Consider the following 182,129-nt stretch of genomic DNA (forward strand, 5'->3'; position numbering starts at 1 on the left):
CAGGATCAAACTCTCCGATAAAGGTGAGCTTGAAACGCTCAAATGAATTAACAAGGTCGAATCAATTGCTCTTCAGTTTTCAAGGAACGCTTTGTTGTTCCCGCCGTTTTGGCGGTGCCGCTCTCTTACGGCGACAAGATCTATCTTATCAAATCTATCGGATCCTGTCAACAACTTTTTTTCGTTTCTTTTTGCGGGGAAGCTTCCCCCAAACCGATCCGTAAAGGCTTCGGTCCCGCCGTTCTCGCGCCTTTTGCCTGTGGCGCCGTCGCAGCGACAAGTAATAATTTATCACGGACTGGGACAACCGTCAACCCCTTTTTTTTATTTTCATTCCGAAAGAGGACCCTGAAGCTTTTTTTGCTTCGGGCCCTCCATCACCTGCGGGTTCATTGATAGGTTTGACCGTTAATTTCAAAGCTGGTTACCACTTCAGCATTGAGGGATTGGGAGACGGAACAGTACTTGTCACGAGAAAGCTCGACGGCCCGACGTACTTTGTCTTCGGGGAGATCTCCCGTCAAACGATAATGGATATGTACCCGTGTGAAGCGTCGGGGGTGTTCCTCCGCTCGCTCACCGGAAACTTCCATATCGAAGGATTCCACCGTCAGACGCATCTTTCGTAGAATATCCACGATATCGATGCCAGAACATGCCCCTGCAGCTGCCAATAAAACCTCCGTGGGCCGCGGGCCGCGATCTTCCCCGCCCACATCGTGAGCTGCATCCAGAAGCAGACTATGACCGGAAGGAGCAGTAGCTTCGAACTGCATCTTCCCGTTCCATTTTAGGTTGGTTTTCACCTTGTATCACCTCTCAAACTTGTTAGGAAAGAAAAACGATCAAACTGGATTCAATGACGGCGGCAATTATCAGCATGACAGAAACACCTAACACAACGACAGGAATTCGTTGAAAGAGTTGTTGCCACTCCTGCATGTTCTGCACGCGCAGGGCCGGCGAAAATAAGCTGACAAGCCCACGGGCAGCGAGAATCCCCAGTCGAATCCCAAAGGCTGCAGCGATAAGGATCGCAGGCAATTCCAGAATGCCATGGGGTAAGATTTTCGTCACCAACACAAAGAAAGGATTGGCTCCAGATTGCCCCGCGATAGCCAATACCAGTCCCAGCAATACACCATTGGAAACGAGGGCGATCATTGGGAAGACCCCGAAAAAAAGGCCCAATCCCAACATGGTGGCTGCTGCCCGCAGATTGTTCAAAAAGATGATTTGGAAGGCATGAAAGAAATCCGGCTGCCTCTTGATCGCTTTCACTGTTTCCTGAATCTGTTCCCACATCGGGGAATTTTTCATTACGCTGAGAATGCTCTCCGAGGCCGCATAACCAAGAATGGCGCTGCCAACCAGCAGCAGGGTGGCTAACCAGATCAAACGACGTTCGGACCGCAATGCTTCCAAAAAGCGCCCCATTGTCTCTCCCCCTGTTCATTTTTGCGATCATAACCCTCGTCCTTCAGAATACATTTTAGTATGGGACAGGTGTCAGGTCGTCCATACCGAAGCAGTCGGAGGTGGCGTAATGAAATTCATATGGGTACTTTCGGGTAAACGAATCAAGCGTGGTCTGATGGTGTTCGTCGCTTTCTTTTTCGCCTTTGGCATCTATTATGCCGAGAAGGAAAATATCCAGGTCTTTATGCCTCTAGATTCCGGCCCTGAGGCCATCTACAGCGTGGATACGGAAAAAAAACAGATTGCTCTAACCTTTGACATCAGTTGGGGGGAAGAACGCACCGGGCCCATCCTAGACGTCTTGGAGCAAAAGGGAGTAAAGAAGTCCACCTTTTTCCTTTCTTCCCCTTGGGCGGAAGCTCACCCGGATATCGTGAAGCGGATCACAGACATGGGATACGAGATCGGTAGCCACGGCCATCGCCACGATAACTATAGCACCCTGAATGAGGAACAGATCAAAACTCAGATCAGCAAAGCCCATCAAATCTTATCCAAACTGACAAAGCAAGAACCCAATTTGATTCGCTTTCCCAACGGAGACTTTGACAAGCGGGTACTAAAAATCGCCGATGAGTTGGGTTATACCGCGATCCAGTGGGATACGGATTCACTCGACTGGATGAACCCCGGTAAAGAAAAAATCATCCATCGCGTGACGAGCAAGGTTCATCCCGGCGACATTATCCTGATGCATGCCAGTGATTCCAGCAAACAACTGGGAGAAGCTTTACCCGCTATCATCGACAACTTGAGGAAAAAGGGCTATCAGTTCGTCACGGTATCCGAGCTGATCGCAGGTGCTGAAGTCGAATTAAATCCGGTAGATTAAAAACCAGCTGTTAGCGGCTGGTTTCTTTATGTTTCATGGGGGCTGTATCCACTAAGCGGTGCAACTGCATGATTTGCCAAGTATTGCAGACCAGCAGCGTAATAACCATCAGCAATATCAACACCAAAGGCTGACTGAGGGAAGGGATCGCTTCTAATGTGGTCGCTGCTGTCATGAAAAAAAGAGCGGGAATGAACCCATGGGGGTTGGTTGCTTTCATTTTAAACCATGCCACAGCCAAGCTGAAAAGCAGGACTGTCAGGGCAAGGATGGGCTGTAAGGTAAAAAGATTGGCAAGGATGATCCCAGTTACCAGCAGTTGCAACCCCTGATAAAGATTCCGGCTGCGAATGAAACCGGTAAAAACCATATTAAACACCATATAAGCAAAAAAACCCATCTGCGCTACTGCACCAAACATGACCCCGGCCCATAGCTGGCGCACCAGATTCAATCCGATGTCGCCAAAGACCTCCTGCAGGATGAATCCGGCGACAGGTGCTGTAACCGTTCCGATCGCGCAGGTCGTCCAAAAGAGAAAAAAGAGTTTTCGTATCGTCATCAGCTGTCGCTCCTTCGAAACCCTTGGAGGTGCTGGGCTCTCTGGTCGGCCCTCATATTCCTCCCCCCATTATACCGATCCTCGTGGTGAAATTGAACGTCCCATCCCTTTCCAACTGTGACACCTTCCGCAACCATCAGGTTCGGGCATAAACCTTCCCTAACCCGATCATATTAATGGTGAGACTCTTGGAAAGGCGGCCAACTAATGCTTATACAGCCCCGTATGCTTGGACTGATCCTCACATTGATCCTATTTCTGACGGCTGCGTGCAGTCCGAACCCCAAACCGGAATCCCAGCCGCCGGATTACAATGAAATGAAGCAGATGGTAACTGACGTTCTTCACACAAAGGAAGGGAAAAAGGCGATTCAGGAACTGATGAAAGATCCGGAGTTCCGCAAGGAAGTCATCATAAACGACAAACAAATGGAACAGACGATCAGTGATACCCTCACCAACCCCAAAATGCAGCCACAGTTGGAAAAAATGCTAGAAAAGCCTAAAGTAGCCTCTAGCTTCGCCAAGGCAACCGAAAAGCAGCATAAAAAAATGATCAAGCAACTGATGAAAGACCCGGAGTATCAAAAATTAATGATGGATATCATGAAGGACCCCGAATACACCAAACAACTGACCCAAGTGATGAAAAGCCGGGAAGCTCGTAAGCAGACCATGAAGGTCATGGAGGATGCCCTTGAAGATCCGATGTTCAAAGAAAAGTTTATGAAACTGATGCAAGAAGCCGCCAAAAAAGGGCAAAAGAAAGGTGGCGGCGGAGGTCAACAAGGTGGAGCCGCTGCTGGCGGTGGCGGTGGAGGAGCCGGTGGAGGTGGCGGTGGGGGCTAATCATTTCTCCTCATCCATCCAAAACAAAGCCTCGGCATTTAGCCGAGGCTTTTGAATGTGCGATGACCTAATTCCGTTTTATCACTTCTCGAGCCAGTTCCAAGTACCGTTGTCCGGTAGCTGTATCCGCCTTATAAATCGAAGGAGAATATTCTGGATCCTCGGGAGTACCGTTTTGGGGAGCTCCTAGAGGAATTTGGACCAGAAGATCGGTGTTCAGTTCCTCCGCCAGTTTCTCTCCACCACCGTGACCGAAGACAGCCTCTTTGTGGCCACATTCGGAGCACTCATACCAAGCCATGTTTTCCACAACACCGAGGATCTCATGCTCGGTATGGATAGCCATCGCCCCGGCACGGGCAGCCACAAAGGCAGCAGTGGCGTGGGGAGTGGTGACGAGAAGCTCTTTAGACTGAGGAAGCATCTGATGGACATCCAGGGCCACGTCCCCGGTCCCCGGCGGCAAGTCGAGAATCATATAGTCAAGCTCCCCCCACTCGACTTCCTGGAAGAAATTTTTCAGCATTTTTCCTAACATCGGGCCACGCCAGATAACTGGAGCATTCTCCTCGACAAAAAAGCCCATCGAGATCACTTTCACCCCGAACCGTTCCACCGGGTAGATGGTCTTGTCCACCACGGTAGGGCGTTCGTGGATTCCCATCATATCTGGAACGCTAAACCCGTATATATCCGCATCGATAACTCCGACACGGGCACCTTCCCGGGCTAGAGCAACAGCCAAATTCACGGTGACCGTTGACTTGCCAACGCCTCCCTTGCCGCTGGCTACAGAGATAAACTGGGTTTTGGACTCTTTAGATAAAAGTGGAGGAGCATCCGATTCCGACGCGAGGGCCTGGCGACCCCCTGATCGTTTACTACGCACTTTGGCTTGGTGTTCCTGTCGGATGCGCTCGGCTAGGGCCTCCTTTTCCTTTTCGCCTAGAACATCCGTCTCCACTTCAACCTCAGAGGCTCCGATTCCTTTCAGAGTATCCTTGACCGCCTGAACCAATTCCTCCCGGTGAGCAACTTGCTCAGAAAGGAACATCAGGGTCAGGACGATTCTATCGTCAAAGATTCGAATATTGCGAGCAAGGTTGAGTTTGACCAGGTTGTGTTTTAACTCCGGTTCTTCGACTTGCCGGAGGGCTTCCAAGATCTTTTCGATGGTGAGCAAGGTCAACACCCCAATGTGTCGGTTCGTTTTTCGACCCAATTATATCATACGTCACCCAGAATCTTCAGGGGTACTAACATCTCGCGAGTAGTAAAGCATGATCCCATGGTAGATGGCTGCCGCCAACTTTTTCTGATAGGAAGTATTACGAAGCATTTCCGCCTCTTCCGGATTGGAGAGGAAACCTACTTCAACCAAGGCCGAAGGGATCGGGGACGTTCGCATGATATAGACCTCACCACTGTGACGGGCCAAGCGCTTGGTGTTCTCCAGGTTGCGTTTCAGCTCGGACTGAATCGCTACCGCCAGTTTTTTATTAGCCTCTAGCGTAGGATAGTAGAAGGTTTGGGCCCCTTTCCATCGCGGGGAAGGAATCGCGTTCAAATGAATGCTTATAAAAGCATCAGCGCGGCTTTTTTTCACCAACTCTGCCCGACGGATCAGATCTTGAGACTTGCGGCTCTTCACATGCTCGTCTGCCAGGTCCCTGTCTGTCTCCCGAGTCATAATCACCATGGCCCCTGCTTCCTGTAGATAATCACGCAACGAGAGCGCAATCGCCAGAGACACATTTTTTTCTAATAATCCTGTTGCACTAACTGCCCCACCGTCCCGTCCTCCATGGCCTGGGTCGATGACGATTAAACGCCCTGTCAGCGGCATACTCCAAGTGCTCTTGCTTCCGTCCCAGGGTAATCCGTTCAGACAGAGGACAGTGGCGGTAAGTAATAACAATCCGATGAGGCGCCAAAATCCTCTTTTTTCCCTGACCCATTCCCGCCACAGCTCTTCCATGCTTCCGGCCTCCCCCTGTCCTATTGACTGATGTTTCATGTATATGGGACAGGTTGGTCCGTTATGTTAGAGAAGACGCCGTTTGCGAAGCCGAATCCCATAATCAACCCCGTGCAGGAACCAACGAACGGTGACTTCTTCGAAAAAGACAAGGACCGACTGACAAGTCCAATCGTCCAGGCAATGAAAAAGCTCCATATCCTGGGCGATCCGGCTAATCAGTTCGTCTCCTTCTCTCCCAAATATGCGTTGATACCAACTTCGCCGCTCTGGTTCCGGGCGTTCCGGCGGGCATTCCGCTTCCCCACGCCGGTTCATTTCAATGCCGGAAACATAGGCCTCAAAAGCGAGTCGGTAAACCGCCTCGTCAACCGTGAACCGCTTCGGGGGAGAAAGATGGTCGAGGCTTGGCTCCAGCATCTCTTCCAGAAACCGGGATAGCTTGCTCCAGGGGAACCCCTGCAGGGCTTCTTGGCGGAGTTTTTCAATTCGGTTGCAGCGCCATGCTTCAAGCCAGACGATTTTGCCCACCGGATTCCCCCCTTATCACTCAAGGCTTATTGTTACCGAGCACGGTACGATGATACTCCGACAAAAAACAAAAAACCCCTCTCGGGAGAGGGGTTTTTCTGGCAAAGATCAGCGCTTGGAGAATTGAGGTGCACGCCGCGCTTTTTTGAGACCGTATTTCTTCCGTTCCTTCATCCGCGGATCCCGGGTGAGGAATCCAGCTTTTTTCAGGGACGGACGCAGTTCCGGATCCACTTTCAAGAGGGCGCGGGCTACGCCGTGACGGATGGCACCGGCTTGGCCGGTGGTACCTCCGCCTTCAACGGTGACCAACACGTCATAGCGGTTCAGGGTTTCCGTCAATACCAGCGGTTGCTTAACGATCGCTTTCAGGGTTTCGAGACCGAAGTACTGGTCCATGTCTCGGCCATTGATAACGATGCGGCCATCACCCGGCACCAAGCGGACGCGGGCCGTAGATTCTTTACGGCGACCGGTGCCGTAGAATTGGACTTGAGCCAAGATTGGTTCCCTCCTTAGACATCTGTTGGCGGCTTTGCCGCATACAGGTTCTTATGATTAACCGCGTACTTCCCAAACCTCAGGCTTCTGGGCCTGATGGGGATGGTCCGTGCCGGCATAAACTTTCAATTTCTTCAGTTGCTGACGACCGAGTTTGTTCTTAGGCAGCATGCCCTTGACGGCCAGTTCCAACATGAGTTCTGGCTTCTTCTCGCGCAACTCACCGGCGGAGATGGATTTCAGTCCACCCGGCCAGCCAGAGTGACGGTAGTAGGTTTTATCTGCCGGTTTACGACCAGTCAGATGTACCTTGGACGCGTTGATGATGACGACGAAGTCCCCCGTGTCCACGTGGGGGGTGTATTGAGGTTTATGCTTTCCGCGAAGCAGGGTCGCGACTTCCGTTGCCAGACGACCCAGCGGTTTATCCGCAGCGTCGACCACATACCATTTCCGATCCACTTCGTTCGGTTTGGCCATAAAAGTGGTTCGCATTGTGTTCCCTCCTCATGAAAGACCCTATGGAAATTGAGGTATATTCCAAAAGTGGTCAGGATTTTACATATGTGTTGCGCCGAACGTTCCACCGGGGCAAGTGGAAAAATACCAACGCTCATAATACACCATCTGGGATTCCGTGTCAATAGCGTGACCGGGGAGCGAAGCGACTCTTGGCACGGCTTGTACTGCCGCCGGGCGCATAGTGTGACTGGAAAGCGAGAGGATGATAGCTGAGCCTACGAGTATATCAGACTAAAATCGGGCAACAGATGCGCTTATTCGGGCCATGGTTCATAGTGAACCTCTACCATCGTCAACCCTTGAGCGGGCAAGGTCTTGCCCGCCCGGCTGCGGTCGCGGCCCTGCAGGATATCCGAGACCGCAGCCGGGTCAAGTTTGCCCATGCCCGCTTCAACCAGGGTGCCGGAAATGATTCGGACCATATGGTATAAAAACCCGTTCCCCGCCGTCACGATTGCAATCACACCGTCTGCCAACACCTCTACCTCACACTGATAAAGGGTGCGGACCTTGTCTTTCACTGTGGTCCGGGCGGAAGAGAAGGCGGAGAAATCATGGGTACCCACGAGATAGCCCGCTGCCTGCCTCATCCTCTCCACATCCAATCCCAAGGTCAGATGCGTACGATAGCGTCGGGTAAAAACGTCAGGAACCGGACGAGTATCCAGTGTATACCGGTACCGTTTCCAGCAGGCATCATAGCGTGCATGGAAGGTTTTTGGTACCGCTTCTACGGAAAGAACAGCCAGATCTTGGGGAAGAACATGGTTTAATACCCTCGTCCACCGTTCCAGAGGGACCCCTGCCTCCGTCTCAAAATGAACCACCTGGCCCCGAGCATGAACGCCAGCATCGGTCCGACCGGCTCCGGTAACGGATACCGGGCTCGCCGTGATACGGCCCAACGCCTCCTCGAGGGTGCTTTGTACGGTTCGCCGACCGGGCTGCCGCTGATAACCGGCAAAGTCCGTCCCATCATAAGCGATGGTCATTTTCACCTTCTGCATACCCGTCTCCCTCTTCTTTCCTTAGTTCCGAAGCAGGAGCAATCCGGTAATTAACAAAATCAGCACAGCAAAAGCGGCTGCATCCCTCCGGGTATAAGCGAGCTTCCGGAGTCGGGTCCTCCCCTTTCCTCCTCGGTATCCCCGCGCCTCCATGGCCATGGCAAGCTCCTCGGCCCTTCGGAAGGCAGAGACAAAAAGGGGGATCAGAACCGGGATGTAACTTTTCGCCCGTCTAAAGAGACTCCCACTTTCAAAATCAGCTCCGCGTGCCTCTTGTGCCTTGATGATCTTTTCCGTCTCTTCCCACAGAGTGGGGACAAAGCGGAGGGCAATCGACATCATGAGTGCCAGTTCGTGGGCGGGAACGCCGATCCGTTTGAAGGGCATGAGCAAACGCTCCAGGCCGTCTGTCAAATCGATCGGGGAAGTAGTTAAAGTAAGAAGCGTCCCCATTACTACCAGCAGGAGAAACCGGAGAGAAATCCACCCCGCTTGCGCAACACCGGCCTCCTCAATCGTAACGAGGCCGAAGGAAAACCAGGTCTTCCCGCCCTTGGTTAATAGGAGGTGGAGAAGGCCGGTCATGGCGATTAGATACAGAATGGGCTTCAGCCCTCGAAAAAGCATTCGAAGCGGAACATCGGATATCAAGAGAGCCGTTCCCGTAACCGCCCCCAGCAGGCCGTAAGACCAGCCGTTGTTGGCGAGGAAGACAATCAGCATATAGACAAAGACAAAAATTAACTTCGCCCGGGGGTCCATCCGGTGCAGGAGGGAACGTCCGGGAACATATTGTCCCAGAACAGGAGCAGCTATTGTGCTCACAGGATCTTCCTCCCCGTCCATCGTTTCCACAGATACTCCTCAAGGGCTTCCACTGTCAGCAAATCACTCGGCACTCCAGGCTCCAAATGCTTACTGAGAACGGCGGCCAGCTGGGTAGCAGCCGGGGCTTCCAGCCCCCACTCCGAAAGGGCTTCTCGGCGAGAAAAGACCTCAGAGGGAGGGCCTGACAGCACCAATCTCCCTTGGTCCATGATAAACAGGGTATCGGCGTAACGAACAGCCTCTTCCATCCGGTGGGAGACTAGAATGACAGTCATTCCCTGTTCCCGGTGCACGTCATCAATCCGGTTCAGCAATTCCTGCTGTCCGGCGGGGTCGAGGCCCGCCGTCGGTTCGTCCAGTACCAATACCTTGGGCTTCATCGCCAGCACTCCGGCAATAGCCGTTCGACGCATCTGCCCCCCGGATAAATGGAAGGGAGAACGCTCCCGCAGTTCAGCAGGTAGTCCCACCCACTCCATCGCCTGCCGGACGCGCTCTTCAATCTCCCCTTCTTCCAACCCTTGATTGCGAGGACCGTAGGCAATATCCTTCGCCACCGTCTCCTCAAACAGTTGATATTCCGGATATTGAAACACGACGCCAACCTGACGGCGCAAGGAACCTAATTTTTTTGTCTCCGGCCCTGATTCTGCTTCAAATACCCTTACCGTCCCTTCTGTCGGATGTAAGAGACCGGCAATATGCTGGATCAGGGTAGACTTTCCAGAACCGGTCGCTCCCAGGACAGCAGCGAATGCACCCTCCTCGACCTCCATGTTTACACGGGACAGGGCGATTTTTTCAAATGGTGTGCCCGCCATATAAACATGACTCAACCCTTGGATAGCAATCCCCATAGTTCTTCCACCAGTTCCTCGGTGTTTGCGGTCTTTTCAGAGAGAGGCATCCCTCGGCGGATCAGGCCCTCCCGCAGTTTCACATGAAAAGGGACATCCAAAGACCATCTGGAGAGGGCCTCTGCACGGGAAAAAACCTCTGCGGGAGTCCCTTCCAACTGAAGGCGCCCCCCTGCCATAATCATGATCCGTTCTGCCTCCAGCGCCTCATCGGCAGAGTGGGTGATGTGAACGATGGTCGTCCCCCCCTCGTGAAGCCGACGGATTGCTTCTAACACTTCCCCTCGACCAGTGGGGTCCAGCATCGATGTCGCCTCATCAAAAACGACGACACGGGGGCGCATCGCGATGACACCGGCGATGGCAAGGCGTTGTTTCTGCCCCCCGGACAAGTGATGGGGAGGGGTTTCCTCCAATCCGTCCAGCCCCACTTCGGCGATCACTTCTTCGATGCGGGGGATCATCTCTTCCCGGGGCATTCCCCGATTCTCAAGTCCGAAGGCGATGTCATCACGAACCGTCGTTGCGACAATCTGGTTATCGGGATTTTGAAAAACCATACCGACCCGCTGCCGAATCTCCCATAAAGCCTCATCGTTCCGAGTATCGAGACCGTCTATGAGAACCTGCCCCCCCGTTGGGACCAGTAATCCGTTCAGCATACGTGCCATCGTCGATTTTCCGGACCCGTTGGGACCCATTACTGCCACATACTCTCCGGAAGGGATGGACAGGTTTAAGCCGGAAAGTACCCATTCTTTCGAGGACACACCTTCTATTGCATAGTGAAAACGGACTTCCCTGAGCTGGATCACGAGACCACCGCACTTTCCATCAAAGACCGTTGGCGGCTCCACTGCTTTGGTCTATCTGTATCCTGCATAGTTTCCCTATATAAAGAAAAAAGGGCAGATTTCAGGACCGGATCGATCCTGCCCTCTCCCTTTGATCCACAAAGCGTTGTTATACCAGTTCCAGATAGACCATTTCCGTGGCGTCGCCGCGACGGGGGCCAATCTTGATAATCCGGGTGTAGCCGCCGTTCCGCTCTTCGTAGCGGGGACCCACTTCGTCGAAGAGCTTCTTGACCGCATTGACCTGCTCGTGGGTGACTTCCTCCCCATCCTTTTCCGTGCGGGAACGCTCCTGCCGGACGTAGGCGGCGGCCTGACGGCGGGCGTGCAAGTCGCCTCGTTTGGCCAGGGTGATCATTTTCTCAGCGATGGAACGGACTTCCTTCGCCTTGGAAACGGTCGTTTCAATCCGCTCGTGGATGATCAGGTCGGTGACCAAATCCCGAAGCAGGGCTTTACGAGCTCCGGTATTGCGACCCAGTTTCGAATATGCCATGGATTTCCCCTCCCTCGTATTCAGATTGGACTGTTAGTCATCGCTGCGCAGGGAGAGCCCCAGTTCGGACAGTTTCTCCTGCACTTCTTCCAACGATTTACGTCCCAGGTTGCGAACTTTCATCATGTCCTCTTCCGACTTCTGGGTCAGTTCCTGGACAGTATTGATTCCGGCCCGTTTCAGACAGTTGTAAGAGCGCACCGACAGATCCAGCTCTTCGATGGTCATTTCCATAACTTTTTCTTTCTTGTCTTCTTCTTTCTCGACCATGATCTCCGCATCCTGGGCTTCTTCCGTCAATCCGACGAACAGCATGAGATGCTCTGTCAGGATTTTGGCACCTAGGCTGACGGATTCGTCGGGCCTTAAGGATCCATCGGTCCACACTTCCAGGGTCAACTTATCATAGTTGGTAACCTGACCAACCCGGGTGTTTTCCACCTGATAGTTGACGCGTTCGATGGGTGTATAAATCGAGTCGATCGGGATCACCCCGATAGACTGCTCTTCCGTCTTGTTCTTGTCTGCGGGCACATAACCCCGCCCGCGGTTGGCCGTCAACCGTACATGGAGACGTCCGTCTGCGGCTAGAGTGGCGATATGCAGATCCGGATTCAGGATTTCCACATCAGAATCGGCGCGGATATCGCCGGCTTTCACTTCGCCGCCGCCCTCCACGTCGATCTCCAGCACCTTCTCTTCGTCAGAATGAACCTTGAGCGACAGGTGCTTCAGGTTGAGGATGATTTCAGTCGTATCCTCAACCACACCAGGAATCGTGGAAAACTCGTGGAGCACCCCGTCGATCTGGATCGACGTTACCGCCGCACCCGGAAGGGACGACAACAGGATGCGGCGTAACGAGTTGCCTAAGGTGGTACCATAGCCGCGTTCCAAGGGTTCCACGACGAATTTTCCGTATCGACTGTCGTCGCTGATCTCTACGGTTTCGATCTTCGGCTTTTCGATTTCAATCATACGGTCGAACCCCTCCTTCAGAACGTCGCATTCCGGGTGATCGGTTTTCTGTGCATCTCTCTGGTGTAAACCGGTGACTCGCCCGGCAATCGAACGATGGGCATACTACAAGCCATGATTTGTCCACTACCAGTATACACAAGCCATTGGAAATGTAAACCAATCTCACCCCCGGAATTCAACCGATATCAGACGCGGCGACGCTTCGGCGGGCGGCACCCGTTGTGAGGAATCGGGGTGACGTCTTTGATCAGGTTCACTTCCAGACCGGCGGCCTGGAGGGAGCGGATCGCCGCTTCACGGCCGGCTCCCGGCCCTTTCACCGTTACTTCGACGGTCTTCATTCCGTGTTCCATTGCCTGCTTGGCAGCGGCCTCGGCAGCCATCTGGGCGGCAAAGGGCGTGCTTTTACGGGAACCTTTAAAGCCCAACGTACCGGAGCTCGCCCAGGAAATGGTGTTGCCCCGTTTGTCGGTGATGGTCACAAGCGTGTTATTGAAAGTCGACCGGATATGAACCGTACCCGATTCAACGTTTTTGCGGGCTTTCCGCTTGACGCGTTGGTTAGTGGCACGTTTTTTGACAGCCATGGTTATCCCTCCTTATCGATTATTTCTTCTTGTTGGCGACGGTCCGACGCGGGCCTTTCCGCGTACGGGCGTTGGTCTTGCTGCGCTGACCACGGACCGGCAGACCACGGCGATGGCGCAAGCCGCGATAGGATCCGATTTCGATCAGGCGTTTGATGTTCAACGCCGTTTCCCGACGCAGATCCCCTTCAACAACCAGGTTCTTGTCGATGTAGCCACGCAACTTTGCGACTTCTTCTTCAGTCAGATCACGGACGCGGGTATCGGGATTGATGCCGGTCTCTTTCAGGATCTGGGTCGCTTGGGGACGACCGATGCCGAAGATGTAAGTCAGTGCGATTTCCACGCGCTTTTCGCGGGGAAGGTCAACACCTGTAATACGAGCCAAGGCGAAACACCTCCTGTCTTATCCTTGTTTTTGCTTATGCTTGGGGTTTTCGCAAATAACCATGACGGTTCCTTTGCGGCGAATGACCTTGCACTTTTCGCAGATCGGTTTCACACTCGGTCTTACTTTCATTCTGCTTCCCTCCTGTCTTCCCCGCAGATGGCAGGGCGTTCGTTAGAAGGCCCTAAATCCACGGGGCCTCGGTGTCTAAAGAAGCGGCCGAAGCCCTTACGCGACATCCGAGTGACCTCAAGGAGCTCCCTTACTTATAACGGTAAGTGATGCGGCCCCGGGTCAGGTCGTAGGGGGAGAGCTGGACCGTCACTCTGTCCCCCGGCAGGATCCGGATAAAGTGCATACGGATTTTGCCGGAAACGTGGGCGAGGACTTTGTGACCGTTCTCCAGTTCCACCCGGAACATCGCGTTGGGCAGAGGCTCGATAACCCTGCCTTCCACCTCGATCACATCTTCTTTGGCCATTGACTCACTCTCCTTTTTCTTCTCCGATGCGGAGGAGATATTGGTTTAAGGCGTAGCGCAGCTTCGCGTTGGTAACTCGGCCTTCTTTGGCCAGGGAGTCCGCTACTTCCCGGGCGATGTGGTTCGTGGGTTGGATATGCTTGACATTCTTTTTCTTCGATTGGCCATATTTGCGTTTGTCGCCGTCCACCAACCAAACGAAATGCGGTTCTTCGAACCGGATTACTATGGCATACCTCCCTGCCTCACGGCCCCGGAGCACCTGGACGATCTGCCCCGGTCGGAGCCGCTTCCCGGCATCCATCATCCCATCACCCTTCACCTTTACGCTGTGGTCAATACTTCATGGCCGTCATCCGTGATCGCGATGGTATGCTCGAAATGGGCACACAGGGAACCGTCCTGCGTGACGACGGTCCAATTGTCAGCCAGCGTTCGCACGTATCGGCTTCCCACATTCACCATCGGTTCGACGGCCAGCGTCATCCCCGGCTTCAAACGGGGGCCTTTGCCCGGCAGTCCATAGTTGGGAATGCTGGGCTCTTCATGCAGGTCCTGACCTACTCCGTGTCCCACGTATTCCCGGACGATCGAAAACCCGGCTTTCTCGACGAAAGCCTGGACGGCATGGGAGATGTCTCCGATCCGGTTGCCGGGCTTCGCCTCGTTCAATCCCTTATACAGGGATTCTTCCGTCACCTCCAGCAATCGGATGGCGGTGTCGGAGACCGTGCCGACCGGGTAAGTCCAGGCCGAATCGCCGTGGTAACCCTTCAAGCACGCGCCGATATCGACGCTGATGATGTCTCCATCCTGCAGTTCACGATTGCCAGGGATTCCGTGGACCAGCTCTTCGTTTACCGAAGTACAGACGCTTCCTTTAAACCCGTTGTAACCTTTGAAGGAGGGAGTCGCACCGCTCTTTGTAATAAAATCCTCGGCAATCCGATCCAATTCCCGCGTGGTAATCCCCGGTCGGATCGCATCTTTGACCCGTTGATGGGCTTCAAAGACGATCCGCCCTGCAGCACGCATGTGCTCCAGTTCCTTGCTCGATTTAAGGATAATCATCGGGCTGCTCCCTTGAGATGACCCAAAATCGTTTCGGTTACGTGCTCGATCGGCTGCTGGCCGTCGATCGGGCGCAGGTTGCCTTGTTTCTTGTAATAATCGACGAGCATCTGGGTTTTTTCCATGTTGACCGCCAGCCGCTTGGCCACGGTCTCCTCCGTGTCGTCTTCCCTCTGGTAGAGCTCACCTGAACACCGATCGCAGACCCCTGGGGTCTTCGGCGGGTTAAACACCACATGATAGGTGGCTCCGCAGTCACGGCAGATACGACGACCGGTTAGTCTCTTTAAGAGCTCTTCCTCGGCCACCTCGATATAGATGACGTGGTCGAGGCTTCTCCCCATCTCCTTCAGGATCTCGTCCAGAGCTTCCGCCTGGGGAACAGTACGGGGAAACCCGTCCAGCATGAAGCCTTCGGCACAATCATCTTTGCCCAACCGTTCCCGGACGATACCGATCGTGACGCGGTCAGGGACCAACTGGCCTTCGTCCATGTAGGACTTGGCTTCCAAACCGAGAGGGGTCCCTTCCTTCACTGCCAGACGAAACATGTCACCGGTGGAGATATGGGGGATGTGGACAGCCTCGGTGATCCGGTCGGCCTGGGTGCCTTTCCCGGCGCCGGGCAGTCCCATCAGCACGATATTCAAGCCTCATCCCTCCTGCTGTTCAACAGAACAGGGCGGTCCGCCTGAAGGACGCCCCTCGACAGGGCATCCCGAACGCCGGGAAGGGCTCCCGGCGACGGTGGCTTCGTCCTGCTTTCCATGCTTGTTACCGGAAAAACTCCGGTTCTATGCATGATCCCCGGATAAGGTCCGGGGCTTGTGTCTCACTTGTTGATAAAACCTTTATAGTGCCGCTTGATGAGTTGGCTCTCGATGTTTTTCATCGTCTCCAGGGCAACACCAACCACGATCAGGAGAGACGTCCCGCCGATCTGCACCGGCTGCGGAAGACCGGCCACACTTGTAAAGAAGACCGGCAAAATGGAGACCGCTGCCAGGAAGAGCGCCCCGGCGAGAGTGATCCGGTTCATGATCTTGGTCAGATAAATGGAGGTGTTCTTGCCAGGGCGAATCCCCGGGATATAACCGCCGTTTTTCTTCATCTGATCCGCCAGCTGCACCGGGTTGATCTGCACAAAGGTGTAGAAATAGGTGAACCCGATGATCAGGAGAACGTAGACCGTCATCCCGAGGGGCGCATCAAATGCGAAATTAGTCATAAACCACTTGGCAATCGCGTTTTTCGGCCAGAACTGAGCGATCGTCGACGGGAAGATCAAAAGGGACATGGCGAAGATCACTGGGATCACCCCCGCCGCATTCACTTTCATCGGAATGTGGGTGGACTGACCCCCGAACATCTTACGCCCGACAACCCGCTTCGCGTACTGAACCGGGATCTTGCGAATCCCCTGTTGAATAAAGATAACACCCGCGATAATCGCAACCACCACAGCGAGAATCAGCACCACTTTCACGATGCTGAGGAAGACCTGATCCCCCGCTTCGGTGAACATCGTTTTATAGATCTTCTCCCCTGCCGGTGGAATGCCTGCAATGATCCCGGCGAAGATCAGGATGGAGATGCCGTTGCCGATCCCCTTCTCCGTGATCTGTTCACCCAGCCACATCAGGAAGGCAGTCCCTGCGGTCAGGGTCAGAGCGATCAGAGCGTAGGTCGTAAAGCCCGTGTCCTTGATGAACTGGAAGCCAACCCCTGCACTTGCCTGGTTAAATCCGAAGGTTAAACCGACGGATTGGATCAGCGCCAATCCGATCGTACCGTAACGGGTTACCTGGGCCAACTTTTTCCGACCGACTTCCCCTTCTTTCGCCCACTGGGCAAACCGCGGGATCACATCCATGGTCAGCAGCTGCACGATGATGGAAGCCGTGATATAGGGCATGATACCCATGGCAAAGATCGAGAAGTTGAGCAGCGCGCCCCCGGAAAAGGTGTTGATCAACCCAAAGGCTCCGCCCCCAGCCTCTTCCGCAAAGGCTTGAAGCGCCTTATTGTCTGTATTGGGGACCGGGATGAACGTACCTACCCGAAAGACAACCAGCATCGCCAGGGTAAAGAGGATCCGGCGACGGAGGTCCCCCACCTTCCAAATGTTGCTAACGGTTTGAAACATCAGAGCACCTCCGTCGTGCCTCCTGCATTGGCGATTTTTTCAGCCGCAGCTTGAGAGAACTTGTGAGCTTTGACCGTCAGTTTCACTTTGAGTTCCCCGTCAGCCAGTACTTTCAAACCGTCTTTCATGTTCTTGATCACGCCGGTTTCCTTAAGCAGTTCCGGAGTGACTTCGGCACCCTCTTCGAACCGGTTCAAGGTATCCAGGTTGATCACGGCATACTCTTTGCGGTTGATGTTCTGGAAGCCACGCTTCGGCAAACGGCGGTAAAGCGGGTTCTGGCCGCCTTCGAAACCAGGGCGGACACCACCGCCGGAGCGGGCTTTCTGCCCTTTGTGACCGCGACCGGAAGTTTTGCCCTGCCCGGCGGAGATGCCGCGACCGAGACGCTTCCGATTTTTACGAGCTCCGGTAGCCGGTTTCAGTTCATGGAGATTCATATCTTCGCACCTCCTCTTTGGATCTCGCCTTCCAAGAGATTACTCCTGTACCTCTTTCACGTCAACCAGATGGGACACTTTGTTAATCATTCCGCGGATCGCCGGGGTGTCCTCTTGAATGACGGTCTGTTCCCGTTTCGTCAGACCCAGGGTCCGTACCGTCACCCGTTGGGGTTCCGGACGGCCGATGAGACTCCGTTTGAGGGTGATAGCCAGTTTGTTTGCCACGATCATCCCCCCTTATCCTAACAACTCTTCGACAGATTTCCCACGCAGTTTGGCCACTTCTTCGGGCCGCTTCATGCTCTCGATCCCTTGGAGAGTAGCGCGAACCATGTTGATCGGGTTATTGGAACCGGTAGATTTGGTGAGGATATCACCGACTCCTGCTACCGTGAGAACGTCGCGGACAGCACCGCCGGCGATCACACCAGTACCCTTGGAAGCGGGTTTCATCAGAACCCGACCGGCACCGTATTGCCCGATCACATCGTGAGGAATCGTCGTCCCCTGAAGGGGAATGCTGATCATGTTTTTCTTCGCGTCTTCTACACCTTTGCGGATCGCTTCCGGCACTTCAGCTGCCTTGCCGTAACCGGCGCCCACTTTGCCTTTACCGTCGCCGACGACGACCAAGGCGCTAAAGCTGAACCGACGACCGCCCTTTACCACTTTAGACACGCGGTTGATGGTGACCACTTTTTCGATCATGTCGTCTTTGGCCTGATCGTTACGCATGGTTCTACCTCCTTTGCTCAAAAGTCGAGACCTCCTTCACGGGCACCCTCAGCCAACGCTTTGATCCGGCCGTGGTAGATATACCCACCGCGGTCGAAGACAACGTTTTTGATGCCCTTTTCGCTAGCACGCTTGGCGACGAGTTCGCCTACTTTGCGGGCTGCTTCCACATTGCCGCCATAGACTCCGCCCTCTTTCACTTCGGTGTCCAGGGTGGAAGCGGAAGCCAGGGTCACACCTTGCGTGTCATCGATAACCTGAACGTAGATGTTCTTAGCGGAACGGAATACGTTCAGACGGGGGCGTTGAGGCGTGCCCATGATTTTTTTCCGTACCCGAAGGTGACGGCGTTTCCGGCTTTTGTTCCGGTCAAGCTTCCGAATCATGCCGCGTTCACTCCTTTCCTGTCAGGCTTACTTACCGGTTTTCCCTTCCTTGCGGCGAATGCGTTCATCGGTGTACTTAATCCCTTTACCCTTGTAAGGTTCCGGTTCACGGATCGAGCGGATGTTGGCGGCCTGTGCCCCCACCTTCTCCTTGTCGATCCCTTTGACCACAACCTGGGTTTGGCTGGGGACATCCAGTTCGATCCCTTCGATGGGATCCACTTCCACCGGGTGGGAGTAACCGACGTTCAGGACAATCTTGTTGCCCTGCTTCTGAGCCCGGTAACCGACGCCGACGAGCTCCAGCGTTTTCTGGTAGCCGTTGGTTACGCCTTCGATCATGTTGGCGACAAGACTGCGAATCGTGCCGTGCAGGGCACGGTGTTTCCGGTTGTCGCTCGGGCGTTCCACGATCACTTCGTTGTCTTCCACTTTCACCGAAATCTCCGGATGCAACGCGCGGGAGAGAGAGCCCTTCGGCCCTTTCACACTGACAGTTGCTCCGTCCAGCTTCACTTCCACCCCGTTTGGAATGGAAATCGGTTTTCTACCGACGCGGGACATGTACGTTCACCTCCATCCTTTCCGACGAGTTTACCAGATATAAGCCAGTACTTCTCCGCCCACTTTCGCGTTGCGGGCTTCTTTATCCGTCATGACCCCTTTGGAGGTCGAGACGACGGCGATCCCAAGACCGCGCAGAACGCGGGGAATCTCATCGGACTTGGCGTAGACGCGCAGTCCGGGTTTGCTGATCCGTTTCAGCCCGGTGATCACCCGCTCGTTGTTGGTTCCGTATTTCAGGAAGATGCGGATGATCCCTTGTTTGCCGTCTTCGACGTATTCCGCGTCGCGGATGAAGCCTTCACGCTTCAGGATTTCGGCCAGGTCCCGCTTCAGCTTGGAAGCCGGTACCTCCAGGCTCTCGTGGCGAACCAGGTTCGCGTTACGGATCCGGGTCAGCATGTCAGCAATCGGGTCAGTCATCACCATGCGGGGTTCCCTCCTTCCACTTCTTAATTACCAGCTCGCTTTTTTCACACCGGGAATCTGCCCTTTATAGGCCAACTCCCGGAAACAAATCCGACAGAGACGAAACTTCCGAATCACGGAATGCGGACGGCCGCAGCGCTCGCAGCGCGTATAGGAACGCACTCCGTACTTCGGCTTCCGGTTCGCCTTGGCGACCATCGATTTCTTGGCCAACGGATTCCCTCCTTTAGATAGAGTTGCAGCTTCGCTGCTTACGGCATCTTATACTGGGCGGAGGCCCAGTGTATCCAATGCTAAAGACTCCGCTGCTTACTGATTTCTTAACCTGGGCGGAAACCCAGTGTATCCGTTCATTATTGCTTACGGAAAGGCATACCAAGCTGAGTCAACAGTTCACGGGCCTCTTCATCGGTCTCAGCGGTGGTGACGATGATGATATCCATCCCGCGCACTTTGTCTACCTTGTCATACTCGATTTCCGGGAAGACCAGCTGTTCCTTCAGGCCCAGGGTGTAGTTGCCCCGACCGTCGAAGGCCTTGGGAGAGATCCCGCGGAAGTCCCGCACCCGGGGAAGGGCGACATTGACCAGCTTGTCGAGGAAGTCGTACATGTGCGTGCCCCGGAGGGTCACTTTGACGCCAATCGGCATCCCTTCCCGCAGCTTGAAGCCGGCGATGGACTTCTTCGCCCGCGTGATGACCGGCTTTTGACCGGCAATGGTGGTCAGATCTTCCACAGCGGAGTCCAGAACCTTCGGGTTTTGGACGGCTTCACCCAAGCCCATGTTGATGACCACTTTCTCGATCTTGGGCACCTGCATGGAAGATTTATACTCGAACTTCTTCATCAGTGCAGGCGAAATTTCCTCGTTGTAGCGCTCTTTGAGACGTGCTGCCAAGGTCTCCATCCTCCTTTCCTGTCACTTCGATTACTTATCCAGCGCTTCGCCGGATTTTTTGGCATAACGGACTTTTTTCTGTTGTCCGCCTTTGCCGTCGACAAATTTATAACCAATCCGGCTCGGTTCCTTCGTCTTGGGGTCTTCTACCATCAGGTTGGAGACGTGAATCGGAGCCTCCTGCTCGACGATGCCCCCTTGCGGGTTGTCTTGGGAAGGGCGGGTATGCTTCTTCACCATGTTGACACCTTCGACCAGGGCGCGGTTTTCCTTCGGATACACTTTGAGGACGCGGCCTTTGGTATAAACCATCTTGCCGTCTTTGTCCCGGGTCGGGGCTTCCTTCCCACGCATCACGATGACCGTGTCACCCTGTTTGATATGCAACTTGTTCGGACGCTTGGTTTCCATTCTCGGCACCTCCTTGCTCACAGGAGTGTTAATCGTTCAAAAGCGGTCCGGTTTACAGTACTTCCGGAGCCAGCGAAATAATCTTCATGAAGTCACGCTCGCGCAGTTCCCGGGCAACGGGCCCGAAGATCCGGGTGCCCCGCGGGCTTTTGTCGTCCCGGATCACCACGGCGGCGTTCTCATCAAAACGGATATAGGAGCCGTCCTGACGACGAGTGGAACGTTTCGCACGTACTATCACGCACTTGACGACTTCGCCCTTCTTGACAACGCCCCCGGGTGTAGCTTGTTTTACCGTAGCGACGATGACGTCGCCGATCCCAGCAGATTTGCGCTTGGATCCGCCCAACACTTTGATACACATCAGTTCCTTCGCGCCGGAGTTGTCAGCGGCACGCAGTCGGGTTTGAGCCTGAATCATCGGTTTCCCTCCTTCCGCCAGTCAGGTGACTTAAACGATCACGGCTTCTTCTACGATTTCAACCAGACGCCAGCGTTTGTCTTTGGACAGAGGCCGGGTCTCCATGATGCGGACGAGGTCGCCGATTTTGGCTTTGTTCTCTTCATCATGGGCCTTAAACTTCTTGCTGTATTTCACGCGCTTGCCGTAGAGCCGGTCTTTCTTGTAGGTCTCCACCGCCACGACGATCGTCTTATCCATCTTGTCGCTGACGACTTTTCCCACGCGCACCTTGCGGTTATTGCGTTCGGTCATGCCTGTTTCCTCCTTTCGATCCCAAGCTCGCGCTCCCGCATAACGGTCTTGGCACGGGCGATATCCTTGCGGACCTGACGGATCCGGGCCGGATTGTCCAACTGGCCGGTTGCGGCTTGGAACCGGAGGTTGAACAGCTCTTCCTTCAGGGAGGTGAGTTTCTGTTCGATCTCTGCGGTGGTCATTTCAATCAGCTCTTTAGCCTTCATCGCTACCACCACCCGCTTCATCACGTATTACGAATTTGGTCTTCACCGGCAGCTTGTTGGCAGCCAGGCGCATCGCTTCACGAGCGATATCCTCCGGCACACCCGCCAGTTCAAACATGATCTTGCCCGGTTTCACGACGGCCACCCATTTTTCGGGGGAACCTTTACCGGAACCCATCCGCACCTCGAGAGGCTTTTGCGTAACCGGTTTGTCCGGGAAGATTTTGATCCATACTTTACCGCCCCGTTTAATGTAACGGGTCATCGCGATCCGAGCTGCTTCGATTTGCCGGTTGGTAATCCATGCCGGCTCCAAGGACTGCAGGCCGTATTCGCCGAAGGCCACTTCCGTGCCGCCTTTGGCTTTACCTTTCATGCGACCGCGATGCTCTTTCCGATACTTGGTGCGTTTCGGCATTAACATGGTTACTTGCCTCCTTCCGCGTCTCCCTTTTTCTTGGTCGGGAGTACTTCACCGCGGTAGATCCACACCTTCACTCCAATCCGTCCGTAGGTGGTGTGGGCTTCCGCGGTACCGTAGTCGATGTCCGCCCGCAGGGTATGCAACGGGACGGTTCCTTCATTGTAACCTTCGGTCCGGGCGATATCGGCACCGCCGAGGCGGCCGCTCACCTGGGTCCGCACCCCTTTAGCTCCAGAACGAAGCGTACGCTGGATCGTCTGTTTCATGGCGCGACGGAATGAGATCCGGCGCTCCAGCTGCTGGGCGATATTTTCCGCCACCAGACGGGCGTCCAGCTCGGGGTTTTTAATTTCATTGATGTTGATGTGGATTTTCTTACCGCTCAGTTTGCTCAGTTGCTGGCGCAGGGCTTCCACTTCAGAACCGCCCTTCCCGATTACCATGCCGGGCTTAGCCGTATGGATGGTCAGGTTGACACGGTTGGCGGCCCGTTCGATCTCCACGGTGGAGACGGCCGCGTCTTTCAGCCGCTTAGCCAGGTATTCACGGATTTTAATGTCTTCGTGCAGCATGTTGGCGTAATCTTTGTCGCCATACCACTTGGATTCCCAGTCGCGGATGACGCCGACACGCAAACCTACCGGGTTTACCTTCTGACCCATGCGCTATCCCTCCTTATTTTTCAGATACAACCACCGTGATGTGGCTGGTCCGTTTATTGATCCGGCTAGCCCGTCCCATGGCACGGGGGCGGAACCGTTTCATCGTCGGTCCCTCGTCCACAAGGGCCGTCTCAACCACCAGATTTTCCGGGTTCATCTCATAGTTGTGTTCCGCGTTGGCAATCGCCGATTTGAGTACTTTCTCGATGATCGGCGAAGCGGCGCGGGGCGTAAACTTCAGAATGGCCAGGGCCTCACCCACGGATTTACCGCGGATCAGGTCGATGACCAGACGAGCCTTGCGGGGGGCGATCCGCACGTGGCGTGCCACCGCCTTGGCTTGAGTCGCTTCCATCATCTGACCTCCTCTCTGTCACCCGTGGTCAATTACCGTTTCCGCGTCTTCCTGTCGTCACCGGCGTGGCCTTTAAACGTCCGGGTGGTGACAAACTCGCCCAGCTTGTGGCCGACCATGTCCTCAGTGACATAAACCGGCACGTGCTTGCGGCCGTCATGAACAGCGATCGTATGGCCGATGAAATCAGGGAAGATCGTCGAACGGCGAGACCAAGTCTTGATGACCTTCTTATCATTCTTCTCGTTGAGCTCCCGCACTTTCTTCAGCAAGTGATCATCTGCAAAAGGCCCTTTTTTCAGGCTGCGACCCATGCATTCAACCTCCTTTCCAACTTTCCATCCGTCAGGCGGCGCTGATTACTTCTTGCGACGACGCACGATATACTTGTCGGACGGCTTGTTCTTCTTGCGGGTCTTGTAACCGATCGTCGGCTTGCCCCAGGGAGAAACAGGGGATTTGCGGCCAATCGGGGCACGGCCTTCACCACCACCGTGGGGGTGATCCGCCGGGTTCATCACAGAACCGCGAACCGTCGGGCGAACGCCTTTCCAGCGAGAACGTCCAGCTTTCCCGACATTGATCAGCTCGTGATCCAGGTTACCTACCTGGCCAAGGGTTGCGCGGCATTGACGGTTTACCATGCGCGTTTCACCAGAGGCGAGACGAAGGATCGCATATTTGCCGTCTTTTCCGAGCAGCTGGGCCGAAGCTCCTGCAGCACGAGCCATTTGCCCGCCGGCACCCGGCTTCAGCTCAATGTTGTGGATGGTAGAACCCACTGGAATGTTTTCCAAGGGCAGCGCGTTCCCCACTTTGATGTCCGCTTCCGGACCGGAGACGATCGTGTCGCCCACTTTTAGCCCGTGTACGTGAAGGATGTAACGCTTTTCACCATCCGCGTAGTGGATCAATGCGATGTTGGCGGAACGGTTCGGGTCGTATTCGACCGTGGCAACCTTACCAGGAATGCCGTCTTTGTTCCGTTTGAAGTCGATGATCCGGTATTTCCGTTTGTGACCGCCGCCCTGGTGACGCATGGTCAGCCGGCCTTGGTTGTTGCGGCCCGCTTTTTTGATCAGGTTGGTGGTCAGGGATTTTTCCGGCTTGTCGGTAGTGATTTCATCAAACGTGGAAACCGTCATCTGCCGACGACCGGGAGAGGTCGGTTTAAAATGCTTGATACCCATGGGTGATTCCCTCCTTTACCGTGGGATCAGGATTCGAAGATCTCGATACCCTTGCTGTCTTCAGTCAGTTTCACAATCGCTTTTTTCCGGTCGGAAGTACGTCCGGTATAGCGACCAAAACGCTTCGGCTTGCCTTTCACACGCATGGTGTTAACCTGGTCCACCTTGACACCGAAGATCTTTTCAACAGCCTTTTTGATCTCGGTTTTGTTGGCTTTCAGGTCCACTTCAAATACATACTTGTTCTGTTCCATGAGGTCGGTGGACTTCTCCGTCACCAGCGGGCGGCGGATGATGTCGCGAGGATCTCTCACTGCCCAAGCACCTCCTCTACGCGAGACACCGCATCCCGGGTAATGATCAGCTTATCAAAGTTCAGCACGTCCAGGACGTTCAGCCCTTGGGCGTCGATCACTTTTACTCCGGGGATGTTCCGCGCGGACAAAGCGACGTTCTCATCGAAGTCGCGTCCCACCACCAGGGCTTTACGGTCGGCTTTCAGATTGGAAAGGACCTTCACCATATCCTTGGTCTTGGGAGCGTCCAGCGAAAGCTGGTCAAGTACAATCACGTTTTCGTCCTTTACTTTGGAAGAAAGCGCGGAACGAATCGCCAGGCGGCGCACTTTTTTCGGCAGTTTGTAGGCGTAACTGCGCGGAGTCGGCCCGAAGGCAACCCCACCGCCAACCCAGATCGGGGAACGGATGCTGCCGTGACGAGCACGACCGGTCCCTTTCTGCTTCCAGGGCTTCCGGCCGCCACCGCGGACCGCCGAACGGTTCTTGACGGCATGGGTGCCGCGTCGCTGGGAAGCCTGCTGCATCACGACGGCTTCGTGCAGGACGGATTCGTTGGGCTCAATCCCGAAGACGGAATCGGATAATTCCAACTCGCCCACCTGGCCGCCGTTCATATCCAGTACGTTTACTTTAGGCATGACGTCTCCTCCCTTCCCGGTGAAGTTACTTCGCTTTCACCGCAGATTTAATCACTACATAGCTGTTTTTCGGCCCCGGCACAGAACCCTTCACGAGGATCAGATTCTTATCGGCGTCCACTTTGACTACTTCAAGGTTCTGGATGGTCACTTTATCAGTACCCATCCGGCCCGGAAGAGTCATACCCTTGAATACGCGCATCGGATCGATGGCGCCCAGGGAACCGGGACGGCGATGATAGCGGGAACCGTGGGACATCGGGCCGCGGGCCTGATTGTGCCGCTTGATGGCACCGGCAAACCCTTTCCCTTTCGACGTGGCGGTAATATCCACCTTTTCCCCTTCAGCGAAGAGGTCCGCTTTGACTTCCGCGCCCAGTTCGAATTCAGCGGGGTTCATCCCGCGAATCTCGCGGACGAATTTCTTGGCAGCCACTCCCGCTTTTTTCGCATGGCCCGTCTCCGGACGGTTAGCCCGGTGATCTTTCTTATCGGCAAAGCCGAGTTGGACGGATTCATAGCCGTCACCAGCCGCCTCTTTCTTTTGAAGAATGGCGCACGGGCCGGCATTGATGACCGTAACGGGGATCGAGGTTCCGTCTTCGGCGAACACCTGCGTCATCCCCAGCTTTTTACCGAGAATCCCTTTCACGTCGTACACCTCCTGTCGGCAGTTTCATAAATGCTTAAAGTTTGATTTCAATATCGACGCCGGACGGCAAGTCGAGACGCATCAGCGCGTCCACGGTTTGCGGCGTCGGGTTGACGATGTCGATCAGCCGCTTGTGGGTGCGCATCTCGAACTGCTCCCGCGCGTCCTTGTATTTGTGAACCGCACGCAGCACCGTGTAGACAGCCCGCTCCGTCGGAAGCGGGATCGGTCCGGATACATCCGCCCCCGTCCGATTGGCCGTGTCGACGATCTTCTCCGCCGATTGATCCAACGCGCGGTGGTCATACGCTTTGAGGCGAATGCGAATCTTTTGCTTTGCCATGTATGCCCCTCCTTTTCGCTCATTTTTAGAAATGAACTTGCTCCGTAGAAATATCCCGATCACCACCCATGGCAAAGGGGCCGGGTGTGTCGGCAACCTTCCACATCATCGCCGTCCATGACCAACATTCCTCATTATACTGGAATGTCTAGTCCGTTGCAAGGAAAAACACGCCTCTCCCAACAGCTTTCCAGCGTCGGGTACAGACGGTTCTCTCATCTCATAGTTGGCAACCTTATGTATCCTATCATGTGACAAGGGGGTAATGCAAATATATGGGGAATCACGGATGCCCCGTACCCTCACCGGCTGCAAGAAGATGAGTATGAAGGTGAAACCTATTAGATAGAAATCTCTCGAAATCTGGCATTTCGAGGGATGAGCCCTTCCTTCTACAAACAACCCCTATTCATGGTAGTTTCTTCCCTGTCGAATGGGTATAACCGAATCACCAAGACAAGTGATGGCCGGGGGTCGGTTGCTACTCCCTGAGGAAAGGGGGTGTGGCCTATGCCAGAATAGATTCTGCTGATCCTCTCCGCTATTAAGGTGTCGCTTGAGATCTGGCGTTTCGTTGAAGAACGGATCACCAGTAGAAAAGGCAACCGCCCCCGGTCTAAGCGTAACGGTTAACGGCCCTTTCGCTTAGTTGGGGGCGTTGCTGCTCCATTTTGCGACCGGTCTAAGCCAGTCTCGGTGCATCGACCATTGGAGATGCCTTCCCGGCGGCCTTTGTTATTCTACGTTTATCCATACCCAATTTATTGCCAGACAGTAAACGATTCACTGAACGAGTAACCATGGGAATTACTTAGGCGGGTTGCTACGTAATGACAAGGTTCGAAGCACCCTGCTAGATCCGTTAATCCCTCAACTTGTAACCTACCTTACAAGGAATATTTCACTCTCATATGATTTTTCCCACCTTGGAGGAAAAGAAAGCTAACACGAAGCCACTATCCCTAGAAAAAGGGGGTTGCCGACATCATAGAGAAATAACTTTCTAGGTATCCAGAATCCCAAAACCAAACAATCGAATTGGAGGAGTTCAAGTGAGTCATGAGGTTTTGACCCTATACGAGTATCATGTCTGGGCCAACAAGCGGATCTTTGAGCATTTGAAAGGGTTGCCGCAAGACCTTTTCCATCGTCCTATCCCAAACGTTTTCCCTACAATCGCTGAGACATTTGCCCATATCTATATCGTGGATCGTCTGTGGTTGGGTGTCATGGCCACCGGTGATCCAACCGACGAAATCCTAGCGATCGTGAAAAAGGTAGAAGAGGAAACCAAAGGGCTGGAGCGAGAGGAAATGAAGATACGGTATAACCAGTTATCTCAGGAGTACCGAACCTTTTTTAACGGTGTAGAAGGCTTCGATCAACCTGTTTCTATCAAGCATCCCCGACTCGGGCGCTTTGAGACTCGTCTCTCTGAACTAGTCAAACATGTCGTCAATCATGGGACGTACCACCGAGGTAATATCACATCGATGTTAAGGCAGACAGGCCATCCCGGCGTCTCCACCGATTATGTATTTTACCTCTACCAGCTTCAAAAGCAGAGTCACTAGGTTGGTTAGACAGCGGTGTACACGAAAAGGCGATCTCCCGATACCGGAGATCGCTTTTTAATGGTTCTAATATACCTTTCCCTCGCCATCCATGTAAACGCTTTCAACAATCGTGCGCGTAAAAGGCATCCCCTTTGCGTCCACCCCTTTGACATCCAGCGTCATGTTATAGACGCCAGGGCCTTTATCAGGAATCTGGATGTCGTTGGAAGTCGTCTGCTTGGAGCTCTGCACTTTTAACACGCGTTGCTTCCCTTTGTTCCCCTTTTCCGGAATGAAATTTACCTGGAGACGGGTCTTCACCTTTGATATCGTCGGCCGGTTGGCTCCGCTTTTTTGCCGCTTGGAATCCGACGATCCGTTCACCAGCTTCCAACGCGGCTGATTACCCTTTTGCTTGAGGTGTAATTGCTGAAGCTTATTTGTATCATATTTGACTAGCAACGCGTAGGCGGTTTTTTGTGAGGTAGATGTATTCACCTTCCACTGTCCCGGTTGGGGGGTATCCACTTGGACCAAATGATGCCATGCCCCTTTAAACACCGTTTTATCTTGGACAGCTTTCACCTTGACGGTCCGTGTCCGCCCACTGGGCTCCGTTACTTCAACACTGTCCAGTTTTCTCTCGCTCATCCAGTCGACGGTGATCGATTTTACCCCGTTTTCAACGGAAAAAGCCTCCGACTTCGCTCCTGATTGCTCCCCTCCCCGAATAAAGGAGTCACTATTCATAGGGCTGGCAGCGGGCTCTTTCGCTACAAACTTTTCCGGACCTTTAACCATCGGTTTCGAGGACTCGATGTTCCGGGATGTCGTTAGGTAATCTTTAAACACGTCAAAGGTGCTCCCGCCTTTGAAAATATTGAGGTGATGCCATTTCCTTACAGCTAATCTCTTTCCGTAGGGAAGACTGGCGCTGGAAACCGGAACGATGCCGTCACTGGCTACACCCATATAGAGACCACCATACCAGGTTGGACTCAAGAACCACCCCCAACTGTTCCCCGTGAGCGTCAAATAGGTATTTTGACGGATTTCATCTTTGCTGTCGGTCTGGGAGCGAAAATGATTCATATAACCGGTCTGCAGACTGTACACCGCTTCGTTACGTGTGCCCAGCAGGGAGGAGAGCCACCTGATCCAGTTGCTATATGCAAGGTCTGCCAATGGGCTTCCCTGGTGCGGAGATCCCAACGTGATCACGTTGGATACGAGTGGATACTTTCCATAGTGGACAAGAGCCGTCTGTGTATCGATCCCCCCTTTGCTGTAGCCGACGACCACCAACTTCTTCCCCTCGAAATGGTCCGAGATCTTTTGCAATTGATCCGCTAACATTTTGCCGTTATCCCAATTGCTTTTTGGCGTTCCTCCCGCATCGTTTAATTCGACGAAAGCGGTTTCATATCCGGCGTTGCGTGTTCGGATAGGCATATCATTATAGATCCTCCAGATACTGGCTGAATTATACAGCCCTTGAACGAAGACAACGACAGGCTTCTCAGGATCGGGATTCTCGGGTGGCTCGCCAAAATAGATCGTCCCCGGTTTACCTGGCTTGCCAATAACAATGGGAAAAATAGATCCCGCTTCCGTCTTTGTCGGCGGAATTGTCAAAGAAAACAACAAGGCAAAGGTCAGACACAGTACAAGCCACTTTTTCATTCATATCCCCCTCCTCGATAACCGATTATAACATTAATCCAAATATTTGGAATAGAGTACGAAAAAAAATTATTTAACCTCTTCCCTCGATTTCCTCCATCCATGGTTCGGGATCCATCTCCGAACCCTCGAATACCATGACCGTCATTCCTGTGTCACTACCGGATTCGTGTCTCTCACCCCGGGTCCAGAAAACAGCCTGCCCTGCACGGACCGGAAACCGGGCCGTTGTCTCCGCTCGGACCCACCCATCCCCCGCCACGACCATAAATAATTGTGGGCATATCGCAGAATGAAGTCCCAGCACACTACCGGGGGCAAAATGAAAACACCCCACCTGAAGCCACCCCTCCTGCCGTAGGATCGGAGTACACCCGATCCCTTTGCTTTCGAACTGTTGAATTTCTTTCGCCTTCTCCGCATCAAACCGAAAAAATCGCATTCTTTCGCCCCCCGACGCCTCATAGTGGATTGAGCATTTATCATACCATGGGAAACAAAGCTAGAAAAAAAGACCCCCAAAAAGGGAGTCTTTTCGTTCTACGACCTATATTACTCGGAGATGACGGTCACGGCGCCGGCTCCGACGGTGCGGCCGCCTTCGCGGATCGCGAAGCGGGTGCCATCTTCGACAGCGATCGGAGCGATCAGTTCCACGTCCATCTCGATGTTGTCACCGGGCATCACCATTTCGGTACCTTCCGGCAGGCTGATCACACCGGTCACATCCGTGGTACGGAAGTAGAACTGCGGACGGTAACCGTTGAAGAACGGGGTGTGACGGCCACCTTCGTCTTTGGACAGGATATAGACCTGAGCCTTAAATTTGGTATGAGCCTTCACAGAACCCGGCTTGGCCAGAATCTGACCGCGCTGGATGTCTTCACGGTTCACACCGCGCAGCAGGGCGCCGATGTTGTCCCCGGCTTCCGCTTCGTCCATTAGCTTGCGGAACATTTCCACGCCGGTAACAACGGTTTTGCGGGTTTCTTCTTGCATCCCGATGATCTCGACTTCGTCGGAGACCTTGATGATACCCCGCTCCACACGACCCGTGGCAACCGTACCGCGGCCGGTGATGGTGAAGACGTCTTCGATGGGCATCAGGAAGGGTTTATCTTTATCACGCTCAGGGTTCGGGACGTAGGCATCCACTTCCCGCATCAGCTCGAGGATCTTTTCAGCCCATTCGCTGCTCGGATCTTCGAGGGCTTTCAGAGCGGAACCGGAAACGATCGGAATGTCATCACCCGGGAAGTCGTACTCGGACAGCAGTTCGCGAACTTCCATTTCCACGAGTTCCAGGAGTTCTGCATCGTCTACCATATCCACTTTGTTCAGGAAGACAACGATATGTTCCACGCCAACCTGGCTGGACAGCAGGATGTGTTCACGGGTTTGCGGCATCGGGCCGTCAGCGGCGGACACAACCAGGATCGCACCGTCCATTTGGGCAGCACCGGTGATCATGTTCTTGACGTAGTCAGCGTGACCCGGGCAGTCTACGTGAGCATAGTGACGGTTTTCGGTTTCATACTCCACGTGAGCGGTGGAGATGGTAATCCCGCGCTCGCGCTCTTCCGGGGCTTTGTCGATTGCATCGTAAGCCATAGCGGTTGCGCCGCCGGTTTGAGACAGAATCGTGGTGATCGCGGCGGTCAGGGTGGTTTTCCCGTGGTCGACGTGACCAATCGTGCCGATGTTAACGTGGGGTTTGTTACGTTCGAACTTGGCTTTTGCCATGTCGCTAAATCCTCCTTTGGTATCCTTGCCTGAGGGTTTTTGGATGTATAGGGGAGAAAGCCAGGGAGACGGCTCCCGCCTCTCCGCTTTCTTCACCGTGATGTCAGCCGAAAATTACTGTCCGGAAGCTTTCGAGATGATCTCTTCCGCGATATTCTTCGGCACTTCTTCATAGTGGTCAAATTGCATCGAGTAGACGCCACGTCCCTGGGTACGGGAGCGCAGGGTGGTCGCATAACCGAACATTTCGGCCAGCGGAACCATCGCCCGGATCACTTGGGCACCGCCACGGGAGTCCATCCCTTCCACGCGGCCACGCCGTGAGTTGACGTCACCCATGACATCGCCCATGTATTCTTCGGGGACGATGACTTCCACTTTCATGATGGGCTCTAGCAACACGGGGGAGCACTTGGATTTGGCCGCTTTAAGCGCCATGGAACCGGCGATTTTGAAGGCCATTTCCGAAGAGTCCACATCGTGGTAGGAGCCGTCGACGATGGTTGCCCTGACGTCCACCAACGGATAGCCGGCGAGAACCCCGTTCTGCATGGATTCTTCGATCCCTGCTTGTACGGCCGGGATATATTCTCGCGGCACCACACCACCGACGATCTTGTTGACGAATTCGAACCCGCCACCTTGATCCATCGGTTCAAACTCAATCCAGACATGACCGTATTGACCACGGCCACCAGACTGGCGGATGAACTTCCCTTCCACCTTCGCTCCGTTGCGGAAGGTTTCGCGGTAGGCCACTTGGGGCGCGCCCACGTTGGCGTCCACTTTGAATTCCCGCTTCAGACGATCGACGATGATGTCCAGGTGCAGTTCACCCATTCCATGGATGACCGTCTGCCCGGTTTCTTCATCGGTCTCGGTGCGGAAAGTGGGATCTTCCTCTGCCAGTTTAGCAAGAGCAAGACCCATTTTGTCCTGGTCGCTCTTGGTCTTCGGTTCGATGGCCAGCTGGATCACCGGCTCGGGGAAGATCATGGATTCCAGGATAATCGGGTGTTTCTCATTACACAGGGTGTCGCCGGTACCGGTATCCTTCAGGCCCACGGCGGCGGCGATATCCCCGGCATAGACAGTCTTGATTTCTTCCCGGGAATTCGCGTGCATCTGGAGGATCCGTCCAACGCGTTCCCGTTTCCCTTTGGTGGAGTTGAGAACGTAGGAGCCGGAGTCCAGTGTTCCGGAATAAACCCGGAAGAAGGTCAGCTTCCCGACAAAGGGATCTGTCATGATCTTAAAGGCCAACGCCGCAAAGGGTTGGTTGTCGTCGGACTGTCGCTTTTCCTCGGTTCCGTCCGGCAGCTCACCCTGGATAGCGGGTACGTCCAGCGGAGAGGGCATATAGTCAACGACAGCGTCCAGGACCAGCTGGACCCCTTTGTTTTTATAGGAAGAACCACAAAGTACAGGGATGATCTGTACGTCACAGACCCCTTTCCGAAGGGCGATCTTCAGTTCCTCTTCGGTGATTTCTTCCCCTTCGAGGTATTTCATCATCAGCTCTTCATCGAGCTCAGCGATGGCCTCGATCATTTTGGTACGGTATTCTTCTGCTTTTTCTTTGTACTCGTCCGGGATCTCCCGGGCTTCCGAACGGGTGCCCAGGTCGTCCAGGTAGAAGTAGGCCACGTTCTTGATCAGGTCGATGATCCCTTCGAAGGTATCTTCGTACCCGATCGGCAGCTGGATCGGAACCGCGTTGGCATTAAGCCGATCGCGCATCTGTTCGACCGCGCCAAAAAAGTCCGCACCGATAATGTCCATTTTGTTGACGTAGGCGATGCGAGGAACGTGGTACTTGTCAGCCTGGCGCCAGACGGTTTCCGATTGGGGTTCCACGCCACCCTTGGCGCAGAAAACACCCACCGCTCCGTCGAGCACACGCAGGGACCGCTCCACCTCGACGGTGAAGTCCACGTGACCTGGGGTGTCGATAATGTTGACACGATGGTCTTTCCACTGAGCAGTCGTAGCGGCGGAGGTAATCGTGATCCCCCGCTCTTGTTCCTGTTCCATCCAGTCCATGGTGGCGGCGCCTTCGTGCACTTCGCCGATCTTGTGCACCCGGCCGGAATAAAACAGGATCCGTTCCGTGGTCGTGGTCTTGCCGGCGTCGATGTGAGCCATGATCCCGATGTTGCGCGTGTCTTTCAAGGAGAACTCACGTGCCATCGGAAATGTCTCCTTTCATCTTGGCGAAAAATATGAGACAACCTATTACCAGCGATAGTGAGCAAACGCGCGGTTCGCTTCAGCCATCCGGTGGATGTCTTCTTTCTTTTTAACAGCTGCGCCCGTATTGTTGGCAGCGTCCATCAACTCGTTGGCCAGGCGCTCCTGCATGGTCTTTTCACCGCGCAGACGAGCGTAGCTGACCAGCCAACGGAGCCCTAAGCTGGTGCGCCGCTCCGGTTTCACTTCCACCGGTACCTGGTAGTTGGCACCACCGACACGGCGGGCCTTCACTTCCAGAACGGGCATCACGTTTTTCAGGGATTGTTCGAAAACTTCCATGGGGTCCTTCCCAGACTTGTCGCGTACGAGTTCAAAGGCATCATACAGGATTTTCTGGGCTTTACCCTTACGTCCGTCATACATGAGCCGGTTGATCAGACGGGTGACCAACTTGCTGTTGTACATCGGATCGGGCAGGACTTCCCGACGTTCCACGGGTCCTTTTCGAGGCATCGGTTTCCCTCCTTTACTGCAATGATGGGTTTAGCTCTTATTTCTTCGGACGCTTGGTCCCGTATTTGGAACGGCCTTGCATCCGGTTTTGCACACCGGCGGTATCGAGAGCGCCCCGGACGATGTGGTAACGGACACCGGGAAGGTCTTTCACCCGGCCGCCGCGAACCAGCACGACGGAGTGCTCTTGCAGGTTGTGACCGATCCCCGGGATGTAGGCCGTCACTTCGATGTTGTTGGACAGACGCACACGAGCGTACTTCCGCAACGCGGAGTTCGGCTTCTTCGGTGTCATCGTGCCCACACGGGTGCAGACCCCACGTTTTTGCGGAGAGCTTTGGTTGGTTGTTTCTTTGCTGTAGCTGTTGTAACCGTGTTGAAGGGCGGGAGCGGTGGATTTCTCCACTTTGCGCTTCCGGCCTTTGCGGATGAGCTGGTTAATCGTCGGCATAGTCGTCACCTCCTTCGTTTTTTAAGTCCACAGAGCCAGGCGGTTCATATTGAGGCATAAAATTGGAACCCACTCCAAACCGAACCGCGTCCGTCTCCGCGGCACGCGGTTCGGTTTGGATTATCGCGGGCTTCCAATGGTTTGCTCTCATCTCAGGATGGCAGCCGTTGCCGCTCCCACGTCGATCCCGCAGGCTTTCCCCAACTCTTTCATCGAGTCGACGTAGTGGAGCGCGACGCCATGGTTCCGGCACAGGCTGGTTAGGGATTGCTTGATCCGCTCATCGGCATCCCTCGCAATCAGCACCTCCTGCGTCTTCCCCTGTTCGATCGCTTTTTTCGTCTGCTTGGCTCCAATTAACAGCGAACGCGCCTCTTTCACTTTTTCATAAGACAAGGAAGTAGCCCTCCAAAGTGAATTGAACCCTAAGCACACGACGATATCTTACCACCTGGGTCCGGCGTTGTCAACAAGTGGTGGATCGGATCTGCCCCGGAAAAATCCGGGCCGATCTCTCCCACTCCTCTACTCTACCAAGACCGTTTCGGCGGTTTCTTCTGCATCGGTGTCCCCGGCGGTTTCTTCCAGGGAATCAACAGCCATGTGACGGTAACGGGACATCCCGGTCCCCGCGGGGACCAATTTCCCGATGATCACATTTTCCTTCAGACCGAGCAGGCGGTCCACTTTCCCTTTGATAGCAGCATCGGTAAGCACCCGGGTCGTCTCTTGGAAAGAGGCAGCGGAAAGGAAGGATTCCGTTTCCAAGCTGGCCTTGGTGATCCCGAGCAAGATCGGACGGGCCACCGCCGGCTCACCGGCAACAAGGAGGGATTTCTGGTTCGCCTCTTCGTACTCGTGAATGTCGACGAAGGAACCGGGCAATAGATCCGTATCGCCGGAGTCGGTGATCCGCACCTTGCGCATCATCTGACGGATCATCACCTCGACGTGCTTGTCGTTGATCTCAACCCCCTGCAGACGGTAGACCTTCTGCACTTCCTGCAGGATGTATTCCTGAACGCCATGCACACCTTTGACACGAAGGAGTTCCTTGGGATCGATGGAGCCTTCCGTCAGCTCATCCCCGGCCTCCACTGTATCCTCCAAGTTCACTTTCAGGCGGGAACCGTATGGGATCGTGTAGGTTTTCGTCTCCACATCGCCTTCGATTTCCACTTCCCGGCGGTCCTTCACCTCGCGGATATCGGACACTTTACCGGCGATTTCCGTGATGGTAGCCTGCCCTTTCGGGTTCCGAGCCTCAAACAGCTCCTGGATCCGGGGCAAACCTTGGGTGATGTCGTCACCAGCCACACCGCCGGTATGGAAGGTCCGCATCGTCAGCTGGGTACCGGGTTCGCCGATGGACTGAGCAGCGATAATCCCAACGGCCTCTCCGATTTCCACTGGAGTGCCCAAAGCCAGGTTGCGACCGTAGCACTTGCGGCAGACCCCATGGTGGGTGCGGCAGGCAAGAACGGAACGGATCTCTACTTCTTTGACACCGGCTTCGATGACGGTAGAGGCCAGTTCCTCGTCGATCAGCTTATTGCGCTCGACGATGACGTCTCCCGTCTCCGGATGGCGAACGGTCTTGAAAGCAACCCGACCGACAATCCGGTCATATAGTTCCTCGATGACTTCTCCGCCGTCGGCAATCACACTGACCGCCAAGCCTTTGTCGGTGCCACAGTCATCTTCCCGGACGATCACATCCTGAGCGACGTCAACGAGACGACGGGTCAGATAACCGGAGTCAGCGGTACGAAGCGCCGTATCCGCCAGACCTTTCCGGGCACCGTGCGTGGAGATGAAGTACTCCAACACCGTCAACCCTTCCCGGAAGTTGGACTTAATCGGCAACTCGATGATCCGTCCGGAGGGGTTGGCCATCAATCCGCGCATCCCGGCAAGCTGGGTGATCTGAGAAACGTTACCCCGTGCCCCGGAGTTGGCCATCATATAGATCGGGTTGAACTTACCCATCTGCCTCATCAAGACTTCGGTGATATCGTCCTTGGCCTGGCTCCAGATCGAAATAACCCGCTCGTACCGTTCCTCTTCCGTGATAAGACCGCGCCGGTACTGCTTCAGCACCGTCTCCACTTTTTTCTGAGCTTCATCCAGAATCTCCTGTTTCTGCTCAGGTACGATAACGTCGGAGACGGACATCGTAATGCCAGCTTTGGTGGAGTAGGAGTAGCCGAGAGATTTGATATTGTCCAGCAACATCGAAGTCTCTTTGGTACCGAAACGGCGGAAACACTCGGAAATAATTGCCCCGAGAAACCCTTTCTTCAAGGCGCCGGCATCCGGCATCGACTTAATCTTTTCAGGGATGTCGACTCCCTTGTCGTAGATGAAGTACTTCTCCGGCGTTCCCTTGGTCAAGTTTTCCTTGGACGGTTCGTTGATATAAGGGAATTCATCGGGGAAGATCTCGTTGAAGATCAGCTTGCCGACGGTGGTGAGCAACAACCCTTCCTGTTGCTTCTCGTTGAAAGAGGCCTTATTCAAACTCTTCACCGGGATCGCGATGCGGGTATGGAGCGTAGCAATTCCCTGGGTATAGGCGTTAATCGCCTCACCGACAGTGGAGAGAACCAGCCCTTCTCCCGGTGCGCCCTCTTTTTCCAAGGTGAGGTAATAAGAACCCAACACCATGTCCTGAGAAGGAGTAACAACCGGCTTACCGTCCTTCGGGTTCAAGATATTCTGGGCCGCCAGCATCAGCAGGCGCGCCTCGGCTTGGGCTTCAGCGGAGAGGGGAACGTGAACGGCCATTTGGTCTCCATCGAAGTCCGCGTTGTAGGCGGTACAAACGAGAGGATGGAGACGGATAGCCCTCCCTTCCACCAGGATCGGTTCAAAAGCTTGAATTCCGAGACGGTGAAGGGTGGGAGCACGGTTGAGAAGCACCGGATGTTCCTTGATGACCGCTTCCAGCACGTCCCATACCTCGGGGTGAACCCGTTCCACTTTCCGCTTGGCACTTTTGATGTTATGGGCGAGCCCTTTGGCCACCAGTTCCTTCATGACGAAGGGTTTGAAGAGTTCCAGGGCCATTTCCTTCGGCAGACCGCATTGGTACATTTTCAGATACGGCCCGACAACGATCACAGACCGGCCGGAGTAGTCAACCCGCTTACCCAACAGGTTTTGGCGGAACCGACCCTGCTTCCCTTTCAACATGTGGGAAAGAGATTTGAGCGGGCGGTTGCCTGGACCCGTCACAGGACGACCGCGGCGACCATTATCGATCAGGGCATCGACAGCCTCCTGTAGCATCCGCTTTTCATTCTGAACGATGATGTCCGGGGCCCCCAAGTCAAGGAGACGCTTGAGGCGGTTGTTCCGGTTAATGACCCGGCGGTACAGATCGTTCAAGTCCGAGGTAGCGAATCGGCCCCCATCCAGTTGCACCATCGGGCGCAATTCCGGCGGGATCACCGGCAGGACATCCAATACCATCCAGTCCGGGTCATTGCCAGAAGCACGGAACGCTTCCAGCACTTCCAGACGCTTGATAGCTCGGTTACGACGCTGTCCCTGGGCGGTTTGCATCTCTTCCTTCAAACCCTGCACTTCTTTGTCCAGGTCGATGTCGGCAAGGATCCGCTTGATCGCTTCGGCACCCATCATCGCCGTAAAAGCATTGCCGTACTTTTCCCGGTAACTCCGGTACTCCTTCTCGGAAAGGAGTTGCTTTTTCTCCAGAGGCGTTGCACCGGGATCGACGACCACATAGGATGCGAAGTAAATCACTTCTTCCAGAGAGCGGGGGGACATATCCAGTACCAACCCCATGCGACTCGGAATCCCTTTGAAGTACCAGATATGAGAAACGGGTGCGGCCAATTCGATATGGCCCATGCGCTCCCGACGCACCTTAGAACGGGTTACCTCCACGCCGCAACGGTCACATACGACGCCTTTGTAGCGAACACGCTTGTATTTCCCGCAGTGACACTCCCAGTCCTTGGTCGGTCCAAAGATCTTCTCGCAGAAAAGACCTTCTTTTTCCGGCTTCAGGGTCCGGTAGTTAATCGTTTCTGGCTTCTTCACCTCACCCCGCGACCAGGAACGAATTTTATTCGGCGAGGCAAGGCCGATTTTCATAAACTCAAAGTTATTGACGTCCAGCACTGGGCTTTCCCTCCTCAGGATCATCCCGTATCAAACGCGAGCTTCACAATGATCCCTTGATGGCAAAACGCCTCATGGATCGAGGCCCAACGGGTAGGTTACGAAGACCGGTCGACTTCCGTTTCCATCTCCAGTCCGATTTTATCGGAAGCCGGTTCGTCATCCTCGTCAATCTCCCGGATCTCGATCTCCTGTTCGTCTTCCGCAAGGATCTTGACGTCCATGCCCAGGCTCTGCAGTTCTTTAATCAGAACTTTAAAGGACTCGGGCACACCGGGTTCGGGGACATTCTCCCCTTTGACGATGGATTCATAGGTTTTCACGCGGCCAACCACGTCGTCGGACTTGACGGTGAGAATCTCCTGAAGGGTATAGGCGGCGCCATAGGCTTCCAGCGCCCACACCTCCATCTCCCCGAACCGCTGCCCGCCGAACTGGGCTTTCCCGCCCAGCGGCTGCTGCGTGACGAGGGAGTACGGACCAGTGGAACGGGCATGGATTTTATCGTCTACCATGTGGGCCAGTTTGATCATGTACATGACCCCGACCGTCACCCGGTTTTCAAAGGGTTCACCCGTCCGACCGTCAAACAGGCGAGTTTTCCCGTCGGCATCAAGACCCGCTTCCACGAGAGCGTCGAAGACATCCTGTTCCGTCGCTCCGTCAAACACCGGGGTTGCCATGTGCAGACCCATCTGCCGGGCCGCCATACCCAGGTGAATTTCCAACACCTGTCCGATGTTCATCCGCGAGGGGACACCCAAGGGGTTGAGGACAACCTGAACCGGAGTCCCGTCGGGAAGGAAAGGCATATCCTCTTCGGGCAGCACCCGTGCGATAACACCCTTGTTCCCGTGACGACCAGCCATTTTATCCCCTTCGGAAATCTTCCGCTTCTGGGCGATATAAACCCGCACCAGCTGGTTGACCCCTGGAGGTAACTCGTCGCCGTTCTCCCGCTCGAAGACCTTCACATCCACCACAATCCCGTCGGTACCGTGGGGAACGCGCAGGGAGGTATCGCGAACTTCTCGGGCCTTTTCGCCAAAGATCGCGTGCAGAAGGCGTTCTTCTGCAGTCAACTCTGTCACCCCTTTGGGGGTCACTTTGCCGACCAGGATGTCGCCGGATTTGATCTCCGCACCAATTCGGATGATCCCGCGTTCATCCAAGTGCTTCAGCGCTTCCTCACCGACATTGGGGATGTCCCGAGTAATTTCTTCCGGCCCCAGTTTGGTGTCCCGCGCTTCTGATTCGTATTCCTCGATGTGGACCGAGGTGTAGACATCCTCTTTCACCAGTTTCTCAGAAAGAAGGATGGCGTCTTCGTAGTTGTACCCTTCCCAGGTCATGAAGGCGACGACAACGTTGCGACCGAGGGCCATCTCACCCTGATCGGTAGAAGGACCATCTGCAAGGGTGTCGCCCACCTCGACCTTTTCACCGGCTCGAACGATCGGGCGCTGGTTAATACTGGTTCCCTGATTGGATCGGATATACTTGTGCATCTTATACTTATCGAGATCTCCTTTGACAAGGCGTCCGTCCACTTCTTCCTCGTGTCGGACCCACACCTCGTCAGCGGTTACCCGCTCAACGGTACCGGGCCGCTTGGCCAGCACCATCACCCCGGAATCCTTAGCTGACTTGTACTCCATCCCGGTGCCGATAAAGGGGGCTTCCGGTTTCAACAAGGGCACAGCTTGCCGTTGCATGTTGGAACCCATCAGGGCCCGGTTGGAGTCGTCATTTTCCAGGAAGGGGATACAGGCCGTCGCTACGGACACTACCTGTTTCGGAGACACATCCATGAAGTCAACGCGTTCCCGGGGAACGGGCATCGTCTCCTCCTTGTAGCGAACAATCACCTGTTCATTGACGAATTGGCGGCTCTCATCCAATTGCGCGTTGGCCTGAGCGACATAGTAGTTGTCCTCTTCGTCCGCCGTCAGATAGACGATCTCGTCCGTCACCTTGTTGGTTTCCGGATCCACTTTCCTGTACGGGGTTTCAATGAACCCATAGTCGTTGATGCGGGCGTAGGAGGAAAGGGAGTTGATTAGCCCGATGTTGGGACCTTCCGGGGTCTCAATCGGACACATCCGTCCATAGTGGGAGTGGTGAACGTCCCGAACCTCGAACCCGGCTCGTTCCCGGGTCAGCCCTCCAGGACCGAGAGCGGAGAGACGCCGTTTGTGAGTCAGTTCCGCCAACGGGTTGGTTTGATCCATGAACTGGGATAGCTGAGAACTACCAAAGAACTCCTTGATGGACGCGATCACCGGTCGGATGTTAATCAAGGCCTGGGGTGTAATCGCATTGGCGTCCTGAATGGACATCCGTTCCCGGACCACCCGTTCCATGCGGGAGAGACCAATGCGGAATTGGTTCTGCAACAGTTCACCCACGGAACGGAGACGACGGTTACCCAGATGGTCGATGTCATCGGTGTTCCCTACCCCGTGAAGCAGGTTGATAAAGTAGTTGATGGAGGCAATGATGTCCTCCGGAGTGATGTTTTTAACGGATTGGTCCACCAAGCCGTTGGACATCACTTGGATCACCTTGCCGTCTTCGATAGGGGAGAAGATCTTGATCGACTGCAACTTGATCAAGCCGTCTTCCGGAACACCGCCTCGCACGGAATGTTCTATCCAGCCGAAGCCATCCTCTTGTTCCAGGATCGGCATTAACCGGTTGGCGACACGCCGATCCACCACCTGACCCGCTTCGGCGATGATTTCGCCGGTTTCTGGGTCTACTACCGTCTCAGCCAGCCGCTGGTTGAGTAGACGGTTTTTAATATGGAGTTTCTTATTCATCTTGTACCGGCCCACATTGGCCAGATCATAACGCTTAGGATCGAAAAAGCGGGAGAACAGGAGACTGCGCGCGTTGTCAGCCGTTGGCGGTTCGCCGGGGCGCAATCGTTCGTAAATCTCGATCAGCGCTTTTTCGGTATTGCCCGTATTGTCCTTGTCAAGGGAGTTGCGGATGTACTCGTCTTCCCCTAGCAAGTCCAGGATTTCGGCGTCACTCGAATATCCGAGAGCACGCAAAAGTACCGTCACCGGGATTTTCCTTGTACGGTCGATCCGTACATAGATGATATCTTTGGCGTCGGTTTCGAACTCCAGCCACGCCCCGCGGTTCGGGATCACCGTGGCAGTGTATGTCGGTTTACCGTTCTTATCTACTTTGCTGTTATAATAGACGCTGGGCGAACGAACCAGCTGGCTGACGATAACCCGCTCAGCACCGTTAATGATAAAGGTACCGGTATCTGTCATCAGCGGGAAATCGCCCATAAACACTTCCTGCTCTTTTACTTCGCCCGTTTCTTTGTTGATCAGCCGCACTTTCACACGAAGTGGTGCAGCGTAGGTAACATCCCGCTCCTTGGATTCATCGACGGAATACTTGGGCTCTTCCAACGTATAGTCGATAAACTCCAGAACCAGGTTCCCTGTAAAATCCTCGATAGGCGAAATATCCTGGAACATCTCACGCAGCCCCTGATCCAGGAACCACTGATACGACCTCTGCTGGATTTCGATCAGGTTGGGCAGATCGAGAACTTCATTAATTCTCGCGTAACTCCGCCGCTTTCGCCGACCGTATTGGACCAGTTTACCTGCCAAACGTGCTCCCCCCTCGAACCCAGTCGGTTGCGTCCAGTCCCGGGAAAGGACCGTCCGCTTCGATTCCCTGCGTATTGCACGCAGACATCGTCACATTCTTACCCAATAGATTTCAGATGTGAAACCATCCCCGCTCCGCAAAGGGCTCGGTGGCCACATCCTCTATCCAATATATAATTGAACCCTATAGTACCTCATTTTTCCAACCATGAGGGTCTATTTACACAGGGTAACCAAAAAGCCCGTTACTCATACACAACAAAAAACACCCGAACGCTGTTGGATTCCAGTTTCAACAAGCAATGGGTTTAGCATTCTAAAACGATATCACAGAGCAAACCCCATGTCAATAAAAATTATGGTTTCTTTTTTGCCTGCAAAACCCAGAATCCCTTCTTCTTATCTGCTAGCTTCACTGAATCGAAGAGCTCTTCCAGCTTCGAGCGTGCTGAGGGTCCTCCGTGCTGCTTCCGTATGACCACCCACAGTTCTCCGCCCGGGGCCAGGTGGGCGAAAGATTCCTCAAACAGGCGATAAACCGTTTGTTTGCCGGCCCGGATCGGCGGGTTGGTTAAGACGGTATCATAGTTCCGTCCGGATAGGGCAAAAAACCCGTCACTTTCCAGAACCTCAACTCGGTCCTCTACCTTGTTGAAGTGTGCGTTCCGTTTTGCAAGGTCCAGGGCACGATGGTTGATATCCACCATCGTCACCCGGCAGCCCGGTACCGTGCGAGCGATACTGATACCCACCGGCCCGTATCCGCAGCCAAGATCCAATACATCACTCTGCTTCGGCACCTGCACTGTATCGATTAACAGGCGTGTCCCGTAATCGACGCCTTTTTTGGCAAAAACGCCGGCATCCGCGATGAAACGCAGGTGAACACCCCGCAGTGTGGTCTCAAACTCCCGCTCCCTGCTTTCCGTACCCGGGCGGGAACTGTAATAATGGTCAGTCATTGCAGCATCCCTCTTCTTAACTTATAGGAATTCTTTTCCTATACGGAGGTATCCATCCCGATATAGAAAAAGACCCGTCGGCTCTTACGCCGGCGGGTCCGGCAGACCGGTGGGAGTTACTTCAGTTCCACCGTGGCACCGGCTTCTTCCAACTGGGACTTGATTTCTTCGGCATCTTCTTTGGAGATGCCTTCTTTCACCGGGCTCGGAGCACCGTCAACCAGGGCTTTCGCTTCTTTCAGGCCCAGCCCGGTGATGCCGCGCACAGCTTTAATGACATTAATTTTGGAAGAACCAGGGTTGGCCAGGATCACGTCGAATTCGGTTTGCTCTTCAGCGGCTTCAGCAGCAGCGCCACCGCCAGCAACAGCCACCGGAGCAGCAGCGGTTACACCGAATTCTTCTTCGATCGCTTTGACCAGGTCGTTCAGTTCGAGCACGCTCATGCCTTTGATGGCTTCGATGATTTGCTCTTTACTCATGATACTACCTCCCAAATATGTTGGTTATACGTGTGAAATTCCCTACAAAATGCAAACGAGATCAACCCGCTTCCGGCTCGCCGCCTTCTTTGTCGGCCACCGCTTTGACGGCGAGGGCGACATTTCGCATCGGGGCTTGCAAGACGGAAAGCAACATGGACAAGAGCCCTTCGTGAGAAGGCAAGTCGGCTAGTGCCTGGATTTCAGCCGTGTCCACCACGCGTCCTTCGACGACTCCACCCTTGATTTCCAGGGCTTTGTGGTCTTTGGAAAACTTATGGAGAACTTTGGCCGGAGCCACCACGTCTTCATTGGAGAAAGCGATGGCGGTCGGTCCCACCAGGTGTTCGTCCAGAGCCGTCAGGTCGGTTTCTGCCGTGGCCCGACGGGTCATGGTGTTTTTCAGTACATGGTATTCGACACCTGCTTCCCGCAGTTGTTGCCGCAGCTCGGTCATTTCAGCAACGGTCAAACCACGGTAGTCTGTCAGGATGGTCGATTTGCTGTCCTTTAGCTTCTCGGCGATATCGGCTACCACTTGTTTCTTTCTTTCAATTGCCGTAGACATGAACACACCTCCTTGGGAGAAATCAATCCCGCACAACGAAAAAGCCTTCGCTGCAGACAGACGAAGGCCGGGAACAACCGCAACCGTCCCCCTTACGGGAAACACACGGATCCGTTCCATTACCTCGGCTGGTTTTTTAAGCGCAAAGCGCCCCTGCTGTCTGCGGTAAGAACTGTATTCGATTGTCGCGGTCTGGTTTATTTTATCAACCGCCTAAAATCAGCGGCCGGTAAAACGCGTAGTGCTCACAGTGACACCAGGTCCCATGGTGGAAGTGACGGTGGCATTTTTCATGTAGGTGCCTTTGGCGGCAGCTGGCTTTGCTTTTAGCAAGGTATCCGCCAGTACGGAGAAGTTCTCTATCAATTTCTCGGTGTCGAAGGAGACTTTTCCGATCGGCGCGTGGATGTTGCCGGACTTGTCAGCACGGTATTCGATCTTACCGGCCTTGACTTCTTCGACGGCCTTGGCCACATCGAAGGTGACGGTTCCGGTCTTCGGGTTCGGCATCAAGCCGCGAGGACCCAGGATCCGACCCAGCTTACCCACTTGGCCCATCATGTCCGGCGTGGCGATCACGACATCAAAGTCCAGCCATCCCTGGCTCACTTTGTTCACCAAGTCTTCTTCACCCACATAGTCGGCACCGGCCTGCTCGGCCTCTTTTGCCTTTTCACCCTTGGCGAAAACGAGGACACGTTTGGTCTTCCCTGTGCCATGGGGTAGGACGACAGCACCACGGACCTGTTGATCCGCCCGTTTGGTGTCAATCCCGAGCCGGAAAGCCGCTTCGACAGTTTCATCAAACTTGGCCGGAGCCACCTCTTTTACCAGCCGGAGCGCCTCTTCCACTTCGTAGACTTGTTCCCGGTCGATCTTCTTCAGCGATTCTTGGTATTTCTTGCCATGTTTAGCCACGGATATTCCTCCCTTCGTGGTCATAACGGATGATCCTCCCACTCGCAGGGACAGCCCGTGGCGGCTGGCCCCGCGTGTTTAAACGCCTTAGTCTTCGATGACGATACCCATGCTGCGGGCAGTTCCTTCCACCATTCGCATGGCGGCTTCCACGTCAGCGGCGTTCAAATCGGGCTTCTTCAGCTCAGCGATCTCGCGGACTTTCTCCCGCTTAATCGTGGCCACTTTGTTCTTATTGGGCTCCCCGGACCCCTTATCGAGACCAGCAGCTTTTTTCAGCAGAACCGCAGCCGGCGGCGTCTTGGTGATAAAGGTGAAGGAACGGTCTTCGAAAACCGTGATTTCCACCGGGATAATCATACCCGCCTGGTCAGAGGTACGGGCGTTAAATTCTTTACAAAAGCCCATGATGTTCACGCCGGCTTGACCGAGCGCCGGACCGACGGGCGGTGCCGGGTTGGCTTTGCCAGCGGGAATTTGCAGCTTGACCATTTTGATAACTTTTTTGGCCACACCATACAACTCCCTTCAGTAATGTGGTTCCCTCGGGTTAAACCCTCCCACGGTCGGACGACCGATCCATACGAGAAATCAGCACGGAGCGGCTCCGAATGAACCCAAACATTCATACTGTAGCACATTTTCCTCCATATGGGAAGGAAAGTGACGGTTAAAGTTTTTCCACCTGGTAGAAATCCAGCTCCACCGGGGTTTCCCGACCAAACATGTTCACTAGAACCTTCAGCTTCTGGCGATTGATGTCCACCTCTTCGATCGTACCCACGAAGTTGGCAAATGGACCTTCTTTCACCTTTACGCTCTCGGAGATTTGATAGTCCACTTTAGGCCGGGCTTCTTCCATCCCCATCTGGTTGAGGATGGTATGAACTTCGTTCGGCATAAGGGGAGTTGGTTTGGAGCCGGAGCCGGTGGAACCCACGAAGCCCGTCACGCCCGGGGTGTTACGCACCACGTACCACGAGTCGTCGGTCATCACCATTTCAACCAACACGTAGCCCGGAAAAACCTTACGCTGGACGGCCTTACGCTTTCCATCCTTGTGCTCGATCTCTTCCTCCGTCGGCACGAGGACGCGGAAGATCTTATCCTCCATCTCCATGGAGTGGACCCGTTTCTCCAGGTTGGTTTTCACCTTGTTTTCATATCCGGAGTACGTGTGGACGACATACCAGTTCTTCTCCATGAAATCAGGGCTATAACGCCCTGTCCCCCCTTATGACAAATTTGACCCCGTCATCCGTCACGGACGAATCATTTTGACCAATTCGTACATGCCGAGGTCAACGACAAAGATGAACAGCGTAACAAAAAATACCGTCACCAATACCACCAGAGTGTAGTTCACCAGCTCCTGACGGCTGGGCCAGCGAACCTTTTTCAGTTCAGCGACACCGGACTGGATGAAGCTGGCGGTCCCGGTTACACTTCTCTTGATACCGGTTCCGAGTCGGCCGAGAAAACCCATGCGCTGATCCCCCCTGCGAAATAATCAGTCCCTTTACTTCGTTTCGCGGTGCTGTTTGTGTCCATTACAACGGGGGCAGAATTTGCGGAATTCCATCCGGTCCGGATGTTTCCGTTTATTCTTAGTGGTAGAATAATTTCGCTCTTTGCATTCCGTGCAAGCCAGCGTTACCAATACCCGCATGTTGAAACACCTCCTTGACTCCGCGGTACGCGGACCCTATTCACGGGCGTAATACAAAATACCCAAACAACTTTATCATACCGTGTTTGGCATGTCAATGAATGACAGTCCTACACTGGGAGCCGTCGTCAGCCCCTCCCAAAGGCAGTATCCTCTTAATTTTTGTGGGCTCCCAGACCTTCTTTTCTTCCCTATCAAAAAAACGCCCGGAAACCATCACAGCCGTCTCTCCAGTATACCCTCTCCTTGCAATTCTTCAAACCCTACCGGAATTTCTGATTTTCTTTTGGAGTCGGAAGGATTTTGACGATTCGTGTCGAAATGTTAGTCAAAGAGAAAGAAAACGAACAGGGGAACCATACCCTGTTCGGCTTCTACCAATGTATGCGGTTCCGTTTTATGGAGCAACTTCCCTGACTTCCAGGTAACGCTCCAGCTTCCGCTTCACCCGTTGCAAGGCATTATCAATGGATTTGACATGTCGGTTCAAGTCGACAGCGATCTCTTGGTACGATCGACCGTCTAAGTAAAGCATCAATACCTGTCTCTCTAACTCGCTTAAAATTTGCGACATTTTATCTTCGATGTCGTCAAACTCCTCCTGGTTGATGTACAGTTCTTCCGGATCGGATACACGACCACCCGTGAGGATGTCCATCAACGTCCGGTCCGAATCTTCATCGTAAATAGGCTTGTCCAGAGAGACATAGGAATTGAGGGGGATGTGCTTCTGGCGCGTCGCCGTCTTAATGGCAGTGATGATCTGACGAGTAATGCACAACTCGGCAAAAGCCTTAAATGAGGCCAGCTTGTCCCCGCGGAAATCACGAATCGCCTTATAAAGGCCGATCATCCCTTCCTGCACGATATCCTCGTGGTCCGCGCCGATCAGAAAATAAGAGCGTGCTTTGGCCCGGACGAAGTTTTTGTATTTGTTGATCAATTGCTCCAATGCGGTGCCGTCAGCCATCCGTACGGCTTCCACCAGCTCTTCGTCGGTCATCGTCTCATAGCCTGTCAACGCGCTCCATTGAAGATTGACGCTCACCTTCATCCCTCCGACCCGTTGGCTGGAAAACCATGATAGGTACATTATATCTGAGTTGCAACAAAAACGTCAAATTTTCACCTATTTTTTCCGTCTCCATTTTTCCAGCGCTTCCAACAACTCTCCTTTTAACCCCTGCCCTAACGTATACCGCTCCCTTTCCGCTTCCCTGATCCGCTGGGCAATGTTTCCCTTCATGGTCGACAAATCCCGGATAAGTTCCCGAGCGGAGAGCCGGTAGGCCCCCTGCCCGAACACCATCCGTTGTTCCAGATAATCCGAGGTGGCCACGTAAATGTGCCGTCCCGGTTTTTTATGTTGCCTGACCAACCGCTCAATCAGCTGATCCGCGGTCTCATGTTCCCGGGTGAACCAGACGGTGATCCCACTCGCCATTTCTCTGTTCTCCGCCCCTGGGGAACGGTGGGCATCAAAGACGAGCATCACCTTTCTCCCTGTAACGGCTTTGTATTCCGAGAGTAATGAGGCCAATTGGCGCCGAGCTTCCTCTAATGGAAGAGCAGACCAGTCGGTATGTGCCCCTATCACGTTGTAACCGTCGACGATCAGCCACTCTTCCATATTCGTTCACCCGTTACCCTTCACGCTTCCGCAGGACTTCATACATGAACAAAGCAGCTGCGACGGAAGCATTCAGGGAGGAGACCTTTCCTTTCATCGGGAGCTTCACCAGAAAATCACACCGTTCGCGTAAACGGCGGCTGATCCCTTTCCCTTCATTGCCGATAATCAGGGCGAGAGGCACCGCATAGTCGACAGCATCATACCGGTCCGGGGAAGAAGCATCGCTTCCAACCAACCATATCCCCTGTCCCTTCAATTCCTCCGCCGTCCGGTTCAAGTTGGTCACCCGGGCGACGGGGACATGTTCGATGGCACCAGCAGATGTTTTGGCTACAATGGACGTCAGTCCAACCGCCCGCCGTTTCGGAATAATCACGCCATGAACGCCGGAAGCATCCGCTGTCCGCAGGATCGACCCCAGGTTATGAGGATCTTCGATCCCGTCCAATAGTAGGAAGAAAGGAGGCTCTCCTTTTGCTTCCGCCCGCCGGAACAGATCATTCACGCTGGCGTAATCGTGAGCAGCCACCAACGCAGCTACTCCCTGATGATTCTCCCCCTCCGCCACTTGATCCAGTTTTTTGCGGGGAACTTCCTGCACAGGGATACCGGCTTTTTTCGCCGTCGAGAGCAGATCACCCAGAGGGCCCTTACCGCTTCCTTCTGCTAGAAGCAACTTTTCCGTTTTTCGTTCCGCCTTCAGCGCTTCCCGCACCGCTTGTCGACCAATTACCCATTCATTCGCCACGGCTCTCTCCCTCTTCCAGTGCATGAATCATCTTTGTCATCATCTCGGTAAGCCGGTCCGTACGCCCTGTCAGATACCAGTGACCGACAAGCGCTTCTAGCCCTGTTGCATAGCGGTATTCCGAGGGCTTTGCGTTTTTGGGAATACTGCCCGATTTAGCGTTTCGTCCCCGCCGGAGGATATCCCATTCTTCCTCGGTCAACAAGCTTTCTACCTCCCGCAATACTCGGGCCTGAGCCGGAGCGGATACAAACTTAACCGCCTCTTGATGGACTTCATTGGGCCGGATGTTCCCCCCAGTCACCAACTTACAGCGGACATAAAGTTCATAGACTGCGTCTCCGAGGTATGCAAGCAGGAGAGGATTCACTTCACGGGTCTCATCAAAAATAGCCGGTTCTGTCATTCCAATTTGCATGCCGCTCCTCACTTTCGTCGCCAGCGCACGCCTTGAGGCGTGTCTTCCAACAGGATGCCTTTTTCCGCGAGCTCGTCGCGAATGGCGTCTGCCCGGGCAAAGTCTCGGGCTCGCCGCGCCTGCTGTCGCTCTTCGATTTTAGCTTCAATTTCGTGATCCAGGTCCTTTTGCCTCCCGGTAACAACAAGACCGAGGATTTCCTCCCCAAAGCGTTCAAACCAATGGAACATAGCCTTCAACGAGCCACGGGAGACCACATCCTCCGCCACCAACTCGTTGGAAAAACGTACAGCCTCAAAGAGGACGCTGATCGCGTTCGCGGTGTTCAAGTCATCATCCATCTCCCGCTCGAAATCCGCGGTAAGCGCATCGAGTCGCTCTGTCACCCAAGATACGGCCTCCCCGTCCATCGCCGCTTCCATGCGGTGCTGCAGGTTGGCAATCGCATTGTCGAAGCGTTCCAGCCCGGCTTCGATCTGGGGCATTGATTCAGCGGTGAAGGAAATCGGATTGCGGTAGTGAGCAGAAAGAAGGAAGTACCGAATGACCCGCGGATCATATTCTTCCCGTAAATCTCTCACGGTCACCACGTTGCCGAGGGATTTGGACATCTTCTCCGAGCCCATGTTGATATAGCCGTTGTGTAACCAGTAGTTAGCGAAGGGTTTTCCATTCCAAGCTTCACTCTGGGCGATTTCGTTCTCATGATGGGGAAAACAAAGATCCATCCCGCCAGCATGGATATCCAGCGTTTCCCCGAGGTATTGTTTCGACATGGCGGAGCACTCGATGTGCCAGCCCGGCCGTCCTTCCCCCCAAGGGCTCTCCCACGAGATTTCGCCGGGCTTCGCCTTCTTCCACAAAGCAAAATCCAGCGGGTTTTCCTTTTTTTCGTTCACTTCGACCCGGGCTCCGGATTTTAATTCCTCTGTCGACTGGTGGCTCAGTTTCCCGTAGTCATCTTTTTTCAGGGAACGGTAATAGACATCCCCGTCGGCCTCATAGGCGTACCCTTTGTCAATCAGGACTTGGATCCCTTCGATCATCTTTCCGATGTGATCCGTGGCTCGCGGATGGATGTCTGCCCGCCGAACTCCGAGGGCGTCCATATCCTCAAAATAGGCCTCGATATACATTTCAGCCAGTTCCGGAACCGTCGTACCTTCTTCCTCCGCACGCCGTATCAATCGATCATCCACGTCCGTGAAATTCTGTACATAGGTGACGTCAAAATTCCTGTATTCCAGGTAACGTCGAAGGACGTCGAAGAAGACGAATACCCGGGCGTTTCCGATGTGAATATAGTTGTAAACCGTCGGGCCACATACGTAGACACCTACATTGTTTCCCTCTATAGGACGGAAAGTTTCCCGTTTTCTAGTCAGAGTGTTGTACAGGCGCATAGCCATCTCGCTTTTTCTCCCTTCGTTCTGACTCCCACTCGTCCTTCAGCCTACCCAACTCCATCCGTAACGAATCAATCTCCCGCTGCAGATCACGGCAAGTTTCCGCCACAGGGTCCGGAAGGTTCACCTGGTCCAGGTCGCTCTTATCTACACGGACGCCATCCCGGATCACCACACGACCCGGCACACCCACGACCGTAGAATTAGGCGGGATTTCACGCAGCACGACAGAACCTGCGCCGATCTTGGAGCAACGCCCGATCCGCATGGAACCTAGCACCTTAGCTCCGGAAGCGATCAGAACACCATCCTCGACAGTGGGGTGTCGTTTCCCCTTTTCCTTGCCGGTTCCACCCAGGGTCACCCCCTGGTATAGGGTGACATAATCACCGATTTCACAGGTCTCCCCGATCACGACACCCATACCGTGGTCAATGAAAAACCCTTTGCCGATCCGTGCACCGGGATGGATTTCGATCCCAGTAAAAAAACGGCTCATCTGAGAGATGACACGGGCGATCAGAAACCGATTGCGCTTATAAAACCAATGGGCCAGGCGATGCGCCCAGATGGCGTGAATACCCGAATAGGTGATCATCACCTCAAAAACACTTCTTGCCGCTGGGTCCCGATCAAAAACGGCATCGATATCCGATTTCAACAACGCGCGGATTTCGCGGATTCGCTTCATCAGAGCCATTTCGCCTGCACCACCTTTCAGTCGGAGCGAGAAACCCGCCCCGGATTCCTGGTATAAAAAAATCCCTGCAACCCGAAGGCTGCAGAGACGGTTGATTCCGCGGTTCCACTCTGCTTGACCGATGCGCCACAGCATTGGTCCGGCTTGATCCCTGTAACGGCGGGGTTACCGGCCCACCCTACTTCCCAAAGGGGTTCGGGCGGGCAGCTCCCGGGGGCATTTCCGGCGGATGGGGAACAGGGCCTTCTCAGCCTCGCGGCCCCTCTCTGGGGTTCCATCCCCGCCGTACTTTCCCGGTCATCGCCCGGTTTCGTCCTTTTGGTTCGGTTGTTAGTCCTCATTGTACTAAAAAAACGCAAGGCGTGCGACAGGAATGAACCGGAACATCCACATATTTTTGCCGGATAGTCACTTCTCTGCCAACAAAGCCTGTAGGCGAGCGATCACACGTTCTTTCCCAAGAAGAGAAATCGCTTCACGGAGGTCTGGGCCGTGGACTTCACCGGTAACGGCAGCCCTGACAGGCATAAAAAGCTGCTTCCCTTTATACCCTGTCTCTTTTTGGACGGCCTTCAACATCCCTTTTACTCCATCCGGGGTGATCTCTCCCTCGGATTCCGTCAGTTTCTTCATGAAAGAGGCGGCGACTTCCGGCACCTGCTCTTGGGCGAGGACTTCCTTTGCCTCGGCGGAAGGGACTGCTTCCTTCCGGAAGAACATCTCGGTCAGTTCGACGATTTGAGCCACATAATCCAGCTGTTCTTGATAGAGCCCCACTAACCGTGTGACCCAGGTCCGTTCCTCTCCAGCAGGATTTTCAGAGATCCGGCCAGCCTTGGCTAAGTGGGGAATAGCCAGTTCCGTAATCCGTTCCAGGGAAGACTCCTTGATGTAATGGTTGTTCATCCATTTTAGCTTCCCGTTATCGAAAACAGCCGGCGCCTTGGAAACCCGCTCCAGGGAGAAGAGACCCTTTAGTTCTTCGGCGGTGAAAATCTCCTCTTCCGCTTTTTCTCCTTCCGGCGCCCAGCCAAGAAGGACGAGGAAGTTGATGATCGCTTCCGGCAGGAATCCGAGATCCCGGTATTGGTCGATAAACTGGATGATCGACTCATCCCGCTTACTCATCTTCTTCCCATCGGGGTTTAGGATAAGCGGGACATGGGCGAATCGGGGGGGCTCCAATTCGAAAGCTTCATAGAGAAGGATCTGACGCGGGGTATTAGAGAGATGCTCCTCTCCCCGAACGACGTGGCTGATTTCCATTAAGGCGTCATCCACGGTGACAGCGAAGTTATAAGTCGGACGTCCATCAGGCCGGGCCAGGATAAAATCGCCGATTCCTTCAGTCTCAAAGCGGACTTCACCCCGGACTAGATCCTCGACCATGATCGTGCGCCCTTCAGGCACACGAAAACGGATGGAAGCTTGGCGACCCTCCGCTTCAAAGGCGGCCCGCTCGGCCTCCGAGAGATTTCTACAGCGTCCGCTGTATTTGGGGGCTTCCCCCTCCGCTAGCTGCCGCTCCCGTTCCCGTTCCAGCTCTTCCTGGGTGCAATAGCAGGGATAGGCCTGTCCTGCCTCCAAGAGACGGCTCAGATATTCCCGGTAGAGATCCAGACGTTCCATCGACCGATATGGGGCAAAGGGCCCGCCGACGTCGACACTTTCATCCCATTCAACCCCGAGCCACTTCAAGGCAGCCATCTGTTTTTCCTCGGCGTCAGCCAAGTTCCGTTCCACATCGGTATCCTCGATTCGCACGACGAAAGCCCCGCCGTGTTTGCGAGCCCATAAATAGCTGAATAGCGCCGTCCTCGCCCCACCGATATGCAGGTGCCCGGTCGGGCTCGGGGCGTAGCGCGTACGTACTCGATCCGCCATTCTTCTCGTCACCTCATCTATGAACTTGTTGCCCAACGGCAGCGGTCGCTTCCCCGAAAGTGATCATCCTTCCCGAAACAGGCAGACGACAGCCATCGCGGCAATCCCTTCTTCCCTTCCGGTGAAGCCCAGCTTTTCGGTAGTGGTCGCTTTTATATTAATATCCGATAATTCCGCTTGAAGAAGCTCTGCCACTCGCTCCCGGATCTCCGGGATAAAAGGAGCCATTTTCGGTTTTTGGGCAATCACCGTCGCGTCCAAGTTGCCTAGTTTATATCCGGCCTCAGCGGCCATCTCCCACACCGTACGCATCAATTCAGCACTGTCGGCCCCTTTGAAACGGGGATCGGTATCGGGAAAGTGTTTGCCGATGTCTCCTTTCCCGAGTGCCCCCAGCACAGCATCCGAGATGGTATGCAGGAGGACATCAGCATCGGAGTGACCCGCCAGCCCCCTAGGATAAGGAATCGTAACCCCTCCCAGGATCAGCGGCCGGCCCTCGGCAAATGCATGTACATCAAACCCTTGTCCCACTTTGATCATCGGCAGATCTCCTCATCTTCCAAATTGCTTCCGCCAACACCAGATCTTCCGGCGTAGTCAGTTTCAGATTCGCATAGTCCCCCCGAACTACTTTGACAGAAACCCCGAGAGCCTCCGCAAGCATGGCATCGTCAGTCGCTGGAAGATCTGCTTGCGCCCCCTTCGCATGGGCTTCAAGAAGCAAAGCACGGGAAAAAGCCTGGGGAGTCTGTACCGCCCACAGACGGCTGCGTTCCAACGTCTTCTCCACATAACCCGCTGGGGACACTTGCTTCACCGTATCCTTAACAGGGACCGCCAGGATAGCTGCCCCCGTTTCCTGAACCGCTTTCAGCAGTTCATCGATGTTTTTCTGGGTTACAAAGGGGCGAACCGCATCATGGACGAGAACCCACTCGGCATTCACCCTTTTTAACCCCTGAAATACACTTTCCTGTCTTTCCTCGCCGCCCTTCGTCAGGAGCACCCGGCCCGGGTCGAACCCATGGCGAGCTAGGAGGCTTTCCACGGCTTCCTGCTCTTCTTCCCTCACCGCCAGCACAATATGGCCCACAGCGGGATGAGAGTCAAAGATGCGAAGGGTGCGAATAAGGACAGGCTCTCCCGCCAGATCAAGGAACTGTTTGCTTACGGTTGACCCCATCCGCTTACCAATCCCTGCTGCAGGGATCACGACTCCAACTCGCAACGATTCGTATCCCCCTTTAAAAACACAAGATCGCCCGGCGACGGCGTTTCCACCCGTCGCCGGGCGATAAGGTTGACCGGCCCTTTCCTGCTTTCGGTTACAACGCCCGTTCGAGCAGTTTGGGTTTGGCAAAAATCATTCTCCCTGCAGATGTTTGTAACACACTGGTGACCAATACGTCAATCCGTTCACCGATGTATTCGCGTCCGCCTTCAATGACAATCATGGTTCCGTCATCGAGATAGGCCACACCCTGTCCGTGTTCCTTCCCGTCTTTGATCACCTGCACGTTGATCTCTTCGCCTGGTAGGACAACGGGTTTGACAGCGTTGGCTAGATCATTTATGTTGAGGACTTTGACGCCCTGCAGCTCACACACCTTATTTAAGTTAAAGTCATTGGTCACCACTTTGCCGGAAAGCACCTTCGCTAGTTTCACCAACTTGCTATCCACTTCGGAAACTTCTTCAAAGTCCCCTTCATAGATCAGGACCCGCATATTGAGTTCTTTCTGGATTTTATTGAGAATATCCAACCCACGCCGACCTCGGTTTCGTTTTAGTACATCGGAAGAATCAGCGATATGCTGAAGTTCTTCCAAAACGAAACTAGGAATGACCAGGGTTCCCTCCAGAAAGCCCGTCCGACAGATGTCGGCGATCCGTCCATCGATGATAACGCTGGTGTCCAGGATCTTGTGCTCTACCTCACGAGCTTCTTTGTCCTTTTTCACTTTTTCCTTTGTCTGCCGACCCATCGTGAATATCGAGATTAATTCGTCCCGCTTCTTGTATCCGACACGGAAACCGAGATAGCCTAAGAGTGCTGATACCAGAATCGGAAGAATGGAAGAGATACCGGGAATCGGCAGCTCCGCCAGGGGCGGTTCGACCAAATAGGCTACAATAAGACCCAAGATCATCCCCAACGCACCGAATAGGGTATCTGCAGCAGGAACTTTGACCAGCCGCTCCTCACTCCATTGAATCCACCGGACGACATAATCGGAGAACCACAGGGTGGCCACATACAGGAGGACCGCCCCCAAAACGGCTCCGATATATTGGGGACCCGGTACATCACCCAAGTCTAAGGGGGGATTTTGAAGCAGCTTCGGACCGACATAGAATCCGATTGTCGCTCCGATCAATGCGAACGCAATTTGTACAAACCTCTTTAACACGGGGCTTCACCTCCTCATTAGCATTATAGACAATCCTCTTAGATGGAAACCCTGTATTTTGCAAAGTTGTGAGGAAAAATCCCCGCCTTTAATTCTTTACCCTTTTCACCCTGAAGCTTTTTCACCTGATTGGATAATTTGATCGAGGAGCCCGAAAGCTTGATGTTCATCCATCTCCTTAGCCAACACCATCTCGCTGATCAGGATCTGGCGGGCATTATCCAACATCTTGCGCTCCCCGGTGGAAAGCCCTTTTTCTCGTTCTCGGAGTACCAAACAACGGACCACATCAGCCATATCGTGGATGTCCCCGCTTTTCATCTTATCCAAGTTAGCCCGGTAGCGGCGGTTCCAGTTGTTCGATACATCGTGGTCACCTGTGCTCAGGCGTTCAATCACTTCGGTAATGGTCGCTTCGTCAACGACTTCCCTCAGGCCGATGCTATCTACATTATTCATCGGGATCATCACTTTCATATCCCCGATTGGCAGCCTCATGATGTAATATTGCTGCGACTCCCCGAGGATTTCTTTCTCTTCGATGGATTCGATGATGCCTGCACCGTGCATGGGGTAGACCACTTTGTCACCGATATTGAACAAAAAACCCACCTCCAAGGGCAATATCCATTTTCCAAGATATCACAACCCAGGAGAGATGTCAATAAATTTAAACCAAATATATTAGCACAGGTTATCGAAGACCGTCAACACTTTTTTCAAAAATTCCGGGCATATTCCGGTTTAGGCAGAGACGAAGCTGGATTGACACTTTTTGCAAAACATGGCTATAATGGTCTCGTATCGAATCTTCAGTCGCTTCCGACATTTTCCCTACGCCCCTTTACGGGGCCCCGGGTTCCAACAGGGTGAGGTGAACAAGATGGATCCAAGGATCCTGGAGGCTTTCCAACAACAAGTGTCCGAGCTTCTGCTCCGTCACCGTAGTTTTTTGGACGTCTCCTCAAAATTCCAAGAGTCAAACAGTCGGATCAACCGTGCGGTAACCAAGTCGGTCACCGAATGCGGCTGCATGGAAATTCAAGCAAGCTGCCAGCCTTTTCAGGGAGATCTCCCTCTGACGGAGATGAAAGATCAAGTCCATACCCATCTGTCCGGCCGACTTTGCGATCACTGCTTGGATGTGGTAAAGGAGGAAATGGGCAAAAACCTGTTTTATATGACCGCTCTATGCAACCTTCTGGATATCTCCCTGGAGGAAGTCGTGGAGAAAGAGGCAAACAAGCTTTCGACTCTTGGCGTCTTCAACCTACGATAAACGGGGTGAGCTAGCGGGTGGCGGGAAAAGGTTAAGGCCGAGGGCCTACTATTCCTTTCTCCAGATCCGACCTAAAACCTTCTTTATTTTTCTATAATTGGAAAAGTCAGCTCTTCGCCAAAAGAGCGGAGACGGTTTTTCTTTCTTCCCTTTTTCGCAACACCAAAAACACCCCTTCAACGTGAAGAGGTGTTTTTCTTTACGGTTTAAATTCCTCAATCGGTTCATCCCCATTCCCGCGGCGCCTCCGTGTGACGGTCCGTTTAACTCCATAGAAGGCGTAAAGAGCTAGAGGGATGAAGACAATTTTGGGGAACTCCTCGGGAAATCGCGCCGCCATCCAGCCAAGGAGGATAATGATCAACGGAGCTACCCAATAAGCACTCCGTGGGATGCCCACCTTTTTGAAGTTGGGATATTTAATCTGACTGACCATTAGGAAGGAGAGGAAAAGCATCCCCACGACGAGGATTACTGGATTGTCAACCACACCGCTGTATAACGCCATAGTGGCTAGAACCCCTCCAGCCGCCGTGATCGGAAGGCCGATAAAGTAGCCGGGAATCCCCGGGTGGACGTTGAACCGGGCGAGGCGGAGAGCACCGCAAATCGGGAAAACAGCGGTAATAATCCACCCCAGAACACCCAGTTCATGTAGGATAGTAGTATACATGATAAGTGCAGGGGCCACTCCGAAAGAGATCACGTCCGAAAGGGAGTCCAGCTCTTTGCCGAATTCGCTCTGGGTATTCAACATACGGGCAACTCGGCCGTCTAATCCATCCAGAAACATACCGATAATCACCATGATTGCCCCGTACTTCCACTCACCCTGAACGGCTAGAATCATGGCCACGATGCCTAAGAATAAGTTCCCGACCGTAAAAACGCTTGGTAATGCTCGTGCAAACATGACTGGGAACCTCCTAAATCGATTGATATCGTTATCCGCCTATCCAGCGACAGACCCCTCCCCGTTTTAGAACTTCTTGTACTGCGCGGAGGCTCAGTGCCTCCATAGTGCCTTCGCGCATCGGGCCATAGGTGCTTTCATTCTAGGGAATTTAGATATGTCTGTCAATAAAGACTTGTTCCTGAATACGCTTGAGCCCTTCTTTAATCGCACGGGCCCGCACATCCCCGATTCCCTCCACATCATCCAACTCTTCGATGGTGGCCATCATTACCCGGGGGAGAAATTCAAAGCGCTCAATGAGCTTCTGGATAATGGAACCCGGAAGACGCGGGATTTTGTTAAGAATACGATAACCCCGGGGGGCGACAGCCTCATCCTGTAAGTTAGTGCCGGCGGGATAGCCGAGGCTCCGTACAATATTTCCATGCTCCAACAATTCGTCCGCCGATAGTTTGTTCAGTCTCTCTAAGACCTGGGATGGGGACTGACAATCCTCGTCCTTACAGTAGTCTTTGATGACCAGATAAGCTTCTTTCTCTACATTGACCACCAGCTCTTCCAACTGCATACTGATGAGTCGCCCTTCTGTCCCTAACTCATTGATATAGCGCTCAATCTCACTCTTGATGCGGAGAACCATCTCAATTCGCTGCATCACCATCGCTACTTCATTCAGTGTAACCAGTTCTTCAAACTCGAGAGCAGATAGGTTGGTCATCGACTGGTCTAGGACCGATTTGTATTTTTCCAGGGTCTGAATCGCTTGGTTGGCTTTTGTTAGGATGACGCCGATATCTTTCAGGGCATAACGGTTGTTTCCCTGGTAAAGGGTGATGACATTGCGACGCTGGGAAATGGAGACGACCAGCTTCCCCGTCTGCCGTGCCGTCCGTTGTGCAGTGCGATGCCGAATCCCCGTCTCTGTCGATGGGATCGAGGAACTGGGAACCAGTTGGGCATTTGCATAAAGGATCCGCCGCCCGTCATTAGATAGAATGATCGCTCCGTCCATTTTAGCAAGCTCATAAAGGTAAGCGGGAGCGAAGGGGCAATCGATATGAAAGCCTCCGTCCACCAGTTCCCGTACGGAATCATCATACCCCACGACAATCAGGGCGCCGGTCTTCGCTCCCAATACGTTGTCCAGTCCTTCCCGGAAGGATGTCCCCGGGGCCACCATCCGGAGCGTGACCGGCTCAAACAGATTTTTTCTCGTCTCTTCTTTCACCGATTCTACCCTCCCAGCGCCGCTTCCAACGCTTCTTCCACGGTTTCCACCCAGAGAATGTCCAGATTTTTCGGCGGATTCCATCCCCGTTGATTCTTAAGAGGCAAAACAGCTCGTTTGAAGCCCATGTTGGCCGCTTCCGCTACACGCTGTTCGAGGCGGGTCACCCCCCGGACCTCCCCGGTCAGCCCCACTTCTCCGATAAAAACATCCTTCGGTTGGGTGGGCGAATCCCGGAAGCTAGAGGCCAGGCTGATGGCAACAGCCAGATCCACAGCCGGTTCATCCAACCGTACTCCGCCGACCACATTCACATAGGCATCCTGGTTTTGCAGGAACAACCCGAGTCGTTTTTCCAGCACCGCCATAATCATGGTGACCCGATGGTGATCCAACCCTGAAGCCATCCGCTTCGGTGTGGCGAAGCTGGTGGGGGCCACCAGGGCTTGTAACTCGATAAGCACCGGGCGCGTCCCTTCCATACTGGCCGTCACCGCCGAGCCCGCCACCCCTGACGGTCGTTCGGAGAGAAACATCTCCGAGGGGTTTTCCACTTCAGTGAGACCGACATCCCGCATTTCGAACAACCCGATCTCATTGGTGGAGCCAAAACGGTTCTTTACCGCCCGTAACACCCGGTAGGTATGGTGACGCTCCCCTTCAAAGTAGAGGACACAATCCACCATGTGCTCTAACATACGAGGGCCAGCGATCGCACCTTCCTTGGTTACGTGTCCGACAATGATTACGGCAATGCCCATGCCTTTGGCAATCCGCATCAAGCGACCGGTACATTCCCTCACCTGGGCTACGCTTCCCGGAGCCGATGTTACTTCAGGATGGTAAATCGTCTGGATCGAGTCGATCACCAACAACTTGGGTTTCTCATTTTGGACCAATGCTTCGACCGAATCCAAATCCGTCTCCGCTGCCACCAAGAGCCGCTCATCCAGAGCATTGAGTCGACCGGCCCGCAATCGCGTCTGTTCAACTGATTCTTCTCCGGATACATAAAGGACCGGGAGTCCCTTTTTCGCGAGTCGGTGAGAAGCCTGCAGCAACAGGGTGGATTTTCCAATCCCCGGGTCACCCCCCACCAAAATCAAGGATCCCGGTACCAGCCCCCCGCCCAACACCCGATTCAACTCCCGGATCCCAGTGTCGGAACGAGGCTCGTCGACCTGAACCACCTGAGTGATCGGCTGGGCCGGTTTTTGTTTCATGCTGACCCTGCTCTTCGCCTGTACCGGTCCCGATGCGGCAGCCTGCCGCTCCTCCACCAGGGTATTCCATTGTCCGCATCCGGGGCATCTTCCCATCCATTTCGGAGTTTCGTAACCACATTGTTGACAAGCAAACTTCGTTTTATGTTTCGCCACTCCGGATCTCCTATTCATCCTTATAATATGTCAGGGGTTGACCCCCCTATGATCGTGACGAGGTTCAACACGGATACCCATCAAACCATCGGACAGGATAGACAGTCGTAAACAAGCCTTCAGCCCAGAACGGCATGAATAATTCTTTACGATTTCAAAACCCATTATATCAAAATTCTCCATAAAAAAGCACCTCCCCCACTTTGGGAAGGTGCTTGATCCGGTTTATTGCGTGGAGGGGGACAACTCCGAACGACGGACGGTCAGCTTGCCGTCTTCTTCATCGATTTCCACGGTATCGCCATGTTTGATGTTCCCCTTGAGGAGTTCCTCGGAAAGCCGGTCTTCGATATGTTTCTGGATGGCTCGGCGCAGGGGTCGTGCTCCATAAGTGGGGTCGAAACCGGCTTTGGCCAGGTTTTTGGCCGCTGCTTCGGTAAGGACGAAGTCGATTTCCTGTTCCTGTAGCCGTTTGCGAAGCTGGTCGGACATCAGGGTGACGATTTCCTGAAGGTGCTCTTGTTTCAAGGAATGGAAGACGATCACGTCATCAATCCGGTTGAGGAATTCAGGACGGAAGCTCTTTTTCAACTCATCCATCACATTGTCTTTCATCGCTTCGTATTCATCGGCGGAGGTGTCTCCAACGGTAAAGCCAAGGCGTTGGTTCTGTTTGATCAAATTAGCCCCTACGTTGGAGGTCATAATGATCACGGTGTTGCGGAAATCCACCGTTCGTCCCTTGCCGTCGGTGAGTCGACCGTCTTCTAGAACCTGCAACATAATGTTGAAAACCTCGGGGTGGGCTTTCTCTACCTCGTCGAACAGGACGACGGAATAGGGCTTGCGGCGCACTTTTTCCGTCAGCTGCCCCCCTTCGTCATACCCTACATAGCCTGGAGGGGCCCCGACAAGGCGGGCGGTGGAATGCTTCTCCATGTATTCGGACATATCGATGCGGATAATGGCATCCTCCGCTCCGAACATCGCCTCAGCTAGCGCCCGAGCCAATTCGGTTTTCCCAACCCCCGTCGGCCCGAGGAAAATGAAAGAGCCGATCGGCCGCTTGGGGTCCTTCAATCCGGCCCGGGCCCGTCGGATTGCCCGGGAGACGGATCGAACCGCTTCGTCCTGCCCAATCACCCGTTTGTGAAGGATGGATTCCATGTTCAAGAGACGGTCTGATTCCTCTTCAGCCAGTTTCCGTACAGGAATACCCGTCCAACTGGCCACCACTTCTGCGATGTCCTCGGCATTCACTTCGGAATCGGTTTTTCCTTGATCCGCCTTCCAATTGTTCCGAGTGGTCTCCAATTCTTCGCGCAGTTTTTGTTCCCGGTCCCGCAGGTTGGCCGCTTTTTCGAATTCTTGGCTTTGGACAGCGGCATCCTTCTCTTTACGCACCTCATCCAGCTTTTGCTCCATTTCCTTCAGTTCCGGTGGAACCGTATAAGAGGAAAGGCGAACTTTGGAGGCGGCTTCGTCGATCAGATCGATGGCCTTGTCGGGCAGAAACCGGTCGGTGATGTAACGGTCGGAAAGTTTCACCGAGGCTTCAATCGCCTCGTCGGTAATTTTCACACGATGGTGGGCCTCATACCGGTCGCGAAGCCCCTGCAGGATCTGAACCGCTTCTTCCGCCGAAGGCTGATCCACTGTGATTGGTTGAAAGCGACGCTCCAGGGCCGCATCCTTCTCGATATATTTACGGTATTCATCCAAAGTAGTCGCCCCGATGCACTGCAAGTCACCTCGAGCCAGGGCCGGTTTCAGAATATTAGAGGCATCGATCGCCCCTTCTGCACCCCCGGCTCCGATCAGCGTGTGCAACTCATCGATAAAGAGGACCACATTGCCTGCCTGACGGATTTCATCCATAATTTTCTTCAGACGATCTTCAAATTCGCCCCGATATTTCGTTCCGGCGACGACGGTCCCCATATCAAGGGTCATCACACGCTTGCCACGCAAGGTTTCCGGGGTCTCCCCGTCAACGATCTTTTGGGCGAGCCCTTCGGCAATGGCTGTTTTCCCGACTCCGGGCTCTCCGATTAGCACGGGGTTATTCTTCGTACGGCGGGAGAGGACTTGGATGACCCGCTCGATTTCCTTACTACGACCGATCACCGGATCCAAGTTATCCTCTTTGGCCGCGGCTGTCAGGTCACGGGCCAGGCTATCCAAGGTGGGGGTATTGGCGTTTGACCCCGCTCCCTGGTTGGAAGAGACGGCTTCAGAACTACCTAGGAGCTGCAATACTTGTTGTCTGGCCTTATTGAGGGAGACACCGAGGTTGTTCAATACCCGAGCCGCTACTCCTTCTCCTTCACGAATAAGACCCAGAAGGATATGTTCGGTACCGACATAGGTATGGCCCAGTTTACGGGCTTCGTCCATGGAAAGCTCGATCACCTTTTTCGCCCGGGGTGTGTAAGCAATGTTGGTCGGCTGCCCCTGGCCGCGTCCGATCAGGGTTTCCACTTCCTTCTGGATTTTCTCCAAGCCGAGCCCCAAACCCATCAGGGCCTTGGCGGCAATCCCTTCTCCCTCTCGCACTAGGCCCAAGAGAATATGTTCGGTACCAATATTGCTGTGGCCAAGACGGACAGCTTCTTCCTGTGCCAGGGCGAGAACTTTTTGAGCCCGTTCCGTAAATCGTCCAAACATCATAGCTGATCCACCTCGCTTTGAATGTTATTAATCAACCGGAAGCAACGGTTACCCATTCCCGTCAGGATCATGAAGGCGTTCCCGGATCATCACCGCACGACGGATGTCCCGTTCGTCAGAATCCAGCCGGGCTTGTGCATACTGTTGTAAAAAGCCGGGTTGGGTCATCACCATCAGTTCATTCATCACATTGGCCTCCACACCGGTGAGAAGGCCCATATCGATGCCGAGCCGAAGGTCGGAGAGGCGTTCCATCGCCTCTTTGGAGCTGATCACCCTGGCGTGGGAGAGGACCCCATAAGAACGGTGAACTCGGTCCTCCAACTGCGTCGGGGAGATCTCTCGAAGGCGTTCCCGGGCGTCCCGCTCGTGCTGGATCATCTGTTTCACCACGCCTTGAAGCTTATCGATGATCTCGTCCTCCCGCTGTCCCAAGGTTACCTGGTTGGAAACTTGGTACAGGTTCCCAAGAGCTTCCGAGCCTTCTCCGTAGATACCGCGGATAGCCAGCCCCACTTGTGTAATCGCCGGGAAAAGACGGCCCAATTGCTGGGTGATCGCCAAGGCAGGCAGGTGAACCATGACCGATGCCCGGATACCGGTTCCCACATTTGTGGGACAACTGGTTAGATACCCCGTTTTCTCACTAAAGGCATAAGAGAGATGTTTCTCAAACCAATCATCCAGCTCATCAGCCGCTTTCCAAGCCTCTTGAGGCTGAAATCCGGGATATAGGCACTGGATCCGGAGGTGGTCCTCCTCGTTAATCATAATGCTGACCGCTTCATTCTCCGACAATACCACCGCCCCGTGGCGGGACTCCTCCGCCAAGTGGGGGCTAATCAGGTGCTTTTCCACCAGTACCCGTTTCTCCAGTTCGGAAAGATCGTCCATCCGGACAAGTTCCGCTCCCTGGAGAATAGGATGCTCCTTCGCCTGGCCAAGTGCATCTTCCACTCGGCGGACCACTTCGGAGGATTGAGAAGAGGTAGCCAGCATCGGGAAGGGGAGCCCGGACAGATTTCGAGCCACCCGCACCCGGCTTGAAATGACAATGTCCGACTGGGGCCCCTTTCCTCGCATCCATTCACTCAATGCGTGTTCCGTAAAGCGCTTCAGCGACATTTCCGGCTCTCCTCCCCCTAGCTCTCCAATTTTTCCTGCAAGGACCGGATCTGATCCCTGATGCGAGCGGCTTCCTCAAATTCTTCATTCTGGATCCGTCTGGATAAATCCTGTTTCAGTTGTTCCACTTCCCGGCGAATCTTTAGTTTGCCACCGGTCCGGCGGGGAACTTTCCCCCTATGGGCCGTATGGCCGTGAACTCTCCGAAAAAGCGGTTCCAACCGCTCTCCAAACGACCGGTAACAGTCACTGCATCCAAAGCGCCCGATCTTGGAAAATTGCGTGTATGTGAGACCACAGGTCGGACACCGAAGCCCCTGTCCCTGACGACCGTCCCGAACAGGCTGCTGATTGTCAGAAACGGGGGCGTCCAGATTGAGAAGCCCTGACAGCAGATTGTGGATGGAGAAGCCCCCTTCAAAACCGGGTATCTGTTCCCCCTTCTCCCGGGCACACACTTCACACAGGTGAAACTCCGTCTTCTCTCCATTGATGATCTTAGTATAGTGAAGAGTCGCCTGCCGTTTGCCGCATTGCTGGCACTGCATCCCGGGTCACTCTCCTTTGCTTGCAAATAGCATCGTTACCACGGTGCGCATCATCCGGGCACGCACCGAATCCCGCAGGGCGATCGGCAGATCAAGCACCTCACGGGAAATCATTTTTTTCACCATACGTGCTTCCCTCGGCGTCATTAGACCCTCATCGGCAAGCCGGGCGACGAGGTCCTCGGCGGAGGTCTGGCTAATCTTTGAGCCAATCAGGCGCAAAAGGACGTCATAGTAAGCTTTAGGTGACGGGAACCGCACCTTGCGGATACGGATATAGCCGCCGCCTCCTCTTTTGCTTTCGACTATATATCCTTTTTCCACCGTGAATCGGGTGCTAATCACATAGTTGATCTGCGACGGTACGCACTGGAAAAGATCCGCCAGCTCGCTCCGTTTTACCTGGACCACTTCCGAAGGGGCTTCATTCAGAATTTTGATCAGGTAGCGTTCAATGATGTCCGAGATACTCGACATCGGACGACCTCCCGCTGACTTTGACTAACTTTGACTTTGTAATTTCATTTTAACGGATGCTTTTCTTTTTGCCAAGGGGACTGCTTGTTCCATGTTTTATCTACCCTTCTGTCCTTTCACATTCTTTCCGTCCCGCCCCCTATTTCATACGAATCGACAGGGATTCCGCTCCCTGTACCGGGATACCCGTTCACCATCCGATCCTAGACCGGCACCTGGGCCCCTCATCCAAAAAAAGACCCTCCACGGGCCTTTTCGATTATACGGCTGTCAATGCGGATTCCCGTCAAGAGGATTTAGTCCACATGAACTTCCTTTACCCCCTCGACCTGTCTCACCTTTTCCAAGAGCCGGGTAACTTCCAGCTCTGGGGGTAACCGGAGGGTAAAGTGTATCTCGATCTGTTTATCCACAGGATCTGCGTCATCAATCTGCATTTTGCGAACGCGGGCACCCAACTTACCGATAGCAGTCGTCAATTCACCCAAGATGCCCGAGCGATCATCCACCACCAGGCGGATCATCTTGAAACGTTTTCGCTTGAAAATCCAGCCCTCCACCCGGTTTAACAATTCCAGGCTGACAAGAGCTAGGATCGTGGTTAGGAGAGCGGCAAAATGGAACCCCGCCCCCGTCGCCAGCCCGATCGCCGCCACCACCCACAAGGAGGCGGCGGTGGTCAGCCCACTGACGGTAAACCCTTGGCGGAGGATCGTTCCCGCGCCGAGGAAGCCGATACCGCTCACCACCTGGGCTGCAATCCGCCCCGGATCGAAACGGACTTTATCCTCATCCATAAAATCGGCAAAACCGTAGATCGACAGTAGCATAATAAGGGCCGAGCCGACGGAAACCAAAATGTGCGTTCGAAGGCCCGCGGGATGATTGTTGTGTTCCCTCTCCCATCCAATCAACCCGCCAAACGCTGTTGCAAGCAATAGCCGCCAGGCCGTTTCTCCGTGAGAGATCACCCAAATGCTGTCCGCTTCCATGATGCCCACCTCCCTTTTATCATCTCAAATCCGGTATGGCCTTATCGTATTTTCGGGGTGATCCTACGATTTCCAACAACTGAGGGAAGGCATCGATTACCCCATCCGCCCCCGTTAATTCATCCCCCTCCCCGAACTGAGGAAAACCTGCATACCGACAGCCGATCACCGTCAACCCGTTGGCTTTGCCCGCACGGACGTCGGAACTACGATCTCCCACCATATATCCGCTGTCGATTCCCTGTTCTTTCATCAACTTTCCGACCAACCGATCTTTCTCCCCGATTGCATGCTCTCCCGCTGAATAACCCTCCTCGATCAAGTCCTCCAAGGAAAATGTACGGATCACTCCTCTTATATAGGGGCCCAATCCGTTGCTCGCCACAAAAAGACGCCACCCTCTTCCGTCAAGTTCACGGAGCGTCTCTTCCACCCCCGGATAAAGGGCCCCCATTTCCTCTTTCAGGCAGTCGAGTTCATCCTCCAGCCACCATCGATCCGCCTGTTCTTTCACGCTGTCGGAAGACCCGGGAAGCAGGTTCTCCCAGATATCGGCTTGAGTCATTCCGAAGACGGATTGTACCTGGGAGTCGTCGGGCCGCTCTCCCGTGTAGAGCCCCTCTTCGTTCAATCGTTGAAAGGTGCGATGAAAAGCAGGAACCGCCACCTTTTCCGTCTGAAACAACGTACCGTCCATATCAAAAATAATCCCGAATCGTCCTTTATCCGTTGTCATGAGTCAAGCGCCTCCCCGTCATCTATTGGCCCTCTTCTTCCCTATTGTATTGATTACCGGGTGAACTTAACATACCCGAATCCTTACTAAATCGTTCACCGGGAAAAAGCGCCTCTTTTTTAAACATTCAGCTGTAATCCAATTGACATCCCTTAAGAAATATGTGTACAATCAAAGGGCTTTTATTTGTGACGAAATTTTGAAAGGAGGTCGTTGATGATGATGTTATTTACGGGATTCCGTCACCAAGGGGATCGTATGCCTTCCTACGGGGGCTCGTCTGTCCGCTCCCAGTCCATTCGTTCCCGCTCTTCCCTCAATCATACCGCTCATACCGGTGGCTTCATCCATCCTGTATCCAAAACTGCACATCAGAACCGACGACCTCCGTTCAGGAACTGTTTCTGTTCCTGAACGTCAAAGCGAAACAGCGCCGCGGGTCGTTGAGGCCCGCGGCTTTTTTATATCGATGAACCGCTTTTTTTAGCGGTTGTCGATTCAGCGCCGCGGGCCCGTGCCCGTGGCGCTTTTTATAAAAAAGGAGGAACCCCCATGCTGATGCACAACACCTATGATCTCGAGTTATACATCCACCAGAAACAAGAGGAATTAAGCTCCTGCTTAATCCCAAAGAAAATCAGACCCTCCCTCTTTCATCGAATATGCAAGGGGCTGGGGTTCGCCAAAGAACCGCCGGCCCCTGCTTCCCAACCCGCCTTACCTGCGAAGATCCAGGGTACCGCCACGGCATCCAATCTGGTCTTCCTAAATCTGCACCGAAAACGGAACCCATACAGAAAAAGCCGCCTCCGGTACCAGCACCCGCTCTCCCGGTTCAGTGACTACCTTCACCCCAACGATCCTGATCGCTATTGACAGAAGAAAAAAAGCTGAGGAAAAAGCCGAAACGGCTCCTTCCTCAGCTTTTTCATAGCTCCAAGCGCTGATCAACTTACTACTTGTGGACCGGTGAGGGAAACTGATCCAAGCAAGTACAGCATGTAGAGGAGAAACACCGCCAAACCCAGATAAGCTACACCATAGGCAAAGCGTACTTTCGGCGATACCTGATAATATTCCTCATCCCGGCGAAGCGATGTTTCCTCCGCTCCAGGGTAGTAATAGGCTTGGAGTTTCATACGAACCTTGTCTTGCTTCTCTCTTTCCGTTCCCAGGAGCCAAACTTGGCCGAAGCGACCAGTAAAGCCATTCATGCGATGGATGGCCCCCACTCCGGGGTAATGGATGTCACACCAATGCTCGTGATCGGAAAGGGTGCAATACTGAAAAGTAGGCAGCTCCCGCTGGTGTTTCTCCGAAGGGGGCATAACTCCATTGTTTTCAAAAAGAGCCCTCTCCACCTCCGCTCGCACATTCAGGCTTCGAGGCTTTTCTTTTCGGCGTGAGAGGAACGTTTCCCATAGTTGAAAGGCAAACAACACCCAGATAAGAATCAGGATGGGGTTCATGGAGTACACGATCAAGGCCAGACCTCCTACAAGGCCCAATACCCAGAACCAACGGGAAATAGCGGTAACAATCCTCCCCCCATCGAGAGGGTGGATAGGAAGCAGGTTAAAGAGATTAATGAGAAAACCGATTAAGGCGATAGCATACAGTACCTTATAGTCTGTCCAATGGGCTAACCCGTAACAAGCGAAAGCCCCCAGACTGCCGATCAACGGACCGCCGTAGGCGACATAAGCCTCTGTTTCCGCATCTTGGGGCTGCTTCTTCAAAGTGATCAGGGCACCGAGAAAAGGAATGAAAGCCGGTGCCGATACCGGAAGCCCCTTTTGCCGGGCCGCTAGGATATGACCCATTTCGTGGATAAAAATCATCACAACGATCCCGATGGAAAAGGACCAAGGGAAGATGAGTGCGTAAGCCCACACGGCAACCAACATGCTGATCAGGGTCCCGCCCGCTTTTCCCAGCTTCAGGAGAGATGGGATATACTTCGCCACACTGATGAGGACAGCTCCCAACCCGCTAAGCCAACCCAAAAGGCCTCGCCCGTTTCGCTTTTTTTCATGGATTCCCAAGGCGTGCCCTCCTTCATGTTCATGCCACTCCCTCCCTACCATATAATACCCTTACCCTTTCACGCTACACTTTTCAAAACAAAAAAGCCGCGGTATCCCGCGGCTTTCCGTCCCTCATCATCCCCCGTTCATCCCCTGCATCTGTTGCGTAAATTCGGTCATGGCACCAGTGGCTCCTGCAATCAGAAGACCGGCGACAAAGATGATCAGGGCGGCTGTCCAGGCTTTCCCTCTGGAGATACGAGCGATAACGGACAATCCCATCGCCGTTAGCACCAGTTGCCAGAGGGCAAAAACCTCGATCCCGCTCAGAATCCCCCCGATAAATCCCTTCGCGTCGATGACGGCTGCCAGGCTCGTAGGAGCAACTGGTTGTAGAGGATCTACATCAGTCAGAGACGCCACCGTATAAGTGACGATCATCGACAGCAGGACCAGAATATAAAGGTGGGTATTCAAGGAGAAAATTTGCTTATAGGACGCCTCTCCCCGGAAAAGAAGGGTGAGCAGCCAATGAAACAGACTGGTCAGTAAGAGGGCGACCCCCACGCCCAGCGCCATTACGATAGCGGCCATGCCAACCGTCAACCACACAGGCACCTCACTCCCGGTGGTGGGGCTATCCGCAGAAAGGAATCCCGTCCACGTTCCCACCAAACCAAAAGCGACGAGCAGCAGAATCAACGGCAGGGCTACCCGGGGGTTTTCCCGGATCCGCTCAAACTGCTTGGTCGGTTCCAGAATGATTCCCAGCATGGACGGTTTGCCAACAGGACGCGGTTGTTGATCGATTGGTGTTTCCATAGACAACCTCCCATTTTTTGTCTTCATTTCCACCCCTCCATCCTAACACACTGGCTAAAAAATAGGACCCCTTCTATAATAAAAAAACCCGCCAAAGGCGGGCTTATCCAGAACATTTTATAGGGTTACTTGGCTACCGGCAAAATTCCTCGCTACTTCCTCCGCTCGTTTCATCGCTTTGGCTTTGATTTCTTCTGCTTGATCCGGCATTTGATTCATGCCTTCCACAATAATGGACTCCACATCAGAAACCCCGACAAAGTTCAAAATCGTTCGGATATAGCGATCTCCAAATTCCAGCTCCTTAGCAGGCCCTTCTGAATAAACCCCGCCGCGGGCTTGAATATGGACGGCTCTTTTACCGGTCAATAAGCCGACAGGCCCTTCGGGTGTGTATCGAAAGGTTTTTCCCGCAATACAGATGGTATCGATATAGGCCTTCATCTTGGGCGGGACACTAAAATTCCACATGGGGGTAACCAGAACATATTTATCCGCAGCAACAAATTGGTCGGTCAATTGATCAATCGCCTTAACTTTGAATTGTTCATCTGCCGATAGTTCATGAAAGGCTGTCCCTTGTTGTAGTTTGCCCCATCCACTAAAAACATCCGGGTCGATATAGGGAATATCCGCTTGATAAAGATCCAATTCGATGATTTCATCCTGGGGGTTTTCCTGCCGATAGGTTTCCAAAAAAGCCTTTGTAACCGATAGGCTGTAGGATTGTTCGGCTGTTTTCGGGTTGGCGGTAATAACCAATACTTTGGCCACTTGTCATCGTTCCTTCCTATATAAAGGATAAGGGGTTTGAGAGGGTACTTCGATCATGATCAAACGCACTTCGTGGTCCGGCTCCGCTTGAAAAACTCCGGCTACCTCAGACTCTGTACGTAGGAGAACAAAATCTTTTGGTTGAAACCGATAGCTGTTGGCTTGATGGTCCTCTTGCGATTTCCAGGCACCACCCCCTCTGATCACTAGGGTTGCTAAGGAACGACCTGCAGGAAGAAGGTGTGGATATACGGCTCCCGGTTTCACGGTGACATCCCAAAACTTGACGTCCGTCTCTACTTGAACCGGGAAGCCTTCGCCGATGACCATCTTAACTTGATACCCCGCGTCGGAGGTAACGGGAAATTCATCCTCTTCATATTGCTTATAAGTTGGGTTTCTCCTAAGGGCTTTATTCAGATGGGGTTCAAACCAAATTTGGAACCCTTCCATATCAGGGCCGATCAAAGCCTCCTCATGATACAGGCCTGACCCCGCCTGCATGACCTGAGCCCCGCCTGTTCCTACCACACTTTCCGTGCCTAAAGAGTCGCGATGCTTCGCTTTCCCTTGAACAAGGTAAGTCATGATTTCAAACGCCTGATGGGGATGCTTTGGAATCGTGCCTCCATTTTTCGCATGCATCCAAGCCCAATAGAACAAGGGGCCGACTCGTTTCACAACGGATCCTTCACCCGAAAATCCAATCGGTTTCTGCTCGACAATGTTTCCCCCGTCGAATTGGCCAACTCCCTGTTGCTCCAGTGAATAAATGTCTATGTGCATTGGATTACGGCGTTCCCGACTGATTGTTTTCATGGGTTCCTTCGCCTGGCGATGTCGGTTCAGATTGTTGCGGTTTCGTCATCGCGCCTAAAACCACCCCGTACAGGATATGGCCAAGGAAATTGAAAACGCCTGCTTTCACACCAAATCCAAGTCCAAAAAATCCGGGATCGGGGATGACTCCTGCTTGTACCAACGGATGGGTCAACCCGGTAATCGGCATCATGATCAATCCGGCCACTACCCCCATCGCAAAGATGACGGCATAAGCCATTCCCGTCCAGATGTTTTTCCTCGGTATAAACCGCTCATACAAGTAGGCGAATGCTACCCCACCAAATAGAAAAATCCCATATCCGGCAAGGAGGGTCGTGAAAGACTCGGGATCTAGCCCGAGAGAAGTTCCATTCAGCCAGGCAAAGTTCACCCCATGATGAAACAAGAGATCGGTGATGCGTAGAAAGACTTCCATGACCACCGTTGCAATCAATCCGACTTTCAGTGCAGAGGTTATTCGAGACAAGACCATCCCTCCAATATTCGTTATTTACTTACCTTTATAAATTACATTAAATCAGTGACTTACTTTTGTAAAGTTTATTTCGATGCCTTCCTAACAAAAAAACCCGCCAGGAGTAAGCCTGGCAGGTCCATGCTGTCGATATATTATATGAAAAATAATCGGGCTCCACGAAAAAAACCCTTGTCGGCCAAGGGTTTTTTTCGTGGAGCTGAGCGGGCTCGAACCGCCGACCTCCTCGTTGCGAACGAGGCGCTCTCCCAGCTGAGCTACAGCCCCGTATACGTTGTGTATCTGAATCACCAACGTATATAGTACCGAGGGGTCGTTGTTTTGTCAACAAGGCCGGGACCCAACGGAAGCTTCCGTCGATTACAGAGGACCAAATCGCTCCTCGTACAGCTGAAGCCGTGCAGCCAAGGCCTGGTTTTCCTCCAGGGTAAGAGCGTAATCATGGATGATCCGGTCAAGGAATCGGTTGACCTCTTCCATATCATACCCCGTGGAAACACGGCTAAACTCCTGTTGATGGATCTCATCAGGGGTGATCCGGGGAATCATCTCAGTGGGAGGCGCTACAGCCTCCATTTCATACAAGGCCGGTTCCGTTCCCTGCAAAAGCAGCGCTTCATAATCCTGAATCACCTGATTGAGGAAATCATTCACCTCATCGATGTCGTAACCACGTATGATCTTGGAAAACTTTTTGTTCTGAATCTCCTGCGGGCTCAGTTTCAACATGCCTTCCCCGCCGAGCAAGATATCGAAGTCCTTGATCACGAGATCTAGAAAGTCGTTGACCTCATCGGTATGGTAACCGCGAAAGGAGATGGAAAACTCCTTCTGGTGAATATCCAAAGGGGTAAGCATTCCAACGCCTCCCACTGTCAACGGGGGTCTTACCCCGCCACGCCTGTTTTTTCGAAGTTGCGTGCTACAATTCTCTCAGGTGGGGCTGGATGGAGAGATATTCTTCTCCCCGATCTTCAGCAGTCGCCTCCTGACGTTCCCGGCTGATCGCGCCATAAAGCTCCACCAGCCGTTTTTGCTCCTGCTCCCAGGTCATTCGCTTTCGTGCCTTCAAGGTACCGATAAAGTAGGGGAAGGGTTCACTCAGGATCTCTTCAATCGCTTGAGCGATCTCCGGCACACTGAGAGGATCCACTAACCTGCCTGTTTTGTACGTGCCGACAATGATCGATTTCCCCGGCTGCTCACTGGCGATGACTGGGAGTCCCGCTTGGATGTATTCAAAAATTCGATTCGGGGTGGACAGGCTGTGGTTGAGGCAATTGCTCTGGTGAAGGGCGGTACCGAGATCGGCGTGGGCGCTGATCTTCAACATATCGCGAGGCAACAGCGGCGGATGGAAAAAGATCCGACCTTCCAGTTTCTTTTCCCTAATCAGGGACTCCAGGACTTCCTTCCGCTCTCCGTCCCCGAGCAACACCAGTTTCATCCTCGCGGGCAATCGGGTAAAAGCTTGAATCAGCTCTTCCAGCCCGCTATTTTTGACGAAAGTACCCTGGAACAAGACGACCTTGGACTCCGGCTCTAATCCAAAGTATCGATGGAAATAGGTTTTCTCTTCCTCATCCGGAAGCCCTTCCAGCGGGTCAGGGATGCTGCGGACCACTGTGGTTTCCACTCCGGAATAACGGTTTTTAAACTCTTGTTCCATCAGTTCGTTGACCGTGACCAATTGGTCCACGTGATCGATCCAAAGGGATTCTGCCCGGTACCCCATCGCCCGCTGCCAGCGCCCTTTGCCGTTCCTTTCGTTGAACAGCTCATGGGAGTCATAGACCAGTGTACAGCCTTTTTTTCGCTTGAGGTAAACGCCGATGCTGAGGGTGCTCAGATCGTGGCAATGGACCACATCGTAGTCCGCCCCTTCGCAAAGGCCCCAAATCCGCAAAGCAAACTGGCGCTGGGCCACCACATCTTTTGCCAGTTTGACAAAAGGGTTGCGGACGACCCGGTAAACCCCCCGTTTCACCCGTTGATCCGCCTTCCGTTCTACATACCGTTTGAGCCGTTTGGTGTGGATCGGAAACCGGAGCAACCGGATTCGTTCATGGAGTTCCGGCGGAGGTTGGATGGTGGTATATACACAGGCGATATCCACCTCCCAACCGGCTTTGGCGAGAGCGACCGCTTCCTGTTGCACACGGGCATCGTAATGGATGTCTCGGAAAAGAATCATCAATACGCGCATTACAAGCCACCCTTACTTCATTTTAATGGAAGGTCTTTTCTCCACCCCGGTGTCCAACGGTCTCTATCTAGCCGGGACTTTTCTTGCCAACGGCTTCCCTTCCCATCCCTTCTTACCGGATCTGCTCCAGCGCTTTCTGATAGCGGGTGTTGTTGGGCTCTAGTTCCACGGCCATTCCGTAGGCTTTTTTCGCCTCTTTCTTCCGGTTCAAACGTTGCAGGGCGACACCATGTTGATAATGGCGGGAGGCGTTTTTCGAGTCGAGGTGGACGGCTTTATCAGCACTCTTTTCGGCAGATTGATATGAACCGTAAAAGTACTGGGAAATGGAAAGATAATAGTATGCAGAAGAATTTCGGGGATCCAAGCTGGCTGCCTGACTAAAAGCGCGAATCGCAGCCTCGGTCCGCTTCGCCATACGGGAACGGGTTTTTTTGGAGGAACCTTCCCCTGCTTTGTACACACGCTCCCGGTCTGCCAGGTAGGCTTGTCCCGCCTTTAACCAATGATCTGGATTGTCCGGCTCCAGTTTGGTCGCTTTTTTCGCATGGCGCTTTGCACCATCGATCTCTCCGGTACGGAGGAAATAGGCGGCTAGGCTGTTGTGGTAGGCGGCATTGTCGGGATCTAGTTGAACGGCTTTTCCCATCGCTTGAGCCGCAGCATCATAGTTTTCCCGCGCCCCGTATATTTTCCCCCGATGGTAATGGAAGAGCGGGTTTTTCGGTTCCATCTTGAGAGCTTTTTCCACGGCGTCCCTTGCCTGATCCGGCTCCCCGGCAAGGAGGAGATAAACAGCCAGGCTATCATAGACCTCGCCTTTAGGTACTTCCTTGACTCCCGCTTTCAGGGTTTGCACTGCTCGGTTATACTGCTTCTTCTTCCCGTACAGATTGGCCAAGTGAAGAAGGTATTCCTCGTCGGTAGGGTCCGCCTCCACTGCTTGCTTCGCCTGGGAAATGGCCTCGTCGATCCGATTTTCCTTCACCGAACGAACGGATTCCCCATAGTAGCCGGCGGCCTCCTCAGCATCTCCTGCTAGGCTGCTGCCGATCAACAGGTAGAGCCCCGTCCCCGCCCCGATAAGAAAGAGAGTTGCTGCGACAGCCAGGACCGAACGTCGTTTCCAGAAAGCTCGGTCCGTCCCCAAGGGATTCCCCGGCTCTGGTCTGTTCGCTTCTGTGACATCGGGCCCTTTTTCCGGCTCCTTCGGCTTGCTCCAAACCCGCTCTCCGCCAGGCTTTCGCTCAGGCCTGGAAACGGTTCGCTCCTCGGTGATGGGAAACCCATCCATATTGCCCGCCTGCCATCCTTCCCATTCCCCGGGATCCAGCGGAGTTTCAGCGGGGGCATCGCCGTCTGCGACTTCCGGAAGGGTAAACAGGTATGCACCCACAGTCTCCCGGTTGGACTTTAGATCGGCGCCAGTGTCAGCTTTTTTTTTTTGAAATTCCCTGTCAACGGGCATCTGGCTAAGCCACCGCCATAGGTCTGCCACACGGGGCCGACTACGGGGATCGCCGGTCAGGCTTTGCATCACGAAATGCTCCAGTTCCCGGGGCACGTCCCGACGGTAAGAGCTAATCGGCCTCATGTTCCCTCCGGGAGAAGGGCTCGCCCCAGTCAGCATAATATAGGCTAATGCCCCGAGAGAGTAAGCATCGAGAGGTTCCTCTCTACTTCTGTCCCCGGCAGGAACAGGCACTTGACCGGCACCACCGCCTCTTTTGGGAAGCATATCTGTCGGGCCCCCATAAAGGAAACGGACGGAATCCTCCGTGAGAATCATGTTCTGGGGATGGATGATCGTAAATTCACCTTGCTCATACATCCGCACCAAGTGACCCGATGCGCCCTTTAAGATGCCAACTGCTTCCCTCAGGGAGAGGGGCACTTCCCGGTAGAGGTGGTGAGCCATCAGCGTCCCTTCCAGTTTTCCGAGCACCTGGTACAGGATACCCTCCTCCACAAATAGCCCCTGAAGAGGGAAGAAGGCGGAACGATCCCGTTTGAGCAGTGCATCCGGAGGAGCGCCCCGGCTCACCGAGTAGAGGTTGAGGGCATGGATGAAACGCGTCGGACGGCTCCCCTCCCCCTCGGTACCTTTGGCGGGGCTGATCTCCACATAATAGAGGGCCCCCTGTACAAAGGGGAATGCCTGCAAAACCTGGTATGTACCCCGGATCCATTCACCCTTCTTCTTCATGTTCATGCACCATCTGGCTCCTTCACGCAAGTTCGGTTATGAGTGGAAACTCTATGAAGTCACGCAATTTTAGAACAATAGCTGAGGTTAATTTTTCTGCAAGAAGTGATTTTTTTCAACAGGATTCTACAGCCCTTACGCTGGTATTTATTCTACCATGAAGCCACGGGCCAAGACACCCTTTTTCCCTGAAAATCCTGTCATCTCCCCACCTGATAAGGAAGTTTTCCTGGTAAGCAACAAACATGTTGCCAGCCGGTTGCTGACCGAATCTTATCCTGATTGGAAATGGAAGCCTGAAATTTATAGAATCCCTTAACAGCTACTTGTTCTGCCCGCCTTCGGGCTGTGATATACTCCGGATAGATGAGAATATTTGAAATAGAGGGAACTAGGTTCCATTTGATGAGGAGAGGATGATCGCGATGAACCAAAAAGCGGTTCGCGCATGGGTCATGTATGATTGGGCCAACTCCGCCTTTGCCACTACGGTGATGGCCGCCATTATGCCCATTTTTTATGCCGACGTAGCGGCGGATAGCTTGGCCCCCACCACCAAAACAGCCTATTGGGGCTATACTCAATCCCTGGCCCTCGCTCTTGTTTTTTTCCTGTCCCCCATGTTGGGCGCCATCGCTGACGCCACCAAGTCCAAGCGCGCCTTCCTTCGTTTTTTTACCTATATGGGGGTGGTCTCCTCCCTTCTTCTTACCTTTATCGGTCATGGAGACTGGGCCCTCGCCTCCTTCCTTGTCATTTTGGGAACCCTCGCTTTCTCCGGGGGCAATGTCTTCTACGATGCCTTCCTGAGCGATCTCGTCCCTGAGGGGAAACGGGACCGTATCTCCTCTCGGGGCTATGCTTTCGGTTATATCGGAGGAGGTATCCTCCTCGCTGTCAACCTGGCTGCGATCACCTTCCCAGAGGCCTTTCTCCTGCCGGATTCCCTGACCGCCACTAAACTCTCCTTTCTCTCTGTGGGTATTTGGTGGTTTGTCTTTTCCATTCCTTTTTTCCGTCATGTCAAGGAAGCCCGCCCGCAGGCCATACAAAAACAAAAACCGCTCTCTCTAGCCGTGGCCGGTTTTCGATCCACCCTTACCACCCTCCGCCATCTGGGCCGTTATCCCGAACTCCTTAAATTCCTGATCGCTTTCTTGTTCTTCTCCGACGGGATCAATACGATCATCAAGATGGCCACCATCTACGGTCGTGAGATCGGGATTGGCCAGACCGACCTGATCGCCGCCCTCCTGATCACCCAATTTGTCGGCATTCCCTGCACCCTCCTGTTCGGTAAGGTGGCGGAACGGTTGGGATCCATGCCCACCTTGATCATCACCCTTTTCATCTATCTCCTCATCGTCTCCATCGGCTATTTCATGCAGACCGCCCTTCATTTCTACCTCTTGGCCGTCATGGTAGGACTCGTCCAGGGGGGCAGTCAGGCCCTCAGCCGCTCGATATTCAGTCGTCTCATCCCCATCCATCGCAACGCGGAATTTTTCGGTTTCTACGGTCTCTCCGGGAAATTCGCCTCCATCTTCGGTCCTGCCGTCTTCGGTTTCATCGGCCAGATCACCGGCTCCAGCCGATTCGGAATCATCTCTCTCTCCCTTTTTTTCCTCATCGGGATTGGGATGCTTTTTATGGTCAAATTGGATAAAGGCCGTTTGGAAGCCGTAGCAGCGTATCAAAAGGAAGCAGGGGATCTCGCTTCCCCAACCGGTTAAAAAAATCGACCGCCTTATCTTCCTCAAATGGCCCAATCCCGCGGATCAAAAGCGTTTTTCATACCAAATTAGACCAAAAGTCGGATACAAATGACCAGAAAATACTGGCATAATCGAACAGGAAGTTGTTGTAAAGGAGGAATATAATTTGGCAAACCAAAAAAAGCGGCTGGCCGCGCTGACGACCATGACCGTGGTCGGCCTGATGGCCGCCAATCCCGTCTACGCCAACCCCGCCGATGAAACGGCGGACGAAACGTCCCTCTCTGTTGAAGTCGGTAACCAGGGGATCTCACTGCAAACACCGGTGGCTGATATCCAGTCGCCTAACCCGCCGGTTGACAACCCTGACACACCGGATCCCGGTGAAGGGGATCCCCCTCCCATCGACCTCCCGGATCCCACTGATCCCGGTGACGGTGATGGGGATGGTGGCACGGAACCTGAGCCGGAACCCGAGCCGGAAGATCCAGATACGCCGGACACCCCGGATACGCCAGATACTCCGGACACGCCCGACACCCCGGATACCCCCGACACGCCGGACAATCCTGACACCCCCGATAACCCGGGAGATGACGAGGAAGATACGCCTGACACCGAAACACCCAGTGACGAGGACAACGGAGACGGCGGTGGTTCCATCACGGTTCCCCAGCCGAACGATCCCGCCCCTGGGGACAAGCCGGAATCCGTCAGCACGCTGAAAAACGCCAAGGACCAGCAAAAGCTGGCTTCCGACAGCGAAGACAAAGCGGCTAAAGACGAAAAAGGCAAAGAAATGCCGGATACCGCCACTGCTTATCCGCTTCAAATGGCCGGTGGCCTGATGTCTGTCCTTCTCGGCGGCGTACTGCTTTTCGCCCGCCGCCTGCTGGGCAATAAGGCCTGATCGAAGGACTGATTCCTTTTGTTCCTACGCATCCTCTCGATGGTGCTCATCCTGGGCGGCCTTCTGACCGTAGGTTACAACGGCTACCACTGGTGGAAAGAAGCCCATCTCGTTCAGGAGTACGACGATAAGTCTTACACCGTCTCCTCCAAAGATGAGAAAAAGCCCTTGAAACCCCTGAAGGAAGGCATTCAGTACAAGAAAAAGCCCCAATTGGATGAGTCCGTCGGCAATCTGATCATCCCGCGCCTCAAAGCGCGCGTCCCCCTCGTTGAAGGGATCGGTCGACCACAACTGGCCAAAGGCGTCGGCCACTACCCCGGGAAAGACCTCGTCTTCCCCGGCGAAACCGGCAACGCCGTCCTTGCCGGACACCGCGAGACCACCTTTAAAAACATGGGGAAAATCAAGAAGGGTGACCACCTCATCGTCACCAACGAGGAAGGCACCTTCACCTACGCCGTTCACAAAATGTGGGTAGCCAAGGCGAATGACCGTACCGTCATCGTCCCCCGCAAAAAACCGATCCTCACCCTGATCACCTGCTACCCCTTCGACCAGATCGGTACCGCCCCTGAGCGCTACATCGTCGAAGCCCAGCTGGTGAAAATCGAGGAACCGAAGGGTTGAGTAGAACCACTGGAAGCTTCCAAGTATCATAAGCAGCTGCTGAAAACCCCCACTCCCAGGGCCCGGGAGTGGGGGTTTTACAATGGATGGAGGTGTTGCGGGCCGCTTCCATTGTTTGATTGATAACATTGTCAGTTGCTCCCTTTTCCTTTTTCCCACATGTCAGTTTTTTGTGACGCTTGTTTGCGTTATAATTGTTATAACAAATTATCATGTTTAAACGATGTACAACATATCTATACTGGAAGGAGCGAGTAGAAAAGTGGAGGTATCTATGGATAAGCGCCGAACGTTTCGCAAGGTGGGGCGTATGGGGAACAGCCCCGGCATCAGCCTACCATCCGAGTACCTGGAAAAGATCAACTTACAAAGGGGCGATGAATGTGAAGTCGTTATCGATGAACAGCGTAAGGAAATTCGTATTCGCCCCGTGCAACCCATCCCGGAAGGACTCAGCCCCGAATTTATGAAAGCACTGGACGAGACGCACGAACAATTTGAAGAAGCGTTGCGCAATCTGCGCGACAGATAAGCCGATGACGGTATACTTAACGCTAGAAGAAGTCGTCGCCACGCACTACCTCACGATGAAGCGCTTCAATGACGAAGCCGAGGCGGGAATAAAGTTTCCTGATCGTCTCGAAGCAGTTGTCTATCGCCCGATGGCGGAATCCTTCGGACACGAAGTACACCCAACACTGTGGAGGAAGGCCGCAGCGATGACGCAGTCGCTGGTACAGGATCATCCCTTCCATAATGGAAACAAGCGTACAGCCCTAGCGGCACTCGGTACCTTCCTGCGGCTTAACGGCTATATCCTCGGACTAACGAATCGGGATGCGGAAGAACTTATGGTAGCTGTCGCGGCAGACAAGCGCTACAAGGGCGAAGACGGACTTACCTTGTTGGCACAAGAACTCGAAAAGGCGTCGATCTCTCGAGAGCCATATGAAAAGGACGGCAAAGGGCTTTAGCCCCTGCCGTCCTTTTGCGATGACCCATTAACCTATGTTCTCTTCAAGACCCCGAGGCGATACCAATCAACATCAGAATCCAAAATCCCACCTTCAATACGAAAGTGCCGGTACCCAGTACAATACCGGCAATCGCCTGCCCTTTTTTGATTTTCTTTCTCGCTCCAATGGCACCAAAGATAATCGCCAAGATCCAGAGGGGAAAGACCAGCCAGCCGACAAATGGGATGATCCCGATGACAAGGCCGATAATACCCAGCACCAAAGCAGCTGTTGCCAGCCCATTTCCCTCAGGTGTCTGAATAACAATCTTGGCCTCTTGGCTTTTTACTTCCTCCATTTCAACAACCTCCCTACTATTTCCTTTTATTTACTTCGGCAGTTTACCACATGCGACAGTTAAAGATAATAATTTATCGATATTTTTCACCAAAAGCTGTACGCCTTTTCGAAAGCCCCCTTGAATCATCCTTCATTGCCCGGCTCCCAATTTGGATCTTCGATTTTGGCCCATAAAGAATTAATAACAAGTAGTAGAATAGCGGATACGATCCCAATCATGATCGGGGCCAAGTTGGGAAAAGCCTTTCCAAACACCAATCCAGCCAAAGCTCCTCCTCCCCACCGGTACCTACCAGTCGGAGAACAAAGCTAATCTTTCTTTTTGGTGCGAATACCTCGCTTAATACAAGCCTTCTATTTTTCAGGGCCCACCAAGTTAAAGAAACGAAAATCATAATGGATAGGATCCCTACCCAAAGCTCCTCTCCAGTTCCTCTATAAAAAATAACAAAACCAAACAAGCTAAACAGATCAAATTGAACGATAGTGTATATTCCTTTCCAATAACGACTCTGATCAAGCCTTCTTATAAGGCCGACAAGGGTCCACACACCACTTATAAGAACAATGACCAACCAAAAAGTTATCCATGACTGTTTTGGCTCAGGGTACAATATAGAAATAAGGCCAAAAAATGACGAAATAAAAAATCCAAAATATATGACTCTCGAGTCGTGTTTCTGTTCCAAAAAATCTACCCCTTCTAACTGAACTAGGAGGGAATTTTATACCCTTTCGTCCTTAACCCTCAAGTGCTTTGATAAACTTATTAAAATTACTCCACCTCTGGTTCCCAGTCGGGATCTTCAGTTTTTACCCACAAAGAATTCCATACCAGCAAGAGAATTGCGGACACGAGGCCAATCATCACCGGAGCTAAACTTGGAAATGCCTTTCCAAGCACCAACCCTGCTAGCACACCTCCCCCGCCACCCATAGCTACCAACCTGAGGATAAGGCTTATTTTTCTTTTGGGTGAAAGGATTTCACTTAACACAAGCCTTCGATTCTTGAATGCCCACCCAGCTATAGTAACAAATACTAGGATGGAAAGAATACCGATCCAAAGCTTCTCTCCGGTCCCTCTGTAAAAGAAAACAAAGCCAAACACGCTGAATAAATTGGATTGAATAAGACCATAAATTCCTCTCCAATGTCGATTTTGATCCAGCTTTTGTATGAACCCGATTAGAGTCCATATGCCCCCTACAATAATGATCGCCAACCAGCAGGTGATCCATGGTCGACTTGGTTCGGGAGTCAGTATAGCAAGCAATCCGAAGAACGATGAGACAAAATACATGTAGTATACCGCTCTTGAGTTAGGTTTCTCCTCCAATAGTACTCACCCTTTCTGGCATAGAAGAATTCCTTTAACCTTGCTGACCATCAAAGAGGAAAACACATACTGCAATCACGTCGCAATTTAATCATCTGCAATTAAAAATCTGGCCATCTCTGGCGGCCAGATTCCCCTGTTATTGCTTCATAATTAATTAACCTTCAACTTCGACAATGGACAACACCATAGCCGCCTTTACAGGCTGAAGTCCTTGGAAATTTATTCTCCAAACCCGATTATCTTATTTCAATAATATCTTCAACTTCTTCGGGAGATCCGATATCTGATGTATACAAGATTTCTATATAGGCGGATAGATGCTTCTCGTACCGAGGTTGCTTCTGAAAATCAATGGTATTTACCCCATCCTTTTTAACAGACGGATCGTAATAATAAATCTCAACAGAAGTATTTTTCTGGTATTCATTCAAAAAAGCAATGTGGGAGCCACTTTTTCCCCTTTTGAATTTGGATACCCGTATAGATGACATTCACCCATGTTACAGCATACAGCAACATAAGCGGAAGGAGTGACATTCCATTTTTGATGACAATGAATATAAAGACTAAAAGGAAAAATACGCCGCCTTTCATGCGTTGTCCGTTTGCATATTGACCCGCACCAGGGAGGGCTAATGTAAGGAGAATTGTTAAAACCAACCTCACTATCCCACCAACTTCCACAAAAATAGGTTACTATCACCCTACAATGTTTTTAGTAGGTTGTTAAAAAACCCCCACTCCAGAAGTCTTCTACGAGTGAGGGTTTTACAAATCGAGGAGGGATGAAAGTAACAGAATGTGATAAACGGTTATTTTACCAGTTCCAAATACTCTTCCAAATCCTGTACAGATGAAATCTGGGAGATATCATCGACTTCCAAGAAGGCCGTTAAGTAGTCGTCATACCGAAGCTGCTCTGTAAAATCAACCTTATCTATGCCTTTCTCTTCTTTAAGTGATGGATCAAAATAGTTTATTTCCAAGCTGGCGTTAATTTTGTTTTGATTAAGCTGATCAACCAATTGATAAGCCTTCTCCATCTCTTCCCTTTTGTTACTTTCTGATAAAGATTTCGAGATATTAATTTGGACTTGTTGTTGGTATCGATCCGTCTTTTGGCGTATCTCAGAATAGGAGAGGTCTTGCCCAGCAAATTGCTCTTCCACCTGTTCCGCCACCGTCACTGTTGAATCCCAATTCATCAATGATGTAAATGAACCTTCTACTTGTGGTTTAATTTCTTCTCTCCCTTCTTTGGAGAGTTTGTGCAAATAATAGGTATCCGAAAAATTTCTTTTTTCCTTTTCAACTAAGAAATCTGAGTCCTTTTCTCCTCTGAGATGTCCTCTCATAGAATAGGTACTAATTTGCCAAGTATACTTTATCTGGTCAACATAAAATTCTTTCCCATACTTGTTATTCAGGTATGTTTCCGCCTCTTGTTTAATCTTCTGTTCTTCCTGTTTGGATATACTGTTGTCTGGAAACACTCCTCCTAAAGAAACCATGGTTAATTTCTCCGCTCCCGCATCCACACCCCAGGTCACGATTACCGCAATCAGAAAAGCTACAACTACTTCTACGATATATGGTTTTCCGGTCGGTGTTTCTCGCTTGCCGCGGATGATTTGAATACCGACGACCACTGCATCCACCAATACCACGATATACAACAAATACATCGGAATCAGGGATACCGTATATTTGAGGACCAAACAGATAATATCCAGCCCGACAAATAAAATCCCCTTCCAGCGCTGTCCGTTTACAAATTGACCCGTTCCCGGAACCAACAACGATAGTAATATCGCAAAAAACAGCCTCATTTCATCACCTTCTTTATGAAAAGATTACCTACTAATATTCCCATCTTTTCCGAATTGCCCATCAAAGGATTCGAGCCCATGCTCTTCTCCGATCCGACCAAATCCACCCTTCCCTGTATTTTTTCCCGCTCGGAACAGAGCGCCAATCTCACCTGAAGAAAGTGGGCTGGTATAATCATTACGTTCTTCTGGCTCTTGACCAGCACCCGTTACCACCGTTTTACCATAATGGATGCCATAATTCCCAATTGCATCTCCTTCATTGACATAGTTTACAACTTGGTCATCATTGGTACCAGTAACATTCTTAATATCATCCAAAACATTCATCCTGGGATTAAAAATAGCCTTCAATCCTTCTTTAGCTTTTCTTAATGCACCAAGTGTACCACCAGGATTCGGCTTTACTCCTGGAGCATTATACGTTACTGCGGGCAGTCCGGTTTTTTTAGCCGCCATTTGTGCATGAAATCCACCTAGGGAATGTCCGGTAAGTACTATAGACGAATCTTTAGCTTTAGATTTTTTTTTCACTGCCTCAACAAACTTTTTTGCATTATGCTCTTGTACGCCGGTTGTCTGCGTCCATATCGTAGCGTCCTGACCCCACCAGTCAATAAACTTACCTTCGGTATCGGAGCCACGAAAAGCGATCACTATTTCACCAGTCGCCCTATTTTTTACTGCTATTGCCTGAAACCCATTTGACAAATCTCTCTTATCAAGAATCTTAGCATTTGGTGCCCCATGTTTATCAACACCAAAAATACCTTTAAAATCTCTGTTTTTCATCCCATTAATATCTTTATAGGCAATTTTAGACATTTGCCTCAACTGTTCATCAGATACCCCCACACCCTTAACATTTTTCGCTTGTTTTCGTTTCGGTGATGTTTGGGCTGTATTTTCATTTGATTTTTCTCCAGCACGAGCATGGCCGGAATTTCCACCACTTTTATCCCCATTAATAATAGCCACAATCTTATCCTTAACCGTCGTCTGACCATCGCCGGACATAAAATTGTACAAGATCGTCGCCAAGGCCAGGACTCCCACCAATACTACCACATACTCTACTGTGGAGGCTCCTTTTCGCCCCCAATTATGTAGCTTCATTGCAATCCACCTTTATTCTCTATTCACTTTTATCGGAGAAATGCCATCGGATCGACGGGTCTGCCTCCAATTTTGACTTCGAAGTGCAAGTGGGGTCCTGAGGAATTGCCGTTATTTCCGATTGCCCCGATGGGTTGGCCCCGCTCCACCCGCTCCCCCGCTTGGACTATCGGTTGGTCGCGGTACATATGAGCATACAGGGTTTCCATTCCGCCCCCGTGGTCAATCACGATATAGGTGCCATAGCTGCTGTCACCCAGGTTGGTTACTTGTTTGACGATCCCCGCTTCGGCAGCTTTCACCTCAGTGCCAATCGGTCCCGGGAAGTCCTGACCCGTATGACCGGAGTAACATCCAATAATGCCACATCCTGGTGGAACATCCACGGGGGAGGCAAGCTTTCCTCCAGGTAACACCGACCCGTTAGCGAGTGACATCATGCCAGAGGCGGAGACGTTATTCAACAACGGGGCTTCCGATCCACCCGAATATGTATAAGCGCTGGTGTTCATAAAGAGGAACGGGATGTCCGTTTTCGCCCGGACTTTCACTTGGTGGTTTTCAATTTTTACTTTTAAGGATTTCAATTTGTAACCGGTTGCTTTACCAAATGAAGCCTTTCCCTCTTCTTCAGCTAAATCGACGTCCCCCGTAGTGGAGGCGATTTTAACGGCGTCCCGAATCGCACTGTGGGTATCCATAATTGCCACACCAAAAATCACTAGCTGCCATAAGGCAAGACTGATTAATAAGGCCAAAGGAAGAATCGAGACAAATTCGACGGTAGCGGCCCCTTTTCGGTTCCAAACCATTTGCCACCGATGAGCCAATCGCTGTAAAGCTTCCATGATCATCCCCCCTCGTATGGAAACTTAATGGATAACGACGGTTTTTTTCTCCCCACGATAGGTCATGTCTTTGGATGGGATAAAGACGATCTTTACCTTGGTGACTGCTTGCGCCACAATATGTTTATCTTTTTCCTTGATCGTAAATTTGGATAGATGATAGTAGTCCGAGGAAGGGAAGTCTTTCTTCCCTTGTTTCTCTACCTTTTTGAACTCTCCCGTCGTTGCGGCCACCCGGGCTTGGTCTCTTAGGAGTTCTTCCGTATGCATCATCGCTAGGACAAAAATCGCAGATTGCCAGATAAAGAGTGCAATCAAGACACAGAAAGGCAGAATGGTTACGAACTCTACCGTAACGCCTCCCCGTTTCCTCCATTGTCTCACCTTTTTCACCCTCCCCCCTCATTCCATCTCTCACTCATAGGTCACTTCGATCGCTTTGTTCGGCAACCAGTCCAAATAATAGCGAGAAGGACCTGTCCCTGATCCGGTAATTTCATAGTCTTTAAAGTAGTCTTCAAAGATCAGGGAGCGAAAGGGGGTTCCCGCTTCCACTTCCACACGTCCATTACTAGAAAGGATAATCCGTCCTTTTCCTTTGGCTCCGTTCTTCTCCGCGTACTTTTTCGCAACGGCCTTTAACTGTTGTTCATGTCTGCGGACGACCTCTCGCATAAACGCCTGTTTTTGTTCATCAGACCCCAATATAGAACCATACGCGCCTCCGTCCAGTTGACGCATTTTTTCCGCCAGGCCCTGTCGAACCCAGCCATCTAGCTTTTGGGTTGCCGCTAGGCTGGCCGCATCAGCAGCCACTTGGGATGAAGAATGGGACATCCAAGCCACAACCAGAGATCCAACTACCATGAATAGGAGCGCAAAAACAGGAAGACTGGCCACCCAGAGGGTGGCCACATTCCCTTTTTTGTTGAATACTTTTTGGATCATCGTCTCAATCCTCGATTTTATCTTCTAAGTCATCGATATTTTTTTGGGATTTTTCATCAATTTTTTCCTCTATTTTATTACTATTTTCAATAAGCTTACTTTCTATATTTCCTACCATACCCTTAAAGTAATCAAAAAGGCGGCCAGTTCTTTTGTCGCTATATTCATAAGTATCTATCTGCCTATACCCCTTGTTTCTCAAATACTCAATTGCTTTATCTGCTCTGTCTTTTTCTTGTTCCTGAATGTCATATGCTTTACTTGATAAATCATAAAGCTTACTCTGCCTTTTACTAGCCTGTTCAACTATTTCTCCTGTCACCTTAGTATTATAACCATACCAATCTAATATAAGTTGATTATACTCTCCCCTAAAATAAGATTTTAGTCCCTCTTTAGAGCTAGCTGATGTAAAAGTACCTCCTCCTGCCTCGGCCACTTCTTTCAGAGACTGCTGTTCTGAATTATTTACATCAAAGCCAATGATATTAACTTTAGCCGATATCCCATCATTTTGAAGAGCTTTTGCTTCTTTAGCCGGATTTCCTCCACATGTCTCCAAGCCATCGCTGACGATATATACGAGGTTTTTGTTTTTTTGATCCGAATTTGCTTTCAGCATCTCACCTGACTGCTTAATCGCACTTCCCAAGGGTGTCCACCCAGTTGCGTCCACTTGATTTAACGACTTGTTGAAGGATGATTTGTTATATGTACCTAACGGATAAATTTCCTCAATGGACTTGCAGGATCGTTGTTTGTCCTTTTCACTGTTGCTCCCTTTATGTCCATAAGCAATTAGTGATACGTTGGCTTCCTTTGGGAAGGAAGAAACAAAGGTTTGTATCGCTTCTTTAGCTACATCCATCTTTTTACCACCACTAACTTGACCCGCCATGCTTCCACTGGCATCTAACAAAATGCTGATATTATAATTTTTCGCTTCAGGTGCTTCCACATCCGTACCTGGAGTGTTTGGATTAAAGGTAAAGTCGGTAGCGATATTTTTCATTGCTTTATCCACCGAAGCATAGTCTTCCCCCACTAAGTCAACAACGCGGTTAAATACCTCCGCCTTAGAGGCATCTTTATCAAGCTTATCCAACTCTGTCTCCACTTTTTTTTCATCATACTTGTCACCCGAATATTTTCCGGGTCCCTGTGCAATCATATCTCTTACTCTTGTAGGTATCTTCTCTTTATTATCTAAAGCAGTAGAATGATCATTTGATTTTGAAGTACCAAAACTACATCCCGATAACATTATTATACATAATATGGATATAAATTTATATAATTTCAATTTTGCACCCCCATTTTTAATTCAGGCATATGAAAAATATCATATGCCTGAATTAAAATTATTCATTAAGATTTAATACCTTTAATTATATTGGTTATTTTCTTTTTTATCAAAGCCCCAACGCCTTTTTCACCTTCTACTGTGCTTAAGATCACAGCTCCAAGTGCAGCTGCTCCGGCAAGAACGGCGACATACTCTACCGTGGTCGCACCTTTGCGCTCAACCAATACCTTGCGTACAGCTTCTCTCATAAACATACTGCCTCGAACATAAGTCTCAATGCATTTGTCTCTCACAAAAATCCCTCCTGATAAAATTAATCGATTACTCCTGGGGTATCAGCCGAAAAAATTCTCCTTCTTACACCACCTCCTTAAAATATACCTTTCAACGGACTATCATCGGCAAAGAAAAACTTCAATACAAAAGCACCAAAGATCAAGATCATAATCGAAGGCGTAATCACCAAGCCAGCTACGGCAGAAATCTTGGGCTCCGATTTACCGGCTTTCTCCTTCGCTTTTTCCGCTCGCATGGAGCGCATTTCCATCGCTTGCTGCGTAAAAGTTTCAGACAGGGGGGTTCCCAGGTTATGGGCTTGGATGATTGATTGAATCAGGGTCTCCAATTCCGGGGAATCGGTTCGCTCCATCAGGGCCCGATAAGCGGTCTCCCGTTGGACACCAAATGAAACCTCTTGGCTCATCCTTCCGATCTCTTCACTTAACGGCCCTTTGTTGGTCCTGACGTAGTAATCCAAAGCGGTATCCAGGCTCATTCCTGCCTTCAACGTGATGCTCATCATATCCAAGAAGTCGGGAAGGTCATACTGAATCTCTTCTTGCCGTTTTTTCGCTTTACTCTTCATTGCATAGATCGGATATAAGTAGCCGATCAATGGGCTAAACGCGAGCATAAACGGTGCCAAAGGCAAACCTAGTAGAAAGTAGAACAGCCCCAATATGGTTCCACCAATAGCGAATACCACTTTAGCTCCTTGAAGGCGGTCTACTGTCATACCATAGGGATAGCCCGCCTTAACCAGATACTCTTTCAGATCTTCGGGGTCACTGAGGAGTTCGATGTCTTTTCCTATGGGAGCAAAGCGGTCGAACCAAGCAACCAGGGTTTTTCGCCAGTCCTGTTCCGAAGACTGGCTTACGGCTGCGAAGGTGGAACCGGACTGTTGCTCAATCCGCTGGGCGATCTCTGCCTGTTTCTCTCGGTAGCTGACATACATCAATCCGGCCATCACAAGGCAAAGCCATGAAGCACCCACGAGGATATATAAGATCAATTGAAACGCCTCCTTCCTACACCCGGATCTCGGAGAACTTGCGAACCAGATATACCCCGAGGATCTGCAGCAAAACAAAGATAATGATCAGGGTGATTCCGGGGATGGTGGTAAACAAATCGTAGAATCCATCGATCATCTTGCTGAGCATAAAAGTAATTAGCAAGGAGATCAGGGGTAGGGCATAGGCTGAGGTTCGGGCCTGGGAGGTGACCGCTCGGATCGTCTGATGAATAATCTTTCGATCTTCCATGGTGGCGGCCATTTCACTCATCACCTTGGCCAAATCACCACCCGCCCGACGCTGGATGATGAGAGCATTGACAAAGATTTGCATATCGCGGGTTTCCACCCGCCCCAACAACTCCCGCAAAGATTCCTCTACATCCCGGCCCAGATCGATCTCCTGCACAACTCGACCCAACTCGGTTTTTACCGGCCCCTGCATCTCTTGCACCACCAAATGCAAGCCCTGTGGAATGGACAAACCGGCGCGGGCGGCGCTGCTCAACAGGCGGCATACTTCAGACAGTTGGTTATCGATCCGCTGCGCGTAGATGTGCTTGCGGGACCGAAGGAAAAGATTGGACCCCACCGGCACTAACACAATGGATAGAAGGAGCGATAGCAGGACGGATTCGATCCCGGCCATAAAGTTAAATAGAACATAGAGGATAATTGCTCCCATGAACAGGATGGCTCCATAGTCGGATGGTTTCATATCTAGGCTGGCCTGTTCCAGCTTGGGCTTCATTTTTTTCGCCCAATCGGTGGAGTCGATTTTGTCCGAGAGGGAATCCGACCAACTGGTTTTTTCAACCCCGTGGTACATCCAATCGTTTAACTTTTCGTGGGCTTTTTTACGCTCCCCACTGATGATGAGGTAATAGTACAACGCCCAGACGGCGGAAGCGGCGGCTCCGGCTGCGAATAGAGCGCTCATCTGGATAGCCCCTTATTTGCCACGGGAGTAAAGATGGAAGAATCCACGCTCGCCCCGTAAGCCTGCAATCGTTTAAAACATTGGGGGATGATGCCGGTCGCGGTATGGGAACCCTGCACTTTGCCATGCTCATCAATGCCCGTCTGTTGAAAGCGGAACAGTTCTACCAAACCGACAGATCCATCCTCTTGTTTCTGCATTTCGGAAACGGCGACCATCTTCCTCTGACCGTCGGGTAGGCGAGCGATCTGGACGATGAAATCGATGGCACCCACCAGATATTCACGGATGATGGAGGGTGGAAGGTCGGAACTGGACATCATCACCATCGCCTCCAGCCGGCGCATCGCGTCTTCCGGACTGTTGGAGTGGACAGTGGTCAGGGAGCCCTCGTGCCCGGTATTCATCGCTTGGAGCATATCGAAGGCTTCCGAGCCCCGCACCTCCCCTACAATGATCCTGTCCGGCCGCATCCGCAAGGCGTTTCGAACCAACTGGCGAATGGTCACTTCCCCTTTGCCCTCGACGTTGGACGGCCGTGCTTCCATCCCCGCAACATGGCCGTGGGGGATCTGTAACTCGGCCATGTCTTCAATCGTAACAATCCGTTCATTTTCCGGGATATAGTTGGCCAAAGCATTGAGAAGGGTCGTCTTCCCGCTTCCGGTACCACCAGAGATGATCACATTCAGTTTGGATTTAACAACGGAAGATAAAAAGGTTGCCATATCCGTAGTTAAGCTGCCAAAGCCGACCAAGTCTTTCATGCGAATGGGATCTTTACGGAATTTCCGAATCGAAACCAAAGATCCCTTCAAACTGATCGGGGGAATCACTGCATTCACCCGGCTTCCGTCAGGGAGACGGGCGTCCACCATGGGGGAACTGACATCCACCCGGCGTCCCAAAGGAGCCACGATCCGGTCAATCACATGGCGTAACGCCTCTTCATCCCTGAAATGGATATCCGTTTTGTGAATTTGGCCCTTTTTTTCGTAGTAAATCTCATCGGGGCCGTTTACCATCACTTCCGTAATATCCGGGTCTTCCAGCAACGGTTCCAACGGACCATAACCAACGGACTCGTCAATAATCCGAGTAATCAAGCGGTCGCGATCCTGACGGGAAATCACTACTTGCTCATCGGCCATATAACGGCCAATCAAGCGGTCCAATGTGACCCGCAGTTCGACGGAGGGCATGTTAGTCAGCTTCTCCAGATCCGTCTCCCGCAACAAGCGAGTCTTAAAGTGTCGAGCTAAGCTATCCAGCCGCTCGTCACTAGCTGCGGGTGCTTTCGGTTTCGATGGAGATTGGGCGGGTCGGTTTTGACGCGCATTGGCTTGTTTTTCAGTAGGTCGGTTATTTCGGTTAAACAGGGACATCCTCTATCCCTCCTTCATGAGGCGGAGCGCTTGGACTGTTCATCCAGCAAAGAGTCAGCCAGTTTTTTTACATCCTTGACAAACACCGACCCTCTATCTTTCTGCCGTGTACGGATCGGGATTCCACGGTTGATCGCTTGTTGTACGCGTTTGGCATCCTCCCGCAACTGACCGGTGATCGGGAAATCAAAATGCTGCTGGATATCTTTCTGCCGCATCTCGGTCTCCCGGCCGATGCGGTTCAGGATGATCTCCAGCCGTCCAGTGGGATCCACGCTTAGTTTATTGAAGAGTTCCAATACCCGACCAAAGGTGCGGATCGAAGGCGAGTCGGGGGTCATCACATAAAACATCCGGTCGGCCTCTTCCAATGCTGCGTATCCAATCGACGTCATCTCCGTCGGTAAATCAACGAGTATGTAGTCGTAATACAATCGGGCGGTTCGCAATAACCGTTGTACGTGTTCTTCGGTGATTTGTTCAGCCGCTTCGGCATCTCGGGGGCTGACCAGCACTTCCATGTGGGAAGATTTTTCAATAGCGGTCACGTTTCGGATATGGTTGTCGTTCAGCTCTTTTAAAACCGGGGTCAAATCATGGATCGAGCGCTCATGGTCCACGTCCAGGTAAGTTTCCACACCACCAAATTGGAGGTTGAGGTCTACCAGCAACACGCTACTGTTGGAGTCCATTTGCAACGTTTGCGCCAGCGTGGCGGATACCAAACTGCGTCCGCATCCACCCTTACCACTGTAGAAGGAAATCACTTGACCCCGGCCCCAGGTGAACACCTTGTCCTTCCCCTTCTCTTGGGCTTCCAACGCTTTTACCGCACGTGAAAGCACATCTCCTAACGCCGTGATTTCATCGGGCATAAACAAGATGTCGAAGGCACCGGCTCGGCTCACGTCCCGAGCTTTCACGGGATCCCGTTGGTTGGTTAGGTAGATCACTAAGGTATCGGACAACTCATTGGCGATATAGTGAAGCATCTGGAGGCCTGAATCGTCCCCTGGTTCTTGCAACAGAATCAGATCCGGCTCGAGGCGCGCGATTTCACTCCTGACCTCCGAAGGGGTAATGTGTATATGTTGAGGAAAGCTGTTGGCGACGCGGCTGAGAAGTTCTTGGGCATGACCGGCGTCTTCATCCACGATGGTCAGTCGAATATCTTTACTCAATTTTCATCCACCCCCTGGTTATTGGTTGCCTTGGCTCATCGTGCCTTGTCCCGTCTGCCCGTTGGATTGCTGTTGGGCAGGGTTGGTTCCGTTTGGCTGTTGGTTCCGTTGCCGGGCTCTCTTTGAAAGGTTCTTCTTTTGGGGAGCTTTGATCACCCGGATGGAGTGAGCGAAGTTTTCCGCCTTGATCAAGGCCTGAGCTTCTTTTAGATTCAATTCCAAGCCGACGGCTTTATTTCCCTGGGCCACACTGTATACCAATTTGTCATTCATCAGGAGTTCGGTCGTTCCTCCGCCTTCCTTTTCATAAGAAACGACGATATCCACTCTGTCTTGGGCATTGAATAACTCATCAAACAAAACCCGATTTGACGCCCGCAACAAGACCAACCGCTTTGACGGATCATCCAACTGTGTGATGGGACGAAGAACGTTGGTCGTCAATTGGTCTCCTTTTCCCAATGCAACTACGGAGACTTGTCCCTCCAGTTGGGACGGATTACTTACTTGGTTAGACTTGGCGTAACGTTCAGGAACCGGCATCTCCTCGAAGTATTCCGGCTTCAACGGTTCCCTGGATTTGATATTTTTTTTCGCAACTAGGACGACTCGTTCATCTCCCAATCCCGCCTCCAATTGATTGGATTGTTCCAAGAAATAGTACGCCGCGATTGCCGCCAAAACTACTGATAACATCGCAAAGATCATGGCTCTACGTTTTGCATCCTGCATGTCTCAGCAACACCCGTCCCTTTTTAAAGTGGAATATGGAATATTAGGAATCCTATCCTATCAATCCATTCAAATCAAAAAGTATGTTCCGATTGTACCCGATAAAATGAACGGAGCAAACGGAAATTCAGTTTTAAAGGTAAACTTTTTGGGGAAAAAGAGTTTGGCCCCCATAATGAACAGCCCGGCTAATACATGGGACAGGATAAAGATCCATAAAAACCATTGCAATCCAAGCATAAAACCGATCATGGCGAAAAGCTTGATATCCCCGCCCCCGATGGCACTCCCTTTGGTCAAAACGGCAACCACAGCGAGGAACAAGAAGGCTCCCACACCCGTGAGCAAGTATTCCGACCACGGGAGATCGTTGTGATAAAGGTGAACCCCCAAAGCAAACACCAAACCGCTTAAAACAAACCGGTCATAAATCAGACGCTCCCGCAAATCGGTGTATGTAGCCGCCAGGAGAATCACAACCAACGCCCCAAATAATAAATGAATTGTCACAAATAACCGCCCTTTTTTACAACGTACAAGTATATAATCATTTATCTACGAGGTCGAATCTATTATATGGAATTCGCAATGGATAAACAAGGGAATCACCGGCAGTTTTTCCAAGCGACACACAAATACATATTAAGTATTATTTTCTAGTACTTAGGATCTATTCTTTCACCGGTTTCCGTTGATGTAGGGACCTCATTATATAGGTTAATAAAACTTCCTTTCCATATACCATTCCTGACTTAAACCATCCACCCTTTTGGGTGGATGGCTTTTTTCATATTTACCCATATACCTATCCCTGATCTTCAACAAAAACATGGTGATTCGCGCCATATTTTGATATATTGACAAAGTCAGATAAGCTTTGTCCATCACGGAGGGACGCGAATGTCGATTCCATGGAAACGCATCATCATATGGGCCACAAGCCTTTCCGTTTTACTCGTATTGAACATCATGCTCTTCTTTCAATTCTTCGGGTTCTATCGCGTGTATGGAAACAGTATGGCTCCCGCCTTGAAACATGATGAAATCGTTACTTCCCTGAAGTGGTCTAAGAATCCCGAAGTGGGAGAGATCGTTCTCTTTCACCATGAAGAAATGGATTACATTAAACGGACGGTCGCCTTGGAAGGAGATACCGTCGAAGGCAAAAATGGTTCTCTCTACATTAATGGGAAACCGGCAAAAGAGCCTTACCTAGAGAAAAAAGAAAAGATGGATAGCTTCGGGCCGATCCGTGTTCCCAAAGGGTCCATCTTCGTTCTTGGGGATGATCGAGAAGAGAGCTATGATAGCCGGGACATGGGCCCCATACCAAAAAAAGATATACAAGGCGTTCTCTTTCGTCAATAACGGGAGGTATAAAAATGGCAGCACTGAAAATCGCCCTGTTGAACTTGTGGACACGCCCACGTAGCACAATGGATGAGCTGATCAATATGAATGGAAAGCCTTATCTATGGTTGGTGGTACTGTCCGGGATCGGGCTCCGCCTGGATCAAGCATCTAATGGAAATTTGGGGGATCGCACAGCAACGGATTATATCATCGTGACTAGTTTTATTATCGGACCGATCATCGGCCTCATCGCCTGGTTACTATACAGCGGCTTGAGTCACTTATTAATCCGTGCCTTCGGAGGGTACGGGGATTGGGCGGAAACACGGCGGGTTTTCGCTTGGTCCACTGTGCCTTTGGTGGCTAAATTATTTCTCTGGGTCCCCCTGTTGACCATTTACGGAGACTATATGTTTTCATCTGCGACCCCCTCGGGCCTTGGATATGTATCCTTTTTTCTATTAATTGGACTTTTAGAGTTCATTTTGATTGGTTGGTTTTTCGTCATTCTGTCTCAGGGATTGAGTGAAGTCCATTCCATCTCAGCCTGGAAGAGTTTCTGGTCAGTAATTCTGTTACCATTCACATTGTTCATTCTCGTCTTCCTGTTCGCCTTGATTACTTTATAAATGGGGCTGAGAGAATGGAAAAGTTTTACCCCTATATACGATTATTAAAAAGCAGACGCGGCTCATCGACATTGGAATATATCCTGATCCTAGTTGGAGCTTCCCTACTAGCCGCAGTTTTATATGGTGTTCTAAGTAGCGGAGAAACCAAAAGTACCTTGGAAGCGGTGATTCGGAGTGCCTTCAGTCTAGAAGCCAAGACCGATAAGAAAGAAAGCCAAAACAACCAAGATATCTCTTCTAAAGCAGAAGCGGATAACGCTTCACCGAAAAAAGAAGACCCGGGGCCTCTGGATAAGACCCTTAACTTCTTAAAACGTAAAGGGAGCTATGTCAAAGATCAAGCTGGTAAATCCTGGGATTACTACACTGATAAGGCGAAAGAAGAGTGGGACTACGCGACAAGCGATCCGATCGGCTGGTGGTTTTGGGATGATTTAAGCTCGGGGTTAACTGGCAAAGACAACAAAACCGGCGAAGAGCTAGGATTTTTGGAAAGTCTAGACCGGACTGTTGAAGGAATACCCATCGGAATAGGAAAAGGATGGCGTTACGGCAAAACCGGAGTCAAAGAACTATTCCGGATTGGGAAGAAATCGGATGATTTTGTTGAAGGGCTGGTCTGTGCGAAAAAGAAAGGGAAAGGTTGCAAGAATAAAAACAAAGAGAAGGATAAACCCAAAGATCCCAAGCGCCCGAAAAAGATAACATTCTCAAGTGAATCAAACAAGCACGTAGAGGATCGCCATGTAAACAAAAACAAATGGACCCATAAAAGTAAATGGACTGTATCTGGTGGTGATTGGCGAACCTATTCCAGAGATACTTTCAGAAAGCCTGACCGTGTTACCCAAGATGGTGACCGATTTATATACGAGAAGGAGTATAAACAGCCCCTTGGTGTTGACCCAAATGGAGAGAAGCTTTATAAGGTAAGAGTAGTGGTGGAAAAGGACGGAGAAGTAGTAACAGCATTTCCACAGAAGGATTGGAAATGAAATGGAGGAATCAGCAATGGCTCTTGACGTGCTGCTGTACAAGAAAGGAACATTGGTCCACAAAGACCATATTTCTGAATCCTTGCATGATGCACTCTTTAAGAAGAACAAAAATTGGGGAAGCTACTTGACCTTGAGAAAATTACAGGATTACTATCGGACAGATGTTAGGTTGAATAGACGACAAATGGATGAGCTAGTGTCTGAGTTGGAACAAATGAAGATATTCGTAGACAATCAGGCAGCTGAACAGATTGATCAGTTAAAAGACGTGTTAAGCAGGAGTACTTACGATGAAGCGTGGATTGGTGGTGATTGACTAAGAGTAATCTACAACCATTACAAAAAGACAATAAAGAGCACCCCTCATTTTTCAAAGGGTGCTCTTTTACTATTAAACAGTCCGACTTTAGACAGAGGCCAAATGATGGCGACCGCTTGATCACTCACAGATTGAATCGATACAGGACCAAAATCTCGGCTGTCGATGCTCTGGTCAGCATTGTCTCCCATCAGAAATACATGATCTTTTGGAACGACTAAAGCGGAAAAAGCGGAAACGTTTTTTTGTACAGATCGCCCATTGACGTAGAGTTGGTGATTTCTCCCTTCCACACGGTCGCCTTCCATGGCCACGACTCTCTTAATATAGGGAACGTCTTTCTCTTTGATTTGAAAAGACACAATGTCTCCTCGCTGAATATGGCGGGGATTCCGCTTGATTAATATGATATTTTCCGGCTCAAGAGTCGGCTTCATGCTGGGTCCCATAATGACATTCCAGTCATAAAAGGAAAAGAGTATAAGTGCGCAAAAAATAGCCCCGGACCAAATACCCAACAGAAGCCTAAACATTTTTTCCAATCCGTGTTCCTCCTCTTTACTCTATTAATTTTTTACCATATGAACCTTGTGATTTCGAATCGTCATTTATACAATCGGACATGGAAGAAAATCACCCCTCATTAAAGGATATTGGAGGTAACAATGAGCTATCTGGACGAAGAACAAGAAATCAATCCGTGGCTTTCCATGTGGAAAAGTCCGCGGGAGACGGTCAGGAACTATGTAGATTCGGGGCACACCAAATGGCTATGGTTATTGGCTATCTTTGCAGGAATCAAGGTATTTCTGGATAATGCTGAAGCGCAAAACGTAGGGGATCAAGTCTCCATCGGATCGATTTTGTTCTTATCCCTATTTTTCGGTACGATCATGGGCATTGTGCAGTGGTGGTTATTAAGTGGGGCCCTCACCCTGGTTGGGAATTGGTTGGGTATGCATGCCGAATGGGGTGAGCTAAGAAAAGCGGTTGCTCTATCTTACGTTCCATTGGTATGGACTTTCTTCATTTGGATCATCAAGATCTTTGCCTTTGGACAGGAGAATTTTACACCTGAGACACCCACCATTGACGCCAGTATTCCGCTTCTTTCCTTAATCGTCCTCTGCTATCTAATCAACTACCTCGTCTTTTTTTGGTTTGTGGTCGTGTTAAGTAAAAGTGTCGCCGAAGTCTATGATACCTCCGCATGGACAGGTTTTGGACTGATTCTCCTCACCGCGGTCATTCTTTCGGTTGTCTTTATTCTGCTGATATTACCGATTGTGCTGTTGTGGTATTAAACATTCTAAAAAAACGAAAGGAAAGCCCATGATATCCATCCCCCAAATTCTTCTTCTAAGCTTGTGTTACTGGATCACACCCAAACGAGTCATCCGACGGTTGCTCGATATGTCTTTAGCGTGGTATGTCCCTTTGATTCCGGTCCTTCTCTCCGGTGTAACCTTTACGATCGCCCAGGTATCTTATCGGGATCTGGGAGACTACTTTGAATTCGGCTCTTTGCTGCTCGCTTCCTTTGGGATCGGAATCGGCGTCGGCCCCCTATTATGGCTCCTTTTTTCCGGGCTGTTTTATGGTGTAGGGAAGGTTTTCAAGGGACAAGCCTCCTGGAGGGATATGCAAATCGCTGTGGCTTTCTCCCTCATCCCCTATGTTTTTAAGCTTCTGTTATGGATGGTCCAATTGCTCCTCTTTGGCGATGAGATGTTTACCGACTTTACTCCACGAATCGACGACAGTTTCTTCCTAACGCTTTTCTACCTATTCTTCTTACTGATCCAGGTCATTTTGACCATCTGGTATGTTGTTCTTCTCTTTTTTGCCGTAGGAGAAGCCCATCGGTTTTCTACCTGGATCGGACTGCCGGTCACCCTGATTTCGGTGGGATTGATCTGGATTGTATCTAAATATGTCTTCGATATTGTGCTATATCCTGCCTAATGAGAAACTAAATGGAGGACAAGCGACTCATGAATCGATGGAAAGATTGGCTGGAATCATTCGCGAGGGTGACGAGAAGCCGTAAAGGGGCCTCCACGGTGGAGTATGTAATCATACTCGCGGCTGCCGCTCTTATCGGCGGATTCTTATATACCGCCGTCACCAGTGATCAGACGGAATCGACCATACAACAAAAAATCGACGATGCCATTGAAGGGAATGTAGGGGGAGGACAAGAAAACGGAGCAGGTTCCTCTCTATCAGAAAAAGAGCCCAATAACAATGGCAACCGCCCCCATGCCGATGAAAAACCCTCAAAAGAGAAGAAACCGACGAAAACCAACGCAAAATCCCACCAATCATCCTCCAAGGCTGACGATGATTCCGGAGGCGCTTATGATTACCTCGCTTCAGGAGAGATGGTCGATGATGCCGGGTATGTCGCCAAAGAAACCTTAGACTTTCTGTTCCTTGATGACTTATCCGGCTGCATCAATGGCAAGGACACCGACGGAAACAAAGTATCCGGCTTTGACCGAGGAATTAGCTGTGTATCCGCCGTTCCCATCCCTGCCGCCAAACTGGCCAAAGGGGTCAAGTATGGCGGAAAAGCCTTAGACTACACCAAGAAACTGGACAATTCCCTCTCTAAGACTCAGGCCGGGAAGAGGCTAAAGAAGTCCAAGGGAAAAGTGGATGAGGTAGCCGAACGAGGGAAGAAGAAGTTTAAGTGTGCGTGCGATGATAAGGTGGATAAGGTTAAAAAATCTAATTCTGTAGATAACATCTTGGAAGGAGCTACTCCCGGTAGAGCTACTAAGGGTAAAGCAAAACAATATGAAAAAGCTGGTGGCTTCGACCAAGCGCGTAAAGATTTCAATAGCTTAGGAGTCACCAATGTGAAAGAAATACCAGGTGGTTATGTAGGAAAATTACCGGATGGAAGAACTGTAAATGTTAGAAACAAAAGCTCTGACGGAAGGCCTACACTGGAAATTTATGAAGGTAAAAAATCGACTAAAATTCGATATAAGTAGGTGACAATAAGTGAAAGAAATTTGGGAGAGATGGATGCCAACAAATGATTTATCCCCAAAATACTATGTCGATTCGTTAACCGACAGTATAGATGGTTTAAAAATATATTTGTCTGATTCTAGAGATGAAAAAAAGAAAGCAGAAGTGATATTCGATTGTTCTGTACACGCTTATAGAAGCACAGATGAAGGATTTATGCTAAAAACTATAAACAACCTTGATAAACAGCACGGGACTCACTTTTATTCGGGATGGACCTTTTTCAAAGTTAAAAACTCCGATTACATGCAATGGTTAGTAAATAGTTCTTTTGAAATTGCATTATCGGAGGAACTGATACACTTTTCTTTTTTAGCAGTTGACTCAGTTGTTGATGTGATAGCCGCATATGAACCAAAAATAAAGATAGGCCCTAAATAATCGTATTGCCTACAAATAGAGCCCCTTCGCTGTTACAAGCGAAGGGGCTCTTTCACTTTTCCATGCTACCTCCACAACCCAATCGCTGTGCTCTCCCGGGTCGAGTCGCCTGCGCCGTGGTAGAGTCCGGTTCGGCGGTCGATCCAGATGGCGTTGACGTTGCCGATGTAGCGGGGGGAGGATTCGAAGCGGTGGCCTTTGGATTGGAGGTTGGTTCGGACGGTATCTGGGATGCCGGGCTCCCAGCGGATACGGGAGGTGTGGCTGTTGTAGATGCGGGGTTCTTCGATGGCCTCCTTGAGTGATTGGTCGTATTCGACAGTGTTGAGGATGGTTTGGGCGACGGAGGCGATGATCGTGGGGCCTCCGGGGGAGCCGACGACCATGACGGGTTTGCCGTCCTTAAAGAGAAGGGTCGGGCTCATGGAGCTCATCGGGCGTTTGCCGGGTTGAACTTCGTTGGGGCCGCCGGGGACGGCGTCGAAGTCGGTCAGTTGATTGTTGAGCATGATGCCGTAGCCGGGGACCATGACGCCGGAGCCGAAGAGTTGCTCGATGGTGGTAGTGTAGGATACCAGGTTACCCCATCGGTCGGCGACGGAGAAGTGGGTGGTTTCGCCGGTGGTACGGTCATCCTTTTGCTGGGGAGCGGCTTGGCCGTTTCCGGTCTGGTATGCCCAGGGGTCCCCCGGTTCCACCTTGGTGGCGGCTTGTTCCCGGTTAACAAGGGTGCTTCGCTTGTTCAAGTAGTCGGGGTTCGTCATTCCCTTTATGGGAACATCGACAAAGGTAGGATCTCCGATGTAAGCAGCCCGGTCGGCAAAGGCCAGTCGGCTTGCTTCCGCCCAGAGGTGGTATTTTTCCGGAGAGCGGATATCTTCCTTACCAATCTCCAACCGGTCCAGCATCGTCAGGATCTGGAGAACGGTGATCCCGCCGGAGCTCGGGGGAGGCATGGTGGCTACTTCATATCCTTTGTAGCTTCCCCGAAGCGGTTTGTCCAGGGTGACCCGGTATTTCTTCAGGTCCCGGGGCTTCATGCTGCCACCGTGTTCCCGGCTGGCGGCGGCGATCGCTTTGCCGATTTTTCCGCGATAGAAAGCCTTTGTCCCATGCCACTGAATCAAGCGGAAGGTGTGAGCCAAGTCTTTCTGAACGAGACGGTCCCCCTCTTTTAAGGGTTCCCCGTTGGGGAGGAAGACGTCCTTGGCAGCGGTCTTGGCCAGCTTTTCTTTGTTCTCCTCGATGGCGTCGGCTAGTACCCAGTTCACCGGCACACCTTGATCCGCCATCCGGATCGCCGGTTTGATCAACTGAGCCATCGGGCGGGTCCCCCACCGGGACAGCGCTTTATCCAGCCCTTTCAGGGTGCCGGGCACTCCGATGGCATTGCCGTGAGTGTGGCGTTGACTGAAGGGGATCGGCTTTCCGTTTTCGTCGAGGAACATGTCGGGGCGGGCTCCGGCGGGGGCTCGTTCCCGGCTGTCCACGATATCGATCTTCTTGTTCTTGCCGTGGTAAACCATCATGAAGCCGCCGCCGCCGATTCCGGACATCATCGGTTCGGCCACGTTGAGGGCGAATTGAATCGCCACAGCGGCATCGACGGCATTGCCGCCCTTCTTCAAGACATCCGCCCCCACTTTGGAAGCGAGAGGATGGGCTGATACCACCATGCCATACTTTCCGACATCCACCTGCCGCGGATCATCTGGGTTGGGCCCTCCTGCCTGGGCGCCCGCTCCTACACTCGGGACCGCGACGGCGAATAAGAGCACAATAGCTGTCATCCAAACAAAAGGCGCTCGCCATCCTCGCATGGGATCACTTCCTCATTTTTTTAAGATTGCGTGAATCACTTCTTCACCGGCTCATCGATTCCCTCCGTTTTTTTATGCTATAAAAAAATGGAAAGCCGTGTTCCCCAGCAGGGCTTTTTGGGTCGAGCCCCTTACACGCCCCAGGAGATTTCCCCTTCTCTATAGAAGGAATTAACGCGGACATCATATCTCCTTAAACATGGACCGCTAGGATGAAAAGAAAAAACCCCGTGAAAGGATGAATCCTTTGAAAGCTTCTCATCGCTCTGTCTTTTCCGGCCTCGCAGTCGCCGGCCTGTTGACTGCCGTCTTCGGCGGGGCCACCGCCCATGCGGCCACACCGAAAAAGCCCCAGGTACTCAATGTCGCTCACCGGGGCGCCTCCGCCTATGCCCCGGAGCACACTATGGCTTCCTATGAGCTGGGGGACAAGATGAAGGGTGACTACATCGAGATCGATCTCCAGATGACCAAAGACGGCCATCTGATCGCCCTTCACGACGAAACATTGGACCGGACCACCAACGGCACTGGCCAGGTGAAGGATCATACCCTGGCTGAGATCAAGCAGCTGGACGCCGGCTCCTGGTTCAATGAACAGTACCCCGCCTACGCCAAGGCGGAGTATAAAGGACTAAAGGTCCCTACGTTGGATGAGGTACTGAAACGCTTCGGCAAAAACAAAAAGTATTATATCGAGACCAAGGCACCTGATATTTACCCCGGCATGGAAGAAAAGCTGCTCTGTACGTTGAAAAAATACGGCCTTACTTCAAAGAAATCCCTAAGAAACGGACACGTGCTGGTTCAGTCCTTCAGTCAGGAAAGCCTCCTCAAAATGAACCGGCTGAACCCGGACATCCCCCTAGTCCAGCTCCTCTGGTATGATATCTCCGGTCATATCTCCGATGAAGAGCTGAACGAAGTGAAACAATACGCTGTGGGGGTCGGCCCCAACTTTGATAAGATCGACCGCTCCTATGTCCAAAAGGTACGGGAACATGGTCTGGAGATTCACCCTTACACCGTCAACGAAAAGGCGGACATGCGGAAGTTGATCGACTGGGGTGTCACCGGCATGTTCACCAACCATCCCGACCGGCTGCGAGAAGTCCTGAAAGAGAAATAAGAACCTCAGCGGTTAAACCTTACCGCCCGGCTACCGGGCGGTTTTTTCGTATGAGATTGCCACTGGCGGAAACCCTAACAAAAGCCGGAATCCGGCGGGAGTCCCTGCCAATCCCAATTCCGGCGAAAGGGGAGACGGGATGGGCCGATGGCTGCGGAGTATGATGGCGGTGGTGACAGCAACGGGGTGGTTGACGGCTGTTCCTCCACAGCCGGTGGTCGCCGAAGCGCCACCGGTGATCACGTTGGAATCCGTATGGAATATCGCCCACCGGGGGGCCTCGGGGTCGGCACCGGAGTCCACCCTCTTCGCCTTTGAACTGGGCCGCCGGATGGGGGCCGACTTTATTGAACTGGATATCCAGATGACGGGAGACGGTCACCTCGTCGTTCTCCATGACGACACGGTCGACCGTACTACGGACGGTCAGGGGCCTTTGACTCGCTATACGCTCAAAGAGCTCAAGCGCCTTGACGCGGGGAGCTGGTTCAACCGGCGACATCCGAAAAAGGCTCACCCCTCTTTCCAGCATGCACAAGTCCCTACGCTGGAGGAAGTGCTTCTTTCCCAGGGCCGTCGTGTACGGTACTGTCTGGAGATCAAAGAAGGCTCCTCAGCTCCCCTTTTGGAACGAAAACTCCTCAAGACCCTCCAACGTTACCACCTGTTGCCGCAAAAAGGCCGCCCCTCACCGGTCATCATCCATTCATTCAGTCGGGAGACCCTGCAACGCATCCATCGGCAGGCTCCTGAGATCCCCCTGGTTCAGCTGATTCATTATAAAGATGCCGGCTACATCTCCCATCGGGAACTGAACCGAATCAGGCGGTATGCCTGGGGGATCGGGTTCAGCTACAAACGCATGGACCGGGAGGATGTGCGTCGGGCCCGCTCCCACGGCTTAAGAATCCATCCCTATACCGTCAATCGCAAACGGGATATGCGCCGCCTCCTCTCCTGGGGCGTTGACGCCATCTCCACCAACTACCCGGAACGGCTCAACAAGGTACTGAAAAAGGAAATCCCCTAAAAAAACACCTCCCTCCGATGACTCGGGGGGAGGTGTAATACCGTTATGCTCTTTTTTAACCCTGTCCCCGCATCACCGGGAACAGCAGGACGTCGCGGATAGAGGGGCTGTCGGTGAGAAGCATCACCAGGCGGTCGATACCGATCCCGAGGCCGCCCGTAGGGGGCATCCCATATTCGAGGGCTTCCAGGAAGTCCTCGTCCATGGGGTGGGCTTCGTCATTACCCTGGGCTTTCTCTTTCACTTGGGCTTCGAAGCGCTCCCGCTGGTCGACGGGATCATTGAGCTCAGTAAAGGCGTTAGCGTGCTCCCGGCCGACGATGAACAGCTCAAAACGGTCGGTAAAACGCGCGTCGTCGGCATTCTTCTTGGCGAGAGGGGAGATCGCAACCGGATGGCCGTAAACAAAGGTGGGCTGGATCAGTTTCTCTTCCACCTTTTGCTCGAAAAACTCGTTGAGAACGTGGCCGAAGGTCATACCGGGTTTGGTCTCGACACCGTGCTCTTTGGCTAAGGCCAGCGCCTCTTCGTCGCTCATGTCCGCCCAAAAGTCAGCGCCGGTATGCTCTTTCACGAGGTCAGCCATATGTTTACGGGCCCAGGGGCCGGAAAGGCGGATCTCCTCGCCGTTGTAGGTGACTGTATCAGTCCCGAGCACCTCTTTCGCGGCATGGGTGATGATGTTTTCCGTCAGATCCATGATATCGTGGAAGTCCGCATAGGACTCATACAGCTCCAGCATCGTAAACTCTGGATTATGACGGGTGGAAATGCCTTCGTTCCGGTATACCCGACCGATTTCATACACCTTTTCGATGCCGCCGACGATTAGCCGTTTCAAATGGAGCTCGATCGCAATCCGCATGTAAAGCTCCATGTCGAGGGCATTGTGATGGGTGATAAACGGACGAGCCGCAGCACCCCCTGGGATGGTATGCAAGGTCGGTGTCTCCACCTCCAGGTAGCCCTCCCCGTCGAGATAGCGGCGGATCGCACTGATGATCCGGCTGCGGGTGATAAAGGTCTCCTTTACCTCCGGGTTCATGATCAGGTCCAGATACCGCTTGCGATAGCGGAGCTCCACATCCTTCAGCCCGTGGAACTTCTCCGGCAGCGGACGGAGGGATTTGGAGAGGAAGACGACTTCCTCGGCCTGGACGCTGGTTTCCCCTCGGTTGGTTTTGAAGACAGTACCGCGAATTCCCATCCAGTCGCCTAAGTCAGCCGTGGTGAAGGTTTCATATTGCTCTTCGCCGACGGTGTCTTTCCGCACATAGATCTGGATGCGGCCCGACTGGTCCTGGAGATGGGCAAAGGAGGCTTTCCCCTGTTTGCGCTTAGAGATGAGACGCCCTGCGATCACCGCTTTTTGCCCAAGTTCCGCAATCGCCTCTTTATCCAGATGATCGAAGGCATCCAGAATCTCCTGGGCGTTGTGGGTTCGATCAAACTTTTGTCCAAAGGGGTCGATACCCCGTTCCCGCAGGGTTTCCATCTTGTCACGGCGGATTTGCAGGAGCTCGCTGGTCTCCTCACCCCGCCCTTCTCGACGCTCTTCTTCTTGGCTCACTTCCGAATCACTCCTCGTAAGGCAGCGGGTGCTCCCCGCCCTCTCTCTTACTCTCTGTTATGGTCAAAGAACCGGGGGATTAGACCGATGAAAGCCGCCGGTACCCGGCGGCTGACAATCACGGGGGAAAACCCGGCGGGGCTCCAGCCACTCTGGAGCCCTTAGGCCGGCAAGTCTTTCTGTCTTTCTTCCAACTGCTCGGCAAACTCCGTTAACAGACGGGCCATGCCGTCTCGGGTGGTCTGCTCGTTGACGTTGTCCTTGATTCGGGCGGCGCCGCGCATCCCACGCAGGTACCAGGAGGCGTGTTTCCGCATCTCCCGCACGGCCACTTCCTCGCCCCGGAGAGCGATCAAGCGGTCCATATGGAGGATGGCGATCTTCATCTTCTCCTGGGGGGAAGGCTCAGGGAGGAGCTCCCCGGCGGTCAGATAATGGATGGTCCGATACAGCATCCAGGGGTTCCCCAGGGCGGCCCGACCGATCATGACCCCGTCACAGCCGGTGGTGTCCAGCATCCGCTTGGCGTCTTCGGGGGTTTGCACGTCTCCGTTGCCGATCACGGGAATATCTACGGCCGCTTTGACTTGACGGATAATATCCCAATCAGCCTTGCCCGTGTACATCTGTACCCGGGTACGCCCATGGAGGGAGACGGCCTTCGCCCCGGCCCGTTCCAGGGCGCGAGCGTTGTCGACGGCGTAGATATGCTCCTCATCCCATCCCATCCTCATCTTCACCGTTACCGGCTTCTCTACCTTCTCCACGACGGCGGATACCATCTCCTCAATCTTATCGGGGTCGAGGAGCCAGCGGGCCCCGGCATCACATTTGGTCACCTTGGGCACTGGGCACCCCATATTGATGTCGATGATGTCGGCGTTGGTCTGCTTATCCACAACCTGTGCCGCTTCAACCAACGTGTTTTTGTCCCCACCGAAAATCTGCAGAGAGAGGGGTTTCTCCCGTTCATCCACGTACAGCATCTGTTTCGTCCGCTCGTTCCCATGCAGGATCGCTTTGTCACTCACCATCTCGGCGCAGACGAGGCCAGTGCCGAATTCCTTGGCGATCAGCCGGAAGGCGGGGTTACAGACACCGGCCATCGGGGCCAGCACCACGTTATTCTCCGTTTCAATCGGTCCGATTTTCAATTTCATCGCTTTCCACCTCCTTATTCGTCAGTTGATCATTCCGTTTAAGGGGCTAATCTCACGGGAATTTCCCCATTCCAGCTGGGAAGCGGCTCGCCGGATCTCCCCATCGTCCTCCAACTCTTCCGCCAGCTGAGCAACCGTCTTGCCCGTCGGGGGGACTACGGCATCCGGAGCGAGATCCGCCAAGGGGACGAGGACAAAGGCCCGCTCCGTCATGCGCGGATGGGGAATCGTCAACTGGTCACCCTTGAATACCTGCTCTCCGTAAAGAAGGAGATCCAGATCAATGGTGCGGGGCCCCCATCGGACCGTCCGTACCCGAAACAGCTCCTGCTCCACCCCCAGGAGGGCATCCAGCAGTTCCTCCGGGGAAAGATCCGTAACCAGCTCGGCGCACATATTGAGGAAGTCGGGCTGGTCAGCGAACCCGATGGGGTCTGTTTCATAGATCGATGAGATGCGGGTCACCTCAATCCCCTGCCGAGCGTCTAGACGATCCAGGGCTTCTTTCAGGTTGGCCAAACGATCGCCCAGGTTGGTGCCCAGCCCGATATAGGCGGTGACCTGGCTCCTCATGATCGCCCCCGGCGGATTTCGACGCCCACGGAGTCATAATGGCCAGGGATGGGTGGATCCGGTTTGGTCACCCGTACCATCACTTCTTCCAAAGGGAAGGCATGTAACAACTGCTCGGCGATCCGCTCTGCCAACGTCTCCACCAAGGCATAAGTCTTCCCTTTCACTTCTTGTTGGACCGTTTCATATACCTTGCCATAATCCACCGTCCGGCTCAAGTCATCACCAGCTGCGGCCGGTTTCAGATCGATCATGAGCTCCAGGTCGACGAAAAAGCGCTGACCGAGGCGGTTCTCTTCCGAGAAGGCTCCGTGGTAGGCATAAAACGCCATCTTATTAAAAAAGATCTTGTCCACGCTTTATCCCTCCCTATGCTCCGCCTCGACCATGACGTCGGTCATACGGGCAACCCGGACCATTTCTTTCACATCATGGACACGAACCAGCCGACATCCCTTGGCGATCCCCAGCGTAATCGTGGCGCTGGTCCCCTCCACCCGTTCTTCCACCGGCAAATCCAAAGTGAGGCCGACGAAGGATTTGCGAGAGGTGCCGAGGAGAACCGGAAATCCAAGCTGGACAATCTGATCCAAATTGCCCATGACGGTCAGATTGTCTTGGTAGCTTTTTGCAAATCCGATTCCGGGATCCAGGATGATCTGCTCATCCCGGACACCGGCCCGACGGGCGATATCCACACTCTCCATCAGGTCGGTGCACACGTCATCCAGCAACCTGCCGTATCCAGACTGCTCCCGATTGTGCATCAGGATGACGGGAACATCCAATTCCGCCGCCGTGGGTGCCATATCCGGATCCTTTTTAAACCCCCACACGTCATTAATGATATGGGCACCGGCTTCCACCGCACGCCGGGCCGTCTCCGCCTTATAAGTGTCGACAGAGATGGGGCAGTCCACTTCACGGGACAGCCTCTCGACCACGGGAATCACCCGGGCGAGCTCTTCTTCCAAGGAGACGGGCTGATGACCGGGGCGAGTAGATTCACCGCCGACATCGATGATATCAGCCCCTTCCTCGACCATGCGGCGGGCATGGGCAACCGCCCTGTCCAAATGGCTGTAGCGCCCTCCGTCGGAGAAAGAATCCGGGGTGACATTGAGAATCCCCATCACAACGGTTCGCTGATGGATCGGCAGCATATAGGGGCCCGCCTGTAGCGGACGGGGCAGGGTCTTGGTCTGCATGTCCGTTTGGTACTGGGTCATCGCCGTTTTCCTCCTGTATCATCTGTCCCGTACATCAGCTTGAAACAACCGGCGGATCGTCGAACTGCCGGAGTTTATCCTTTTCTGGGCAGTAAGTTTCTATAAAATTGGCCAGCATCTGCTTTCCATGATCGGTCAGGATCGATTCAGGGTGAAACTGTACCCCTTCGAGGGGAAGCTCCCGATGGCGAATCGCCATCACTTCCCCTTCCCCCGTCGCCGCACTGATGATAAAATCCGGCGGGATGCTCTCCCGGTCAACGATCAAGGAATGATAGCGGTTGGCTTGGAAGGGAGAGGGTAACCCGCGGAAAATCGTGCTCCCATCATGAAGGATCGGGGAGGTCTTCCCGTGCATCAGCCGTCCGGCTCGGATCACTCTGCCTCCGAAGGCTTGGGCAATCGTCTGGTGTCCGAGGCAGACACCCAAAATCGGAATACGCCCAGCAAGGCGCCGCACCAGTTCCAAACTGACCCCCGCTTCATCAGGATTTCCTGGACCGGGGGAAATCAACACCACGTCAGGAGCGATGGCCTCTACCCCTTCGACAGTGATCTGATCATTCCGGTACACCTGGATTTCTTCTCCCAACTCCCCGAGATACTGAACCAAATTGTAGGTAAAGGAATCGTAGTTATCGATCACCAGAATCATCGTTCCTCGTCTCCTCTCATCCTGTCTCTTCTGATCTCACCCATTCTTACCGTCCCGCCTGTGCGTAGAGATGTGGGACGAACATACTCCTCCCATCAGTTTACAACAAATCGCATGGGGAAAAAAGGTTTCCATTGCGAAAACCCCGCCCTGGACGGACGGGGCTTTCGCTCCATTTTTCGGCAACACGTTTACTCTTCGTCAAACTGGTACAGTTGGGTGGTCAGGTACCGCTCGCCATTGGAGGGGAGAACGGCCACCACCCGCTTGCCGGCGCCGAGCCGACGGGCGAGTTTCACTGCGGCAGCGACAGCAGCTCCGGAGGAGATCCCCCCGAGGATGCCCTCTTCCTTGGCCATGCGGCGAGCCCATTCAAACGCTTCTTCGTTGGCAACGGTTATCACTTCATCATAGAGGTCCGTGTCCAAAATTTCAGGCGCAAATCCAGCACCGATTCCCTGGATTTTGTGGGGGCCAGGCTTCCCACCGGACAGAACCGGAGAAGCGGTGGGTTCCACAGCGACGATATGGATACCGGGGATCTCCTTTTTCAGCACTTCACCCGCCCCGGTGATGGTGCCCCCGGTGCCGATCCCGGAGACGAAGGCATCGATCTTCCCTTCCATTTGGCGGACCAATTCCGGACCGGTTGTCTCGCGGTGGATTTTGACGTTGTCCTGGTTGTTAAACTGTTGCGGCATGAAGTAATCCGGGTTCTCCCGCGCGATTTCTTCCGCTTTGGCGATGGCTCCCTTCATCCCTTCCGCTCCAGGGGTAAGAACCAGCTCAGCACCATAGGCGCGCAACAAGTTACGACGCTCGAGGCTCATTGTATCGGGCATCACAAGCAAGGCGCGGTATCCCTTGGCGGCAGCGACCATCGCTAGCCCAATCCCGGTGTTACCACTAGTCGGTTCTACGATAGTAGAGCCCGGCTTCAGATCGCCCCGCTTCTCCGCTTCTTGGATCATGCTGTACGCGATCCGGTCTTTCACGCTGCTGCCGGGGTTGAAGTATTCCAGCTTCAGATAGACATCGGCATCGGCCTTCCCTACGATCCGGTTCAATTTGACAACCGGGGTTTCCCCAATCAGTTGCAGGATATTTTCTGCTACGCGCATGGATGAACCTCCTATGACCTAGTAGTTCGGTAGGAATTTATGATTTTATCGTAACAAGGCGGGGGAACATTGTCAATTAACAGACAGACTTTCTTCTCCATTTTTCTTTTCCCGATTACTAGAAAAGAAACCCGGGTCTTGCAAATAGTCAAGACCCGGTTCCCTTCGTCGTTTCCCTCAACTTTCCCCGTCCACTTTCTCCCGTAGGAATTCTAACTCCTCCCGGGAGAATTGGTAAGCTTCGTTGCAGAAGTGGCAGATCACTTCTGCTTTTCTCTGTTCCTCGATCAGGTTCGTCAGTTCCTCTTCTCCGAGGCTTTTCAATGTGGCCTCGGTTCGCTCCCGGGAGCAATGGCAACGGAAGGCAAGTTCTTGCCGATGGTGAATCGTGAAATCTTCGCCTAAAATGCGAAACAGCATCTCCTCAGGCCCTGCGCCGGCTTCCATCTGTTTCGTCACCGGGGGAGCTTCTTGAATGCGTTGCTCCAGTTCGGTAATGAGGGACTCCTCGGCACCAGGCATCATCTGGATGATAAAGCCGCCGGAATGGAGAATCGTAGCGTCTCGATCCACCAATACACCCACTCCCACCGCGGAGGGCACCTGCTCCGACACGGTCAAATAATAGGTAAAATCATCCCCCAATTCTCCAGAGACCAAACGCACGCTCCCCCGGTAGGGTTCTTTCAGCCCCAGGTCTTTCACCACATCCAGAGTGCCCTTACCGACAGCAGCCGCTACATCCAGCTTGCCCTGATTGTTCAGAGGAAGGTCTACGGCGGGATTGTCTACATAGCCCCGCACATGTCCCAACGCGTCGGCATCGACGACGATCTGACCGATGGGACCGTCTCCCCGAACCTGGATCGTCAGCCGGTCCCGGTCACTTTTCATCATCATCCCCATCATGGCTCCTGCCGAAACCGTTCGTCCCAAAGCGGCACTGACGACGGGCCAGGTCTGGTGCCGCCGCTGCAACTCTCCCACCAAATCGGTCGTAACAACAGCAATCCCGCGAACGTGTCCGTCGAAAGCCATGCCCCCGATCGCATAATCTCCACTCATCACAAACCCTGCCTTCCTGGGGAAAAATCCCCCTGACTAAAAGGAACCCCATCGCCGGGGTCCCGAAACAATTTATTTCCGGTTCCGCTCAAAAACCAGCTTCAGCCCTTCCAGGGTCAGTAGCGGATCCACCTCATCGATCGTCTGGGTATCTCCACAGATCAGTTCTGCGAGGCCGCCGGTGGCCACCACCGTCGGAATCTCCCTTAACTGGTTCCGCATACGGGAGACAATTCCGTCGACAACGCCGACATAGCCATAAAAGACACCCGCTTGAACGGCTTTCACCGTATTTCGACCAACTACACTCTCCGGCTTGACAATCTCCACCCGTGTTAACTGGGAAGCCCGTTCATAGAGGGCCTCGGTGGCGACGTTGATCCCCGGAGTAATCGCCCCGCCGATATAGCGTCCTTCTTCGTTGATAAAGCAAAAAGTGGTGGCCGTCCCAAAGTCGACGACAATCACCGGTGTCCCGTAACGCTCCAAGGCGGCAACAGCGTTGACAATGCGGTCTGCCCCTACTTCCCTGGGGGTTTCGTACTGGATGTTCAATCCTGTCTTTACCCCCGGACCGACGATCAGGGGAGTAAGTTGAAAATATTTCTTCGTCAACAGCTTCAGAACGTGGGTCAGGGGCGGGACTACGGAACAGATCGCCACCCCGTCTACCTCCTCTAAAGAGACGCCTACATGGTGGAAGAGGTTTTTCAGCCGCATACCGTACTCGTCTTCCGTGGAACGGCGGTCGGTGTGGATGCGCCAATGATGCACCAGCTCATCCCCCTGATACAGCCCCAATACTATATGAGTATTGCCGACATCCATCACCAATAACATGGGTATCCACCTGCTTTTCGGAAAAAAGTCCAACCCCATCATAGCAGGGCGGAACCTTGAATTCAATCGACGCCGACTGCGATCGTTTTTGGGCATGGCACTTTTAGCGGGACTGTTTTAAGATAAAAGCACATCTATCAGGGGGTGATGGACATAAAGAATCTCATCGCAAACTTCAAGCGGAAGCAAGAAAAGGAGGAAGAAGAGTGGCAAAAGAAAGACCCTGCGGATAAATTCATCTATTTTGCATCGGATGTGGTAATAAAAACGATCCTGATCACGGTTTTTCTTCTTGGCATAGGGGTCGTGGGGGCTTTCTTGTTTCAAAGCTAATTATACATATCAAGGGCGGCAGGCTTTTTGGGTAAACCGGGCATGGTCGAAACCGGTTTCCTGGTCGCCTGACCGGGAGAGGTTCCCCGCAGCCATTGTACCATACTGGGTGTGCTTGGAAATATGGGATTGAGGTTCTTTAGTCTATCAGAGCATGGTTATTTATTCATAGGCTAGAGAGAACGGACATAGCCTCACCACCGGGCCGAGCCTTGATCCCGGCTTCAAAAAACAGAACGGTGTCCGTCTTTTTCAACGGAGCACCGCTCTTCCAATCATGCGTTCAAGATATCTTTCTTCCGGAAATACAGTAATGACGCCAGAAGAGTCACTCCGATCCAGATCGTCAACACCGTGATGCCCGTTGTCAGAGGCAAATTTGCTTCCATGGTGTTTGAAAGCTGACCATCCCAATTACTGCCTGGGTTTAAATGAACGGTGAACAACCAGAACATCCATTTCCCGTTGTGTACTTCCTGTTGAAGTGCTTGTCCTAGAATCACCATGGCGAGAGCCGCCCCTGAACTGATCAACGGTGATTTAAATACAGTAGAACATAAAAACGTAATAGAGGCCACGGCCATCATAGCGAAAACGCTCAACAACATGGATCCTGCGATATATTGCCACTCGGGTATTAACAAGGCTTTATCAAAAAGCGGAATGGGAACGATTTGTCCTTCTTTCCCCATACCGAAAAGGAAATCCACGTTCACGAAGTGTGGCTGACGGGCCCCGTCTGAACTATACAACAGCAGATGAACAGCCAGCATCGTCGCAAAAAAGCACAGTGATAGTACCATGGTTGCCGTAAGACTGGCCGCCCATTTTCCCAGTAGGATCTTCACCCGGGAGACGGGACGAACGAGCAGCAGTTTCATCGTACCACTTGCAGTCTCTCCGGACACCATGTCCGCCACGAGTATGACCAACAACATAGGTAGGAACAATCCAGATGCAAGCGGCATCAGTTGATTCATCGCTTTCCAAGCGGTAAACTCACCCTGCAGAAGGGGAGGAATATCTCGCTCCAGAAGATATTGCCACTCCGTTTGTTGCGCATAACCTTTCTGTCTTTGACTTTCACGGCCAGCTTCCGAATCGCCTTGATACTTCTCCATCCTTTGTTGCAACTTCGCTAAATCACTTTTAATCAATTGATCCCAGTCTGGTGACTTCAATTGCTGCATCCGATGTAATTTTCCTTTGAGTCTCTCGATGCTTTTCTCTACCATTTTGATTTCTTTTTGTAAGTCCGATGAACTTGCTCCCTCTGATGTTCCTTTTAACGACTCTTTTTTCATTTCTCTCAGATTTTGTTCGTATCTTTCAATTCTCTGTTTCATATCAACAATCAAGTTACCAGGAGCATATTCCTTCTCCCACTGATACATAGTTCCTGATAAACCGATGCTCATCAGCACAGCCAGCAGCATGATGATCCAAAATTGGCGGCGATGAATCAGCTTCATCCATTCGTTAGCAAACACACGGCCCCACTCACGCACCGACTCCCCCTCCTTTCCCTTCTTCTACACCCGGCTTTTCCGTTAACTGTAAGAACGTCTCTTCCAACGAATTTTTCTGTAATTGAACACTATAGATCGCTACATCCTGATATACCAACCTTTTAACCATTTCCGGAATAGCCTCTTCTTCCAAATAGGTATAGATGATTCCGTGCTCCCCCTCTTTGGCCTTCACGCCTTCCCGTTGAAAAACCTGTAGCGCGTAAGCCGAGTCACGTACACGGAATGAAACACTGGCGGCTTGTTCCAGCAATTCCGACACATCGGCTTCCCTCAACAAACGACCATGGTTTAGAATCGCCACCCGATCACACATCATTTGAATCTCGCTTAGTAAATGACTGGAAACAAAGACGGCCATTCCGTCATCCGCCAGACGTCGAATCAAGTCACGAAACTCCCGTATGCCTGCCGGATCCAACCCATTGGTAGGCTCGTCCAGTACCAATAATCGAGGATTAGCCAGCAATGCTTGGGCCACGCCCAGACGTTGACGCATTCCGAGTGAGTATGTTTTTACTTTATCATCAATTCTATCAGTCAATCGGACGAGCTCAGTCACTTCTTCAACTCGTCGATCCCGCTCCTTTTTGCTTAATCCAGCCAATCGCGCATAGTGAATCAGATTCTTTCGTCCTGAGAGATAGGAATAAGTCTCCGGATTTTCAACAATCGTGCCAATATGAGCCATCGCCTGGGCGGGCCTTTTTTGCACATCATGACCCATGATGCGAATCGTTCCACGAGTCGGCTGGATCAAGCCAACAATCATACGAATGGTTGTGGTTTTGCCGGCACCATTAGGTCCAAGAAAACCGTATACTTCCCCTTCTCTGACTCGCATACTGACGTTGTTCACAATCCGTCGCGAACCGATTTTTTTGGAGACTTCCTCCAACACCAAAACGTCCATGGTTCCATCCTTTCATTCTTTTACATAATGAAACAATGCCTCCACATTTCTTAATCCTAATGTGAGAAAAAAACCAATTTAGGCTAACTAATCACAAATAATCCGCCAGTGTGGAGACCTGGCGGATCGGTCTAATATTAATCATAAAATTTTGCTGTCGTTGAGTAAATACGATCTTTAAACCATTCGGATATAACAAGATATCATTCTGCTTTCCCATTTGCTCCGTCAACAAATTTATTAACATTCCATGTCTGACATCCGCCAGGAGGTATATATTCAGTGCCTATATAATCATCGGGATTATAAGGATCTTTCTCCCACAACTCATAATGCCCACCCACTGAGCCACGACTGATACAAGTCTTAAAATAACCTCCGCCGGACTCAACCACAACACATTTTGGAAAGTAGAAGAACCGACATAATCCCAATCTCCGCCCCCTGCTGATGCTCTTGGCAATCTCTGCTCAAAACAACCCATACACTCGCCCTTCTTTATCGATATCCATATCGAGGGCGGCGGGTTTTTTGGGCAAGCCCGGCATCGTTAGCATATCCCCAGTCAGAGCGACCAGGAAACCGGCTCCCACCGACGGCCGGACCTCCCGCACGTGAAGGGTGAAGTCTTCCGGTCGGCCCAGTAACGCGGGATCGTCGGAGAGAGAGTACTGAGTCTTCGCCATGCAGATCGGTAGTTCACCCCAGCCGTTAGCTTCGCACTCAGCGATCTGCTTTTCCGCCTGAGGGGTATAGGTGACACCCGATGCTCCGTAGACGCTACGGGCGATACGGGAGATCTTGGAACGGATCGGCTGATCCGTCTCATAGAGGAATTGAAATCGGTTCTCTCCGCTCTCGGTGAGGCGAACCACTTCCCTGGCCAGCGCCTCCCCACCGGCTCCACCATGCTCCCATACTTCACACAGAGCGAAAGGAAACCCTTTTTCCCGGCACCAGCGCTCTAAAGCCTCCAGTTCCTCCGCCGAATCCGTATGGAATCGGTTAAGGGCCACGACAAAGGGGAGGCCGAAGTTAGCCATCGTTTCCGCATGGCGCTCTAGGTTGGTCATGCCCCGCCCCAAGGCCTCCACATCAGGCTCTTTCAACCGATCCTTGGGGACACCGCCGTGCATCTTCAAGGCGCGTACGGTAGCCACGATAACAGCTACATCCGGACGCAATCCCCCGATTCGACTTTTGATATGAAGGAACTTTTCCGCCCCGAGGTCAGCTCCGAAACCCGCCTCAGTCACCGTATACTCCGATAGTTTGAGGGCAAACCGAGTAGCCATCAGGGAGTTGCAGCCATGGGCGATGTTGGCAAAGGGACCGCCATGGATGAAGGCAGGCGTGTTTTCCAGGGTCTGCACCAAGTTGGGGCGCAGAGCATCCTTTAGAAGGAGGGTCGCCGCTCCAGCCACACCCAGCTCGGCTACGGTGATGGGCTTGCCGCTGAAGGTATAGGCAACGAGGATCCGACCAATGCGTTCTTTCAGATCATCAAGGTCGGCAGCCAGGCACAGGATCGCCATCAACTCGGAGGCAACGGTAATATCGAAACCGTCTTCCCGAGGCATCCCATGGGCTTTCCCTCCGAGGCCTACCACAACGTTGCGGAGAGCACGGTCGTTCAGGTCCATCACCCGCTTCCACACGACGCGACGAGGATCGATCTGTAGACGGTTCCCTTGATGAATATGGTTGTCGATCACCGCGGAAATCGCGTTATGGGCGGAAGTGACAGCATGAAAATCCCCCGTAAAATGGAGGTTAATGTCCTCCATGGGCAATACCTGGGAGTACCCTCCGCCGGCAGCTCCCCCTTTGATTCCCATGCTGGGCCCGAGAGAGGGCTCCCGAAGAGCCACCACGGCCTTTTTTTCGATCCGGTTAAGCGCCTGACCGAGACCAACAGTGACCGTCGATTTTCCTTCACCGGCAGGGGTGGGACTGATCGCGGTAACCAGAATCAGTTTCCCGTCGGTACGGGTTTTGATCCGATTCCAAACTCCGGGAGCGATTTTAGCTTTCACCTTTCCATAGAGCTCTACATCTTCTTCCGTAAGTCCCAGCTGAGCGGCTATCTCTACAATCGGCTTCATGTCTGCCCTTTGGGCGATTTCGATATCACTGGGAATCGCCTTTTTCGTTTCCTTCGTAATCAATCCCCCACGCTCCTCCCGTATCTTATTCAGCAACTAGGTTGCACCAGCTGACCTACTATTATTTGAAAGCGCTCTCGCCATTTTTAATCTATCACAAACCCAGTTCATCATGCTCTCGAAAGAGTAAATGACTGCTATGGGCTAGGCAACTCCGTAATACAGATCCGTAACCTTTTCCTGAAGATCTGGCAAAAGTGTCGAAAAATATGACACCCAAAACTGTATATCCCGAAAACTTTACAGAATTACAAATTGATGATATGGGAGAGTTGGCGCTAAATCAATTTAAACAAAACAAAAAGTTTCCGTATAAAGAAGTGGATGGAGTAGTTACCCCTGTCAAGTTTAGCTCTATTGTAAAAGGACCTAATGGTAAAATAATTGAAGTTGAAGGATTTGTTGTTCCTAAGAGTGCCGACTATATAACCACGCACTATCCAAAATTCGATTCCAATAGCAATAGAATTAAGAAAGAAAAATAAAAGGGGTTGAAAAATGATGAAGAACCTTCAACAGTTCTTGGAGAGAAATAGACCGGAAGACCCCGAAGTGAGGAAAGTTTGGAGATATATCATTATTATGGTAGAATGCGAAGAAATGGATATACATGATTTGATAACGGAATACCATCGATATCTTAAGGAGGAAATTTGTGGAACCCAGGGAATCGAGTTTATTAGTAACTGGGATGGAACGCTTCAAGCCGGAACAGGAGTTGACAAAACCCAGTGTGATGAGACTGCCTTTTTAAATCATTTCAAAAGTGTCATCGATCAATACGTCAATCAGTAAGTGTAGTGATAGTGATTGAAATGTATGCTGTGTCGATTTTATGATGGAAGAGATCAACCGCACGAATTGGAGATCCCCTAAGCGGGGTCTTTTTTTATCGATGGACGGAGGATGAAAAAAGGAGTGGCATGTTCATGACGGATCCCTTTCATTGCATGACAATAGTTCGCCTGACGCCCGCTTTTTCTATGGAGAGAAGAAACAGGGGCAAATGGAACGCCTCCTCCGAATAGGAGATTTAAACGCGGAGGACAGTGTGTTAAAGGTGTATGAGAAACGTTTCAGCGGCACCCGGTATTTTCCCTTCGCCCGTTGCGTAGATGGAGACATCTTGTGCCATGATTACCATGGTGAAACGCCTTCCGTCGTATGTTGGTCACAGGATGAAGGTCAGTTCTCTGTAGTAAAGCGGAGTTTCGACCGGGTTTTGCATTATTTAAGATTTCAATGAAAACAAGAGGCCCCTAGTATATGGGGCCTGAAACTGCTGACAAAGTCCCTCCTGCGCCACAGAGGCGGCCGGTTTCCGGCGAAGCGCCTGTTGGCACCGACCACTCAGCGGAGCTCCCGGAGGCACCGACCGTTTAGCGGACAACCCGCTTTACCCTTTTGTCCGCTGGTCGGGGACGGAGGGAGCGGAGCGGACATCCCCCACATCTGCGGGAGGAACATCTGGCGCGGAGTCGGAAATCCGGCCCTCCACCCCCGCTCCGGAGGTTGTCAAGCACCTCAGGCCCCTAGTCTATGGGGGCCTTTTTATCAATCCGGCATCCCAGGAACTCAACGGCGAATTTTGTGTAGATCGCATTGGTCCAGCCAAAGCCTTCTTGTAAAGGATACCTGCCGGCCGTCTGAATATTGAAATCGACCACGTTATATTTCTCAAATAATTTACCGTGCTGCAAGAACATCTTTGTACATAAACGGACCCAGCGTTCGGTAATAATTCGGCTTTCCTTTTCATAGCGGTAATTTTGCAACCCCTTGGCAACAACCCATTGCAGCGGGGCCCAACCATTGGGATAATCCCATTGGAATCCTGATCGTACGGTGGATGTCACCACTCCTCCGGGGTAGAGAAACATGGGCAGGCGCTGGGCAATCCTTTGGGCTTGATAAGGAGACGCTGCTTTAGACCAAAGGGGGGAAAAGGCCGCTAAGGAATGATATCGATTTTGTCGTTGGCGGACAAAATCGTAATCGAAGTATGTACCCTCCTGATCGTTCCACAGATAGCGGTCGATCCGCTGTTTACGGAGTAAAGCCCTCTCTTTCCATTGCTGTCCTTCGTTTTCATGCCCCAGGATTTTCGAAAAGTGCAAAAAGTCCGTTTCGTATTTGTAGAGCAGGGCATTTAAATCGACGGGCAGATAATAGCCGCATTGTCGGTTAAACCGGCCGGTATAATCCCATCCAGATTCCGCTTCAATCCGCTCCTGCCAAAAACGAGGCGGAATATAGACTTCGTCGAGGTGAAGATATGCCTCCCCTTTTACGCTCAACATGCCAGGGAGATTGTCATAATACTTATTCAACCCTGTATCAGCATGATAATGGGTTCGAGGGTTCATCCATACTTCGTGGTATTCAATCTTGGCGATCTCGAAAGCTTTTTTTAACCACTCCATATCCCGATCCCAGACCGCCCGAATCATGGAAGTGAGAAAAGGCGGCTGGGACCGGCTTAGGTGGGCAAGTTCAGAGCTATTCGGGATAATGCCAAAGCGCGTCATCTCATAAAAAAAATTTTCGACAATCCCCTTAGCCAGCCGATGGAACTGAAAGATTTTTAATCCCAGAATAATAAAATAACTATCCCAATAAAACAACTGTTGAAACATGCCTCCCGGCACCACATATGGATACGGGAGATAAAACAGTTCACCTTGTGTATAAGGGGGGCTTTTTTTAACGATTTTCCTCCAGAACCGGTCAATATATTCGAGAGTGCGCCTGACTTCCCTATCCGGGCATTCGATCCGAACGGGTGGTAACAACTCGTTCACGAAACGTCACCCCTTCGTTTGCTTCCTACCTTTACTATAATCTCTGTCGAGACACTTTATAACCTCTCAGGACTTCTGGAAAATCCCCTACCTCTCAGGAACACCCTCCATAATATTGCCCAGCTTTTGTGCCGTGTCGACGCTACTGTAGTCTCCATGTCCACCAATCGGCCCTTGTGTTCTATTTTTTTGGAAACTCGGTTGACAGACGATATTATTTCCGATATTAACCGAGGAAGAAGTACTAACGGAATTAATCTTAATATGGTTAATTTGGATATTCGGACATTGGGACACAAAATCACGCCCTCTTACCATTGATCCTTCTTGGCGGAGATCTATACGAAGAAAAAAGAGGATCCCTGACGGATCCAGCTAGAATATCCTTTTTAAGGAAGAATTTGAGCGGGCTTATCCAAGAAATCGGGGTCTACGGAAACAGGCCCAACGCCCTCAAAAGTATTCAGGACTGAGAAATCTCCGTGCCCCCCAGTGGGTCCCTGGGTCACGTTTTTCTGGTTGCTGGGTTGATTCACAAAGGGCGAATTTACATTCACCGCTGCTGATGTAAAGACAGCACCCACTTTGATCACGCCGACCAACGACATGGAAAACATCCCCTTGAAGTTGTATTGAAAACCCATAATTAACATATGGCGACTGCGAACAGATGGTTAACCTCTTTTTCATTTCTGAGTTAGGCTCAAGCCAATCCGCCAACGCTGTTCCCTGACGATATCCCAGGCTGGTCCCAGTATAAATCACCCCCTGGAATCAAATCCTAATACCTACTGACGGGGATAGGGTGAACAGAATGAAAAACTGTTGGGTCTTTTTATTTCTGCTGGTTTTAAACTACCTGATGGCAGCGGTGATGGATAGCTTGTTAAAGCACCCTCTTGAAACCGTCCGGTTTAACATCTTGTCCTATTTCTTTGTCATGGATCGGGCGGAATATGTCATTTTGGCGGGATTCTTGCTTCTCTACGTCTCACAACAAGTGTTACAAGCCCGAAAAAAACGTTCCCGTCAACAGTAGTCCTTTATAAACCCTTGCTTCTTCCTTAACCTGCCGCAGAGCGGGTTTTTCTTTTGTTTCTCCGCTTACGGAACAAGTTGGTAAGAAATAAGAGGATGGGAATGCCAATTTGAAAGGGCAAATGTAAGTACAACGGAACCACCTTGAGCCCCTCTTCAATATGGAGAGAAAAATCGCTGGCGATGGCAATGGAGAAAAACAAGATAACCAGGCCCAGAGGAACAACCATCTGCTGCGTGTCTTTCATGCGAAAAAGGTCGGTTACCCCCAAAACAGCCGCGTAGAAAAAAATGGATATCTTAAAAAAACCGCCGATAATCAAGGTCAACAAGGCGATCACATTTAAATTTTGCAGGATATTCGCCACCGTGATTTTCCCGACTGTTCCCAGTAAGGGAAACGGAGAGCGCCCCATGATATCCACACCCAGGACGGCGATATTGAGCGAAATGGTATAAGTCAAAATCAGCCCACTAAAGGCCATTCCCATCAATCCGATCGGCAAAGCCTTTTTGGGGCGATTCAGATAGGGAAAGATCATACTGAAGACAATCATCTCTCCAAAGGGAACGGTCAGGGTCTGAGGAAAGACCGTCATTAAAACAGGTTTCCACCCATTTTCCAATACAGGTAGCAACCGTTCAATCTGCACCGTTTCCGTCATCCATAGAAAAAGGCTCGCTATGAAACCCAAGGAAATCATCACAACAATGAAGAGTTCCCCTAACCGTGCCAACACTTCAATCCCCAGGTAGAGCGTGTAGATCATCACCACCATCAGACCGGTTCCTAATACGAACTCGGGAGTGAGATCATACAGGGTGATCAACAGGTCAATGAAGTCCCGAAGGACGCGGGAAGCGATGTAAGTAAAGTACCAGACATAAGCCAGTCCAACTACCCAGCCGATATAGGGTCCCCATATCTTGCGGACATAACCGGTTAACGGCTGATCGGGGTAGGAGCGGTAGAGGGCATTGTTTACCAGAAAGACAGCCAGCCCCAACACCAGCCCCATCAGGATCGCCAGCCAGGCGTCTTTTTTTGCAGTGACACCCAATGCCACCACCAAAGCACTTCCCAGCTCAAATAATACGATCAGCGTGAAAAGCTGATAAGGGCTAATTTTAACCTTTTCCATAAGCTCCCCCCTTTTTCTTCGTTATTTTGCTTGGAAGGGCTTCCCACGAAGGCCCGTCCGGCGAATGGAAGGCACGATGTCTACTTGAACGTCCAAGCGGGAATAGTAGGATGGCCATTTATCCTTTACGGTTTTCCACCATTCATTATTCGAGCGGCTGAAAGCATCTCCAAACCCGAATACATCGAGCTTCTTTTTTTGTGTAAAGCGAAGCGCTGCTTTCACTTCGTTCCGAATGACCTTGGCATATCTCTTCTCCAATTGATGAATGTTCTCGGGGTTATCGAGGTCGATAAGACATATCAGTTCTGTCACCCGGGCAACGGGACGAATGACCATGCGCACCTTGGGCTTTCCATGAACAAGCTCGGTGTGGATTCTCGTCTTAGAACGGACCGTCTCGATCGAGATTTTATACTTTTCCTTCTTACATCCGATAGATACGGGTGGATTCCGTATTTTATCCCGCCCCCACAAGATCCCCCGTGCCTGTTTATAATCCGCCCATCCTTTAAACCGGTCCTTCCGGAAGAGGGCGAGGCCTGCAAACTTGATCTTTGCCGGAGGGATGATCTCCTTGGTGTTTTCGGGTTCTTTCCGTCCCTTCCCAGGATCTCCCGTTACCCGAACGCCGCTGATGACAGGATCCTTCCCTTCACTGACCAAGTCACCGACAATATCGTGAGTCGTATTTGCAATGCTTTCCGCCCACACCTTTTCGGTAATCTGAAGGGTACGAGTGAGTTTGGAGGCAGGCACTTTCTCCAATGAGGTTGCGGTACTAAGAAGGTCTTCGGCAGAAATCCCTCGAGCGACTAAAATTTTGAGTGAAGTTTGAAACTCGGGATCGCGATGAAGTAAATCGAATATCTCTTCGATCCCTTCTTTGGCCACTTCCTCACTGATCACGAGGACTTGGGTTGAACCGACATACAGTCGGCGGGGACTGATTTGGGAAGCGGCCCGAAGAGCTTCAAACAGCGAGTAGCCGTTATCCGCATAGGTCGTAACGGATGAACTCCTTCCTGTAGCCTCTCCCGCTACTTCGCTTGGGTTCACGAACTGCAGAGAAAAACGGTATTGCCCTTTCTCTGTTTTATCGATCCCCGCAGCCAAGACAATGGCTAATTCATCAATTTCCCGTCTGTTCCAGCAGCCGGTTAACAGACAAATGCAGAGAAAGATAGCTAGCAGACCCTTTAATCGCTTCATTCCCATCAACCGATCCCTCCGGATTCCACATTTTTATCCACCCAAATCTAGGACTCACCATCGGATGAAGGCGGGGTTGGGGATTGGCCTTTCTCGATCCGTTCAGGCTTTTCACTCGTCCACAAAGGGCGCTTCCGATGAGCCCATATCGGAAAACGAAAAAGGGTATCTTTATGATCGGAAAGAATAAAGGGGGCAAAGGGTTTCAGATAGGGCACACCAAAGGATCGCAGACTGCACATATGTGCCAGAACCCCGATCATAACCACCATCATTCCGAAGAAACCGAGGGTTGCTGCTGAAATCATAAACAAAAACCGTAAGAGGCGGCTCGATGGTTGGATATGGGTAGCAGGAACGGCAAAGCTGGAAACGGCGGTTAAGGAAACCACGATCACCATGGCCTGGGAAACGAGCCCGGCTTCCACCACAGCCTGCCCCAATACCACCGCCCCCACAACGGTGACTGCCCCGCCGACAATCCGAGGCATACGGACACCCGCTTCCCGTAGAAATTCAAAAATGATCTCCATAATCATCGCTTCCACGACAGCAGGAAAGGGCACCCCCTCCCGCTGGGCGGCCAAACTGAGCAAAAGCGCAATCGGAACCATTTCATGGTGAAACGTGGTTAGGGCGATGTAAATAGAAGGTCCCAGCGTTGCGATCCCATAGGTGGCCACCCGCAAAAAGCGCAAAAAGGTGGCGATGTCAAAGCGCTGATAATAATCATCCGCAGAATGGAAAAACTGCGCAAAGGTTGTGGGAGCTATCAACACAAAGGGCGTTCCATCCACGATCACCGCTACCCTACCTTCCAGCAGGTTCGCCGAGATGGTATCGGGACGCTCTGAGTAGTAAATGGTGGGGAAAAGTGTAAAGGTTTTGTCCTCGATAAATTCCTCGATCATACCGCCTTCCAACATGCCGTCAATCTCGATTCGTTTTATCCGTTTCCGGACTTCCGCCACCATTTTCGTGTTGGCGATTCCCTGGATATACATAATCGCCACTTCCGTACGGCTGACTTTACCCAGGCGCAGCGTTTCCAATCGTAAATCCGGACTTTTGATCCGGCGGCGGATCAGGCTGATATTCGTTTGGATCGCTTCGATAAAGCTGTCCCGAGGTCCCCGGATCGCCACTTCCGTCCCCGCTTCTTCGACCGACCGGTTTACCAGGTGTGCGGTATGGGCGAGAACCGTTTCGTTCCATCCTTCAACAAAGACGACCGTGTTCCCCGACAGCAGTCCCATCAGCAACGAATCCCACCCGGTGGATACTTTCGCCTCTCCGCTCGCCAAGGCATTTTCCTTGATCCAATCGAAAGCGGTATCCAAGGTGATCGTTCGGTGGGCTTCCGAATTCCTTAATAGCGCATCCATCACAAATTTGTTGACTTTCTCATCCGCCACGAGGTTTTCGATATAGGCCACCGCGATCTCTACCCGATGGTCGGAACCCAACTCAAACCGACGAACGATTAAGTCCGGGGAAGCATGCATGCGCCGTTTTAGCTCCTCCAGATTGGCTTCCAGGCTGTCATCCAATCCATCACCGGACCCAATGGCTTTTGTATCCTTTTTTATCTGATCCTTTTTTTCTTCTCGTTTACGGGTTCGACGGCGGGATCTCACAAGACTTCATTCCTTTTGGGCTTTATCCTACATTACCTGTATTTACTTAAACCCACCGAATTATAACTGAATGCTGGAATCGCTTATCTTCCGCTACGGTTTGTCTAAAGGGCCTGCTCTGTCATTAGGGTAACCCATTTGATGAAAAAAACCGGGCGGAAGAACTTTTCCGCCCGGTTGGCACCAGTTTATCGGGAAATAAATTGTTGCGTCCAATAACGGCCATAAGAACCGCCTTTGGCATATCCCACACCGATATGCGTAAAATTGGCGTTTAAAATGTTGCGGCGATGTCCATCACTTTTCATCCACGCATTCATCACGGCTTTCGGAGTAGACTGGCCCGCTGCAATATTTTCCCCAGCTGCTCTGAACGTAATACGATATCGTCTCATCATGTCAAACGGAGATCCATATGTGGGAGAGTGATGAGAAAAATAATGGTTGTTCCTCATATCTTGCGACTTAAGGCGTGCCACTTTGGATAATTTCAGTTGGACCTTTAGCGGCTTCAAACCCCGTTTTTTCCGCTCCAGATTGACTAAACGGACCACCTGCTTCTCATAAGCCGACAGGGATTTTTTCGTTGGCTTTTTCGTGGACGGCTTTTCCGGTTTTTGTGGTTTTGTATTTCCACCCGTGTTGGCAGGGGTTCCATACCATCTTTTGTTTTGTGAAATCTGGGCTTTATGGCTAGCATCCCACTGATCGACCCGATGGGTGTAGTAATAATTCATGATACACTTCGGCCCGCCAGGTCCGTGGTAATCGTGTGCCAACCCGAAGTTGTGGCTGAGTTCGTGTTGAACAACACGGTGGATCGTCTCAGCATTCATATCGACGGTAACACTGATTCCCGTCTCGTTGACAGGCCCGCCCCAGGCAATTCCGCCAACGTCAAAGCGCGGATCTTTCGTGAAACCGATTACAAAATCATACGTCCGTTGATGGGCTCCAGAGTCTTTCGTTAAATCCTCCAACAGGGTACCGGAGTTGTTCCCTTCCGATTGCCATTCCATATAGCCTTTGACCTGGATATCAATATTATGGTCCCGATTAAAGGCCTTGTCCTGTTTTTCCACAATATTCATCGTGTTCTCTTTCCAATGGGGAAATGCAGCCCGATATTCTTCATCTGCCGCGATGACTGCTGTAACCACTTTAGCCCTAGGGCTCTTAGCTTTTACGGCTTTCGAGCGGGAAAATCGTTCTTTGTCAATGATTTTCCCCTTTTTATCGAACACCTTCAACGACGTATCCCTTTCGATAGGAGCATCCCCCACAGTGCGTTCTCCTGTTTTTGCCCCCTTGGGTACGGGATCGACGATCATATCACCATTTGGAGTGACCGACTTAGCAAGGGGTTTCTGATCTTGTTTTTCATTCTCAAAAAAATTGATGATCTGATGAAAGAAGGACGAATCATCGGAGGTGTCGGAACCGTTTGCTGCATATACAGTTGTTGAACTGCTCAACAAAAGAGTCAATGCCACGATTAGAGACAAAAGCTTTTTACTCATCCTCGAAATCCCTCCCTATTCTTGACAACGATCCCAAACACAATGTGGGCGCGTTGGCTTCGGGGACAAAAGACTCCAGTCCCCAATTGCATTTGAATCATCGAAATATTGCCAATAATTATCCGGCAAAAATCATAAAAAGCAATTATTTCTTTTTCGATGGGATTCCTCCTTTTTTGGACTAAATTTATATGGTTCAATGAGGTAAACGAATGGATGATTTGAAGTGTTTCAATATTTAAATACTCTTTTATAAATTCCCTCAGCCAAGAATCCTTGTGTATCCCAGGACAAAGAGTTTCAGCCATACCAACTTAGCCTCTCTGGCTATGGGTGCCGAAATCAATCAGCAGCAGACGAATCCGGCCATATAAAAAGGACGCCCCGTGAAAGGGCATCCTTTTTTCCGTTCTGTTATACGCGATTGTCATCGTCTTTCTTTTCGTCTGGTTTCTCGCCGTCCCCATCCGGTTCGGAGACTTCTTCTTTGCCCTGGATGTTGACGGAAACGTCGGGATCATCGTCGAGGGGTTTATCCAGCTTGCCTTTATCCATCAGCTGCCGGATTTCCTCGGCGTCCAGGGTCTCTTTTTTGTAAAGAGTCTGGGCGATCAATTCGAGCTTATCCCGCTTTTTATTCAGGATTTCTTTAGCTTTCTTGTAACACCGGTTCATCATCTCTTGCATTTCCTGATCGATCTCATAAGCGACGGCATCAGAGTAGTTCTGCTCATGTCCGAGATCCCGTCCCAGGAATACTTGCCCCTGACTACGTCCGAACTGCATCGGAGCAAGGCGTTCGCTCATCCCAAATTCCGTGATCATCCGACGAACAATGCTGGTCGCCTTCTCGAAGTCGTTATGAGCGCCGGTGCTGATTTCACCGAAAACCACTTCCTCGGCGGCACGACCGCCTAACAGGCCAGTCACCCGATCAAGGAGCTCGTTTTTGGTCATCAGGAAACGGTCTTCCTTCGGAAGCATGACCACATAGCCACCGGCCTGACCGCGGGGAACGACGGTGATCTTGTGCACCGTGTCGGCATGCTCCAGGAAATACCCGACAACGGCATGACCACCCTCATGGTAGATGATCGTCTTTTTCTCCTTCTCGCTGATGACACGGCTCTTTTTCTCCGGACCAGCGATCACTCTGTCGATCGCCTCTTCAATCTCAGACATGGAAACCTTCTTCTTCTGTCGCCGAGCAGCGAGGAGAGCGGCCTCATTCAGGAGGTTTTCCAAATCAGCACCAGTGAAACCGGTGGTTCGTTGGGCGATCGTTTTGAGCCTGACGTCTTCATCGAGAGGCTTGTTGCGGGCGTGCACCTTCAAGACCGCTTCCCGCCCCTTCACATCAGGCCGGTTAACGGTGATCTGCCGGTCGAAACGCCCCGGCCTCAACAAAGCAGGATCGAGAATATCCGGGCGGTTGGTAGCCGCGATCATGATAATTCCCTCGTTGGCTCCGAAACCGTCCATCTCGACGAGCAACTGGTTCAGGGTTTGCTCCCGTTCGTCGTGGCCGCCGCCCAGTCCGGCGCCCCGTTGGCGACCAACAGCATCGATCTCATCGATGAAGATAATACAGGGAGCGTTTTTCTTCGCCTGTTCAAAAAGGTCCCGTACCCGGGAGGCACCCACCCCGACAAACATCTCGACGAAGTCGGAACCGCTGATGCTGAAGAAAGGCACACCCGCTTCTCCGGCTACAGCCCGTGCGATCAGAGTCTTACCGGTACCCGGAGGCCCTACAAGCAGAACCCCCTTCGGAATGCGAGCCCCGACGGCGGAAAATTTACGGGGATCTTTTAGGAAATCAACGACCTCAACCAGTTCCGCTTTTTCTTCATCCGCACCAGCCACATCGCCAAAGGTGACTTTTTTCTTCTCCTCATTGTACATCTTGGCTTTGGATTTGCCGAAATTCATGACCCGGTTGCCGCCGCCCTGGGCCTGATTGAGCAAGAAGAAGAAGAGGAGCAGGATGATGATAAACGGTACTATGGACGTAAAAAAGGTAAGCCAGAGCGAATCGCCTTTGGCCTTGTCGTATTTCACCTTGGTTCCGTGTTCTTTAAAAGCCTTTTGCAACTCTGGAACCACTGTGCTTCCCTCGGCGTAGGGACCGTTAGTCACAAAGGTCTTGCCCGGCTGTCCCTTGTATTTCCCTTCGATGTGGTATGTGTTTCCCTCCGGACGAGCGGTTACTTCCGCAAATTGTCCGTCCGCCAGCTTCTGCTGGTATTCGGTATAGGTTAACTGTTCCGTCTCCGTCCCTTGGTTGTATAAAACATTTACAATCCCGACGGTGACAAGGATGAGAATAATATATAATCCGGAATTCCGGAAGATGCTTTTCATCCTTGACCTCCTCTCAAAATACCACTTTCATCATTTTACCACAGCCGGTAATGGGTCACAACTGGCGCTAAACGCTGTAGATCTCTTCTTTGAGGACCCCGATGTAGGGGAGGTTGCGATACTTTTCTGCATAATCGAGTCCATAACCGACCACAAAGGCGTCGGGGACTTCGAATCCGCTGTAATCCGGTTTTAGGCCCGTCGTGCGGCGAGTCGGCTTATCCAACAGGGTAACCACTTTAGCCGAAGCCGTATTCCGACCCCGGAGCAATTCCAACAGATAACTGAGGGTGAGTCCGCTGTCGATGATGTCCTCGACCACGAGGACATGACGTCCTTCCACCGGAGTGTCCAGGTCCTTCACGATCCGGACGACCCCAGAAGATTGCGTATAGGCCCCATAGCTGGAGACGGCCATAAAATCCATCTCTAGGGGGATTTCCATCCGGCGTACCAGATCAGCCATGAAGGGAGCGGCCCCCTTCAGCACACAGATGCACAAGGGGTTCTTGCCTTCATACTCTTGGGAGAGTTGTTTACCAAGCTCTCTCACCTTATTTTGGATGACCTCTTCGGAAAGCAGGATCTCTTGGATGTCGTCGTGCATGGGGAACCTCCTGAACGAATTATGTATACCGCACAGCCGTCGGCCTCAGCTTCCGGATTCTTCCCACGCCATATATAAAAACCGGCGCGTCTCCTTACTGACCAGAGCTTTCTCGGACCGTGCCACCCCCGGAATCCACAGGATTTCCTCGCTATGTAGGATCAAAGGGAGGGTATCCCGCAATCGACGGGGAACTTTGGCATCGATGAGAATATCCTTGACCTTTTTCGTTCCGCCCAGCCCTTTAGGGTGCATACGGTCACCCGGTCGACGGAAGCGAACCGTCAGCGTCTGATTCAGCCTGTCCAGGTCAAACACAGCGATATGTCCGGAAAGGTGTTGGGAAGAAATCAAGTTGGAGCGGATAAAGGTACGGATCCGGCCGACAGGAAAAACCGTTTCCCCCGGGATATCGAGCCGGGTGGGGACCGAGGGAATGGAAACGGATGAAGTCGTCTCCGGGGAAGTGCGAAAAACGCGAATCCGGTCATATTCCCTCTCGGCCCTCAGTCCCCCAGGAAGATGGAGAAAAGCTGAAGGGTCGGGTCCAGCAGCCAAATGCCGGACCCCTTCGACGGCGGATAAAGTCACTTCATTTGCTTCTTTTTCCACAAGACAATTTAATATTAGTTTAATCACCCTTCTTTGTAAAGCGACATCCAAGTCGGAAAAACGCCGGACATTTAGGACGAATGGGCCCTCCTTTTCACGGGTAGCCACCTTCTGGAGAGCCTCCTCTTCCATCCTTTCCCATACAGATGCCTCTTCAGCCGCCAGCCGGTTCAACTGGAGGATAGACTCCCTGAAGCGAGGATTATACTCCTCCAACAGAGGAAGGAGTTCCAACCGAATACGATTGCGTGTAAATCGCACCTCTCGATTGCTCTCATCGAGCCGGGGAACCAGCCCCCGTTCCCTACAGTAAGCTTCCACCTCAGCCCGTGATACCCCCAAAAGGGGACGAACCAATTGGATGCCGTTCCAAGAACGGGAGACAGGGATCCCAGCCAAACCAGCCGGGGAAGTGCCACGGAGAATACGCATCAGCACCGTCTCAACCTGATCGTCTGCTTGGTGAGCGAGAGCCAGCCGATTGGCATCCCGGCGGGCTGCAACCCGGGCAAAAGCCTGATAGCGGAGGCGGCGGGCGACATCCTGCTTGTTTCCCCCGCTTTCATGGAGGGCGGTACTCACATCTACCCGCTCTACATCACAGGGGAGCCCCCACTTGTCGGCAGTTTCGCAGACGAAAGCCGCATCCCGGCGGCTTTCCTCCCCACGTAATCCATGATCAACATGAACGACGAAGAGCGTCCATCTAAACTCCGGAGCCAGCCCCCTAAGCGCGTGGAGTAGAGCAAGGGAATCTGGCCCCCCGGACACGCCTACCAATACCCGACTTTTTTCGGGCAAGAGATCATACTCATCGATCCATCGGCGCATTTCGTCGAGCAGCATGACTGGCCTCCTCCACTCCCGCATCAAGCATAAAACCCGGGGCCCCATCCCCGGGTAATATACCCTGCTGAACCGTCTTCAAAGCATAAACGATCCACCATCATTCTTATGCCCATTGTAGCTTTTTTTGTCCTCGGATTCAATTTCCGTGCACACCTCGGCCATAACCGTCACAATCCCGCCACATGCTTCCTGGTCAGTCTGGACATGCCCGGCAATCGGATGGTGGCCCATTCCGGCACGTGCCGTTCCACTCGTGCTGCTATGACAGTCATGTCGTCGTCGATCTCTCCCCCGTGATGACGCACCACTTTTTCCAACAAACAGTCAGCAAAACCCTGAGGATCTTTGGTATCGATCCCGGCAATCAGTCGTTTCATGTGCTCCTCCTTGTTCGAACTGAAACGGGGAGCATCATAGATGCCGTCCGTAACCATAATCAACAAATCCCCCGGCATCAGTTGCATATCCACCGACTCTACTTCGATCTCCCGTAGAATGCCGAGCGGCGGGTTGCCTGCGGAGACCGTCATCACCTCTTTTCCCCTCTTGACGAACCCGGGAGTTGACCCGATTTTTAGAAACCGGGATTGAGCAGAATTGAGATCGACCATCGCCAAATCAATGGTGGCAAACATCTCATCCGTCGAACGGAGGCTGAGAATGGAATTAATCGTCTCTACCGCTTTTTCCTCATCCATTCCTGCCTGTAAAAGCCGTTTCAGGAGCGAAAGGGCTGCACTCGATTCCTCCTGGGCCCGGGTTCCGTTTCCCATTCCATCGCTGAGCGCGACGGCGTATTTCCCAGTACCCACATTCATGTAACAGTAGCTGTCCCCCGAGAGCCACTGCCCGCCCTTGGCAGCTCCAGCCGTGCCGGTCCAAATCTCAAAACGCTGGGCCGAACCCAGGGTAACCACCGCTCCCGACGCACGCCCCTGAACCACCTTCCGTTGAACGGCGATCGGTTCCCCCACGATCTCCGTCAAAAGCGGTGCCACCAGTTTTCGGCATTCATCCAACCCGTCCTTGTGGGGCATGGTCACTTCGATTTCTACTTTCCCCTCCTCCAGATTGATCACTTCCACCCGTTGAATAGAAAGGCCCAGGTCCTCTAAGGATTGGTGAATCTGTTCTTCCTGGGCAGCCATCACCTGGGTTTCGTTACGGATCTCCTCAGCCAATTCGGACATCACATTCGCCGCACCGTCCAGCTGGTCTGATACCAGACGACGGGTCTCCTTCAGCCTTTCTTGCCAGACCATGGTTTGTTCATAGGAAACATATTCCTCCCGAACCAAGTCCAACACTTTCTCCCCTTTGATACACTGATCCGACCAGGATCGGGGCACTTTTAAAGGCTTGTCCGCTCCGTTCATTTCAACGAAAGCCATTAAATCGGTCATCCCATTATAGGTGGATACAAAATTTTTCTCCCAGCACTGCCGGTATAGATGGCAGGACTTGCAGGAGCGCTCAGCCACCTCATCGATAAACCGATTCATGTGGTTTTCGTCCCGTCTTGCCGTCCGGTTGGCATCTTCACGAAAACTGCGGGCCAGCTCGCTGAATAACTCGTTGAACTGGTCCACTTTGGCTGCTGTCACATCCCTCAACCTGCGTACGTACTCTTGTTGCGCCGTCTCATTTTCCATCGTCCCGGGGATAAACCGTCCCATCGTCTCTAACAAAGTTTTGGGAGTCAGCAGGAAGAGAAGCATCCCAAACACCGATTCCCGGAGAGATGTCCAGACTTCCGCCGTACCTGCCCCATAGAGTGCCAGGATGGACGTCCCCAGCATAAACCCAATCGCTACCCCCCACCGCTTTCCTTCCCGAAACAACCCAGCCAAAAGCCCTGCAAAAGCAAGCAGGCTGATCTGCGCGTAGGCCCCGCTGTCCGACAGGCTGAGGATCATCCCGGTCACCACCCCCACTGAGGCGCCGAGCATACCCCCGCCCGCCAAGGCCAATAACATGATCAGATACCGGGAAACCACATTCACCACCGACATCCCTGCCACCGTCCAGCCTAGAGTCCCCGTCACCACTGAGCCGGCCAGGATCACCAAGCAGATGATCTCCTCATGCCGCAGGGAAAACTTCTTTCGCCGGACGGTAAAAAGGGGGAGGGATTGGACGAAAATGAAGGTCAAGATGAAGGAGAGGAGAATATCCACCCCTGCCATCATCCCCCCGTAGGAAGACCATCCCCCAAGGTACAGCTTGAGAAGGTGGGCCCCGGTACTGGTAACCAGTACCACGAAAGGGGCGAAATTGAGTTGTCCCCTTTTTAGCCAGAAAAAAACCTTTTGCACCACCAACAACCAGAGCAGTACCCCACAGATCCAGGCCGCCTGGGCAGCTCCCAGCGTAGAGGCTCCGAGGACGAGAGCGACCATCGCCAGCGGCCATTGACGCCTGGATAAATGCATCACCACCCCCATGTAGGCGACCGCAAAAGGGGAAATCGTGTCCAGGATCATTGCCCGTCCTAACAAAAAACCCATGATCAGGACTGGAAGGTTCCAGGAGACTACTCTATTCGCCACACGTTTTGACCGGGAAGAATCCAAAATAAGCTTTCCAAAAGGCCGGGTCAGGATCGATCCCCACCGGGAAATTCGCGTTTCCATTTTCACATCCACCCCTTTGTCCATCGTGTGGGGCTAATTATAACGAGGGACAAGAGGAAAGTTTGTCACAATTGCGGAGCAGGCGAAAAAAACTTTCCGACAATTTACCAGCAGAAAACTTTCCAGTTTGCGTCATTAGGTAAGAAAAAATTAACGGACAAAAAAGAGGAACGTATATTCCTATATCGCCACCTCCTTAAACCCTGTTATTTGTGTCCGTCTGTGTCGAGGAAGCCCGAAACCTCCCCCTCTCCGACAAAACTTTTGAAAAACAGCTCCTTTTCGGAAATAGCGTTTGACAAAAGACGCAAAGAAACCGCCGCAAGCGGCGGTTTCTTTTTCTTCCATCATGGAACTAGCTCTGTTTGCGGGGGGAATCCGTCAGCGGAAACATCGTCGCCTCATGAATATAGCCCGGGATAAACGTGCGGTTGGTGTGGAGCCGGATCATCTTGTCCAGGGTCTGCAGGGTGTAGACTTGTTGCCGTTTTTTCAGCTGGCCCTTTTCAATGGCGGCGGCGAACTCGTCCACATCAATCAGATGATAACGGCCATCGGGATAAATGATCATGTCTAGAAGTAAGTCCACCATCACATAGCGGAGGCGGCCCACCTGCCGCATCTCCATCACGTCGCAATAGTAATATAGGAATTCCCCTGACCGATGGAATACTTTGGAGATGGTATATCCCTTCTTGACGAAATACCAAGTGAGGAAAATCCGCTTGCCGTCGGGGTTGGGATACTGGGTGGCAAAACAGTGTCGCCCCCGCCAATCCCTCACCTTCTCGGTGTAGGTCTTGTTGATCGTCGTAAATTTAATCTTTTTTATGGTGACATCCACAATACCACTCCCACACCCGCTTGTAATCAGGGCCGAACCAAATACCCGGATATAGGATTCCCCACACCCGGCCTCTCCAACCGGGAGGCCGCCCGGCGGTGCGGGATAAAATAAAAAAAGGCGAATGTTTCCCATCATTTGGGGATGAACCTCGCCTTCCCTTTGGTAGCGGCGGAGGGTCTCGAACCCCCAACCTCACGGGTATGAACCGTACGCTCTAACCAGTTGAGCTACGCCGCCACATTCAAAAGGGGAGGTGTCAGGCTTAGGGTTTCCCCCGGGGCCTGAAACCCTTCCCCTTTCCTTTTTAATTTGGTTGCGGGGGCAGGATTTGAACCTGCGACCTTCGGGTTATGAGCCCGACGAGCTGCCCCTGCTCCACCCCGCGTCAGTCACGAATATTATTATATAAAGGATCTGCGACTGTGTCAAGGGTATTTTTCAATTCCGATGGCTGGCAACATGCTACGGATAGAGGAGGTATTTCTCCCGCTCCCTTTTGAATTCCTTTAGTTCTTTCTGGAAACCGGCTAGGATCTTCTTGGCGGGAACCCCTGCGTCAATCCGGGACCGGACCCGGTCGGACCCGGTCAGTTTGTCGATCCAATAGGAATCTCCGTCTTTGCGCCAGGCAAAATCTTTGGGATAGAGCCTTTTTGTCTCCTGAATCACCGTTAGGCCGGTCAGGATTGGGTCAAACCGCTTCGGATCCTCCACGTGAAGCTGGACTCCGCCCACGGTTTTCCCTTGATATTTGGAAAAAGTCGGGGTGAAGTAGGCCTCCCGGAAAGAGACTCCCGGAAGCCCAGCATCATTCAGGGCTTCGGCCAATTCCCAGCCTTTGATGTAAGGAGCCCCTAATAACTCAAAAGGGCGGGTCGTTCCCCGGCCTTCGGAGAGGTTCGTCCCTTCAATCATGCCGGTACCGGGATAAACTAGGGCCGTATCCAAGGTGGGCATATTCGGGGATGGAAGCACCCAGGGAAGTTTCGTGTCAGAGTACAGCTGCTTCCGCTTCCACTTTTTCACTTTGACGATGTCCAAATCCACTTGGTGCTCGAGGAATTCGCCGTTGAACATCTTGGCCAATTCCCCGACGGTCATCCCGTGTCGCTGCGGAATCGGGTAGAGTCCTACAAAGGAGCGGTACTCCGGCTTTAGTACAGAGCCTTCTACCTTGGTGCCGCCGATCGGGTTGGGGCGGTCCAGTACCATAAAGGGGATGTCCCGCTGTGCGGCCGCCTCCATTGCATAAGCCATCGTGTAAATATAAGTGTAATAGCGCGTCCCCACATCTTGAATGTCGAAGACAAGTACATCCACCCCGTCGAAGAGGGGAACCATCTCACCCGGCTTCTTTCCATAGAGATTGATGAAGGGTAGTCCCGTACGAGGGTCCTCATAGGAACCGGGCTCATCCCCGGCCTGTTCACTTCCCCGAACACCGTGTTCCGGTCCGTACACTTTCACCACGTCGATCCCTTCATCCAACATCGCATCCAGGGCATGTCGGTAGTCCCGCGTCATCCCGGTCGGGTTGGTGATAAACCCCACCTTTTTCCCCTTCAACAGTAGAGGATATTCCAAAAGCACCTCCAGGCCCGTTTTCACCTTTCCCTCCCGTTTGCCGTTCACCTCGTCAGAACCTAGCAGACTGAAGGACACTACCATGACCAATCCCGTTATCCACGCCCGCTTTTTCATCCCCATTCCCTCCCCGTGCCCGCCTTAAATAGGAAAGCCCTCTTCGATTCTATGCTGGATTCCCTGTGTCCATAGCCTTTTCCCCTTTAGGATTCCCCTAATTTTTTCTTTCACGTGCCTGCCGATTCCTTTCCCGTTTTTCATTGAGCTTCAACTATAATACAATGAGATGGATTCCATGAAGGAGCCTTTGCCCTATGAATGGTAAACTGAAGAGGTTGACACCTGTACAATTAATCGTGATTCTCTATTTTACAGCGATTCTGATCTCCACCATCCTGCTGTCCTTGCCGATCGCCCACCGTCCGGGTGTCCAACTTCATTTCCTAGATGCCCTATTCACGGCAAGCAGTGCGGTCAGTGTGACAGGACTCACTGTCGTCAACACCGCCGAAACCTTCAGTCCTGTCGGTATCACTTTTCTCCTTGTCATCCTTCACTTCGGCGGCATCGGTTTTATGACACTGGGTACCTTTCTCTGGTTGGCCACAGGCCAACGCATTGGCATTCAACGCCGGCAGATGATTATGGTGGATCAGAATCAGACCGATCTGTCCGGACTCGTACGCCTGATGAAAAACATTCTGTTTCTGTCCCTGTTGATCGAAGCAGTCGGGGCGCTGGTATTGGGTCTATACTATTATTGGGTATACGGCTACAGTACAGCGGATGCCCTACTCTTCGGTGTTTTTTCTTCTGTCTCCGCCTTTACCAACGCGGGTTTCGATATCTTTGGGAATTCTCTCTTCCGCTTTTCCGGGGACTACTTTGTCCAGTCCGTTACCATTCTATTGCTGATTGCTGGTGGAATCGGATTTCCGGTCTTAGTAGAAGCGAAAGAATGGCTGTTCGCCTCTGATCGACGCCGTTTTCGTTTCTCTCTCTTCACCAAGGTGACCGTCACGACCTATTTTCTCCTGCTGGCTTTTGGGGTCATCACTCTTTGGCTGCTAGAATCCGACCGCTTTCACGCAGGCATGTCATGGCATCAAACGTTTTTCTATACTTTGTTCAACTCGGTGACCACTCGCAATGGAGGCCTGGCGACCATGGACCTCAACGAATACTCTTTGCCTTCCCAGCTAGTGATCTGCTTTTTAATGTTCACTGGTGCGAGTCCATCCAGTGTAGGTGGAGGGATACGGACCACAACCCTGGCCGTTGTCATTCTAACGGTCATCAGTTATGCTCGGGGGCAAAACCATGTCCGCCTTTTCCGCAGGGAGTTTCTGGATACGGATGTAAAGAAAGCCGCTATTGTATTTGTCACTGCCGTTATGCTGGTCTCCCTCTCCACCATTCTCTTGGCTGTGGAACAACCGGGAGCCCCCTTTAACCAAGTATTGTTCGAAGTCTGCTCTGCCTTTGGAACCACCGGTCTATCGCTGGGAATTACACCGGATTTGACCCAACCGGGGAAATGGACCATTCTCACTTTGATGTTTGTCGGTCGAATCGGCATCCTCTCCTTATTGTTCCTGATGCGCAACCCTACCTCACCTGATGTATACCGCTATCCACGGGAACGGGTCATCATCGGATAAATGTTTAACAAACAAAGAAGCCGTCTTCCCATCCAGGGAGACGGCTTCTTTGTTTTCAGGGCTGATCAGGTAAGTCGTACACTTCTTCATTCAGCTTCCTGTAACCCATCTTTCGTGCCAACTCGTCCAAATATGCCTCATCCTGAAGGAGTTGAATCTCCTTTTTCAGGGCGGCCTGCCGCTTCTTTAGCTGGACCAATTGTTTCTGCTTCACTGCCAGTGCGGCTTCCCGTGCCTCGATACGCTGGGATTGGCCCCAGAGTTCTACCCCGCTCCATATGAAGAAGGTTAGCATCAGGAGCAACCAGATCCACCGGCGGCGGCGAACCCCTGGATGCAGGGCACGGGGTGGCTTTTTGTCTTGACCCGGTTGGGAAGATCGGGACGATCGTATAGAGACGACATTGGCTGGGCTTCCTTTGTTCACCATTCCTATCATCCTTTATCCAAGCAAAATCCAAACGGTAGCTCCCTGTTCATCTAAAAAACCGAGACAGTTCTAGGTGCCAACCGAATGATCTCGAGGGGAGACGGTTTCGGGAGTCACCCACAAATGGGAGCCCTACTCGTCTCCATTGTTGTCCCGGCGCTTGAATAGACGGATCAGGATGTGAATTCCCTTCAACGCCGGGCGCCAAACCGGTTCGGCCCAATCACGGATTCTCCTTCCAAATGGGGCGAACAGGCGGCCAACCGGGGCAAGGAGCCGTAACAGGATACGCAGGATTCCCCGAAATAGAGCCGTCACCAGCAGGAGTAGCCGGAGAATCAGCGACCACAGAGTAGCCAGCGGGACCCATAAGGTCAGGTATAAAACCCGGAGAGACAGGTGAATCGTATATTCCACCAGCCGCAGGCCCCATTGGATTACCCGTGTCACAGCAGGGCTAAACCAGGCATGATAGGCGAGCCAGCCCATCACTACGGCGACGAAGACGGTAAACCGGAGTTCCCCCCAGTTGCTCCACATCAAAAGTCCGAACACGATACCGGCTGCCGCCGTCCAATACAAAAGGTCGACGAGGGAAATCACCCAGCCTCTCAGGCGAAAACGACGGGCCATTATCCGGTAGGTATCCAGCAACATGCCCATAAGCCAACCGGAACCCAGCATCATTCCCAGCGTCATCCACTGGGTAGAGAGTGTCACCGGAATAACCTGCCCAAGAGGCTTTTTGCCTTCTCTCCGCGAGGAGCGCCGTCATCCAGATAGCTCATTTCGTAGAACTCTCCCTGGATCGCGACACGCCCCGCTTCGAGATCCAGGCTTTTAATGTGGAGGTTGTTCCCCCGGATCCCTAAGTACCCGCATTCCGTCTGAAGAAGAAATTCTTCGCTGTCGAAGCTCTCCACCCCGATAACCCCTGAGACGTCAAGGGAATTGCGACCGACCATCACCACTTCGTGAGAAGCCCCCGCCGTAACCACTTCCTCCATCATGGGCATGTACCCCCTTTCGGTACATGTTATGACCAAGGACAGGTTTTAGAACCCGGCGGGGACTGGTCTCAACTCCCAGTTCCGTCTCTATGTGGAGCCGATTGTTCAAGAAGCGTGTAAAGTTCGCCGGCTTCCGCTTTTTTGGTGGTCTCTTTGAGGGAATCCACCCGCACTTTCACCGTTTGGTTCCCATAACGGACGGTAAGGGTGTCCCCCACTTCCACTTCAGTGCCGGCTTTAGCAGTCTTGCCGTTTACTTCTACCCGGCCCTGATCACAGACTTCTTTTGCCAGGGTGCGTCGTTTCACCAGCCGGGAAACTTTTAGGAACTTATCCAACCGCATGGTTACTTAACGGCTTCTTTCAGTTTCGAACCTGCTTTAAAAGCGGGCACATTGGATTCAGGAATCGTGATCGTCTGGCCGGTCTGGGGATTGCGACCGCTGCGGCTGGACCGCTTACGGGTTTCAAAGGTACCAAAGCCGATCAGCTGTACTCGTTCACCAGAACCGAGGGCACCAGTCACTTCATCCACGAAACCGTTGAGTACGGCTTCCACATCTTTTTTGGTCATCCCGCTTTTTTTCGAAATCCGATCGATCAACTCTTGTTTGTTCATACAGAAAAAGCCTCCTTCTTTGAGGTGTGGGATATATACTTTCCGTCCGCCCCTTCAAATTCCTGCTTTACCGGATCAATTATTCCTTTTCTTTCGCCTCATTCCACCAGGAGTCCAACGTATCCAACGGGAATTCCCCGACGGCCTTGCCAAACCAGCGTGCCCGTTCCTCAACATGATGGAAGCGTCGGGTAAATTTCCGACAGGAAGTGAGTAAGGCCTGTTCCGGATCGACCCCAAATTTCCGGCTCAGGTTGACAGCGGAGAAGAGCAAGTCTCCCATTTCCGCTTCCTGGGTTGCTTCCTCCGCATGAAACAGTTCCTCCACTTCTTCCAGTAACTTCTCCTTGGCACCCGTTGCATCCTCCCAGTCAAAACCCGCCTTGGCCGCTTTTTTCTGGAGCTTATAGGCTCGGAGAAGGGCAGGAAATTCCGAGGGAACCCCTGCCAACAAGGAGGGGGCCTTCCCTATTTCCTCGGATCGTTCCCACTGTTTGATCTCGTCCCATTTTTGCTTGACCTCAGTCGCATTTTCCAGCTTCGCATCCCCGAAAACATGGGGGTGGCGCCGGATCAGCTTATCAGCGAGATTCTGGATCACATCCCCAAGATCAAAGGACCCCTCTTCCCTCCCGATCTGGGCGTGAAGAAGCACCTGCAACAGCACATCGCCCAACTCGTCGGCCATCGCATCGGGGTCCTCTTGGGAAACGGCCTCCAGGAATTCATAAGCTTCTTCCAACAGATATGAGCGCAAGCTCTCGTGTGTCTGCTGACGGTCCCAAGGGCAGCCGTCTGGGGCCCGAAGGCGGGCTACGATCCCGGTCAGGGTGTCCAGGCGACGGTGCAATACAGCCTCAGAAGAAACAGGAGGGAGATAGACGGAAGTAAGATTGGTAAATCGGTCTTCCCGATCCAGTTCACAGAGAGGGACCTGGGTAATCGACTCCTCTCCGGCCACTCCCAGGGCCGTTGCTACGGTGACGAGGGTTTCATCCGGGTAAATCTCCATGAGAGAGAGCTTTACCTCAGAGGCGGTCATCCGATCGTAAACCTGAGAGATAAGAAGATGACAACGGGGATCCAATTGATCCCCATCAAGGACCGTTCCGTCCAGAAGCAGGAACCCGTCGTTCGGATCAATGGCCAGCCGGGCAAAAGCGGTATCCAGGAAGCTGCCTCCCCCTTGGATATCTAGAACGATCCCATGGTCTCCCGCTTCAGCCAGCAACAACTGAACCGTGGTCTCCGCTACCATGGGATGACCGGGGACAGCATAGGTAACCTCCCGTCCCCTGCCGGCCTCCTCCAATAACGTATCGGTAATCTCCCGGTAAACACCCGCGAAATCGGGATGTTTTTCATAGACGGGATCAAAAGTTGTAAAACGGACTCCTTCCCCACGCAGCCAAGGCACTACTGGGTGTTCCCCCGTTCGCAACCACAGGTGTTCCGCCTCCTTCAATCGACGGAAGGTGCCGAGAGAGAGGCTTTCCTCATCCCCAGAACCTAAGCCAACGACCATAATCTTCCCCATGGTATTCCCTCCTTCAGGATTTCAACAAACGAAAACGGGTTAGGAGCCGGACTAGCTTGTGCCCCGCCTTAGGGATCCGCTCCAACTCCTCCCGCGTTAATCCGCCGAAACGAAACAGAGCGAGGGCATAGACCAGAGCGCCGACCGTGACACCCCCGAGAGCCGCCCCCGTCATCTCCCCCCGAAGGCTAAAGAGGCCGGAAATAGCTGCTCCCATCCCCGCCGCCGTCCCCCAGGCTGCTACTCCCATGGCGAAAGTGGCTGCAATCAGGGGTGGTAGCTTCCGACGAAAACGGAACAGGGTATGAACCCTACCCTTCAAAGCGACCAGGTTGAGGATGGCAGCCACTGCATACCCGGCAACCGTGGCCAAAGCGGCTCCTCGAATGTCCATACCCGGTATCAATAGCCAGTTGAGTGCCAGCTTCACCCCGACGCCAATCAACAAGTTGCGCGCCGGTATCATCACATCGCCGAGCCCTTGCAGAATTCCCGAGGAGGTGATCGCAAGAGTGGAGAAGAGGGTCGTGAAGGAGAGAATCATTAAGGCTCTTGTCCCTGCATTGTCCTGGAACAGCATGATATTCGTTGGTTCCGCTACCACGGCCAGTCCCAGGGAAGCAGGAATCCCAAAGAGCAGGGTAAGGCGGAGCGCTAATGCCGAACGCTCCATCACTTCTCCTTCGTCCCTTCGGGCCCGGGAGGAGGCTACCGCCGGGACGATCGACAGCGAGAGCGCCGTGGCAAAGAAAGAAGCAAACTGGATTAAAGGCTGCCCCCGATCATACACACCCTTCGCCTCCACTGCCGCCTCCGCCTTCCAGCCGCTCACCGCCAACAGGTTGGCCACGGTAAAGGAATCCGCCAAGGCAAACAGGGGAAGCACCAATGCCCCCAAACAGATAGGAATAGATAGGTGGAGCAAGGTGCGTATGAGCTTCCATCCCGGCTCCGGGTTAGCGGGGCCTCCTGAATTTTTTGCCTGAGCCGCCTGCAGACGACCCTGTCGTCGGTTCTGGTTCCAGTAAAAAAGAAGGACAGCCAATCCGGCCGCCGCCCCGGTAAAGGCTCCAAAAACCGCCCCGGCACCCGCCCAGACGACTCCAGAACCCCTCTCCATGAACCACCAAGCGAGAAAAAGGATCGTTGCCACCCGTACTCCTTGCTCTACAACCTGAGAAACGGCGGTTGGTGTCATATTCTGATACCCTTGAAAAAATCCCCGAATCACCGACATAAAGGGAACGAGCAACAAGGCAAAAGAGACCGAACGGATCGGCAAAGTCAAGAGCTTTGCACTTCCCATCCAATCTGCAATCCACGGCGCCCCAAGGTACAACACGATAAAGAAAAGAAAACCCGAGACGCTCAGAATCCCGGATGAAAGGCGAAACACCTGCCGAGCTCCCGGCTCATCCCCCTCGGCAAGCCGCTCGGAAACCAGTTTCGAGATTGCTATAGGCACCCCCGCCGTCGCGATGGTCAACAGGGTACTGTAGAGGGGGTACACCTGCTGATAGACAAAGAGCCCTTCGTTTCCAGTAATATTTTGATAAGGAATCTTATAAACGGCACCCAGGAGTTTCGTGATAAAGGCAGCCACACCCAGGATCGCGGCCCCTTTCAGCAAGGATTGTTTCTCCGATGTCATGGGACCCTCCTTTCCTGTCCCGGCAGGCCCACTCCAGTATACACCCTACCGCCCAGGGATTGTATGTCCCCATGAGAAAAAGCAGGCGCATCGCCTGCTGAATGCCCCGGACCGGGCGGAATTCTACTGTTCCATTTGTTTTCCAAGGAAAGCAGCTGCTGTGCTTGCAATCTTCATCTCGACGTCCCCCATCTTGGTCCCTTCCTTCTTGGAGAGGAGGATCACCGCTCCGATGGGGTCGCCACCGGCGTTGATGGGTACAATAATGTAAGATTCGTAAGGCTCCGGCATATCACGGATAATCTCCGCCCGTGCGGGAGAGGTTTCCTGCAGGGGTCTTCGCTGATCCATACAGGTTTCTACGATCCCCCCAATAGGTTTGTCCAAGTATTCCTTTTTGGATGCCCCGGAGACGGCGATCACGGTATCCCGGTCACAAATTAATGTGATGTGCTGCAGGCTTTCATAGAGGGATTCAGCGTATTCCTTGGCAAAGTCCCCCAATTCCCCTATCGGGGAGTACTTCTTCAGAATCACTTCACCATCGCGATCAACGAATATCTCTAGAGGGTCCCCTTCCCGGATGCGGAGCGTTCGGCGAATCTCCTTGGGAATAACGACCCGTCCGAGATCGTCAATGCGACGAACGATGCCGGTTGCTTTCATGGGTCTTGATGCCTCTCTTTCTGGATGGGTGTTCGAATCGGATCAGGCCGATATTCATGTCTGTCGATGGATACGCCCATAGTGTTCATCCGTTGGCAAAATATTATTCAACTGGTCAATGGAGACATAAAAAAAGAACAGAGCTTGGCGCTCTGCCCGTAGGTCATTTTTTCTTCTTATCCCCAGGGATGTTCAGTTTCTTGATCTTCACTTCATTTTTGATGAAGTTCTGGTACTTTTCCTGGACCTTTTGTCCCTTGATCTGGTCCTTCACCTTCTTATAAGGCTGTTTACCCCTGTCGGTTACCTTCATCACGTGGTAACCATATTCCGTTTTCACCGGATCGCTTATTTTGTTTAGCGGGAGCTCTTTGGCTGCCTTGGCAAATTGAGGAACCCAGTTTTGAGGGCTGTCTTGAATCTCTCCCCCTTTATTCTTGGATCCGGGATCATCGGAGTACTTCTTGGAGAGATCCTTAAATTTGCCGCCTTCATCCAGCTTTTTCTTTACTTCTTCAGCCCGTTTTTTAGCTTCTTTATCGGAACGCTTATTCTTCTTATCAGGCTTGCCATCCTTACCCTGGGGTTCGAATGCAATCAGGATGTGATTGAGTTTGATGCTATAATAAGCATCGGACTTCTCATATTCCTTCTTCAGATCCGATTCTTTGACTTTATCTTCAAAGTAATTGCTGACTTTGTTATTGTTCTCTAAGAATTCCTTTAACTGGGTTTTGGTAATGCCGTTTTCCTTCAGGACGGAATCCATGTCTTGCTTTTTCTTATCTTTCCCCTGAGCCGGCATTTGCTCCAGTTGCTTTTCAAAGTCCTTCAGCGCTTTGTTCGCTTCCTTGGTATATTTCTCGTTGTCTTTTACCCTGCCAGCGATCATCTTCTCTGCCACATACTGCTTGACGATCTCTTTCTTAGCTTCTGGGTTGTTCACCATGGCAGCCATCTGGGGCTGGAAAAAGCTGAAGATATTCAGGTACAGGTTGAGTTCCCCTTCAGTCACTTTGCCACCCTTGTACTCCGCTACCACTTTCTTGCTGTCAGTCGGAAGCGGCTTGGCTTGTCCTGCCGCCTCTTTCGCCTGTTTATCAGCATTATCCTTTTTATCCCCGCCGGATCCGCACCCGGCCACTAACACGGAGACGGCCAGCAAAGCACTCAATGCCGTCAGGAGGCGCCTATTAATGGGTCGCATTTTAAATAGCTCCTTTCGTTTTGGGAACCGCTTCATATTGTATCAGAAAATGTTCCACCATTTCTAGTCCTGCTCCTTCGGGTAGACCTTTCAATCGGAAGACGACCCCGATACGCTCTCCCGAGGAAAGGCGTACCCGGCCCGGGAACTCCTGGGCAACGCGGAAGAGACGCTGTCCGTCGACAACGGCGTTTTGATCTGGATGCAATTTTACATAAATTTCCATTCCCTGTTGTTTGATCTCTTCAATATGATAGCGGATGGCGTATACCCGGAGGCGGGCGACACAGAGCAAATTCCGGACTGACCGGGGAAGATCCCCGAATCGATCTTCAATTTCTTCCTCCAGGTCCCGTGCCTCTTCCAAGGTTCGAACCGCTCGGATCTTTTTATAGATCTCGATCTTCTGTTTCTCATCCCCGATATATTCCGAGGGCAGGTAAGCATCGGTATCCAGTTCAATCTCCGGTTCCGCTTGTTCCTCTTCTACCTTATTCCCTTGCTGCTCCGCAATCGATTCTTTCAGCATCTGCGTGTAAAGCTCGAAACCGACACTGGCGATGTGGCCGTGCTGCTCCGCACCGAGGAGATTACCCGCACCGCGGATCGCAAGGTCCCTCATAGCAATTTTGAAACCGGAACCGAGTTCAGTGAACTCCTTAATCGCTTGCAACCGCTTCTCTGCTGTCTCGGAGAGAACTTTATCCCGCTGGTAGGTGAAGTAGGCATAGGCAATCCGATTGGAACGGCCAACACGTCCCCGAAGCTGGTACAGTTGGGAAAGACCCATCTTGTCAGCATCGTAGATGATCAGGGTATTGACATTGGGGATGTCAACGCCCGTCTCGATGATCGTGGTACTTACAAGGACGTCATACTCTCCATCCAAAAAGTCGAGCATCACCCGTTCCAATTCCGTTTCTGCCATTTGCCCGTGGGCAACGGCAATCCGTGCGTCTGGGACGAGCATACGGATGGAATCTGCCATCTGGTCGATATTGTGTACCTGGTTGTAAAGGAAATAGATCTGTCCACCACGCGCCAATTCCCGTTCGATAGCCTCCCGCACTAGGGCAGCGGAATATTCGAGAACATACGTCTGAACAGGGAAACGGTTTTCCGGCGGGGTTTCAATGACCGAAAGGTCCCGCACCCCCATCATGGACATATGAAGGGTCCGCGGGATCGGTGTCGCCGTCAGGGTGAGGACATCGATATTATTTTTCAATTGTTTGACCCGCTCTTTGTGCTTCACACCGAAGCGCTGCTCCTCATCGACAATCAGAAGGCCCAGATCCTTGTACAAGACATCCTTTGACAGGAGACGGTGCGTGCCAATGATAATATCAACGGTCCCATCCTTTAGACCCTTGATCGCTTCACGCTGTTCTTTACGAGTGCGAAAACGGGACAGTACCCGGATTTCTACCGGGAAGTCGGCAAAACGCTCCCGAAATGTCTCGTAGTGCTGCTGGGCCAGAATCGTCGTCGGCACGAGAACAGCCACCTGCTTTCCGTCCATCGTCGCCTTGAAAGCGGCCCGGATGGCCACTTCCGTTTTCCCATAACCTACATCCCCGCACAGGAGCCGGTCCATCGGGCGCGCTTCTTCCATATCCTTCTTAATTTCTTCGATGGAGCGAAGCTGATCTCCTGTTTCTTCATACGGGAAGAGAGCGTCAAATTCTCTTTGAAAGGCGTTGTCCCGGGAAAATCCGTACCCTTTTGCCTCCTGCCGCTGGGCGTAAAGTTGGATCAGGTCGGACGCGATGTCCTGCACCGAGGATCGCACCTTGTTTTTTACCTTGCTCCATTCGCTCCCGCCCAGGTTGTATACCTTGGGGGACTTTTCTTCGCTCCCAAGATATTTTTGCACCTGGTCAATTTGGTCGATCGGCACATACAACTTGTCGTTGCCGGCATATTGGACCAGCATGTAATCTTTGTGCATCCCCCCGACCTTGAGGGTCTCAATCCCGGCGTAACGACCGATCCCGTGATTGACATGGACGACATAATCGCCCACTTTCAGTTCCTGATAGTCCTTAATTTTCTCCGCATGGTCCATCTTACCGGGGCGACGGGTCCTCCGCTGTTTCTGTGTAAAGACCTCCGCTTCGGTTATCAGGGCTAGCTTGGAAGCACCCAGTTCAAAACCGCCTGCCAGTGCTCCCACATGGATGACCGGTCGCCCTGGAGAGAGGGAGCCGGGATCCCCTGGTGAAACCTCCATCCCGTAGTCGGACAGCACCCGTTCCAATCTCTCAGCCCGTTCCTTGGTGGATGCGGTAAATAGGACCCGATATTGGGATTTCACCCAACGGTCCCACTCCGTTTTCAGCACATGCATCTGCCCATGGAACTGCTGCATCCCGCGGCAGATGAACTGGACAATGTTTTGGGGCTGGGTTCCGCTTGCTTGCCGCATAAACAGGGACAAGTAAATGCGGGGGTTATCATATTCCCCTACGAACTCTTCATAGGTTCGGGAAAGCTTCAACTGCGGAAGGTATTCGCCTTGCTGCAGAAGCGCTGTCTGAAATTCCCCTTCTTCTCGTTCCATCTGCTTGGCAGACTCCTGAATCCGGGCAGGCTCGTCCAGCACCCAGCACGTATCCTTTGGCATGTAGTCGGCCAGACTCTCATAGTCCGGATAAATCCGGCTCATATATTTATAGATCCCCGTAAAAACCTGGCCGGACTTCAGTTGTTCCACTTCCCAGGTAATCTTCTCCATCAGCTTCTTCTTCGTTTCCGGATCTTTCACCTTTGTCAGACGTTCAGCAAGGAGGGTCTCCACTTCATCTCCCGCCCGGTATAGCTCAGCAGGAGTGGCAAAGATTTCCCTCGCCGGTGGAATCTCTACCTCATCCAGCTTGGCTTGGGAACGCTGATCCGCAACGGAAAAAGGGCGGATCGAATCGACTTCGTCATCGAACCATTCAATCCGGACTGGATCCGTGTGAGTCACCGGGAAGAGGTCGAGGATTCCGCCGCGAAGGCTGAATTCCCCGGGTTTCTCCACCATATCCACACGCTCATAACCTACTTCGACTAAATGAGTAACCAAAGGGTCAATCGGCTGTTCATGACCGACCATTAGCTTTCGGTGACTATTCGCGATCATTCGCTTTGGTGGCAGAAGCTTTCGCAGACCGGCGTAAGGTACGACAAAAACCCCCGCAAACCCCTTAGCGAGGCGGGAGAGTACATGGATTCGTTCCCCTAGCGTTTCGGATCCGTCGAGGGCGATCTCAGTGGCTACCAATTCATTGGCCGGATAGAGCAACACTTGATCCCGAGGCAGCAGCTCGTATAGATCTTCAACCGCTTTCTGGGCTTGGTTCAAGTTGTGGGTCACCAGCAAGATCGGCCGCCGTAACTCTTTGTGCAAAGCAGCCAGGTAAAGCATCCGTGCCGTTCCCGTCAGCCCGACAACCAACTGCTCTTTTAACCCCCGGTCGAGCGCTTCCGCGGTAGACTGGAAATCCTTATCACGGCGGAACAGCTGGATTAACGGTTCCAAATCCAACCATCCTCCCTTCCACGGGTATATTGAGTCAAACGATATTCAACACAAAAGAAGCCTTAGCTGGGGACAGCCAAGGCTGTATCTGCTCGATGATCCCCGGCGAAGCTTTCTGCTTTTCCATCTCACGGGCATCACAGTCCTCCCGAATTCCGGTCACATACCAGCCGGAACGAGTTCCCTCACTCACTGCAGAGGGTGGGAAAGCAGGGACAGTTCCGGGTTTTGATCCAACATCTCCTGACACGTTTCACAGACAACCCGAACGGATGCATGACCTTCTGCATCATACGTTATTATATCCCGGCGTTCTTCGGGGGTCAACCAATGGAACCCCAGTTGCATTTCCGTTACACGGTCATCGTCGATCCGACCGATCCGGGTATTGCAATATCGGCATGTATAGGTTATAGCCATGTTATGCCACCTGCCCCGATGATATTCTGTTTCAGTATCTCCGGGAAGGGGAAGGCTCATTCAATGGATTTAACAAATCGGTCAATCTCTACCGATTTGCCCGCCCTGTTATGATAGAAATAGCGAAAAATCGGGATGACCGGGTTGCGATGAGGAACACTTCAAGTACAGTACCTTGCTCGGTCTTATACAAAGAGGAGGAGCACCCCCATGAAGATTGGATACCGAACGCTGAAAACCTCGGTCGGGGCAGCTTTGGCGATCGGAACCGCCCAGGTTCTTGGTCTGCATTTTTATGCCTCGGCGGGGATCTTAACCATCCTATGCATCAAGAGAACCAAAAAACGCTCGCTGGCAAGTGCCTGGGAGCGTTTTTTAGCCTGTTTGATCGGACTCGTGTTCGGTGTGATCCTATTCGAAGCTCTCGGATATCACCCGTGGACGGTGGGACTCGTCATTCTTCTCCTAATCCCCGCCCTCGTCTCCCTCAAAGCACAAGAAGGAATCGTTACTTCCTCAGTCATCTTCCTCCATCTATACACGCTCCAAGGGATCAGCGTGGCGATCATCGTCAATGAATTAGCGATCATCGCTATCGGAATCGGCTACGCCCTCCTGATGAACCTGTACATGCCCAATCAGGAAAAGGATTTAGCTCGGTATCAGGAAAACATTGAAGCCAACTTAAAAGCGATCTTTCATGAGCTCGCTCGTTTTCTGCGGGAGGGCCGCCTGGAATGGGACGGCAAGGAAATCGCAGAGACCTCCCGATTGCTGGAGGAAGCCCGCCGGTTATCCCTGACCCATGTAGAAAACCGGATGCTCTTTGATGAAGACTTCTATTTCCGCTATTTCCAGATGCGAAAAAAACAGTTCACCAATATCGAAAGGGTGATGGGGATCCTCTCCCGCCTGGACCGTACCGGCATTCAGGGGGACACCATCGCTGATTTCCTAGACGGATTAGCCGAAGCCGTTCATCCCGGTAACACCGCCCGTCTCTTTCTCGACGAACTGAACGAAATGCGGCAGAAATTCAAAGAATCCCCCCTGCCGAAGAGCCGGCAGGAATTTGAAACCCGGGCAGCCCTATTGCAATTCGTTCAAGAGCTTGAAGAGTACCTGCTCGTCAAAAAAGAGTTCGCCCCCCGCATGAAGGACCCGACTCCCCCACATCGCAAATAACGCTTAAAATCCCCAGCGAAGCAACGTATGGGCGTGGGTGAAGCCCGAACCAAAACCGGATAACAGAACCATATCCCCTTCCCGGATTTTTCCGGTATCGATTCCCTGGCAAAGGGCGAGGGGGATGCTTGCTGCGGAAGTATTTCCATATCGTTCACCACTGAACCATATCCGTTCCGTTGGCAGTCCGATTTTCTCGCAAACAGAGTCGATAATGCGGAGATTTGCGCTATGGGGGACAAACCAGTCGATCTCCTCCACCGACCGGCCAGCCTCACTGAGAAAGCGGGGAATCTCTTCAGAAAGGGTCCGAACGGCAAGTCGGAAGACCGCCCGTCCATCTTGGACAATCTTTCCATTATCCTTTAGTTTTACTCCATTCAGGTGATCCGACAAACCCGTCCGATAGACATGAATACCGGCACTACCATCGGTTCCGGATGTACTGTGAATAAACCCGGGAGTCCTTTCCTCTCGTTCCACCAATGCCGCCCCCGCCCCATCTCCAAAGAGAATGCAGGTGGTCCGGTCCGTGTAATCCGTCACCTTGGACAACGTTTCCCCACCGACCACCAACACTTTCCGGCATTGCCCTGCGGTCACTAAAGCATCTGCAAGGTTGAGTGCATAAACAAACCCTGCACAAGCCGCACTCACATCCAATGCTCCACACCGATCGATGGAAAACCGATCTTGTAGCATACAAGCAACGCTTGGAAAAGGGAAATCAGGCGTACTTGTTGCGACCAGAATCATGTCGATGTCCTGAAGTTCCAAGCCGGGATGTCGCTTCACCATATCTTCTACTGCTTCTATACAGAGATCACTGGTATGCTGCTCCGTTTTCGCCATTCTCCGCTCATGAATGCCGGTACGCTTCACAATCCATTCTTCCTGGGTGTCAACCATTTGCTCCAGATCATGGTTGTCCAATACGCGTTCCGGGACATAAGAGCCGATCGCTGTCACTTGTGAACGGGAGATTGGATGTAGAGCCATAACGAGCCCTCCTAAAACGAAAAGTTAGGATTAGTACCTAGTTTTAGTACCTGATCTCAATCATACATCCCAATCCCTCTACAGTCAAAGCTTTTTCGTGTTTTTTAAAAGCCCGGCACTCCAAGGATAGAGTGACGGGTTTTTAAAACGGCTCAAAGGCCGGTTATTTTTGATTGTAACGGTTCATCACTTCGGAAAAGGACATGTCCAGCCATCCTTCGATAGCGGCGGCGGCGTTCTCCACTGCTTCAGCAATGGGCACTTCTTCTTCTTGACTAAACCGGGACAAAACGTAATCCGGAACCGGCATCGGCACAGAGGGGCGTCCGATGCCGATCTTGATCCGCTTGAACTCCTGGGTCCCCAGATGACCGATCAGCGACTTCATCCCATTGTGGCCTCCGGAGCCTCCTTTGAGACGAAGGCGAATTCGGCCCACAGGCAAGTCCAGATCATCGTAAATGACCACCAGGTCTTTGATGCTGCATTTGAGCCAATCAAGAGCAGGGCGGACGGACTCTCCAGAGAGGTTCATATAGGTTTCCGGCTTCAAAAGCACCACCTTCTCCCCTCTTGCTCGACCTTCTCCGACCATCGCCTTCCATTTATCCTTTTCACAGGGGATTCCCCATTGTTCACTTAGCCGGTCTACCACCCAAAAGCCGATGTTGTGCCGGGTCAGCGCATACTTCATCCCGGGATTCCCCAAACCGACAATGACCTTCATTTCATACCTCCCAACCCTTTTCTTTTGATTATGCTTCGAACGAAGGGAAGGGTGCAACTGGAGTTGCACCCTTCCTAAAAAGAACCTAGCTTATCCAGGCCCTTATCGTCTTTTTACAGCGAGGGAGATCGTTTTACTCCTCGTCCTTCTTCTCCTCCGCATCCACCAATTCCGGTTCCTGCTGGGCCTTGTCCGCTTCAGCGGCGGTTTCATCCAGTTCCTCCGCTTCTCGCTCTTGTTCCATTTGTGGAGGGAGGACAGAAGCGATCACTTCTTCCGGTTCGGAAAGCAACTCAACCCCTTCAGGGAAATCCAAGTCGCTGATGTTTACGGAATCCCCCACGTTCAGACCGCTGATATCAACGGTCAGCTGATCCGGAATCTTCTTCGGAAGGCAACGGATCTCCACCGTTCGGGTTTGCTGCTGCAGAATACCGCCTTCTTTTACACCTGCAGGTTCACCCTGCAGTTCCACAGCAACCTCCGTATCGATGGGCTCGTTCATATTGATAACCTTGAAATCCACATGGAGAATTCGATCCTTGATCCGGTCCTGCTGCAGTTCGCAAATCATGACGTCATGGGATTTCCCCTCGAGATCGAGATTGACCACGGCGGAGGTTCCTCCCTGTTGCAGCAATCGGATGATTTCACTCATTTCCATATGAATCGCTAGGTTCTCCATTCCTTTACCATAGACGATCCCCGGAACGCGCCCTTCCCGGCGAAGATGGGTCAGGACAGAACGAGGACGGTTTTTACGACGTTTGACCGATAATTTATAAGCCATCGGAACGATTTCCTCCTTGTGTGAAAAAGAAGTTCCCTCTCACATAGTAGGGATCTTTCCCCTTCCCACACAAAGTTAAACCTCCTTGGACCGGTTCAATCAGTCAAACAGCTTGCTGACGGAGAGCTCTTCGTGAACCCGAATAATCGCTTCCCCGATCAGAGGAGCGACAGAGAGGACACGTATTTTATCCAGCTGCTTCTCTTCAGAGAGGGGAATGGTGTTGGTGATCACCATCTCTTTGATACGGGCATCCCGGATCCGTTCGACAGCCGGACCGGAAAAAACCGGGTGGGTACAACAGGCGTAAACTTCCTTAGCCCCATAGTCCAGGAGAGCGTTGGCTGCCAGGGAGATCGTACCGGCGGTATCGATGATATCGTCGATGATAATCGCCCGTTTACCCCGTACATCCCCGACAATGTTCATCACCTCGGCCACATTGGGCTCGGGGCGCCTTTTATCGATGATAGCGATGGGGGAACCCAGCCGTTCCGCCAATTTCCGCGCACGGATCACACCGCCATGGTCAGGGGAAACCACCACGACGTCATCCAAGGCTTTCTGCTGGAAATACTCTCCCAGAATCGGAACACCCAGCAGGTGATCGACGGGAATGTCGAAAAAGCCCTGGATCTGGGTCGCGTGCAGATCCATGGTGATGATTCGGTCTGCTCCGGCTGTCTCGATCAGATTGGCCACCAGCTTGGAGGTGATCGGGTCCCGGGCTCGAGTCTTCCGGTCCTGACGAGCATACCCGTAATAGGGGATCACTACATTGATCGTACGGGCAGAAGCCCGTTTCAATGCATCCACCATCACCAACAGTTCCATCAGGTGTTGATTGACCGGGTTGCAGGTGGATTGGATCACATATACATCAGAACCGCGGACGCTCTCGTCGAGGCGGACATGGATTTCCCCATCACTGAATTTCCCCACCACGGCATCGCCGAGGGGTACACCGATATGATCGGCGATCTGCCTGGCCAATACCGGATTGGAATTGCAGCTGAATACATGCAAGCGCGTCTGTCTCACTGTCGACATCTTTCCCCCAACCCTCCAGAAGGCATTATTCTCGCCCTTCACGTTTTTGTTTCAGCTTTCGGGCGTATTCCGCTTTGTTGGTTTGCCGCTCGCGGGCGATAGCGAGGGCCTCTTCGGGTACATCGTCGGTTACGGTGGAACCGGCAGCTACATAGGAGCCTTTACCTACTGTGACAGGAGCAACCAGATTGGCGTTGCATCCGACAAAGGCACCATCTTCGACCACGGTCCGATGCTTCCGCTTCCCGTCGTAGTTCACGGTAATCGCTCCACAACTAAAATTGACTTGCTCCCCGATATCGGCATCCCCAACATAACTCAGATGGGGAATTTTACTTCCGGCACCGAGGCGGGTATTCTTTACTTCGGCAAAAGCCCCTACCTTAGAGTCCTCCTCCAGACGGCTTCCAGGCCGGATGTAGGAGAACGGACCGATGGCAGCTCCCTCCTTCAGATCACTGCCAACTAATACCGAATAACGAATTTCTGTACCGTCAGCGACAACCACGTCCGTCAAATCCGTACAGGGACCGAGGGTGCAATCGGAACCGATCTGAGTGTTGCCCCGAAGGTAGGTCCCCGGCTGGATAACGGTGTCGGGGCCAATAGTCACCCCAGCATCGATGTAGGTGTTATCGGGGTCTACCACCGTTACCCCGTTCATCATGTGGTTTTTCACAATGCGGCGGCGCATTTCCTTTTCGGCCTGGGCGAGCTGGACACGGTTGTTGATCCCCTGGGCTTCAGCGGCATCATCCACCGTTTCCGCACGGATCGTCTCCCCGTCCTGTTGCAGAATGGAGATTAGGTCGGGCAGATAATATTCCCCCTGGGCGTTGTTATTATCGACCCGGGTAAGAGCTTGCCACAGTTTCCGGTTGTCAAAACAGAAAGTGCCGGTGTTCACCTCCGCCACTTCCCGTTCTTCAACCGTCGCGTCCTTGTGCTCAACGACCCGGTCAACGCTCCTGTCGGGACGGCGGATAACCCTACCGTACCCAGTCGGGTCCGGGAGAACGGCTGTCAAGATGGTGGCTGCCGCTCCGGACTCCATATGGTTATCCGTTATACGCTGAAGTGTTTCCTGGGTAAACAAGGGGTGATCACCGTTGAGGACCAGGGTCACCCCATCATGCCCTGCCAGGATCGGTTCCGCCTGCATAACAGCATGAGCGGTACCCAGTTGTTTATCCTGGAGAGCGAACCGGACGCGATCCCCCAGGTGGTCCCGGATCGATTCGGCATCATGACCGACAATAACCACGGTTTCATGGACCCCTAATTGCTGAAGGTTGTCCACGATATGGTCAATCATCGGTTTGCCGCAGACCGGATGCAATACCTTATGCCTGGAAGACTTCATGCGCGTCCCTTTACCAGCAGCCAAGACGACAGCAAACAGGTTTTTCATGAAAGAAAAGCACCCCGCATTCGCAAGTCAAAACTCCACAACCGACTATATCCCAAACCCCTAGGTAATGCAAGAATGACGCCCTTTTAAGGGATTGCCAACAAATCCATATTAAGGAACAGGAGGCCCTCCAGGATCGGTCTCATCACAAAAGGCCCCGGCGGAGCGGGACCTCTTGTGTGTAATGACAAATTCGAGCGATGGAGCACCGATTTCCGTCCGATCCAGCCATCCGCTTCTCACTCCCGATACCGAAGAGAGCAGAGCTCACCGGAGGGAAGCAAAGAGAATGGGAGCTGTCTGATGAAAAACCCTTAGACAGCATTCTCTCCCAATGGGGAACTCAGTTCCTCTGCTTCACTGCCGACACGACGATACTCCTCCAACACTGCCGACTCGATCTTCTCCCTGGAATCCGGGGAGATGGGGTGCGCGATATCGCGAAACTCCCCGTCGGGTCGGCGCTTGCTGGGCATGGCAACGAACATGCCATTATTGCCGTCGATCACCCGAATATCGTGTACGACGAACTCTCCGTCGAACGTGATGGAGGCGATCGCCCTCATCCGGCCTTCACGGCTGACACGACGAAGTCGAACATCCGTTATTTCCAACCTCACTCACCACCCATTTCCAGAGATGATGTATTGGACATATTCTCTATGGGCAGTAATTTTCCTTCAAGATCTTCCCATCAAAAAGGATTTTTTCATGAACTATTCGACAAGAGCGATCGCTTCGATCTCGACGCGCACATTCTTGGGCAGTCGTGAAACCTCTACACAGGATCGAGCGGGCCGGTGTTCGCTAAAGTAGGAACCGTAAATATCATTCACCCTCTGAAAATCTCCCATGTCAGCCAGATAGATCGTCGTCTTCACGACACGGGAAAGATCGGCGCCCCCTTCTTCAAGTACCGCCTTTATATTCTCCATGACCCGGTGTGTTTGGGCATCGATGCCTCCTTCGACGAGCTCCCCCGCCGGTGTAAGGGGGATCTGGCCGGAAGTATAAATGATGTTTCCCGTCCGGATCGCCTGGGAGTAAGGTCCGATCGCCTGTGGTGCCTTATCCGTCTGAATCCGTTCCATAAAGAAAACCTCCCTGTCGGAATAAGCTTCCGGGTTCAACTACAATCGTACGACTCTTTACATCCACATCCGTCAGTGTAGCTAAGGAGGCATAATCCTCCACCAGCCGCTCGTTGACCTGGGTCTCGGCCATAATGCCGACCCCGATCACTTCGGCATGGAATTCCCGCATCAATTCCACAATCCCTTGAACTGTCCCCCCGGCTTTCATAAAGTCGTCCACCACCAATACCCGACTTCCTTCGGAAAGACTTCGGCGGGAAAGAGAAAGGCTACCCAGCCGCTTGCTGGAACCGGATACGGTGTTGATAGTGACCACGGAGCCCTCCGTAATTCGGCTGTCCTGGCGGATGATCGCCACCGGAACCCCGAGGAAAGATGCCGTTGAGTAAGCAAGAGGGATTCCTTTCGTTTCTACGGTTACCACCGCATCGGGACGCCTGTTATGGAAAACGGAAGCCCAAACGCGTCCGATCTCCCGCACCAGGCGGGTATTGCCCAATAAATCCGACAGATAGAGGTATCCGCCTGGCAGAATCCGATCAGGATTCTCCAACTCCCGACACAAATCCCGTGCCAGCTCTTCCGCTCCCTCTCGAGATGCCATCGGAATGTATCGGACCCCGCCTGCGGCTCCCGAAACAGTCTCCAAAAGACCGGACCCTTCTTCTCGAAATACTTCATGGATGATCGCCAAGTCCTCACTGATGGAGGATTTGGCCGCTTGGTACCGTTCCGCGAAGGCATTGAGAGGAATGAGCTGATGGGGTTTCCCGAGGAGTTGCTGGGTCATATCCACCAACCGGGCACTCCGTTTCCATTTTTGCATGGTAAAGCCCTCCGAAAATCCGAATGGTTTGGAAGGAAATATATCACATTGTTCGGCTTTATTCAAGCGGGGATCCTTCCAGACCCCCCAACATCCGAACGGCATACACCTGGCGGCAAAAACCGCGCAATCCGTTGACCACCCGCCGAACAACCGATTCCTTCTTAACCAGGCCAAAAACCGTGGGGCCACTGCCGGACATCAGGACGCCGTCCGCACCGAAAGACACCATCCGTTCCTTGAGGAAGCGGACCTTGGGGTAAGCGGGCATCGTCACCCCTTCCAGGACGTTGGAGAGGTGGGAGCAGACAGAAGGAAAATCCCCCTGGTCTATGGCTTTCAGCATCCCCTCCAAGTTCGGCCTCTCGGCGATCTTTCTCATATCCAGCGCCTGAAACACCTCTGCGGTCGAGACCCCATGGGGAGGCTTCGCCAATACCACCCAGCAAGGTGGCGGAGGTGAGAGGGGTGTCAACTTCTCCCCCCGTCCCCTGGCGATGGCAGTCCCTCCCCGTACACAAAAAGGAACATCAGAACCGAGGGCAAGGCCCAGATCCCCTAGTTCTTCCGGCGAAAGACCCAGATCCCACATCGTATTCAACCCGCGCAGTGTGGCGGCGGCATCGGAACTTCCCCCGGCCAGCCCCGCGGCCACTGGAACATGTTTGTGAATGAGGATATGGACTCCCTTCTGGATTCCAAACCGTTCTTTAATAAGAGCAGCGGCACGATAAGCCAAGTTCCGATCATCAAAGGGAACAAACCCGGAGGTACTTTCCAGTCGAATGCCCCCTGAGGTCTCGGTTAGGTCGATGCGGTCGGCCAGGTCGACGGTGGTCATAACCATCTCCAGATCATGGTACCCATCCGGTCGTTTATGTAAGACATCCAGCGTCAGATTAATCTTGGCTGGCGCTTTTACAGAGATATCCAAGCTGTTGCCCCCCTGTCTGCCACCTCGCCGGTCACTCTTTTCTTTCATGAATAAAAAAGATTCCATACCATGCTTCGGTTGGCTTTCTTATTGTAACACGTGGCCAACCCCCGTAAAAGCTGAAACAAAGACGGCCGGGGAAGGACTCCCCGGCCGCAGACCCGCGGTTCGATGTTTGGTTATCGGTCTTGGTCGGCCATGCGCTCTTCTGCCAGCTGGATCGCCCGTTTCACCATATTACCGGCATCCCGTGCCTTGATTCCACCCCAGCCTTCGCGTTGAACCACGTCATAAAAACCCAGTTCTTTGGCTAACTCGACCTTCAAGGCATCCGACATGATCCCCCGTCGCGCCAAAAGCCATTCCTCCCTTACAAACCGCGGGCATCCATTAGTATGGGCAAAAGACGAAAGGATTCCGCACCCAATCCCTTCCTCTATGACAAGAGTTCTTTACAATTCATCAAAGCCATTATCCACGGAGACTTTGGTGTATTGGCGAGATTTTCCTTCGAAGAAATCCTGTTTGCCTTTGTTGACGTCCTCATAGGCGACAATCCAGCGCATCGGGTTTTTCCGGTACCCCTCGAAAGGAGGCTCCATGCCCATCTCCCGCACCCGTTTGTTGGTTATAAAGCGAATATATGAACGAAGATCATCCATGCTGATCCCGTCGAAGCGATCACCGATGATGGTTTCACCCCATCTTGTCTCCAACGCTGCGGCCTGTCGGAAGGTCTCTGAGACAAAACGACGGTTGGCCTCATTATCCAGTTCAGGGTTCTCCGTCAACAGCTCCTTAAAAATTTGGGTAAACAGACGGACGTGGAGCTGTTCATCCCGGTTAATGTAGTTGATCATCGTCGAAGAGGCAACCATCTTTTGATTGCGAGCCAGGTTGTAGAAAAACGCAAACCCGGAGTAAAAGTTGAGCCCTTCCAGGATGATATCGTAGACAATCGACTCCAGGAATGTCTGGGGGGTGGGATTTTTCGTGAAAGCCTCATACCCCTGTGCGATAAAGTCGTTTCGCTCCCGAAGGACCACATCATGCTTCCAATACTCAAAGATCTCATCCTGTTCCCCTTTGGGCACAAGGGAGGACAGGACATAGGAATAGGACTGGTTATGGACCACTTCCTGGAATGAAAGGACGGACATTAGAGCAGACAGGCTCGAATCGGTCAGATAGTCCGCCACCTTGGCAGAGTAATCGGTCTGTATGGAATCCAGGAAGGCCAGAAGTCCGATGATCCGTTTGAACGTATACCGCTCTTCCTCCGACAACCGGGGCCATTGCTTGATATCTTCCGCCATGTTGATTTCGAAGGGAGTCCAGAAATTGGCCAACATGTTTTTGTACATCGGGTAAGCCCAGGGGAATCGGCAGTCATCCCAGTTGAGCACATTGGAGGACCGACCGTTGATAATCCCCGTGCTGGCATTGGGAGCCGTGACGTCATAGAGCTTGCGTTGTTGCATCGTTTTCACCCCTTTCTTCCTGCTTAGCTGGAGCAACTTTCGCAGTCAACGATCTCGGAAGAGGTCGACCGGGTATAATACGTCGTTTTCAGCCCCAGCCTCCAGGCCGTCAGATGGATATCCAGGAGGTCCTTTGCCTTGATATCGTGCTTCACATACAAGTTAAAGGATTGAGACTGGTCGATATGTCGTTGACGAGCGGCGTTTTGGCGTAGGCTCCAGCGCGGATCGATTTCATAGGCCGACTTATAAAACCAGGTCGTCTTCGGTGACAAATCCGGCGCCGTAACCGGGATGCGATAATTCTTCTTCTCTTCGCTGTACTCCTTCTGGAAGACAGGATCAATCGACGCGGTGCTACCGGCGATCACCGAGGTACTACCATTAGGGGCGACTGCCATCAGCCAGCCGTTCCGAATCCCTTCATCCCGGATTGCTTCTCTCAGGGCTTCCCACTTTTCACCGGTATATCCTCGCCGCTCAAAGTAGGCCCCGGTCTCCCACTCACTACCGGAAAACGCTGGATATGCCCCTTTTTCCTCTGCAAGTTCCACTGAGGCGCGGATGGTCAAGAAGGCAATTTTTTCGTAGAGGGTATCGGCATAATCCACGGCTTCCTCCGACTCCCAGATGATCCCTTGGAGAGCGAGTAGATGGTGCCAGCCGAATGTACCCAGACCGATCGCCCGGTATTTTTCATTGGTCAACTTCGCTTGAAGAACCTCAATCGTATTCAGGTCGATCACGTTGTCCAGCATCCGCACCTGGATCGGGATCAACCGTTCCAGCACTTCGTCGGGTACAGCTCTGCCCAGATTGATGGAAGACAGATTACAGACCACAAAGTCACCGGGCACCTTGGTAACGACGATTTTTCCATCCTCGGTTCGTTCTTCTTCCACGGTGGTGGGACTCATATTTTGCATGATCTCCGAACATAGGTTGGAGGAGTAAATCATACCAGCATGCTTGTTGGGATTCATCCGGTTGACCTCATCCCGATAGAACATATACGGAGTTCCGGTCTCCAGCTGAGAAATCATAATCCGTTTCATGATCTCAATGGCCGACACCGTTTTCCGGGAGAGGTCGGGATGGGCCACACAAGCCTCGTACTTCTCACGGAAAGAACCGGCTCCCCGCTCTTCATCATAAAAGTCCTCCAGAGAGAAGCCCATCACCCGGCGTACTTCGTGAGGGTCAAATAGGTGCCACTCCTCCCTCTCTTCCACCTTCTCCATGAACAGATCGGGAACGCATACGCCTGTAAAGATATCATGGGTTCGCAGACGTTCATCTCCATTGTTCAGTTTGGCGTCGAGAAAAGAGAAAATATCCTTATGCCAGAGGTCCAGGTAAGCAGCGATGGAACCCTGTCGCTGACCCAGCTGATCGACACTGACAGCCGTATTATTCAATTGCTTCATCCAAGGCAGGACGCCGGAACTAATCCCTTTGAACCCCTTGATATCGCTGCCACGGGAGCGAATCTTACCCAGGTAGACACCAAGCCCGCCCCCTCCTTTGGAGAGGGTGGCAACATCCGTGTTACTGTCGTAGATCCCCCTCAGGGAATCCTCCACTGTGTCGATAAAACAAGAAGATAACTGACCGTAATTCTTCCCTGCATTAGCGAAAGTGGGAGTGGCCACCGTCATATACAGGTTGGATAGGGCCCAGTATGCCTCCTTTACCAGCATCACTCTCTGACTACGGGGCTCCCTCGACATCAGAACCATGGCGATAACCAGGAAGCGCTCCTGGGGAAGCTCGTACACCGCCCCGTCATGATCGCGTGCCAGGTAACGATCAGCCAGCGTTCGTAAGCCGATATATGTAAACAGACGATCTCTTGCCGGCTCAATGGCCAGCGCTAGTTCGCACATCTCCTCTTCTGTATAAGCTTGTGTCAGTAGTGAGGAATAGATCCCTTTTTGGGTGAGCGTTCGAACCATGGAGGCAAAGTCACCGTACCCCTTCGCCGGATCTCCCCCCCGGCTCCTCGCTGCCTCCCGGTACAGGGAACGTACATAGGCTTCTGCAGCCACATAAGTCCAATCAGGAGTATCCCCACTGATGTTCTCCAGGGCGTTGAGGATCAGGAGGTTGGTCATCTGTTCCTCTGTACAACGCTCTTTCCCCAATAATTCACGTACGGTTTTATCCATATAGGAATCTGCATTCAGGTGGGGAAACCGTTCCATCAACTGTTGGATCCATTCCCTCAGTTTCTGTTCCTCCAACGGACGTGTATCTCCCCGTTCCTTCAGGATCATCGTCATCCGATTTTCCACCCTTCCTTAGTGGGGGCAACTGCCCCCTTTCTCCACCCTCTTTTCCACTCCATGAAAAAACGCCCGATTGCGGGCGGGAGAAAATCGGCTAAGACATAGGAGGGGAGGATATCCGCAAAATAAAAACGGTGCCGATCGGACCGCTGGTTCCTCCCTTATGTCCGCACCGTTTCTCCTCTCAATCCCCGAAGATCAGAAACCGATGGTTTCAGGCAGGTCTACTGGCTGGTGTTTCGTCCTACTCCGAGCCTTCCGGCGCGGAAAGCCCTGTCATACAGGACCCGACGCGCAGTGGCTGTTTCGTTTCGTCCACACATACAGTTGCGGGGACAGCTCCGGATTTGCACCGGATTCCCATTTTAAGCCGCTAAGCACCTGAAACCTTGAACACAAGATATGGTGTTTTAATTTATACAAATTACTATATATCCGATTTTACACAAATGATTGGAAAGGTGCAAGCAAAAAGGGACATAAAAAAATCCGATCCACTCGGGCTCGGATTTCGATGACCAGCCAATCAACGGCACCGGGTGTCTTCCGGTGCTTATTGAGGATTCTTTACATATTTTACAGGGACTTGTCCCTCACCGTGACAGACGGTTAATTCCACAGTTTCCGTCAGGATGTCTGCGTAGCTATACGAGACACGCTCAAAGGAATGCTGTTCCTCGTCCAGTTTCACGATGAAGACAGAGGGGTACGTTTCTTCCAAAACCCCACTTCGCTCAATGGTCTTGCGACGTCCGCTGTTGGCTTTCAACCGGATCTTCTGTCCAATATAACCTTCCAACGTCCGTTTTATCTCAGATAGCGCATTCCTACCCATTTAATTCGACCACCTCACTCGATGATTATTATATCACGGCAAGGGTTTATTGTCAAAAGTTGAATTATAGCAAGGGGAAAAGCCCTGTGTCAACGGGTTTTTTCCAAATGACAGGAATACCTAAATCCCGACATCCTTCTGCTTTCCTTCAGGGTAAATCATGGGCACTACCCAAAACAAAAAAAGCGGGAAATCCCGCAATGAAATCCCAAACCAATTTCTACCGTTGGTAAGCCTTCATTTCGTAAAACGATCCGCAACCGCACTGGCCGCATAGGCGTCCGGTTTAATCTTGGCTGTATACCCAACGGCTGTTACCCATCCCACCACTTCCTGAATCAGCTTGCGGGTTTCTCCTTTTCGGCCTACATCCAGGTGAATCTCTACCGGAAGGTCCCAAGAAGCGCTCAGAAAATCCTTTTCCTTCAACTTTTCCATGCAGCTTAGACTGTACTCCGTTTCCTTGTAGATCCGGTAGCGAAGGTCCAGAAGCGGACGGCTCTTCTTTTTGGAGTAGTAAAAAAGGGCCCCTTTCCCTACACGGTGGATAATGATGGCTGTCACAAACAAGGTACCGCGATGGCTTGTCTGAGAATCAGTCCCGATCACCATTTTGTAGACGGCGGACCGATCCTCTTCGATGTAGGCGTAGATCTCCGATATCATTTGTTCCAGGCTAATTCGACCTTTACGAGGATGGAAGAACTGCATCGGGGTTCCCTCCGGGCTCTCCGGACAACGCCGGTTTCTTCTCCCCTACATGATATGAATCTTCAAACACGTTCATCCAACAGGTTGGCTAATCGGGCAAATTCGACAAGCGAGAGGGTTTCACCCCTCCGTTTTGGATCGATATCAGCTTCTACCAGCCAATCAGTCAATTCCCCTTTCCGCTTCCCTCCAAAGAGGCCTGCGGAGAGGGCATTGGGAAGGGTTTTCCTCCGTTGGCCAAAAGCAGACCGAACCACCCGGAAGAACAAGTGCTCATCAGAAACGGAGACAGCCGGGGTTTCACGGACACGAAGTCGGATCACCGCCGAATCCACCTGCGGACGAGGCAAAAATACGTGAGCGGGCACACGGGTCACCCACTCCGGCTGCGTATAATATTGGGTGGTGACGGTGATCGAGCCATAGGCCTTGGAGCCCGGCTCTGCTGTAAGGCGTTCCGCTACTTCCTTTTGGATCATGACCACGATCGAATCCAGGGGCAGACGTTCCTCTAGAAGGCGCATCAGGATCGGAGAGGTGACATAGTAGGGGAGATTGGCCACCACACTCCGCTGCCGGCAGTCTCCGAGACGGGTCTCGATCAAATCAAGCAGGTTAACCTGCATCGCATCCCCGTGGATGATTTGAACAGACGGGAACGGGGCAAACAACTCCTCCAACACCGGAACGAGCCGGTTATCCAGCTCAACGGCGACGACCGCCTTGGCTTCTTGGGCGAGCCGTTCCGTCAAGGCCCCCACACCGGGACCGATCTCCAATACGCCGGTCTCGGGTCCCAGCTCCGCTGCGTCCAGGATCCGATCCAGTATATGCCGGTCCGTTAAAAAATGCTGGCCCAAGCTTTTTTTCAAGGTCAACCCATGACGACGGAGGATCTGTCTTGTTCGAGCAGTGATTGTGGGTTCAGTCATTCTCTTCATCCCTTCGGGCGCGGCGGAGCGCTTCTTCAAATTCTTCTCCCGTAATCCGCAAAAGATGCAGACGACGGTAAAACTGACGGCCATTAGCATATCCGATACCCAAGGCTAACGCCACCTTTTCCCGCCGCCGGCGGGATTCAGCTCCTCCGGCGAGGCCGGCCTCCAAGTAATCGGCCCAAGAAACAGAGGGCTCCCCGGCCTCCTCCTCCGTCCGGGCTTCCTCCAATGCACGCCGGATCGATTCCGGACGAGCATACTCCACTCCGACCCCTTTCGGGCCACGGGCTTCCTCCCTTGGGATGAAGGCTTGCTTGCAACCGGGGACTTCACGGGAGAGAATGCGGCGAATACGCTCTCCGGCTCCGTCAGGATCCGTCAGGATGATGACTCCCCTCTTTTCTGCAGCACGCCGAACTTCTGCCACCTTGTCAGAGCCGATTGCGGACCCCCGGGTCTCCAGGGTATCCGCATTTACGGCTCTTTGTACAGCAGCGGTATCTTTTTTTCCCTCCACCACGATCACTTCACGGATCTTCCTCCATGGTCCAATCGAGTCGTCGATCATCTATCATCCTTTTTCAAACAAGCGATAAAAGCAGAGAGGTGTACGGTTTCACTCCAGGAATCGCTCGTCGTAATGGTAAATCAATCTGGGATCCGGAACAGGCGGCAGGTGTTTTCATAGGTACGAGCGGCCAGCTCTTCCACGGGAAGCTCCCGGAGTTCAGCAATCGTTTCCGCTACCAAACGTACATATCCCGACTCGTTTCTCTTGCCCCGATTGGGATGGGGAGCCAGGTAAGGGGCATCGGTTTCCACCAACAACCGGTCCAAAGGCACCCTTTTAGCCACTTCTTTGGGTTGTTTCGCATTTTTAAAAGTGACCGGGCCGCCCAAACCGATGTAAAAATTCATCGTGAGGCATTCTTCCGCCATGGCCCAATCCCCGCTGAAACAGTGCATCACACCGCCGACTTCGTCTGCCTTCTCCTCCTTCAGGATACGGACTACGTCTTCGTCTGCCTTCCGGTTATGGATGATAATCGGCATGTCCACTTCCCGGGCAAGCCGGATCTGCTGTCGAAAAACACTTTCCTGTACCCCCTTGGGAGACTTATCCCAGTGGTAATCCAGCCCCATCTCGCCTAAGGCGACCACCTTGGGATGATCGCACAGTTCTTCCAGCCAGTCCAGATCCGCCGCCTTCATCTCCACCGCCTCGACAGGGTGCCATCCGACACCCGTATAGATAAAGTCATAGGCTTCGGCCAAAGCGAGGGAAGCGGGGATCGTTTCCCGGTCAAAACCAATGTTGACGATCCGTGTTACTCCGTATTCCTCCCGCGCGCGGCGGATCACTTCATCCCGGTCTTCGTCAAACTGGGTATCGTTGAGATGGGTGTGGCTGTCGAAAAGCATCGATGTTTGCCTCCTCATTCGTTGCTGCGGATCGGGAGTATTCTTCTGGTCAAATCAACGGAACAGCAACCGAAAGTCGGAAAGGGGCGTCAGTTGAACATCTGCCCGTCCCACTATTTCAGCGATGGCAACCGGCCCGATGTCCCGGCTGTCCCGGCTATGATTTCGGTTATCTCCCATGACGAACAAGTGACCCTGGGGAACTACCGTCTCCGGAAGGGATCTCCTGATTTTTTCATTCATATAGGGCTCATTCAGTTTCTTTCCGTTGCGATATACCTGGCCGTTTTTCACGGCAATCCGGTCCCCCGGCTTGCCAATCACCCGCTTGATGAAATCCCGCTGCTCAGCGGTATGAAAAATGACAATCTCCCCGTATTGGGGTTTTTCCACATCATAGATCCATTTATTGACGATTAAGAGCTCTTCCCCTTTGAACGTGGGGTACATCGATTCGCCGTGTACTTCATAAGGAGCGAACAGAAAGACACGGATAATGATGATCAGGGATGCCGCCACCAATATCGCCGTTAACCATTCACTCGCTGCATTTTTTGCTTTCTTCCCCATCCTGGCCCCCTCCAAACTCTGGTCGATTGTCGTAGTTCCCCATGTTTTTCGACTCGGCACCTGCCCTCTCCTGCCCCTGCCAAACGGATGACAGGAAAAATGGTACATATACCGGGCAACTGCTGAAGAAAGCCCCCTCAAAGGGGCTGCCTCTCATTTTACACGGGTTCCGTTGGGTATATCAGCGGTTACTGTGGAGAGAACCAGACGCTTCCCTTCTTTAGCCGCCAGCACCATCCCCTGTGAGAGTTCACCCCGGAGTTTAACCGGCTTCAAATTCGCAACACAGATTACCTTCATGCCGATCAAATCATCCGGACGGTAGTGTTGGGCGATACCGGCCACCACCTGCCGCTCTTCGAAACCGAGATCCAGCTGGAGCTTCAATAGTCGATCCGCTCCTTTGACCGTGGACGCTTCGATGATTTCGGCGACACGCAAATCCACCTTGGCGAACTCTTCGATGCCGATGGTTTCGGCTAAGTCAGAGGAGGGAGCCTTCGGTATATCCTTTTTTTCCTCGGCACTTTCATTCTCTTCTCCGACCGGGGTGCCGCCCATCATCCTGACAATCTCCTTGGCCTCGTCCTGGACATCCAGCCGCGGGAATAGGGGTTGCTGTTTGTTTACTTTCGTACCGGCGGGGAAGGCGCCAAAAGAGTACAAACTCTCCCAAGCCGTTATCTCCCCTTCTTCGATCCCCATCTGTTCCCACATCCGGCCCGATGTACGCACCAGGAAGGGCCTGATCAGAATGCTCACGAAACGGAGGCTCTCCACCACATGGTAGAGGACCGATCCCAGCACTTCCTTCTTTGACGGGTCTTTGGCCAGTTCCCAGGGCATGGTCCCTTCTAAGTAGCGGTTGGTGCCACGGATCAGTTCCCAGATCCGGATCAGGGCGGAAGAAAACTGCATTTGGTCGAGGGAGGCCTCTACTTTGGCTACTGTCTCTTTGGCGAGGTTTTCTAAAGCGAGGTCTTGATCAGACAGCTGCCCGCTGCGGCTGGGGACGACACCTCCGGCATATTTCTCCACCATGGTGAGAGTTCGATGTAACAGGTTACCCAAGTCATTAGCCAAATCTGCATTGGTACGCTCAATGAATCCTTCCGGGGTGAATACACCGTCATAGCCAAAGGGAACCTCCCGCAATAAATAGTAGCGGAGGGCGTCCAGCCCATACCGGTCCACCAACGGGACCGGATCAACGACATTCCCCTTCGACTTGGACATCTTGCCGTCTTTCATCATAAAGAACCCATGCCCGAATACCTGCTTCGGCAATGGGACGTCCAATGCCATCAGCATGATGGGCCAGTAAATCGTGTGAAAGCGGACAATATCTTTGCCCACGAGATGGACATCTGCCGGCCAGTATTTCTGATACTTTGTATCATCTTCCGTTCCATAACCAAGGGCGGAAATATAATTGGTGAGAGCATCCAACCAGACGTACATCACATGTTTAGGGTTGCCCGGCACCGGAATCCCCCAATCAAAGGTCGTGCGGGAGACACACAAATCCTCCAGCCCCGGTTTGATAAAGTTTTGTACCATTTCATTTTTACGGGACTCGGGCTGGATGAAGTCAGGATTCTCTTCATAGTATTTCAGGAGCCGGTCCGCATATTTGCTCGTACGGAAAAAATAACTCTCCTCCCGCAATTTCTCGACAGGACGGCCACAGTCGGGACAATTCCCATCCACCAACTGTCTTTCCATCCAGAAGGATTCACAGGGGGTGCAGTACCATCCCTCATACTCGTCCAGGTAGATATCCCCCTGCTCCAACAGGCGCTCAAATAATTTTTGGACCACCTGTTTATGCCGATCCTGAGTCGTACGGATGAAGTCATCATAGGAAATCTCCAGCTTATCCCACAACTCCCGGATTCCTTTGACAATTCCGTCCAGGAACTCCTGGGGCTCCTGGCCGTTTTCCCGAGCCCGACGCTGAATTTTCTGCCCATGCTCGTCGGTCCCTGTCAGATACATAACATCATAGCCTCTGAGCCGCTTATACCGGGCCATCGCATCCCCGGCTACTGTCGTATAAGCGTGACCGATATGAAGTTTGTCATTCGGATAATAGATCGGGGTTGTAATATAGAAGGAAGGCTTGGTCATCGTTCTCGCTCCTCTTTGCAAAAAACTAAAAAACCTTCACCCGTCCATGGGGCGAAAGTCTCTCCGCGGTACCACCCAAGTTCGGCGCCCGCCTCACGACGGACGCCCTCTGCCAGTGTCTCACTGCCCTGGTAACGCCCGGGCCGCGCCATCCCCTACACACCTTGGCGGGCTTCGGGGATAGTTCTCGGGGGCCATGTTCACCTGTTGTCCCTATACCGGCTTTCACCTGGTCCGGCTCTCTGTCGATAAGGACGCGAGGGTACTCCTCCCCGTCACTGAATCCGTCTGCAATATTGGAATCCGATCATACCGATCCTCACCCCCCATTATAGCCAATACAGGGGGAGAATAGCAACTCGGATTCCGGTTTTTTCCGGGGTCTTCCTTCATGCCGGTCCAGAGCTTAACCTTGGTCAGATTCGCGATTCGGGGGCAAGACAAAGCGCATGAGGGGCAACATCCGTCTCGTAATCGAGCCCGAGACCACCTTGCCCACAGTTTTTGCTCCCATCCGGCTGTAAAACTCCTCCGCGTGAGGGTCGGCATCCAAGATTAGCTCCTGGCATCCTTTCCTCTCTGCGAGGGATACGGCTCGGTCCCAAAGGCGACGTCCCCACCCTTCTCCCATATGATCTGGGTCGACAAACAAGGAAACCACCCGTACTCGACCGCCGTTTTCCGGCTTTAGCTCGATAAAACCAACCCGTTCGCCTTTGCTTTCCGCAACTTCCACCCATCCACGCATCCGTTCAGAGGTCATTACCAGCTCTTCCCGGCACGCCGTCATGAAGGCTTCATCATACCCCCAACTCGCTTTGGAACGGAGGGCCAACAAAGTGAGTGCCTCCCGTTCCTCCATCCTGGCCCGTCGGATCCGCTTCTCCATCCCTAATCCCCTTTCACCCTGTTATTTTGCATCATATCGGGTGACAAAAGGGGATTCCTTTTTGATGATGACCCCTTCCGCTGTCCACCGCTCCAGCTCTTGTTTAAAACGGGTGACCTCCCAGGAGAGCCCGCATTCCCGGTTGATCTGAGTCGTCACATCCACCAGGTCCGTATCAAAAACGGGGAGACAGTCTCGGACCACCTTGAGCACCCGGTCGTCTCGCTCCGCTTTAACAGCACGCAATTCATCAAAGGGATTGGCCACATGGGGGCTGTGGGTGTAAGAGGCCCGAATCCGGACAAAGAGGGTCCGCCCAAAAACCGCCGACGATATAAAGGTATCCCCCGAGCGAAGATACGGAAGACGTCTCCCTTCTTCTTGGGTTAGGTCGGTCTCTTCTCGCAAAGTAGCGATGTCTGTTCCACGCACGGTACGGAAAACAAATTTGGTGTTCAACTGAGCAGTGATCGTCTCGTCCAACAAAGTAGGCCGCTGGGTAGCCAACATGAGGAAGGCTCCGTATTTCCGCCCTTCCTGGGCAATCTCCTTCAGCACTCTTTTCGGCGGAGCATCTACTCCTTTTGGTGCGAAGTTGTGGGCCTCGTCCGTCACAATGACGAACGGTGGGAAAAACACCCCTTCCTCCCCGTTCATCCGGGCATCCCGGTATTCCCGGCGTTTTTTATAGACGGCAGTGATCACATAGGTGGAAAAAACCTGGAGGACCCAGGAATCCCCCTGCACCACCACTAGACGCCCTTGTTCCAACCCCTGTTCGATCACTCGAATGTCATGGGTGAAAAGACCTGCTTTCTCTAACCGGTTGAGCCGCCACTGCACGCCTTTGACAGAGGCCAAGGGAAGGCTTCCATATTGGGGCAGGAGCTCCAGTAGATCTTTAATCCGCTCCGCCTCCGTCGGGGTGAGATCCTCATCATGGAGGCGCTTCTTTAATCCTTTCTCCCCTTCTTCGATCGCCTGGGCCACATTGGCCAGCCGGTCGCTGAAGGATATGTAGTTGTCCCCCCGCTTGTGCAGGGATTGAATCACATTGGTCATCGGATCAGTAAGGCCGCCTCCCGATGCACCCACCAGGCTGACCAGCTCCCGAGTGGACAGATCCGCAAAATGGATCCCCACCTCCCGACCCACCTGAACCGCCATCCAGCGGTTATCAAAAGAGGGGCTTTCATCAGCCAGCTCCGGAACCTTATCCCCGAAACTCATCTCAAAGTGGGGATCGAACACCAAGGTCGGTATCGCCAGCTTCATCAATTCCTCCAGGATCACCCGTAGGCCGAAAGACTTTCCCGAACCCGAGCCTCCAAAAACACCGATATGCGGATACTGCTGCATCGTCTTGATATCGAAGAGGAAGGGAACCCCCCGCTGTTCCCGCCACTCGCCGTCCTCGATGAGGCGAACCTGTCCTTTGAGGTCCTCATCCAGGGTTTCTCCCAGTGCTTCCGTTCCCCGAATTTCACCCAGCACCATCCCCTCTTCAGGATCCGCCTTCACTAAAAGGCGCCTCACCTCCTCAAAACGGGGTGCTCGCACGGGTACTCCCGTCCGTACCGGATGGGGTGCTTCGGAAAAGAGGCGGAGCTTCGCCAAATTCACCTCGTCGGAACCGATATCGTAGCCGATCTGCTCGAGGGATTGGATGACCTGGGTATCCACCACGGATTTGTCCAATCCCATTGGAATCAGGCGGTTATAAGATAGGGTCTCCACGACTTCCCCACGCGGGAAGTCCAGCCCCCGATCCTCTAAGACCAAGATTTCATTGATGCGGAATTTCCGATCCTTCGAAGCCACATACACTTCCTGCTGTGTCGTCACGCCTACTACTTGCATCCAGGTTCCTCCTCTCCCTGCTTTTTTCTTGTTCCTTCCACAAAACCCTCTTCCCCTCAGAGGCCCGCCTTCTCAAAGATGGCGCTCTTTTCGTTTGGGATGAAGAAGCCTGTGACGAAGATCCGGATCGATATACTGTTCTACCATGGCATGAACCAAGGCGTCGGTCACCCGAACCTCTTTGTCCACGATGTCCAGCCACAAGGGAACTCCTCTTCCCTGGGCAGGCGTGAGCGTATGGACAAGACGGATCAGGTCGTCGCGGAACTCCTCTTGTGCTGCCAACCCGTCAATCCCCACCGGCTGCGGATTGCGGGAAGAGGACAAAATCGCTTTCCACAGGCCGGTCCCGGCGGGATTCATTTCTGGTGACAGATACGCTTCCCCTGAACGGAGAGCCCCGAAGAGAAGATCCCGATCCGAATACGTCGATTGTCCGGGAAAGAGGCGACGAGCCAAACTTTTCGTCCCGATTTCCTCCGACACCCCAACCAAGAGAACTCCCTTCTCGATAGCTGTGCTGGCTAACTTTTCCCACATTGCCGCATCGTCAATCAGGAAATGAAGGAGAGATCCATCCATCATCACCACCCGGGGGCGCCACCGGCTGATCGCCTCCATAGCCGCTCCAATCTCCAAGGAGGCAAGCAGAGAGCCCCGATGTTTCGCTTCCCGAGCCAGCCGTCCCTCCGCTATCTCCTCTTCTTCCTCCGCGTCTAGTAGCGGAGTATACAGGTCGGCTGCCCAGTACTCCTCCCCACGCGTCCCCTTTGCCAGTGCCTGGAAAACGGACAGGGTGTGGGGATAACTGCCCGGTGTTGAATTGACAGAGCCGTCCACACCGACCAACGTTCCTCCGGCGAGCCAGTCCCTCAACCCATCATCGGCCCATTTTTCGATAGGACTGAAGGCACCGATTTCTTTCAATCCTTCACGGATTTTTTCGCGATCGAACACCTCGGGCGGATACATTCGCCTCAACTCGCGATTGGTCTCTTGAAGCTTCTGTTTCAAATCAAGCGATACCGGCAGCATCCCGTCCCCCCTCTGTTCACCATGGTTGGTTCCTTTCCCCAGTTTACAGGAAAACCAGTCAGCCCGGAATCCCCCGCGTTCCCCTCATAATTCCCGGAAACCCGCTCCCCGTGGGGAACCTAGCACTTTTTCCGTTGCTATGAAATGAAGCCTTATAGCTAAAAAAATTTTCTATAAAATTCGCAGTCTGTTATATTGACTGTTATGGGAATCGCTGGTATGATGTTTGTGATGCCGTTTCTGTCGAAATTTGACGGCTTCAAGACCAAGACCAAAAAACAGACCAAAGAGTGAGAGGAGACAACTCAAATGCTCAAATCTACCGGTATTGTACGGAAAGTGGACGAGCTTGGCCGCGTGGTTATCCCGATCGAACTTCGCCGCACCCTTGGAATCGGTGAAAAAGACGCTCTCGAAATTTATGTCGACGGAGAACGAATTGTGTTGAAAAAATACGAGCCTGCTTGTATTTTTACCGGAGAGGTGGACAACACCGTTCGTTACAAAAACAAAGTAGTTAGCAAGAAGTGCATTGAAGAAATGTACGAAATGCTGAGTGGCGAAGAAGTCCCCTCCAAATAATTCCGTGCACTTCATTTAAAAACTTACACATAACAACAAAAACGTCAGCCATCGTCGCTGGACCGAACTGTTGAAAGCTTTCGAACATGAAAAGACTCCCTCACGGGAGTCTTTTACCGTTAGCCGGTATGACGTCCGATCAAGGTTAGGATCCGATCGCACAAGCGCTCCGATTGGGTACCGAAAACCGCCTGGTAGTAACCAGGACCGACCCGGATGACACCGGCGGCACCCAGCTTCTTCAACTGATCTTTATCCAGCCTGGATTCATCTTTCAGAGTCATTCGCAACCGGGTGATACATGCATCCAGTTGATCGACGTTCTCTTCCCCGCCGATGGCCTCCAGTACTCCCCCTGCCAAAGAATCAAGCTGGAGGTCCTGCCTCCCCGTTGCATTTGTCGGCAAATCCTTCGTGATAGGCTCCTCGATCCGACCTGGAGTCGGCAGGTTGAATTTGCGGATGGCCCATCGAAAAGTCCCATAGTATATAAGCGCAAGGACAAAGCCAACCGGTATGATCAGCAGGGGCTTTGTCGCCCGTGTAAACTGGAGGGCGTAGTCGATAAAACCTGCCGAAAACCCAAAGCCCTCCCTCACTCCTAACATGTCCATAACCACAAGGGAAAGCCCGGTCAGGACGGCATGGATCACATAAAGGAGCGGAGCTAAGAACATGAAAGCATATTCGATCGGTTCGGTAATCCCGGTGAAAAAAGCAGTTAATGCGATCGAGAGCATCACACCGGCTGTCGCCTTGCGCTGGGAAGGTTTGGCCTCGTGGATCATAGCCAAACAGGCGGCTGGCAGACCGAACATCATAATCGGATAGAAGCCTGCTGTGAAAACTCCTCCGTTTGGATCACCTGCCAGAAACCGGTTCAGGTCACCCCGAATCACGTCACCGGCTACAGTGGTGAATTCCCCCACATTGAACCAGATCAAGTTGTTCAAGATATGATGCAGGCCAAAAGGAATCAAAAGCCGGTTGAGAAATCCATAGCCGAAAAGTCCAGCCCCTCCTGATGCAATCAAGGCATTGCCGGAATCGGAAATGGCTTGTTGCACAGGTGGCCAAATCACCATAAACAACACCCCGACAAACACCATCACGACTGTGGTCACGATCGGAACGAAGCGCTTGCCACCGAAAAACTGAAGCCAATCGGGCAAACGAATGTCCTTGTATCGGCGGTACAAATAAGCAGCGATAAGACCTGTGATAATTCCGCCGAGAACATCCGTCTGGTTCAATTTCACCTGCCAAGCTCCGACCGTTGGTGCGCCTGAATTTAAGCCGACCAACGTATTCAAAACCACATAACCGGCCACGGCTGCCAAAGCGGCTGTACCGGCCCCGCCGGTTAAACCGACGGCCACACCGACAGCAAACAAGAGAGGTAAATAACGGAGAATGGAATCCCCGGCAGTCATAATAACTTCCCCCGTTCGATGCACCCAGGAGCCATCCGCGGAGAACTCCGTCATGTTAAACCCCACGGCAAGCAGAATGGACGCCGCCGGCAGGACCGCTACGGGAAGCATTAAAGCTTTCCCCACCTGTTGTAGCTTACCGAAAAGCGATTTCAATAGAGGCACCTCCTATGGAGTGGATTAGTACATCGTATGCTGTCTGTCCCGGGTTCAATCCTTGTTGTCCCTTTGCTGGCCCCCTGATGATAAACCCGTTAAATAGGTTCTGGATTTCCTGTCTCCAACCCTTTTTGTCAATTCAGATAATTAGGCATAAAAAACCGCCCGGTTTGCAATCTCTGAGCGGTTGATTTCTTGCCATTTTTTCATTTTTGATCCTTATGATACGTGTTATAAACCTCCCGTTTAGGGAGGTCACGTTCCCGTGCGGTGGCCTGAATCGCTTCCTTTTTCGTGCTTCCTCGGTGAATATGCCAATCCACATGTTCCATGATGGTCAAAGCCCGCCACCACTCAGAGGATTCTTCTTCACCTTGGCTTTCCTTCGTTTCAGGTGAAGCCCCTTTGATAACTACGGTCATTTCCCCTCGCGGCTGCTCTTCTTCAAACCACGTTAAGCACTCAGAAACCCGCCCCCGCAACCACTCCTCGTGCTTTTTCGTCAGTTCACGCGCGATGGCCGCCTCTCGATCCCCTAATACTTCCTGAACATCGGCAAGCATCTGCCGAATCCGGTGGGGAGCTTCGTAAAAAAGGAGGGAGGCCGGTATATGCCTCCACCTTTCCAACTCGGCCTTCCGCTCTTTCGAATGGCGAGGGAGAAATCCGACAAAGAGGAAAGGCTGGGCCGGAAGCCCCGAGGCTACCACAGCTGTCAGGGCAGCATTAGGACCCGGGACCGGAATGACCGGGACCCCTCGCTCAACCGCCTCTCTGACCAGTTCTTCTCCAGGGTCCGATAGCCCAGGCATCCCCGCGTCACTGACAAGAGCCACGCGCTCTCCAGCCTCCATACGATCGGTCAGCTCCTCCATCCGGGAGAATCGGTTATGCTCATGGTAGCTAATCATTGGCTTAGCCAATCCCAAGTGAGACAGGAGCTTTCGGGTATGGCGTGTATCCTCACAAGCAATAAGATCCGCTTGTTCCAGCGTCTGATGCACCCGGGCACTCACATCTTCCAGGTTGCCGATCGGAGTTCCAACAATGTAGAGTAACCCCCCTGTTTCATCAAAACTTTTCTGCCTCCTCAACAGCCAGCCCCCTTTCAGCAATCAGTCGCATTTTTTGTTGCCGGGTCATTTCCTTGATCTCTCGCTCCAGCCTTAAGGCTTCCGAGCGAGTCTTCCCCGCTTCGACGAGGCGGAGTTTAAGAGGGCTCCGCCCCCGTGTGTATTTGGCCCCGATTCCCGCTCGGTGTTGGCGCAAACGCCGTTCTAAGTCTGTGGTAACTCCCGTATAGAGGGTTTGGTCTCGACATTCCAATATATATACCACGTAGTTTTTCCCCTGGGACATGGTTTACCTTCCTCCAGCCGTGAAAAAAGTGCCGGTGACCCGGCACTCATTTTTCCTCTTGGGACGTTTTATTCAAAAAGGACAGACAGAAAAGGCAGTCTCCATTGCTACGCATGTTACCGTAATGGACGTTACAGATGTGGAACCCTTCATTGTAAAGCCGGGCCAGGTTGTCATGCCCTTCTCCTGAGTTCTCCTGGCCCGTCGGATCGGCGGACTTTTCCGGTTGGCTCTTTCCGAATGGAGCTGTCTGTTCCAAGCGCTCTCGGAGAGCTTGGTTCTCCAGTTCCAGTCTGGTATTTTCTTCGAGCATTTGCACAATTTGTTGTTTCAGCCCGCCCAGCTCTTTATAGAGTTCCCCGATATGGTCCTCGATTTGAGTCATCCGGGCTAAGATCGCCTGTTTGTCCACGCCCCCCACCTCGAATCACCCATGGTCTGGTTCGATACTCCTACTGGATGGCAAATTCCCGCCTAGCATCAGGCTGCTTTACACCTGGGCCTTGATCGATTCCGCGGGGTGCTCTACGGTGCGTCCTGAGTCGGCCAATTGCACCTGGACGCGTCGCTCCAGCAGGTTGAGCACCGTGACGCGCCCACTCCCTTCCGGGGTAGTCACACGGGTGCCGACATCAGGCATCTTCTTCTTCGCTTCCACATAGTTGTCATTTTCGTACTTGAGACAGCACATTAGCCGCCCGCACAATCCGGATATCTTAGCCGGATTGAGAGACAGATTCTGATCTTTGGCCATCTTGATCGATACCGGCTCAAAATCACCTAGGAAGGAAGAACAGCAAAGGACCCGGCCACAAGGGCCGATGCCGCCCAACATCTTGGCTTCATCCCTCACACCGATTTGGCGGAGCTCGATACGAGTACGAAAGACGGAAGCCAGATCGCGAACCAGTTCACGAAAATCAACCCGGCCATCTGCCGTGAAATAGAAGATGATCTTATTGCGGTCGAAGGTATACTCCGCATCCACCAGTTTCATCTCCAATTCATGCAGACGGATCTTCTCGGAACAGACTAGCAGTGCCTCAGAGGCAGCTTGCCGGTTCTTATCCATCTGTTCCGTATCCTCTGAGGAAGCGACCCGGATTACGTTTTTAAGCGGAAGGACTACCTCGTCTTCCGTTACATAACGAATGCCGGTCACAACAGTACCGTATTCGATACCACGGACTGTCTCCACAATGACCGGATCATCACGGCGAATATCCAGATTGCCGGGATTGAAGTAATATATTTTACCCGCTTGCCTGAAACGGACTCCTACGACTGATAACATGTGTGGATCCCCCTTGCATGGCCAACACCATTTGCTCCAAAATCGCCTGGGGCTGAACGGGACCGGCCAATTGGCGCCGAGCCTCCATCACGGACTCCATCCCCTTTGTCAAGGAGGCGAAAGTCCATCTTGAAGCTTGACGGCGACGGGTATCTCCGTAACGGATAAAGACGGTGCCCTCCCGTCCGAGTTGCTCGTACATAAGGTCCCGAAGCCAAAGAAGCAGAAGATCCAAAGTTCTCTCCAATTGCTCCCGGCTGGGCTCTTCATTGAGCAACTGCATCTGGATGGTGAGCAGGGCATCCGACTTTCCGGAAACGATCTCCCCACTCCATTTTATCACTCGCTCACAAAGCAGGGCAAACCCGTCCTCTCTCGCCAGTGCTTCCGCCTCCGGAATTCCACCGGCCAAACGGGAAGCGATACGGGCACAATCCTTATCCACCCCTTTCTCTAGGAGCCTCTGAGCGATATGATCCGGAGCTAGTGAAGAAAAGCGAAGAAGCTGACAGCGAGAGAGGATGGTGGGTAGGATCGCATTAACATTCTCCGTTACGAGGACGGCAACCATACGCGATACAGGTTCTTCCAAAAATTTAAGAAGACTGTTGGCCGCCTGGAGAGTCATGGTTTCCGCCTGGCGGATAATAATTACCCGGGTACCTCCCCCGGCTGGGCTATAGGCGAAATCCCGCTGTAACCGGCGGACCTGGTCGATCTTGATCGTCTGACCGTCAGGTGAAAGATCACGTACTCCCGGATGGTTCCTATGTTCAATTCGTTGACACTGTCGGCATTTACCACAGGCTTCTCCATCCTGGTTTTCACAATTGAGAGCTTTGGCCAACTCCATCGCCGCCCCAGCCTTTCCCACTCCCCGGGGGCCGGTAAAGCAATAGGCGTGGGCCACCCTTCCAGAAGCGAGTCCTTGTTTCAACAGACGAACCACTCGATCTTGGCCGATCATATCAGTTAAAGCCATTTCAGCTCCCCTCCCCCGATTCCGTTATCAGAAGAGAATCCTTTTTTAAAACTGTTCAAAGCGATCCACAGGTAGGATGAAAACCGTAGCCCCGCCCACCTGTACCTCTACCGGGTAAGGAATGTAAGAATCCGCATTCCCCCCCATGGAAGACATCGGCGCCATCATCTGTTGGCGGGATTGGCAATTCTCCTTGATCAAGCTCAAAACACCCTCAACACGATCGTCCTCAATCCCGATCATAAACGTGGTGTTCCCCGCCTTCAGAAACCCGCCCGTGCTGGCAAGCTTTGTCGCACGCACATTTTCTTTCACCAGGGCCTGGGACAATCGGTTGCTGTCCTTGTCCTGTACTACCGCTATGACCATCTTCATCCTTCTCATTCCCTTCCGGGGTTATCCTTCGCCACCTGTCTTTCAGCCAACAATCGATCAAGGTCCGAACGTATGTCAGCAAATATGGCCTCTCTTTCCCTGTCGGCTTTTACCACCTGGAATCGGTCTGGTTCCATATCGGCCAGGTTGAGGAACCCTTGTCTGACCCGCTCGTGGAAAGACGCTCCTTTACGCTCTATCCGGTCAAAAGCCCCGCGTGCTTCCAGTCTACAAAGACCTTCGGAAGGAGGAAGGTCCAGAAGATAAGTCCGGTCCGGGCTGAGACCGCCAGTCGCCATCCGGTTAATCTCCACCACTTCCGAGAGGCTTCCCTCAGGGCCATAGGCTTGGTATGCGATACTCGAGTCGACAAACCGGTCACACAGGACTACTTTCCCCGCCCGAAGAGCCGGCTGAATCACTTCTTGTACCAACTGAGCCCGGGAAGCGGCATACAGAAGAATTTCGGTCTTCCGTGTCATTTCCGGCAGTGAAGGATCCAGCAATACTTCCCGGATTCGATCTCCCACCGCCGTACCTCCCGGTTCACGGGTACGTAAACAGGGAACACCTCGCGATTGTAAGTATTGCTCCATACGGAGGATCTGGGTCGATTTCCCAGCCCCTTCCGGTCCTTCTAAGGTTATCAGCCAACCCATCCCATCGTCTCCCAACGTGAACAGTTGTTTGTGGATTATTGTATCACGTAGACCTTATGCGGAAAACCGGGACGGATTCCGCGCACCCGGCCCCCATTATCCAGAATGTGTTGAATCCACCGGATGCTTTCTGCTGTAAAAATCTCCCCCGGCAGCACAAGAGGAATCCCTGGCGGATAGGGGATCACCATTTCCGCAGCAACCTTGCCCACCGCTCCTTCCAAAAGTATGTCGCTCCATGCGGATGAGCCCTCCCCGAGAGCCAAACGGCTTTCACTGATCACCGGCACATCCAACCCTTCTACCGGTTTCTCTCCCGGCATGTGAATCACTTCTTTATCCAATTGAATAAGCAACTTAACGAGGAGCCCGATTTCCTCTTGGGATGTCCCTACGGAAAAAACCGCGAGAACCCTCTTGTGGTCTGCCAGTTCCATATGGATTCCCCGTTTGCCAAACCAGTCCAGCAGTCGGTAACCGGATACACTTTTTTTCGCCCGGATGGACAATTTCAAGGGATCATCTGACGTCACTTCTTCCAAGTAACTCAAACCCCGGATCTTAACCCGGAGCAGGGAAAGAGACGAAAGAAGCTCCGATAGGGCCCCCTGCCCTTTTTGCACCATCCATCGCCGGGCCAGGTCCAAGGAAGCCATCAATGGATAAGAGGGACTGCTTGACTGGATCACCCGTAGCCAACGTGCTACCTTTTCCCGGTTCACTCGCCCTCCTTTCAGATGGAGCATGGAGGCCATCGTCATAGCCGGCAACATCTTGTGGGTAGACTGCACGGCGGCATCCGCCCCTGCATGACATGCGGCATCTGGAAGTTCCGGATGAAAGGAAAAATGCGCTCCATGGGCTTCGTCAACCAAGAACGGCAACCCATGCCGTCGACAGATAGCAGCCAACTCCGCAACCGGCTGTACTCGCCCAAAGTAATCGGGACTGGTAATAAAAACGCCTTTGCTATCCGGATAACGACGGATCGCCTCTTCCAAATCTTCTGGCTTGATTGGATTTAACCCACCGGTCATAGGGTCGGACCGACCCGACAGATAAACCGGCCGGACACCAGCGAGAGCCATCCCATTAAAAACGGATTGATGGGAATCCCGTTGGACAATCAGCCGCTCACCCCGGCGGCAGCAACTGAGCACCAAAGCCAAATTGCCTGCCGTGGTACCGCCCGTCAGAAAAAAGGTTTCTTCCGCCTCAAAAGCCTGGGCAGCCAGTTCCTGTGCCTCTCGGATCACCCCTGTCGGCTGATGGAGGTCATCCAATTCTCCCACTTCTGTCATATCCATCGGCAAAATTCGCCCAAACAATGAAAGTACTTCCGTATCAAAAGCTTGTCCTTGTTTGTGACCAGGTACATGAAAGTTTCCTCTACTATCCTTTATATGGCGTATCAATGCATCATAGATCGGTGCCGTCGCTTGATTGTCTGCCATCCATCCCCCTCCTACCCCCAACAAAAAGAAACGGAGACTGTCAACAGTCCCCGTTGTTCAAATCAATTGATCGGGCGCTTCCTGGATCCATATATTCCTCAGTTTACCAACGAAATGAGCATACTTTTTATCTGTTACGTCCGTATTCACAATTTCCACTTCACAGTCGCGACAGATAAACTCCTCCAGAACGGTGATTCCGTTCTCACATTCCCGTCTGCAGACGATACAGCGGATCTGATCGGTTGTATTCTGCAAGATCGACCCACCTTTTCATTTTTTCATCCATGGTTCCCAACAATGGCGGTAATTATACGGTCTTTTCCCTGTTTTTCACCGATTCATCCGCTCTGCATCCTCTCAATCAACCGGTAAAAAGCGATCAGGCTATTATAACCAGTATACCACAGGGCAAAGAATAAAGAGGAGCCAAACCGTGTAAAATCAGCGCAAAAGGGAAACGTATGAACAAAACCGGCATTGCGGGGGAGAAGATGATAAAATCCGTCACCCAATGGCTGCTGTTGGTATATGTACCGGTCATAGCTCTCCTGAAAGCTCTTTTGTATTATATTCACCGATCCCGGGTGGGTAACCCTCGGGACAGAGAATGAAACAAGATCTTTCAAGGATTTTTTTCGCGCGGAAAAGGTTCCGTCATGACCGGTGGCGATGAAAACGAAAAGAAGCATCCGCACAAAGCGGATGCTTCTTACATGCCTGGCAACGTCCTACTCTCCCAGGGGCTCGCGCCCCAAGTACCATCGGCGCTGGAGGGCTTAACTGCCGTGTTCGGGATGGGAACGGGTGGGTCCCCTCCGCTGTCATCACCAGACAATTGGATTACAGGGTATGCACCCTGAAAACCGGATACGGAAGAAAAGCGTGTAGCTGGAATGAATCCAGGAGAAGTCCTCGACCGATTCGTATCCGTCAGCTGAACGCATCACTGCGCTTACACCTCGGACCGATCTACCTCGTCATCTTCAAGGGG

Annotated in this window: 201 protein-coding genes, 3 tRNA genes, 2 rRNA genes, 1 riboswitch and 2 other annotated features; of the genes, 28 read left to right on the forward strand and 178 right to left on the reverse strand. The window is 52.4% G+C overall.

Features of this window, described 5'->3' with window-relative positions; genetic code table 11:
* Window positions 1-389: 389 nt before the first annotated feature.
* Window positions 390-806, reverse strand: a complete 417-nt coding sequence (locus tag ACFOUO_RS00940) for an OsmC family protein (protein ID WP_380701226.1) — start codon at window positions 804-806, stop codon at window positions 390-392.
* Between the two features lie 22 nt (window positions 807-828).
* Entirely contained in the window at window positions 829-1,437 is a 609-nt protein-coding gene (locus ACFOUO_RS00945) for a stage II sporulation protein M (protein ID WP_380701228.1), read from the reverse strand.
* Window positions 1,438-1,546: 109 nt separating this feature from the next.
* Here ACFOUO_RS00945 and pdaB point away from each other — a divergent pair, with 109 nt between their 5' ends.
* Window positions 1,547-2,311 carry a polysaccharide deacetylase family sporulation protein PdaB gene (gene pdaB, locus ACFOUO_RS00950; protein ID WP_380701231.1) on the forward strand — a complete coding sequence of 255 codons (765 nt, stop codon included), beginning with the start codon at window positions 1,547-1,549 and terminating at the stop codon, window positions 2,309-2,311.
* A gap of 10 nt (window positions 2,312-2,321) precedes the next feature.
* Here pdaB and ACFOUO_RS00955 read toward each other — a convergent pair whose 3' ends face one another.
* Window positions 2,322-2,873 (reverse strand): KinB-signaling pathway activation protein, encoded by a 552-nt coding sequence (locus ACFOUO_RS00955; RefSeq protein WP_380701233.1) that lies wholly within the window; start codon window positions 2,871-2,873, stop codon window positions 2,322-2,324.
* Between the two features lie 207 nt (window positions 2,874-3,080).
* On the opposite strand from ACFOUO_RS00955, the gene gerD reads away from it, so the two are divergent.
* A complete protein-coding gene (gene gerD / locus ACFOUO_RS00960) occupies window positions 3,081-3,722 on the forward strand; it encodes a spore germination lipoprotein GerD (protein WP_380701235.1) in 642 nt (213 codons plus the stop codon).
* Window positions 3,723-3,789: 67 nt separating this feature from the next.
* Here gerD and ACFOUO_RS00965 read toward each other — a convergent pair whose 3' ends face one another.
* The 40 genes from ACFOUO_RS00965 to rpsJ form a co-directional block, all read right to left on the reverse strand.
* Window positions 3,790-4,905 carry an Mrp/NBP35 family ATP-binding protein gene (locus tag ACFOUO_RS00965; RefSeq protein WP_380701611.1) on the reverse strand — a complete coding sequence of 372 codons (1,116 nt, stop codon included), beginning with the start codon at window positions 4,903-4,905 and terminating at the stop codon, window positions 3,790-3,792.
* Window positions 4,906-4,956: 51 nt separating this feature from the next.
* Entirely contained in the window at window positions 4,957-5,700 is a 744-nt protein-coding gene (cwlD, locus tag ACFOUO_RS00970) for an N-acetylmuramoyl-L-alanine amidase CwlD (protein ID WP_380701238.1), read from the reverse strand.
* Window positions 5,701-5,766: 66 nt separating this feature from the next.
* Window positions 5,767-6,231 (reverse strand): hypothetical protein, encoded by a 465-nt coding sequence (locus ACFOUO_RS00975; protein WP_380701240.1) that lies wholly within the window; start codon window positions 6,229-6,231, stop codon window positions 5,767-5,769.
* A gap of 108 nt (window positions 6,232-6,339) precedes the next feature.
* Entirely contained in the window at window positions 6,340-6,732 is a 393-nt protein-coding gene (rpsI, locus tag ACFOUO_RS00980; RefSeq protein ID WP_380701242.1) for a 30S ribosomal protein S9, read from the reverse strand.
* Between the two features lie 57 nt (window positions 6,733-6,789).
* Window positions 6,790-7,227: a 50S ribosomal protein L13 gene (rplM, locus tag ACFOUO_RS00985; RefSeq protein ID WP_380701244.1), complete on the reverse strand. Its 438-nt coding sequence runs from the start codon at window positions 7,225-7,227 to the stop codon at window positions 6,790-6,792.
* Between the two features lie 281 nt (window positions 7,228-7,508).
* Complete coding sequence (gene truA / locus ACFOUO_RS00990; protein ID WP_380701246.1) at window positions 7,509-8,261, reverse strand: tRNA pseudouridine(38-40) synthase TruA; 753 nt, start codon at window positions 8,259-8,261, stop codon at window positions 7,509-7,511.
* A gap of 21 nt (window positions 8,262-8,282) precedes the next feature.
* A complete protein-coding gene (locus tag ACFOUO_RS00995) occupies window positions 8,283-9,077 on the reverse strand; it encodes an energy-coupling factor transporter transmembrane component T family protein (RefSeq protein ID WP_380701613.1) in 795 nt (264 codons plus the stop codon).
* Between the two features lie 5 nt (window positions 9,078-9,082).
* Window positions 9,083-9,946 (reverse strand): energy-coupling factor transporter ATPase, encoded by an 864-nt coding sequence (locus tag ACFOUO_RS01000; protein ID WP_380701248.1) that lies wholly within the window; start codon window positions 9,944-9,946, stop codon window positions 9,083-9,085.
* Entirely contained in the window at window positions 9,922-10,761 is an 840-nt protein-coding gene (locus ACFOUO_RS01005) for an energy-coupling factor transporter ATPase (RefSeq protein ID WP_380701250.1), read from the reverse strand. The genes ACFOUO_RS01000 and ACFOUO_RS01005 overlap by 25 nt, the downstream gene beginning before the upstream one ends.
* 148 nt (window positions 10,762-10,909) lie before the next feature.
* A complete protein-coding gene (gene rplQ, locus ACFOUO_RS01010) occupies window positions 10,910-11,296 on the reverse strand; it encodes a 50S ribosomal protein L17 (protein WP_380701252.1) in 387 nt (128 codons plus the stop codon).
* Window positions 11,297-11,329: 33 nt separating this feature from the next.
* Window positions 11,330-12,274, reverse strand: a complete 945-nt coding sequence (locus ACFOUO_RS01015; protein WP_380701254.1) for a DNA-directed RNA polymerase subunit alpha — start codon at window positions 12,272-12,274, stop codon at window positions 11,330-11,332.
* Window positions 12,275-12,462: 188 nt separating this feature from the next.
* Window positions 12,463-12,864, reverse strand: a complete 402-nt coding sequence (rpsK, locus tag ACFOUO_RS01020; RefSeq protein WP_380701256.1) for a 30S ribosomal protein S11 — start codon at window positions 12,862-12,864, stop codon at window positions 12,463-12,465.
* Between the two features lie 19 nt (window positions 12,865-12,883).
* Window positions 12,884-13,252, reverse strand: a complete 369-nt coding sequence (gene rpsM / locus ACFOUO_RS01025; protein ID WP_380701258.1) for a 30S ribosomal protein S13 — start codon at window positions 13,250-13,252, stop codon at window positions 12,884-12,886.
* An 18-nt stretch (window positions 13,253-13,270) separates the two neighbouring features.
* A complete protein-coding gene (gene rpmJ / locus ACFOUO_RS01030; protein ID WP_003322638.1) occupies window positions 13,271-13,384 on the reverse strand; it encodes a 50S ribosomal protein L36 in 114 nt (37 codons plus the stop codon).
* 130 nt (window positions 13,385-13,514) lie between these two features.
* A complete protein-coding gene (infA, locus tag ACFOUO_RS01035) occupies window positions 13,515-13,733 on the reverse strand; it encodes a translation initiation factor IF-1 (protein ID WP_380701261.1) in 219 nt (72 codons plus the stop codon).
* Window positions 13,734-13,737: 4 nt separating this feature from the next.
* Window positions 13,738-14,040 (reverse strand): RNA-binding protein, encoded by a 303-nt coding sequence (locus ACFOUO_RS01040; protein WP_380701263.1) that lies wholly within the window; start codon window positions 14,038-14,040, stop codon window positions 13,738-13,740.
* Between the two features lie 17 nt (window positions 14,041-14,057).
* Window positions 14,058-14,804: a type I methionyl aminopeptidase gene (map, locus tag ACFOUO_RS01045; RefSeq protein ID WP_380701264.1), complete on the reverse strand. Its 747-nt coding sequence runs from the start codon at window positions 14,802-14,804 to the stop codon at window positions 14,058-14,060.
* On the reverse strand, window positions 14,801-15,454 hold the full coding sequence (locus ACFOUO_RS01050; protein ID WP_380701266.1) for an adenylate kinase: 654 nt from the start codon (window positions 15,452-15,454) through the stop codon (window positions 14,801-14,803). Before ACFOUO_RS01050 ends, map begins: the two co-directional genes overlap by 4 nt.
* Window positions 15,455-15,636: 182 nt before the next feature.
* Window positions 15,637-16,950, reverse strand: coding sequence for a preprotein translocase subunit SecY (gene secY / locus ACFOUO_RS01055; RefSeq protein ID WP_380701268.1), 1,314 nt, complete (start codon window positions 16,948-16,950; stop codon window positions 15,637-15,639).
* Window positions 16,950-17,390 carry a 50S ribosomal protein L15 gene (gene rplO, locus ACFOUO_RS01060; RefSeq protein ID WP_380701270.1) on the reverse strand — a complete coding sequence of 147 codons (441 nt, stop codon included), beginning with the start codon at window positions 17,388-17,390 and terminating at the stop codon, window positions 16,950-16,952. Before rplO ends, secY begins: the two co-directional genes overlap by 1 nt.
* Before the next feature lie 39 nt (window positions 17,391-17,429).
* A complete protein-coding gene (rpmD, locus tag ACFOUO_RS01065; protein WP_380701272.1) occupies window positions 17,430-17,624 on the reverse strand; it encodes a 50S ribosomal protein L30 in 195 nt (64 codons plus the stop codon).
* 6 nt (window positions 17,625-17,630) lie between these two features.
* On the reverse strand, window positions 17,631-18,128 hold the full coding sequence (gene rpsE, locus ACFOUO_RS01070; protein WP_380701274.1) for a 30S ribosomal protein S5: 498 nt from the start codon (window positions 18,126-18,128) through the stop codon (window positions 17,631-17,633).
* Window positions 18,129-18,145: 17 nt separating this feature from the next.
* On the reverse strand, window positions 18,146-18,514 hold the full coding sequence (gene rplR, locus ACFOUO_RS01075; RefSeq protein ID WP_380701276.1) for a 50S ribosomal protein L18: 369 nt from the start codon (window positions 18,512-18,514) through the stop codon (window positions 18,146-18,148).
* A 27-nt stretch (window positions 18,515-18,541) separates the two neighbouring features.
* A complete protein-coding gene (rplF, locus tag ACFOUO_RS01080; RefSeq protein WP_380701278.1) occupies window positions 18,542-19,078 on the reverse strand; it encodes a 50S ribosomal protein L6 in 537 nt (178 codons plus the stop codon).
* A gap of 30 nt (window positions 19,079-19,108) precedes the next feature.
* Window positions 19,109-19,507 (reverse strand): 30S ribosomal protein S8, encoded by a 399-nt coding sequence (gene rpsH, locus ACFOUO_RS01085; protein ID WP_380701280.1) that lies wholly within the window; start codon window positions 19,505-19,507, stop codon window positions 19,109-19,111.
* Between the two features lie 27 nt (window positions 19,508-19,534).
* The gene (locus ACFOUO_RS01090) at window positions 19,535-19,720 is read right to left on the reverse strand and encodes a type Z 30S ribosomal protein S14 (protein WP_380701282.1); all 186 of its coding nucleotides are present in this window, start codon (window positions 19,718-19,720) and stop codon (window positions 19,535-19,537) included.
* Between the two features lie 140 nt (window positions 19,721-19,860).
* Entirely contained in the window at window positions 19,861-20,415 is a 555-nt protein-coding gene (gene rplE, locus ACFOUO_RS01095; RefSeq protein WP_380701284.1) for a 50S ribosomal protein L5, read from the reverse strand.
* A gap of 21 nt (window positions 20,416-20,436) precedes the next feature.
* The gene (rplX, locus tag ACFOUO_RS01100) at window positions 20,437-20,817 is read right to left on the reverse strand and encodes a 50S ribosomal protein L24 (RefSeq protein ID WP_380701286.1); all 381 of its coding nucleotides are present in this window, start codon (window positions 20,815-20,817) and stop codon (window positions 20,437-20,439) included.
* 52 nt (window positions 20,818-20,869) lie between these two features.
* Window positions 20,870-21,238 (reverse strand): 50S ribosomal protein L14, encoded by a 369-nt coding sequence (gene rplN / locus ACFOUO_RS01105; protein ID WP_380701288.1) that lies wholly within the window; start codon window positions 21,236-21,238, stop codon window positions 20,870-20,872.
* 30 nt (window positions 21,239-21,268) lie between these two features.
* Window positions 21,269-21,532, reverse strand: a complete 264-nt coding sequence (rpsQ, locus tag ACFOUO_RS01110) for a 30S ribosomal protein S17 (protein ID WP_380701290.1) — start codon at window positions 21,530-21,532, stop codon at window positions 21,269-21,271.
* On the reverse strand, window positions 21,529-21,741 hold the full coding sequence (rpmC, locus tag ACFOUO_RS01115) for a 50S ribosomal protein L29 (protein WP_380701292.1): 213 nt from the start codon (window positions 21,739-21,741) through the stop codon (window positions 21,529-21,531). Before rpmC ends, rpsQ begins: the two co-directional genes overlap by 4 nt.
* A complete protein-coding gene (gene rplP, locus ACFOUO_RS01120; RefSeq protein WP_380701294.1) occupies window positions 21,731-22,165 on the reverse strand; it encodes a 50S ribosomal protein L16 in 435 nt (144 codons plus the stop codon). Before rplP ends, rpmC begins: the two co-directional genes overlap by 11 nt.
* Window positions 22,166-22,167: 2 nt before the next feature.
* Window positions 22,168-22,827, reverse strand: coding sequence for a 30S ribosomal protein S3 (rpsC, locus tag ACFOUO_RS01125; RefSeq protein ID WP_380701296.1), 660 nt, complete (start codon window positions 22,825-22,827; stop codon window positions 22,168-22,170).
* Window positions 22,828-22,840: 13 nt separating this feature from the next.
* Complete coding sequence (gene rplV / locus ACFOUO_RS01130; RefSeq protein ID WP_380701298.1) at window positions 22,841-23,182, reverse strand: 50S ribosomal protein L22; 342 nt, start codon at window positions 23,180-23,182, stop codon at window positions 22,841-22,843.
* A gap of 32 nt (window positions 23,183-23,214) precedes the next feature.
* The gene (gene rpsS / locus ACFOUO_RS01135) at window positions 23,215-23,496 is read right to left on the reverse strand and encodes a 30S ribosomal protein S19 (protein WP_380701300.1); all 282 of its coding nucleotides are present in this window, start codon (window positions 23,494-23,496) and stop codon (window positions 23,215-23,217) included.
* Between the two features lie 45 nt (window positions 23,497-23,541).
* The gene (gene rplB / locus ACFOUO_RS01140) at window positions 23,542-24,372 is read right to left on the reverse strand and encodes a 50S ribosomal protein L2 (protein ID WP_380701302.1); all 831 of its coding nucleotides are present in this window, start codon (window positions 24,370-24,372) and stop codon (window positions 23,542-23,544) included.
* 26 nt (window positions 24,373-24,398) lie between these two features.
* On the reverse strand, window positions 24,399-24,686 hold the full coding sequence (gene rplW / locus ACFOUO_RS01145; RefSeq protein ID WP_380701304.1) for a 50S ribosomal protein L23: 288 nt from the start codon (window positions 24,684-24,686) through the stop codon (window positions 24,399-24,401).
* Entirely contained in the window at window positions 24,683-25,309 is a 627-nt protein-coding gene (rplD, locus tag ACFOUO_RS01150) for a 50S ribosomal protein L4 (protein WP_380701306.1), read from the reverse strand. The genes rplW and rplD overlap by 4 nt, the downstream gene beginning before the upstream one ends.
* 25 nt (window positions 25,310-25,334) lie before the next feature.
* Window positions 25,335-25,961, reverse strand: coding sequence for a 50S ribosomal protein L3 (rplC, locus tag ACFOUO_RS01155; RefSeq protein WP_380701308.1), 627 nt, complete (start codon window positions 25,959-25,961; stop codon window positions 25,335-25,337).
* 34 nt (window positions 25,962-25,995) lie between these two features.
* Window positions 25,996-26,304: a 30S ribosomal protein S10 gene (rpsJ, locus tag ACFOUO_RS01160; RefSeq protein ID WP_380701310.1), complete on the reverse strand. Its 309-nt coding sequence runs from the start codon at window positions 26,302-26,304 to the stop codon at window positions 25,996-25,998.
* A 1,052-nt stretch (window positions 26,305-27,356) separates the two neighbouring features.
* Here rpsJ and ACFOUO_RS01165 point away from each other — a divergent pair.
* Entirely contained in the window at window positions 27,357-27,878 is a 522-nt protein-coding gene (locus tag ACFOUO_RS01165) for a DinB family protein (RefSeq protein ID WP_380701312.1), read from the forward strand.
* Window positions 27,879-27,944: 66 nt separating this feature from the next.
* Here the strand turns inward: ACFOUO_RS01165 and ACFOUO_RS01170 are convergent, their stop codons facing one another.
* The 28 genes from ACFOUO_RS01170 to ACFOUO_RS01305 form a co-directional block, all read right to left on the reverse strand.
* On the reverse strand, window positions 27,945-29,543 hold the full coding sequence (locus ACFOUO_RS01170) for an esterase/lipase family protein (RefSeq protein ID WP_380701314.1): 1,599 nt from the start codon (window positions 29,541-29,543) through the stop codon (window positions 27,945-27,947).
* A gap of 73 nt (window positions 29,544-29,616) precedes the next feature.
* A complete protein-coding gene (locus ACFOUO_RS01175) occupies window positions 29,617-29,985 on the reverse strand; it encodes a cupin domain-containing protein (protein ID WP_380701316.1) in 369 nt (122 codons plus the stop codon).
* A gap of 110 nt (window positions 29,986-30,095) precedes the next feature.
* Window positions 30,096-31,286 carry an elongation factor Tu gene (gene tuf / locus ACFOUO_RS01180; protein WP_380701318.1) on the reverse strand — a complete coding sequence of 397 codons (1,191 nt, stop codon included), beginning with the start codon at window positions 31,284-31,286 and terminating at the stop codon, window positions 30,096-30,098.
* A 114-nt stretch (window positions 31,287-31,400) separates the two neighbouring features.
* On the reverse strand, window positions 31,401-33,476 hold the full coding sequence (gene fusA, locus ACFOUO_RS01185; protein ID WP_380701320.1) for an elongation factor G: 2,076 nt from the start codon (window positions 33,474-33,476) through the stop codon (window positions 31,401-31,403).
* 45 nt (window positions 33,477-33,521) lie between these two features.
* Window positions 33,522-33,992 carry a 30S ribosomal protein S7 gene (gene rpsG / locus ACFOUO_RS01190; RefSeq protein WP_380701322.1) on the reverse strand — a complete coding sequence of 157 codons (471 nt, stop codon included), beginning with the start codon at window positions 33,990-33,992 and terminating at the stop codon, window positions 33,522-33,524.
* A 37-nt stretch (window positions 33,993-34,029) separates the two neighbouring features.
* Complete coding sequence (gene rpsL, locus ACFOUO_RS01195; RefSeq protein WP_380701324.1) at window positions 34,030-34,443, reverse strand: 30S ribosomal protein S12; 414 nt, start codon at window positions 34,441-34,443, stop codon at window positions 34,030-34,032.
* A gap of 147 nt (window positions 34,444-34,590) precedes the next feature.
* Window positions 34,591-34,839 carry a 50S ribosomal protein L7ae-like protein gene (locus ACFOUO_RS01200; RefSeq protein WP_380701326.1) on the reverse strand — a complete coding sequence of 83 codons (249 nt, stop codon included), beginning with the start codon at window positions 34,837-34,839 and terminating at the stop codon, window positions 34,591-34,593.
* Between the two features lie 129 nt (window positions 34,840-34,968).
* Window positions 34,969-38,592, reverse strand: coding sequence for a DNA-directed RNA polymerase subunit beta' (rpoC, locus tag ACFOUO_RS01205; protein WP_380701328.1), 3,624 nt, complete (start codon window positions 38,590-38,592; stop codon window positions 34,969-34,971).
* A 98-nt stretch (window positions 38,593-38,690) separates the two neighbouring features.
* Complete coding sequence (gene rpoB, locus ACFOUO_RS01210; protein WP_380701330.1) at window positions 38,691-42,233, reverse strand: DNA-directed RNA polymerase subunit beta; 3,543 nt, start codon at window positions 42,231-42,233, stop codon at window positions 38,691-38,693.
* A 356-nt stretch (window positions 42,234-42,589) separates the two neighbouring features.
* A complete protein-coding gene (locus ACFOUO_RS01215) occupies window positions 42,590-43,195 on the reverse strand; it encodes a class I SAM-dependent methyltransferase (RefSeq protein ID WP_380701332.1) in 606 nt (201 codons plus the stop codon).
* A 116-nt stretch (window positions 43,196-43,311) separates the two neighbouring features.
* On the reverse strand, window positions 43,312-43,677 hold the full coding sequence (gene rplL / locus ACFOUO_RS01220) for a 50S ribosomal protein L7/L12 (RefSeq protein ID WP_380701334.1): 366 nt from the start codon (window positions 43,675-43,677) through the stop codon (window positions 43,312-43,314).
* A gap of 61 nt (window positions 43,678-43,738) precedes the next feature.
* Window positions 43,739-44,245: a 50S ribosomal protein L10 gene (gene rplJ / locus ACFOUO_RS01225; protein ID WP_380701336.1), complete on the reverse strand. Its 507-nt coding sequence runs from the start codon at window positions 44,243-44,245 to the stop codon at window positions 43,739-43,741.
* A gap of 28 nt (window positions 44,246-44,273) precedes the next feature.
* Window positions 44,274-44,429: a sequence feature (ribosomal protein L10 leader region), on the reverse strand.
* Window positions 44,430-44,464: 35 nt separating this feature from the next.
* The gene (gene rplA / locus ACFOUO_RS01230; protein WP_380701338.1) at window positions 44,465-45,163 is read right to left on the reverse strand and encodes a 50S ribosomal protein L1; all 699 of its coding nucleotides are present in this window, start codon (window positions 45,161-45,163) and stop codon (window positions 44,465-44,467) included.
* Window positions 45,164-45,250: 87 nt separating this feature from the next.
* Window positions 45,251-45,676, reverse strand: a complete 426-nt coding sequence (gene rplK, locus ACFOUO_RS01235) for a 50S ribosomal protein L11 (RefSeq protein ID WP_380701340.1) — start codon at window positions 45,674-45,676, stop codon at window positions 45,251-45,253.
* A 157-nt stretch (window positions 45,677-45,833) separates the two neighbouring features.
* Window positions 45,834-46,367, reverse strand: coding sequence for a transcription termination/antitermination protein NusG (gene nusG, locus ACFOUO_RS01240; protein ID WP_380701342.1), 534 nt, complete (start codon window positions 46,365-46,367; stop codon window positions 45,834-45,836).
* 57 nt (window positions 46,368-46,424) lie between these two features.
* Window positions 46,425-46,649, reverse strand: a complete 225-nt coding sequence (gene secE / locus ACFOUO_RS01245; RefSeq protein WP_380701344.1) for a preprotein translocase subunit SecE — start codon at window positions 46,647-46,649, stop codon at window positions 46,425-46,427.
* Between the two features lie 33 nt (window positions 46,650-46,682).
* Window positions 46,683-46,832: a 50S ribosomal protein L33 gene (gene rpmG / locus ACFOUO_RS01250; RefSeq protein ID WP_380701346.1), complete on the reverse strand. Its 150-nt coding sequence runs from the start codon at window positions 46,830-46,832 to the stop codon at window positions 46,683-46,685.
* Between the two features lie 397 nt (window positions 46,833-47,229).
* Window positions 47,230-47,886: an RNA polymerase sporulation sigma factor SigH gene (gene sigH / locus ACFOUO_RS01255; protein ID WP_380701348.1), complete on the reverse strand. Its 657-nt coding sequence runs from the start codon at window positions 47,884-47,886 to the stop codon at window positions 47,230-47,232.
* A 75-nt stretch (window positions 47,887-47,961) separates the two neighbouring features.
* The gene (locus ACFOUO_RS01260; protein WP_380701350.1) at window positions 47,962-48,462 is read right to left on the reverse strand and encodes an NYN domain-containing protein; all 501 of its coding nucleotides are present in this window, start codon (window positions 48,460-48,462) and stop codon (window positions 47,962-47,964) included.
* A gap of 13 nt (window positions 48,463-48,475) precedes the next feature.
* On the reverse strand, window positions 48,476-49,213 hold the full coding sequence (gene rlmB, locus ACFOUO_RS01265) for a 23S rRNA (guanosine(2251)-2'-O)-methyltransferase RlmB (RefSeq protein ID WP_380701352.1): 738 nt from the start codon (window positions 49,211-49,213) through the stop codon (window positions 48,476-48,478).
* Window positions 49,203-49,631, reverse strand: a complete 429-nt coding sequence (locus tag ACFOUO_RS01270) for a Mini-ribonuclease 3 (RefSeq protein ID WP_380701354.1) — start codon at window positions 49,629-49,631, stop codon at window positions 49,203-49,205. The genes rlmB and ACFOUO_RS01270 overlap by 11 nt, the downstream gene beginning before the upstream one ends.
* An 8-nt stretch (window positions 49,632-49,639) precedes the next feature.
* Window positions 49,640-51,040, reverse strand: a complete 1,401-nt coding sequence (gene cysS / locus ACFOUO_RS01275) for a cysteine--tRNA ligase (protein WP_380701356.1) — start codon at window positions 51,038-51,040, stop codon at window positions 49,640-49,642.
* The gene (cysE, locus tag ACFOUO_RS01280; protein ID WP_380701615.1) at window positions 51,009-51,728 is read right to left on the reverse strand and encodes a serine O-acetyltransferase; all 720 of its coding nucleotides are present in this window, start codon (window positions 51,726-51,728) and stop codon (window positions 51,009-51,011) included. The genes cysS and cysE overlap by 32 nt, the downstream gene beginning before the upstream one ends.
* Before the next feature lie 89 nt (window positions 51,729-51,817).
* Window positions 51,818-52,047: a binding site (T-box leader), on the reverse strand.
* A gap of 98 nt (window positions 52,048-52,145) precedes the next feature.
* Window positions 52,146-53,621: a glutamate--tRNA ligase gene (gene gltX, locus ACFOUO_RS01285; RefSeq protein WP_380701358.1), complete on the reverse strand. Its 1,476-nt coding sequence runs from the start codon at window positions 53,619-53,621 to the stop codon at window positions 52,146-52,148.
* A 63-nt stretch (window positions 53,622-53,684) separates the two neighbouring features.
* Window positions 53,685-54,164, reverse strand: a complete 480-nt coding sequence (gene ispF / locus ACFOUO_RS01290; protein WP_380701360.1) for a 2-C-methyl-D-erythritol 2,4-cyclodiphosphate synthase — start codon at window positions 54,162-54,164, stop codon at window positions 53,685-53,687.
* Window positions 54,139-54,852, reverse strand: coding sequence for a 2-C-methyl-D-erythritol 4-phosphate cytidylyltransferase (gene ispD, locus ACFOUO_RS01295; RefSeq protein ID WP_380701362.1), 714 nt, complete (start codon window positions 54,850-54,852; stop codon window positions 54,139-54,141). The genes ispF and ispD overlap by 26 nt, the downstream gene beginning before the upstream one ends.
* 97 nt (window positions 54,853-54,949) lie before the next feature.
* Window positions 54,950-56,035 (reverse strand): PIN/TRAM domain-containing protein, encoded by a 1,086-nt coding sequence (locus ACFOUO_RS01300; RefSeq protein ID WP_380701364.1) that lies wholly within the window; start codon window positions 56,033-56,035, stop codon window positions 54,950-54,952.
* A 105-nt stretch (window positions 56,036-56,140) separates the two neighbouring features.
* The gene (locus tag ACFOUO_RS01305) at window positions 56,141-56,638 is read right to left on the reverse strand and encodes a CarD family transcriptional regulator (RefSeq protein WP_380701366.1); all 498 of its coding nucleotides are present in this window, start codon (window positions 56,636-56,638) and stop codon (window positions 56,141-56,143) included.
* 280 nt (window positions 56,639-56,918) lie between these two features.
* Here ACFOUO_RS01305 and ACFOUO_RS01310 point away from each other — a divergent pair, with 280 nt between their 5' ends.
* On the forward strand, window positions 56,919-57,314 hold the full coding sequence (locus tag ACFOUO_RS01310) for a DUF1573 domain-containing protein (RefSeq protein WP_380701368.1): 396 nt from the start codon (window positions 56,919-56,921) through the stop codon (window positions 57,312-57,314).
* Window positions 57,315-57,513: 199 nt separating this feature from the next.
* On the opposite strand, the gene pssA is transcribed toward ACFOUO_RS01310, so the two are convergent.
* The 9 genes from pssA to ACFOUO_RS01355 form a co-directional block, all read right to left on the reverse strand.
* Window positions 57,514-58,227 carry a CDP-diacylglycerol--serine O-phosphatidyltransferase gene (gene pssA, locus ACFOUO_RS01315; RefSeq protein WP_380701370.1) on the reverse strand — a complete coding sequence of 238 codons (714 nt, stop codon included), beginning with the start codon at window positions 58,225-58,227 and terminating at the stop codon, window positions 57,514-57,516.
* Window positions 58,228-58,378: 151 nt separating this feature from the next.
* Window positions 58,379-59,410 carry a DNA integrity scanning diadenylate cyclase DisA gene (disA, locus tag ACFOUO_RS01320; RefSeq protein WP_380701617.1) on the reverse strand — a complete coding sequence of 344 codons (1,032 nt, stop codon included), beginning with the start codon at window positions 59,408-59,410 and terminating at the stop codon, window positions 58,379-58,381.
* Between the two features lie 53 nt (window positions 59,411-59,463).
* Window positions 59,464-60,837, reverse strand: a complete 1,374-nt coding sequence (gene radA / locus ACFOUO_RS01325) for a DNA repair protein RadA (protein ID WP_380701372.1) — start codon at window positions 60,835-60,837, stop codon at window positions 59,464-59,466.
* Between the two features lie 225 nt (window positions 60,838-61,062).
* The gene (clpC, locus tag ACFOUO_RS01330; protein ID WP_380701374.1) at window positions 61,063-63,507 is read right to left on the reverse strand and encodes an ATP-dependent protease ATP-binding subunit ClpC; all 2,445 of its coding nucleotides are present in this window, start codon (window positions 63,505-63,507) and stop codon (window positions 61,063-61,065) included.
* Window positions 63,508-63,555: 48 nt separating this feature from the next.
* Window positions 63,556-64,632, reverse strand: coding sequence for a protein arginine kinase (locus tag ACFOUO_RS01335; RefSeq protein ID WP_380701376.1), 1,077 nt, complete (start codon window positions 64,630-64,632; stop codon window positions 63,556-63,558).
* A 17-nt stretch (window positions 64,633-64,649) separates the two neighbouring features.
* Window positions 64,650-65,180 (reverse strand): UvrB/UvrC motif-containing protein, encoded by a 531-nt coding sequence (locus ACFOUO_RS01340; RefSeq protein ID WP_380701378.1) that lies wholly within the window; start codon window positions 65,178-65,180, stop codon window positions 64,650-64,652.
* Between the two features lie 6 nt (window positions 65,181-65,186).
* On the reverse strand, window positions 65,187-65,657 hold the full coding sequence (locus ACFOUO_RS01345; protein WP_380701379.1) for a CtsR family transcriptional regulator: 471 nt from the start codon (window positions 65,655-65,657) through the stop codon (window positions 65,187-65,189).
* Between the two features lie 296 nt (window positions 65,658-65,953).
* Entirely contained in the window at window positions 65,954-66,649 is a 696-nt protein-coding gene (locus tag ACFOUO_RS01350; protein ID WP_380701381.1) for an MgtC/SapB family protein, read from the reverse strand.
* A 19-nt stretch (window positions 66,650-66,668) separates the two neighbouring features.
* Window positions 66,669-67,385: an HAD hydrolase-like protein gene (locus ACFOUO_RS01355; protein WP_380701383.1), complete on the reverse strand. Its 717-nt coding sequence runs from the start codon at window positions 67,383-67,385 to the stop codon at window positions 66,669-66,671.
* A 552-nt stretch (window positions 67,386-67,937) separates the two neighbouring features.
* Between ACFOUO_RS01355 and ACFOUO_RS01360 the strand changes: the two genes are divergently transcribed.
* Entirely contained in the window at window positions 67,938-68,261 is a 324-nt protein-coding gene (locus ACFOUO_RS01360) for a hypothetical protein (RefSeq protein WP_380701385.1), read from the forward strand.
* Between the two features lie 71 nt (window positions 68,262-68,332).
* On the opposite strand, the gene ACFOUO_RS01365 is transcribed toward ACFOUO_RS01360, so the two are convergent.
* From ACFOUO_RS01365 to ACFOUO_RS01405, 9 genes are all read right to left on the reverse strand, one after another.
* On the reverse strand, window positions 68,333-69,430 hold the full coding sequence (locus ACFOUO_RS01365) for a site-2 protease family protein (RefSeq protein ID WP_380701387.1): 1,098 nt from the start codon (window positions 69,428-69,430) through the stop codon (window positions 68,333-68,335).
* 117 nt (window positions 69,431-69,547) lie between these two features.
* Window positions 69,548-70,234 carry a Yip1 family protein gene (locus ACFOUO_RS01370; protein ID WP_380701389.1) on the reverse strand — a complete coding sequence of 229 codons (687 nt, stop codon included), beginning with the start codon at window positions 70,232-70,234 and terminating at the stop codon, window positions 69,548-69,550.
* Between the two features lie 117 nt (window positions 70,235-70,351).
* Window positions 70,352-71,008: an FMN-dependent NADH-azoreductase gene (locus ACFOUO_RS01375; protein ID WP_380701391.1), complete on the reverse strand. Its 657-nt coding sequence runs from the start codon at window positions 71,006-71,008 to the stop codon at window positions 70,352-70,354.
* Window positions 71,009-71,011: 3 nt separating this feature from the next.
* On the reverse strand, window positions 71,012-71,827 hold the full coding sequence (locus ACFOUO_RS01380) for a pirin family protein (protein ID WP_380701393.1): 816 nt from the start codon (window positions 71,825-71,827) through the stop codon (window positions 71,012-71,014).
* The gene (locus ACFOUO_RS01385; protein ID WP_380701395.1) at window positions 71,799-72,317 is read right to left on the reverse strand and encodes a DUF6789 family protein; all 519 of its coding nucleotides are present in this window, start codon (window positions 72,315-72,317) and stop codon (window positions 71,799-71,801) included. Before ACFOUO_RS01385 ends, ACFOUO_RS01380 begins: the two co-directional genes overlap by 29 nt.
* 203 nt (window positions 72,318-72,520) lie before the next feature.
* A tRNA-Ala gene (locus ACFOUO_RS01390) sits at window positions 72,521-72,593 on the reverse strand.
* A 93-nt stretch (window positions 72,594-72,686) separates the two neighbouring features.
* Complete coding sequence (locus ACFOUO_RS01395) at window positions 72,687-73,184, reverse strand: DivIVA domain-containing protein (protein ID WP_380701397.1); 498 nt, start codon at window positions 73,182-73,184, stop codon at window positions 72,687-72,689.
* Window positions 73,185-73,248: 64 nt separating this feature from the next.
* On the reverse strand, window positions 73,249-74,532 hold the full coding sequence (locus tag ACFOUO_RS01400; protein WP_380701399.1) for a glycosyltransferase: 1,284 nt from the start codon (window positions 74,530-74,532) through the stop codon (window positions 73,249-73,251).
* Window positions 74,533-74,644: 112 nt separating this feature from the next.
* Entirely contained in the window at window positions 74,645-76,744 is a 2,100-nt protein-coding gene (locus ACFOUO_RS01405) for a tetratricopeptide repeat protein (protein WP_380701401.1), read from the reverse strand.
* A gap of 419 nt (window positions 76,745-77,163) precedes the next feature.
* Between ACFOUO_RS01405 and ACFOUO_RS01410 the strand changes: the two genes are divergently transcribed.
* From ACFOUO_RS01410 to ACFOUO_RS01430, 5 genes are all read left to right on the forward strand, one after another.
* Window positions 77,164-78,471: an MFS transporter gene (locus ACFOUO_RS01410; protein WP_380701403.1), complete on the forward strand. Its 1,308-nt coding sequence runs from the start codon at window positions 77,164-77,166 to the stop codon at window positions 78,469-78,471.
* Window positions 78,472-78,619: 148 nt separating this feature from the next.
* On the forward strand, window positions 78,620-79,363 hold the full coding sequence (locus ACFOUO_RS01415; protein WP_380701405.1) for a hypothetical protein: 744 nt from the start codon (window positions 78,620-78,622) through the stop codon (window positions 79,361-79,363).
* A gap of 18 nt (window positions 79,364-79,381) precedes the next feature.
* Window positions 79,382-79,993: a sortase gene (locus ACFOUO_RS01420; protein WP_380701407.1), complete on the forward strand. Its 612-nt coding sequence runs from the start codon at window positions 79,382-79,384 to the stop codon at window positions 79,991-79,993.
* A 274-nt stretch (window positions 79,994-80,267) separates the two neighbouring features.
* Window positions 80,268-80,525, forward strand: coding sequence for an AbrB/MazE/SpoVT family DNA-binding domain-containing protein (locus ACFOUO_RS01425; RefSeq protein WP_380701409.1), 258 nt, complete (start codon window positions 80,268-80,270; stop codon window positions 80,523-80,525).
* A 4-nt stretch (window positions 80,526-80,529) separates the two neighbouring features.
* Window positions 80,530-80,967 (forward strand): type II toxin-antitoxin system death-on-curing family toxin, encoded by a 438-nt coding sequence (locus ACFOUO_RS01430; RefSeq protein ID WP_380701411.1) that lies wholly within the window; start codon window positions 80,530-80,532, stop codon window positions 80,965-80,967.
* Between the two features lie 43 nt (window positions 80,968-81,010).
* Here the strand turns inward: ACFOUO_RS01430 and ACFOUO_RS01435 are convergent, their stop codons facing one another.
* The 16 genes from ACFOUO_RS01435 to ACFOUO_RS01510 all read right to left on the reverse strand — a co-directional run bounded on the left by ACFOUO_RS01435 (window position 81,011) and on the right by ACFOUO_RS01510 (window position 94,743).
* The gene (locus ACFOUO_RS01435; RefSeq protein WP_380701413.1) at window positions 81,011-81,307 is read right to left on the reverse strand and encodes a hypothetical protein; all 297 of its coding nucleotides are present in this window, start codon (window positions 81,305-81,307) and stop codon (window positions 81,011-81,013) included.
* A 217-nt stretch (window positions 81,308-81,524) separates the two neighbouring features.
* Window positions 81,525-81,998 carry a hypothetical protein gene (locus tag ACFOUO_RS01440; protein WP_380701415.1) on the reverse strand — a complete coding sequence of 158 codons (474 nt, stop codon included), beginning with the start codon at window positions 81,996-81,998 and terminating at the stop codon, window positions 81,525-81,527.
* Between the two features lie 86 nt (window positions 81,999-82,084).
* On the reverse strand, window positions 82,085-82,648 hold the full coding sequence (locus ACFOUO_RS01445) for a hypothetical protein (protein ID WP_380701417.1): 564 nt from the start codon (window positions 82,646-82,648) through the stop codon (window positions 82,085-82,087).
* A gap of 815 nt (window positions 82,649-83,463) precedes the next feature.
* Window positions 83,464-84,480, reverse strand: coding sequence for a hypothetical protein (locus tag ACFOUO_RS01450; protein ID WP_380701419.1), 1,017 nt, complete (start codon window positions 84,478-84,480; stop codon window positions 83,464-83,466).
* Window positions 84,481-84,504: 24 nt separating this feature from the next.
* On the reverse strand, window positions 84,505-85,596 hold the full coding sequence (locus tag ACFOUO_RS01455) for an Mbeg1-like protein (protein WP_380701421.1): 1,092 nt from the start codon (window positions 85,594-85,596) through the stop codon (window positions 84,505-84,507).
* A 29-nt stretch (window positions 85,597-85,625) separates the two neighbouring features.
* On the reverse strand, window positions 85,626-86,444 hold the full coding sequence (locus tag ACFOUO_RS01460; protein ID WP_380701423.1) for a M23 family metallopeptidase: 819 nt from the start codon (window positions 86,442-86,444) through the stop codon (window positions 85,626-85,628).
* 24 nt (window positions 86,445-86,468) lie between these two features.
* Entirely contained in the window at window positions 86,469-86,828 is a 360-nt protein-coding gene (locus ACFOUO_RS01465) for a TadE/TadG family type IV pilus assembly protein (RefSeq protein ID WP_380701425.1), read from the reverse strand.
* 30 nt (window positions 86,829-86,858) lie between these two features.
* Window positions 86,859-87,392: a pilus assembly protein TadG-related protein gene (locus tag ACFOUO_RS01470; protein WP_380701427.1), complete on the reverse strand. Its 534-nt coding sequence runs from the start codon at window positions 87,390-87,392 to the stop codon at window positions 86,859-86,861.
* A gap of 4 nt (window positions 87,393-87,396) precedes the next feature.
* Complete coding sequence (locus ACFOUO_RS01475; protein ID WP_380701429.1) at window positions 87,397-88,695, reverse strand: vWA domain-containing protein; 1,299 nt, start codon at window positions 88,693-88,695, stop codon at window positions 87,397-87,399.
* A gap of 65 nt (window positions 88,696-88,760) precedes the next feature.
* Window positions 88,761-88,991 (reverse strand): hypothetical protein, encoded by a 231-nt coding sequence (locus ACFOUO_RS01480; RefSeq protein ID WP_380701431.1) that lies wholly within the window; start codon window positions 88,989-88,991, stop codon window positions 88,761-88,763.
* Window positions 88,992-89,068: 77 nt separating this feature from the next.
* A complete protein-coding gene (locus ACFOUO_RS01485) occupies window positions 89,069-89,992 on the reverse strand; it encodes a type II secretion system F family protein (RefSeq protein ID WP_380701433.1) in 924 nt (307 codons plus the stop codon).
* A gap of 16 nt (window positions 89,993-90,008) precedes the next feature.
* Window positions 90,009-90,935 carry a type II secretion system F family protein gene (locus tag ACFOUO_RS01490; RefSeq protein ID WP_380701435.1) on the reverse strand — a complete coding sequence of 309 codons (927 nt, stop codon included), beginning with the start codon at window positions 90,933-90,935 and terminating at the stop codon, window positions 90,009-90,011.
* Window positions 90,932-92,320 carry a CpaF family protein gene (locus ACFOUO_RS01495; RefSeq protein ID WP_380701437.1) on the reverse strand — a complete coding sequence of 463 codons (1,389 nt, stop codon included), beginning with the start codon at window positions 92,318-92,320 and terminating at the stop codon, window positions 90,932-90,934. Before ACFOUO_RS01495 ends, ACFOUO_RS01490 begins: the two co-directional genes overlap by 4 nt.
* 14 nt (window positions 92,321-92,334) lie before the next feature.
* Window positions 92,335-93,501 (reverse strand): AAA family ATPase, encoded by a 1,167-nt coding sequence (locus ACFOUO_RS01500; protein ID WP_380701439.1) that lies wholly within the window; start codon window positions 93,499-93,501, stop codon window positions 92,335-92,337.
* A gap of 18 nt (window positions 93,502-93,519) precedes the next feature.
* A complete protein-coding gene (locus ACFOUO_RS01505) occupies window positions 93,520-94,233 on the reverse strand; it encodes a hypothetical protein (protein ID WP_380701441.1) in 714 nt (237 codons plus the stop codon).
* 69 nt (window positions 94,234-94,302) lie between these two features.
* On the reverse strand, window positions 94,303-94,743 hold the full coding sequence (locus ACFOUO_RS01510; protein ID WP_380701443.1) for a prepilin peptidase: 441 nt from the start codon (window positions 94,741-94,743) through the stop codon (window positions 94,303-94,305).
* Between the two features lie 390 nt (window positions 94,744-95,133).
* On the opposite strand from ACFOUO_RS01510, the gene lepB (ACFOUO_RS01515) reads away from it, so the two are divergent.
* From lepB (ACFOUO_RS01515) to ACFOUO_RS01530, 4 genes are read left to right on the forward strand one after another with little or no spacing between them, the layout of a single operon-like run.
* On the forward strand, window positions 95,134-95,601 hold the full coding sequence (gene lepB, locus ACFOUO_RS01515) for a signal peptidase I (RefSeq protein ID WP_380701445.1): 468 nt from the start codon (window positions 95,134-95,136) through the stop codon (window positions 95,599-95,601).
* 14 nt (window positions 95,602-95,615) lie between these two features.
* Window positions 95,616-96,215: a YIP1 family protein gene (locus tag ACFOUO_RS01520; RefSeq protein WP_380701447.1), complete on the forward strand. Its 600-nt coding sequence runs from the start codon at window positions 95,616-95,618 to the stop codon at window positions 96,213-96,215.
* 14 nt (window positions 96,216-96,229) lie between these two features.
* Window positions 96,230-97,213: a DUF4244 domain-containing protein gene (locus ACFOUO_RS01525; RefSeq protein WP_380701449.1), complete on the forward strand. Its 984-nt coding sequence runs from the start codon at window positions 96,230-96,232 to the stop codon at window positions 97,211-97,213.
* A 16-nt stretch (window positions 97,214-97,229) separates the two neighbouring features.
* On the forward strand, window positions 97,230-97,532 hold the full coding sequence (locus ACFOUO_RS01530) for a hypothetical protein (protein WP_380701451.1): 303 nt from the start codon (window positions 97,230-97,232) through the stop codon (window positions 97,530-97,532).
* A gap of 47 nt (window positions 97,533-97,579) precedes the next feature.
* On the opposite strand, the gene lepB (ACFOUO_RS01535) is transcribed toward ACFOUO_RS01530, so the two are convergent.
* A complete protein-coding gene (lepB, locus tag ACFOUO_RS01535) occupies window positions 97,580-98,068 on the reverse strand; it encodes a signal peptidase I (protein WP_380701619.1) in 489 nt (162 codons plus the stop codon).
* 132 nt (window positions 98,069-98,200) lie between these two features.
* On the opposite strand from lepB (ACFOUO_RS01535), the gene ACFOUO_RS01540 reads away from it, so the two are divergent.
* From ACFOUO_RS01540 to ACFOUO_RS01555, 4 genes are read left to right on the forward strand one after another with little or no spacing between them, the layout of a single operon-like run.
* The gene (locus ACFOUO_RS01540; protein WP_380701453.1) at window positions 98,201-98,839 is read left to right on the forward strand and encodes a YIP1 family protein; all 639 of its coding nucleotides are present in this window, start codon (window positions 98,201-98,203) and stop codon (window positions 98,837-98,839) included.
* Between the two features lie 28 nt (window positions 98,840-98,867).
* The gene (locus ACFOUO_RS01545) at window positions 98,868-99,500 is read left to right on the forward strand and encodes a YIP1 family protein (RefSeq protein ID WP_380701455.1); all 633 of its coding nucleotides are present in this window, start codon (window positions 98,868-98,870) and stop codon (window positions 99,498-99,500) included.
* A 29-nt stretch (window positions 99,501-99,529) separates the two neighbouring features.
* On the forward strand, window positions 99,530-100,537 hold the full coding sequence (locus tag ACFOUO_RS01550) for a DUF4244 domain-containing protein (protein ID WP_380701457.1): 1,008 nt from the start codon (window positions 99,530-99,532) through the stop codon (window positions 100,535-100,537).
* Window positions 100,538-100,547: 10 nt separating this feature from the next.
* Window positions 100,548-100,958 carry a hypothetical protein gene (locus ACFOUO_RS01555; protein WP_380701459.1) on the forward strand — a complete coding sequence of 137 codons (411 nt, stop codon included), beginning with the start codon at window positions 100,548-100,550 and terminating at the stop codon, window positions 100,956-100,958.
* 65 nt (window positions 100,959-101,023) lie between these two features.
* On the opposite strand, the gene ggt is transcribed toward ACFOUO_RS01555, so the two are convergent.
* Entirely contained in the window at window positions 101,024-102,778 is a 1,755-nt protein-coding gene (gene ggt, locus ACFOUO_RS01560) for a gamma-glutamyltransferase (RefSeq protein WP_380701461.1), read from the reverse strand.
* A 247-nt stretch (window positions 102,779-103,025) separates the two neighbouring features.
* Between ggt and ACFOUO_RS01565 the strand changes: the two genes are divergently transcribed.
* Both ACFOUO_RS01565 and ACFOUO_RS01570 read left to right on the forward strand, forming a co-directional pair.
* A complete protein-coding gene (locus ACFOUO_RS01565; RefSeq protein WP_380701463.1) occupies window positions 103,026-103,907 on the forward strand; it encodes a glycerophosphodiester phosphodiesterase in 882 nt (293 codons plus the stop codon).
* Window positions 103,908-104,046: 139 nt separating this feature from the next.
* The gene (locus ACFOUO_RS01570; protein ID WP_380701465.1) at window positions 104,047-104,937 is read left to right on the forward strand and encodes a glycerophosphodiester phosphodiesterase; all 891 of its coding nucleotides are present in this window, start codon (window positions 104,047-104,049) and stop codon (window positions 104,935-104,937) included.
* Between the two features lie 55 nt (window positions 104,938-104,992).
* Here ACFOUO_RS01570 and lysS read toward each other — a convergent pair whose 3' ends face one another.
* The 9 genes from lysS to ACFOUO_RS01615 all read right to left on the reverse strand — a co-directional run bounded on the left by lysS (window position 104,993) and on the right by ACFOUO_RS01615 (window position 113,150).
* Window positions 104,993-106,507 (reverse strand): lysine--tRNA ligase, encoded by a 1,515-nt coding sequence (gene lysS, locus ACFOUO_RS01575; protein WP_380701467.1) that lies wholly within the window; start codon window positions 106,505-106,507, stop codon window positions 104,993-104,995.
* 161 nt (window positions 106,508-106,668) lie between these two features.
* Window positions 106,669-107,667 (reverse strand): tRNA dihydrouridine synthase DusB, encoded by a 999-nt coding sequence (gene dusB / locus ACFOUO_RS01580; protein WP_380701469.1) that lies wholly within the window; start codon window positions 107,665-107,667, stop codon window positions 106,669-106,671.
* 21 nt (window positions 107,668-107,688) lie between these two features.
* Window positions 107,689-108,240: a 2-amino-4-hydroxy-6-hydroxymethyldihydropteridine diphosphokinase gene (gene folK / locus ACFOUO_RS01585; RefSeq protein WP_380701471.1), complete on the reverse strand. Its 552-nt coding sequence runs from the start codon at window positions 108,238-108,240 to the stop codon at window positions 107,689-107,691.
* Window positions 108,237-108,596, reverse strand: a complete 360-nt coding sequence (folB, locus tag ACFOUO_RS01590) for a dihydroneopterin aldolase (RefSeq protein ID WP_380701473.1) — start codon at window positions 108,594-108,596, stop codon at window positions 108,237-108,239. The genes folK and folB overlap by 4 nt, the downstream gene beginning before the upstream one ends.
* 3 nt (window positions 108,597-108,599) lie before the next feature.
* Window positions 108,600-109,469, reverse strand: a complete 870-nt coding sequence (gene folP / locus ACFOUO_RS01595; protein WP_380701475.1) for a dihydropteroate synthase — start codon at window positions 109,467-109,469, stop codon at window positions 108,600-108,602.
* A gap of 34 nt (window positions 109,470-109,503) precedes the next feature.
* Window positions 109,504-110,124, reverse strand: coding sequence for an anthranilate synthase component II (locus tag ACFOUO_RS01600; RefSeq protein WP_380701477.1), 621 nt, complete (start codon window positions 110,122-110,124; stop codon window positions 109,504-109,506).
* Between the two features lie 191 nt (window positions 110,125-110,315).
* Complete coding sequence (gene cysK / locus ACFOUO_RS01605; protein WP_380701479.1) at window positions 110,316-111,245, reverse strand: cysteine synthase A; 930 nt, start codon at window positions 111,243-111,245, stop codon at window positions 110,316-110,318.
* A 177-nt stretch (window positions 111,246-111,422) separates the two neighbouring features.
* Window positions 111,423-112,310 (reverse strand): Hsp33 family molecular chaperone HslO, encoded by an 888-nt coding sequence (gene hslO / locus ACFOUO_RS01610; protein ID WP_380701481.1) that lies wholly within the window; start codon window positions 112,308-112,310, stop codon window positions 111,423-111,425.
* Between the two features lie 72 nt (window positions 112,311-112,382).
* Window positions 112,383-113,150 carry a type III pantothenate kinase gene (locus ACFOUO_RS01615; protein WP_380701483.1) on the reverse strand — a complete coding sequence of 256 codons (768 nt, stop codon included), beginning with the start codon at window positions 113,148-113,150 and terminating at the stop codon, window positions 112,383-112,385.
* A gap of 147 nt (window positions 113,151-113,297) precedes the next feature.
* On the opposite strand from ACFOUO_RS01615, the gene ACFOUO_RS01620 reads away from it, so the two are divergent.
* Window positions 113,298-113,483, forward strand: a complete 186-nt coding sequence (locus ACFOUO_RS01620) for a hypothetical protein (RefSeq protein WP_380701485.1) — start codon at window positions 113,298-113,300, stop codon at window positions 113,481-113,483.
* A 275-nt stretch (window positions 113,484-113,758) separates the two neighbouring features.
* Here the strand turns inward: ACFOUO_RS01620 and ACFOUO_RS01625 are convergent, their stop codons facing one another.
* The 3 genes from ACFOUO_RS01625 to ACFOUO_RS01635 all read right to left on the reverse strand — a co-directional run bounded on the left by ACFOUO_RS01625 (window position 113,759) and on the right by ACFOUO_RS01635 (window position 118,093).
* A complete protein-coding gene (locus tag ACFOUO_RS01625; RefSeq protein ID WP_380701487.1) occupies window positions 113,759-114,991 on the reverse strand; it encodes an ABC transporter permease subunit in 1,233 nt (410 codons plus the stop codon).
* Complete coding sequence (locus tag ACFOUO_RS01630) at window positions 114,984-115,925, reverse strand: ABC transporter ATP-binding protein (RefSeq protein WP_380701489.1); 942 nt, start codon at window positions 115,923-115,925, stop codon at window positions 114,984-114,986. Before ACFOUO_RS01630 ends, ACFOUO_RS01625 begins: the two co-directional genes overlap by 8 nt.
* Before the next feature lie 470 nt (window positions 115,926-116,395).
* Window positions 116,396-118,093: a formate--tetrahydrofolate ligase gene (locus ACFOUO_RS01635; RefSeq protein WP_380701491.1), complete on the reverse strand. Its 1,698-nt coding sequence runs from the start codon at window positions 118,091-118,093 to the stop codon at window positions 116,396-116,398.
* Between the two features lie 206 nt (window positions 118,094-118,299).
* On the opposite strand from ACFOUO_RS01635, the gene ACFOUO_RS01640 reads away from it, so the two are divergent.
* Window positions 118,300-118,575, forward strand: a complete 276-nt coding sequence (locus tag ACFOUO_RS01640) for a hypothetical protein (protein WP_380701493.1) — start codon at window positions 118,300-118,302, stop codon at window positions 118,573-118,575.
* 16 nt (window positions 118,576-118,591) lie between these two features.
* Window positions 118,592-118,885 carry a hypothetical protein gene (locus tag ACFOUO_RS01645; protein ID WP_380701495.1) on the forward strand — a complete coding sequence of 98 codons (294 nt, stop codon included), beginning with the start codon at window positions 118,592-118,594 and terminating at the stop codon, window positions 118,883-118,885.
* A 737-nt stretch (window positions 118,886-119,622) separates the two neighbouring features.
* Here ACFOUO_RS01645 and ACFOUO_RS01650 read toward each other — a convergent pair.
* Both ACFOUO_RS01650 and ACFOUO_RS01655 read right to left on the reverse strand, forming a co-directional pair.
* Entirely contained in the window at window positions 119,623-120,891 is a 1,269-nt protein-coding gene (locus tag ACFOUO_RS01650; RefSeq protein WP_380701497.1) for a trehalase family glycosidase, read from the reverse strand.
* A gap of 389 nt (window positions 120,892-121,280) precedes the next feature.
* A complete protein-coding gene (locus ACFOUO_RS01655; protein WP_380701499.1) occupies window positions 121,281-121,499 on the reverse strand; it encodes a hypothetical protein in 219 nt (72 codons plus the stop codon).
* Window positions 121,500-121,705: 206 nt separating this feature from the next.
* Between ACFOUO_RS01655 and ACFOUO_RS01660 the strand changes: the two genes are divergently transcribed.
* Window positions 121,706-121,930, forward strand: a complete 225-nt coding sequence (locus ACFOUO_RS01660) for a hypothetical protein (RefSeq protein WP_380701501.1) — start codon at window positions 121,706-121,708, stop codon at window positions 121,928-121,930.
* Window positions 121,931-121,955: 25 nt separating this feature from the next.
* On the opposite strand, the gene ACFOUO_RS01665 is transcribed toward ACFOUO_RS01660, so the two are convergent.
* From ACFOUO_RS01665 to ACFOUO_RS01720, 12 genes are all read right to left on the reverse strand, one after another.
* On the reverse strand, window positions 121,956-123,071 hold the full coding sequence (locus ACFOUO_RS01665; RefSeq protein ID WP_380701503.1) for a GerAB/ArcD/ProY family transporter: 1,116 nt from the start codon (window positions 123,069-123,071) through the stop codon (window positions 121,956-121,958).
* Window positions 123,072-123,092: 21 nt separating this feature from the next.
* Window positions 123,093-124,289 carry a Ger(x)C family spore germination protein gene (locus tag ACFOUO_RS01670; protein ID WP_380701505.1) on the reverse strand — a complete coding sequence of 399 codons (1,197 nt, stop codon included), beginning with the start codon at window positions 124,287-124,289 and terminating at the stop codon, window positions 123,093-123,095.
* Window positions 124,290-124,330: 41 nt separating this feature from the next.
* On the reverse strand, window positions 124,331-125,920 hold the full coding sequence (locus ACFOUO_RS01675; RefSeq protein WP_380701507.1) for a spore germination protein: 1,590 nt from the start codon (window positions 125,918-125,920) through the stop codon (window positions 124,331-124,333).
* A gap of 188 nt (window positions 125,921-126,108) precedes the next feature.
* Window positions 126,109-127,440 carry a CAP domain-containing protein gene (locus tag ACFOUO_RS01680; protein WP_380701509.1) on the reverse strand — a complete coding sequence of 444 codons (1,332 nt, stop codon included), beginning with the start codon at window positions 127,438-127,440 and terminating at the stop codon, window positions 126,109-126,111.
* A gap of 414 nt (window positions 127,441-127,854) precedes the next feature.
* Window positions 127,855-129,804 carry an ATP-dependent zinc metalloprotease FtsH gene (gene ftsH / locus ACFOUO_RS01685; protein ID WP_380701511.1) on the reverse strand — a complete coding sequence of 650 codons (1,950 nt, stop codon included), beginning with the start codon at window positions 129,802-129,804 and terminating at the stop codon, window positions 127,855-127,857.
* A 67-nt stretch (window positions 129,805-129,871) separates the two neighbouring features.
* A complete protein-coding gene (hpt, locus tag ACFOUO_RS01690; protein ID WP_380701513.1) occupies window positions 129,872-130,411 on the reverse strand; it encodes a hypoxanthine phosphoribosyltransferase in 540 nt (179 codons plus the stop codon).
* Between the two features lie 45 nt (window positions 130,412-130,456).
* On the reverse strand, window positions 130,457-131,869 hold the full coding sequence (gene tilS / locus ACFOUO_RS01695; protein ID WP_380701515.1) for a tRNA lysidine(34) synthetase TilS: 1,413 nt from the start codon (window positions 131,867-131,869) through the stop codon (window positions 130,457-130,459).
* 170 nt (window positions 131,870-132,039) lie between these two features.
* Complete coding sequence (gene spoIIE, locus ACFOUO_RS01700; RefSeq protein WP_380701517.1) at window positions 132,040-134,505, reverse strand: stage II sporulation protein E; 2,466 nt, start codon at window positions 134,503-134,505, stop codon at window positions 132,040-132,042.
* Between the two features lie 355 nt (window positions 134,506-134,860).
* The gene (locus ACFOUO_RS01705) at window positions 134,861-135,349 is read right to left on the reverse strand and encodes a DUF402 domain-containing protein (RefSeq protein WP_380701519.1); all 489 of its coding nucleotides are present in this window, start codon (window positions 135,347-135,349) and stop codon (window positions 134,861-134,863) included.
* A 163-nt stretch (window positions 135,350-135,512) separates the two neighbouring features.
* Window positions 135,513-135,589: transfer RNA gene (locus tag ACFOUO_RS01710), tRNA-Met, on the reverse strand.
* A gap of 73 nt (window positions 135,590-135,662) precedes the next feature.
* Window positions 135,663-135,737 (reverse strand) — tRNA-Met (locus tag ACFOUO_RS01715).
* Between the two features lie 77 nt (window positions 135,738-135,814).
* The gene (locus tag ACFOUO_RS01720; RefSeq protein ID WP_380701521.1) at window positions 135,815-137,053 is read right to left on the reverse strand and encodes an exo-beta-N-acetylmuramidase NamZ family protein; all 1,239 of its coding nucleotides are present in this window, start codon (window positions 137,051-137,053) and stop codon (window positions 135,815-135,817) included.
* Between the two features lie 197 nt (window positions 137,054-137,250).
* Here ACFOUO_RS01720 and ACFOUO_RS01725 point away from each other — a divergent pair, with 197 nt between their 5' ends.
* Window positions 137,251-138,597, forward strand: coding sequence for a TrkH family potassium uptake protein (locus tag ACFOUO_RS01725; RefSeq protein ID WP_380701523.1), 1,347 nt, complete (start codon window positions 137,251-137,253; stop codon window positions 138,595-138,597).
* A 55-nt stretch (window positions 138,598-138,652) separates the two neighbouring features.
* Here the strand turns inward: ACFOUO_RS01725 and ACFOUO_RS01730 are convergent, their stop codons facing one another.
* The 11 genes from ACFOUO_RS01730 to ACFOUO_RS01780 all read right to left on the reverse strand — a co-directional run bounded on the left by ACFOUO_RS01730 (window position 138,653) and on the right by ACFOUO_RS01780 (window position 149,663).
* Window positions 138,653-139,027 carry an FtsB family cell division protein gene (locus ACFOUO_RS01730; RefSeq protein WP_380701525.1) on the reverse strand — a complete coding sequence of 125 codons (375 nt, stop codon included), beginning with the start codon at window positions 139,025-139,027 and terminating at the stop codon, window positions 138,653-138,655.
* A gap of 132 nt (window positions 139,028-139,159) precedes the next feature.
* Window positions 139,160-139,747: a spore cortex biosynthesis protein YabQ gene (yabQ, locus tag ACFOUO_RS01735; protein WP_380701527.1), complete on the reverse strand. Its 588-nt coding sequence runs from the start codon at window positions 139,745-139,747 to the stop codon at window positions 139,160-139,162.
* Window positions 139,744-140,037 carry a sporulation protein YabP gene (yabP, locus tag ACFOUO_RS01740; RefSeq protein ID WP_380701529.1) on the reverse strand — a complete coding sequence of 98 codons (294 nt, stop codon included), beginning with the start codon at window positions 140,035-140,037 and terminating at the stop codon, window positions 139,744-139,746. The genes yabQ and yabP overlap by 4 nt, the downstream gene beginning before the upstream one ends.
* A 68-nt stretch (window positions 140,038-140,105) precedes the next feature.
* Window positions 140,106-140,381, reverse strand: a complete 276-nt coding sequence (locus tag ACFOUO_RS01745; protein ID WP_380701531.1) for an RNA-binding S4 domain-containing protein — start codon at window positions 140,379-140,381, stop codon at window positions 140,106-140,108.
* A gap of 2 nt (window positions 140,382-140,383) precedes the next feature.
* Complete coding sequence (locus ACFOUO_RS01750) at window positions 140,384-140,656, reverse strand: HU family DNA-binding protein (RefSeq protein ID WP_380701533.1); 273 nt, start codon at window positions 140,654-140,656, stop codon at window positions 140,384-140,386.
* A 79-nt stretch (window positions 140,657-140,735) separates the two neighbouring features.
* Window positions 140,736-142,193, reverse strand: coding sequence for a bifunctional methyltransferase/pyrophosphohydrolase YabN (locus ACFOUO_RS01755; RefSeq protein ID WP_380701535.1), 1,458 nt, complete (start codon window positions 142,191-142,193; stop codon window positions 140,736-140,738).
* A 13-nt stretch (window positions 142,194-142,206) separates the two neighbouring features.
* A complete protein-coding gene (locus ACFOUO_RS01760; RefSeq protein WP_380701537.1) occupies window positions 142,207-143,844 on the reverse strand; it encodes a putative polysaccharide biosynthesis protein in 1,638 nt (545 codons plus the stop codon).
* 123 nt (window positions 143,845-143,967) lie between these two features.
* The gene (gene spoVT, locus ACFOUO_RS01765) at window positions 143,968-144,510 is read right to left on the reverse strand and encodes a stage V sporulation protein T (RefSeq protein WP_380701539.1); all 543 of its coding nucleotides are present in this window, start codon (window positions 144,508-144,510) and stop codon (window positions 143,968-143,970) included.
* A 163-nt stretch (window positions 144,511-144,673) separates the two neighbouring features.
* Entirely contained in the window at window positions 144,674-145,717 is a 1,044-nt protein-coding gene (locus ACFOUO_RS01770) for a peptidylprolyl isomerase (RefSeq protein ID WP_380701541.1), read from the reverse strand.
* Between the two features lies 1 nt (window position 145,718).
* The gene (gene mfd, locus ACFOUO_RS01775) at window positions 145,719-149,243 is read right to left on the reverse strand and encodes a transcription-repair coupling factor (RefSeq protein WP_380701543.1); all 3,525 of its coding nucleotides are present in this window, start codon (window positions 149,241-149,243) and stop codon (window positions 145,719-145,721) included.
* Between the two features lie 189 nt (window positions 149,244-149,432).
* The gene (locus tag ACFOUO_RS01780) at window positions 149,433-149,663 is read right to left on the reverse strand and encodes an anti-sigma-F factor Fin (protein ID WP_380701545.1); all 231 of its coding nucleotides are present in this window, start codon (window positions 149,661-149,663) and stop codon (window positions 149,433-149,435) included.
* A gap of 210 nt (window positions 149,664-149,873) precedes the next feature.
* Between ACFOUO_RS01780 and ACFOUO_RS01785 the strand changes: the two genes are divergently transcribed.
* Window positions 149,874-150,848, forward strand: coding sequence for an aromatic acid exporter family protein (locus ACFOUO_RS01785; RefSeq protein ID WP_380701547.1), 975 nt, complete (start codon window positions 149,874-149,876; stop codon window positions 150,846-150,848).
* 3 nt (window positions 150,849-150,851) lie between these two features.
* On the opposite strand, the gene ACFOUO_RS01790 is transcribed toward ACFOUO_RS01785, so the two are convergent.
* From ACFOUO_RS01790 to ACFOUO_RS01895, 22 genes are all read right to left on the reverse strand, one after another.
* Entirely contained in the window at window positions 150,852-151,847 is a 996-nt protein-coding gene (locus ACFOUO_RS01790) for a ketoacyl-ACP synthase III (protein ID WP_380701549.1), read from the reverse strand.
* A gap of 163 nt (window positions 151,848-152,010) precedes the next feature.
* A complete protein-coding gene (pth, locus tag ACFOUO_RS01795) occupies window positions 152,011-152,574 on the reverse strand; it encodes an aminoacyl-tRNA hydrolase (protein WP_380701551.1) in 564 nt (187 codons plus the stop codon).
* 133 nt (window positions 152,575-152,707) lie between these two features.
* Window positions 152,708-153,364, reverse strand: coding sequence for a 50S ribosomal protein L25/general stress protein Ctc (locus ACFOUO_RS01800; protein ID WP_380701553.1), 657 nt, complete (start codon window positions 153,362-153,364; stop codon window positions 152,708-152,710).
* A 99-nt stretch (window positions 153,365-153,463) separates the two neighbouring features.
* The gene (locus tag ACFOUO_RS01805; protein ID WP_380701555.1) at window positions 153,464-154,414 is read right to left on the reverse strand and encodes a ribose-phosphate diphosphokinase; all 951 of its coding nucleotides are present in this window, start codon (window positions 154,412-154,414) and stop codon (window positions 153,464-153,466) included.
* Between the two features lie 25 nt (window positions 154,415-154,439).
* Window positions 154,440-155,825 carry a bifunctional UDP-N-acetylglucosamine diphosphorylase/glucosamine-1-phosphate N-acetyltransferase GlmU gene (glmU, locus tag ACFOUO_RS01810; protein WP_380701557.1) on the reverse strand — a complete coding sequence of 462 codons (1,386 nt, stop codon included), beginning with the start codon at window positions 155,823-155,825 and terminating at the stop codon, window positions 154,440-154,442.
* Window positions 155,826-156,139: 314 nt separating this feature from the next.
* Complete coding sequence (spoVG, locus tag ACFOUO_RS01815) at window positions 156,140-156,439, reverse strand: septation regulator SpoVG (RefSeq protein WP_380701559.1); 300 nt, start codon at window positions 156,437-156,439, stop codon at window positions 156,140-156,142.
* Between the two features lie 102 nt (window positions 156,440-156,541).
* The gene (locus ACFOUO_RS01820) at window positions 156,542-156,916 is read right to left on the reverse strand and encodes a RidA family protein (RefSeq protein ID WP_380701561.1); all 375 of its coding nucleotides are present in this window, start codon (window positions 156,914-156,916) and stop codon (window positions 156,542-156,544) included.
* On the reverse strand, window positions 156,894-157,745 hold the full coding sequence (gene purR / locus ACFOUO_RS01825; RefSeq protein ID WP_380701563.1) for a pur operon repressor: 852 nt from the start codon (window positions 157,743-157,745) through the stop codon (window positions 156,894-156,896). Before purR ends, ACFOUO_RS01820 begins: the two co-directional genes overlap by 23 nt.
* A 58-nt stretch (window positions 157,746-157,803) precedes the next feature.
* Complete coding sequence (gene ispE / locus ACFOUO_RS01830; RefSeq protein ID WP_380701565.1) at window positions 157,804-158,679, reverse strand: 4-(cytidine 5'-diphospho)-2-C-methyl-D-erythritol kinase; 876 nt, start codon at window positions 158,677-158,679, stop codon at window positions 157,804-157,806.
* Between the two features lie 179 nt (window positions 158,680-158,858).
* Window positions 158,859-159,035 carry a small, acid-soluble spore protein, alpha/beta type gene (locus ACFOUO_RS01835; protein WP_380701567.1) on the reverse strand — a complete coding sequence of 59 codons (177 nt, stop codon included), beginning with the start codon at window positions 159,033-159,035 and terminating at the stop codon, window positions 158,859-158,861.
* 96 nt (window positions 159,036-159,131) lie between these two features.
* Window positions 159,132-160,160 carry a ribonucleotide-diphosphate reductase subunit beta gene (locus ACFOUO_RS01840; protein ID WP_380701569.1) on the reverse strand — a complete coding sequence of 343 codons (1,029 nt, stop codon included), beginning with the start codon at window positions 160,158-160,160 and terminating at the stop codon, window positions 159,132-159,134.
* Between the two features lie 23 nt (window positions 160,161-160,183).
* Window positions 160,184-162,436, reverse strand: coding sequence for a ribonucleoside-diphosphate reductase subunit alpha (locus tag ACFOUO_RS01845; RefSeq protein WP_380701621.1), 2,253 nt, complete (start codon window positions 162,434-162,436; stop codon window positions 160,184-160,186).
* Window positions 162,437-162,648: 212 nt separating this feature from the next.
* A riboswitch (cobalamin riboswitch) is annotated at window positions 162,649-162,848 on the reverse strand.
* 153 nt (window positions 162,849-163,001) lie between these two features.
* The gene (gene veg, locus ACFOUO_RS01850; RefSeq protein WP_380701571.1) at window positions 163,002-163,283 is read right to left on the reverse strand and encodes a biofilm formation stimulator Veg; all 282 of its coding nucleotides are present in this window, start codon (window positions 163,281-163,283) and stop codon (window positions 163,002-163,004) included.
* A gap of 237 nt (window positions 163,284-163,520) precedes the next feature.
* The gene (locus tag ACFOUO_RS01855) at window positions 163,521-163,994 is read right to left on the reverse strand and encodes a ribonuclease H-like YkuK family protein (protein ID WP_380701573.1); all 474 of its coding nucleotides are present in this window, start codon (window positions 163,992-163,994) and stop codon (window positions 163,521-163,523) included.
* 62 nt (window positions 163,995-164,056) lie between these two features.
* Window positions 164,057-164,935 (reverse strand): 16S rRNA (adenine(1518)-N(6)/adenine(1519)-N(6))-dimethyltransferase RsmA, encoded by an 879-nt coding sequence (gene rsmA, locus ACFOUO_RS01860; RefSeq protein ID WP_380701623.1) that lies wholly within the window; start codon window positions 164,933-164,935, stop codon window positions 164,057-164,059.
* Window positions 164,919-165,500 (reverse strand): ribonuclease M5, encoded by a 582-nt coding sequence (gene rnmV, locus ACFOUO_RS01865; RefSeq protein ID WP_380701575.1) that lies wholly within the window; start codon window positions 165,498-165,500, stop codon window positions 164,919-164,921. Before rnmV ends, rsmA begins: the two co-directional genes overlap by 17 nt.
* An 80-nt stretch (window positions 165,501-165,580) precedes the next feature.
* Complete coding sequence (locus ACFOUO_RS01870; protein ID WP_380701577.1) at window positions 165,581-166,354, reverse strand: TatD family hydrolase; 774 nt, start codon at window positions 166,352-166,354, stop codon at window positions 165,581-165,583.
* Between the two features lie 54 nt (window positions 166,355-166,408).
* Entirely contained in the window at window positions 166,409-166,924 is a 516-nt protein-coding gene (lepB, locus tag ACFOUO_RS01875; RefSeq protein ID WP_380701579.1) for a signal peptidase I, read from the reverse strand.
* 153 nt (window positions 166,925-167,077) lie between these two features.
* Complete coding sequence (gene metG, locus ACFOUO_RS01880; RefSeq protein ID WP_380701581.1) at window positions 167,078-169,054, reverse strand: methionine--tRNA ligase; 1,977 nt, start codon at window positions 169,052-169,054, stop codon at window positions 167,078-167,080.
* 406 nt (window positions 169,055-169,460) lie between these two features.
* Window positions 169,461-169,943, reverse strand: a complete 483-nt coding sequence (locus tag ACFOUO_RS01885) for a GNAT family N-acetyltransferase (RefSeq protein ID WP_380701583.1) — start codon at window positions 169,941-169,943, stop codon at window positions 169,461-169,463.
* Window positions 169,944-169,964: 21 nt separating this feature from the next.
* A complete protein-coding gene (locus tag ACFOUO_RS01890) occupies window positions 169,965-171,803 on the reverse strand; it encodes an ATP-binding protein (RefSeq protein ID WP_380701585.1) in 1,839 nt (612 codons plus the stop codon).
* 72 nt (window positions 171,804-171,875) lie between these two features.
* Window positions 171,876-172,838, reverse strand: coding sequence for a DNA double-strand break repair nuclease NurA (locus ACFOUO_RS01895; protein ID WP_380701587.1), 963 nt, complete (start codon window positions 172,836-172,838; stop codon window positions 171,876-171,878).
* Between the two features lie 309 nt (window positions 172,839-173,147).
* On the opposite strand from ACFOUO_RS01895, the gene ACFOUO_RS01900 reads away from it, so the two are divergent.
* Window positions 173,148-173,420, forward strand: coding sequence for an AbrB/MazE/SpoVT family DNA-binding domain-containing protein (locus ACFOUO_RS01900; protein WP_380701589.1), 273 nt, complete (start codon window positions 173,148-173,150; stop codon window positions 173,418-173,420).
* Between the two features lie 119 nt (window positions 173,421-173,539).
* Here the strand turns inward: ACFOUO_RS01900 and ACFOUO_RS01905 are convergent, their stop codons facing one another.
* The 10 genes from ACFOUO_RS01905 to ACFOUO_RS01950 all read right to left on the reverse strand — a co-directional run bounded on the left by ACFOUO_RS01905 (window position 173,540) and on the right by ACFOUO_RS01950 (window position 181,393).
* Complete coding sequence (locus tag ACFOUO_RS01905; RefSeq protein ID WP_380701625.1) at window positions 173,540-174,964, reverse strand: PTS transporter subunit EIIC; 1,425 nt, start codon at window positions 174,962-174,964, stop codon at window positions 173,540-173,542.
* Between the two features lie 254 nt (window positions 174,965-175,218).
* Window positions 175,219-176,106 (reverse strand): 16S rRNA (cytidine(1402)-2'-O)-methyltransferase, encoded by an 888-nt coding sequence (rsmI, locus tag ACFOUO_RS01910; protein WP_380701591.1) that lies wholly within the window; start codon window positions 176,104-176,106, stop codon window positions 175,219-175,221.
* Window positions 176,084-176,371 (reverse strand): GIY-YIG nuclease family protein, encoded by a 288-nt coding sequence (locus tag ACFOUO_RS01915; protein WP_380701593.1) that lies wholly within the window; start codon window positions 176,369-176,371, stop codon window positions 176,084-176,086. The genes rsmI and ACFOUO_RS01915 overlap by 23 nt, the downstream gene beginning before the upstream one ends.
* Window positions 176,372-176,417: 46 nt before the next feature.
* Window positions 176,418-176,783 carry a DNA replication initiation control protein YabA gene (gene yabA / locus ACFOUO_RS01920; protein WP_380701595.1) on the reverse strand — a complete coding sequence of 122 codons (366 nt, stop codon included), beginning with the start codon at window positions 176,781-176,783 and terminating at the stop codon, window positions 176,418-176,420.
* Between the two features lie 78 nt (window positions 176,784-176,861).
* A complete protein-coding gene (locus ACFOUO_RS01925; protein WP_380701597.1) occupies window positions 176,862-177,665 on the reverse strand; it encodes a PSP1 domain-containing protein in 804 nt (267 codons plus the stop codon).
* Window positions 177,625-178,647 carry a DNA polymerase III subunit delta' gene (gene holB, locus ACFOUO_RS01930; protein ID WP_380701599.1) on the reverse strand — a complete coding sequence of 341 codons (1,023 nt, stop codon included), beginning with the start codon at window positions 178,645-178,647 and terminating at the stop codon, window positions 177,625-177,627. Before holB ends, ACFOUO_RS01925 begins: the two co-directional genes overlap by 41 nt.
* A 45-nt stretch (window positions 178,648-178,692) precedes the next feature.
* Entirely contained in the window at window positions 178,693-179,022 is a 330-nt protein-coding gene (locus ACFOUO_RS01935) for a cyclic-di-AMP receptor (protein WP_380701601.1), read from the reverse strand.
* A 5-nt stretch (window positions 179,023-179,027) separates the two neighbouring features.
* The gene (tmk, locus tag ACFOUO_RS01940; protein ID WP_380701603.1) at window positions 179,028-179,681 is read right to left on the reverse strand and encodes a dTMP kinase; all 654 of its coding nucleotides are present in this window, start codon (window positions 179,679-179,681) and stop codon (window positions 179,028-179,030) included.
* A 35-nt stretch (window positions 179,682-179,716) separates the two neighbouring features.
* The gene (locus ACFOUO_RS01945) at window positions 179,717-181,135 is read right to left on the reverse strand and encodes an aminotransferase class I/II-fold pyridoxal phosphate-dependent enzyme (protein ID WP_380701605.1); all 1,419 of its coding nucleotides are present in this window, start codon (window positions 181,133-181,135) and stop codon (window positions 179,717-179,719) included.
* A 57-nt stretch (window positions 181,136-181,192) separates the two neighbouring features.
* Complete coding sequence (locus ACFOUO_RS01950; RefSeq protein WP_380701607.1) at window positions 181,193-181,393, reverse strand: sigma factor G inhibitor Gin; 201 nt, start codon at window positions 181,391-181,393, stop codon at window positions 181,193-181,195.
* 206 nt (window positions 181,394-181,599) lie between these two features.
* On the opposite strand from ACFOUO_RS01950, the gene ACFOUO_RS01955 reads away from it, so the two are divergent.
* On the forward strand, window positions 181,600-181,749 hold the full coding sequence (locus tag ACFOUO_RS01955) for a hypothetical protein (RefSeq protein WP_380701609.1): 150 nt from the start codon (window positions 181,600-181,602) through the stop codon (window positions 181,747-181,749).
* 104 nt (window positions 181,750-181,853) lie between these two features.
* Here ACFOUO_RS01955 and rrf read toward each other — a convergent pair.
* Both rrf and ACFOUO_RS01965 read right to left on the reverse strand, forming a co-directional pair.
* Window positions 181,854-181,970, reverse strand: a 5S ribosomal RNA gene (gene rrf / locus ACFOUO_RS01960).
* 68 nt (window positions 181,971-182,038) lie between these two features.
* Window positions 182,039-182,129, reverse strand: a 23S ribosomal RNA gene (locus ACFOUO_RS01965); the annotation flags it as partial.

Origin of the sequence: Salinithrix halophila (assembly GCF_042650125.1) — a bacterium.
GTDB lineage: Bacteria > Bacillota > Bacilli > Thermoactinomycetales > DSM-45169 > Salinithrix > Salinithrix halophila.

Excerpts from the sequence above, each read along its gene's own strand:
- ACFOUO_RS00945 (WP_380701228.1), bottom strand. The coding sequence starts at position 1,437 with ATGGGGCGCTTTTTGGAAGCATTGCGGTCCGAACGTCGTTTGATCTGG.
- pdaB (WP_380701231.1), top strand. The coding sequence starts at position 1,547 with ATGAAATTCATATGGGTACTTTCGGGTAAACGAATCAAGCGTGGTCTG.
- ACFOUO_RS00955 (WP_380701233.1), bottom strand. The coding sequence starts at position 2,873 with ATGACGATACGAAAACTCTTTTTTCTCTTTTGGACGACCTGCGCGATC.
- gerD (WP_380701235.1), top strand. The coding sequence starts at position 3,081 with ATGCTTATACAGCCCCGTATGCTTGGACTGATCCTCACATTGATCCTA.
- cwlD (WP_380701238.1), bottom strand. The coding sequence starts at position 5,700 with ATGGAAGAGCTGTGGCGGGAATGGGTCAGGGAAAAAAGAGGATTTTGG.
- rplM (WP_380701244.1), bottom strand. The coding sequence starts at position 7,227 with ATGCGAACCACTTTTATGGCCAAACCGAACGAAGTGGATCGGAAATGG.
- truA (WP_380701246.1), bottom strand. The coding sequence starts at position 8,261 with ATGCAGAAGGTGAAAATGACCATCGCTTATGATGGGACGGACTTTGCC.
- ACFOUO_RS01000 (WP_380701248.1), bottom strand. The coding sequence starts at position 9,946 with ATGGGGATTGCTATCCAAGGGTTGAGTCATGTTTATATGGCGGGCACA.
- rplQ (WP_380701252.1), bottom strand. The coding sequence starts at position 11,296 with ATGGCATATTCGAAACTGGGTCGCAATACCGGAGCTCGTAAAGCCCTG.
- ACFOUO_RS01015 (WP_380701254.1), bottom strand. The coding sequence starts at position 12,274 with ATGATTGAAATCGAAAAGCCGAAGATCGAAACCGTAGAGATCAGCGAC.
- rpsK (WP_380701256.1), bottom strand. The coding sequence starts at position 12,864 with ATGGCTGTCAAAAAACGTGCCACTAACCAACGCGTCAAGCGGAAAGCC.
- rpmJ (WP_003322638.1), bottom strand. The coding sequence starts at position 13,384 with ATGAAAGTAAGACCGAGTGTGAAACCGATCTGCGAAAAGTGCAAGGTC.
- infA (WP_380701261.1), bottom strand. The coding sequence starts at position 13,733 with ATGGCCAAAGAAGATGTGATCGAGGTGGAAGGCAGGGTTATCGAGCCT.
- ACFOUO_RS01040 (WP_380701263.1), bottom strand. The coding sequence starts at position 14,040 with ATGATGGATGCCGGGAAGCGGCTCCGACCGGGGCAGATCGTCCAGGTG.
- map (WP_380701264.1), bottom strand. The coding sequence starts at position 14,804 with ATGATTATCCTTAAATCGAGCAAGGAACTGGAGCACATGCGTGCTGCA.
- secY (WP_380701268.1), bottom strand. The coding sequence starts at position 16,950 with ATGTTTCAAACCGTTAGCAACATTTGGAAGGTGGGGGACCTCCGTCGC.
- rplO (WP_380701270.1), bottom strand. The coding sequence starts at position 17,390 with ATGAATCTCCATGAACTGAAACCGGCTACCGGAGCTCGTAAAAATCGG.
- rpmD (WP_380701272.1), bottom strand. The coding sequence starts at position 17,624 with ATGATCGTGGCAAACAAACTGGCTATCACCCTCAAACGGAGTCTCATC.
- rpsE (WP_380701274.1), bottom strand. The coding sequence starts at position 18,128 with ATGCGTAACGATCAGGCCAAAGACGACATGATCGAAAAAGTGGTCACC.
- rplR (WP_380701276.1), bottom strand. The coding sequence starts at position 18,514 with ATGATTCGGAAGCTTGACCGGAACAAAAGCCGGAAACGCCGTCACCTT.
- rplF (WP_380701278.1), bottom strand. The coding sequence starts at position 19,078 with ATGTCCCGCGTCGGTAGAAAACCGATTTCCATTCCAAACGGGGTGGAA.
- rpsH (WP_380701280.1), bottom strand. The coding sequence starts at position 19,507 with ATGGTGATGACTGACCCGATTGCTGACATGCTGACCCGGATCCGTAAC.
- rplE (WP_380701284.1), bottom strand. The coding sequence starts at position 20,415 with ATGGAGACCTTGGCAGCACGTCTCAAAGAGCGCTACAACGAGGAAATT.
- rplX (WP_380701286.1), bottom strand. The coding sequence starts at position 20,817 with ATGGAAACCAAGCGTCCGAACAAGTTGCATATCAAACAGGGTGACACG.
- rplN (WP_380701288.1), bottom strand. The coding sequence starts at position 21,238 with ATGATTCAGGCTCAAACCCGACTGCGTGCCGCTGACAACTCCGGCGCG.
- rpsQ (WP_380701290.1), bottom strand. The coding sequence starts at position 21,532 with ATGACCGAACGCAATAACCGCAAGGTGCGCGTGGGAAAAGTCGTCAGC.
- rpmC (WP_380701292.1), bottom strand. The coding sequence starts at position 21,741 with ATGAAGGCTAAAGAGCTGATTGAAATGACCACCGCAGAGATCGAACAG.
- rplP (WP_380701294.1), bottom strand. The coding sequence starts at position 22,165 with ATGTTAATGCCGAAACGCACCAAGTATCGGAAAGAGCATCGCGGTCGC.
- rpsC (WP_380701296.1), bottom strand. The coding sequence starts at position 22,827 with ATGGGTCAGAAGGTAAACCCGGTAGGTTTGCGTGTCGGCGTCATCCGC.
- rplV (WP_380701298.1), bottom strand. The coding sequence starts at position 23,182 with ATGGAAGCGACTCAAGCCAAGGCGGTGGCACGCCACGTGCGGATCGCC.
- rpsS (WP_380701300.1), bottom strand. The coding sequence starts at position 23,496 with ATGGGTCGCAGCCTGAAAAAAGGGCCTTTTGCAGATGATCACTTGCTG.
- rplB (WP_380701302.1), bottom strand. The coding sequence starts at position 24,372 with ATGGGTATCAAGCATTTTAAACCGACCTCTCCCGGTCGTCGGCAGATG.
- rplD (WP_380701306.1), bottom strand. The coding sequence starts at position 25,309 with ATGCCTAAAGTAAACGTACTGGATATGAACGGCGGCCAGGTGGGCGAG.
- rpsJ (WP_380701310.1), bottom strand. The coding sequence starts at position 26,304 with ATGGCAAAGCAAAAGATTCGCATTCGCCTCAAAGCGTATGACCACCGC.
- ACFOUO_RS01170 (WP_380701314.1), bottom strand. The coding sequence starts at position 29,543 with ATGAAAAAGTGGCTTGTACTGTGTCTGACCTTTGCCTTGTTGTTTTCT.
- ACFOUO_RS01175 (WP_380701316.1), bottom strand. The coding sequence starts at position 29,985 with ATGCGATTTTTTCGGTTTGATGCGGAGAAGGCGAAAGAAATTCAACAG.
- tuf (WP_380701318.1), bottom strand. The coding sequence starts at position 31,286 with ATGGCAAAAGCCAAGTTCGAACGTAACAAACCCCACGTTAACATCGGC.
- fusA (WP_380701320.1), bottom strand. The coding sequence starts at position 33,476 with ATGGCACGTGAGTTCTCCTTGAAAGACACGCGCAACATCGGGATCATG.
- rpsG (WP_380701322.1), bottom strand. The coding sequence starts at position 33,992 with ATGCCTCGAAAAGGACCCGTGGAACGTCGGGAAGTCCTGCCCGATCCG.
- rpsL (WP_380701324.1), bottom strand. The coding sequence starts at position 34,443 with ATGCCGACGATTAACCAGCTCATCCGCAAAGGCCGGAAGCGCAAAGTG.
- ACFOUO_RS01215 (WP_380701332.1), bottom strand. The coding sequence starts at position 43,195 with ATGACTGACCATTATTACAGTTCCCGCCCGGGTACGGAAAGCAGGGAG.
- rplL (WP_380701334.1), bottom strand. The coding sequence starts at position 43,677 with ATGAGTAAAGAGCAAATCATCGAAGCCATCAAAGGCATGAGCGTGCTC.
- rplJ (WP_380701336.1), bottom strand. The coding sequence starts at position 44,245 with ATGTCTACGGCAATTGAAAGAAAGAAACAAGTGGTAGCCGATATCGCC.
- nusG (WP_380701342.1), bottom strand. The coding sequence starts at position 46,367 with ATGGAGAAGAACTGGTATGTCGTCCACACGTACTCCGGATATGAAAAC.
- secE (WP_380701344.1), bottom strand. The coding sequence starts at position 46,649 with ATGGGTTTTCTCGGCCGACTCGGAACCGGTATCAAGAGAAGTGTAACC.
- rpmG (WP_380701346.1), bottom strand. The coding sequence starts at position 46,832 with ATGCGGGTATTGGTAACGCTGGCTTGCACGGAATGCAAAGAGCGAAAT.
- sigH (WP_380701348.1), bottom strand. The coding sequence starts at position 47,886 with ATGAAGGTGAGCGTCAATCTTCAATGGAGCGCGTTGACAGGCTATGAG.
- ACFOUO_RS01260 (WP_380701350.1), bottom strand. The coding sequence starts at position 48,462 with ATGGAAGAGTGGCTGATCGTCGACGGTTACAACGTGATAGGGGCACAT.
- ACFOUO_RS01270 (WP_380701354.1), bottom strand. The coding sequence starts at position 49,631 with ATGCAAATTGGAATGACAGAACCGGCTATTTTTGATGAGACCCGTGAA.
- cysS (WP_380701356.1), bottom strand. The coding sequence starts at position 51,040 with ATGGCTATGCGCCTGTACAACACTCTGACTAGAAAACGGGAAACTTTC.
- cysE (WP_380701615.1), bottom strand. The coding sequence starts at position 51,728 with ATGAAGCGAATCCGCGAAATCCGCGCGTTGTTGAAATCGGATATCGAT.
- gltX (WP_380701358.1), bottom strand. The coding sequence starts at position 53,621 with ATGGCGGATCGAGTACGTACGCGCTACGCCCCGAGCCCGACCGGGCAC.
- ispF (WP_380701360.1), bottom strand. The coding sequence starts at position 54,164 with ATGATCAAAGTGGGACAAGGGTTTGATGTACATGCATTTGCCGAGGGC.
- ACFOUO_RS01310 (WP_380701368.1), top strand. The coding sequence starts at position 56,919 with ATGGATCCAAGGATCCTGGAGGCTTTCCAACAACAAGTGTCCGAGCTT.
- pssA (WP_380701370.1), bottom strand. The coding sequence starts at position 58,227 with ATGTTTGCACGAGCATTACCAAGCGTTTTTACGGTCGGGAACTTATTC.
- disA (WP_380701617.1), bottom strand. The coding sequence starts at position 59,410 with ATGGTGGCCCCGGGGACATCCTTCCGGGAAGGACTGGACAACGTATTG.
- clpC (WP_380701374.1), bottom strand. The coding sequence starts at position 63,507 with ATGATGTTTGGACGATTTACGGAACGGGCTCAAAAAGTTCTCGCCCTG.
- ACFOUO_RS01335 (WP_380701376.1), bottom strand. The coding sequence starts at position 64,632 with ATGTCGCTGAAGCGCTTTACGGAACACGCATTGAGTGAATGGATGCGA.
- ACFOUO_RS01340 (WP_380701378.1), bottom strand. The coding sequence starts at position 65,180 with ATGCAGTGCCAGCAATGCGGCAAACGGCAGGCGACTCTTCACTATACT.
- ACFOUO_RS01345 (WP_380701379.1), bottom strand. The coding sequence starts at position 65,657 with ATGTCGAGTATCTCGGACATCATTGAACGCTACCTGATCAAAATTCTG.
- ACFOUO_RS01350 (WP_380701381.1), bottom strand. The coding sequence starts at position 66,649 with ATGGAAGCGGACAGCATTTGGGTGATCTCTCACGGAGAAACGGCCTGG.
- ACFOUO_RS01355 (WP_380701383.1), bottom strand. The coding sequence starts at position 67,385 with ATGACAACGGATAAAGGACGATTCGGGATTATTTTTGATATGGACGGT.
- ACFOUO_RS01360 (WP_380701385.1), top strand. The coding sequence starts at position 67,938 with ATGCTGATGCACAACACCTATGATCTCGAGTTATACATCCACCAGAAA.
- ACFOUO_RS01370 (WP_380701389.1), bottom strand. The coding sequence starts at position 70,234 with ATGGAAACACCAATCGATCAACAACCGCGTCCTGTTGGCAAACCGTCC.
- ACFOUO_RS01380 (WP_380701393.1), bottom strand. The coding sequence starts at position 71,827 with ATGAAAACAATCAGTCGGGAACGCCGTAATCCAATGCACATAGACATT.
- ACFOUO_RS01395 (WP_380701397.1), bottom strand. The coding sequence starts at position 73,184 with ATGCTTACCCCTTTGGATATTCACCAGAAGGAGTTTTCCATCTCCTTT.
- ACFOUO_RS01400 (WP_380701399.1), bottom strand. The coding sequence starts at position 74,532 with ATGCGCGTATTGATGATTCTTTTCCGAGACATCCATTACGATGCCCGT.
- ACFOUO_RS01405 (WP_380701401.1), bottom strand. The coding sequence starts at position 76,744 with ATGAACATGAAGAAGAAGGGTGAATGGATCCGGGGTACATACCAGGTT.
- ACFOUO_RS01410 (WP_380701403.1), top strand. The coding sequence starts at position 77,164 with ATGAACCAAAAAGCGGTTCGCGCATGGGTCATGTATGATTGGGCCAAC.
- ACFOUO_RS01425 (WP_380701409.1), top strand. The coding sequence starts at position 80,268 with ATGGATAAGCGCCGAACGTTTCGCAAGGTGGGGCGTATGGGGAACAGC.
- ACFOUO_RS01430 (WP_380701411.1), top strand. The coding sequence starts at position 80,530 with ATGACGGTATACTTAACGCTAGAAGAAGTCGTCGCCACGCACTACCTC.
- ACFOUO_RS01435 (WP_380701413.1), bottom strand. The coding sequence starts at position 81,307 with ATGGAGGAAGTAAAAAGCCAAGAGGCCAAGATTGTTATTCAGACACCT.
- ACFOUO_RS01450 (WP_380701419.1), bottom strand. The coding sequence starts at position 84,480 with ATGAGGCTGTTTTTTGCGATATTACTATCGTTGTTGGTTCCGGGAACG.
- ACFOUO_RS01455 (WP_380701421.1), bottom strand. The coding sequence starts at position 85,596 with ATGAAGCTACATAATTGGGGGCGAAAAGGAGCCTCCACAGTAGAGTAT.
- ACFOUO_RS01460 (WP_380701423.1), bottom strand. The coding sequence starts at position 86,444 with ATGGAAGCTTTACAGCGATTGGCTCATCGGTGGCAAATGGTTTGGAAC.
- ACFOUO_RS01470 (WP_380701427.1), bottom strand. The coding sequence starts at position 87,392 with ATGATCCAAAAAGTATTCAACAAAAAAGGGAATGTGGCCACCCTCTGG.
- ACFOUO_RS01490 (WP_380701435.1), bottom strand. The coding sequence starts at position 90,935 with ATGAGCGCTCTATTCGCAGCCGGAGCCGCCGCTTCCGCCGTCTGGGCG.
- ACFOUO_RS01495 (WP_380701437.1), bottom strand. The coding sequence starts at position 92,320 with ATGTCCCTGTTTAACCGAAATAACCGACCTACTGAAAAACAAGCCAAT.
- ACFOUO_RS01505 (WP_380701441.1), bottom strand. The coding sequence starts at position 94,233 with ATGCAGGATGCAAAACGTAGAGCCATGATCTTTGCGATGTTATCAGTA.
- lepB (WP_380701445.1), top strand. The coding sequence starts at position 95,134 with ATGTCGATTCCATGGAAACGCATCATCATATGGGCCACAAGCCTTTCC.
- ACFOUO_RS01520 (WP_380701447.1), top strand. The coding sequence starts at position 95,616 with ATGGCAGCACTGAAAATCGCCCTGTTGAACTTGTGGACACGCCCACGT.
- ACFOUO_RS01525 (WP_380701449.1), top strand. The coding sequence starts at position 96,230 with ATGGAAAAGTTTTACCCCTATATACGATTATTAAAAAGCAGACGCGGC.
- ACFOUO_RS01530 (WP_380701451.1), top strand. The coding sequence starts at position 97,230 with ATGGCTCTTGACGTGCTGCTGTACAAGAAAGGAACATTGGTCCACAAA.
- lepB (WP_380701619.1), bottom strand. The coding sequence starts at position 98,068 with ATGTTTAGGCTTCTGTTGGGTATTTGGTCCGGGGCTATTTTTTGCGCA.
- ACFOUO_RS01540 (WP_380701453.1), top strand. The coding sequence starts at position 98,201 with ATGAGCTATCTGGACGAAGAACAAGAAATCAATCCGTGGCTTTCCATG.
- ACFOUO_RS01545 (WP_380701455.1), top strand. The coding sequence starts at position 98,868 with ATGATATCCATCCCCCAAATTCTTCTTCTAAGCTTGTGTTACTGGATC.
- ACFOUO_RS01550 (WP_380701457.1), top strand. The coding sequence starts at position 99,530 with ATGAATCGATGGAAAGATTGGCTGGAATCATTCGCGAGGGTGACGAGA.
- ggt (WP_380701461.1), bottom strand. The coding sequence starts at position 102,778 with ATGCGAGGATGGCGAGCGCCTTTTGTTTGGATGACAGCTATTGTGCTC.
- ACFOUO_RS01570 (WP_380701465.1), top strand. The coding sequence starts at position 104,047 with ATGGGCCGATGGCTGCGGAGTATGATGGCGGTGGTGACAGCAACGGGG.
- dusB (WP_380701469.1), bottom strand. The coding sequence starts at position 107,667 with ATGAAATTGAAAATCGGACCGATTGAAACGGAGAATAACGTGGTGCTG.
- folK (WP_380701471.1), bottom strand. The coding sequence starts at position 108,240 with ATGAGGAGCCAGGTCACCGCCTATATCGGGCTGGGCACCAACCTGGGC.
- folP (WP_380701475.1), bottom strand. The coding sequence starts at position 109,469 with ATGACCCAGTACCAAACGGACATGCAGACCAAGACCCTGCCCCGTCCG.
- ACFOUO_RS01600 (WP_380701477.1), bottom strand. The coding sequence starts at position 110,124 with ATGATTCTGGTGATCGATAACTACGATTCCTTTACCTACAATTTGGTT.
- cysK (WP_380701479.1), bottom strand. The coding sequence starts at position 111,245 with ATGCGCGTAGCAGAAAATATCCTGCAACTGATTGGGGAAACCCCGGTT.
- hslO (WP_380701481.1), bottom strand. The coding sequence starts at position 112,310 with ATGAGTGGAGATTATGCGATCGGGGGCATGGCTTTCGACGGACACGTT.
- ACFOUO_RS01615 (WP_380701483.1), bottom strand. The coding sequence starts at position 113,150 with ATGTTATTGGTGATGGATGTCGGCAATACTCATATAGTATTGGGGCTG.
- ACFOUO_RS01620 (WP_380701485.1), top strand. The coding sequence starts at position 113,298 with ATGGACATAAAGAATCTCATCGCAAACTTCAAGCGGAAGCAAGAAAAG.
- ACFOUO_RS01630 (WP_380701489.1), bottom strand. The coding sequence starts at position 115,925 with ATGGACGTTTTGGTGTTGGAGGAAGTCTCCAAAAAAATCGGTTCGCGA.
- ACFOUO_RS01640 (WP_380701493.1), top strand. The coding sequence starts at position 118,300 with ATGACACCCAAAACTGTATATCCCGAAAACTTTACAGAATTACAAATT.
- ACFOUO_RS01645 (WP_380701495.1), top strand. The coding sequence starts at position 118,592 with ATGAAGAACCTTCAACAGTTCTTGGAGAGAAATAGACCGGAAGACCCC.
- ACFOUO_RS01655 (WP_380701499.1), bottom strand. The coding sequence starts at position 121,499 with ATGTCGTTGGTCGGCGTGATCAAAGTGGGTGCTGTCTTTACATCAGCA.
- ACFOUO_RS01660 (WP_380701501.1), top strand. The coding sequence starts at position 121,706 with ATGAAAAACTGTTGGGTCTTTTTATTTCTGCTGGTTTTAAACTACCTG.
- ACFOUO_RS01665 (WP_380701503.1), bottom strand. The coding sequence starts at position 123,071 with ATGGAAAAGGTTAAAATTAGCCCTTATCAGCTTTTCACGCTGATCGTA.
- ACFOUO_RS01670 (WP_380701505.1), bottom strand. The coding sequence starts at position 124,289 with ATGGGAATGAAGCGATTAAAGGGTCTGCTAGCTATCTTTCTCTGCATT.
- ACFOUO_RS01680 (WP_380701509.1), bottom strand. The coding sequence starts at position 127,440 with ATGAGTAAAAAGCTTTTGTCTCTAATCGTGGCATTGACTCTTTTGTTG.
- ftsH (WP_380701511.1), bottom strand. The coding sequence starts at position 129,804 with ATGAAAAGCATCTTCCGGAATTCCGGATTATATATTATTCTCATCCTT.
- hpt (WP_380701513.1), bottom strand. The coding sequence starts at position 130,411 with ATGCACGACGACATCCAAGAGATCCTGCTTTCCGAAGAGGTCATCCAA.
- tilS (WP_380701515.1), bottom strand. The coding sequence starts at position 131,869 with ATGCTGCTCGACGAAATGCGCCGATGGATCGATGAGTATGATCTCTTG.
- spoIIE (WP_380701517.1), bottom strand. The coding sequence starts at position 134,505 with ATGGAAACGCGAATTTCCCGGTGGGGATCGATCCTGACCCGGCCTTTT.
- ACFOUO_RS01720 (WP_380701521.1), bottom strand. The coding sequence starts at position 137,053 with ATGAAAAAGCGGGCGTGGATAACGGGATTGGTCATGGTAGTGTCCTTC.
- ACFOUO_RS01725 (WP_380701523.1), top strand. The coding sequence starts at position 137,251 with ATGAATGGTAAACTGAAGAGGTTGACACCTGTACAATTAATCGTGATT.
- ACFOUO_RS01730 (WP_380701525.1), bottom strand. The coding sequence starts at position 139,027 with ATGGTGAACAAAGGAAGCCCAGCCAATGTCGTCTCTATACGATCGTCC.
- yabP (WP_380701529.1), bottom strand. The coding sequence starts at position 140,037 with ATGATGGAGGAAGTGGTTACGGCGGGGGCTTCTCACGAAGTGGTGATG.
- ACFOUO_RS01745 (WP_380701531.1), bottom strand. The coding sequence starts at position 140,381 with ATGCGGTTGGATAAGTTCCTAAAAGTTTCCCGGCTGGTGAAACGACGC.
- ACFOUO_RS01750 (WP_380701533.1), bottom strand. The coding sequence starts at position 140,656 with ATGAACAAACAAGAGTTGATCGATCGGATTTCGAAAAAAAGCGGGATG.
- ACFOUO_RS01755 (WP_380701535.1), bottom strand. The coding sequence starts at position 142,193 with ATGGGGAAGATTATGGTCGTTGGCTTAGGTTCTGGGGATGAGGAAAGC.
- ACFOUO_RS01760 (WP_380701537.1), bottom strand. The coding sequence starts at position 143,844 with ATGACATCGGAGAAACAATCCTTGCTGAAAGGGGCCGCGATCCTGGGT.
- spoVT (WP_380701539.1), bottom strand. The coding sequence starts at position 144,510 with ATGAAAGCAACCGGCATCGTTCGTCGCATTGACGATCTCGGACGGGTC.
- ACFOUO_RS01770 (WP_380701541.1), bottom strand. The coding sequence starts at position 145,717 with ATGCGACCCATTAATAGGCGCCTCCTGACGGCATTGAGTGCTTTGCTG.
- ACFOUO_RS01780 (WP_380701545.1), bottom strand. The coding sequence starts at position 149,663 with ATGGCTATAACCTATACATGCCGATATTGCAATACCCGGATCGGTCGG.
- ACFOUO_RS01785 (WP_380701547.1), top strand. The coding sequence starts at position 149,874 with ATGAAGATTGGATACCGAACGCTGAAAACCTCGGTCGGGGCAGCTTTG.
- ACFOUO_RS01790 (WP_380701549.1), bottom strand. The coding sequence starts at position 151,847 with ATGGCTCTACATCCAATCTCCCGTTCACAAGTGACAGCGATCGGCTCT.
- pth (WP_380701551.1), bottom strand. The coding sequence starts at position 152,574 with ATGAAGGTCATTGTCGGTTTGGGGAATCCCGGGATGAAGTATGCGCTG.
- ACFOUO_RS01800 (WP_380701553.1), bottom strand. The coding sequence starts at position 153,364 with ATGGCTTATAAATTATCGGTCAAACGTCGTAAAAACCGTCCTCGTTCT.
- ACFOUO_RS01805 (WP_380701555.1), bottom strand. The coding sequence starts at position 154,414 with ATGTCGACAGTGAGACAGACGCGCTTGCATGTATTCAGCTGCAATTCC.
- glmU (WP_380701557.1), bottom strand. The coding sequence starts at position 155,825 with ATGAAAAACCTGTTTGCTGTCGTCTTGGCTGCTGGTAAAGGGACGCGC.
- ACFOUO_RS01820 (WP_380701561.1), bottom strand. The coding sequence starts at position 156,916 with ATGGAACGGATTCAGACGGATAAGGCACCACAGGCGATCGGACCTTAC.
- purR (WP_380701563.1), bottom strand. The coding sequence starts at position 157,745 with ATGCAAAAATGGAAACGGAGTGCCCGGTTGGTGGATATGACCCAGCAA.
- ACFOUO_RS01840 (WP_380701569.1), bottom strand. The coding sequence starts at position 160,160 with ATGCAACAACGCAAGCTCTATGACGTCACGGCTCCCAATGCCAGCACG.
- ACFOUO_RS01845 (WP_380701621.1), bottom strand. The coding sequence starts at position 162,436 with ATGATCCTGAAGGAACGGGGAGATACACGTCCGTTGGAGGAACAGAAA.
- veg (WP_380701571.1), bottom strand. The coding sequence starts at position 163,283 with ATGGGTAGGAATGCGCTATCTGAGATAAAACGGACGTTGGAAGGTTAT.
- ACFOUO_RS01855 (WP_380701573.1), bottom strand. The coding sequence starts at position 163,994 with ATGCAGTTCTTCCATCCTCGTAAAGGTCGAATTAGCCTGGAACAAATG.
- rsmA (WP_380701623.1), bottom strand. The coding sequence starts at position 164,935 with ATGAAGAGAATGACTGAACCCACAATCACTGCTCGAACAAGACAGATC.
- rnmV (WP_380701575.1), bottom strand. The coding sequence starts at position 165,500 with ATGATCGACGACTCGATTGGACCATGGAGGAAGATCCGTGAAGTGATC.
- ACFOUO_RS01870 (WP_380701577.1), bottom strand. The coding sequence starts at position 166,354 with ATGCTTTTCGACAGCCACACCCATCTCAACGATACCCAGTTTGACGAA.
- lepB (WP_380701579.1), bottom strand. The coding sequence starts at position 166,924 with ATGGGGAAGAAAGCAAAAAATGCAGCGAGTGAATGGTTAACGGCGATA.
- metG (WP_380701581.1), bottom strand. The coding sequence starts at position 169,054 with ATGACCAAGCCTTCCTTCTATATTACAACCCCGATCTATTATCCGAAT.
- ACFOUO_RS01885 (WP_380701583.1), bottom strand. The coding sequence starts at position 169,943 with ATGGAGAAGCGGATCCGACGGGCCAGGATGGAGGAACGGGAGGCACTC.
- ACFOUO_RS01890 (WP_380701585.1), bottom strand. The coding sequence starts at position 171,803 with ATGCAAGTAGTAGGCGTGACGACACAGCAGGAAGTGTATGTGGCTTCG.
- ACFOUO_RS01895 (WP_380701587.1), bottom strand. The coding sequence starts at position 172,838 with ATGCTGCCGGTATCGCTTGATTTGAAACAGAAGCTTCAAGAGACCAAT.
- ACFOUO_RS01900 (WP_380701589.1), top strand. The coding sequence starts at position 173,148 with ATGCTCAAATCTACCGGTATTGTACGGAAAGTGGACGAGCTTGGCCGC.
- ACFOUO_RS01905 (WP_380701625.1), bottom strand. The coding sequence starts at position 174,964 with ATGCTTCCCGTAGCGGTCCTGCCGGCGGCGTCCATTCTGCTTGCCGTG.
- ACFOUO_RS01915 (WP_380701593.1), bottom strand. The coding sequence starts at position 176,371 with ATGTCCCAGGGGAAAAACTACGTGGTATATATATTGGAATGTCGAGAC.
- ACFOUO_RS01925 (WP_380701597.1), bottom strand. The coding sequence starts at position 177,665 with ATGTTATCAGTCGTAGGAGTCCGTTTCAGGCAAGCGGGTAAAATATAT.
- holB (WP_380701599.1), bottom strand. The coding sequence starts at position 178,647 with ATGGCTTTAACTGATATGATCGGCCAAGATCGAGTGGTTCGTCTGTTG.
- ACFOUO_RS01935 (WP_380701601.1), bottom strand. The coding sequence starts at position 179,022 with ATGAAGATGGTCATAGCGGTAGTACAGGACAAGGACAGCAACCGATTG.
- tmk (WP_380701603.1), bottom strand. The coding sequence starts at position 179,681 with ATGGGTTGGCTGATAACCTTAGAAGGACCGGAAGGGGCTGGGAAATCG.
- ACFOUO_RS01945 (WP_380701605.1), bottom strand. The coding sequence starts at position 181,135 with ATGGCAGACAATCAAGCGACGGCACCGATCTATGATGCATTGATACGC.
- ACFOUO_RS01955 (WP_380701609.1), top strand. The coding sequence starts at position 181,600 with ATGAACAAAACCGGCATTGCGGGGGAGAAGATGATAAAATCCGTCACC.